Below are 218,628 nucleotides of genomic sequence, written 5' to 3' on the forward strand. Positions count from 1 at the left end.
TCGACCGACCAAAGTCCAAAAGAAAAGCCGCCCGGAGGCGGCTTTCCAGACGTAGTGGCCAGATCGACCGTCAGATACCCGACAGGCCGTCCGAACCGATATAGGCGATGCGCAGCATGTTGGTGGCGCCCGGCGTTCCGAGCGGCACGCCCGCCGAGATGATGACGCGGTCGCCCGGCTTGCCGAAACCTTCGGCGACGACGATGCGGCAGGCGCGGTTCACCATGTCGTCGAGATCCGTCGGCTCTTCGGAGACGACGCAGTGCAGGCCCCACACGACCGACAGGCGACGCGCCGTCTGGATGACCGGCGAAAGGGCGATGATCGGCACTTCGGGACGCTCGCGCGCGGCGCGAAGCCCGGTATTGCCCGACGAGGTGTAGCAGACGATGGAGGTGAGCTTCAGCGTCTCGGCGATCTGGCGGGCGGCGAGCGAAATCGCGTCAGCACCCGTTGCTTCCGGCTGGGCGCGCTGGGCGTAGATGATGCCCGGATAGTGCGGCTCGCGCTCGACCGTGCGGGCGATCGACGCCATGGTCGAGACCGCTTCGACCGGATACTGACCGGAGGCCGATTCGGCCGACAGCATGACGGCATCCGCGCCTTCGAACACGGCGGTCGCGACGTCGGAGACTTCGGCGCGGGTCGGCACAGGCGCCGAGATCATCGATTCGAGCATCTGAGTCGCGACGACAACCGGCTTGCCGGCGCGGCGGCAGGCGCGGATCAGCTGCTTCTGCAGACCGGGAACGGCTTCCAGCGGCATTTCCACGCCGAGGTCGCCACGCGCCACCATCAGCGCGTCGGACAATTCGATGATCTCGTCGATTCGCTCGATCGCCTGCGGCTTTTCGATCTTCGACATCAGGCCGACGCGGCCTCGGGCGATCTTGCGCACTTCGGCAAGGTCTTCCGGGCGCTGGATGAAGGAGAGCGCCACCCAGTCGACTTCATTGGTCGCCAGCACGGCATCAAGGTCGGCATGGTCCTTGTCGGTCAAAGCGCCGACGGCGAGCAGCGTATCGGGCAGGCTCACGCCCTTGCGGTCGGAAATCTTGGTGCCGGAAACGACCGTGGTAACGATGCTCTTGCCGTCGCACTTTTCAGCGCGCAGGTGCAGCTTGCCGTCGTCGATCAGCAGGCGATGGCCCGGCTTCACCGAGGTGAGGATTTCCGGGTGCGGCAGGAAGACGCGCGTATTGTCGCCCGGCTCATCCTTGTTGTCGAGGGTGAAGGTCTGGCCCGGCTTCAGTTCCACCGTGGTGTCGGCAAACTTGCCGACACGCAGCTTCGGCCCCTGCAGGTCGGCGAGAATGCCGATCGGGCGGCCGCACTCGGCTTCGACCGACCGGATCTTGGCAATCAGGCTGCGCATCACATCGTGGCTCGCATGGCTCATGTTGATGCGGAACAGGTCGGCACCCGCCTCATGCAGCTTGCGGATCATCGCTTCGTCGGACGAGGCCGGCCCAAGCGTTGCGAGGATCTTCACTTTGCGATTACGCTTCATCAGTTCTGGCTTTCCTGCGTGCCGGGCGTATCGGAAAGCTGGACCATCCAGCTTCCCTGACGGCCCGTGTCGTATTCCTTGAATCCCATCTGCTGGTAGCCCCGTGCGAAGCAGTCCTGCACGCCGACGATCTTGAACTCGTTCTCGGCGGTGCACATGTTGATGTCACCCGTCCAGCGTCCGCCGCGGGCAGCATCTTCGGCATAGAGATAGTAGTAGCGGGATTGCAGTTCGCCCTCGATCAGCGTCGCGCAGGTGGAGGCCGGAACCTGCCACCAGCCTTCGGTGATCCAGCCTTCCGTCGCGCGGTAGCCGATCGCCACGCCGACAAGGTTCTGCGTACCGTTGCAGACCCTGAATTCGGCATGGGCGGCGCCTGCCGCAAACAGCGGCGCAATCAATGCGCTGGCGATGAGAAATTGTCTGAGATGACGCGCGCTCCCCAGGGCGCTTGGAATTCTATCTTGCTTCAGCACGGTTTCCGCCGGAACTCCATGTTTGTGCGTCGACTGCTTTCTTGCGATGATGGTCGAGGAAAGTCAACGCAATTCTAATCGATTATATTTTTGACATAAACCATCGACCGCGATCTTGGCACAAACGTGGCCGGGACGAAAGCTTGCGCTCGCCTTTCCCCCATGTCATCAAACCGACACCCCCCTTTTTCGGCAGCACCCGATGCAAGACTTCACGCCTTTCGAAATCCTCCCCGGCCGGCATGACCGTGGCCTTGTGCTGCTCGCAGACCATGCGATGAACCGCCTGCCGGAGCGCTATGGTCGCCTCGGACTGCCCGAGACCGCATTTTCCCGGCACATCGCCTACGATATCGGCATCGAGGCGCTGACCCGAACGCTTTCGGCAAAGCTTGGCGTTCCCGCCGTCCTCGGCTGTTTCTCGCGCCTGCTGATCGATCCGAACCGGGGCGAGGACGATCCGACGCTGATCATGAAGATCTCCGACGGCGCGATCATACCGGGCAATCACCCGATCAGCGCCGAGGAATGGAATCACCGCATCGAGACCTTCCACCGGCCCTACCACGATGCCGTCAGCGGAACGATCACTCGCACCGCTGAGGCGACCGGCCACGCGCCGCTGGTCCTGTCGCTGCACTCCTTCACCCCCGCCTGGAAGGGCGTGCCCCGCCCCTGGCATGCGGCAGTGCTCTGGGATACCGACCACCGGGCCGTCGAGCCCCTGATCCACCATTTGCGCGCGCCCGGCGATATCGTCGTTGGCGACAACGAGCCCTATGACGGCGCCCTCAAAGGCGACACCATGTACCGTCACTGCATGATGACGGGCATTCCGCACACCCTGCTCGAGGTTCGGCAGGACCTGATCGGCGACGATGCGGGCGTTGCCGCCTGGGCCGACCGGCTCGCGCCGATCTTCGAAAGTCTCAATGCCGATCCGGCGCTGCACAGCTACGAACGCCATGCGTCGCGCACCGGCCCCTATCCCGAACAGGGGTGACTTGGCACGGAGCCTTCGTTCCCTCGTGCCGGCGACGACGGGATTTTAGCCGCGCGCCGGAAAAAGCACGCACGATAGGTCTTGACGCGAGCCGCGCTTCGCGGCAGGTCAGCCCCACCGAATGAAATTGCCGCTATTCAAGGAGAATGCCCATGTCTGATGCCGCACACGGCGTCGCCCGCGACCAGCTCCGCGCCTTCGTCGAGCGCATCGAGCGCCTCGAAGAAGAAAAGAAGACCATCGCCGACGACATCAAGGACGTCTATGGCGAAGCCAAGTCCATGGGCTTCGACACCAAGATCCTGAAAAAGGTGATCGCGCTGCGCAAGAAGGACGAGCAGGAACGCATGGAAGAGGACCTCATCCTCGACACCTACCTGCATGCCCTCGGCATGATAGAGACCCCGCCGGAAGAATAATCCGGCCCATCGCTTGCAGACGAAAAAACCCGCCGGATCGCCCGGCGGGTTTTTTCATGGAAGTCATTTGAGAGACCGCCGTTCTTACGGGGCGCCGAAGCGGCTCGGATCGACGGCAACCGTGCCCTGCTGGAAGCCGACCGGCAAGGCCGCGGTCGGAGCCGACAGCGAGCGGCTGACGACGCGTGGCGCCTTGTTGGTCTTCTCGACCTTCTCGAAACGGTCCTGGTTGAGGGCCCAGTAGGAAATCATGTCTTCGGTCAGACGACCGCCGGTCATCGCCATCCGCGCCTTTTCGGCTTCCGCCTGGCTCGGGCGCTTGCCCTTGGTCGGTAGGCCAGCCTCGATGCCGTTTACCGGAGCGGCCTTCGGCATGTCGAAAGCGTCGCCGAATTCATCCTGGTCAGCGGCGGGCTTCGCCTGGGGATCGACCGATGCGACTTCGACGGCAGGCGCTTCCGCCACGGGCGCCGCAGCGCTCGCGACCGGGGCTTCCGGACGCTCTGCCGGCATCGGCATGTTGCTGTCTTCGAGTGCTGCAGCAGCTTCCGGCGATAGGATGGCCTGCTCGATCTCGTCGGCCTCTGCCTCCGCCTCGCCTTCGGCGCCGGCAAGCAGGGCTTCGGCGACGGCCGGACGCGCGACCGGCACCGGCACGGATGCCAGCTCGCCTTCCTGCGCACCGGCAAGGGCCGGATCGACAGAGGCTGTCATCAGCTCGGACGTATCCGCATCACCCTTCATGCCGCGCGGGCCGAGAAGCGTGGGGACGGGTATCTTCATGGCCTGGAGGTCGGGAACGCCGGCCTCGGCCGCCGGCTCGCCCGAAGCGACCTGCGACAGCGCGTCCTCGGCCGGATTGCGCGCCGACGAATAGAGCGCGACCGCAAGGCTGTTATCGGCCGGCGTCAGCGACGGGCGGGCAGCAGGCACCGGCGCATTGAGCGCCACGGTCGGTTCCGGCATTCTCAGTTCGGCCTGCGGCGGCGGTGCCGCGCTTGCCATCATCACCGGTTCGGACGCTGTCACGACGGGCTGCGGCGCAACGGCGGGACGTTCGTCCGGAACGACGACGTCTTCCTCTTCGTCCTCGTCGCCGCCGCCGAACAGCATGGCCAGCAGGTTCTTGCGCTTGCCGCCGCCCGACTTTTCTTCGGCGATCATGATCTGCTTGGAACTCAGCCGCTTCTTGTATTCTGCGAGCGCCTGCTGGTAGCCAGGAAGGGGCTTGCCATCGGAGGGAATGTGGACGGTCTTGCCGTCGGGGAACAGGCGGACCAGTTCCTGGCGCGACATGCGCGGCCAGGCGCGGACGCCGGCGACATCCATGTGGACGAAGGGCGAACCGGAATTGGGGTAATAGCCGACGCCGCCGGCCTGCGCCTTCATCCCCAGCTCGCGCAGCTTCTTCAGCGGCACGCCCGGAATGTAGAAGTCCATCGCCGTGCCACGCATGTGCTGGCTTTCCTTGGCGACGCCCTTCGAGCGCGAGCGCAGCATGGAATTGGTTTCCGGCGAGCGGTAACCGGAGACGACGTTGATGTAACCGCTGCCGCCGGAGCGCTGATAGACCTCCCAGACGAGGTCGAACAGGCGCGGATCCATCTTGGTCGGCTGGTTGCGGCGCCAGTCGCGGACGATGTAGCTGAGCTGCTTGAGCCCCTTGGCATCATAGCGACCGTTGCGCTTGAAGGTGATTGCCGCCTTCTCGCCGGTATGAACGAAGTGGATCTTGAGGGTGCGAGTCTCGGCGGATGCCTTTGCGGCCGTGCCAAAAAGCATCATGCAGCTGACGAGAAACAGGGCGACAATCGACAGGCCAGACTTCGCGAAGGATCGAGTACGCACAGCCCAAGGACTGCGCCCGATTCCGCCGAGAGGCGCGCTGCGATCATGCGTTGTCAGCAATTCAATCCCCGTCCGAAAGACTACGTCCCGCGTCTACTCAAATGACTGCCAAATGCGGTAACACCATGGCAAATCTGCCACACGCACGCAAGCAATCCATATATAGTGAACGTATGCCTAACAAGTGATTAGCTGTTGGTAAGTGAACAACTTTACCCAACAGTTAACAATGGGGCACGATCGCGGCATCATGCCGCGTGCTTTTGCGGGTCGTCGGGGTCGATTCCGTAGTCCTTGAGCTTGCGATAGAGCGTCGATCGGCCGATTCCGAGCTTGCGCGCCACCTGGCTCATCTGGCCGCGATAGAACTTCAGCGCGAATCGGATCAGTTCCTCCTCGATCTCGGCGAGCTTGCGGACATTGCCGGCTTCGTCGGTGCTGATGATCACATTGGCGGAGAGATCGCCGGACGCTGCAGCCCTGGTCGGCGCCGGCGATTCGACGGTCGGCGCCGGGTTCGGCGCATGCACAATGGTTTCCTGGACCGCAGCGGCCGCGGCATGTCCAACCTCGACGGCACTGCGCGCGCCGGCGGTATCGCCCGACGCGCGGACCGAGGCCATGTGCGCCATGACCTGCGGGAAGTCGCGCTCGCCGAGAACAGGTCCGTCCGCCAGCACGACTGCCCTGAAGACGGCGTTTTCCAGCTGGCGCGTGTTGCCCGGCCAGTCATACCCCGTCAAGAGGGCCAGTGCGCTGGCATCGATTACCAGGGGCTTGGCGAGACGTTGCTCCGACGAGAAGCGCTCGACGAAGGCGCGGGCCAGATGGGGGATGTCCTCCTTGCGGCGACGCAGGGCGGCAATCGTGATCGGAAAGACGTTGAGGCGGTAGTAGAGGTCCTCCCGGAAACGGCTCGCCTTGACCTCCTCGATCAGATCCTTGTTCGTGGCGAGGATCAACCGGACATTGACCTTGCGCGGGCGCTTTCCGGCAGCGGGCTCGATCTCGCCGCCCTGCACGACCGACAGCAGCCTCGTCTGCACATGTGCCGGAAGTTCGCTGACCTCTTCGATAAAAAGCGTGCCGCCCTCGGCTTCGCTGAACTTGCCGGGAACTTCGCCGGACCCGGCCGGGCTGTCCTGGCCGAACAGCACGCCCTCGATCAGGCTATGCGGAATGACGGCACAGTTGACGGTGACGAAGGGACGGGCGGAGCGTTCGCTGGTCGCATGGATCGCCCGCGCCATCATTTCCTTGCCCACGCCGGCCTCGCCTTCCAGCATGACCGGAATGACCGATTGCGCCGCCCGGCGGCCGAGTTCCACCGCGCGCCCCATGGCCGCGCTGGCCGCAACGATATCGCCGAAGCCGACGGTGCCCGTGCGGGCGCGGCGAACCGGCTTGCCCTGCGAGCCGCTGCGGGTAAACTTCAGCGCGCTGTCGATCGCAGCCGCGATGCGCTCGATCGAGCAGGGCTTGACGAGAAAATCGAAAGCCCCGGCCCGCATGGCCTCGACGGCGTGATGCGTCGCCCCCTCCGACGTCTGGACAATCACCGGAACGCTGGCATGCAGATCGCCGAGCGCGCGCAGGAAGCCGTTGCCGGCCCGCTCGGGTGCGGAGAGGTCGACGAGCACGGCCTCGATCTCGTTGCGATGCCTGCGAAACACCTCAAGTCCGGCCTGATCGCTGTCGGCGACGTGCACCGCGTGTCCCAGAGCCTCGATCGCTGTCTTGAGTGAGCGGCGCTGAGCGGCATCGTCATCGATTACAAGGATATGAGGGGTCAAGTTCGAGCTCCCGGATTCATTCTGGCGCTTCATGCGGAATGCGGTCTGCAATCCATGGTGCGGGGGAGCCTGCCAGAAAGGACTGAACATCCAGTTTTGAGAAAAGCTCGCATTTTATCAATCCGATAGCGAAGTTCAGGGCAGCAGCGCGGGGGCATGAGGGAGCCGGCGCTTGCCCCGTCGGGCGCGACTGACTACATCTCCCTCTTCGATCAGTTCGGAAAAGGAAGGACCACCATGCCGAGAGATTTCCAACCCGCCCGCGCCCTGTCCGCAGCGCCTGCCGCGGCCGCAGCCCCGCAGGCCGAACTCGGCGATCTTCCGCTCTGGAACCTCACGCATCTCTACCCTTCGCAGACCTCCGACGTTTTCCTCGCCGACCTCGAACGGGCGGCAACGGATTCGCTCTCCTTTGAGGCGAAGTGGAAGGGCAAGCTGACCGAGGCCGCCGCCACGGCCGGCGAACAGGGACTTGCCACAGCACTGCGCGAGATGGACGCGCTCGAGGACCTGCTCGGACGCATCGCATCCTATGCCGGCCTCACCTACTATTCCGACATGACCAATGCCGCGAACGGCAAGTTCTTCGGCGACGTCCAGGCCAAGCTCACCGACATCTCGGCGCATCTTCTGTTCTTCCCGCTGGAACTGAACCGGGTCGACGACGCGATCGTCGACGCCGGAATGGAGAAGGATCCGGCGCTCGCCCACTACCGTCCGTGGATCGTCGACCTGCGCAAGGACAAGCCCTTCCAGCTGGAAGACCGCATCGAACAGTTGTTCCTGGAAAAATCGATGACCGGGGCCGCCGCCTTCAACCGGCTGTTCGACGAGACGCTGGCCTCGCTGCGCTTCAAGGTCGGCGAACAGGAACTACCGCTCGAGGCCGCTCTCAACATGTTGCAGGATGCCGATCCGGCACTCCGCGAGCAGGCGGCCAAGGCGCTGTCGCAGACCTTCAAGGACAATATCCGCATCTTCGTGCTGGTCACCAACACGCTCGCCAAGGACAAGGAAATCTCCGACCGCTGGCGCGGTTTCGAGGACATCGCCGACAGCCGCCACTTGGCGAACCGCGTCGAGCGCGAGGTCGTCGACGCGCTGGCTAAGGCCGTTCGCGAAGCCTATCCGCGCCTGTCGCACCGCTATTATGCGATGAAGGCGAAGTGGCTCGGTATGGAGCAGATGAACTCGTGGGACCGCAACGCTCCGCTGCCCGAAACGCCGGATCGGCTGATCCCGTGGAACGAGGCGAAGGACACCGTGCTCTCCGCCTACGGCGCCTTTGCGCCGGAAATGGCCGCGATCGCCGGCCGCTTCTTCGACGAACAATGGATCGACGCCCCGGCGCGTGCCGGCAAGGCACCGGGCGCTTTTGCCCATCCGACGGTGCCCTCGGCACATCCTTATGTGCTGCTGAACTATCTCGGCAAGCCGCGCGACGTGATGACGCTCGCCCACGAACTCGGCCACGGCGTGCATCAGGTGCTCGCCGGCGCTCAGGGACCGCTGATGTGCCAGACGCCGCTGACGCTCGCCGAGACCGCGTCCGTGTTCGGCGAGATGCTGACCTTCCGCACGCTGCTCGACCGCACGGCCGACAAGCGGGAACGCAAGGCCATGCTCGCCCAGAAGGTCGAGGACATGATCAATACGGTGGTGCGCCAGATCGCCTTCTACGAATTCGAGCGCAAGGTGCACACCGCCCGCAAGGAAGGCGAGCTGACGGCGGAGAAGATCGGCGAACTGTGGCTGTCGGTCCAGTCAGAAAGCCTGGGTCCGGCGATCCGGATTTCGGAGGGCTACGAGAGCTGGTGGGCCTATATCCCCCACTTCATCCACTCGCCCTTCTACGTCTACGCCTATGCCTTCGGCGACTGCCTGGTGAACTCGCTCTATGCCGTCTACCAGAATGCCGAAGAAGGCTTCCAGCAGAAGTATTTCGAACTCTTGAAGGCCGGCGGCACCAAGCACCATTCGGAACTGCTCGCCCCCTTCGGCCTCGACGCCACCGATCCGTCGTTCTGGGCCAAGGGCCTGTCGATGATAGAAGGCCTGATCGACGAGCTGGAGGCGCTTGATAAGGCCTCCTGAACCGGAGAACGCTCAAGCCCTATGGCTGACCATCCGCCCTATGCGCTGTTCCGTGACGACAAGCGCGGAGAAAGCCTGCTGTTTGCCGATCCGCGCGACATCGTCGTCGCCCGAACGGCCGGCGAGGTGCTGCCCGCCTTCCAGCGACTGGAGGCGGCGCGGCGGTCGGGCAAATGGCTGGCGGGCTATGTCTCCTACGAGGCCGGCTATGTCTTCGAGGAGAAACTGAAGCCGCTTGTCGAGGACGGTCGGGAAACGCCGCTCATCGCCATGGGCATATTCGACGCTCCCGCGCCGGCCGGACATCCGCTTGCGGCACCGGTCGAGACGGACGACGCCCCCTTCATCACCGAGCCGCGTGCCGGCTGGGATTTCGCCGCTTACCGCCAGCGCTTCGAGCGCCTGCACGACCACCTGCGCAGGGGCGATTGCTATCAGGCGAACCTGACGATGCCGATCGAGGCCCGCTGGCGTGGCGATCCACGGTCCGCCTTCTGGTCTTTGGTTGCCCGACAGCCGGTGCACTACGGCGCGCTGATCGATCTCGGCGGGCCGGTGATCCTGTCGCGCTCGCCGGAACTGTTCTTCAAGGTCGATGGCGAGGGCTGGATCGAGACGCACCCGATGAAGGGAACAGCGCCAAGGGGCAAGACGCCGGACGAAGACCAGGCGATCATCGCCGCCATGCTCGCCGACGAGAAGACCCAGGCCGAAAACCGCATGATCGTCGACCTGCTGCGCAACGACATCTCGGCGATCAGCGAGGTTGGCACCCTCTCCGTGCCAAGACTGTTCGAGATCGAGACCTATCCGACCGTGCACCAGATGGTGAGCCATGTGCGGGCACGGCTCGTGGAAGGGACCGGTCTGCCCGAAATCTTCCGCGCGCTCTTCCCATGCGGCTCCATCACGGGTGCGCCAAAAATGTGGGCGATGCGCATCCTCGCCGAGCTCGAGACCGGTCCGCGCGATGTCTATTGCGGCGCCATCGGCTTTTGCGACCCGGCAGGGCCGATGCGCTTTTCGGTGGCCATACGAACTCTGACACTGTTCAAAGATCACCGGGCAGTCTTCAATGTCGGTGGCGGCATCGTCTTCGATTCGAAGGCGGAAGCGGAATACGAGGAATGCCTGTTGAAGGCGCGCTTTGCGGTAGGGGATCAATGGATTTCTCGCTGATCGAAACCATGCGATGGCAGCCGGGAGAAGGCTTTCTCCGGGTCGACCAGCATTTGCGGCGTCTTGCGCGATCCGCAGACGCGCTGGGCTTTCGCCAGCCGCAGGATGCGCTGGCCAAGCTGAAGGCCGCGGTCGAGGGCGACAGTCCGCTGCGCGTGCGCCTCACCATGAGCTTTCGCGGCAAGATCGACGTCACCACCAAACCGTTCGAGTTACAGCCGGATGACACCGTCTGGCGGCTCCGCATCGCCGAAACCCGGCTGAAATCCGATGACAGCCTCTACCGCCACAAGACCTCGCGCCGCGAACCCTACGAGGCGGCGCGCGCCGAGTGCAAGCCGGAAGAGGCCGACGAAGTCCTGCTGCTGAACGAGCGCGGCGAGGTTTGCGAGGGCACCATCACCAATCTCTTCGCCGAGGTCGAGGAAGGCCAGTTCGTCACCCCGGCCCTGTCGAGCGGACTTCTGCCGGGCGTTTTGCGCGCCGAACTGATCCGCGAACGCAAGGCGAAGAGCGAAGTGCTGCGGCCAGAGGATCTCAAATACCGAAAGCTCTATGTCGGCAATTCGCTGCGCGGCCTGATCCGCGCCGAACTCGTGGAAGGCGACGCCTGATGTTCATCCTCTCCCTCACCTATGTGAAGCCGCAGGAAGAGGCGGACCGCCTGATGGAGCCGCACATGGCCTGGGTCCAACAGGGCTACGACACCGGCATGTTCCTAGCCTCCGGCCGTAAGGTACCCCGCACCGGCGGCGTCATCCTCGCCAAGGGCGAGCGGGCCGATATCGAGGCCTTCGTCGCCGACGATCCCTTCGCCGTCCACGGGGTGGCGGACTACGACATCACGGAGGTTGCGCTGACGCGGACGGCAGACGGATTGGAAAGCTTGAGAGGGTAAGGGCGTCCCTCCTGCAGCGGAGTTCTCAAATCCGTGTTCTGGGACGGCGACGGCGTGCATCGAAGACTTCCAAGATCTCAAGGTCTTCGCCCCTGGAACGATAAATGAGAATATAGACGGTGCCGCCGATGACCAGTCTGCGATAGCCCGGTTTGGGCAAGGCGGTACCGAGAGCCGGATTGAGCGCCAGCAATTCGGCCGTTGCGACAATCTCTGAGGCGATGCGAGCCGCGGCCTGCGGATGGTACTGAGCAATGTAGGCGCGAAGGGCAATCAGGTCCAAAAGCGCCGACCTCGCCCAGAGTATCCGCATGTCAGGCAGGTTTTCTGATGTCGGCCTCCGGAGCCTTTCGCTCGTCGGGCGTGCCCCAACTGTTCAGCCAGGCCATCATCGCCTCATTTGAGACGAATAGTTCCGACGGCTCCCGTTCCGCTGCATCGAGGTAATCGTTCAGGGCCTCGGCAGCAATGTCGGAGGCGTCGCGCCGAACCCTTCTCGAGAGAGCATCGAGCCGCTCCTTGAGTTCGACGGGCACATGGACCGAAGCATCATGTTTCATGGTCGGGCTCCTATTCGACTTGACCTCAGATTATCAATTCAGATGATAGTCCGCAAATCGAGATTTGCCGCCATGACCTCACCCACCTACACACCCTATGCCAGCGATACGACCAGACCCTTTTCCATCGGCCTGTCAGCGCTGGATCCGAAACGCTGGATCGAGCCGGACGACGATCTCGGGCGCTATCTCGATGAGAAGCGGCGTCTCGAAACGGACCACTTCGACGACATCTTCCGTGCCGCGCCGGAGAGCCTCGACGCCCAGCAGGAATGTCTCGATCTGCTGGTGGGTCACCTGCTGCAATCCCATGGCGATCGCTACAGCCGCTCAGGCTCGATCATGACCATGGCCGGCCATGCCGTAGACCTTGCGGACGAAAGCCGCCCGCCGCTCCTGCGCGCCGGATCGCTGATCCAGGACGATCTGGTCATCCTGCGCAAGAAGCCCGACGGCTGGACGATCATCGCCGCCCACCTCGCCTTCCCCTCCTCGTGGTCTCTCGCGGAAAAATTCATGCGGCCGATGGCGAAGGTCCACGCGCATGTACCGGGCTTCGAGGGTGGCACGCGCAATGACACGATCATCAACCGGGTGTTCGACAACCTGCAGCCCGACCTGCCGGCCGAGCGATTCAACTGGTCGATCAACTGGCGCTATGCCCTCTATCATCCTGTCAGCATCCGTCCCTCGACCGACCCTGCGTCCGTCGGCATCGACCCGCGCTCGGCCTTCGTCCGCGTCGAGCGTCAGACCCTGCGCAAGCTGCCCATCTCCGGCGACATCGTCTTCACCATCCGCATCTATCTCGACCCCGTCGCCGCCTTCGAGCACCATCCGGACGGCGCCCGGATGGCCGAGGGTCTGGCGGCTCAACTGGAGGCGATGAGCGATGAACAGATCGACTACAAGGGGCTGGCGGAGAAACGCGACGCGCTGCTGCGTTGTCTTCGCTCCGGCGTCTACGCGTGAAAATCCGCCGCGAACGTGCCTCACGATCGAAAAGCGCCCTTTATTGTGTCAGGGTTTTATGATCTAGAACCGCCGATATCAGCGGGCCCAGCCCGCATTGCAAGGAGAAGGAAATGACCAAGCAAACCTATCCGGTGTACGGCGAGATCACCGGCCCGATCGTCATGATCGGTTTTGGTTCGATCGGCCGCGGCACCCTGCCCCTGATCGAACGCCATTTCAAGTTCGACAAGAGCCGGATGGTGGTCATCGATCCCCGCAATGACGAAGCCGAACTGCTCGCCAAGCATGGCGTGAAGCACATCCAGGCGCACATCACCAAGGACAACTACAAGCAGGTGCTGAAGCCGCTTCTGACGGAAGGCGCCGGCCAGGGCTTCCTGGTCAACCTGTCGGTCGATACCGGCTCGGTCGACCTGATGAAGTTCTGCCGCAAGCTCGACGTCCTCTACATCGACACGGTTGTCGAGCCGTGGCTCGGCTTCTATTTCGACAAGAACATGAAGAATTCCGAGCGCACCAACTATGCGCTGCGCGAAACGCTTCGCGCCGAGAAGAAGAAGAACCCGGGCGGTACCACCGCCGTTTCCACCTGCGGCGCAAACCCGGGCATGGTCTCCTGGTTCGTCAAGCAGGCGCTCGTCAACCTCGCCAATGAAACCGGCCTGAAGTTCGAAGAACCGACCGCCGACGATCGCGAAGGCTGGGCCAAGCTGATGAAGAAGCTCGGCGTCAAGGGCGTCCACATCGCCGAGCGCGACACCCAGCTCACCAAGAATCCGAAGCCGCTCAACGTCTTCTGGAACACCTGGTCGGTCGAAGGCTTCATCTCGGAAGGCCTGCAGCCGGCCGAGCTCGGCTGGGGCACCCATGAGAACTGGATGCCGAAGAATGCCAAGAAGCACAAGAAGGGCTGCAAGGCAGCAATCTACCTCGAGCAGCCGGGCGCCAATACCCGCGTTCGCACCTGGTGCCCGACCCCCGGTCCGCAGTATGGCTTCCTCGTCACCCACAACGAGTCGATCTCGATCGCCGACTACTACACGGTCCGCGACAAGGACGGCGAAGTGACCTATCGCCCGACCTGCCACTATGCCTATCATCCGGCCAATGACGCCGTGCTCTCGCTGCACGAAATGTTCGGCAATGGCGGCACGGCCCAGCCGGTGCTGCACGTTCTCGACGAGAACGAGCTGGTCGACGGCGTCGACGAACTCGGCGTGCTGCTCTACGGCCACGAGAAGAATGCCTACTGGTACGGCTCGCGCCTGTCGCTGGAAGAAACCCGCCGCATCGCACCCTACCAGAACGCCACCGGCCTGCAGGTCAGCTCGGCCGTACTCGCCGGCATGGTCTGGGCCATCGAGAACCCGAAGGCCGGCATCGTCGAAGCCGACGAAGTCGACTACAAGCGCTGCCTGGAAGTGCAGTCGCAGTATCTCGGCCCGGTGGAAGGCCACTACACCGACTGGACCCCGCTCGACGGTCGCCCGGGTCTCTTCCCCGAAGACATCGACACCAAGGATCCGTGGCAGTTCAAGAACATCCTCGTTCGCTGATTCGGCCTGAAGAAAGAACAAGCACGCCCGCCGCCCCAAGCGGCGGGCGTTCTGTTGCCAAATGTCAATAAGTCGCTGCCAATCCTGCATATCCGGGCCCCACAACGGCGAGCGGCCTTGCTTTCACCATGCCTTCGCGGCATGGTTTGGCAAAATCAACCAGGCGGTTCGGGACCGTCCGGACGGACACGAAAATGCGGAGACGGCGATGAAGATCAGGTCCATTGTAACTTTGCTGGCATGCGCGGCGACGCTATCCGCCTGCTATTCGAGCGGTCCGCGGCCGCTGCCGACGATCAATCAGGGCCCGACCGTCGATGGCGCCTGGGTTGATCCGAACGGTATCGTCTCGACCTTCCAGGCCGGCACATTCTCGACCCGCACCACCGACAGCAACCAGTTGCTCGCATCCGGCACCTATACGATGGTTTCCGACCGCCTCGTCGAGATCAACATGACCTCTCTCGTGCGCAATACCCAGTCCAAGGTGAACTGCGCCATGGTCACCCCGAACCAGTTGAACTGCACCTCCGATGGCGGCGCCCAGTTCTCGCTCGCTCGCCGCGGCTGAGCTCTGGTTCCTTCATGTCTGCATCAGCAACCGGTCGGCGACAACGCCGGCCGGTTTTGCATTTCCCAGCCATGAGGCGCTTCGCCGCCGCACGCATTTCCCCTTGCAGTCGTGCCCGCTTGATGAAAACATCCCCCTCAAAGACTTTGTGAACGCCGTGGGAATGCCGAGCGGCCTCTCGCGGCCCTATTGCGAAAACAGGAGATAAGCGATGTTGAAACACCTGCGATCTGGCCTCTTGAGTGCCTCCGTGCTCGCCCTTTCAGCCAGTGGCGCCTTTGCCGATTTCGAGCTGAACATCCTGCATACCAACGACTTTCACTCGCGCGTCGAGGCAATCAACAAATTCGATTCCACCTGCTCGGCGGAAGAAGCCGGCAAGAACGAGTGCTTCGGCGGCGTCGCCCGCATGAAGACAGCCATCGACACCCGCAAGGCGGAACTGAAGGACGGCAATGTGCTGGTGCTCGACGCCGGCGACCAGTTCCAGGGCTCGCTGTTCTACACGACCTACAAGAGCGCCCCGATCGCCGAATTCATGAACGGCATCGGCTATGATGCCATGGCGATCGGCAATCACGAATTCGACGACGGGCCGGAAGAACTGGCCCGCTTCATCGACGCGCTGAAGTTCCCGATGGTCTCGGGCAACGTGCTGGCCGGCCTCAACACGCCGATCGCCGACAAGTACAAGCCCTACATCATCAAGGAATTCGGCGGCGAGAAGGTTGCTGTCGTTTCGGTCCTCGCAACCGACACCGACGAGACCTCGTCGCCCGGCGACGACGTACTGTTCATCGACGAGATCGGCTACCTGAAGGATGCCGTGAAGGAGATCGAGGCGGCCGGCGTCAACAAGATCGTCCTGCTCTCGCATGTCGGCTACACCGTCGACCAGCGGATCGCGGCAGCGGTCGACGGCATCGACGTGATCGTCGGCGGCCACAGCCACACGCTGCTCTCCTCCACCGACGAGAAGGCCGCCGGCCCCTATCCGACGCTGGTGAAGAACCCCTCGGGCAAGGACGTGCCGATCGTCACGGCCTATGCCTATTCCAAGTATCTCGGCGACCTCAAGGTCGTGTTCGACGATGCCGGCGCGGTAAAGACGGCCGAAGGTGCTCCGAAGCTGCTCGATGCCTCGGTCACGCCGGATGCGGCCTACACCGCCAAGGTGGCCGAGCTCGGCGCGCCGATCGAGGAACTGAAGAATAAGGAAATCGGCGAGACTGCCGCTGCCATCGACGGCTCGCGTGAAGTCTGCCGCGCCGCCGAGTGCTCGATGGGCAACCTCGTCGCCGACGCCATGGTCGACCGCGTCAAGGACCAGGGTGTCACGATCGCCATCCAGAACGGGGGCGGTCTGCGCGCATCGATCGACGCCGGAACGGTCACCATGGGCGAGGCGCTCACCGTCCTGCCCTTCCAGAACACCCTCGCCACCTTCAAGCTCAAGGGCTCCGACATCGTCGCTGCGCTGGAGAACGGTCTGAGCCAGATCGAGGACGGCGCCGGACGCTTCCCGCAGGTCTCCGGCCTGAAGTATTCGTTCGACAAGTCCAAGCCGGCCGGCAGCCGCGTGGTCTCGGTCGAGGTCAAGGAAGGCGACGCCTTCGTCGCGCTCGATCCGGCCAAGGTTTACGGCGTCGCCACCAACAACTACATGCGCGCTGGCGGTGACGGCTACAAGATCTTCGCCACGGCCGGCGAGAATGCCTATGACTTCGGTCCGGGCCTGGAAACCGTGCTGGCCGACTTCATCGCCAAGAACAGCCCCTACAAGCCCTACACCGACGGCCGCATCACCGAAGTCGCCGGCACGGCGGCTCCGGCGGCATCGACCGAGGCTCCGGCAACAGCAGCCGCACCGGCCGCGGCCGAAGCTGCCGCCACCGCAGCCAAGAAGTACACGGTTTCGCTCGGCGACAGCCTTTGGAAGATCGCGGTCGCAACCTATGGCGACGGCATGCTGTGGTCGAAGATCGCCGAAGCCAACAAGCTGAAGAACCCCAACCTGATCGGCGTCGGCGAGGAACTTGAGCTTCCCGCCAAGTAAGAGGCGCATTGCCGCATCCTGCAGGCCGGCCCGGGCTTTCCCGGGCCGGCTTTTGCTTTTAAGACATGATCCTCAAGACGCTCTCCGACGTATTGGATATCGAGCGTCACCAGCAGGATTTCGAAATGACCGCAGATATGTCCAATCTCCCCGCCAATCATCCGCCCGTCCGTTTCGGCAAGGTCGGCGTACTTCTCGTCAACCTCGGCACGCCGGACGGCACCGACTACACGTCGATGCGACGCTATCTGCGGGAATTCCTGACCGACCGGCGCGTCATCGAATGGTCTCCGTGGAAATGGTACCCAATCCTGTTCGGCATCGTGCTCAATACGCGCCCGCAAAAGGTCGGCAAGGCCTATGAGGCGATCTGGAACAAGGACAAGGACGAGAGCTATCTGCGGACCTATACGCGCAGCCAGGCAGAGCTCATGGCCGAAGCGCTGAAGGACTACCCGAACGTCATCGTCGACTGGGCGATGCGCTACGGCCAGCCGTCCATCGCCTCGAAGATCGATGCGCTGCACGCCGCCGGCTGCGAGAGGATCCTGCTCTTCCCACTCTATCCGCAATATGCGGCCTCGACGACCGCCACCGTCAACGACAAGGCCTTCGAGCACCTGATGAAGATGCGCTGGCAGCCGGCGCTGCGGACCGTGCCGCCCTACCACGACGATCCGGCCTATATCGACGCGCTGGCGGTTTCGGTCGAGAAGAAGCTTGCCACCCTCGACTGGGAACCGGAGATCCTGATTACCTCGTTCCATGGCATTCCCCAGTCCTATTTCAGGCAGGGCGATCCCTATCACTGCCACTGCATGAAGACCGGCCGCCTGCTGCGTGAACGCCTTGGCTTGCCGAAAGAGAAGTTCATGGTGACTTTCCAGTCGCGCTTCGGACCGGAAGAGTGGCTGCAGCCCTATACCGACAAGACGATGGAGAAGCTTGCCAAGGACGGGGTCAAGCGCCTCGCCATCATGAACCCCGGATTCGTATCGGACTGTCTCGAAACGCTCGAGGAAATCGCCGGCGAAGCAGGCGAGATCTTCCACCACAATGGCGGCGAGAAATTCGTCCACATCCCCTGCCTGAACGACAGCCCTGAGGGCATGGGCGTGCTGGAGACCGTCGTGCGGCGCGAACTCCAGGGCTGGGTGTGATCCAGCGCATTGCCAGGCGCCGATCGAAGCGCGCCTGGCCCTTGCATGGTCCGCTGCTGCCGTTTCCGACCGGAAGTTCCGTCCCGCTTGGCCGGCGTTGAAAACGCAACCCAGAAAAGAGTTGACCACCGACCGACACCTTTCGGAAGCATGCGACACATCGCCTCACATGCGCAAAAAACAGACAGATTTCAGTCGCTTGCACCAAAAGGCGGCAGGAAGGTCTTGCCGCCTGCAACCACCCTGAAGTTGCGTCGCAGCTCATACAGCACCCCCTTCGCCACGACTAAGCCATTGGTTTTCAATGGGAATTCTCAAGGGTAATTTTTAACATTAACGCTAATTTAAAAAGTCACTCCTAGAATCCACGCATCGAAGGAGAGACCTATGGCAAAACTCAAGACCACTCTGGCCGCCGGGATGCTGGCGCTGTCCGTGTCGCAAGCCTTGGCCCAGTCGCCGGAGCCCAACATCAAGGCGCTGGTCACGCCGACCGTTCTGGAAGACATGCACAAGCTCATCGATTCCGAGATCGTCCAGATTTCGATCAATGCGCAGAACCAGCAGCACCAGAAACTCGCCCAGTCCGCGATCGACGCCCTTGACGCGCAATGGCGCGCCGAACGTGAAAAGGATGACAAGCCGCTGATCGCAGCGACGTTGTCCAATCCCCTGTCGGTCTATCTCGCGCGCCTCCAGGGCCGCTCCCTCGGTCTCTACGCCGAAATTTTCGTCATGGACCAGAACGGCCTCAATGTCGGACAGAGCTCGGTGACCTCCGACTTCTGGCAAGGCGACGAGGACAAGTTCCAGAAGACCTACAACGTTGCAGGCGACGCCGTCTTCATCGACGCGCCGGAATGGGATGACGAGGCCAAGATCTGGCGCGGCCAGGTCAGCTTTACCGTCACCCAGGACAAGAAGTCGATCGGAGCCGTCACCGTAGAACTCAACCTGACCGAGCTCGAACGGCGGGCGGCCGTGGGCATCTGAAACCGGGCGACATCGCAAATGCGGATCGTTCGATGGCAGTCACCCCCAGAACCATCCGTTCGATCGCCACGTCCTGCGAACCAAATTAAGGTTAGACCATGATCAAGAACATATCAGTCAGCGCCAAGGGCTTCGCGGCATTCGGCATATTGGCGGTCATCGCCATCGGCGCCTCCGGCTTCATCTACACGAGGGCCAAGACGGCGACGGTTCTGGTCGAGAACAAGCTGGTCATGGACCAGCTGCTCACCAGGACCGCCGAACTGTCCGACGACATGGTGCAGTCGAACCTGGTCCTGAAGAACTTCCTGCTGACCGGCAATCGTGATTTCGTCGCGGCGCTCGAGCAGTCGACGCAGAAGATCGACGGCCAGGTGCCTGCTCTCGACAAGCTGTTCGACGCGGAAGCGCAGAACGAACTGCCGACGCTGCGCGAGGCGATCGCCAAGATCGGCGAATGGCGCACCACCGTCGCCGACCGCCAGATCAAGCTGATGCGCGATCCGATGACCGTCGAGCTGGCCCGTGCCATCGAACTGACCGGCGACGGATCGCGGTTGATGTCCGAATTCAACGACAAGCTCAAGACGGTGACGACGGAACTGCAGAAGCGCGCCGACGCTGCATCGGCCGACCAGAAGTCGGCGCTGTCGGCCGTGGAACTGATCAGCCTGCTGGCCTCGGTCCTGGTTGCCCTGGTTGCCGCCCTGATGGGCTTCCTGAACTTCCGGCTCGTGTCGCGGCCACTCGCTCGCCTTGCCGACGTCACCTCGCGTCTCGCCGATGGCGACCTGAATGTCACGATCGACAAGGGCGGCAAGGACGAGATCGGCCAGATGGCGGAATCCATGCAGGTGTTCCGCGAGGCCGCCATCGCCAACAAGCGCCTGCAGGCGGAAGCCGAGGAAACCCGCTCGCATGCCGAAGCCGACCGGATCGCCGCCCAGCAGCGCGTCGAGGCCGAAGCCGCCGAACGCCTGCGCATTGCGACTTCCGGCCTTGCCCATGGCCTGAAGCGCCTGGCCGCCGGCGAACTCTCCTTCCAGCTCGAAGAAGCCTTCGCGCCGGACTTCGAAGCCCTGCGCCACGACTTCAACCAGTCGGTCCGCCAGCTGAACACCACGCTTGCGGCCATCACCGACAGCGTGGCCACCATGGAGACCGGCACACAGGAGATCGCCTCGGGTACCGACCACCTCTCCAAGCGGACCGAACAACAGGCCGCTGCCCTTGAGGAAACCGCAGCCGCCGTCGAGGAAATCACCGCCAACGTGCTCAATTCGACCAAGCGGACGGAAGAAGCCCGCTCGGTGGCATCGCAGGCCAACTCCTCGGCAAACCAGTCCTCCGAGGTCGTCGGACGGGCCGAAGAGGCCATGCGCAAAATCGAGGAAAGCTCGCGCCAGATCTCCAACATCATCGGCGTGATCGACGAGATCGCCTTCCAGACCAACCTCTTGGCCCTGAACGCCGGTGTCGAGGCGGCCCGTGCCGGTGAAGCCGGCAAGGGCTTTGCAGTTGTCGCCCAGGAAGTGCGCGAACTGGCCCAGCGCTCGGCCAATGCGGCAAAGGAAATCAAGGCCCTTATCCACAATTCGTCGACCGAAGTGTCGAGCGGCGTGGACCTGGTCCGCCAGGCGAGCGAAGCCTTGCGCACCATCGGCGCCTTCATCGCCGACATGAACATCCATATGGACGCGATCGCGATCTCGGCCAAGGAACAGTCGACCGGTCTCTCCGAAGTCAACCAGGCCGTCAACCAGATGGACCAGACCACGCAGCAGAATGCCGCCATGGTCGAGGAATCGAACGCGGCTTCCGCCGCCCTGGCAAACGAAGCGGCAAAGCTGCGGGAGCTGATCTCGCAGTTCACCATCAACGGCGCAGCAACAACCCAGGCGTCGGCCCTGCGCGCAACCGCACGCAGCATGGCCCAGCCGAACCGGCCCGCCGCCTCCCGCCCGGCCCAGTATGCCCAACCGGCCCGCAGCAGCGCGCCCGCCATGCGCAGCCACGGCAACGCAGCGGTCGCCAACGAGAGCTGGGAAGAGTTCTGAGCCAATCGGAAGACACGGCGGCCTCAGGGACCGCGAGGTAAAGAAGGGCCGCGCAGGCGATTGCGCGGCCCTTTCCCGTTGATCTTCCCATTTGAAACAACACCCGGCGAAGGCGGCGCCTCCTCCCCAAAACCTGACGCGCCTTACGGCCTGCGCCGTCGCTTCAGTCCGTTTTTGCGGTCACTTCATCTTGCTATCGGCCGCCGGATCGCCCACTTGTAGTTCAGGTTGCGGCTCGCTCGCCGTTCAGGAGGAGAGATTTCCATGCCTTTCGCAGGTCCCGATATCGTCGTCATCGCGCTGGTCGCGCTTGTCATCCTCGTTCTCTTCGCCGGCATCAAGACGGTGCCACAGGGCTTCCGCTATACGATCGAGCGCTTCGGCCGCTATACGCGCACGCTTGAGCCCGGCCTCAACCTGATCGTTCCCTTCATCGAGCGGATCGGCTCCAAGCTCAATGTCATGGAACAGGTGCTCGACGTTCCAACCCAGGAAGTCATCACCAAGGACAATGCCAGCGTCTCCGCAGACGCCGTCGCCTTCTACCAGATCCTCAATGCCGCCCAGGCCGCCTATCAGGTCGCCGATCTGCAGAACGCCATCCTCAACCTCACCATGACCAATATCCGCTCGGTCATGGGCTCAATGGATCTCGACGAACTTCTGTCCAACCGCGAGGTCATCAATGACCGGCTGCTGCGCGTCGTCGATGAGGCCGTCGGCCCGTGGGGCATCAAGGTCACGCGCGTCGAGATCAAGGATATCCAGCCGCCGAAGGATCTGGTGGATGCCATGGGCAGGCAGATGAAGGCCGAGCGCGAAAAGCGCGCCCAGGTGCTGGAAGCCGAAGGCTTCCGCAACGCGCAGATCCTGCGCGCCGAGGGCGCCAAGCAGTCTGCCATCCTGCAGGCGGAAGGCCAGCGCGAAGCCGCCTATCGTGAGGCGGAAGCAAGGGAGCGGCTGGCCGAGGCGGAAGCCAAGGCAACGCGCATGGTGTCCGAAGCGATCGCCGCCGGCGACCTCAATGCGATCAATTACTTCGTCGCGCAGAAATACACCGAGGCGATGAGTGCGATCGGCACGGCGCCGAATTCCAAGATCGTGCTCATGCCAATGGAGGCATCGAGCCTGATCGGCTCGCTCGGCGGGATCGGCGCCATTGCCCGCGAAGTGTTCGGGGAGCAGACCTCGGCGCCCAAGCCCCGCCCGGTGGCGCCGCCGGCGGCCCCTGCCCGCACCACGCCTGTCATCAATCCCTTTGCGCCTGAGCGGGAGAACTGAGCATGCTGAGCCGCGCGGTCGCCGAACTCGGTCCCTGGAGCTGGTGGCTGCTCGGCCTGCTGCTGCTGGCCGCCGAACTGCTTCTGCCGGGCGTCTTCCTGGTGTGGATCGGCATCGGGGCGATCGCCACCGGCGTGCTGTCGCTGCTGCTGTGGGAAACCGCCCTTTGGGGCTGGCAGATCCAGCTGCTGGTCTTCGCGGCGCTGGCCGTCGTATCGACCCTTCTCGGCCGCAGGTTCCTGTCGAAATCGGATCAGGTAACGGACGAGCCGATGCTGAACCAGCGCGGCGCGAGCCTCGTCGGCCGCACCGCCACCTTGCAGGAACCCATTGCGGAAGGCCGGGGACGCATTCGCCTCGACGATACCCACTGGCCGGTTCTTGGGCCGGATTTGCCCGTCGGCACCAAGGTCAGGATCGTCTCCTGGAACGGCCGCGACCTGACGGTCGAGGCCGCCTGATCAGGCGACGCCGACGCGCAGCAGGTCGTGGAAGTGCACGATGCCGAGCGGCGTGCCGTCTTCTTCGGTGACGAACAGCGCCGAGATATTGTGCTGGTTGAGGATGCCCATGGCGCTGGTCGCCAGCATGGTGGAACTGACCGTCTTCGGGTTGGGCGTCATCACGTCATCAACCAGGCTTTCGCCGAGATTGATGCTAAGGTGACGGGCGATGTCGCCGTCGGTAACGATGCCGCACAGGGTCCCGGCCTCGTCGATCACGCCGACGCAGCCGAAACGCTTCATCGACAGCACGGTGATCGCTTCCGGCATGCCGGTGCCGACCGGAACGAGCGGGATGCTGTCGCCGGTGTGCATGATGTCGGAGACATGGCTGAGCATGGCTCCGAGCTTGCCGCCCGGATGGAAGGTGCGGAAATCATGGGCCGTGAAGCCGCGTGCTTCGAGAAGAGCAATCGCCAGCGCGTCGCCCATGGCGAGCTGCATGATGGTCGAGGTCGTCGGCGCGACCCCGTGCGGACAGGCTTCCTGTTCCTTCGGCAGCAGAAGCACGATGTCAGCTTCGCGCGCCAGCGTGGAGGTTTCGCCGGAGGTCAGCGCGATCAGCGGAATGGAAAAGCGGCGCGAATAGGAGAGAATGCCGTGCAACTCGGTGCTCTCGCCGCTCCACGACATGGCCAGGATCACGTCGTCGCGGGCGATCATGCCGAGGTCGCCGTGATTGGCTTCGGCCGGATGGACGAAGAAGGACGGCGTGCCGGTCGAGGCAAAGGTCGCTGCGAGCTTCGTGCCGATATGGCCGCTCTTGCCGACGCCGGTGACGATCACGCGGCCGGAAATGCCGCCGATCACTTTGATGGCGTTGCAGAAGGGACCGGCCAGACTGCCGGTCAACGCCCGTTCGAGGGCGTCCAGTCCGTTTCGCTCGGTTGAGACCACCCGGAGAGCCGATTCGATGGCTCCGGCTTCGACGAGATTTACAGCGCGCTTGATCATTCCGGTTCCTTAACGCTTTTGCCTGCCGGTGTCCACAAAATGACGGATACTCCCGTCCAGGTTGGGCATGTCGTGCACAGCATAACGGCGAAAACTCGTTCGTCCGGGCGCAAATCTCTCATTTTGAGCCAGCAGCGCCATAGCAACCAAACGTTAACCACAAGGCTTTACGTTTGGGTAAGCATTTCAGCATTGCCGGGCGAAGTCCAGATGGTTCAGAACGTAAAGACCGAAGCGGAAGCTGCGCGCCGCAGGGTTAATTCCCTGTCGGCCGGTCTCCTGACCTGCGGCCTGCTCGGCCTTGGCCTGCCCGCCGCCGCGCAGACACTCGCACCGACGACGACCTGGACGCCGCTGCCGAGAAGCAGCACAAACTCCACGACGACCGCCGCGGACCAGACCACGGCCGCAACGGCCGATGCCACCGGAGCGACAAGCGCCACCGGGACCGCCGTGGATCCGACGACCACGGCCACGACAGGCAGTCCGAACGGCACCACGCCTCCGCTGGAAGGCGATGCGGCGCTCGACCCGGAACTGGACCCGGATGCCAACGCGCAGCCGCTCGACTTCGGCCGTCAGAACCTGCGCGAGACGACGCTCGACGACCCGACGGCGCTGAGAACCCGGCGTGACGCCGATGCGGCCAGTGACGGGGTCAGGCTCGGCACCATGGTGCTGCGCCCCTCCATCACGGAGAAACTCGTCCACGAGCGCAGCAACAGCGGTGGCGAGCGGACCAACCGCACCTTCTCCGAAACAGGCCTCAAGGGAAGCCTGACCTCCGACTGGTCGCGCCACGAGCTGACGATCGGCGGCGAAGGCTACTGGCAGAAGAACCTCTCCGGCGACGGAGCGACCGATCCCCGCGCCAACCTCAATGCCGACCTGCGCCTCGACCTTGCCGACGATACCGTCGCCCACATCAAGGGCGGCTACGCCTTCAGCCGCGAGGACAGCGACGATCCGAACGCCGTTTCCGGTGCATCGGTGCAGTCTGGCATCCACCAGTATACTGGCGGCGTTTCGGTGGAGCATGACTTCGGCCGGCTCCGCGGCACGATCGCGGCGGACGTCACCCGTTCGCAATATTCGGATGCCGAGCTTTCCGACGGCACAAGCCTCGCCCTCAGCGATCGCGACCGTTGGGCCGGCGAGTTGCGCGGCCGCGTCGGCTATGAAATCTCCCCTGCCCTCACCCCCTTCATCGAAGTGGCGATCGGCAAGATCACCTATGACGAAAAGCTCGACACCTCAGGCTACGCCCGCTCGGCCGATACCTACGGCGCGAGGGCCGGCGTGGCTGCCGATTTCGGCGACAAGCTCAAGGGAGAACTGGGCATCGGCTACGAGCGCCAGCGCTTCGAGGACTCGCGCCTCGACGAACTTGCGGCCCTGACCGTGGACGGCAACGTCACCTGGTCGCCGCGCCAGGGAACGGACGTGGATCTCGGCCTGTCGACGAGCATCGATCCGTCGACCACGGCCGGCCTCAACGGCTCGGTGATCTACGCGCTGGATTCCGCCGTGCAGCACCAGCTGCGCAGCAATCTCGTGCTGCGCCTGGCGAACACCGTCGAATGGACGCGCTATCCAGACAGCGCTTCGTCCGAGGATTCGATCACCTACACGACCGGCGCCGGGCTTACCTGGAGCATCAATCGTTATCTCGACCTCACGACCGACGTCGAATACGAACGCAAGGAACAGAACGGCTCGTCGGGCAGCGACGTTCTGACCACTTCGATCGGGCTGACAGCCAAGCGATAGCGCCATTTCACCCAACAAAAAACCGCGCCCTCGACGGGCGCGGTTCGTTTGTCTGGAAAGACGGTCGGCTTACTTCAGCGCGGCAAGCAGCGCCTTCAGCGGTTCCTCGATCATCGGGCGGATATCGGCGCGCTCGATGGCGAAGGAAACATTGGCCAGGATGAAACCGTCCTTGGCGCCGCAGTCGAAGGTCTCGCCCTTGAAGTGGTAACCGGCAAAGGCCTGCGCCTTGGCGAGCTTCAGCATGCCGTCGGTCAGCTGGATCTCGTTGCCGGCGCCGCGCTCCTGCGTCTCAAGGATAGAGAAAATCTCGGGCTGCAGGATGTAGCGGCCATTGATGAAGAAGTTGGACGGAGCGGTGCCCTTGGCCGGCTTCTCGACCATCTCGGTGATCCTGAAGCCGCCTTCGAGTGCCTCACCGACGCCGACGATGCCGTATTTGTGCGCCTGGGACGGATCGCACTCCTCGACCGCGATGATGTTGCCGCCGGTCTTTTCAAAGAGCTCGACCATGCCCTTGAGGCAGCCCTTTTCGCCGCGCATGATCATGTCCGGCAGCAAGAGGGCAAACGGTTCCTCGCCGACGATGTCGCGGGCGCACCACACCGCATGGCCGAGCCCCAGAGGCTCCTGCTGGCGGGTGAAACTTGCGGAGCCGGCCTTCGGCAGAAGTCCGGAGAGCAGGGTCAGCTCGGCATTCTTGTTGCGAGCCTTGAGGGTCTGCTCCAGTTCGTACTGAATGTCGAAGTAATCTTCGATGACACCCTTGCCGCGGCCGGTGACGAAGACAAAATGTTCGATCCCGGCTTCGGCAGCCTCGTCGACGACGTATTGAATGACCGGCTTGTCGACGACGGTCAGCATTTCCTTCGGAACGGCCTTCGTGGCCGGAAGAAAACGCGTGCCGAGACCGGCAACAGGGAAAACGGCTTTACGGAGTTTATTACGTTGGACCACACATTCCTCCTCGAGGATTCTGCCAGGGCGTCTTCAATACGCACACGCCCACTACTATATATTCACTACCATTTCGCAAAGGTTTCACGAGGCCCCGCGCCATGGTAAAGACTTTGTTGACGCTGTTGCCTTAACCTAGGCTGAACAGCCTCCAGATCGGCTGGAAAAGAACCGTAACAGAGCGGGGATGTTCCCATGACGAGTAAAAATCGCAAGCTTCTCGGAGCGATTGCCATTTCCATCGCCGCCGGCCTCATGCCGGGGACGGCCTCGGCGGATGCCGGTTTCAAGAAATGGATCAACGGCTTCTATTCGACGGCGGCCAAAAGCGGCATCAGCCAGAAGACCTATAATCAGGCCTTTGCCGGCGTTTCCGAACCCGATCCCTTCGTGCTCGAGAAGGCACGCTATCAGCCCGAGTTCAAGGCGCAGATCTGGGATTATCTCGATTCGCGCGTCAATCCGTACACGGTGCAGATCGGGCGCGAGATGGCGGCGAAATACGGATCGACGCTCGCGGCGCTCGAGCGCCATTTCGGCGTCGACCGCAACATCCTGCTCGCCATCTGGTCGATGGAATCCAATTATGGCGCGGCGCTCGAAAGCCCGGACCGGCTGCACCACGTGCCGCGGGCGCTGGCAACGCTTGGCTATGCCGATGCCAAGCGGTCGAAATATGCCAAGAACCAGCTGATCGCCGCGTTGAAAATGCTGCAGAACGGCGACGTCGCCTCGAAAAACCTGATGGGTTCCTGGGCCGGTGCGATGGGCCATACCCAGTTCATCCCGTCGAGCTATCTGCTCTATGCGATCGACGCGGACGGCAACGGCCGCAGGGACATCTGGCATTCGGTTCCGGACGCGCTGGCCACCTCCGCCAACCTGCTGGCCAAGAACGGCTGGCAGACCGGCAAGACCTGGGGCTACGAGATCGTCGTGCCGAAGGGTGGCCATGCCCATGCCGGCAAGACCAAGACGCTCGCCCAATGGGCGGCTCTTGGTTTCGCGCGGCCGAGCGGCAAGGGTTTCAAGAACGGCGGCGAACGGGCCGAGCTGAAGATGCCGGGCGGTGCCAACGGCCCCGGCTTCCTGATGACCAAGAACTTCTTCACCATCAAGCGCTACAACGCCGCCGACAGCTACGCGCTGGCCGTCGGCCTGCTTGCCGACGAGCTCGCCGGCTATGGCGGCATGAAGCAGGGATGGCCGCGGCCCGACGGCAGCCTCGACATCAAGGAGAAGTTCGAGCTGCAGAGCCGCATGCAGGCGCTCGGTTACTATGACGGCAAGATCGACGGCAATTTCGGCTCGGGTTCGAAGGCGGCGATTGCCGCGATCCAGGCCCGGCTCGGCATGGCCGCGGACGGACAGCCGTCGAAGGATCTGCTCGACAAGCTGCGCAATTGACAATCGCGCATGCCCGCAGCACATATCCGATGATCTCGCGCGGATAGCGCGACACGGACAGGGACGGCGAACGGGATGCGGGAGACAGGGCAAAACAGGGTCGTTCGGGGCTGGCTCGCTGGCGCAGTAGCGCTCGCCTTCCTGGCCGTATCGATTCTGGCGACCGAGGTCGAAGCCCAGCAGACCCGCCAGCCGCGCAACCTGATCGAGCTTTTGTTCGGGCAGCGCGAACCGCGCTATCCGGAGCCGCCGCCGCGCAAGGTGAAGACGCCGCGCACGGTGAAGAAGCAGACGAAAAGCGTCACCACCATCACCACGGCGCCGGCACCCCCACCGCCGGCCAAGATTGAGAGCGCCCGCAAGGTTCTGGTGATCGGCGATTTCGTCGCCGATGGCCTTGCCACGGGGTTGGTGGAGGCCTTCGCTACCTCCCCGGGCGTGATGATCGACGAGCGCAGCAACGGTTCGTCCGGACTGGTGCGCACCGACTATTTCGACTGGCAGACCGAGCTGCCGGCCATGATCGCCGAGGTCAAGCCGGCCGTCGTCATCATCGACATCGGTGCCAATGACCGCCAGCAGATGACTGGGGCTTCGGGCAAGCTGAATTTCCGCACGCCCGAATGGTTCGAGGAATATGAGCGGCGCGTGACCGCACTCGGCAAGGTGGTCACCGACGCCAAGATCCCCTTGCTGTGGGTCGGCATGCCGGCCTTTCGCCCGCAGAACATGACGGCGGACGCGCTGACGCTCAACGCCGTCTATCGTCGCGCCGTCGAGCGCATCGGCGGCGAGTTCATCGATGTGTGGGAAGGCTTCGTCGACCAGGACGGCCGCTTCATCGTCACCGGCTCGGACATCAACGGCCAGCAGGTCCGCCTGCGCGGCTCGGACGGCATCAACCTGACGGCCGCCGGCAAGCGCAAGCTCGCCTTCTATGTCGAGAAGTCCGCCCGCCGCCTGCTCGGCGACATGACGAGCCCGGATCTCGTCAGGCTCGACGCCAGCAACCTGCCCGAATTGCTGAACCTGCCGCCGTCTGAAATGCAGAATCTGGTCAGAACCCAGCCGATCGACCTGTTCGATCCGGAGCTGGACGGCGCAACCGAACTGCTCGGCGCAGCCCCCCTGCCCGTCGCCGCAATGCCGACGCCGCGTGACCAGCTGGTCAAGAACGGCACCCTGCCGCCGCCGCCATCAGGCCGCGTCGACGACCTGCGTATCCTGCAGACCGGCACCATCCAGAAATGAAAAGGGCCGCGAACGCGGCCCCTCCAAACTTTCGGGTTGCAGCCGCTCAGCGCGGCAGCACGCTTGCGCCCATCAGCGCCTCGTCGATCGCGCGCGCCGCCTGACGGCCCTCGCGGATCGCCCAGACCACCAGCGACTGGCCGCGGCGCACGTCGCCGGCCGTCCACAGCTTGTCGACCGAGGTCTTGTAGTCGCGATCGTTGGCGACGACGTTGGTCGAGCCGCGGCGGTCGGTGTTGAGCGTCAGCTTGCCGTCGAGTTCCTTGACGACGCTGTCGTTGAACGGTCCGCGGAAGCCGATGGCGATGAAGGCGAGATCGGCCTTGATGATGAATTCGGAACCGGCGATCGGCTTGCGCTTGTCGTCGACCTGGCAGCACTTGACGCCGGTGAGCACGCCGTCTTCGCCGACGAATTCGAGCGTGCCGACCTGGAACTCGCGGATCGCGCCTTCGGCCTGACTGGACGATGTGCGCATCTTGGTCGCCCAGAACGGCCAGATGGCCAGCTTGTCCTCAGTTTCCGGCGGACGCGGGCGAATGTCGAGCTGGGTGACCTTCACCGCGCCCTGGCGGAAGGCAGTCCCGACGCAGTCGGACGCCGTGTCGCCACCGCCCACGACGACGACATGCTTGCCGCCGGCGAGGATCGGGTCGGACGGCCAGCCATTGCTGTCGATGTTCTCGCGACCGACGCGGCGGTTCTGCTGCACGAGATAGGGCATTGCGTCATAGACGCCATGGAAGTCGACGCCGGGCATGCCGGCCTCGCGCGGGGTTTCCGAGCCGCCGCAGTAGAGCACGGCATCGTAATCCGCCAGCAGCTTCTCCGTCTTGACGTCGACGCCGACATTGACGCCGCAATGGAACGTGACGTTCTCGCCTTCCATCTGCTCGACGCGGCGATCGATGAAGTTCTTCTCCATCTTGAAGTCCGGAATGCCGTAGCGCAGCAGCCCGCCGGGCTTGGTCTCGCGCTCGTAGACATGCACCTCATGGCCGGCACGGCCGAGCTGCTGGGCAGCGGCCAGCCCGGACGGACCGGAACCGATGATCGCCACCTTCTTGCCGGTGTGCACGGTTGCCGGCTGCGGCACGATGAAGCCGAGCTCGTAGGCCTTGTCGGCGATCGCCTGCTCCACCGTCTTGATGGCGACGGGCGTATCTTCGAGGTTCAGCGTGCAGGCTTCCTCGCACGGAGCCGGACAGACGCGGCCGGTGAATTCCGGGAAGTTGTTGGTCGAGTGGAGGTTGCGGATCGCCTCCTCCCACTTGTTGTTGTAGACGAGGTCGTTCCAGTCCGGGATCTGGTTGTGTACCGGGCAGCCGGTCGGACCGTGGCAGTAGGGAATGCCGCAATCCATGCAGCGCGCCGCCTGCTTGGTGACCTCGGCATCCGACATCGGGATGGTGAATTCGCGGAAGTGACGGATGCGGTCGGACGCCGGCTGGTACTTCATGACCTGCCGGTCGATTTCCATAAAACCTGTAACCTTGCCCATATTCTGGATCCTGCTCAATATCTCGTGGACGGCACGCTCGCGTGCCCGAAGGGTGTCCCGCCGCATGACCGGCGGGACGGCTTCGAAAGGCGGTTATTCCGCCGCGACTCCCATGCGCATGCGTTCCATTTCCTCGAGCGCACGGCGGTATTCGACCGGCATGACCTTGCGGAACTTCGGACGGAAGCCTGCCCAGTTGTCGAGGATCTGCTTGGCGCGGGCCGAGCCCGTGTAATGCAGATGGTTCGAGATCAGCTGGTAGAGGCGTTCCTCGTCGTGCCGGGTCATGTCGCCGGATACGTCGACACGGCCCTTGTGCATCAGGTCGCCGCCATGGTGGTGCAGCTTTTCCAGCATGTCGTCTTCTTCCGGAACCGGCTCGAGTTCGACCATGGCCATGTTGCAGCGCTTGGCGAAATCGCCGCTCTCGTCGAGCACGTAGGCGACACCGCCCGACATGCCGGCCGCGAAGTTGCGGCCGGTTTCGCCGAGCACGACGACGACCCCGCCGGTCATGTATTCGCAGCCGTGGTCGCCCACGCCCTCGACCACCGCGACGGCGCCCGAATTGCGCACGGCGAAGCGCTCGCCGGCCACGCCGCGGAAATAGCACTCGCCGGCGATCGCACCGTAGAGAACCGTGTTGCCGACGATGATCGACTCCTCGGCGACGATCTTCGTGTTCTCCGGCGGACGGACGATGATGCGGCCGCCCGACAGGCCCTTGCCGACATAGTCATTGCCGTCGCCCACCAGATCGAAGGTGATGCCGCGGGCAAGGAAGGCGCCGAAGGACTGGCCGGCCGTGCCGTTGAGCGTCACATGGATCGTGTCGTCCTTCAGGCCCTTGTGGCCGTAGCGCTTGGCAAGCTCGCCCGACAGCATGGCGCCGGCCGAACGGTCGACGTTCTTGATGTCGACGTCGAAGACGACCGGCTGCTTGGCCTCAAGAGCCGGCATCGCCTTTTCGATCATCCTGCGGTCGAGCACGTCGTCGATCGGGTGCTTCTGCCGCTCGGTCCAGTAGGTCGCGGGCTTCGGTGCCGGGACCTTGTGGAAGATCTTGGAGAAGTCGAGACCCTTGGCCTTCCAGTGCGCCAGCATCTCTTCCTTCTCGAGCAGTTCGGAAGCGCCGATGATCTCGTCGAGCCGGGCGACGCCCAGCGAGGCGAGGATCTCGCGCACTTCCTCGGCGACGAAGAAGAAGTAGTTGACGACGTGTTCCGGCGTACCCTTGAAACGCTTCCTCAGGACCGGGTCCTGCGTGGCGACGCCGACGGGACACGTGTTGAGGTGGCACTTGCGCATCATGATGCAGCCGGCGGCGATCAGCGGCGCGGTGGCAAAGCCGAACTCGTCGGCGCCGAGCAGTGCGCCGATGATGACGTCGCGGCCGGTCTTCAGGCCACCATCGACCTGGAGCGCGATGCGCGAACGCAGGCCGTTGAGCACCAGCGTCTGCTGGGTCTCGGCAAGGCCGATTTCCCAAGGGGAGCCTGCATGCTTCAGCGAGGTGAGCGGCGATGCGCCCGTGCCGCCGTCGAAACCGGCAATGGTGATGTGGTCGGCGCGCGCCTTGGCGACGCCGGCGGCAACCGTGCCGACACCGACTTCCGAGACGAGCTTGACCGAGATGTCGGCCATCGGGTTGACGTTCTTCAGGTCGAAGATCAGCTGGGCCAGGTCTTCGATCGAGTAGATGTCATGGTGCGGCGGCGGCGAGATCAGGCCGACACCCGGGGTCGAGTGGCGGGTCTTGGCGATCGTCGCATCGACCTTGTGGCCGGGCAGCTGGCCGCCTTCGCCGGGCTTTGCCCCCTGCGCCACCTTGATCTGCAGCACATCGGCATTGACCAGGTATTCGGTGGTCACGCCGAAGCGGCCGGAGGCGACCTGCTTGATCGCCGAGCGCTCCGGGTTGGAAGCGCCGTTAAGAAGCGGCAGGTAGCGGTCCGCCTCTTCGCCGCCCTCGCCGGTGTTCGACTTGCCGCCGAACCGGTTCATGGCGACGGCGAGCGTCGTGTGTGCCTCGCGGCTGATCGAGCCGAAGGACATGGCACCGGTCGAGAAGCGCTTGACGATATCGACAGCCGGCTCGACTTCGTCGATCGAGATCGGCTTGCGGCCGAGCGCCTCGGCGCCCTTGATCTTGAACAGGCCGCGGATAGTGTTGAGCCGCAGCGAACTGTCGTTCACCAGGCTAGCGAACTCACGGTAGCGATCCTGGCTGTTGCCGCGCACCGCATGCTGCAGGGCCGCGATCGAATCCGGGCTCCAGGCATGGTTTTCGCCGCGCATGCGGTAGGCATATTCGCCGCCGATGTCGAGCGTGTTGGCCAGCACCGGATCCTTGCCGAAGGCAGCCTTGTGACGGGCAACGGTTTCCTCGGCGATCTCGGCAAGACCAATGCCTTCGATGATCGTCGCGGTGCCGAAGAAGTACTTCTCCACCAGTTCCGACGACAGGCCGATCGCGTCGAAGATCTGCGCGCCGCAATAGGACTGGTAGGTCGAGATGCCCATCTTGGACATGACCTTGAGGATGCCCTTGCCGACCGCCTTGATGTAGCGATAGACGACTTCGTCCTCGGACACTTCCTTGGGGAACTCGCCATGCTTGTGCATGTCGAGCAGCGTGTCGAAGGCGAGATACGGGTTGATTGCCTCCGCACCGTAACCGGCGAGACAGCAGAAGTGGTGGATTTCGCGCGGTTCGCCCGATTCCACGACGAGGCCGACCGAGGTGCGAAGCCCCTTGCGGATCAGGTGGTGGTGTACGGCCGCCGTCGCCAGCAGCGCCGGGATGGCGATGCGGTCCGGGCCGACCTGACGGTCGGACAGAACGATGATGTTGTAGCCGCCCTTGACTGCGGCCTCTGCCCGTTCGCAGAGCCGGTCGAGCATTTCCGGCATGCTTTCAGCGCCGCGATCGGCATCATAGGTGAAGTCGAGCGTCTTTGTGTCGAAGCGGTCTTCGGTGTGACCGATCGAGCGGATCTTCTCCAGATCGCCATTGGTCAGGATCGGCTGGCGCACTTCGAGCCGCTTGGCATGGGCCATGCCGGCATGGTCGAGAATGTTGGGCCGCGGGCCGATGAACGACACGAGGCTCATGACCAGTTCCTCGCGGATCGGATCGATCGGCGGGTTGGTGACCTGGGCGAAGTTCTGCTTGAAATAGGTGTAGAGCAGCTTCGACTTCTGCGACATGGCCGAAATCGGCGTGTCGGTCCCCATCGAGCCGATGGCTTCCTGGCCGGTCGTCGCCATCGGCGACATCAAGAGCTTGGTGTCCTCGCTGGTGTAGCCGAAGGCCTGCTGGCGATCGAGCAGCGAGACGTCGCGGCGAAGCGCCCGCGGCTCCACCGGCTTCAGGTCCTCGAGGATCAGCTGGGTGCGGTCGAGCCATTCGCGATAGGGATGGCTCTTGTAGAGTTCCGACTTGATCTCCTCGTCGCCGATGATGCGACCCTTTTCCATGTCGATCAGCAGCATCTTGCCGGGCTGCAGGCGCCACTTCTTGACGATCGTCTCCTCCGGAACCGGCAGCGTGCCGGCCTCAGAGGCCATGATGATACGGTCATCCGTGGTGACGATGTAGCGGGCCGGACGCAGACCGTTGCGGTCGAGCGTCGCGCCGATCTGACGGCCGTCGGTGAAGGCAACGGCGGCCGGGCCGTCCCACGGCTCCATCAGGGCCGCGTGATACTCGTAGAACGCCTTGCGCTCCGGGCTCATCGACTGGTTGCCGGCCCAGGCCTCGGGGATCAGCATCATCACGGCCTGCGCCATCGGATATCCGCCGCGCATGAGGAATTCGAGCGCGTTGTCGAAGCAGGCGGTGTCCGACTGGCCTTCGTAGGAAATCGGCCAGAGCTTGGAAATGTCGCTGCCGAACAGCGGCGAGGAGACCGAAGCCTGGCGCGCCGCCATCCAGTTGACGTTGCCGCGCAGCGTGTTGATTTCGCCGTTATGGGCAACCATGCGGTAGGGATGCGCCAGCTTCCACGACGGGAAGGTGTTGGTCGAAAAGCGCTGGTGAACGAGCGCCACGGCCGATTCGAAGCGCGGATCGGCGAGGTCCTTGTAGTAGACACCAACCTGGAAGGCGAGGAACATGCCCTTGTAGACGATCGTCGAGGACGACAGGGACACCGGATAGAAGCCGGTATCCTCGCCCTTGAACTCGTCATAGATGCGGTTGGAAATGACCTTGCGCAGCAGGAACAGCCGGCGCTCGAAGGTCTCCTGGGTCGCGGCATCACGGCCCGCGCCGATGAAGACCTGGATGTGGCGCGGCTCGGTCGCGGCAATGTCCGGCGCCTTGGAGAGCGAGGAATTGTCGACCGGCACGTCGCGGTAGCCGATCAAGACCTGGCCCTCGGCCTGACAGACATCGGAGATGATCTTCTTGAAGTGCGCGATCTGCGTCTCGTCCTGCGGGAAGAAGAAGTGGCCGACGGCGTATTCGCCGGCCTTCGGCAGGGTGATGCCCTGCTTGGCCATCTCCTCGCGGAAGAAACGGTCCGGGATCTGCACCAGGATACCGGCGCCATCGCCCATCAGGGGATCGGCACCGACGGCACCGCGATGGGTCAGGTTCTCCAGGATGAACAGGCCGTCCTTGACGATCTGGTGGGACTTCTGTCCCTTCATATGGGCAATGAAGCCGACGCCGCAGGCATCGTGCTCGTTCCTCGGATCATAGAGGCCCTGCTTGGCGGGAAGACCATAGGTGGCCGCTCGCACCGGACGATCTTCGTTCGCCGCGGTGGATGCCTGCACGATCTCTTCGGATGGCGTCATCTTGGTCATTGCCTTCCCTCCATTTGCGTCCCGGAGCCGGGGTTCATTCCCGCCAGAACCGCTGGCGTCGACGCCGGCGCAGCCGCTGCATTCTGGAGAGAAAAGCTCTCACCATCATGACAAGCGAACCGAACCGGCTCAGGATCTTCCAATTAGGTCAATTACTCTGACCTATTTTCCATTTTTCTATGACAGAAAGCGCATGCCGGCGCAAGGCGGCTCGGCAAAAAATTAACGGGCACGGGAGCTGTTTGTTTCACGTTCAGGCCAGTCCGCGTAATTTAATTACTTCACAGAGAAAAATTCGCCCCGGTTGTTGCGCGCACGTATAATTCCACATCGGTCCGCCGCGGAATGGATTGATCGGGCCGTCGAAATCCCTAATCTGCCGATCACCGATTTCACCCTTCGCAAACGGAATCCCTGCCATGTTCTTCGCCTCCGACAACTGGGCCGGCGCCCATCCGAAGATTGCCGAAAGCCTCGCGCGCGAAGCGGCCGGCTACGCCGCCGCTTACGGCACCAGCGACCTCGACCGGCGCATGGAAGAGCGCTTCAACGACCTGTTCCAGCGCGAGGTCGCCGTCTTCTTCGTCGGCACCGGCACGGCCGCCAATTCGCTGGCGCTGGCCGCAGTGGCAAAACCCGGTGGCGTCACCTTCTGCCATTCCGAGGCCCATGTCACGGCCGACGAATGCGGCGCGCCGGAATTCCTCACCGGCGCCTGCCGGCTCCATGCCGTGCATGGCCCGGGCGGCAAGATGGACAAGGACGCACTCTCCGCCGCGATCGGCCGATACCCGCCCGGTGCCGTGCACCAGGGACGCCCGATGGCCGTCACGCTGACCCAGGCGACGGAATCGGGCACGGTCTATTCGCTCGACGAAATCGAGGCGATCGGCGCCGTCGCACGCACCAACAATCTGCCGCTACACATGGACGGCGCCCGCTTCGCCAATGCGCTCGTCGCCCTCGACGCCAGCCCCGCCGACATGACCTGGAAGCGCGGCGTTGACATCCTGTCCTTCGGCGCCACGAAGAACGGCTGCTGGTGCGCCGAGGCGATCATCTTCCTGAAGCCCGAACTGGCAACCGAAATGCCGTTCATCCGCAAGCGCTCGGCCCAGCTCTTCTCCAAGACGCGTTTCATCTCGGCCCAGCTCGAGGCCTATCTCGAGGGCGGTCTCTGGCTTGAGCTGGCCCGCAACGCCAATGCCACGGCCGACCGCCTGCGCGCCGGCATCGGCGCGGCATCGAAAAGCCGGCTCGCCTGGAACACCACGACCAACGAGGTGTTTGCGGTCCTCACCAAGGATGCAGCGGCCCTGGCGGAAAGCCGTGGCGCAAAGTTCTACGACTGGCCCGTGCCGGCGGAAACCCCGGACCTGCTGCAGGACAACGAAATGCTGATCCGCCTGGTGACGAGCTTTGCCACCACGGAAGACGACGTCGACCGTTTCCTCGACGTGCTGGCCTGACGTCCGAACCTGAGCGACAGCCATGAAAAAGGGCGGCACCCCATGCGGGGAGCCGCCCTTTTCAATTCTAACCGGCGCCTGGATCAGGCGACGCGGGCCTCGATGGCCTTCGGTGCGTTGCCGGCCTCGGCGCTGATCGAAATCCGGCGCGGCTTCATGGCCTCCGGAATGTTGCGCAGAAGGTCGATGTGGAGCAGGCCGTTCTTCAGCGAGGCGCTCTGTACTTCCACATGGTCGGCAAGCTGGAAGCGGCGCTCGAAGGCGCGCTTGGCGATGCCGCGGTAGAGGAACTCGCTCTGCTCGACCTTGTCTTCCTCGGCCTTTTCGCCCTTCACGGTCAGCACCTGGGCATGGGCTTCGATCGACAACTCGGTTTCACCGAAGCCGGCGACCGCCATGGTGATGCGGTAGGTGGTCTCGCCCGTGCGTTCGATATTGTAAGGCGGATAGGTCTGGGCCTGCTCCGGCTGGCCGAGACTGTCCAGCATGGTGAACAGGCGGTCGAAACCGACGGTGGAGCGGTAGAGGGGGGAAAAATCGACGTGACGCATGATGTCCTCCTTGAAGCGACGTTTTGCGGTTTTCTCGTCCGGCGCCCCGTGACCGGCGGCGGCGGAATGGCTTGCGATCCCTTGTTGGCGACCACAGGAAAAAAGATGGGAACCGCGCAATTCGAATTCAAGGCCGTCAGCGGACGATGAATTCAACGTGAACGGACGGTTCAGCGGCAGTTCAATGCCCGGGCGCTAGAACGTCACCATCGGATGTCTCACCCCGATGGCCGGAAGAAAACGTCCCTTCCCTTCCGGTCGCCTTTCGCCGGAACCGCGCCCGTGTCCCTCATGCGGTTCCGGCTTTTTTCTTTGACCTCGCCCGGCCTTCGTCCTATCCGATTGTGTGAAGGGGCGGTTGCGCCCGCGCACGATTCGGTGAATGCGAGCATGGACCCCATCCTACACGCCACCCCCGGCAATCTGATCCCCGGCACCCCCATCATCGGCTTCTTCACCGGCCATCGCGGCGTCAAGCTGCGCTATGCGGTCTTCCGCTCCGATGCTTCGGTCGCCAAGGGCACGGTGGTTCTCCTGCACGGACGCAACGAAGCGATCGAGAAGTATTTCGAGACCATTCGTGACCTGAATGCCCGCGGTCTCTGGGTTGCGACCTTCGATTTTCGCGGCCAGGGCGGATCGCAGCGCCTGCTGAAGAACCCCCGCAAGGGCCACGTCCATCGCTTTTCAGACTATGTCCGGGACCTGGAGCTCTTCATCGAGCATATCGTCCTGCCCGATACCCGCCTGCCCTTCTTCCTGCTGGCGCATTCGACCGGCGGTCTGATCGCACTGTCCGCCGCCCCGAGGCTGGCAAACCGCATCGACCGCATGGTGCTTCTCGCTCCCTTCGTCGGGCTCGGCGGGCAGAAGCTGTCGCCGAAGAACATTCACAGGATTTCGCGGCTTGCCACCTTCACCGGCCTCGGGCGCATCTGCCTGACCTCGGACGATCCGACGAAACCCTATGACGACAACCCGCTCACCTCGGACCAGCAACGCTACCAGCGCAATGTCGACATCCTGACGGCGCATCCGCATCTGGCGCTGGGGCCGCCGACGGCGCGCTGGCTCTACGAGGCGCAGGAAACGATCAGGCAAGTCTCGTCGCCGAAACATCTCGCCTCGATCACCGTGCCGACCGTGATCGTCGCACCGGGCAACGATCCCATCGTACCCTTTGCCTATCAGGAGAAGCTGTCGCAGTATTTCCGCGCCGCACAACTGGTGCCGGTGCCGGGCAGCCGTCACGAAATCCTGCAGGAGCGCGATCGTTTCCGCGCCCAGGCGCTCGCCGCCGTCGACGCCTTCATCCCCGGCGGAGACCCGGAGCCGGAAACCGGCAATGCACCCGCCCTTCCCAAATTTTCCGAGGACTGACGGGCCTTGAGCGTGACGTCTTAGTTGTCGCGGAGCATGTCCAGCGCCTGCGCATGGAGCGCGGCACTGCCGGCAGCCACGACGCAGCCGCCGCCCTCGGGACGTCCGCCGTCCCAGGTGGTGATCTTGCCGCCCGCCTGTTCGATCAGCGGGATCAGCGCGCCGACGTCGTAGGGCTTGAGCACGGTCTCGATGACGAGATCGACATGGCCGGCAGCGAGAAGCGCATAGGCATAGCAGTCGATGCCGTAGCGGAAGAGCTTCACACGGTCCTGCACCGCCTGGAACTTGGCGATTTCCGCACCCTTGAACAGGTGCGGCGAGGTGGTGAAGAGGATCGCATTATCGATGCCGCCGCAGTCGCGCGTGCGGATCTGCCGCTCCCCGTCCGGGCCGCTGTACCAGGAGCGCTCGCCGTCGGCGAAATAGCGTTCGCCGGTGAACGGCTGGTCCATCAGCCCCATGACGGAGCGGCCCTTTTCCTGAAAACCGATCAGCGTTCCCCAGACCGGCACGCCGGAGATGAAGGCGCGCGTCCCGTCGATCGGATCGATCACCCAGACGTGGTCGCGGTCGGTGCCGATGTCCGCATGTTCCTCGCCGAGTATGCCGTGATCGGGATATTCCGCCTCGATCAGGGTACGAATCGCCGCCTCTGCCGCCTGGTCGCCCTCGGTGACCGGATCGAAACCGCCCTGCTCCTTGTTGGAGATGCTGAGAGGCGAACGGAACCGCGGCAAGGTTTCGGCCTTGGCGGCTTCGGCGAGACGATTGAAGAAACTGCGATCGGGACGCATCGGCTTTTCCGCTGGCTGGAAATGGATCGGACCAGCGTTCTCTTAAAGCAGTTTCGCCGATTTGCAATCGCCGGAGGCACCGCGGCCCCTCGGCACGAATTGCGTAAAAAAGCGCCACGCTCAAAAAAGTGACTATTGACGCCTTGACGGTTGTGCGCTGCAACAATAATATGACTTTGCAGTCTCCGGACTGTAAATACCCTCCTTGGGTGTTTCCTCCCTAGACTTAGCCGCGCCAATGGCGCGGTTTTTTTTTGACCTGCGGGAAGTCTACTCGGCGGCCAGCGCCGCATCGCCGGAGTAATCGGCAACGAATTCAGCCATTTGCTGCATGAAGACGGCGATTGAGCCCGCCAGCGCGCCGAAATCGCCGCGCTTCGCCAGCGTCGTTTCATCGACATAGAGCGAGCGGTTCACCTCGATCTGCAGCGCATGCAGGCCGCGGGCCGGACGGCCATAGTGTTCGGTGATGAATCCGCCGGCATAGGGCTTGTTGCGCACGGCGGCGAAGCCCAGCCCTTCGAGAAACTCCTGCGCGGCGTGGGAGAGCTCGGCCGAGGCGCTGGTGCCGTAGCGATCGCCGATGATGAAGTCGGGCCGGATGCTGCTGCCCGCGACGCGGATATTGCCCGGCATCGAATGGCAGTCGATCAGCACACCGAAGCCGAATCGCGCATGGGTACGCGCGATCAGTTTCCGCAGGCAGGCATGGTAGGGCTTGTAGATCGCCTCGATGCGTTCGAGCGCTTCGGCCACCGGCAACCGCTTCGCATAGATCTCGACGTTCTCGGCGACGATGCGGGGAATGGTGCCGAGCCCGCCGGCGACGCGCACGGAATTGATGTTGGCAAAGGGCGGCACCGCGTCGGAGAACATGCGCGGGTCGAGTTCGTAGGGCTCGCGATTGACGTCGACGAAGGCGCGCGGGAAATGCGCAAGCAGCAGAGGCGCGCCGAAATCCGGCGCGGCGCCGAAAAGCTCGTCGACGTAATGGTCCTCGGAGCGGCGGATGGCGAGACCGTCGAGGCGCGACTGATCGAGGAAACCGGGGGAGTAGCGGCGCCCGCTATGCGGCGAGTTGTAGACGAAGGGGATGGACTGCGTTTCCGGCTCGCGCACCTCGAACAGCTCGAAATCGCCTGTCATCCCGTTCACGGTTCCTCTTTTTTACCAAGTCACAACCTTGTTGCGTCGACCATGTTGCCAGTTGCCCCTGCGAAAGTCCATATTGGCGGCAATGGCGATCGAGCCCGGAAAACCGGTTCTTCACCGGATGTTTACTCGACGAGAGCAAACTTTAAAGCCCGAAAGCCTTCCATGGAAATGAGTGAGTAGCGGACCTCCAATGATTCAGAAAATTCTTCTCGCCGAAGACGACAACGACATGCGCCGGTTCCTGGTGAAGGCACTGGAGAAGGCGGGCTACAAGGTGTCCTCCTTCGACAATGGCGCAAGCGCCTATGACCGCCTTCGGGAAGAACCCTTCTCGCTGCTGCTGACCGACATCGTCATGCCCGAAATGGACGGCATCGAACTGGCGCGCCGCGCCACCGAACTCGATCCCGACCTCAAGGTGATGTTCATCACCGGCTTTGCCGCGGTCGCGCTCAATGCCGACTCGCAGGCTCCGAAGGACGCCAAGGTGCTTTCCAAGCCTTTCCACCTTCGCGACCTGGTGAACGAAGTCAACAAACTCCTTGCTGCGTAAGGGCTTGCCGGAGCGCTGTAAAAAACTCTTCACAAAACCCGAAAAAGCCTATTGACGGGCCTAAGTGTTTTGTGGTCTTAAGCCGCCATCGGATGGGCGTGTAGCTCAGCGGGAGAGCACTACGTTGACATCGTAGGGGTCACAGGTTCAATCCCTGTCACGCCCACCATCCTAATTCAAACAAGGGCTTGCCGGAAATTCGGCGAGCCCTTGTTGCGTTTTCGGGCCTCGTTTGCGCAGCCCTCGCCGACCAGAAACGCAGCGGCACACGATTCCCCTCTCGGGCGATTCCGGCGACTTCGCGCTCGACGAAACGGCCCTCCGACGGGTCCATGTCCGATCCGGCTCCCCGCCATTCAGCCCCACCCCACAAATTCGCGATGCCGCGCCCGCCAGCCATGCAGATTTCGGGGGGCAGCGCCAATATCGTCCTTGCCTGCGGCAAGCCGATGAAATCTTATCGCCTTCCCACCTTCCGGCTCTTCAACAGGCAAGCGCACGACACATCATGACCAGCATCGATCTCTCCGGCCTCGAACGAGAACTTCACGCCATACCGCTCAAATCGAAAGGCCCCGGCGGGGTCGTCGGCGTGGTCAAGGACGGTCAGGTGATCATGCGGCAGGCCTGGGGCTTCGCCGACCTGAAGAACCGGCGCCCGATGACCACCGAAACCCTGCTGCCGATCTGCTCGATCAGCAAGCAGTTCACCTGCGCAGCGCTTCTGGATCTCGCCGGGTCGCTGGAAGAGCTGGACGCTCGCCTGGCCGACGTGCTTCCCGCCCTCGAGGGCCGGCGGCCGAGCGTGGCCGAACTCTGCCACAACCAGTCGGGCCTTCGCGACTACTGGGCACTGACCGTTCTGCACGGCGCCGATGCCGAAGGAGTGTTCCGCCGCGAGGACGCCAGCGAGCTGTTTCGCCGCATGCGCAGCACGCATTTCGAGCCGGGCAGTCGCTATTCCTATTCCAACGGCAATTTCCGCATCCTCTCCGACCTGATCGAGGATCTGGCCGGCGCTCCGCTGACAGAAGTGTACCGTTCCCGGATCTTCGACCCGGCCGGCATGCCGACGGCCGCCCTGATCCCCGACACGTCCAAGACCGAGACCGTCGGCTACGAGGGCAATGATGCAGTCGGCTTCTTCCCCGCGACCAACCGCATACACTGGACTGGCGATGCCGGGATCCTGGCTTCGCTCGATGACATGCTGGCCTGGGAGAGCTTCATCGACCGCACCCGCGACGAGCCAAACGGCCTCTACCGCCGCCTGTCGGCGCCGCAGACCTTCTCAGACGGAAACCCGGCGCCCTACGGTTTTGGCCTGTCGCACGGCAAGGTCGGCGAGATCGCCACGACCGGCCATGGTGGGGCGCTGCGCGGCTTCCGCTGCCACCGGCTGCACGCGGCCTCCGAGCGCCTCTCCGTGGTGGTGATGTTCAACCACGAGGCCGACGCCCACGGCAGGGCCGTCCGGCTGATGAAGACGGCCCTCGGGCAAGCCGCTGCGCCTGTGACTGGCCAGGAAGCCGGTCCCGACTGGGCCGGCCGTTACCTCGATCCGGAAACCGGCCTGCTGGTCACCGTGGCGAAGAGCCATCGCGGCATCAGCCTGCGCTTCGCCGGGGCCTCCGACGCGCTGACGCTTAGCGACGACGGCATCGCCCGGTCCGACGCCGTGGAGCTGTCGCGCGATGGCGACGTCGTGCGCATGCAGCGGCCAAGGGAGAATCTCGACATCTCCGCCACCCGCCTGTCCGGCGATGCGAAGGGCGACATCGCCGGACGCTTCGTCTCGGCGGAGCTGGATGCCGCGCTGGAGATCGTAGGGACGGGCAGCGCATTCTACGGCGCCTGCGACGGTTTCCTCGGCAAGGGCGAGATGATGCCGCTCTATCCCGTCGCCGAAGACATCTGGACCATGTCCTGCCGCCGCTCGATGGATGCTCCGGCACCCGGAGACTGGACGGTCCAGGTGAGGCGGGATGCTTCCGGCGCGGTCAGCGGCTTTACGCTCGGATGCTGGCTGGCCCGCAAGATCGAATACGTCAGGACCGCCTGAGAGGCCGCCCACGTCGCAACTACTCACGAAAGAATGCCCGCCTGCGGCAACTGCATTGCAGTCCCGGCAGGCGGGCAGTCGGTCGGGGGTGGATCTATCCCGGAGCCCTGTCAGTCCGACCGGTGCCGCCCCGATCGGGGCAGCACCGGCCGTCAGCTCAGTTCTTCACCGTGTCTTCGAGGAAGAAGCGGCCGAGCGGGTTCTGGTCGAAGTTCTCGATGCCCTTGCGGGTCACGTTGATATAGGGGCTGTAGTAGAGATCGATCCAGTGGACGTCGTCCTTCGCCATCTTCTGGATGTCGGTATACATGGCCTCGCGCTTGGCCGGATCCATCTCGATGCGCGCCGCGGCGACCAGATCCTTCACCTTGTCGTTCTTGTAGCGCGTCATGTAGTTCATGTTGGAGTCATGGCCGAGCACGAAGGTCGTCTTCTGGTCCGGGTCGAGAATGTCGTTGGTCCAGTACATGACCGACAGGTCGTAGTCGCCGGCCACCAGCATGTCCCAGGTCTGGCTCGGATCCATCTTCTGCAGGTTGACGGTGATGCCCGCCTTCAGCAGTTGCTGCTGCAGGAGAACGGCGATCTGTTCGTCGACCTCGTTGCCGGCATTGACCAGATAGCTGAGCGTCAGGCCTGACGCGCCGGCCTGCTCGAGCAGGGTCTTGGCCTTGTCCGGATCATAGGGGCGCTGCATGTTGTCGGCGAAGTGATAGAGGGCGCCCTTCGGAACATAGGAATTGGCGACCTCGCCGAAGCCGAAGGTCACCGCATCGACCACCGCCTTCTTGTCGATCGCCAGGTCGAGCGCCTCGCGCACTTCCTTCTTGGCCAGCGCACCATGCTCGTGGTTGATCAGCAGGTGATCCTCGCGGGTGGAGGTGTCCAGGTGAACGGTGAGGTTCGGATCCTTCTTCAGCTCCTCGACGCGGGAGAACGGGACGAAGATCGCCGCATCGAGTTCGCCCGCCTGCACGTTCAGCATGCGGGTATTGTCGTCGGGAACGGAGATCCATTCGACGCCGTCGAGATTGACGCGGTCGGCCTGCCAGAAATTCGGGTTCTTCTCCAGGATGACCCGGTCGCCGCGGCGCCATTCCTTGACGATAAAGGCGCCCGAGGAAGCGGTCGGCAGTTCCCCGAAGGCATCCTCGCCGGCCTCGACCGCCTTCTTCGACAGGATGGAGACATTGGGCAGCGCCAGGGCCGAAAGGAAGGGAGCGGACTGGGTCTTGAGCTTGACGACCAGCGTGCGATCATCGGCGGCTTCTGCGGTATCCACCACCTTGTAGGAATCGCTCCACAGCGAACCTTCGTTGTCGCGGATGCGCAGCAGGCTGAAGGCCGCGTCTTCCGCCGTGATCGGCGAACCGTCGGAGAACTTCGCGTCGCGGATCTTGAAAGTATAGGTGAGACCGTCGTCGGAGACCGTCCAGCTCTCGGCGAGACCCGGCTCCAGCTTGGTGCCGGTCTTGTCGACCCTAATCAGCACGTCGAAGACGTTGGAGAAAACCCAGTTGTCGACGTTCTGCGCCGTCTTGATCGGATCGAAGGTCGTCGAATCCTCGCGGCGGCCGATGGTCAGAACGCCCGCCGCTTCCGCAAGACTGGCGCCCAGGGACAGGGAGGTCATGACCGTGACCAGCCCGATTTTCATCCATTTCTTCTTCATGCTCTTGTTCCCTTTTTTGGTGGTTTGGTTGGTCGAAGGCGTCAGGCGGCAGACGACATTCCCGGTGGGACGACAGCCAGAAGCGGCTTGTCCGGGTCGATGTCGGGAATGGCGCCGATGAGGGCTGCGGTATAGGCATGCCTGGGGTTGGCGAAGACCTCGGTCGAAAGCCCCTCTTCGACGATCTCGCCGCGATACATCACGACGACGCGGTCGCAGAGATTGCGCACGATGGCGAGGTCATGGGCGATGAAGAGCAGCGTCAGCGACATCTTCTCCTTCAGCTCACGAAAGAGGTCGATGATCTGCGCCTGAATGGTGACGTCCAGAGCCGCGACGCACTCGTCGGCGATGACGAGGCGCGGATCGATCGCCAGCGCCCGCGCAATGCCGGCGCGTTGGCACTGTCCGCCGCTCATGCTGCGCGGCTTGCGGTCGACAAACTCCCGTTCGAGACCAACGAGGTCGAGCAGTTCGCCAATGCGGACGGGAATGCTCGCCGGGTCCTTTCCGTGGACCTTGAGCACCTCGCCCAGCATCTGACCGACCGTCAGGCGCGGGTTCAGCGCGTTGAGCGGATCCTGGAAGACCATGGCCGCCTCGCGCCGGAGCTTCGCGAGCGCCACCCGCGAATTCTGCGCGAGATCGGCGCCGTCGAAGGTGACGTGGCCCGACGACAGCGGCGTCAGGCCGAGAATGGCGCGCGCAAGCGTGCTCTTGCCGCTGCCCGATTCCCCGACGATGCCGACGGTCTCGCCGGGCATGACCCGGAGGCTCACGCCCTTGACCGCGCTGACCGTCTTGGCGCCGGCCTTGAACAGGCCGCCGCCGACAGCAAAGCGCACATGCAGATCGTCGATTTCCAGAAGCGGGCGAACGGGCGTCCCGGCCGCCGTCGCGGGTGCGTGGGCGGGTGTCGGGCCTGGATGATCGGGAAGCGAGGGATGGCTGGCGATCAGGGCCCTGGTATAGGGGTGCTGCGGCGCGGACAGGATCGCCCGCTTGTTGCCCTGCTCGACGAGCTGCCCCTGGCGCATCACGGCGATGCGGTCGCAGGTCTGGGCGACGATGCCGAGATCGTGGGTAATCAGGATGATCGACAGGCCCCGGCTTTCGCGCAGGCTCATCAGCAGTTTGAGGATCTGCGCCTGGATGGTCACGTCCAGCGCCGTCGTCGGTTCGTCGGCGATCAGGATCTTCGGATTGCACGACAGCGCGGCGCCGATCATGGCGCGCTGGCGCATGCCGCCGGAGAACTCGTGCGGGTAGCTGTCATACTGGCGGGCCGGATCGGGAAAACCCACCTGCGCCAGGATCTCGGTGGCGGCCGCGCGGGCCTCGCGCGTGTTCATTCCCTCGTGGAAGCGCAAACCCTCGGCGATCTGGTCGCCGATCCGCATGACCGGGTCGAGATGGCTGGTCGGGTTCTGGAAGATCATGCCGATCTCGCGTCCGCGCACTTTCAGCATCTCCGCCTCGCTGGCGCCGATCAGATCGCGCCCCTCGAGCAGAACGGAGCCGCTCTCGACGGCAAGGCTCGGCGAGGGCAGAAGGCCGACCATCGACCGGCAGAGCAGGCTCTTGCCGGATCCGCTCTCGCCGACCAGCCCGAGCACCTCGCCCTTGTTGAGATCGAGCGACACGCCGTCGATCAGCGTGCGCGCCGCATCGCCCAGATGCGCCCTGACCACCAGATCCCGCACGGAAAGCATCGGCGCGCTCATTCGTGAACTCCCAGAAGATCGCCAAGCGCATCGCCGAGCAGGCTGAAACCGAAAGCGAGCACGACGATGGACAGTCCGGGGAAGAGCGTGATCCACCAGGCGGTGGTGACGAAGGCCTGGCCCTCGGCGACCATGATGCCCCATTCGGCGAGCGGCGGCTGGACCCCGAGGCCGAGATAGCTGATGGCCGCGCCATTGAGCAGCACAAGCACGGCATCGGACATGACGAAGACGAGCGAACCGGCAACCGCATTGGGCAGCAGGTGACGGAACATGATGCGCATCCGGCTATAGCCGAGGCTGACGGCGGCGACCGCATAGTCGCTGTTCTTCAAGACGAGAATCTGCGCGCGCACCAGCCGGGCATAGGAAACCCAGCCGACCAGCGCCATGGCGATATAGAAGCTGCCGAGGCCCGGGCCAAGGATGGCGATGATCGACAGCATCAGGACGAGGAACGGGAAGGCCAGGATGATGTCGATCAGGCGCATGAAGATGATGTCGACGATGCCACCGAAAAAGCCGGCGACCGTGCCGGCGATCGTGCCGATCAGGAAGGGGAAGATGACGCCGATTACTGCGATCTGCAGATCGATCCGGGTGCCCCAGATGACGCGGGAGAGAATGTCCCGACCGAAATTGTCGGTGCCGAAGGGGTGCAGCAGCGAGGGCGCCTGCAATCGCGCATCGGCGACTTGCGAGATCGGATCGTAGGGAGCGATCAGGGGCGCGGCAACGGCGAGGAAGACGAAGAAGGCGAGGATGCCGGCGCCGGCGACGAGCGTCAGGCGCTTGCCGAAAAAGCGGCGCCAGTGGACGGCGAAGGACGGGGCGAAGGTTTGGGCGCTCATAGCTTCACCCTCGGATCGGCGGCCACCGTGACGATGTCGGCCAGGAAGTTGACGAGCACGGTTGCGCAGGCAAAGACCATGGCGACGCCCTGCACCACCATATAGTCGCGCGAGAAGATGGCCCGCACCAGCAATTGCCCCATCCCGGGAAGGGCAAAGACGCTTTCGATCACCACCGTGCCGCCGATCAGCCAGCCAATGTTGACGGCGAGCAGGTTGATGGTGGGAACGAGCGAGTTCGGCACGACATGGCGCCAGAAGACGATGCTCTCCGGCATGCCGCGGGCGCGGGCAGCCGTCGCGACATCGGATTTCAGTCCCTGCACCATGGCGGCGCGCAGGCTGCGCGTCAAAACCGTCGACAGCGACAGGGCGACGGTCAGGCCCGGAAGCGCGAGATGCCAGAGCTTGTCGCCGAGGCTGTTGCCATAGCCCGATACCGGGAAGACGCCGAGCTTGACGCTGAAAAGGATGATCAGCATCAGCGCCAGCCAGAAGGGCGGAAAGCCGATGCCGAGCGTCGAGACGACGCGCACCGCGTGATCGGGAACGCCGCCCTGGTTGCGGGCCGCCAGCGCCGCCATCGGCACGGCGATCAGCACCGCCAGCAGGACGCTCACCACAACCAGGGCCAGCGTCGGCTCGATGCGTGTCGCGATCAGTTTCAGCACGTCGATCTTGTAGAGGATCGACTTGCCCATCTCGCCACGGCCGAGATTTTCCAGGAAGTAGAAATATTGCAGCCACAGCGGTTCATCGAGGCCATATTGGGCGCGGATCTTGGCGATCGCCGTCGGCGTCGCGCGCGTGCCCAAGAGCACCCGCGCCGGGTCGCCGGGAATGAGGCGCACGAGAATGAACGTGATGACACTGATCCCGAAAAGCACGGGCAGGAACTGCAGCGGACGATAGAGAACGAACTTATAGCGATGCATGGCAGATGCGATCTCTCCTTGCCGAATTCAGTCTTGGGAGGATGAACGCCATCAGCTTGCCCTGTTGCGCGCGAGAAATCCGGTGAGCACCGGATAATATTCCTCGGGATTTTCGTAGAACGGCATGTGGCTCGCATTGCGGATCACCTTGAGCTCGGCACCGGGCAAGGCGATCTTCATGCGCAGCGCGCAGGCCGGGGTCAGTTCGTCGTGCTCGCCCACCGTGATCAGCACCGGAACCTTGATCTTCGGCAGGTCGGGGATCCGGTTCCAGTCCTTGAGATTGCCGGTGTAGAGAAACTCGTTCGGTCCCTGCATGGTCACATAGGGCCCCATGTTCCAGTCGTCGAGCGAGCGTTTGACGGGCGCCGGCCATTCCGGCAGGCGGCAGACATGGCGGTAGTTGAGGATGGTGACGGCGGCCATGTATTCGGGATGGTCGAAACTACCCTCGGCCTCGTGCTTCTGCATCATCGCGACCGTCTCGGACCCGAGCGCCGCGCGCAGCCGTTCCAGCTCGACGACGAGATGGGGCATGTCGGCAACGGTATCCTCAAGGATCAGCGTCGCCAGGTTTTCCGGATAGGTCAGCGCATAGTCGATGGCGAGCCAGCCGCCCCAGGAATGGCCGAGCATGTGGACCTTGCCGAGGCCGAGCGCCTTTCTGACGGTCTCCGTTTCCTCCACATAACGACCGATGGTCCACAGGGCTTCGTCCTCCGGCCGGTCCGAGGCGCCGGTGCCGAGCTGGTCGAAGGCGACGACGCGGTAGCCTTGATCCACCAGGCAGGAATGGGCCTCCCGCAGATAGTCGCAGGGCAGGCCCGGACCGCCGTTGAGGCAGAAGATCGTCTCCGCGCCACTGCCGAAGCTATAGGCAATCACCCGACGACCGTCGACATCGACCTCGATGCGTGCGTCCGGCTCCATCTCTCGCCACATATGCCCGTCCCTGCCCTCGAATTCCCATGCCCAACATTTGAGCATGGCTAATTTTTAACGGAATGACGGGTCCACACCAGCTATAAGAAGTGATAGGTTGCCCGGATCGGGATGCTTGCCGGAGCAAGAAATGCTGGACGAAATTGCGGTCCTCAGGGAGAGGTTTTCCGCCGCCGAAACGGTGGACGGCAGCGTCGACCAGATGTACGAGACCGCGAGGCAGCTCGGTTTCGATGCCCTCATTTACGACTATACGCCGGTGCCCTTCGACTACAACGGCGACATCATGCTCCCCTCACTGCTGAAGCTGCGCAACATCGCCGACGATATGCCCGACTACTGGTTCAATCGCGGCTATTTCCGCATCGACCCGGTGCAGCGGCTCGCGTGCCGCACCACCGTGCCCTTCTTCTGGAACTACGATCCGGACGCGGCAACGCTGATCAGCCGGTTCATGACCGAGGAGACCGGGCCGGTTGCCCACTATCTGCGGGAGCGGGACATGTCGCGCGGCATCACCGTACCAGTGCACACGCCGCGCGGCGACTATGCGACCGTCACCGCCGTGCATTTCGGCCGGGGCGGCGACTTCTCCCGCGAGGCGCAGCACCATATCGCCGAGTTCAGCCTTGCCGCACAGGTCTTCCACGAAGCCGCCTATGCGATGTTCGACGCCGGCGCGCGCAGCGTCTCCACCGCGCGCCTGACGGAGCGGGAAAGCGAATGCCTGCGTTATTCGGCGGAAGGCTATTCGGCCAAGGAAATCTCCCGCATCATCGACCGATCGGTGCCGACCGTCGTCATGCACCTGAACGCCGCCGCCAAGAAGCTCGGCGCCAGGAACCGCACCCAGGCGGTCGTGCTCGCCAGTCATTACCGCCTGCTGTAAGGCCGGGCGCACCCTATAACTTCTGATAGCTGCCGGCCGCACTTCCGCTCCGCTATGGTCTCGCGACCCAAGCCGACGAAGGGAGATGCCCATGACCGACCTGAATGCCACCGAAGGCTATCTGCCGTTTCGCGACTACCGCACCTGGTATCGCATCACCGGCTCGCTGGATTCGCAGAGGCTGCCGCTCGTCGTCGCCCATGGCGGTCCGGGCTGCACCCATGACTACGTCGATTCCTTCAAGCATATCAGCGCCCTCGACGGCCGCGCGGTGATCCACTACGACCAGCTCGGCAACGGCAACTCGACCCGCCTTCCCGACAAGGGTCCGGACTTCTGGACCGTGGAGCTCTTTCTCGAGGAACTCGACGCGCTGCTAGCCCATCTGGGCATCCAGGACCGCTACGCCTTTCTCGGCCAGTCCTGGGGCGGCATGCTGGGCGCCGAGCACGCCGTGCGCCGCCCGGCCGGCCTGAAGGCGCTGGTCATCGCCAATTCGCCGGCCAACATGAAGACCTGGGTGGAAGAGGCAAACCGCCTCAGGCGCGAACTGCCGCAGGATGTGCAGGATACCCTCACCCGCCACGAGACGGCCGGGACCCTGACCGACCCGGACTATATCGCCGCCTCGCGCGTCTTCTACGACCGCCACGTCTGCCGTGTCGTTCCCTGGCCGCCAGAGGTATCGCGCACCTTCGCCATCATGGACGAGGACAATACCGTCTATCGCAACATGAATGGCCCGACCGAATTTCACGTCATCGGTACGATGAAGGACTGGACCATCGAGGACCGCCTCCCCCTCATCGAGGCCCCCACCCTGCTCATCTCGGGGCGATACGACGAAGCGACGCCGGAAGTGGTTCGCCCCTATGTCGAACGCGTGCCCGGCTGCCGCTGGATGGTCTTCGAGCAATCGAGCCACATGCCGCATGTCGAGGAACAGGAGGCCTGTCTCAAGGCGGTGTCGGAGTTTCTGAAACCGCTCGACGACTGACGGCGGCGGCGGGAGCCGTCACAAGATCCTTTCCGCCGCCATCTGCCCGATCATCATCGCCGGTGCGTTGGTATTGCCACCGATGAGGGTCGGCATGATCGAAGCGTCCGCGACCCTCAGATTGGCAAAGCCGCGAACCTTGAGTTCCTTCGGATCGACGACGGCCATCGCATCCGTTCCCATTTTTGCCGTGCCGACCGGATGATAGACGGTCAGGGCCTCGGCCCTCAGATAGGCGAGGATCTCGTCATCCGTGTTGACATCCGGACCCGGCAGGATTTCCGGGCCGCGAATGTCCCCGAAGACCGGTGAGGAGAGGATCGCGCGGGCGACCTTGATGCCCTCGACGAGGGTCAGGGCGTCGTGTTCGTCGCTGAAAAAGCGATGGTCGATCGCCACGTTCCGGCGGCTCCCATCGCGCACCAGCGCCAGTTCGCCAATGCTGCGCGGCCGCAGAACGCAGGTATGGACCGCATAGCCATGGCCGTATTCGACCAGCCGGCCGCGGTGGCTGCGATAGCCGGGAACGAAATGGAACTGGATGTCGGCTATGTCGCCCGCATATTTCGTTTTGGCGAAGCCGCCGGCTTCCACGTAGTTGGTGCTCAGCATTCCCTTGCGGCGGGCGAAATACTGGAACGGTGCCGCCAGCATGGCCGGCAGGTTGGCGACCGAAAGGCCCAGCGTCTTCGTGCTCGCGGAACGTACCGTGATCATGCCGTCGACATGGTCGCGCAGGTTCTTGCCGACGCCGGGCACGTCCGCGACAGGGGCGATGCCGGCGGCTTTCAGCTCTGCCGCCGGGCCGATACCGGAGGCAAGCAGGATGCGCGGCGAACCGATCGCCCCGGCGCTCAACACGACTTCAGCCCGGCAGATGAGGCGCCGCGGGGCTCCGTCCTTGACGATGTTGACGGCACGCACATGGCCACCCTCGCTCTCGAGGTCGACAACCTCGGTGCCCGACATGATCGTCAGGTTCGTCCGGCCAAGGACCGGACGAACGAAAGCGGTAAAGGCCGAGAAGCGCGCGCCTCGGTCCTGGGTCACATTGTAGATGCCAAGGCCGAACTGGCTCTGGCCATTGAAGTCGCGGTTTTCGGGCAGGCCGGCATTCTTTCCGGCCTCCACCCACATCCTCGACACGGCGTTCGGGTCGCGCGGATTGTCGACCAGCAGCTCGCCGTCAAAGCCGTGATAGGCGGAATCCTGCGAGAGCAGGTTTTTCTCCAACGCCTTGAAGGTCGGCAGGACATCGGCATAGGACCAGCCATCGCAGCCGAGTGCGGCCCAATCGTCGTAGTCCTGGGCCGCGCCGCGGATATAGACCATGGAGTTGATGGTGCTCGAACCGCCGAGCGCCTTGCCGCGGTTGACCGGAATGCGGCGGCCATTGAGATGCGGCTGGGGCACGCCGACATAGCCATAGTCGTATTTCGGATTGCCGTAGAGCGACAGGATGCCGGCGGGCACCCGCACCTGCATGCTGTCATCGCTGCCGCCCGCCTCGATCAGGCAGACGCGGTTGGCGGGATCCGCGCTCAGCCGGTTGGCAAGAACACAGCCGGCCGAACCGGCCCCGATGACGATGTAGTCGAACTCCGCATTTTCCAAGCTCTTGCCCTCGTACCGTGCGATTGCGTGACGACCCCTTGCCGCGGCCCTGGGCCGCGGCAGGCCTGTGTCGTCAGTGATCCTCGTCCTCGTCGTTCTTCAGAAGCTCAAGGATCTCCCGCTTCATGGCGATGAAGTCCGGCTCCATCACCAGGTCCATGCTGCGCGGTCGGGGAATGTCGACGCGGATCTCCTTCTTGATCTGGCCTGGACGGCCCGACATGACGAAGACTCGGTCGGCGAGCAGGATGGCCTCGTCGATATCGTGGGTGACGAACAGCACGGTCTTCTTCGTGTGGTCCCAGACCTTCAGCAGCAGCTTCTGCATGCTGTGGCGGGTCTGGCTGTCGAGCGCGCCGAAAGGTTCGTCCATCAGCAGCACTTCCGGGTCATTGGCCAGCGCGCGGGCGATCGCCACGCGCTGTTTCATGCCGCCGGAAAGCTGGGACGGATAATGGTTGGCAAACTTCGCCAGACCGACTTCGGTCAGGAAGTGATTGACGATGTCCTTGCGCGCGGCCGGGGCTATACCCTTGCGTTTGGGGCCATATTCGACGTTCTGCGCGACCGTCAGCCAGGGAAACAGTGTGTAGGCCTGGAATACCATGCCCCGGTCGGGGCCGGGTTCGGTCACCGGCTTGCCACCGACCTTGATCATGCCGTCCGTGCGATCCTCGAGGCCGGCGATGAGATAAAGCAGGCTCGACTTGCCGCAGCCGGACGGACCGACGATGACGCAGAACTCGTTGCGCTCGACATGAAAGGAGATGCCATCCAGAGCCAGGACGGCATTGTCGCCCTTGCCGTAGCGCAGCACCACATTGTCGATATCGATGTCGGAGCTGATGGGATTGGTCGAAATGTTCAACACGGACATTACAGGGAATTCCTCAATTGGCCCAGGGGGCGGCCACACGGCGAACGATGCGGAACAACTGATCGGTGAAAAGACCGAGGATGCCGATCATCGCGATCGCCATGAAGATGACGTCGACCTGGAAGCCGCGCATGGCTTTCAGCGAGATGTAGCCGAGGCCGCTGCGGGCGGCGACAAGCTCCGCCACGACGAGATAGGTCCAGGCCCAGCCCATCGTCACGCGCAGGACGTCGAGCACGTTGGGCAGCGTCGCCGGCAGGACGATATGAAAGACCGTATCGACACGGCGCGTGCCAAGCGTGTAGGCGGCATTGACCAGATCGCGCGGCACGCCCCGGGCACTGTCGGCGATCATCACCAACTGCTGGAAGAAGATGCCGAAGATGATGACGGCGACGCGCTGCTCGATGCCGATGCCGATCCACAGGATGAACAAGGGCACGAACGAGGTCACCGGCAGGTAGCGGATGAAGTTGACCAGTGGATCCAGAAAGGCCTGGACGATCCGGTAGGTCCCCATGGTCAGGCCGAGCGGCACGGCGACCAGGCTGGATACGACAAAGCCGATCAGCACCACCTGGACACTGGCGAGCATGTGTTCCCACAGGCTGCCGTCGGCGGCCATCTTGATGGTCGTCATGAAGACGGCCTCGGGCCGGGGCAGGAACATCTCCTTCACCACACCCGAATAGGTGAGCGCGAACCAGCCCGCGATCACCAGCACCCAGACGAGAACGCTGAGCGTGACGGCGAGACCACGCGGAATGGCGCGGAAGGGCGTACGGATGGATTTAAGCAGGGATTGATCGCTCACGGGGCGTGCTCCGCTCCTTCGGTTGACCGACAGCACCGGCCGGGGAAGGAATGACAAGGATATTCGGCGGGCGGACGGGTCCACCTCGGCCGGATGATGGGGGCGCCTTGAGCCGGCGCCCCGCTTGACCGTTACTTTGCGTCGACGAAGGTGGTGTCGACCAGGTCGGCGAACTTGATATCCATCTTGAGCTTGCCGAAGCTGCCCCAGATTTCGGTGCCGAGCTTGATCAGCTTGCCGGCCTCGCCCTCGTCGCCGCCCTTGAAGAACTCGGCATTGCGGTCCTTGCCGTAGAAATTGACGCCCTTGGCAGACGAGGCGAATTCCTTGGGGTCCTCGAGCCAGCCGCCGACGCCCTTGGCCATGACTTCATAGGCCTTTTCCTGGTCCGACTTGATGAACTCGTTGGCCTTGTAGAGGCCCTTCACCAGCGCATCGACGTCCTTCGGGTTCTTGGCGATATAGTCGCAGTTCAGCGCCACGACATCGACGATCGCGCCGGGGGTCTTGGACGAGTCGATGAAAACCTGGCCCTTGTCCGCCTGTTTGGCGAGCGTCAGGTGCGGCTCCCAGGTGACGGCGACGGGAATACGGTCGGCCATGAAGGCGGCGGCCGCGTCATCGGCGGTCATATTGGTGATCTTGACGTCCGCTTCGGTCAGGCCGGCCTGCTTGAGCAGGATGTTGAACCAGAACTGCGAGACCGAACCTTCGTTCATCGCCACTTCCATGCCCTTGATGTCGGCAAGGCTCTTGACCTCCTTCGGCGCCAGCACGCCATCGCCGCCATGGCTGTCGTCGAGGGCGTAGACGGCCTTGAAGCACACGTCGGAGGAGCGGTATTTCATGATTTCGTCAATGGTCGACGCGCTGCCATCCAGCTCGCCGGCGGCGGCCGCCGCCATGTACATCGACGATTCCTCGATGATCTCGAGCGTCACGTCGAGGCCGTTTTCCTTGAAGTAGCCCATGTCGCGGGCGAGGAAGAGCGGGCCGTAACCGACCCAGGTGGTCATGCCGAGTTTCATTGTGCCGGCTTCCGCAGACGAAGCAGAGGCAGCCAGCATGGCAACCCCAGCTGCCAGTGCGGCCTTCCGAAGCTTGGAAAATGTCTTAGTCATGGCGTTCCCTTTTTTGTTCTGAGGTGCGATCGGGGGGCCTCTCTGCCAACAGAGAATTGGATCGATGGCCGCGAACTGGCAGCGCCCGCCCGTTTCCCGTCGGCTTGCCGGCCGATGAAAAAAGGAAACCACGCTTCATTCGTCGGAAAAATAAGCATTTTCGGTGAAGCTGCTTAGGCCCAGCCTAAGCAGGTCTAAAGCCGGGGAAGAGAGGCCTAACGGCGCTTCTGACTCATCGCCGGCGCCACCATGCCGGGGATGTAAGCATCGGAGATAAATGCCCGGGCGTGGTTGGCAAAAGCGGTGAGAAGGCGGGACTTGCGCAGGGATTTCAACGTCGCGAAGCCAATCGTCATCGGACGATGGTCGCCGGAGAGACGGACGCGCACCACCTTGCGACCGTCTAGCGCGGTGTCGGAGCGCGGCGTGACATTGGCGAGCGTGTAGCCATAGCCATTGGCCACCATGGTGCGGATGATGTCCGGGTGAGCGATGCGGAAGGCGATATTGGGCTGGAGCCCTTCCTTCATGAACAGCGCCAGAAAGTATTCGCTGGACAGCGGCAGGTCGAGAAAGACCATCGGCAGTTCGGCAAGTTCCTGCAAGGTGACGGCCGAATGGCGGGCGAGCGGATGTGACTCGCCGACCAGCGCATGCACCGGCAGGTCGACGAGCGGGGTAAACTCGACGTCGTCGGGTATCTGAAGGTCGTAGGTCACGGCCACGTCGATCACGGCCCGGCGCAGTCCGCTGAGCAGCATTTCCTGGTTGTCGGCATGCGGCCGGATGCTGGCCCTCGGAAAACCCGAGGTAAAGGACAGGGCGAGTTCCGGAAGGATCATCGGTGCAAGGGTCGTCAGGCACCCGACGTTCAACTGGCCGCGGACTTCATCGCTCGCCTCGGAGGCGACACTGTAGAGTGATTCGGCCTGCTCGATCAGCCGCTTGGCTTCGAGCAGCATGGAACGTCCCGCCGGCGTCAGCGACAAACCCTGGGCGTGATGCCGGACGAACAGTTGCACGTCGAGTTCCAGCTCCAGCTGGGAAATCGCCGTCGAGATGGAGGGCTGCGAGATGTTGATGCGCTCGGAGGCCTGGGTGATGCTGCCGGTCTCGCCGGCAGCAATGAAATATTCGAGTTGTCTGAGCGTAAAGCGCATGCGGAGGGTCCTGTATCAGGACCCTAGTATTTGATCCAGGTGGTCTTGAGTCCACTGAATTTATCGAAGGCATGCAGGGACAGGTCCCGCCCGATGCCGGATTGCTTGAAACCGCCGAACGGCGTCATCGGCGAAAGCGCATCGACGGTGTTGACCGACACCGTGCCGGCACGCAGCTTTTCCGACACGCGATGGGCGCGCGACAGGTTCGAGGTCCAGACAGAGGCGGCAAGCCCGTAGATCGTGTCGTTGGCGCGGGCGATCGCCTCCCCCTCGCTGTCGAAGGTCGACACCGCAAGCACCGGGCCGAAGATCTCCTCCCGCGACAGTCTGTCGTCGGCATCGACATCGGCGAAGATCGTCGGCTGGACGAAGCAGCCCTTGCCATCCACCCTCACCTGTTCGCCGCCGCTGACGAGCCGGCTGGTCTTTCGGCCATGTTCGATGAAGGACATGATGCGGGCCGTCTGGCCCTCGTCGACGATCGCCCCCATGCTGGATTTAGGATCGAGCGGATTGCCGGGCGTGTAGCGCCTGGCCCGCTCCGCCATCTTTTCGAGAAAGGCGTCGGCGATGGAGCGTTCGACCAGAAGACGAGAATTGGCCGAGCAGATTTCACCCTGGTTGAAGAAGATGCCGAAGGCGGCCATGTCGGCGGCGGCGTCGAGATCCTCGCAATCGGCAAAGATCAGGTTGGGGCTCTTGCCGCCGCATTCCAGCCAGACCTGTTTCATGTTCGACTGGGCGGAATAGCCGAGGAAATATTTGCCGACCTGGGTCGACCCGGTAAACGTGATGCAGTCGACATCGGGGTGCAGACCAAGCGCCCGGCCGGTCACTTCGCCAAGGCCGGGCACGACATTGAGAACGCCGTCCGGCAAGCCCGCTTCGACCGCAAGCTCGGCAAGACGCAGCGCCGAAAGCGGCGATTGTTCGGCCGGCTTGAGCACCACGCTATTGCCCATGGCCAACGCCGGAGCACATTTCCAGGTGGCCATGTCGAGCGGGAAATTCCACGGCACGACCGCGCCGACGACGCCGAGCGGCTCGCGGCGGACAATCGCCAGATTGCCAGGACCGGTCGGAGCCACCTCGTCATAGACCTTGTCGATTGCTTCGGCATACCACTGGAAGATCGCGGCGGAGCCGGGCACGTCGACGGTTGCCGCATCCATGACCAGCTTGCCCATGTCCAGACTGTCGAGAAGAGCAAGTTCGATCATGTTGGCGCGAATGAGATCGGCAAGCTTCAACAGCACGGCCTTGCGGTCGGCCGGCGACTTGCCGGACCAGCGGCCATCCTCGAAGGCGGCGCGGGCAGACTTCACCGCCCGGTCGACATCGGCCTCGCCACAGGCGGCGACCTTGGCAAGAAGCCCGCCCGTTGCCGGATTGATGCAATCGAAGGTCTCGCCCGACAGCGCCTCGACCGGCTTGCCGCCGATGAAAGCCTTGTCGCGAAAGCGGATGGCTGCCGCCTCCTTCGTCCAGTCGTGCCGTGCCAGATCCACCATCGGGAGCCTTCCGTCTATCTGTTCAGAGATCGCCCGGCACGCCGTAGCTGGGTGCCGCCGTCGGGTTGATCGCCCGGGTCACATAATCTTCGAGCTGCGGCTTGTAGATCGACCACAGCTTGCCCAGTTCGCCGATCGGGTCCTCTTCCACCCAGTCGACCCGCAGGTCGGCGATCGGCCAGGAGACGTTGCGCACGAGATAGAGCCCCGCCGAATGGACGGGACCCGCCTCGCCGCCCGCGGCAAGCGCTGCCTGCATGGCGACCAGAAGCCGGTCGCCGAGGTGACCTTCCGATTCCTCGAATGCCGCCACCATGCGCTTCGGCACGAAGGGATTGGCAAGCAGGTTGCCGGCGGCGGCGCAATCCTTGCCCTGGGCGACCGCATGGGTGCCGAGGGTGTGCTCGCCCGAGTGGATCGCGGTGCGACCTTGCGCGTCGAGCAATACGACCTGGCGCCACGGCGCCGTGTCATAGCCTTCAAGAAGCGCTGCGAGCGCCTGTTCGGCATCAAGGCCCTGCGCCATCAGGTCCAGGCCCTTCGGCCCGAGTGAGGGATCCGTGATGTTCTGCGTCGCGACGACGCCGGCGCCGGCCCGGGCATGGGCGCAACGGGCAGCGACCGCGGGGGACGAGGAGGAGATCGCGATGCCCATCATGCCGGTCTTCGGGCAGCGCGCCGAGATGGAAAAGGTCATGGGAGCCTCACTCGGGGATGACGGCGGTGACGTCGATCTCGACCAGCCATTCCGGACGCGCCAGCGCCGAAACGACGATACCGGTCGAGACGGGGAAAACGCCCTTCAGCCACTTGCCGACGACGCGATAGACCTGCTCGCGATATCGCGGGTCGACGATATAGATGACGATCTTGGTGATGTGTGCGAGCTCGGAGCCGGCTTCGTCGAGCAGCATCTTGATATTGGCCATGGCCTGCTCCGCCTGGGCGGTCACGTCGCCAATGCCGATATTCTCTGCCGTGTCCAGATTCTGGCCGATCTGGCCGCGAACGAAAACCATCGCGCCCCTGGCGACGACGACCTGGCAAAGATCGTTGTCGAGCTTCTGCTCCGGATAGGTGTCCTTGGTGTTGAACTGGCGGATGCGCTTGTGCACTGGCATGGTCATTCCATTCTTCCGTTGAACAGGGCTCGCAAAGGCTGGCAGGGGCTTCGGAATTCTGTCCGCAATGGGCGTCGAAACGGCTCCTGCATGCGGCAATTCCTGCGGTCTCTTCCCGGTCTCCGCAAAGCGGTCGCCCTTACTGGAGCCACAGGTCGCTTGAGAATGAAAGAAGGCTTTCCATGCGCCCTGCATCAGGAAATCCGAAGCATTGGCGCCTGCTGGTTAGCCAGGCCGGCAATGCGGCGATGAGCATGGACTGTGAGGATCGCCGAAAGGGTGCCACGCCCTACTTCGCAATATCCAAACCAAGGCCGAACTAAATCATATTTTGCCGAACCAGCACCTTCGACTACGAATTCTCCCATTCCTCAGCCCCCCGGGTTGAGAGGTCATGAATTCCAGAGAAGGAGCCCGTGCATGACGGTTGAGAAAGTCGATACGCTGGTCATCGGTGGCGGCCAGGCGGGGCTCGCGGCGAGCGAACACCTGACGAACAACGGCGTTCCTCACCTCGTCATCGAGCGCAAGCGGATCGCCGAGCGCTGGCGCAGCGAACGCTGGGACACGCTGGTGGCCAACGGTCCGGCCTGGCACGACCGCTTTCCCAACATGACCTTCGACATGGACCCGGACGGGTTTGCGAGCAAGGACAGCATCGTCAGCTATTTCGAGGCCTATGCCAAGCAGATCGATGCGCCGATCCGCTGCGGCGTCGAGGTGACCGCGCTCAGCCGCAAGCCGGACGGGTCCGGATTCATCGCCGAAACCAGCCAGGGCACCATCGAGGCGAGCAACGTGGTGGCAGCCACCGGGCCGTTCCAGAAGCCTGTGATCCCACCGGTCGTGCCGACCGACAGCGGCATCACCCAGATCCATTCGGCGTCCTACTGCAATCCGACGCAGCTGCCGGAAGGTGGCGTGCTGGTGATCGGCGCCGGTTCCTCCGGCGTCCAGATTGCCGACGAACTGGCGCGTGCCGGCCGCAAGGTCTATCTCGCGGTCGGCCCGCACAACCGGCCGCCGCGCAGCTATCGCGGCAAGGATTTCGTCTGGTGGCTCGGCGCGCTCGGCCTCTGGAACATCGAGACGCCGGATCCGTCCACCGAACATGTTACCATCGCCGTCAGCGGCGCCCGCGGCGGCCATACGGTGGATTTCCGCGATCTCGCCGCCCAGGGCATCGCGCTTGTCGGCCGCGCGGAATCATTCGAGAATGGCACCATGCATTTTGCCGCGGATCTGGCGAAGAACATCGCCATGGGGGATGCCGACTATCTTTCGGTACTCGATTCCGCCGATGCGCATATTGCGCGCGAAGGACTGGATTTCCCCGAGGAGCCCGAAGCCCGCACCATCGGCCCCGAGCCCGACTGCGTGAAGAACCCGATCCTCGATCTCGATCTCGCCAAGGCCGGCATCACCACGATCATCTGGGCAACCGGCTATGCGCTCGATTTCGGCTGGCTGCAATTCGACGTGATGGATGAAAGGGGCCGTCCGGCCCACCAGCGCGGCGTCTCCAAGGTGCCGGGTTTCTACTTCCTCGGTCTCGCCTGGCTATCGCGCCGCGCCTCGCCCTTCATCTGGGGTGTCTGGCACGATGCCAAATACATCGCCGAACAGATTGCCGCAAAGGTCCGCTGAGGCCTGCATTTCGATCGAGGCGGCTTTCCAGGCAGGAAGCCGCCTCGATTGCGTTCAGAACAGGTGGCCACGCACGGATCTGACAGATTGAACGCCTGCACCGGACGCAACGGCAGGCTTGCCGCCAATGGCGCGTGATATCCGCGTTATTCGGCTGCTACCGTGGAAGGAACGGCCGTGTTGAACCACTGGCTGACCGCGCTGTCGCCGGCGGTGCGCGTCGTCTTTCCCAGCACGTTTTCCGAGAGGCCGGCGGCCTTCTGAACCAGTTCGAGCGGTCCGTCCCAGTCGAAATTGCGGTAGACGGCGGCCAGATGCGCGAAAGGCGGCGACTGGGCAAACAGCTGGAAGGTCAGCCGGTGGCCGGCATAGTCGGAATTGAGCAGATCGCGGGCAAAGGCCAGCAGCTTGCGGCGGTCGTCGGCGATCCAGTCCTCGTTGACCGTATAGAACTTGTCGAGCCAGGGCTTGGTCTCCGGTGCGTCGAAGTCTGCCTTGTCGGGGGTCACGCAGATCTGCCCGCCGCACAGTTCGCGGGCGATGTGCATCATCTCATGAAGCTGCGAACAGGCCAGAACGCGGCCGGTATAGAGCAGTGACTGGTTCGGCATCATCAGCCCGCCGGGCGAGCGCTCGGCCAGGGCGATCGCGGCAGTCAGGTGCGCATTGATGCCTTCGCGGTAGACGGCAAGCTGAGCAAGCTTTTCCTGGACGGATTGATGCTTGTCGAGACCGGTCTGGCGGGCATTGAAGAGGGCCGCCCCGATCATCATGTCGGCGAGCTTCAGATTGCGCTGAACAAAGGCGAAAGCCGAATAGCGATGCAGCGTCGCGCGCATGAACATCGCCGCCCGGGTATGGCGGTAGAACAGCACGTTTTCCCAAGGGATGAGCACGTTGTCGAAGATGACCAGTGTGTCGACCTCGTCGAACTTGCTCGACAGGGGATAGTCGTCCGCCGGTGCGCGCCCGGCAAACCCGGTCCGGCAGATGAATTTCAGCCCCGGCGAGCCGAGATCGCAGATGAAGCCGACGGCATAGTCGGAATAGGCTTCGCTGCCCCAGTTGGCGATGGTCGGCTTGGTGAAGGCCTGGTTGGCATAGGCGGCGGCCGTCTCATACTTGGCGCCGCGCACGACGATACCGGCATCGGTCTCCTTCACCACATGCAGCAGCATGTCCGGATCCTGCTCCTGCGGCGGCCGGGAGCGGTCCCCCTTCGGGTCGGTATTTGCCGAGACGTGGAAAGGATCGGCCTTGATCACCCGGGATATGTGGTTCCGGATATTGGCGGAGAATTGCGGATCGACCTCGTTCAGCACATCCTGCCCGTCGAACAGCGACCACATCTCGCCGACCGTCTCGTCTCCCACCCGGGTGACGATGCCGCCGATATCCTCGAGCAGCGTATCCGTCGCGCGGCGCTTGTCCCACCAATCGGCCTGGGTGTGTGGCAGCTTGTTGCCGATGGCGCTCCATTCGCCATCTTCCTCGTAAGCCATGACATGCCGGGTCCTGGCATCGTGCTGCATGTCGTAGATGCGGGCACGGATATCGACGAGCGGCTTGAACATCGGATGGCTGGCGACATCACTCACCTTCTCGCCGCCGACATAGACCTCGCGGCCGTCGCGGATCGATTCGATGTATTCGTCCCCTGTGCGGATCATGCTGAAGGCCTCCGGTCGCATCCGAAGCCCCGCGGGCTCCGCCAGTCTCTCATCCCGAACATTGTTGGCAGCGCCGGAGGCTTTGAGAAATTAGTTCTTTCGGGCATTCTGCCTTGGTTTTTCCGAAGCCGTGGTCAGGCTGCGGACAGACCGAAGCAGAGGCGTGTAAGCATCGCGCGACAGGCCTCGATCTGGCTGCGTTCGACGAATTCGTCGGCCTTGTGGCCTTGCGCCATGCTACCCGGCCCGCACACGACAGCCGGCACGGCCAGCGCCTGCTTGAACAGGCCGCCCTCGGTCCCGAAGGCTACCTTGATGCTGCGATTGGCACCGGCGGCGGAAAGTGCCCGGGCAAGGGCGCCGTCGCCTGCGTCCCCGGCAAGGCCCGGATATTCGTTGACGATCTCGATCGATATTCCAGCCTTGGGAAAGCGCTTTCGGGCGACGGTGGAGAGTGCCTCCGCCTTGTCGAACAGCCGGTCGAGCAGGCCTGCTGCATCGTCCGCCGCGACATTGCGGATCTCGAAATCCAGCAGGCAATGTTCGGGCACGATGTTGAGCGCCGTTCCGCCCTGGATGATGCCGGCATGAACGGTGGTGTAGGGAATGTCGTATTCCTCGTCGCGGCTGCCCCCTTCGGCAAGGTCCGCCTGCAGTCCACGGAGTTCACCGAGAAAATCGGCGGCAAGATGGATGGCGTTGAGGCCGGTCGGCGCCAATGCGGAATGGGCAGCCACGCCGCAACAGGATGCGCGGGCCGCGAGCTTGCCCTTGTGCCCGGAGGCGACCTGCATGGCGGTCGGCTCGCCGATCAGAACCCAGTCCGGCCTCAGTCCCGCCTTGGCCAAGTCCGCCAGCATCGGGCGAACGCCGACGCAGCCGATCTCCTCGTCATAGGAAAGCGCCAGATGCAGCGGTGCAGCGAGCGGCTTCGAGCGCGCCAGCACCATGGCCTCGATCGCGCAGGCGACGAAGCCCTTCATGTCGGTGGTGCCGCGCCCGTAGAGGCGGCCATCCTGCTCCGACAGGCGGAAGGGATCGCGCGTCCAGTCCTGGCCGTCGACCGGAACCACGTCGGTGTGCCCCGACAGCACCAGGCCGCCGGGACCTGACGGCCCGACGGTGGCAAACAACGAGGCGCGATCGCCGGCCGGCGACGGATACAGACGACATTCGACACCAGCCTCTGCAAGCACAGAGGAAACGTAGCGGATGAGCTCGATATTGCCGTCCCGGCTGACGGAGGGGAAGGCAATCAACCGCTCGAGAATGTCGTAGGCGTTGGTCATGCCGATCCGTCCTTACAGATCGACGGTCGTCGCCAGATAGCTCTTGCGGATCGATGCCGAACGGATGTGCCACAGGAGCGGCGTGCCCTTGGCAATGATCCAGCTGTCGCCGGGACCATAGACCACCGTTTCGCCGCTTGCCTCATCGGTGATCGCCAGTTCCCCGTCGAGCAGCGTCGCGTGCTCGTGGAACGGATAGGTGACGCGATACTTGCCCTGGGTGGCGGTGTAGAGGCCACCGGAAACCGGGGTTTCGAACGAACCGAAAAGCAGCTTTCCGGCAACCTGGATCGGCCCCTCGACCGTCGTCGCCCCGATGTCTTCCGGCGAGCCCCAGGCGTCCAGCGGGTCGCGGGACATGTCGAGTTTGAATGGCAGCATGGTCTATCCTCAGTCGATTGGCAGGAGTTCGGTGATTTCGCGCTTGAAAGGCAGGGCGCCTTCGGCCAGCGGTTCGCCGTCAAGCTCTTCGGCATAGCGGCGGCCGGCATAGGTGGCGTGGGCAATGGTGGCCGGCGCCAGCGCATCGCCGATGGCGGTGACGCTTTCGATGCCGGCATCGGCCCACTCGGCCTGCCGCGCGACGAGATCGAGGAAAAGCCCCTCGTTCGGCAAGCGTGCGGTGACGAGCACGACGGCGTCGGCCTCCATGCGCTCCTGACGGCCGGTAAACGTGCAGGACAGCGTCGCTTCGCCGGCGCCGATCGCGTCCAGCGCCGTGAAACTCTTGACGGTCACACCCTTTTCGAGAAGCCGCTTCTGGATGAAGTGCTGCTCCATCGTGTTGCGGGTCCAGGTCGACGCCTCGGACGCAGGCGTGGCATAGATGGTCTCATAGCCCTTTTCCGCCATCAGCTCGGCCATCACGCCGCCCATGTAATAATGGTCGTCGTCCCAGACGATGACGCGCTTGCCAGCCGGCAGGCGTCCAGCCATCACGTCGCTCGGACAGAGGACCTGAGCACCTTCGGCGATCGGCAGAGGCATGGTATGCAGGTGTCCAACGCCGTCATTGCGCCAGGTCGATCCCGTTGCAATGGCTATGCGAGGAATGCCGAAAGCCAGCACGTCTTCGGCCGTCAAACGGCTGTCGAAATAGGTCTCGACATTGGCCAGCTGGTTGAGCTGCAGCTTGCGATAGTCGGCAACGCGGGTCCAGGCGGAGAGCCCCGGCAGACGCGCCTCCTGCAGCACGCGGCCGCCGAGTTCCGTTCCGGCTTCCGCCAGCGTCACGGCATAGCCGCGCTTGCCGAGCGTCTGCGCCGCCTCGAGACCGGCCGGTCCGCCGCCGACGATCAGCACGGGTTTGTCCGACTTGGCCTTGCGCACCTTTTCCGGATGCCATCCCTTGCGCCATTCCTCGGCCATGGTCGGGTTCTGCGTGCAGCGGATCGGCGACATGGTGAAATCGCCCGAAACACAGATATTGCAGCCGATGCACTCGCGGATGTCGTCGAAACGGCCCTCCTCGATCTTCTTCGGCAGGAACGGATCGGCGATCGACGGACGCGCGGCGCCGATCATGTCGAGAATGCCCTTGTTGACGAGGCTGACCATGCGGTCGACCGACGTGTAACGACCGACACCGACGACCGGCTTGGAGGTGAGCCGCTTGACGCCGACGATGAAGGGTTCCTGGGCACCCTCTTCGGCAAAACGGGAGGTGCGGCTGTCGTTTTCCCAGCCGGCAAGCGTCACGTCCCACAGGTCCGGCAGGTCGGCCATCAGGCCGATCATGTCCTCGACCTCTTCCTTGTAGAGACCGCCCTCGCCCATCAGTTCATCGACGGAAATGCGGATCGGCACGGCGCATGTGTCGCCGACCGCATCCTTGGTCTCCTCGGTGATTTCGCGCAGGAGCCGGATGCGGTTCTCGATGCCGCCGCCATATTCGTCGGTGCGCTGGTTGTAGCGGCGCGACAGGAAGTGGTGCAGGAAGCCGAGCGAATGGGCCGCATAGACATAGATCAGGTCGAAACCGGCGCGTTTGGCGCGGTTGACCGCCGCCAGATGCCATTTGCGGATGTTCTTGATGTCGGTGGCATCCATGCGCCGCGCCTGCACCGGATCATAGGTGAAGGTGGCAACGGGGAGATGCGCCGGTCCCATCGGCACTTCGCGCGAGTAGAGGTTCGAACCGTTCATGCCATTATAGGCAAGTTCGATACCGGCCAGCGCCCCGCCCTCGTGGATCTTGTCGACCATGCGCGACAGCGCCGGAATGTCCCGATCGTCCCACAGGCGCAGCTCGATGAACGGCGTGATCTCGGAGGTGTAGTGAAATTCCACCTGCTCGGTGCAGACGACAGCCCAGCCGCCCTCGGCCTTCACGCCGCGCATATGGGCCAGCGCCGTCGGGTCCCGATAGCCCATGCCGTTGCAGTGCGGCACCTGGTAGAAGCGGTTGCGGGCGGTCACTGGACCGATCTTCACCGGCTCGAACAGCACGTCATAACGGCTCGGCCGCGCCTGCGGCGCGCCCCAATTCACCCACTCGCTCATATCGCTCCCCGGCATCGCATCGACCGGGACGATAGGACGATATCCGCTTAGGGGAAATAACACTTTAAATGGAGCTTGCTTCGCAAATCCGGAAGCAAGAGATCTGGAGCGCCACACCACACGCTCCGAATGGCATCCCTAAATGCCCGGAAAGGTGTGTCTTCTGCATATTTTATGTTGCATTTCCAACATTAATATTGTTGGATTTGCCAACTCATGATCCGAACGAGCGTGCAAAATGTTGTATGATGCAGATTTTCTGTCGAGGCTGGAACATGGTCTGAAGGACCTCTCCTCGGTCTGGGGCGTCTCGCCGGAGGCCGATCTCAAGCTGCTGACGATTTCAGAGAACGCCACCTTTCGCATTGCCGACGCCAAGGGCGGGCGCGACCTGATCGTGCGCGTGCATCGGCCGGACTACCATACGGAAGCGGAGATCCTCTCCGAGCTCGCCTGGATCGAGGCGCTGCGTCAGGAAAGCGTGGTCGCCACGCCGCAGCCGATCACGGCCATGGATGGAAGCCTGCTGCAGGTCTTCTCCGACGGCGAAACCATGCGCCATGCTGTCGCCTTCGAATATATGCCCGGCAAGGAGCCGGATGCCGAATCCGATCTCGTCCGCTGGTATGGCACGCTCGGCGAGATCAACGCCCGCCTGCACGGCCACAGCCGCGGCTGGGCGCGGCCGGACCGGTTCATCCGCAAGACCTGGAACTTCGACCGCATTCTTGGGCACGGCGCCTATTGGGGCGACTGGCGCGCCGCCTTAGGATTGACGCCCGAGGGCAGAGATATCCTCGAACGCACCCACGCGCTGCTCGAAACCCAGACCGCGGCCTACGGCTACGGCGCCGATCGCTTCGGCCTCGTTCACTGCGACATGCGTGCCGCCAACCTGCTGGTCGAGGGCGACCGGCTCGGCGTCATCGATTTCGACGACTGCGGCCTGTCCTGGTTCGCCTATGACTTTGCCGCCGCGATCAGCTTCATGGAGCACGAGCCCTTCATTCCCGACCTGATGGCGGCCTGGCTCGAAGGCTACCGGCGCGTCGCACCGCTCGATGCCGAACACGAGGCGGCTTTGCCGATGTTCATCATGCTCCGCCGCATGCAACTCACCGCCTGGATCGCCTCGCATGCCGAGACGCCGACGGCCCAGTCCATGGGCACCGCCTATACAGACGGCACCGTGGCGCTCGCGAAGCGCTATCTGGCCGAACCCCGTTGAGGAGAGCCCTATGAGCGTCGCCACCAAGGAAATTCTCGACCTCAACCGCTTCGATGCCACCCGCACCGATGGTTTTCCGCCCGAACTTGCCGAGCGCGTCGCCAAACGCCAGGCGGCCTTCGGCGCTTCTTCCGTGCTGTTCTACGAGCAGCCGATCGAGATGGTGCGCGCCCGGGGCGCCTATATGTATGACGCCGGTGGACGGCAGTATCTAGACGTCTACAACAACGTTCCCTCGGTCGGCCATTGCCACCCGCGCGTGGTCGAGGCCGTCGCCCGCCAGGTCGGCGAACTCAACATCCACACGCGCTACCTCAACCGCGTCGTCGAGGCCTATACCGAAAAGCTGCTCTCCAAGTTTCCGCAGAGCCTGAGCAATGTCGTGCTGACCTGCACCGGCAGCGAGAGCAATGATCTCGCCATGCGCATCGCCCGCATCGCCACCGGTGCGGAAGGCTTCATCGTCACCGAGGCCGCCTATCACGGCAATACGGCGCTGGTGACGGAAATCTCCCCCTCATCGCTGCGCAAGCGCAAGCCCGCCCCCTTCGTGGCAATCATCCCGGCGCCCGCCGCCCGCGACGGCATGAGCGTGGAGGCAAGCTTCGCCGCCTCGGTCGAACAGGCGATCGCCGAGCTGAAGTCGCGCGGTATCGGCCTTGCCGCACTGATCATCGACACGATTTTTTCCAGCGACGGCATCTATGCCGATCCGGCCGGCTTCCTCAAAGGGGCGACCGATGCCGTGCACCGCGCCGGCGGCCTGTTGATCGCCGACGAGGTCCAGCCCGGCTTCGGCCGCACCGGCGGCGGTTTGTGGGGCTTCGAGCGCCACGGCGTGACGCCCGACATCGTCACCATGGGAAAGCCCATGGGCAACGGCTTCCCGATGGGCGGCGTCGTCACAAGGCCGGAATTCCTGAAACGGTTCTGCGAGGAAACCGGCTACTTCAACACCTTTGGCGGCAATCCCGTGGCGGCCGCGGCCGGCCATGCCGTGCTGCAGGTGATCGAGGACGAGGGACTGGTCGAGCGGTCCGCCGCGGTCGGCGGCTATTTCAGGCAATCGCTTGAGGCCTTGCAGGGCACGCATTCCGAGATCGGCGACGTGCGCGGTGCCGGCCTGTTCATCGGCCTCGATTTCGTCGACCCGACAACCGGGGCGCCCGACACCGCCCTCGCCACCCATGCGATCAACCAGCTGAAGCACAACGGCATCCTGATCGGGGCTGCGGGCAAATACGGCGCGACGCTGAAGATCCGCCCGCCGCTGTGCTTTTCGCAAGAAGATGCCGACCTCTTCACCGGCACGCTGGACACGATCCTCAAGGCGCGCTGAGGCGCCTGAACAGCTTGCGAGCAAGCCGGGCGCGACGATCGTGCCCGGCTTCTTTCATGTTCAGCCCATGGCTTCGAGTGCGCCGAGCGATTCCGGCAGGATCTGGCCGCCGTCGACGACGATCGACTGGCCGGTGATATAGGCGGCCTCTTCGGAGGCGAAGAACAGCGCGGCATTGGCGATGTCGGCCGGCGTGCCGAGACGGCGCAGCGGCACCGAGGCTTCCATGGAAGCGATATAATCAGGGCCGTTGCCTTCGAGGCCTTCCGTCATGATGTTGCCGGGCATCACTGCATTCACGGTGATCTTCTTCGGCGCAAGCTCGATCGCCGCCGTGCGCATGAAGCCGAGCTGGCCGGCCTTGCTCGCCCCGTAATGCGACCAGCCCGGATAACCGGTGATCGGTCCGGTGATCGACGAGGTGATGATGATGCGCCCGGAACCCGCCTTGGTCATCGCCGGCAGCACCGCCGAGACGCTGAGGAAGGTGCTCTTGAGATTGGTCGAGATGACGTGATCGAAATCGGCCGCCGTCATTTCGCCGAGCTTGGCGGCCGGGAAGATACCGGCATTGGCGCACAGCACGTCGACGCCGCCATAGCGGGCAACGGCCGCCTCGACCATGCCCTTGCAGCCTTCTTCCGTGCTGACATCGGCGGCATATCCCGATGCGTTCGGACCGATCTTAGCGGCGACCGCGTCGGCATCCGCCTGGCTGCGCGACACGACGAGCACGTTCAGCCCGGCCTCCCCGAAGCGCAATGCGATGCCCTTGCCGATCCCGCGGCTGCCACCCGTGACGATAACTGTTTTACCTTGTAGCGACTTCAACATTTCTTGCTCACTTCGTTGTTCTGGACCAAGGGGGCTCGGCCGCCGATATTGCCCGATTTTTTTGCGCGAGATTAAAACCTAGCCACTCCTGCATCGGCGATTGCCCAAAAGAAATGCAAAGTAATTCTCGTGCATTAGGTGGAATTCGGCGACGGATGCAGGACGCCGGCAAGCGTCATTTCGCTTGCCACATCCTCATTGCGCAATGCACAATGAAGAAGAAAATAGATGTTGTAAACCACACATTTTTACGACACAGTTCCAACATTATAAGTTCACAAGCCGCCACAGCCGGCCAAAAACAGGGGAACGATAATGCTGAAACTCTCCAGACGTAACATGATGCAGATGATGGGCGCGGCGGCCTTTTCCGGACCGCTGGCAAGCGCCACGCGCGCCTTTGCCGCGCGCGAGAAGGAACTGAACATCCTCTGCTGGGAAGGCTACAATTCCGCGCAGGTGCTCGACCCGTTCCGCTCCAGCCAGTCGGCGACCGTCAAGGCCGAGAGCCTGACCAACGACCCGACCATGATCAACCGCCTGCGCGCCGGCGAAACCAAGATCTGGGACCTGATCAACGTCAACAATCCCTGGGCCCGCAAGGTCATGGCACCGGCCGGCCTCATCAAGCCTTTGCCGCGCGCCGAGTTTGAGCCTTACTTCGACACCATGCTGCCCGACTTCAAGGCGCCGTATCGCTGGGCGATGAGCGACGACGGCAAGGACCTGCTCGGCATGGCCCAGCGCTTCGGGCCCTACAGCTTCGTCGTCAACACCGACAAGGTCAGCAAGGCGACGGCGGAAGAACAGGGCTGGGACCTGTTCAACGACACAGCCCTCGCCGGCAAGTACGGCATCCAGGAATCCGACGACTGGAACGTCTTCAACATCTTCCTGATTGCCGGCATCAATCCGTTCAAGGAACACACGGAAGAGGAGTTCAAGACCTTCTCCGCGACCGCCGAGAAGGTGTTCAAGGGCGCCAAGATGGTCGGCGACATGGCCTCGCTCAACCAGGCGCTCGTGTCCGGCGAAATCGACCTCTACATGACCGGCGGCACCTATTCCGTCTCGCCGGCCCGGGCCGACGGTTATCCGAACCTGCGGGCCATCACCCCGCTCAAGGGCCCGATCGACGGCAAGGGCGGCATTTCCTGGATCGAGATCACCTCGACGGTCAACAATCCGGACCTGTCGCCGCTCGCCATCGAATTCCTCAAATACGTCCAGGATCCGGAAGTTGCCCACACCGTCGCCTTCGCCGAAGGCACGTTCAATCCGGTCAGCCAGATGGGCAATCCGAAGTGCTTCGAACTCTTCACCAAGGACGAGCTGGACGCCATCCAGTGGGACAGCCTTGAAGAGGACATGGCCCGTTCGGCCGAGTACGACATCGTGCCCGACTACGACAAGGCACTGGAACTGATGACGGCGGCCAAGCGCCTGCGCGGCTGAGCCGGTCCTGTCCCGACGGAGCAAACGAAATGAGCCTTGCGATGATCTCGCCCACCCTGACCGACACGAAATCGGAGACCGAAGACGCAGTCCAGGCCACAACGGCACCGGTTCTGCAGCTGGTCGATGTCCGCAAGATCTTCGGCGACTTCGCCGCGGTCGACGGCATCAATGTCGACATCAAGGAGGGCGAGTTCGTCACCATTGTCGGACCCTCCGGGTCCGGCAAGACCACTCTGCTGCGCATGCTCGCCGGCATGGAATCGCCGTCGGAAGGCTACATTACGCTGCGCGGCGAACTGATCAACGACGTGCCGGCCGACAAGCGGCCGACATGTCTTGTTTTCCAGTCGCTGGCGCTCTTCCCGCACAAGACCGTCGGCGAGAACATCGAATTTCCGCTGAAGGTCCGCAAGATGCCGGCCGCCGAGCGCAAGGCCCGTGCGCTCGAGCTGATGCGCATGGTGCGCCTGCCGGAGCACTATTATTCCAAGAACGTGATGCGCTGCTCGGGCGGCGAAAAGCAGCGCGTGGCACTCGCCCGCGCCTTTGCCTACGACCCGGACGTGCTGTTCTTCGACGAGCCGCTGTCGGCGCTCGACTACAAGCTGAAGAAGGTGCTGGAGAAGGAACTGAAGGACCTGCACCGCGAGAGCGGAAAGACCTTCGTCTACATCACTCATTCGCTCGAGGAAGCCATGGTGATGTCCGACCGCGTCGGCGTCATGAGCCGCGGTCGCCTCGTCCAGATCGGCACGCCGGAGGAGATCTACACCCGACCCGCAACCCGCTTCGTCGCCGAGTTCTTCGGCGAGGTGAACAGTTTCGAGGTGAAGCGCGAGGGCCGCGGAACCTGGACCCTGACCGACGGCAAGCCGATCACGGTGGCCCCGGTCAACGAGGCGATCGGCGACACGGCCACCGTCATCGTGCGGCCGGAAACCATGCGCTTCGTCACCGGCCCCTCGAGCGCCGACAACCTGATCACCGGCAAGATCTACAACGAATATTCGCTCGGCTCGCGCATGCAGTACCAGGTGCATTCGGGCGAACGGATCTATCTGGTCGAGGCTGCCCGCACAGCGGTTGCCGGCATCTCCGCCGGCGACACCGTCACCATCGGCTGGGATGCCCGCGATGCGATCGTGGTGGGAGACTGACATGGCGTCTGTTACTCACGAGGACATGGCAAGCCGCACAAGTGCGCTGCCCGCAATCCCCGCCGGCCTGCGCGCCGCCGGCCCTGTCGTCATCCTGCTGGTGCTCGGCTTCCTCGCCCCGCTGCTGACGGTCGCGGCCTATGCCTTTGCCACGCCGAAGAGCTTCGACGTCTTCCGCTCCTTCACCTTCGCCAACTTCGCGGCGATCTTCGACACCTCCAACACCGTGTGGATGTCGTTTGCCTGGTCGCTCGCCTATGCGCTGGCAACCGTGGTGCTGCTAGCGGTGATCGCCTATCCGATCGCCTATGGCCTCAACCGCATGTTCGGCAAATGGTCGGGCTTCGTCGGCGTGCTTTTCGTCTTCCCGCTGTTCGTCTCGGAAAACGTCCGTCTCTATGGCTGGGTACTGTTCTTCATCAAGAACGGCGTGCTCGACGGCGGGCTGAAATGGCTCGGCTTTTCCGGCGGCCCGGAAGTGCTCTATACGCCGGGCGCCATCCTCTTCGGCATGCTCTATGTCTACCTGCCCTTCATGCTCTTCCTGATGTCGCTCGGCATCGCCATGATCCCCAGGGACCTGGTCGACGCGGCGCGTGACCTGGGTGCCGGCCGGCTGATGATCTGGCGGGAGATCGAACTGCCGCTCGCCATGCCCGGCATCCTGATCGGCATGCTGCTCACCTTCGTGCTCGGCGCCGGCGCCATTGCCGAATCCAAGATCCTCGGCGGCCAGTCGGTCATCACCATCGCCCAGGACATCGAGGTCGCCTTCACCTATGCGCAGAACTGGCCGCTGGGTTCGGCACTCGCCATCCTGCTCGTCATGATCGTCAGCGGGCTTGCCCTCTACGTCCTGTCGAAGCTCGATCTCGACCGCATTCTCGGAAAGAAGTGAGACATGGAAACCCGCTCGCAAATCCGCGCCCGCGCCTTCGTCAAGCTCTGGACCGCCTTCGTCGTCCTCGCCATCTACCTGCCGATCGTCTGCGGGGCGCTGGCCGGCCTGTCCAAGGGTCGCTATTTCGCCTTCCCGATCCGGGTCTTCTCGACCGAATGGTGGGGCAAGACCTTTGCCTCGCTGGAAATCCAGACGCTGGTGCAAAACTCGCTGCTGATCGCCTTCATCGTCACGCTGGTCTCGGTGGTTTTCGCCTTCTTCGGCGCGCTCGCCTTCGCCCGCTACGACTGGAAAGGCCGCAAGCTGTTCCAGAAGGCGATCCTTCTGCCGGTCTTCTTTCCGCAGCCGGTGCTGGGGCTCGCCCTCCTCTTGTGGTTCAATGCGCTCGGCATCAATCCGAGCTGGCAGACGGCGGTCGTCGCCCATCTCGTCTGGATCGTGCCGGTGGTCACCCTGGTCATCGCCATCCAGGTCTACTCCTTCGACCCGACGCTCGAAGAGGCTGCCCGCGACCTCGGCGCCGGCCGCTGGTTCATCCTGCGCGAGATCACCCTGCCGATCCTCTGGCCGGGCATCTGGTCGGGCGCGCTCTTCGCCTTCCTTCTGTCCTGGGGCAATTTCCCGCTGTCGCTCTATACCGCGGGCGTCGACTCGACGATCCCGAAATGGCTCTATTCCAAGATGGTCGCCGGCTATTCGCCGATGGTCCCGGCGCTCGGCACGATGAGCACGCTTTCGGCCGCCGCCCTGTTGCTTGCCGGTGGACTTGTCATCATGCTGGTGCGCCGCCGCCAGGCGGAAGCATGAGGACAAACGCATGAGCTGGAAGACCGAACGCCGTTCCTTCTACTATCAGGGCGCCCCGGAGCCCGAGGATCCGGTGCTCGAAAAAGGCAAGGTCGCGCTGCTCGTCATCGACATGCAGAACACCTATCTCGACCGCCCGGACCCGGCGACCCTGTCGGCCGGCGACCTTGCCCGCTATCACGCCTGGACACCGTTCCACGAGCGCATGCACGGCACCGTCATCCCCAACAACCAGCGCCTGCTGGAGCGTTTCCGGGCGCTCGGCCTCGACGTGCTCTTCGCCCGCATCGCCTGCCTGCGCACGGATGGCCGCGACCGATCGCTCAGCCAGAAGAAGCCCGGCTGGAACAACCTGCTGCTGCCGAAAGACGAAGAGGCCTCGCAGATCCTGCCGCAGATCGCCCCGCAAGGCGGCGAGATCGTCGTCACCAAGACGACCGACAGCGCGCTGACCGGCACCAATCTCAGGCTCGTGCTCGCCAATATGGGAATTACCCGTGTGGTGTGTTCCGGCATTTTCACCGACCAGTGCGTCTCCTCGACGGTGCGCAGTCTCGCCGACGAGAGCTTCGACGTCATCGTCGTCGACGATGCCTGCGCCGCCGGCTCGATGGACCTGCATGTGAGCGAGCTGGAGCGCATCCACATGATCTACGCCAATGTGATGAACACCGACGAGCTGATCGGCTATCTGCCGCCCGCGCAAGGATGAGACAGTCGGGGATGGCGCGCGCCCGAGACTTGTCCCACTTCGCCGTTCCTGACACAACTTGGCCGATGAAAGCGCCCGAAATCCTCTGTGTCGGCAAGACTCTTGCCGTCCGCTTCGCCACCGAACAGGCGGTGCTCAGCTGGTCCCTGACCCGGCCGGGCTTTATCCGCGCCGACACCATCGCCTGGCTGGAAGTCTCCGAAGCCGACCTGCCGATCGGTGGCGATCCGGCGGCCCTGCTTAGCGACCGGCTGGCGGCGGCAGGCTACGGCGATGCGGTGCAGTTGATGACCTCGCGCGACGTGACAAAACACCATCAGGCCGTCCGGCAAAGCGGCGATGCGTCGGCCTTCTGCCTGGCGACCGTCGGCCTTGCCAATGCCGGCCGCGTCGGCGCCGATACGCCCCATTCCGGTCAGGTGGGCACGATCAATCTCGTTGCCCATATCGATCAGCCGCTCGACGAGGCGGGCCTGATCGAGGCCCTGTCGATCGCCACCGAAGCACGCACCGCAGCGGTGATCGATCTCGGCTGGACCAGGGACGGCCTCGTCGTCACCGGCACCGGAACCGACTGCATCGCCGTCGCCTGCCCGATCGCCGATCGGCGCCAGACCTATGCCGGCCTTCACACCGATGTCGGCCGGGCGATCGGCGGCGCGGTCTACGACGCGGTGCTGGCAGGCGGACGGGAATGGGTGGACGAAAAGACGGACGGACGGCAGGGGAGCAAACGGCGATGAAGAAACCGAAGAGCGTGCGCCAGGAGCGCATCCTGACCGAACTCAACCAGGCGCCGAGCCTGCGCGTGGCGGAACTCGCCCGGAGGCTCGATGTCTCCACCGAAACCATCCGCCGCGACCTCGACGAGATGACTGAACAGGGCCTGCTCAATCGCACCTATGGCGGGGCCGTGCGCTCGCTGTCCACCGAACCCTCGGTCACCGAGCGCCACACCCTCTTCGTCGCCGAGCGCGAGCGGATCGCGAGGGCAGCGGTGCAGATCCTCAAGGGCGCGCAGGTGCTGATGATAGGCTCGGGCTCGACGACGGTGCACACGGCGCGGCGCATCGCGGTGGAGATGAAGAACATCACCGTGCTCACCCATTCCTTCGGCGTGGCGACCGTGCTCGCGATCAACCCGACGATCAAGGTCGTCATGCTGCCCGGCGATTATCACGCCACCGAAGGCGCCACCGTCGGCGCCCATGCAGTGTCGTTCCTCAATTCCTTCTACGCCGACTTTGCCATCCTCGGCGCAAGCGGGCTCGGTCCCGACGGCCCGTCCGATGCGCTTCTCGAATGCGGCGCGGTCTATACCGCCATGGTCTCGCGTGCCGCACGCACCGTCGTCGTCGCCGACCATTCCAAGCACGACCGGCTCTTTCCGGCACGCTATGCGCCCTGGCGCGACATCACCCATGTCGTCACCGATCAGGCGCCGGGCGACGAACTGAAGGAAAGCCTGGACAGCAACGGCGTGAAGCTCACGGTGTGCTGAGAGAAGACGGGTTGCCAGAGGGAGCGATGCCATGACCGACGACACGACCGCACCCGGCAGAAAGCGCGCCCGCGATTTCGGCATATCCTTCGACGGCACGCCGGGTCCGCTCAACGCCATCACCGACGTCGCCGGTCTCCATGTCGGCTTCTCGACAATCCGCGAGGAGACGCCCCGCCCCGGCCGCAAGCTGCCGGTCCGCACCGGCGTCACCGCCATCCTGCCGCACGCGGCGGCCGATGAACCGGTTCCCGTCTTTGCCGGCATCCATCGCTTCAACGGCAATGGCGAAATGACCGGCTCGCACTGGATCGAGGACGGCGGCTATTTCGTCGGCCCGGTGCTCATCACCAATACCCACAGCGTCGGCATCGCCCATCACGGCGCGGTGCGCTGGATGATCGACCGATATGCCGCGACCTACGAAGGCGACGAGCATCTGTGGATCATGCCGGTGGTGGCCGAAACCTATGACGGCCTGCTCAACGACATCAACGGCCAGCATGTGACCGTCGACCATGTCTTTGCGGCGCTGAACGGCGCTGCATCCGGTCCGGTCGCGGAGGGCAATGTCGGCGGCGGCACGGGCATGATCGCCTATGGCTTCAAGGGCGGCACCGGCACCGCCTCGCGCCGGATCGCCATCGATGGCGAGCCTTTCACCGTCGCGGCCCTGGTGCAGGCCAATCACGGGCAGCGCGACTGGCTGACGATCGGCGGCGCGCCGGTCGGCAAGCTCATGCAGCAGGATGACCCCGGCCTTTCCGAGCGCGGCTCGATCATCGTCGTGATCGCCACCGACCTGCCGCTCGCGCCCCACCAGTTGCAGAAACTCGCCCGGCGCGGCGCGATCGGTATCGGCCGCAACGGAACGATCGGCGGCAACAATTCCGGCGACATCTTCCTCGCCTTCTCGACCGCCAACCCCCATCCGATGCGCCACAAGGCCGGCCCGATGCTCACGTTGAAAATGGTCAATGACGAGATCCTCGATCCGGTCTACGAGGCCGTGGTGCAAAGCGTCGAGGAGGCCGTGGTCAATGCGATGATCGCGGCGGAGACGACCGGCGGCACGCCGCATGACCGCTACCGCATCGAGGCGATCGACGGCGACAGGGTCGCCAGGCTTCTAGCCCAGAGGAAGGCCGGCTGAGGAGAAATCCCACCCCTTCATGGTCACTGATCAGGGCGCGCCCAGATCAGTCCCCTTCCACCTTCTCGACCTCGTCGCCCACATAGACGATGACATAACCGCCTTCCGGCTCGGCTTCCGCCGCCCGACGCTTCAGCTGGCCGAAATAGGGTTCCCGCCGCCAGATTTCCGGGTGGCGCGGATCGACCAGCACGGTCAGTTGCGGCCCCTGGGCATAGACCATCATGTGGCAGACCGTCGGGTCCCATTCCGCGCCCCAGTTCTCGTCCGACATCCAGGCGCAGAGGAAATCGCGGCAGGTCCCTGGCCGCGCGGCATAGGCCGTGCAGCCCTGATCGCGAACGCAATGGCGACAGAGCGTATTGGCCGGCTTGTCCAGCTCGTCGATATCCGGCAGGTCGCAGCACAGCGTGCACGACCGGCAGGAACGGTCTGAAAACGATGGGTCGGAAATATCAGGCATCGGCGCGTTTCTTCATGGCGCCGCGCTTCTAGCACGTGACGGGCTACAAGGCACCTCGGTGCGAACCCAGTGGTCTTCGCGACGCAGTCGATGCCACCTCCAAAATCAGAAGCCGCCGGCTCGTCATGAACCGGCGGCCGCAATGGCGCCCTCTCGGGCCGCTGATCGACCGCGCCAGGGCGCGGCGAAGCTTGGTTGGCTCAGACCTCGGCCGGCGGCGGGGAGCCGCGCAGCGATTTCTCCGAAATCTCGATGATCGGCTTGGTCACCGGCGCCTCGATCGGCAGGCTCCAGCTGTCGAGCGGCCCGAGCGATGCGGCCGGCATGGCCACGGCGGGTGCTGCCTGACGGTCGGTGCGGGCGACGTCCAGCTGGCCGGTGAGGATGGCGATTTCCGAGCGCAGCTGGCGGATCTCGGCCTTGGCCACCTCCGCGCTCGAACGGTACTGGCGGATCTCTTCGAGATCAGCACGGTTGCGCTGGTCAAAGTCACGCTTCATTGTCTCGGCGTCGCGATCCCGCTTGCCGCGCATGTTTTCCGCATCGCGTAGCCGCATCGTCAGTTCGCTGACCTGCAGCGACAGGTCGCGCCGGACGGCCTCGTTTTCGGAATGGCTGGCGCGGGCCTCGCCGAGTTCCTGGGCCAGACGGTCGGCACGCAGCGTCGTTGTCGCGAGTTCCGCCTTGGTCTGCTTCAGCTCCGAGCGAGTCGCCTGCAATTCGTCCTCGACCAGCTTGACCCGGCCGCGCGCCGTCACCAGCAGCTTTTCGACCAGCTCCGCCTTGGAGCTGATCGCCTCGTGGCGGGTGGAAAGCTGCGACATCTCCACCGACATCGCGCTCTGCTTCGTATCCAGATCCGATTGCAGGCGTTTCAGCTTTTCCTCGGTGAAGGAAAGCTCCTGCTTGAGGGTGGTGACTTCGCCGACGAGGTTGCGCGAGAGGTTTTCGTGATGCGCAAGGCCGTTCTTCAGCTGGCCTTTTTCTTCGGTCAGGCGGGCGATCTCGCGGGCCTGCGCATCGGCCTCGCGGCGCGTGGTTTCGCTCAGCACCTGATGCTGCGTGCGTTCCGTCTCGTATTTCTCGCGCATCACGGCGAAATCGCGGTTGCGCTGCTCGAGGTCGTGATGGGCACGCTTCAACAGCGCCGCCGTCTCGTCATACTGGCTGATCCGCTCGTCAAGCTCGCGCGACACATCGCGCAGCCGCACCTCGACGACAGCGAGGTCCTGGGCATTGGCCTCGTAGAGCGCTTCCAGCCGGGCGAGCTTTTCGCGGCTGTCCTCGGCATCGGCCCGCAGCTGCGTGTTCTCGGCCTTGAGTTCCTTGCACTCCGCCGCCAGCCGTACACTGTCGGCGTCGAGCTTCTTGCGGGCATTGCTCTCGTAGTCGAGCAGCGAGGCGATCCGTGCCCGCTCGGTGCGCAGCGCGCCGAGTTCGGCAAGGGCATCGCCATGCGCGGTCAGAAGCGAGGAGACGCGCTCCTGCAGGAAACCGAAACCGGACAGAAGCTGTTCCGACGACAGATGGCTTTCCTCGACCACCGAACCGAAGGCCTGGCATTCACCGAACTCGCCTCTGGGCTGTGGTACGGCTGTCGCCGCCGAAGCGGATGCGGTACCATTTCCAGGGCCTGAAGCCTGGCGCGTGCCGGTCTCCGACCTGCCCTGATCTTCGGTACGGCGAAAAAAGCTCATGACCATTCTGTTCCCCAATCCGACCCCGACGGCTTCATCAAAAATGTCTAAAATATTGTTTTAGAAATCACTTTCAGTCGCCTATTGCCGATGCAAGCAGCCCACGACGAGAAGATCAGGCATGATTTGATTTGCGTCAAAGCAAAGTTTGGCCGCTTCGGCCTGTCCGGCCGCGATTCCAACAACTTTCTTTTTCGTGTGACGATTTGACGACGCGGCGCGGCAGTCGATCTGTGCCAGAATGCTACTTTCGATGGCATGCGGGGCGGTCCGGCCGCCCCGCTTCGGGAGCTCAGCGAAGCGCGACAGTGCGGCGCGCCTCGGCAACCGACTCGCGAATCACCCGAGACAGCGTCGTGACGATCTCGCCCAGTTCCTCCTCGCTGGCATTGTAGGGCGGCGCGAGAATGACGGTGTCGCCGGCGGTCCCGCCGACATTGCCGGTGCAGGGATAGCAGATCAGGCCGGCATCGAAGGCCCGCCGTCCGATCGCTGCATGCAGGCTGGCATAGGCCGGGAAAGGCTCCTTGGTCTGCGGATCGCTCACCAGTTCCAGCCCGATGAAGAAGCCGCGGCCGCGCACGTCGCCCAGTTCGCCGACATCGGCCAGGGCCGAGCGCAGTTCCTGCTGAAGGACCGCGCCGCGATCGAGGATCCGTTCGAGCAGGCGGTCGCGCGTGACGATCTTCTGCACGGCGACGCCGGCGGCACAGGCCGCGGTGTGGCCGGTGAAGGTATGGCCGGTCATCGCCCCGCCATGCGCGGCCATCAGGGTCTCGTGCACCTTGTCGCTGTAGAGTGCAGCACCCAGCGGCTGGTAGCCGGCGGCAAGCCCCTTGGCCACGCTCATGATGTCCGGAAAAATGCCGTCATGTTCCAGCGCCCGCCAGGTTCCCGTGCGGCCCGATCCGCACATCACCTCGTCGCCGATCAGCAGCACGCCGTGTTTGTCGCAGACCGCGCGGATTGCCTTGGCATAGCCCTCGGGCGCGGGAACCACGCCGCCGGCGGCACCGACCACCGGTTCGAAGATGAAGGCGGCGACCTTGTCCGGTCCGATCTCCAGGATCTTGTCTTCCAGCTCCTTTGCCAGATGGGCCACAAGCCCCTCGGCGGTGACGCCCTCCGGCGGCCGGTAGGCATTGGCGGCTGAAACGAAGGCGACGTCGAGCAGGCTGCCCTCGAAGGCATCGCGACGGGTCTTGAAGTGCGAGACCGACAGCGCACCGAGCGTGTTGCCGTGCCAGGAGCGCTCGCGCGCGATGAACCGGCGGCGGCTCTTCTCGCCCCGGGCCGTATGATACTGTAGCGCGATCTTCAGGCAGGATTCGACCGCTTCCGAACCGCTCGACACATAGATGATGTTGGGGAAGTGCCCGCCGGTATTCTGCGTGATGATCTCGGTCAGCTCTTCCACTGCATCCGAGGTGAAGAGATAGCGATAGGCGTGCGCAATGCGGTCGAGCTGCTGCTTGACTGCCTCCGTCACTTCCGGATGCGCGTGGCCGAGGCAATAGACCGCCGGACCACCGGAACCGTCGAGATAGCGCTTGCCGGTGACGTCGTAGAGATAGCTGCCACGGCCATAGTCGATCTTGGGCAGGGACTGCACACCATAGCTGCTGCCGGTGCTGGTGATTTTCGGACTGGACATCGTGGCTCTCTCAGGGTTGCGCGGACGGCGTGGAGTGACTGTGCGCCGACACACGCGCCGGCCTTTGACGACGCGATGATACCGCCGCCGTCGTCAGAGGCAAGAGAAATTAAACGAGCGTTCAGTTTTGTCTCGAACTAAGCGCACCGGCCTCGCTGGCGAGCATGGAATCGGTCCATTGCTCGCACAGCCCGATCGCCTCCTCCGACGAGAAGGTATGCGGGTTGAGGCACCATTCGAGCCACAGCCCGTCATGGATGGCGACGAGCCCGATCGCCGCGAGCCTGAGATCCGGCATCGGCCGGCTGGACGCTTGCCACACGGCCGCCAGAAGCGTTTCCAGCAGACGCCGATATTCCGCATAGGTGCGGTCGTGGACCTCCGTCATGATCGTCGAATGATCGATCATGCCCCAGAACACCACCCAGGTTCTGAGCGTACTGCGCTCCAGCACCGGCGCCGACAGCGAGGCGCGGAAATAGGCGCTGAGCCGCGCCCGGGGATCGGTCCCCGCCGCTTCGACCTTGTCGCGGATGTTGGCGAGCAGGCCGAGCGACAGGGTCTCGTAGGCATGGCCGACGAGTTCGTCCTTGCTGGCATAGTGATGGTTGATGAGGCCGACGGAAATGCCGGCCTCCTGGCTGATCTTGCGGATCGACAGCCCGACATGGCCCTCGCGGGCGAGGCAGGCAAGCGTCGCCTCGATCAGCGCCCGGCGACGCTCTTCCGGCAGCTTCCGTTCGAATTTGCCAAGTTCACCCATTCAAGGCTCCTCGCCGCCGCACGCCGCTATGCACTATTCCGCGGCACCGATGGTGATCGTCACCGGCCGCAGACCGTCGATCGCGCCTGTGATCCGGTCGCCCGGGGAAAGCGGACCGACACCGGCCGGCGTTCCGGTAAAGATGAGATCGCCGGGAACGAGATGATAGAAGCGCGACAGGTGGCTGATCAACTCCGGAACCGACCAGACGAGATCGCTCAGATGCGCGTCCTGGCGGATCTCCTCGCCGACCTTCAGCCAGATGCGCTGGGGGCCGATCTCGGCGAAGTCGGCGGCCTTGGTGATCTCCGCGATCGGCGCCGACTTCTCGAAGGCCTTGCCGAGCGACCAGGGCCGCTGCTTGGCCCGCTCGGCGAGCTGCAGGTCGCGCCGCGTCATGTCGAGGCCGGCGGCATAGCCGTAGATGGCCTTGGCGGCGTCCTCGACGCTCACCCGGAAGGCCGGGGCGCCGATCGCCACCACCAGTTCCATCTCGTAGTGGAAATTGGAGGTTCCGGGCGGATAGGGAATTTCGCTGCCGGTGGGCACGATCGCCGATGCCTGCTTGGTGAAGTAGAACGGCGTCTCGCGATCGACTTCATAGCCCATTTCCGCGGCATGTTCGGCATAGTTGCGCCCGACGCCGAAAATGCGGTGAACCGGATAGCCGGCCGTCTCGCCCCGCACGGGAACGAGCGGCGTGGAGGGGATTTCGAAAAGTCTCTGCATCGGATTCCTCACGCTCGCTGCTTGCACCGGCCGCGCTTTTTCGTGGATCGGCCCGCGTCCAACATAAATCAGGAACACCCGAGCCTTGCCAGTCCCGGTGCCGAAAAAGGCCGTGCCCAATCCACAGTCCGGTCCGCTCCGGCTCGTTCCCCTGCGTTCGCAGCCCAGCAAGACTTCGCGAAAACGCCGCTCTTTTTTGTTGGCGCGATAAGCGCTAGAGAAAAGCATAAAATTTGCGGGGGGAACGCAATCGTGATGCTCGAAATCTATGAGATGCCCGGCCATCTGGTCCGGCGACTGAACCAGGCCGCCGTGTCCGTGTTCATGGACGAAACCGGCAAGAAGGGCTTCGACCTGACGCCTGTTCAATATGCGGCGCTGAGTGCCATCGAGGCTAAGCCGGGCCTCGACCAGGCGACGCTGGCGAGCCGCATCGCCTATGACCGTGTTACGATCGGCGGAGTGGTCGACCGTCTGGTGCAGAAGGAGCTGGTGCGCCGCGAGACCAATCCGAGCGACCGAAGGGCACGCAATCTTTTCGTCACGGAGAAGGGCACGCAGGCTCTCGCCGAGATAAGGCCGATCGTCAAGGACGTGCAGTCGATCCTGCTCGAAGGGCTGGATGCCGACGAACGCCGGCAGTTCATCAGCCTTCTGCAGAAGGCATGCGAAGCGGTCAACGACCGAAGCCGCGCGCCGCTCCGGGTCACCTGACGGAGTTCGTCCGCAGCAAGGCGGTCACGGCACCAGAACGGCCGCGCCCTGAAACCGGCCGGCCCTGAGATCCGCGAGCGCCTCGTTGGCGCGTTCCAGCGGATAGACGGTCGTCGTTGTGGTCACCCCGGCCCGCGGCGCGAGCTCGAGGAATTCGACGGCGTCGGCACGGGTGAGATTGGCGACCGAGAGCACCTGCCGCTCGCCCCACAGGATCGAATAGGGAAACTGCGGGATGTCGCTCATGTGGATGCCGCCGCAGACGACACGGCCGCCCTTGGCAACGGCGCGAAGGGCGGCGGGCACGAGCTCGCCCACCGGCGCGAAGATGATCGCCGCATCCAGCAGAACTGGCGGGCTCTCTTCCGAGCCACCTGTCCAGACGGCGCCGAGCGAACGGGCCAGCGTCTGCGCCGCCTCATCCCCAGCCCGCGTGAAGGCATAGACCTCACGGCCCTGATAGACGCAGACCTGCGCGATGATGTGGGCCGCCGCGCCGAAACCGTAGATGCCGATCCGCCTGCCCTCGCCCGCCATCTTCAGCGAGCGCCAGCCGATCAGCCCGGCGCACATCAGGGGTGCGGTCGCGACCGGATCGGAGAAGCCGTCGAGCGGAAAGGCAAAGGCGGCATCCGCCACCACATGGCTGGCAAAACCGCCGTCGCGGGTATAGCCGGTGAAGCCGGGATTGTCGCAGAGGTTCTCCCGCCCGCTCTCGCAATAGCCGCAGCAGCCGCAGGTATGGCCGAGCCACGGAATGCCGACGCGCCGGCCGGGTGCAAGATCGACGCCAGCGCCGCAACTCTCGACGATGCCGACGATCTCGTGCCCCGGTACGAGCGGTAGCTTGGGCTCCGTCAGGTCGCCGTCGACGACATGCAGGTCGGTCCGGCAGACGGCGCAAGCCTCAACCCTGACGACGATTTCGCCCGGACCGGCCACCGGATCGGGCCGCTCTTCCAGCCTCAAGGGCTGGCGCGGCGCATGCAGCACCATGGCTCTCATCTCTTTGGCCTCCGGGCTCGCCCATGCATGGCAGTTCGCAGTCCGATCGTTTATGCTGGATCAGCCTTCATGACGCCGTGATCGGAATCAAGTTCTTTTCGCCGACCGCCAAGCCGAAACCGGATGCCCCCATGCCCTCCTCCCCTGTTCCCTTCTCCTTCGAAGCACCGGAAAAACGAGCCTATTGGAGCCGGCCCCAGACCGAGCTCCTTGGCCTGCTGGAAACCTCTCCTGAGGGCCTGACCGGCGACGAGGCCGAGGCGCGGTTGAAGAGCGTAGGCGCCAACGTGTTTCGCGAGGAAGGCCGCTGGTCGGGCTTCAGGATCTTCCTGTCGCAATTCGAAAGCCCGCTTGTGCTGATCCTCGTAGCGGCCGCCGCCATCTCGATCGCCGTCGGCGAGTGGAAGGAGGCGACGATCATTACAATCGTCATCCTCGCCAGTTCGCTCCTGAGCTTCTACCAGGAATATTCCGCCTCGCTGGCGGTGCAGAAGCTAAAGGAACGCATCGCCTTCAAGGTCAAGGTCTGGCGCGACGGCGAGATGCGCCCGCTGGCGGCCAGCGCGCTGGTGCCTGGCGACGTGATCGAGGTGGCCGCCGGCGACCTCATTCCCGCCGACTCGGTGGTGATCGAGGCGACCGATCTGCATGTCAGCCAATCGGCCCTGACCGGCGAGACCTATCCGGTGGAAAAGCGCGCCGGCGAGATCCCGGCCGAGACCACGCTGGCCAACCGCACCAATGTGCTCTTCACCGGCGCTTCCGTCCGCAGCGGCATCGGCCGGGCGGTCGTGGTCGAGACCGGCTCTGCGACCGAATACGGCACGATCGCCGGCCACCTCAGGCTGGAGCCGCCGGAGACCGATTTCGCCCGCGGCATCCGTCGCTTCGGCTACCTGATGACCCGTATCACGCTGATCATGGTGGTCGTCATCTTTGCCGGAAACCTCATTCTCGACCGGCCGCTGATCGATTCCCTGCTGTTTGCCCTGGCGATCGCCGTCGGCCTGACCCCGGAACTGCTGCCGGCCATCGTCAGCGTCACCCTGTCGAACGGCGCCCGGCGCATGGCCGACGGCGGCGTGATCGTGCGGCGCCTCGCCTCGATCGAAAACCTCGGCAGCATGAACCTTCTGTGCACCGACAAGACCGGCACGTTGACGGAAGGCGTCGTCAGGCTCGAGCGCGCCGAAGGACCGCTTGGCACGCCGCGCGCCGACCTGATGCAACTTGCCGCGCTCAACGCCCGCCTGCAGAACGGCATGGCCAATCCGCTCGACGATGCGATCGCGGCCGCGGCGACCGCCCAGGGCATCGATACGGCGGCCACCCGCAAGGTCGCCGAAATCCCTTACGACTTCCTGCGCAAGCGGCTGTCGGTGATCGTCGGGGATGCCGATGCCACCGGCCATCTGCTGATCGCCAAGGGCGCGCTCAGCAACGTCCTCGAAACCTGCAGCGCAGTCCAGGACGGCGACGCGGTTCGGCCGCTCGACGCAGAAAGCCGGGCGGCGATCGAGAGCCGTTTCGCCGCCTGGGGCGATGAAGGCTACCGCGTGCTCGGTCTCGCCGTCCGTCGCTTCGCAACGCCTGCCGAATGCTATGACCGCGACAGCGAGCAGGACCTCACCTTCGCCGGCTTCCTGCTGTTCAGCGATCCGCCGAAGCCCGGCATCGTCGAAACGCTCTCGGCCCTTGCAACACGCGGCGTCGGCGTCAAGGTGATCACCGGCGACAACCGTTTCGTCGCCGCCCATCTGGCCCGATCCGTCGGATTGAAGGCCGATCACATCCTGACCGGCGAAGAACTGGCGCGCACATCCGACGAGGCGCTGGCAGCACTCGCCGGCCGAACCGACCTGTTCGTCGAGATCGACCCCAACCAGAAGCAGCGCATCATCGCGGCGCTGCGCAAGCGCGGCAATGTCGTCGGCTATCTCGGCGACGGCATCAACGACGCGCCGGCGCTCCATGAGGCGGATATCGGCATCTCGGTCGAGGGGGCGGCCGACGTCGCGCAGCAGGCGGCGGACATGGTGCTCATCGACAAGAACCTCGACGTGCTGCTGGATGGCATCGACAACGGGCGGCGCACCTTCGCCAATACGCTGAAATACATCTCGACCACGACCAGCGCCAATTTCGGCAACATGATCAGCATGTCGGTCGCCTCCTTCATCCTGCCGTTCCAGCCGCTGCTCGCCAAGCAGATCCTGCTCAACAACTTCCTCTCCGACATTCCCTCGCTGGCGATTGCCAGCGACAATGTCGACGAGGATGCGGTGATCCGCCCGCAGAGCTGGAACATCGCCTATGTCCAGCGCTTCATGGTCGTCTTCGGCCTGATCAGCACCGTCTTCGACATGCTGACCTTCGGCTTTCTCATTTTGGTCGCCAGGGAGACGGCCGCCATCTTCCAGACCGCCTGGTTCGTCGAGTCGCTGATCACCGAACTTGCCATCGTGCTGGTGATCCGCACCTCGAAGCCCTTCTGGAAGAGCCGGCCCGGCCGCTGGCTCGTGCTGTCGACCGTCGCGGTGATCGTTCTGGCGCTGGCAGTACCCTACCTGCCGGGTGCAGACTGGTTTGGCTTCGTCCCGCTGCCGCCGCACGTTCTCGCCGGCCTGGGCGTGATCACGCTCCTCTATCTGCTGGTGTCGGAGATCGCCAAATACTGGTTCTTCGCGCACGAACACGACCGCTTCCTGCCAAAGCGGCGGTCCCGTACCGAGCGCCCGGTAAGGACCGTGCGCCATCGGCAATGACGGCGTGGTGGAAGGCTCAGCAGAGTTGTGACAGCCGGCAACCGGCATCGGCCCAGAGACCGGCCCGCCGCCGCATCGCGTCCTGCTCGACGGCGATCAGGCCCGCGTCGCGCGTTGCGCGCACATAGCCCGAGGCGACCAGCGTCTCGGCAACGCGGTACTGTCCGATCCGGCAGTCGATCATCACTGTCTGCAAGGCGATCGGCCACGCCCGGCATTCGAGATAACGACGGTTGATCAGGCTTTTCAGAAAGGCCCTGGACTGGCTGCCGCAGGCGCGGATGCTGCCGTCGTCGGCGTGACAGATGCGCTTCGGGTCGGGTCCCACGACATCGGCGATGATGAAGATCATGCCGTCCTGCTGGAAGGAGCCGCCATCGAAGGCCTGGGCCTGTGGTTTGACCCGGATCTTGGTCACGAAGGCGTCGAACAGCCCCGGAACGCGTTCGTACTGCTGCGCCGCCTTGTCGACCCGGACCGGGTGGTCCGTCCAGATCGGCTCCTGCGAAGCGGCATAGGGCAGTTCATTCGCCCCGGCGTCATTCGCGGCGGAAAGCGCGAGCAGAACAACAAGGGTGTTTATCCGGCGAATGGCAATCCTCCAGGCCGGCCCATGCGCCGCGCTGAAATATCGCCGGACCTGCCGGAAGTAGAACAGGGACCGAAGAGATCTGGGTCAAGGAGTGATGAAATGCAATTTATCATTAATGCCGTCACTCCAAGCTCGTAATCCCAATAGTCGGTCAAAAACACCACGATTCCGCGCAAATGACCATGACCATCCGCCCGATAGAGCAAAAATATCCGCTGCAACGCCGACGAAATTCTGCCGCGCCGGAGGCAGCGAGGATCGGTGCGGGCTTGGAGTTCGCAACAAAAAATGCAACAACCCAGCCATCCGGGCGTTAGCACCATCGGCAAAGCCACGCGCAAGCGGGGAAAGGCCGACATCATGCCGTTCGCCCCGCCGCCCATCGTCCGCCAAACCGAAAGGCAAAGCAGAATATGACCGAGAAGATCGTACCCGTCATCATGGCGGGGGGAAAAGGCACCCGCCTCTGGCCGCTGTCGCGCGCCACCGCCGCCAAGCAGTTCATCCGCTTCATCGGCGACAAGACGCTTTTCCAGGGCACCCTCGACCGTGTCGCCGATCGGAGCCTCTACGAGCCGGCACTGGTGATCACCAATGAAGAATTCCGCTTCCTGGTCGCCGAACAGGCCCGCGAGATGGATGCCAAGCTCTGCGGCATTGTACTTGAGCCGGAAGCGCGCAACACGGCGGCCGCCGTTGCCGTCGCTGCCCTGATCGTCGCCGATCTCTACGGCAGTGACACGCTCCTGCAGGTCCTGCCGTCCGACCATGACATCGCCACCGACGAACGCTACCGGACCTGTGTCGACGCGGCGGCCACTGCCGCGCGCGCCGGCAAGATCGTCACCTTCGGCATCACGCCCACCGAGCCGGCCACCGGCTACGGCTATATCGAGATGGGCGAGCCGCTCACGGCCGGCGCCAACGCCGTCAAGCGCTTCGTTGAGAAGCCGAAGCTCGAGGACGCGGAAAAGATGCTCGCCGCCGGAAACTACTTCTGGAATTCCGGCATGTTCGTCTTCACCGCCGGGCAGATCCTCTCCGAACTGCGCCAGCTGGCGCCCGACGTGCTGGCCGCGGCGGAAAAATCGGTGCGTGGCGCGACCAAGGATCTCGACTTCAGCCGTCTCGACGCCGAGGCCTTCGCCGAGAGCCCGAGCATCTCGATCGACTATGCGGTGATGGAAAAGACGGCCAATGCCGCCGTCGTGCCCTCGCCGATCAGCTGGTCCGACCTTGGCAGCTGGGACGCCGTGTGGAAGCTCGGCAATGCCGATCCGGACGGCAACGTCGTCAGCGGCAATGCCACCTTGGTCAACACCCGCAATTCTCTGGTCATGTCGCGCAACAACCATCTCGCCGTTCAGGGCATGGACGGCGTGGCGGTGATCGCCAGCGAGGACGCCGTCTATGTCGGCCGGCTCGACGACAGCCAGCAGGTCGGCAACCTCGTCAAGCTGCTCGCCGCAGACAAGAAGACCGCGACGCTCACCGAAAACCACCCGACCTCGCTGCGCCCCTGGGGCGGTTATACGTCGGTGCTGAACGGCGAGCGCTTCCAGGTCAAGCGCCTCTTCGTCCATCCGGGCAAGAAGCTGTCCCTGCAGAAGCACCACCACCGCTCGGAACACTGGATCTGCGTCAAGGGCGCTGCCGAAGTGACGATCGACGACAAGGTGACCATGCTGCACGAGAACCAGTCGATCTACATCCCGCAAGGGGCCGTGCACCGCCTCGGCAATCCCGGCAAGATCCTGCTGGAACTGATCGAGATCCAGACCGGCTCCTATCTCGGCGAGGACGACATCATTCGCCTGGTCGACGAGTTCGGCCGGAGCTGACCGCCGGCTGACTCCGGACAACTGGCCCAGACAAGGACGACCCGCGAAACCCGGTTTCGCGGGTCTTTCTTTGCCTATTTCCCGGGACATTTCGAAAGGCGGCGCACCGAAACGGGTTGCCAAAGGTAACGCATTGCGTTAATGACTGACCAACCAGTCATTAATAGATCGACACCTCATGAACGAGAAAACCCGCAAACGGCGAGACCCGGAAGAACGACGCGCCGAGATCCTCGCAGCCGCCTTCGCCCTTTTTTCCGAGCGCGGCTTTGCCGCGACGCGCATCGAGGACGTGGCCGCCCGCGCCGGCATCGCCAAGGGCACGGTCTACCTGCACTTTCCCGACAAGGAGGCGCTGTTCACCTCGCTCGCCTCGGGCATGGCCTCGCCCATCCTGGTCAATATGCAGGCCATGGCCGCGAATGATGCGATCCCGGGCCGCATGATGATCGCCGGCCTCTACGCGCTGGCGCAGAACGAGATCCTCGGCACCGACCGGCGACACATGCTGCGCCTGCTCCTGTCCGAAGGGCAGTTCTTTCCGGTGGTGGCGGAATTCTACCACCGCAATGTGATCACCGTTGGCCTGCGCGTGTTGCGCCAGGTCCTCGAACGCGCCGCCGCGCGTGGCGAACTGCGCAATCCGAAGATCGCCGCGATGCCGCAGATCGTCTTCGCCCCCGTCCTGATGTCGATCATATGGGGCACGCTGTTCGAACCCTACGAACATCTCGACACCCGGGCCCTGTTCGACACCTTCCTCGAAACCCTGTTCCTCCCCGCTCAAGGAGACGCGCCATGAAGCGCATCGCCCTATTGGCGGTCGTCGTCGCGGCCGCGCTCTTCCTCCTGCCGATCTATCTCAACGGCCATGCCGAGCGTCCCTACCAGGGCTGGGTCGAAGCCGACCTGCTGTTCATCGGCCCGGAAACGGCGGGCCGGCTCGCCGACGTCACGGTCGAGGAGGGTGATCGCGCCGACGCGGGAAAACTGCTGTTCAGGCTGGAAGACACCGCAGCGCAGGCGGCCGTATCGGCAAAGGAAGCCACGCTGGCCGCGCTTCAGTCCCAGTATGACCTTGCCGTCGCCGCACAGAAGCGCCCCGAGGAAATCACCATCCTCAAGGCCTCGGAGCGTCAGGCCGAGGCCCAGCTTTCGCTCTCCGTGCAGGAACTCGACCGCATGCGCTCGCTCGCCCGCAGCGGCACGGCGACCCGCGCCAACCTCGACGCTGCCATTGCCGCCGAAGCCGCCAACCGCGCAGCCCTCGACAACATCCGTGGACAGGTCGCACTCGCCGGCCTTCCGGCGCGCAGCGAAACCATCCGCCAGGCGGAACAGACCATGGCGGCGGCAAAGGCCGAACTCGCCTCCGCCCGCGACGCGCTGGCCCGGCTGTCGGTCAAGGCCCCGGCCGCAGGCGCCGTGCAGACGCTCTATTACATGCCCGGCGAAGTCGTGCCGGCCGGACGCCCGGTCGTCGCCCTTCTCGCGCCCGAGGACATTCGCATCCGCTTCTTCGTCGCCGAAGCCGAGATCGCCAGGGTCGCGATCGGCCTGACGGTCCACATCACCTGCGACGGCTGCAAGCCGATGGATGCCAGGGTGAGCTTCATCTCCGACAAGGCCGAATACACGCCGCCGGAGATCTACAGCCTCGAAGAGCGCGCCAAGCTCGTCTATCGCGTCGAAGCCGTCCCGCAGGACCCGACCGCCGTCCGCCCCGGCCTTCCCGTCGACGTGACGCTGGCGCCGCCGGAGAACCAGTGATGAACGTCCCGTCAGTCCCGGCCGAACTGGTGATCGACGTCACCGACCTCACCAAAAGCTTTGGCGACCGCGTCGTCGTCGACAAGCTGTCGCTCGAGGTCCGCAAGGGAAGCATTCACGGCTTCCTCGGTCCGAACGGCTCGGGCAAGACCACGACCATCCGCATGCTGTGCGGGCTATTGACCCCCGACAGCGGCAGCGGCACCTGTCTCGGCTATGACATCCTCACCCAGTCGGAGGCGATCCGTCGGCGCGTCGGTTACATGACGCAGAAATTCTCGCTCTATCAGGATCTGTCGATCCGCGAGAACCTCGAATTCGTCGCCCGCGTCTACAATCTCGACGACCCGAAACGCAAGGCGCGCGATGCCATCGAGCGGCTCGGCCTCGGTGGCCGCGAGAACCAGCTCGCCGGCAATCTCTCGGGCGGCTGGAAACAGCGGCTGGCGCTCGGGGCCTGCATCCTGCCCGAGCCGGACCTTCTGCTGCTCGACGAGCCGACGGCCGGCGTCGATCCCAAGGCGCGGCGGGAATTCTGGAGCGAGATCCACGCGCTCGCCGCCGATGGCCTCTCGGTACTCGTTTCCACCCACTACATGGACGAGGCGGAACGCTGTCACGAGATCGCCTACATGGCCTATGGCAAGCTGCTGGTGCGCGGCACGGTCGATGAGGTGATCGCCTCGACCGGCCTCACCACCTGGAGCGTGTCGGGCCCGGACGTGCACAAGCTGCAGGCCGAGCTGGAACGCAGCCCGGGCATCGACATGGTCGCGCCCTTCGGCACCAGCCTGCATGTCTGCGGCAGAGACGAAGCCCTGCTGCTCTCCGCGATCGCGCCCTTCCGCCAGCGGCCGGGCCTCGTCTGGACGCCGAGCGAGCCGACGCTGGAGGATACCTTCATCGAGTTGATGAACCGGTCGAAGGACAATTTCCAATGAGTACGGCAAGCGTTGGCAACGGTTTCCTGCGCCGGTTCTGGGCGATGACGATCAAGGAATTCATCCAGATGACCCGCGACCGCATTACGCTCGCGACCATGGTGATGATCCCGGTCATGCAGCTTTTCCTCTTCGGCTTCGCCATCAACACCACGCCGCACAACCTGCCGACGACCGTCCTGATGCGGGAGAACACCGATCTGGGCCGCTCGATCCTCGGGGCGTTGAAGAACACCGACTTCTTCGACATCCGCCAGGTCGTAACCCGTGCCGAGGACATGGACCGGGTACTGGAATCCGGCAGCGCACTGTTCGTCGTCGAGATCCCCGAAGGCTTCGAGCGCGCCGTCCGGCGCGGCGAAAACCCGTCTCTTCTGGTCGCCGCCGACGCGACCGACCCTGTGGCGGCGAGTTCCGCGCTCGGCGCCCTCTCCGGCATCATATCCACCGCCCTCGAACGGGACCGGCACGTGACGATCGCAGAGGCGAGCAAGCCGCCCTTCACCATCGTCCAGCACCGCCGCTACAATCCGGCCGGCTCCTCGACCCTGAACATCGTTCCGGGGCTGCTAGGCACGATCCTGACGATGACGCTGCTGATATTCACCGCGCTCTCCGTGACACGCGAGCTGGAGCGCGGGACGATGGAGAACCTCTTGTCCATGCCGATCAAGCCGGTCGAAATCATGCTCGGCAAGATCGCCCCTTACGTGGTCATCGGCCTGGCCCAGGCGATCATCATCATCACCGCCGGTTACTTCGTCTTCCGCGTGCCGATCCTCGGCAGTCCGCTGGCTCTCGCCGCCGTGACCGCCCTCTTCGTCGTCTCCAACCTGTCGATCGGCTACACCTTCTCGACCATCGCCACCAACCAGCTCCAGGCGGTGCAGATGGCGATGATGTATTTCCTGCCAAACATCCTGCTCTCGGGTTTCATGTTTCCCTTCGCCGGCATGCCGAGCTGGGGCCAGTGGATCGGCGAGGCGCTGCCGCTCACCCATTACATCCGCGTGGTGCGGGCCATCATGCTGAAAGGCGCGTCGATCGAGGTTCTCGCCTATGACACGCTGGCACTGGTGGTGCTGACCATGATCGCCATGACCATTGCCGTTAAACGCTTCCGCCGGACCCTCGACTGACGGGAAAAACGCTGGACCCGGATGGCGCCCGGACAGCGTAGCCGGCGATGCGCCCAGGCTTTGCGCCCTTGCTTTATGGCGCTGCATTGCACAAGATCGCTCTTTAGCCCGGCAAAAAGAACAACGGGCGAAGAGGGCGAACAGCAGACATGTCGATCAAGGCGAGCATCTACCATCTCACCCATTACAAGTATGACAAGCCGGTCCGGCTGGGACCCCAGATCATCCGGTTGAAACCGGCTGCCCATTCCCGCACCAAGGTCTTGAGCCATGCGCTGAAGGTCACGCCGGCCAATCACTTCGTCAACCTGCAGCAGGACCCCTACGGCAACTACCAGGCCCGGTACGTCTTTCCCGACCCGGTCACCGAGTTCAAGATCGAGGTCGATCTCGTCGCCGACATGACCGTCTACAACCCCTTCGACTTCTTCGTCGAGGAGGAAGCGAGCAAGTGGCCGTTCGAATACCCGGCCGACATCCGCGACGACCTGAAGATCTACATGACGCCGGAACCTGACACCCCGGCACTGGCCGCCTTCATGCAGACGCTCGACAAGACGCCGGGCCAGGGCACGGTGGACATGGTCGTCGGCCTCAACGCCGCCCTGCAGCAGAAGATCGGCTATGTCATCCGCCTCGAGCCGGGCGTCCAGACGCCGGAAGATACGCTGACCATCGGTCAGGGTTCGTGCCGCGACACCAGCTGGTTGCTGGTGCAGGTGCTGCGCCGCCTCGGCCTGGCCGCCCGCTTCGTCTCGGGCTACCTGATCCAGCTGAAGCCGGACCTGAAGGCGCTTGACGGTCCGTCGGGCACCGAAGTCGACTTCACCGACCTGCATGCTTGGGCGGAAGTCTACCTGCCCGGCGCCGGCTGGGTCGGCCTCGACCCGACCTCGGGGCTTTTGACCGGTGAGAGCCACATCCCGCTCGCCGCCACGCCCCACTACCGCAACGCCGCGCCGATCACCGGCGGCTATTTCGGCCATGCGAACACCGAATTCGATTTCGCCATGACCGTGACGCGCGTCGCCGAGCATCCGCGCATCACCAAGCCGTTCTCCGACGAGAGCTGGGATGCGCTGAACGCGCTCGGCCACCGCGTCGACGCCGAACTTCAGGCCCGCGACGTGCGCCTCACCATGGGCGGCGAGCCGACCTTCGTGTCGATCGACGATTTCCAGTCGGAAGAGTGGAACACCGACGCGGTCGGCCCGACCAAGCGCGATAAGGCCGACATTCTGATCCGTCGCCTCAGGCAGCGTTTCGCCCCCGGCGGCTTCCTGCACTATGGCCAGGGCAAGTGGTATCCCGGCGAAAGCCTGCCGCGCTGGACCTTCTCGCTCTACTGGCGAAAAGACGGCAAACCGATCTGGCAGAATCCCGAACTGGTGGCGGAGGAAGGCAAGCGCTACGATGTGAGCGCCGACGACGCCGGCCGGCTGCTCGGCGAGATCGCCGAAGCCCTCGGCATCGAATCGGAAATGGTGGTGCCGGCCTATGAGGATCCCGGCGAGTGGATCCTCAAGGAGGCCAACCTTCCCGACAATGTCGACCCCGCCAACTCGAAGCTGAAGGACCCGGAAGAGCGAAGCCGCATCGCGCGCGTCTTTGAGCGCGGGCTGACCGAGCCGAGCGGCTATGTGCTGCCGGTCCAGACGTGGAACAGCAAGGCCACCGGCAAGCGCTGGGTGAGCGAGAAATGGAAGACCCGCCGCGGCAAGATCTTCCTCGTGCCGGGCGACAGTCCCGTCGGCTACCGCCTGCCGCTCGGTGCACTGCCCTACGTCCCACCGTCGCAGTTCCCCTATATCCACCCCGCCGACCCAAGCGAGCCGCGGGGACCTCTGCCGGAGGTCGTTGAGCCCGCCGGCCGCGCCATGCCCGAAGCCTCTTTCCAGGTCGACGACACGATCCAGCAGGGTCGCGTCGAGCAGGTGCTCGGCGAGATCGGCGGCGCGGTGCGAACCGCCATGTCGGTCGAGGTGCGCGATGGCCGCCTCAGCATCTTCATGCCGCCGGTGGAGCGGATCGAGGACTATCTCGAACTGGTCGCCGCCGCCGAACAGGCGGCAACCGCCATCGGCCTGCCGGTCCATATCGAAGGCTATGCGCCGCCGCATGACGAGCGCATCAATGTCGTGCGCGTCGCCCCCGACCCCGGCGTCATCGAGGTCAACATCCATCCCGCCGCCAGCTGGGACGACTGCGTCTCGATCACCGACGCCGTCTACGAGGAGGCGCGGGAATCGCGCCTCGGCGCCGACAAGTTCATGATCGACGGTCGCCATACCGGCACCGGCGGCGGCAACCATGTGGTGGTGGGCGGCGCCAATCCGGCCGACAGCCCGTTCCTGCGCCGTCCCGACCTGCTGAAAAGCCTCATCCTGCACTGGCAGCGCCATCCGTCGCTGTCCTACCTATTCTCCGGCCTGTTCATCGGCCCGACCAGCCAGGCGCCGCGCATCGACGAAGCGCGCCACGACAGCCTCTACGAACTCGAAATCGCCATGGCGCAGATCCCGATGCCCGGATCGGGCGAGGCTCCGCCGCTGCCCTGGCTGGTCGACCGGCTGTTCCGCAACCTCCTGATCGACGTCACCGGCAACACCCACCGCGCCGAGATCTGCATCGACAAGATGTTCTCGCCCGACGGTCCGACCGGCCGGCTCGGCCTCGTCGAGTTCCGCGGCTTCGAGATGCCGCCGAACGCCCGCATGTCGCTCGCCCAGCAGCTTCTGGTGCGCGCCCTCATCGCCCGCTTCTGGAAGAACCCGACCGGCGGCAGCTTCGTACGCTGGGGCACGGCCCTGCACGACCGCTTCATGCTGCCGCACTATATCTGGCAGGACTTCCTCGAAGTGCTGGCGGACCTGCGCGACAACGGTTTCGACTTCAAGCCGGAATGGTTCGCCGCCCAGCTCGAGTTCCGCTTCCCCTTCTATGGCGAGGTCGAATACGGCGATTCGCGGCTGGAACTCAGGCAGGCGCTCGAACCCTGGCATGTCATGGGCGAACAGGGCGCGATCGGCGGAACCGTGCGCTATGTCGACTCCTCGGTCGAACGGCTGCAGGTGCGACTGGAAACGGGCAATCCGGAACGCTATGCGATCGCCTGCAACGGCCGGCGTGTGCCACTGGCGAAGACGGGAACCAACGGCGTCTCGATCGGCGGCGTGCGCTACAAGGCCTGGCAGCCGGCCTCGGGCCTGCATCCGGTCCTGCCGGTCAACACACCGCTAACATTTGATGTTTATGATATGTGGTCGGGCCGGTCGATCGGCGGTTGCGTCTACCATGTGGCGCATCCCGGCGGTCGAAACTACGACACATTCCCTGTGAACGGGAATGAAGCGGAGGCAAGGCGGCTTGCGCGTTTCGAACCGTGGGGTCATACAGCAGGCAATTTTCCGCTATGGCCGGAGACGGTTTCGCCGGAATTCCCCCATACATTGGACTTGCGGCGACCCCAGGGTATATGACTAGATGGCGAACAAACCGGCGGCGGACAGAGGCCCGGCAGACGAAGAGATGAAGGAAGCGCGAACAGCCGGTTATCGCGTCCTTCCGGGCGCCGCCGACGAAATGCTCGATGCCGAAGGCAAGATCCGCCCGGTCTGGCAGTCCTTTGTCGCGGCCATCGACCGCATGTCCGAACACGACCTGCATGAACGGTTCGCCCGGGCCGACCGCTACCTGCGCGACGCCGGCGTATTCTACCGCGCCTATGGCGCTGCCGGCTCCAGCGAGCGCGTCTGGCCCTTCTCCCACATCCCGGTGCTGATCGACGAGAAGGAATGGAACGTGCTGGCCGCGGGGCTGGTGCAGCGCGCCAACCTGCTCGAGGCCGTCGTCGCCGACATCTACAGCGACAACAAGCTGGTCGAGCAGGGTTTCCTGCCGCCCGCCCTCGTCGCCGCCAATCCGGAATTCCTGCGTCCGCTGGTCGGGATCAAGCCGGCCGGCGGCCACTATCTGCATTTCTGCTCCTTCGAGATCGGCCGCGGGCCGGACGGCAACTGGTGGGTACTCGCTGACCGCACCCAGGCGCCCTCCGGCGCAGGCTTTGCCCTGGAAAACCGCGTGGCGACGACCCGCGCCTTCTCCGATGTCTATGCCGAGAGCCATGTGCACCGGCTGGCCTCCTTCTTCGGCGCCTTCCGCGAGGCCTTGCAGGCACAGAAGCAGAACAGCGACGACCGGATCGCCGTCTTGTCGCCCGGCCCGGCCAACGAGACCTATTTCGAGCACGCCTACATCGCCCGCTATCTCGGCATCATGCTGCTCGAGGGCGAGGATCTCGCCGTGGTCAACGGCCGCGTCATGGTGCGGACCGTTGCCGGGCTGAAGCCCATCAGCGTGCTTTGGCGCCGCCTCGACGCCGCCTATGCCGATCCGCTGGAGCTCGACCAGAGTTCCCATATCGGCACGCCGGCCATGGTGCAGGCGCTGCGCAACGGTTCGGTCACTTTCGTCAACGCGCTCGGTTCCGGCGTTCTCGAAACCCGGGCTTTCCTCGCCTTCATGCCGACCATCTGTCGCCATCTCCTGGGCGAGGACCTGGCCCTGCCGTCGATCGCCACCTGGTGGTGCGGCCAGAGAAGCGAGCGCGCGCACGTCGCGCGCAACATCGACCGCATGGTGATCGGCCCCGCCTATTCCCGCCTGCCCTTCTTCGACGACAACGGCCGTTCCGTGCTTGGCTCGCGGGTGTCCGGCTTGTCACGCCATTCGACGACCGAGTGGCTGGAGACCGAAGGCTCGAACCTCGTCGGCCAGGAGGTCGTCACCCTCTCCACCACCCCGGCTCTGATCGACGGCAAGCTGACGCCCCGCCCGATGTCGCTTCGGGTCTACGCCGCCCGCACCCGCGACGGCTGGCAGATCATGCCGGGCGGCTTTGCCCGCATCGGCTCCGGTGACGACGTGACCGCGCTCGCCATGCAGTCGGGCGGCAGCGCGGCCGACGTGTGGATCGTCTCCAACAAGCCGGTCGATCGCACCTCGCTTCTGCCGGCCGAGGAGAGCTTCACCCGCAACATGCCCGGCAGCCTGCCGAGCCGGGCCGCCGACAACCTCTACTGGCTCGGGCGCTATATCGAGCGCTCGGAAGGCGCGCTGCGCATCCTGCGCGCCTGGCATGCACGCTTCGCCGAATCCGCCGATCCGGACCAGCCGCTGCTCGCCTATGTCACACGCTATCTCTCCGACGTAGACGTCGAGATGACCCATGGCGTGCCGGAAAGTCTGCTGCGCAATATCGACAGCGCGGTCTATTCGGCCAGCAATATCCGCGACCGCTTCTCGCCCGACGGCTGGCTGGCGCTGAACGACCTGGCAAAGACCGCACGTCGTTTCCATGCCACGGTGAAACTCGGCGACGACGCCGCACACGCGATGACCGTGCTGTTGCGCAAGCTTGCCGGTTTCGCCGGCCTGGTGCACGAAAACATGTACCGCTTCACCGGCTGGCGCTTCCTCACCGTCGGACGCCTCCTGGAACGCGGCCTGCACATGACCCGCCTGCTCGGCCACATGACCGCCGAAGAGGCCCCCGACGGCGCGCTCGACATGCTGCTGGAGATCGGCGACAACGTCATGACCCATCGCCGCCGCTACAATGTCAGCACCGCCCGGTTGACCGTCACCGACCTGCTGGCGCTCGATCCGCTCAATCCGCGCTCGATCCTGTTCCAGCTGAACGAGATCCGCACCGAGGTCGAGCAATTGCCGAATGCTTTCGTCAACGGCCAGATGTCGCCCTTCTATCGCGAGACCATGCGGCTGCACTCGACGCTCGCGGTCATGACGCCTGAAACCATGGATGCCGATATCTACGCCGGCCTGGAGCGCGATCTCGAAAAGCTCTCCGACCTCCTCGCCAGCACCTATCTCGGATAATCGGATGCTTTACGATCTCTCCCTGCATATCGGCTATCTCTACGACGTACCGGCCTCGGGCGCGCACCATATCCTGCGCCTGCTGCCGCTGTCGCTGCCCGAACGGCAGCGTCTCGTGGCCGGCACAGTCACGGTGACCCCGAAGCCGGACGAGCGTTCGAACTTCACCGACTTCTTCCAGCACCCGGCGACCTACGTCATGTATCGCTCGCCGCATGAGAAGTTCGATATCCGCATGCAGGCCCGTGTCTCGGTCCAGGCCCAGCCGCTGACCGCGGATTTTTCGCCGATCCTCGCGAAGCTGCCGGAAGAACTGTCCGATTGCTGGTCGCTCGGCCCGGAATCGCCGCACCATTTCCTCGGCACGAGCCCGCGACTCGGCGCCGAACCGATGATCGCCGACTATGCGCGCGCGAAGCTGAAGCCCAGCCTCACCGTGCGCCAGATCGCCGAAACGATCTGCACGCGCATCTACGACGATTTCAAGTACGACCCGGAGGCTACCACCGTCGATACGCCGCCGCTGGAAGCCTTTTCGCTGAAGCGCGGCGTGTGCCAGGACTTCGCCCATGTGATGATCATCGCGCTGAGGAGCCTCGGCATCCCGGCCGGCTATGTCAGCGGTTTTCTCAGGACCATCCCACCACCGGGCAAGGAACGTCTGGAAGGCGCGGATGCCATGCATGCCTGGGTCCGGGTATGGTGCGGCGAAACCGTTGGCTGGATCGAACTCGATCCGACCAACAACATCACGGTTGGCGGCGACCACATCGTCACTTCCTACGGTCGTGACTATTCGGACGTCGCGCCCGTTATCGGTGTGCTGAAAAGCTACGGCAGCCACCAGACGGCGCAGGCAGTCGACGTCATCCCTGTGAAGTAGACCTGCTAACCGGCATCCCATCCAATTCAGTAGAATTTAACCTTTTCATTTAAATCGAAAAATAGGTTTCTTCTGTATTCAATCATCAAAGTGCTCGTTTTTGACGGATGAACATGATGGTCGATACCAGACAGAAGCACACACTGTTCCGCGGATTCATGAAGGATCGTGGCGGCAATTTTGGCATGATGACGGCAATCCTCCTTCCCGTCCTTTTGGCCGGCGCAGGGGTAGCGATGGACCTCGCCAAACTCGTGCAGGTGCGATCGGCACTGCAGGACGCAGCCGATTCCGCCGCGCTGTCCGCCGCCTCGGCCCTCGCCGGCAAGGGCATCACCGATGAAGAAGCCATTGCGCTGGCCAAGAAATTCATGGCGGCACAGTTCAAGAACGCCAACCAGAGCGGCGCCCTTCCTACCGAACAAGAAGAACAGGCCGCCGAGGATCTCGCCGACACCGCCCTCGCCAGTGTCCATCGCACCGCAGGCGCGAGCGGCGCCACGAACACCTATGAGGTGACCGTGAACGGGCAATACGATGTGGGCATGAACGCCTTCACCAAGCTGCTGGGCTACGAGACCGTGCGCGTCGGCGTGTCCAGCACGTCGGAAAGCACGACCGAGAGCAAGAACGCCCTGTCGATGTATCTCGTGCTCGACCGCTCCGGCTCGATGGCCGAAAACACCAGCACGGTAAACTCCGCGCAGCCGACGAAGGTGGAATACTACTCCTGCGGCTGGTACACCTGCTCGCGGACCGTCACCAACTACGTCCTGAAGATCGACGCGCTGAAATACGCCGTGGCCGACCTCGTCGACCAACTGACGACGGCCGACCCCGACAAGAAATACGTGCGGACCGCGGCGATCTCCTACAACTCGTCCAGCCAGACGCCGACGACGTTCGAATGGGGAACGACCAAGGTGACGAACTATGTCAACGCGCTGACCGCGACCGGCGGCACGGATTCGTCAAACGCCTTCAAGACCGCCTACCAGAAGGTGACGGCGAATTCGGAGGTCAACGCCCACATCGCCAAGAACGGCCAGAAGGATCCGGGCAAGTTCATCATCTTCATGACCGACGGTGACAACAACTACACCAGCGCCGACACCTCGACCAAAGCTTGGTGCGACAGCGCCAGGGCGGCGGATGTGGAAGTCTTCAGCGTCGCCTTTATGGCACCGACCCGCGGCCAGCAGCTGCTCTCCTACTGCGCCACCGACACGTCGCATTACTATGACGCAAACGATGCCGCCCAGCTCGTCGCCGCCTTCAAGGAGATCGGCGAGAAGGCCTCGATGGCGGCCACGCGCCTGACCAACTGAGTTCGGGCAACACCCGGCCCACGGGCTTCGGACATCCGGCAGACCAGGCCGCGCCCCGTCAGGGACGCGGCCTTTTTCGTCTTCGGCACCCCGTCCGCAAGTCTTTGAATTTCAGCTACTTGATGTCGACCGCCGCGATAGGGTGTTTTTCGCACTTGCCAATTTCCTGTGTTGCAAGAGCTTCGTAACGATGCGTAAACTGTGTTCAGTAAGCGCGTGCCGTTAGGGGAGAATCGGCGCTGCATCCCGATTGGCGAGCAACCGAATTGGCAAGATCATGATCAAGAGCCTGAGCAAAGCCGACCTGCCCCTGCCGCAGCCCCGCGTCTCCGATCCGGAGGTTCTGGCCGCCGAAATCATCGAGCGCCTGACCTACGGGATCGGTAAGGACGCCAAGGTGGCGACGCCGCATGACTGGCTGACGGCCACCATTCTGGTCGTGCGCGACCGCATCATCGACCGATGGATGGAAACGACGCGCGCCGCCTATAACAACAACGCCAAGCGCGTCTATTACCTCTCGCTCGAATTCCTCATCGGCCGGCTGATGCGCGACGCCATGTCCAATCTCGGCATGATGGACGAGATCCGCCAGGCGCTCGCCTCGATGGGGGTCGATCTCGACGTGATTGCCGGCCTGGAAGCGGACGCGGCCCTCGGCAATGGCGGCCTTGGCCGGCTTGCCGCCTGCTTCATGGAGTCGATGGCAACCGTCCACATTCCCGCCTATGGCTACGGCATCCGTTACGTGCACGGCCTTTTCCGCCAGCAGATGGCCGACGGCTGGCAGGTGGAGCTTCCCGAGACCTGGCTTGCCCACGGCAACCCCTGGGAATTCGAGCGCCGCGAGAGTTCCTACGAAATCGGTTTCGGCGGCGCGGTCGATACCGTCTCCGGCCATGACGACGAGCCGCATTTCGTCTGGAAGCCGGGCGAGCGGGTGATCGCCACCGCCTACGACACCCCGGTCGTCGGCTGGCGTGGCGACCACGTCAACACGCTGAGGCTCTGGTCGGCCCAGCCGATCGATCCGATCCTGCTGGAAGCCTTCAACGCCGGCGACCACATCGGCGCGCTCAAGGAAAGCAACAAGGCCGAGACGCTGACCCGCGTGCTCTACCCGGCCGACGCCACCACGGCCGGCCAGGAACTGAGGCTGCGCCAGGAATACTTCTTCTGTTCGGCCTCGCTGCAGGACATCCTTCGCCGTCATCTGCAGCAGGGCAACGAACTCTCGGCCCTGCCGGACAAGGTGGCGATCCAGCTCAACGACACCCACCCGGCCATTTCCGTCACCGAACTGATGCGGCTGCTGTGCGACGTGCACGGCCTCGACTTCGATACCGCCTGGGGCATCACCTGGCGCACCTTCTCCTACACCAACCACACCCTGCTTCCCGAGGCGCTGGAAAGCTGGCCAGTGCCGCTGTTCGAGCGGCTGCTGCCCCGGCACATGCAGCTGGTCTATGCGATCAATGCCAAGATCCTGCGTGACGCGCGCAAGAACCGCAATTTCTCCGACCACGAGATCAGCCATATTTCGCTGATCGACGAGAGCGGCGACCGGCGGGTGCGCATGGGCAATCTCGCCTTCATCGGCTCCCACAGCATCAACGGCGTATCGGCGCTGCATACCGAGCTGATGAAGGAAACGGTGTTCGCCGACCTGCACAAGCTCTACCCGGACCGCATCAACAACAAGACCAACGGCATCACCCCGCGCCGCTGGCTGATGCAGTGCAATCCGCGCCTGACATCGCTGATCCGCGACACGGTGGGCCCGGACTTCCTCGACGACGCCGAAAAGCTGAAGGCGCTCGACGCCTATGCCGACGACCCCGAATTCCAGAAGCAGTTCGCTGCCGTGAAGCGCGCCAACAAGGAGCAGCTGGCCAATCTCGTCGCCAGCCGCATGGGCATAAGGCTCGACCCGTCGGCGATGTTCGACATCCAGATCAAGCGCATCCATGAATACAAACGCCAGCTCTTGAACATCATCGAGACCGTGGCGCTGTTCGACCAGATCCGCACCCATCCGGAGCGCGACTGGGTGCCGCGCGTCAAGCTGTTCGCCGGCAAGGCCGCGCCGAGCTACCATAACGCCAAGCTGATCATCAAACTTGCCAACGATGTCGCCCGCGTCATCAACAACGATCCGGCCGTCCGCAACCTGCTGAAGGTCGTGTTCATCCCCAACTACAACGTCTCGCTCGCCGAGGTGATGGTGCCCGCCGCCGACCTCTCCGAACAAATTTCCACCGCCGGGATGGAAGCGTCGGGAACCGGGAACATGAAGTTCGCGTTGAATGGTGCGCTGACCATCGGCACCCTTGACGGGGCCAATGTCGAGATGCGCGACCATGTGGGCGAGGAGAACATCGTGATCTTTGGCATGACGGCCGGTGAAGTCGGAAAGGTACGGGCGGGCGGACACAATCCGCGCGCTGTGATCGAAGGCTCGCGCGAGCTTTCCCAGGCCCTGTCCGCGATCGCTTCGGGCGTCTTTTCGCCCGACGATCCGGGTCGTTTTGCCGGCCTGGTCGACGGACTGTACCAGCATGACTGGTTCATGGTCGCCGCCGACTTCAACGCCTATGCCAAGGCCCAGCGCCAGGTCGACGCTCTGTGGGGCGACGACGCCGCATGGTATTCCAAGACGATCCGCAACACGGCGCGTATGGGCTGGTTCTCCTCCGATCGGACCATTCGCCAGTACACCGCCGACATCTGGAGAGCCTGATGGCAAAATCACCGAAGAAGATCGGTGATACCGCGCGGCCGGAGATCCCTCCACCCGCCGAAATAGACGCAATTGTTCATGGCAGCCACGAGGACCCGTTCTCGGTCCTGGGCCTGCAAAAGACCGCATCGGGCTTCGTCGCGCGCTGCTTTGTCCCGGGCGCCGAAGCGATCTCGGCATTTTCCATCGGCGGCACGTCGCTCGGCGAGTTGTCGTGCCTCGACCCCGCCGGCTTCTTCTGCGGACCGGTCGCTGCCGACAGCTTCCAGCCGCTGCGCTACCGCGCGACCCGCGGCGATGTGGAGTGGACTGTCACCGATCCCTACAGCTTCGGGCCGGTGCTCGGACCGATGGACGACTATTTCGTCCGTGAAGGCTCGCACCTGCGCCTGTTCGACAAGATGGGCGCCCATCCGCTGAAGCATCAGGGCGTCGACGGCTTTCATTTCGCCGTCTGGGCGCCGAATGCCCGGCGCGTCTCCGTGGTCGGCGACTTCAACGAGTGGGACGGACGGCGCCATGTGATGCGGCTTCGCCGCGACACCGGCATCTGGGAAATCTTCGCGCCGGACGTCCGGCCAGGTTCCATCTACAAGTTCGAGATCATCGGCAAGAACGGCGAACTGCTGCCGCTGAAGGCCGACCCCTATGCGCGGCGCGCCGAGCTTCGGCCGAAGAACGCCTCGGTCACCACCGCCGAACTGGAACAGACCTGGGAGGACGCGGCGCACCGCAAGCACTGGGCGACCATCGACCAGCGCCGCCAGCCGATCAGTGTCTACGAGGTCCATGCCGGGTCCTGGCAGCGGCGCGATGACGGCACCATGCTCAGCTGGGACGAAATGGCCGCGCGCCTGATCCCTTACTGCGTCGACATGGGCTTCACCCATATCGAATTCATGCCGATCACCGAGCACCCCTACGATCCGTCCTGGGGCTACCAGACGACCGGGCTCTACGCCCCGACCGCCCGCTTCGGCGAACCGGAGGGTTTCGCCCGCTTCGTCAACGGCTGCCACAAGGTCGGCCTCGGCGTCATCCTCGACTGGGTTCCGGCCCATTTTCCGACCGACGCCCACGGGCTGCGCTGGTTCGACGGAACGGCGCTCTACGAACATGCCGACCCGCGCCAGGGTTTTCACCCCGACTGGAACACGGCGATCTACAATTTCGGCCGGCTCGAGGTCGTTTCCTACCTGGTCAACAACGCGCTGTACTGGGCCGAGAAATTCCATCTCGACGGGCTGCGCGTCGATGCCGTCGCCTCCATGCTCTACCTCGACTATTCGAGGAAGGAAGGCGAATGGATCCCCAATGAATATGGCGGGCGGGAAAATCTGGAGGCCGTGCGTTTCCTGCAGCAGATGAACAAGGCCGTCTACGGCACCCATCCGGGTATCTTGACCATCGCCGAGGAATCCACCTCCTGGCCCAAGGTTTCCCAGCCGGTGCACGAAGGCGGACTCGGCTTCGGCTTCAAGTGGAACATGGGCTTCATGCACGACACGCTGAGCTATTTTGCCCGCGATCCGGTGCACCGCAAGTTCCACCATCAGGAACTGACCTTCGGCCTGCTCTATGCCTTCTCCGAGAACTTCGTGCTGCCGATCTCCCATGACGAGGTCGTGCACGGCAAGGGCTCGATGATCGCCAAGATGCCTGGCGACGACTGGCAGAAATTCGCCAATCTGAGGAGCTATTACGGCTTCATGTGGGGCCATCCGGGCAAGAAGCTGCTGTTCATGGGCCAGGAATTCGCCCAATGGAGCGAGTGGAGCGAGGAGCGCTCGCTCGACTGGAATCTTCTGCAATACCCGCTTCACGAAGGCATGCGTCGGCTGGTGCGCGACCTCAACTTCACCTATCGCTCAAAGCCGGCACTGCATGCCCGCGACAGCGAAGGCGAAGGCTTCGAATGGCTGATCGCCGACGATCACGACAATTCCGTCATCGCCTGGCTGCGCAAGGCACCCGGCGAGAAGACGATCGCGGTGATCTGCAATCTGACCCCGGTCTATCATGAGGGCTATGTCGTGCCGCTGCCTTCGACCGGGCGCTGGCGCGAAATTCTCAATACCGACGCGGAAATCTACGGCGGCAGCGGCAAGGGCAACGGGGGACGCGTGGAGGCCGGACCGGGTGACGGCGGCCGCGCCTATGCCATCCTGACCTTGCCGCCGCTGGCCGTGATCATGCTGGAACAAGAAAACTGAGGCGGGAGGCGAAATGATGGAGAAGCGACCCCAACCCCTGGCGCGCGATGCCATGGCTTATGTGCTTGCCGGCGGCCGCGGAAGCCGTCTCAAGGAACTGACGGACCGGCGCGCCAAGCCCGCCGTCTATTTCGGCGGCAAGGCTCGCATCATCGATTTCGCCCTGTCCAATGCGATCAATTCCGGCATCCGCCGCATCGGGGTGGCGACGCAGTACAAGGCCCACTCGCTCATCCGCCACCTGCAGCGCGGCTGGAACTTCTTGAGGCCCGAGCGCAACGAGAGCTTCGACGTGCTGCCGGCCAGCCAGCGCGTTTCCGAGACGCAGTGGTACGAGGGCACCGCCGACGCCGTCTACCAGAACATCGACATCATCGAGCCCTACGGCCCGGAATACATGGTCATCCTGGCGGGCGACCACATCTACAAGATGGACTACGAACTGATGCTGCAGCAGCACGTCGACTCCGGCGCCGACGTCACCATCGGCTGCCTGGAAGTGCCGCGCATGGAAGCCAGCGGTTTCGGCGTCATGCATGTCGACGGCAATGACGAGATCATCGCCTTCATCGAGAAGCCCGCCGATCCGCCGGGCATTCCCGGCAACGAGGAATTCGCGCTGGCCTCGATGGGCATCTACGTGTTCCACACGAAGTTCCTGATGGACATCCTGCGCCGCGATGCCGCCGACCCGCATTCGAGCCGCGATTTCGGCAAGGACATCATTCCCTACATCGTCTCGAACGGCAAAGCGGTGGCGCATCGCTTCGCCCATTCCTGCGTGCGTTCCGACTTCGAAAGCACACCCTATTGGCGAGACGTGGGCACGCTCGATGCCTATTGGCAGGCCAATATCGACCTCACCGACATCGTTCCCGAGCTCGACATCTACGACAAGTCCTGGCCCATCTGGACCTATTCGGAGATCACCCCCCCGGCAAAATTCGTGCATGACGACGAGGGCCGGCGCGGTTCGGCGATCTCCTCGCTGGTAGCCGGCGACTGCATCATCTCCGGTTCATCGCTCTACAAGAGCCTGCTCTTCACCGGGGTAAGGGCCAATTCCTATTCGCGTCTCGAAGGCGCGGTGGTCTTGCCGAAGGTCATGATCGGCCGTCATGCGCGGCTGACCAACGTCATCATCGACCATGGCGTGGTGATCCCCGAAGGCCTGGTCGTCGGCGAGGATCCGGAAATGGATGCCCGGCGTTTCCGTCGCTCGGAGGAAGGCATCTGCCTGATCACCCAGCCGATGATCGACAAGCTCGGCATGGCAGGCTGATGAAAGTCCTCTCGGTCACTTCCGAACTCTACCCGCTCGTCAAGACCGGAGGGCTCGCCGACGTCGCCGGCGCATTGCCGCTGGCGCTGAAGGCCTATGACATCGAGACCAAGACCCTGATTCCCGGCTATCCGGCCGTGATGAAGGCCATCCGCAATCCGGTGAAGCGCGCCGAATTCGCCGACCTCTTGGGCGTGCAGGCCAACCTCCTCGAGGCGCGCCACGAAGGCGTCGACATTCTCGTGCTGGACGCTCCGGCACTGTTCGAACGCGCCGGCGGTCCTTATGTCGATCCCAACAGCCGCGATTATGCCGACAACTGGAAACGCTTCGCCGTGCTGTCCAAGGCCGGCGCGGAGATCGCCACCGGCGCCATTGCCGATTGGCAGCCGGACCTTGTCCACGCCCATGACTGGCAAAGCGCGCTGACGCCGGTCTTCATGCGCTACGGCGAAGCGCCGGAACGGCCAAGCCTGATCACCATCCACAACATCGCCTTCCAGGGCCAGTTCGCCTCGGATATCTTCCCGGAACTCGGCCTGCCCGCCCACGCCTTCTGGGAAGCGCTCGAATATTACGGCACGATCAGCTACCTGAAGGGTGGTCTTGTCGCCGCCCACGCGATCAGCACGGTCAGCCCCTCCTATGCCGAGGAGATCCTGACGCCCGCCTTCGGCATGGGCCTGGAAGGCGTCATCGCCAGCCGCGCCGACGACCTCTACGGCATCGTCAACGGCATCGACGCCACCGTGTGGAACCCGGCGGCCGACCAGCTCATCGCCCAGACCTACACGTCCGCCGCGCTGAAGAAGCGCCAGGCGAACCGCGACGCCCTGGCCGCCCGCTTCTCGCTCGACAGTGACGACGGGCCGATCTTCTGCGTCATCTCGCGCCTGACCTGGCAGAAGGGCATGGACCTGCTGGCCGAAGTCACCGACACGATCGTCGCGGCAGGTGCCAAGCTCGTCATTCTCGGCTCGGGCGATCATGCGCTCGAATCGAGCCTGCTTGCGGCCGCAGCCCGCCACAAGGGCCGGATCGGCATGGTCGTCGGCTATGACGAACCGCTGTCGCATCTGATGCAGGCCGGTTCCGATGCCATCCTCATCCCGTCGCGCTTCGAGCCCTGCGGCCTCACCCAGCTCTACGCCCTGCGCTACGGCTGCGTTCCGGTGGTCGCGCGCACCGGCGGGCTGGCGGACACCATCATCGACGCCAACGAAGCGGCCCTCAACGCCCAGACCGCGACCGGCATCAAGTTCGCCCCCAGTTCGGCCGACGCCCTGCGCTCGGCGATCCGCCGCGCGGTGCGCCTTCACACCTCTGACAAAATCTGGGGTCAATTGCAGAAGCAGGGGATGAAATGCGACGTCTCCTGGGGCAGAAGCGCCGAGCGCTATGCCGAACTCTATCAACGCCTCGTCTCGAAAGGCCAGTAAGTCCATGATCTCGACCGTCGCCACCAAGCCCTTCGCGGACCAGAAGCCGGGGACCTCCGGCCTGCGCAAGAAGGTTCCGGTCTTCCAGCAGCCGAACTATGCGGAGAACTTCATCCAGTCGATCTTCGACAGTCTCGAGGACTTCGCCGGCAAGACGCTGGTGATCGGCGGCGACGGCCGCTACTACAATCGCGAAGTGATCCAGAAGGCGATCAAGATGGCCGCCGCCAACGGCTTCGGCAAGATCCTGGTCGGGAAGGGCGGCATTCTCTCGACCCCGGCCGCGTCGCACGTCATCCGCAAGTTCCAGGCCTTCGGCGGTATCATCCTGTCGGCCAGCCACAATCCCGGCGGCCCGACCGAGGATTTCGGCATCAAGTACAATATCGGCAATGGCGGCCCGGCGCCGGAGCGCATCACCGACGCGATATTCCAGCGCTCGCGCGTGATCGAAAGCTACAGGATCGTCGACGCCGCCGATGTCGATCTCGATGCGATCGGGATCACCGTGGTCGACGGTATGGCGGTGGAGGTGATCGACCCGGTCGCCGACTATGCCGCGCTGATGGAGGAACTGTTCGACTTCGGCGCCATCCGCAACCTGTTCGGTCTCGGCTTCCGCATGGTGTTCGACGCGATGAGCGCCGTCACCGGCCCCTATGCCAAGGAGATCATCGAGGCTCGCCTTGGGGCGCCGGCCGGCACCGTCCGCAACTTCATCCCCCTCCCCGACTTCGGCGGACACCATCCCGACCCGAACCTCGTCCATGCCAAGGAACTCTACGACGAGATGATGGCCGCTGAGGGCGCGCCCGATTTCGGTGCCGCCTCCGATGGCGACGGTGACCGCAATCTGGTGATCGGCAAGGGCATCTTCGTCACCCCGTCCGACAGCCTCGCCATCCTCGCCGCCAATGCCCATCTGGCACCCGGCTACAGCAAGGGTATTGCCGGCATCGCCCGCTCCATGCCGACCAGTGCGGCCGCCGACCGGGTGGCCGAAAAGCTCGGCATCGGCATGTATGAGACGCCGACCGGCTGGAAGTTCTTCGGCAATCTGCTCGATGCCGGCAAGGTGACCATCTGCGGCGAGGAATCGGCCGGCACCGGCTCGAACCATGTGCGCGAAAAAGACGGGCTCTGGGCCGTGCTGCTCTGGCTCAACATCCTTGCCGTGCGCGGCGAGAGCGTGCGCGACATCGTCACCCAGCATTGGGCGACCTACGGCCGCAACTACTATTCGCGCCACGACTACGAGGAAGTCGACAGCGACGCGGCCAACGGCCTGATGGCGGATTTGCGCGCCAGGCTTGCCACCCTGCCGGGCACGAAGATCGGTGATCTCGTCGTGACCGAGGCTGACGATTTCTCCTATCTCGATCCGGTCGACCAGTCCGTCAGCAACAACCAGGGCGTCCGCATCCTGTTCGAAGGCGGATCACGCGTCGTCTTCCGCCTCTCCGGCACAGGCACGTCGGGCGCAACGCTGCGCGTCTATATCGAGCGATATGAACCCGACGCCAGCCGCCACGACCTGGAGACGCAGGGCGCTCTTGCCGACCTGATCGCCGCGGCCGAAAGCCTCGCCGACATCCGCACCCGGACCGGCCGTGACGCGCCGAGCGTCATCACCTGATCGCCATCATGAACCGTATCGAAAACCGGCCGGGCGGCGTGTTGTTGACAGACAGGGGCGCGGAGTTCGCCGTCTGGTCGCACCATGCCGAAAGGATCGAGCTTTGCCTGTTCGACAAGGCGGGCCGGGCGGAGATTTGCCGCCTGCCAATGAGCCGCGGCGACGGCGATGTTCACAGCCTGCATGTCGACGGCGTGGTGCCCGGCGCCCGCTACGGCTATCGCGCCCATGGCCGCTATGCGCCGGACCAGGGCTTCTGGTTCGATCCGTCGAAACTCCTGGTCGACCCCTATGCCAAGGAGATCGACCGGCCCTTCGCCCACGATCCACGCCTCTCGGTATTCGGCACCGATACGGCGGCGCTGGTGCCGAAGGCGATCGTCACCGACGATCCGCTGGCCAGACCCATGCGCCCGCTGCTGCCCAAGGGCGGCTTCATCTATGAGGTCGCGGTCAAGGCCTTCACCCAGCGCCATCCGGATGTTCCCGCCGAACAGCGGGGAACGGTTGCGGCCCTCGCCCACCCCGCCGTCGTCAGGCATCTGAAGACGCTCGGCGTCGACGCGATCGAACTGATGCCGATCGTCGCCTGGATCGACGAGCGGCATTTGCCCCCACTCGGCCTGACCAATGCCTGGGGCTACAACCCGATCGCGCTGATGGCGCTCGATCCACGCATCGCGCCGGGCGGCATGACGGAACTGCGCGAAACCGTGCAGACGCTGCACGAGGCCGGTATCGGCGTCATCCTCGATCTTGTCTTCAATCACACAGGGGAAAGCGACAAGCTCGGCACGACGCTGTCCCTGCGCGGCCTCGACAACCTGTGCTGCTACCGTCATATCCACGACAATCCGGGCGTTCTGGTCAACGACACCGGCTGCGGCAACACCCTCGCCTGCGATCACCCCTTTATCCGCCGGCTGATCATCGACAGCCTGCGCCATTTCGTCATTCATGCCGGTATCGACGGCTTCCGTTTCGATCTCGCCCCGATCATCGGCCGGAGCGCGCATGGTTTCCACACCTCCTCCCGCACCCTGCACGCCATCCTGACCGACGAAGTGCTGGAAGACCGGGTGATGATCGCCGAGCCCTGGGATATCGGGCCGGGCGGCTACCAGCTCGGCAATTTTCCCGACGGCTTCCTCGAATGGAACGACCGGGCCCGCGACGACATCCGCCGCTACTGGCGCGGCGACGGCCATATGGTCGGTGCGCTTGCCACCGCGCTCGCGGGGTCTTCCGATACCTTCTCGCACGACGGCGGAACCGAAACCCGCAGTGTCAATTTCATCGCCGCGCATGACGGCTTCACCCTGTTCGATCTGGTCTCCCACAGCCACAAGCGCAACGGCCGCAACGGCGAACACAACCGCGACGGCCACGACGAGAACTATTCCTGGAACAACGGTGTCGAAGGCGAGCCTGACAACCACGACGTCCTGGCGCATCGCCGCCAGGACGTCGCCGCTCTTCTCTCCACCTTGTTTGCGACGCGCGGGACGATCATGCTGACCGCGGGCGACGAGCTCGGCCGGACCCAGCACGGCAACAACAATGCCTACTGCCAGGACAACGAGCTGACCTGGCTCGACTGGGAAAAGGTGGACGAGCACCTGATCGCCCATGTCGCCGACCTGTCGGCGATGCGAAAGCGGTTCTCCGTCTTCTCCGAGACGCGGTTCTTTTCCGGCGAGGCGGATGTCGCCTGGCTATCCGCCGCCGGAGAGCCGATGGCGGTTTCGGACTGGGAGGACGAGCAGGGTTCCGGATTTGTCATGCTGGTCAACAGCGCCGACTATGAACTCAAGACCGAGGTCAGGCTCGCCATCCTCTTCAACCGCTCCCGCACCGCTCTGGACTTCCATCTGCCGTCGGGCGAGAAGAAGAACTGGCGGCATCTGCCGGGTGATCGCCCGGTCCGACAGATCCGTCTCAAGCCGAGATCGGTCGAATTTTACGTCGAACGCTGATTTGTTCATTGTCCCTAGGCAAAGGCGCGCTATTCCCTGTTCGCCAGAGCCCCTGTAAGAATTTCTCGACTGCAACCATTGGTGAGGTTCCATGCCCCGTGAGATTTCCCTGTCCGAGGTTTCGTCGCTGATCGGCCAGGAGATCGGCGTGTCGAAATGGATCACCGTTGATCAGACCATGATCGACGCCTTTGCCGGCGCGACCGACGATCACCAGTTCATCCATGTCGATCCGGTCCGGGCAGCGGCCGAAACCCCGTTCGGCGGTACCATCGCCCACGGCTTTCTCACGCTGTCGCTGCTGTCGACCATGAACTACGACTGCCTGCCGAAGATCCGCGAACAGACGATGGGCATCAACTACGGCTTCGACAAGGTGCGCTTCATGACGCCGGTCAAATGCGGCAAGCGCATTCGCGGCCATTTCGTTTTGTCCGAGGGCCGTTTCCGCGGCGCCGGCATGATGATGACAGCCTATGACGTCACGATCGAGATCGAGGGCGAACGCAAGCCGGCGCTCACCGCCACCTGGATGACCATCATCCAGTTCGATCCGAAAGATCGTCCGGAAGGTCTGTGAACATGGACACGGCCGGAGCGGTCCGCCAGTCCTTCCTGCGGCAGGCAAAGGCCTGCGACGACCTTGGCTCGCCTTTCACCGCCCGCCTCTGCCGGATGGCCGCCGAGAGGCTGAACGAAGAGACTGCGGTCGGCCGGCAGCTGCTGCGGTGGCAAGGCGATCCAACGGGCGCCGGCGATGCCCTGGCGCTACGTTTTGCGGGCGCGTTGCATGCCGTCGTGCGCTCCGGGCAGGACCCGGAGCTTGCAGCGGCCTATCCGCCCAACAATACCGCAGACGACGAAAGCCTCTGGGCCGCGGTCGATGCGGCGCTGCGCCGAGACGAGGCTTTCATCCTGCAATGGCTGCGCTCGCCGCCGCAGACCAACGAAGTGCGCCGCTCAGGAGCGCTTTTGCCGGGTTTTCTCACCGTGGCCAGGCTGTTCGGCAAGCCGCTCATGCTGTCGGAAGTCGGCGCCAGCGCCGGGCTCAACCTGCAATGGGACCGCTATGCCTATCGGCTCGGCGACTTTGCCTGGGGGCCGGCCTCGAGCGTCACGCTCGCGCCCGACTGGGAGGGGCCGCCGCCACCGAAGGCCGATCTTCAGGTGTCAGAGCGGGCCGGCTGCGACCTCAATCCGCTCGACCCGGCATCAGGCGAGGACCGCGAGCGTCTCGCCGCCTATATCTGGGCCGATCAGGCGGATCGGTTGGAGCGAACCCGCGCCGCGCTCGAAATCGCCGCCGCGTCCGACCTGAAGGTCGATCGCGCCGACGCGATCCAATGGCTGGCAGAGCGCCTGGAACGGCCGCAGGGCGGATCGACCCATGTCGTCTACCATTCCATCGCCTGGCAGTATCTTCCGCAGGATCTGAAAGCTCGGGGCGAGGCGCTGATCGCGCAGGCCGGCGACCGGGCGACGTACGACGCACCGCTTGCCCGACTGCAGATGGAAGCGGACGGCAAACCGGATGGCGCAGCGCTCATCCTGCAGATCTGGCCGAGCGGCGAGCGCCACGAGATCGGCCGGGCCGATTTCCACGGACGCTGGGTCCAATGGAAGGGCTGGCCGGGACTGTAGCCCCGGCCACTTTTCACGCTTTACGCCGCAGCATCTTCCGCCGCCTCGGCCAGCAGGCCGAAGGCGTATTCGGCGAACGAGCGCCAGCACTCGACCCGGAAGGTCTCTTCGTCAATGCGATAGAGCACCATTTCGATCTTGCCGAACACCGTGCGGGTGACAGCGCCCACCGGGAAAGTGGAAAGCGACAGGTTCAGCGCGCAGCCGGCATTGATGGCATTGGCTGCACCCGGCCCCGATACGATGATCGCGGTATTCCGGTGCGAGACATCGGTCGCCGAATGAACGACGCCGGACGCGGCGCAGTCGGCCATCAGGTCGCCGCCCTTGTCGTCGATCAGCAGCCATTCGTCCGGGCCGAGCCAGAACGCCATGCGGCCCTTGGTGCTGGCAGAGCCCTTCGGCTTGACCGGCAGCTTGACGCCGAGCGACTTCGACAGCGCGGCGACGTCTTCGGCCCCGGCCCTCAGCGACACCCGCGTCGCGGGCTCGGCGGGCCTCAGCCGCACCGACGGCGAACCGCCATGGGCTCCGGCGAGTACGGACTTGCGTTCAGCGACGGTGACATCAGCCATGGATACGGCCCCCTTCCTTGTCAAAGAATACGGTATCGGTCACCTCGACCGCGATGGTCTTGTCCTTCATCGGCAGGTAGAGCGTTTCGCCCATACGCGCCCGACCGCCAACCAGCGTGGCGATCGCGATCGACCGGCCGAGATTTTCCGACCAGTAGGACGAGGTGACGTGACCGAGCATGGTCATCGGCTTCGGCTGGTTCGGATCGGCGACGATCTGGCCGCCCTCCTCCAGAACCTCGTTCGGGTTCTTGGTCAACAGGCCGACGAGTTGCTTGCGCCCTTCCTTGACCAGGTCCGGACGCTTCAGGCCGCGGATGCCGACGAAGTCCTTTTTCTTCTTCGACACGGCCCAGCCGTAGCCGGCATCATCCGGGGTCAGGGTGCCGTCGGTGTCCTGACCGACGATGATGTAGCCCTTCTCGGCGCGCAGCACGTGCATGGTCTCGGTGCCGTAGAGGCAAGCGCCGAGGCTTTCGGCGCGTTCCCAGATCTTCTGGAAGACATCAGCGCCGAAATCGGCCGGTACGTTGACTTCGAAGCCGAGCTCGCCGGTGAACGACACGCGGAACAGTCGGGTCGGCACACCGCAGAACTTGCCTTCGGCCACGCTCATGTGCGGGAAGGCTTCGTTCGAGATGTCGATGCCCTCGACGAAGGGCGCGATGATGTCACGGGCCTTCGGTCCCTGGACGGCAATGACCGCCCACTGCTCGCTCGACGAGGTGAGCCACACCTTGAGATGCGGGAATTCCGTCTGCAGATAGTCTTCCATGTGGTTGAGGACGCGCGGCGCGCCGCCCGTCGTCGTCGTCACGTGGAAGCGATCCTCGGCCAGGCGACCGACAACGCCGTCGTCATAGACGAAGCCGTCGTCGCGGGTCATGATGCCGTAGCGGCACTTGCCGGGCTTCAGCGTGTCCCAGGCATTGGTGTACATGAGGTTGAGGAACTCGGCCGCATCCGGGCCAACCACTTCGATCTTGCCGAGCGTCGAGGCATTGAACACCCCGGCGGCCTCGCGCACCGTCTTGCATTCGCGGTTGACCGCCGCATGCATGTCCTCGCCGGGACGCGGATAGTACCAGGCGCGCTTCCAGTTGCCGACATCCTCGAACGCCGCGCCGAGCGAAGCCTCATAGGCATGCATCGGAGTCTTGCGGGTCGGATCGAACAGCTCGCCGCGCGAGTGGTTGATCAGTGTGCCGAAGGTCACCGGCGTATAGGGCGCGCGGAAGGTGGTGAGACCCACCTTGGGGATCTCCTTGCCGAGCATTTCCGCGGCGATCGCCAGGCCGTGCATGTTGGAGAGCTTGCCCTGGTCGGAGGCCATGCCATTGGTGGTGAAGCGCTTGATATGCTCGATCGAGTGCATGCCCTCGCGCACAGCCAGACGGATGTCCTTGGCGCAGACGTCGTGCTGGAAGTCGATGAAGGCCTTGACGCTGGTGTCGCGCCCTGCCCCTTCGGCCGCACCGATCATGCCGCCGGTCCAGTTGAAGACATTGACGCCGGTCGGCGCCGACGAAACGGAGCCGGCCGCGCCGGCTTCCTTCGCCATCCGGGCGCCGGCTGCAAAGGCTTCGTCGATGATCGACTGCAGGTCGTCGGTGCCGTTGCAGGTGCCGACGCAGATGCTGTCCTGGGCATAGACGTCCGGCAGGAAGCGATCGTTGGCGGCGTCGAACTTCAACTTGCCGCGCGATTGCGAGAACAGATGAACGGACGGCGTCCAGCCGGCCGACACGATCAGCGCGTCGACCTCGATCTTGCGGGCGCTGCCGCTGCCGTTGCGCTTCACCGTCATCGAGCGGATGCGCAGGCGACCGGCCGTATCGGTGACGGAATGGCCGACCAGCACTTCGATGCCGAGCGAGCGGGCCTGGGCCAGCACCTTCTCGCCGGGCTTTTCGCGGCAATCGACGATCGCCGGAATGCTGATGCCGGCGCGCTTCAGGTCGAAGGCTGCCTCATAGGCCGAGTCATGGGCGGTATAGACACCGACCTTGGCTCCGACGGCGACGCCGAAATGGTTGAGATAGGTGCGCGCCGCGGACGCCAGCATGATGCCCGGCCGGTCGTTGTTGGCGAACACCATGTGGCGCTCGATCGAACCGGTGGCGAGTACGACCTTTTTGGTGCGGACCTGCCAAAGCCGTTCGCGCGGCAGGTTCTTGGCGGGCTTGGCCATGTGGTCGGTGACGCGTTCGGCGAGGCCGACGAAATTGTGGTTGTAGTAGCCGAAGGCCGTGGTGCGGGACAGGACCCGCACATTCGGCATGGCGGAAAGGCGCGCGGCCGTGGCCTGCGCCCAGTCATAGCCGTTCTGGCCGTCGATGGTTGCGCCGGTATCGTAATGGAAGGCACCGCCCAGTTCCGGCTGTTCGTCGCAGAGGATAACCTCGGCGCCGGTCTCGGCTGCGGCAAGTGCTGCGGCAAGACCTGCCGCACCGCCGCCGACGACGAGAACGTCGCAATGGGCATAACGGCTGGAATAGTGATCCGGATCTTCTTCCTTCGGCGCGACGCCAAGGCCGGCGGCGCGACGGATGAAGGGTTCGTAGACCGAGTGCCAGAAGGACTTCGGCCACATGAAGGTCTTGTAGTAGAAGCCTGCGGCGAAAAAGGGCGAGAAGAAGTCGTTGACCTCGCCGATGTCGAACGACAGCGACGGCCAGCGGTTCTGCGTCTCGACCTTCATGCCGTCGAACACTTCCTGCACGGTGGCGCGCACGTTCGGCTGGCGCCGGGCGGCATCGCGCGACACGTCGAGCAGCGCGTTCGGCTCTTCCGGACCGGCGGTCAGGATGCCGCGCGGACGGTGGTACTTGAACGACCGGCCGGCCAGATGCAGGCCGTTGGCCAGCATGGCGGAGGCAACGGTATCGCCCTCGTAGGCGGTGATGCTGCGGCCGTCGATGGTGAACCGGGCGGTGCGGGCCGGCGTCAGGCGACCCTTCCCGGGGATACGATTGGCGCCGCTCATTTCGACGCTCCCTTCTCGAGTGCGTTCGGGAGGAAGGCCGTGACATCCGCCTTCGGCTCGCCGGCCTTGTAGGTCAAGTGGATCTTGTCGCTGACGGAATCGCGCACCGCGTTGAAGAAGCGGCCGCAGCCATGCATGTGGCGCCAGCGTTCGAAGATGAGGCCCTTCGGATTGTCGCGCAGGAAGAAGTAGTCCGCGAACTCTTCATCCGTGATGTCGGCAATGTTGGACGGGCGGGCGATATGCGCCTCGCCGGCGGCGCGGAATTCGAGCTCGGAACGCTCTTCCTCGCAATAGGGGCATTTGATCAGCAGCATGATGAACGTCCTTTGAGGATCAGTGCGCCACGGCGGCAGCTGCCGCCTCGTCGATCAGGCGACCGGTGCGGAACCGGTCGAGGGTGAGGCCCGCCGCCAGGCGGTGTGGCTCGCCCTTGGCGATCAGGTGTGCGAAGAGGTTGGCCGAGCCGGGCGTCGCCTTGAAGCCGCCGGTTCCCCAGCCCGCGTTGACGAACAGGTTCGGCACCGGCGTGATGCCCTGGATCGGCGAACGGTCCGACGTGTTGTCGGTGATCCCGCCCCACTGGCGCATCATCTTGACGCGGCGGAACATCGGGAACAGCTCGCAGATGGCATCGAGCGTATGCGTGATGATCTGCAGGCCGCCGGTCTGCGAGTACGAATTGTACTGGTCCGTACCGGCGCCGATGACGAATTCGCCCTTGTCCGACTGCGAGATATAGGCGTGCACCGTGTTCGACATCACGACGCAGGGGAAGATCGGCTTCATCGGCTCGGACACCAGCGCCTGGAGAGGCGTCGAATGCAGCGGCAGGCGGACGTCCGCCATGCCCATGACGACCGAATTGTGGCCCGAGGCCGATACGCCGACCTTCTTCGCACCGATGAAGCCGCGATTCGTCTCGACGCCCGTCACCTCACCGTTCGGGCCGCGGCGGATGCCGGTGACTTCGGTGTTCTGGATGATGTGAACGCCGCGATCAGAAGCCGCGCGCGCATAGCCCCAGGCGACCGCGTCATGGCGGGCCGTGCCGCCACGCCGCTGCAGGGCCGCGCCGTTGATCGGGTAGCGGGCCGTCTTGGCGATGTCGAGCGGCGGGCAGAAGCCCTTGGCCTGCTCGGGCGTCAGCCACTCATTGTCGATGCCATAGAGATTGTTGGCATTGATATGGCGCTTGAACGACTGCTGGTCGTGCACATTGTGCGACAGCATCATCACGCCGCGCGGCGAGTACATGACGTTGTAGTTGAGATCCTGGCTCAAGCCTTCCCACAGCTTCAGGGAATGCTCGTAAATGTCCATGCTCTCTTCATAGAGGTAGTTGGACCGGATGATCGTCGTGTTGCGGCCCGTATTGCCGCCACCGATCCAGCCCTTCTCGATCACGGCGACATTGGTGATGCCGTGTTCCTTGGCCAGATAATAGGCCGCGCCGAGGCCGTGGCCGCCGCCGCCGATGATGATCACGTCATAAGCCTGACGCGGCTCGGGGGAGACCCACTGGGCTTCCCAGCCCTTGTGAGCTCTGAGCGCCTCGCGGGCTACGGCAAAAACCGAATATTTGCGCATTCGCCTCTAACTCCTGTAGTTAAGGCAATTGGATAGGCTAGCATCAGTGGCAGATCCATATGCGTCACGACCGCCCTTTTGCGACGTACCGACATCCGTCTTTCGACACGCCATCGCTAGCCGCATCTCAGGACGAAAATTCTTGCCGCAAACGCCTGCGCCATATGGACTTCGCAGAGGCAATCTGTTATCTGGCCTCCCTAATCGCAGGGCCCAGGCCCTCGTGAAAGCATTGCCTTTTATTCCGCTGACGGCCTGACTTTAGCGGGATTGCAACTCAAAACCAAAGGAACGGGATAAACGTGCAGGTACTAGTCCGCGACAACAACGTTGACCAGGCGCTCCGCGCGCTCAAGAAGAAGATGCAGCGCGAAGGCATCTTCCGCGAAATGAAGATGCGCGACTACTACGAAAAGCCGTCGCAGAAGCGTGCACGCGAAAAGGCTGAAGCGGTTCGCCGCGTTCGCAAGCTGGCTCGCAAGCGCATGCAGCGCGAAGGTCTGATCGCTGCGCCTCCGGCACGCGTCGCCCGCTGATCTGTCGTTTTTTCGACGTTTTCCGATGTTCTAAGGGCGGGGGCGATCGTTTCGCCGCCGCCTTTTCCTATATACTCAACATCGCTGCCGTTCGGTCCCTCGGCGGCGGCCAGACCGCCGGACAAATTGGCCCGCCATGATTGATCATACGCTCTTCCAGACATCCAGGATCTCTGTCGCCGGCACCCGCCGCCTTGCAGGCATGGTCGCGGTCGCCGCGCTCATCGGCCTCGCCGGATGCCAGTCGATCGAAACCTCGGACACGATTCGCATCGACCGGGAACAGGGGTCTGATGAGAACATCGCGTCGCTGTCGTCGGTCATCGCCGCCAACCCGCGGGATCCGGAAGGCTACAACGTCCGCGGCTCCGCCTATGGCCGGGCCGGCCAGTTCAACAAGGCGCTGGACGATTTCAACACCGCCCTGCAGCTCAATCCGAACTTCTACCAGGCCTATGCCAACCGCGCGCTCGTCTACCGCAACATGGGCAAGCCGGTCGAAGCCGCCAAGGATTACAACGCAGCACTCCGCCTGAACGCCAATTACGACGTCGCCTATATCGGCCGCGGCAATATCTACCGACAGGCCGGCCGGATCGACGAAGCCTTTGGCGATTTCAATCGCGCCATCCAGCTCGACACCACCGACGGACGCGCCTACCACAATCGCGGCCTGATCTATCAGCTGCGCGGCCAGCACGACAAGGCGATCGACGACTTCTCGAAGGCCATCTCGCTCTCGCCGAGCGCGCCAGAGCCGTATAACGGTCGCGGCGTATCCTACGTCGCCCTGAACGACGACGAGAACGCGTTCGCCGACTTCAACCACGCCATCGAGCTCAACGGCAAGATCGCCGAGTCCTGGGCCAACCAGGCGCTGATCTACGAGCGTCGCGGCGACAAGGCCCGTGCCGCGAAGTCGTACTCGCACGCCCTCGGCCTCGACCCCAAGTATCTGCCCGCGCAGCAAGGTCTCGCCCGCACACGCGGCGGCGGCGCCTGATCAGGCGCACGAAAGCCGGAAAATCCAAATGAAGAGCCGGCCACGCGCCGGCTTTTTCTTGCCCTTGCCTGCCGGGCCAACGGCGCAGAGGCGGCGACGCAGTCAGCCCCGCTTTCCGAAGATGAGCCGCAACGGCCGTCTTCTGGCTTCCTGGCACAGGCTGGAGAACACGGCAGCCATGGATGCGCCCACCAACCCGCCGGCAATGATCAGCAACAGGCTGGCAAGGGCAAAGCCGATCGCAGCGGTGGCAAAGCCGCAAAGCGCAGTCAACAGCACCGACAGCGGCCAGCGCGCGGTTTCATCCAGCGGCAACACGACCGCAGCCCCGGCCAGCATCGCAGCCGAGGAACTCAACCAGAATGCCAACGGGACGTTCGTGACAAGAAAGACGGTGGCCATCAACACGATTGCCGCCGCGAGAGCGACCTGCATGGAGCGCACCCAGTGCGACGACAGCCGTAATTGGCGCTCCGGCCAGAGGCGTTGCAGGAAGAGGGCGCCGCCACCGCCCAGCACGAGCGAACCGGCGATCGCCGCGATCATCGCCGCACCAATACGTTCGAGCTCACCGGGCGCCATGTGGGAGTTCCAGAACGAGGCATTGGTGCCGGTCGCGGCGAAGGAGAGAAGCAGCGCGACGAGACCGTAGAGAACCAGAAAGCCGGTGAGCGCCAGCGGGATACGCGCAACCGACACGCCGATCGCGGCCCCGGCACCCAGGGTGCCGCCGACGCCGAGGGCAAGCACGACAAGCAGGAGGTTGCCGAAGGACGGCTGGGCGGCAAGAATCGCGGCCAGCGCCGCGAAAGCCAGGCCGCATGCCAAAGGGGGAACGATCGCGTGCAGCGGATGCCCCTTGGCGCCACGCACGGCAGCGAGCACGAGAAGCACGATAGCGCCGAGATCGCAGATGACGGAAAGACCCTGCATGGCCGGCCCTACGGATCGCGGCGCGTCACGGCGGTAATCCGCCGGAAGGCGATCAGAAGGCCGGCGACCACGCCGGCCGAGGCCAGGAGCAATGCCGCAAACGACAGGCTGCGCGCCTCGCCGGGCGGGAGCATGGCCACGGACTGGATCGCCCCGCTCGAGATCACGCCGGCAACAAGCCCGGCGATCAACACGAATGACTGGCGATGCCCCCGCAAGCTGCGCGATACCATCAACCAGCCGGCGCAAACCGCCAGCACGAACACGGCCAGTCTAAAGAAAAACGGATCGGATGCGGCGGCGAACATGCTTGCGCCCTTCCCCAGCCGCCTGGCGATCAACGCATCATGAAGACGCCGGCGACCGTCAGTACGACGAGAACGATCAGACCACCGAAGAAACCAGCGCCGCCGAAGAAACCGGCTGCCATGGCGAGCATCAGCGCAACGAGGAAGACGGTGCTGTACTTGGTTGCGGAGATGAAGAGACCATAGGTCTTCTCATGCTCGTTGTAGTTCATCGATGCACCGGTTTCGACCGGACCGCTGTGGTGTTCGCTCATGATCTGTCTCCCCTTGGGCCCACCGCATCACGCCTGTGGCGGGCCGCCGACTTGAATTTCGTCAGGTGCCGAGTTGCGTCGAAGACGCCTCCCCTGTTTCCGCCTTACACAAAGCCACCGCGAAGCGCAATGGATCAGAGCGGCAGATCCACTCCGAGATCCCCCGCCGGCATGTAGCGAGCGGTCGGCAGGATGGTCAGCGGCGGCAGCGTGCTCACTTCGCCGCGCGAGAACATCATGCGCCGCTCGCTCGGTGAGGAGATGAAGAAGGGGAAACGGGTCAGGAGCTTGCGCCCGACATCCTTCGTATCGGTCGCCATCAGGGTAAGGTCGATATTGTATTTGCCGCAGTTCCGGGTCGGCGGCACGATGGTCTGGGCATAGAAGACGCGCTTGTAGAAGGCGGCGTGCTGCGGGCTGACGAGCTGGAGCACGCGGTCTGTGTCAAAATAGGCCGCCGCCATGATGGCGATCCGCAAGGTGAGGTAAGGAATGGCCGGCATTTCCTTCATGATCGCCGGATCTGCGGCAAAGCGGACTGGATCGATCAGGGACATGCCGGCATCGAGGAACGCGTCGATCTCCGCCGGGAAGATGTCCCGCGACGAGCTCACCCGGTGGTCCGGCGTGACATGGTGCATGCGCACCGTGCTGATGAGTTGCTCATCGTAGTAGACGCCGAACACATAGGCCTGGGGATCGAAGTCGACGTCGTCGATCAGCTGCGTACCGCTGAGCGGCAGGATGTCGGCCATCTTGTAGGCCTTGTAGCGGATGCGCGCGACCTCCTCCATGTCCTCGCTGCTCTCGACCCGGCGGTACTCGACATGGTCGAGAATTTCCATGAGCTTTGCCGAGAAGCTCTCAGTGACCGAGGTGTGAAGGTTCATCCGATTTCTCGCGGTTTACGTTTCGTTAACCAACACTAGCAATCCCCGAGGGGTTGCGCAGTTGCGAAATCTTGTACTGCGACCATTTACCGTTCGTTAAGGTTAACAAATGCTTAGAAAACATGGTTAACCGAGAGTTGCAATGGAATATGCACCCTCTAAATGCAGGGGATTTTAGAGTTGGAGATTTTCTGGGACGTCAGGCGACGTGCGCGGCGGCGGCGGGAACCAGCTTCTTTTCCGCCCGCTCGGCCAGATCGCTAACGGCAGCCGAGGCGATCGGCATCGAATAGACGTAGCCCTGGATGAGGTCGGCCAGGTTATATTTGGCCAGCAAGGCGAGTTGCTCCTGGGTTTCCACCCCTTCGACGATGATGCCGAGATCGAGCTGGCGCGACAGCGTGACGATGCCGCGCAAAAGCTTCAGCCGCTTGGCATCCTCGCCGATATTGCGCACGAACGACCGGTCGATCTTGACCTGGTCGACCGGCAGCGAGTCGAGATAGCTGAGGCTGGAGAAGCCGGTGCCGAAGTCGTCGATCGCGATGGTAATGCCGTGCTTGCGCAAATCCTCGAGAATGAGGCTGACCGCCGCAAGTTCCTCGATCAGGCTCGATTCGGTGACTTCGAGATGCAGCCGCCTCGGATCGAGGCCCGACTCGGCAAGCGCGTCGAGAACCGTCTTGACGATGTCGTCGTTGCGCAGGTCCAGCACGGACAGATTCACCGAAACGCCGATCGGCTCCGGCCACGTCGTGCAATCGCGGCAGGCCGTGCGGATCATGAAACGGGTGATGTCGGTAACGATCCCCATTTCTTCGGCGATCTGGATGAAGATGTTCGGCGGGATCGCGCCCTTCTCCGGATGCGTCCAGCGCGACAGCGCCTCGCAGCAGGCGATCCGCGATCCGTCGGGCACGAACATCGGCTGATAGACCACCTGCAGCGCGTCGCTCTCCACGGCCGTCTTCAGATCGGTCTTCAGCCGTTGCCGCTCGATATAGCGCGCATCCATTTCCTGGGCGAAGACGGTGAAGTTGCCCTTGCCGCGCGACTTCGATTCGAACACGGCCAGATCGGCCTTGATCTGCCATTCCTCCATGCGCAGCTCGGCACTTTCGATCAGCACCGCTCCGGCGCAGAATGTCACGGCAAAGCTCGTGCCATCGATGTCGTACTGGCCGGCAATGTCTGCATGGATGGCGCGCATGCGCCGCTCGATGTCCGGGCTTTCCTCGAGGTTGGGGAAGAACAGCACGAACTGGTCGCCGACGAGGTGGCCGACGATCGCCTCCCCCGCAGCAAGCTTCAACAGCCGATGGGCGATCTCGGCGAGCAGCCGGTCGCCCGTCACATGGCCCTTCATGTCGTTGACGTGTTTGAACTCGTCGACGTCGAGGACCATGAATCCGATCTCGCCGCTCTTCTTGCGCGCCGCGATCTGGTCCTTGACGAGATCGGCGAAGTAGCCGCGCTGCGGCAGGCCCGTGAGGGAATCGAACCGCACCATGTGCAGGATCTTGCGGTCGGCGCGGACGCGCGCGGTAACATCCTCGAAGATCAGCACGACGCCGCCTTCGGGGCGACGGCTGGCGGAAAATTCGAGCACGAGATCCTCGGAAAACTGCATGATGGCACGCGAGATCGTGCCGTCCATCAATTGCGCGAGCTGGCGCTGGATCAGGCTCGGCATGGAACCGTCGACAAAGGTGTGCCGCACCCCATAGCGCAGCACCACGTCGAGGTCGCAGTTCTTCAGCCGGTAGCGGTCGCCGAGATTGAGCAGTTCGCAGGCCTTGCGGTTGATCACCTCGATGCGGTTCTGCGGATCGAGCATGAGCAGGCCGTGCGTCATGTTGTTGAGCGCAGTGTCGAAGGTCTCGGCGATCAACACGTTCTCGCGCGCGATGATGACATTCTTGTAGAGGAAGTCGCGTACACCGTTGGCCATCTTGCGGGTGGTCAGCATGAACGGCAGCAGCATGATCGAGAGAATGACCATGTGCAGGTCGCCGACCATCAGGCAGCCGATCATGATCGGCAGGCTGGCGGTCGCCGTCTGCAGGTTGACCGCCAGACGCGAGCCGAAATTTCGCCCGACGACGGACACCATCGACGCCATGGTGACCGCGATGCAGGCGAGCTCGGCGAAGGGATCCTGGATGACGGCGATGGCATAGCCGCTGCCGACGCCCAGCACCGTCGTCGTCGCCACGCCGCCATAAAGATAGATGCGCTCCCAGTCGGCGATCTCGTCGCGACGAAGGGCAGCCTTGTCGATCTGGTCGAACTTCATGAACCAGTAGATGCGGAAAAGGCAGATCAGCGAGAAGACCGCGATGAGCCAGAGATAGAATACGGAGCCTGACTTCTGATAGACCGCGACATAGGTCAGGATATGGACCAGCATGCCGGTAAACAGAGTCTGCCTGTTGCCGAACAGCGAGCTGACGAAGGACAGGTAAACGTCCGTCGGCACAGCTTTCGTGCTTTGAGCCTTCATCTGTTGGCCTCCTTATCCTCGCAACCTATGCAAAACGATTTAAAAATCGATTGCCAAGGACACCGGAAAATCCATAGTCGACCATCGCCTGCCACGCGGTCGAGACTGGTCTCGCGGCAACTCGCGGCAAAGGGCGCCGAGCCATGAGCGATCGTTGCCTCATTCTCGCACGGAAGGCAATTCGGGACTGCCAATCGAGTAAAGCCCGGTGAAACGCATATAGCCCTCCTGCCCCGAAATGACACACTTCGCCAGGCCTGGAAGGAGAGTCGGACAGGCCTCCCGGCTCAGGCTTCGCCCGGTGGCAAAATTGACGAAATGCATTAGACGAAAGACTATGCCGGTCGGGCCGTCATATTGTGAAAAGGCCGGAAACCCGGCGAGTTGACCCGTTGCGTGATACATGCCCATGCTCTAAGGACGAGGCACTCTCTGGGGAAAAACGATATGGGAATGTTTCTAGCGTTCAGCAGGTTGATCGACGCGATCAGCCAATTTGTCGGCAAGGTGGCCGAGTTCCTTGTCTTGCTCTGCTGCCTGATCAGCGCGGGCAACGCCATCATCCGCTATATGTTCAACTACAGCTCCAACGGCTGGCTCGAGATTCAGTGGTATCTCTTCGCCTTCGTCGTTGTGCTCGGCGCCTCCCACACATTGCGCAACAACGAACACGTCCGCGTCGATCTCTTCTACGGTTCGGCTTCCGAACGCGGCAAGCTCTGGATCGATGTCTTTGGACTGGTGCTCCTGCTGATCCCGGCCTGCATCTATCTGACCTGGCTGTGCTGGCCCTTCTTCCTGCTGTCCTATCAGCAAGGCGAGATTTCCTCGAATGCCGGCGGTCTCATTCGCTGGCCGGTAAAACTCATGCTGGTGACGGGGTTCGGACTGCTGACTTTGCAGGGCATATCGGAGTTGATCAAGCGCGTATCGGCCCTGACCGGGCGGATTGAGATCGATACAAAATACGAAAAGCCGCTTCAATAACAAACCGATCTGGGGGATAACGCTTTGTTCGACTACGGTATCATTCCACCGGCGATGTTCTTGGGCATGGTCGTTTTCATGCTCTACGGCTTCCCCGTGGCGTTCTCGCTCGCTGCCGTCGGCATGTTCTTCGGCATCATCGGCATTGCCACTGGCCACTTCAGCGACCTGTTCTTGCAGGCCCTGCCGATGCGCTTCTTCGGCATCGTCTCGAACGACCTGCTGCTGGCCATCCCGTTCTTCACCTTCATGGGTGCCATTCTGGAACGATGCGGCCTCGCCGAGGACCTTCTTGAAGGTACGGGCAAGCTCTTCGGCGCCATTCCCGGCGGTCTTGCCTATGCGGTCATTCTGGTTGGCGCGATCCTCGGCGCCATCACCGGAACGGTGGCCGCTTCGGTGATCACGATGGGCATGATCTCCCTCCCCATCATGCTGCGCTACGGTTACAGCCCGCGGCTTGCAACCGGCGTCATTGCCGCATCTGGAACGATCACCCAGGTCATTCCGCCGTCGTTGGTTCTCGTCGTGCTCGCCGATCAGCTCGGCAAGTCGGTCGGCGACATGTATCTCGGCGCCATCGGCCCCTCGATCCTGCAGGTGGGGCTCTTCATCCTCTACATCTTCGTCCTTTCGATCATCAAGCCGAAGCTGATGCCGCCCCTTCCGAAAGAGGCACGCGGCGACTTCAGCTGGGCGCTGGTCGGAAAGGTTCTGGCCGGCATGCTGCCGTCCGTCGTCCTGATCTTCCTGGTGCTCGGCACAATCTTCATGGGCCTCGCCACGCCGACCGAAGCCGGCGCCCTCGGGGTCGTCGGTGCGATGGCACTGGCAGCGATGCACCGCCGCCTGACCTGGCCGCTGATCCAGGATGCGATGCGGTCCACGATGAGCATCACATCCATGGTGGTGATGATCCTCATCGGCTCGACCGTATTCAGCCTCGTCTTCCAGGGCATGGACGGCTCGCGCTGGATCGAGCACATGCTTTCCGGAATTCCCGGCGGCCCGGTCGGCTTCCTGATTTTCGTGAACATTTTCATCTTCATCCTGGCGTTCTTCCTCGACTTCTTCGAAATCGCCTTCATTGTCGTGCCGATGCTGGCACCGGTGGCCTCGGCCCTCGGCATCGACCTGATCTGGTTCGGCGTGCTGCTCTGCGTGAACATGCAGACCAGCTTCATGCATCCTCCATTCGGCTTCGCGCTGTTCTATCTGAGAAGCATCGCGTCACGGGATGTGAAGACCTCCGACATCTACATGGGCGCCCTGCCCTGGGTCGGCATGCAGTTGCTCCTGGTGGCGATCATCATCTTCTGGCCGGAGTCTGTGACGATGTGGCTCGACAAGGGTCCTCAGGTCGATCTGAACAGCGTTCACATCGAAATTCCGGGCTTTGGCCAGGGTGGAGGCATGTCTCTTCCGCCGCTGGGCTCGGATGGCGGCAACGGCGCGCCGAACTTTGGCCTGCCTCCGCTCGGCGGCGATGCTGGGCTGCCCGGCCAGGCTCCTGCCACCGGCGCCCCGGCTCCCGACCTCAGCCAGCCACCGGTGATCAAGTAAAAGCGTCGGCGGCACTCGCAGGGCGCCGCCTCTCGTCGCAGAAATGACCAGAAGCCCCGGCCACGTCCGGGGCTTCTTTTTGCCTGCGGACGGTCGCCGCACCGGATACACGCGGTTCACCGCCCTTACCGCGACCAATCCGGATTCAACGCCTTCGGCCGTGTTCGGACCGTGTCAGCGCCCGTCACGTCTGTAAGCAGGTACGCAACAAAAAGCCCCGGGCTCGCGCCCGGGGCTCCGCGTTTCAGGATCGTCGCGTGGAAGCTTAGAGCTTGCCGGCGCGCTGCTGGATCATCATGAACGTGTCGAAGGTGTATTCGCCGAGCTGTGCCCAGAGATAGGCATCCTTCTTGAAGGCCAGCTGGTCATCGTAGACCTTCTTGAAGAACGGGCTCTGAGCCGACAGTTCAGCGTAGATCTCGAGGGCAGCCTGGTAGCAGGCTTCCAGGATTTCCTGGCTGAACGGACGCAGCACCGTGCCTTCGGCCACAAGCTGCTTCAGAGCCTGCGGGTTCTTGGCGTCGTACTTGGCCATCATGTTGGTGTTGGCGAAGGCGCAGGCATCCTGCAGGATCGCCTGGTAGCTCTTCGGCAAGCTGTTGTACTTCTCCAGGTTGAAGAAGCCGTGAACGACCGGTCCACCTTCCCAGAAGCCCGGATAGTAGTAGTACTTGGCGACCTTGTGGAAGCCGAGCTTGGAGTCGTCATACGGACCGACGAATTCGGCCGCGTCGATCGTGCCCTTTTCGAGCGCGGGATAGATGTCGCCGCCGGCGAGCTGCTGCGGCACGACGCCAACCTTCTCGAGAACCTTGCCGGCGAGACCGGCAATGCGCATCTTCAGGCCCTTGAGGTCGTCGACCGTGTTGATTTCCTTACGGAACCAGCCGCCCATCTGAACGCCGGTATTGCCGGCCGGCAGGCCGTAGACGCCCTGCGTGGCATAGAATTCATTCATCAGCGTGTTGCCGTTGCCCTGGTTGAACCAGGCGTTCTGCATACGCGCATTGAGGCCGAAGGGGATTGCGGTGCCGAAGGCGAAGGTCGGTTCCTTGCCCCAGAAATAATAGGAGGTGGTGTGGGCTGCTTCGACCGTGCCGCCGGCGACCGCATCGAGCGCCTGCAGGCCGGGGACGATTTCGCCGGCAGCAAAGACCTGGATCGAGAAATTGCCGTCCGTAGCAGCTGCAACGCGTTCGGCAATGTCGACTGCGCCACCGTAAATCGTGTCGAGCGACTTCGGGAACGAAGACGTCATGCGCCAGGTAATCTTCGGGTTCTCCTGGGCGATGGCAGGCGCTGCCAGCACCGTGGATGCGGCGGCACCGGCACCGGCCACGCCCGCTTTCTTGATAAATGAACGACGATCCATGAATTGACCTCCCATCATGGTTTGCTCCAAACGGGGGAAACCTTGCGCCCCCTCCCGCTGGCAATGCCGGCGAGATAACCATTTTGTCCAAAGCGTTTCAAGCGCTGCCGCAATATTCTTTCGACGTAGAAAGCCTTTCAGTTGCTTTGTCGGCGCGACGACTGCCTAAAGCTTGTAATAGTTGCTTTTTTAGGCAATTCGCCAACCTCTCGCACAATCCGGCCAAGGGCACGCCGGTCATTCCGAACACCCCGATCCGACCGGAATTCGCCGGCCGTGCAGCCGGGTTCGAAATTATCAATAATCAACCACGAGCGGTGCGATCCGCGATGTGCCCGTCGAGGCAGTCAGCCATATATCGCCAAGATGTACGATCCCGGACACAGACAGGGCAAAGGCGACCATTCCGCAAAGATCGCATATTGACTTCTCCCCCCGGCTCACTCCAAGAAATGCGGAGCCGCACAGGCCTTCCCCGGAGTCTTTGATGCCCAAACCAATCATTGCCATTCCCGCCGATATTCGTGAATTCGACGGTACGAGCTGGCACGCCGCGCAGAACCAGTATGTCAGGGCCGCCCTGAAGGTCGCCGACGTCATGTCCTTCATCATCCCGGCCTTCGAGGACGGCAACGAAACCGATGCGCTGCTCGACCGCGTGGATGGCCTTCTGGTGTCCGGTTCGGCCACGAACGTGCATCCCTCGCTCTACGGCGCCGAAGCGCGCGACAGCGACGGCCCCTTCGATCCGGCGCGCGATGCGACCACCCTGCCGCTGATCCGCCGCGCTCTCGAACGCGGCATCCCGCTGCTTGCCATCTGCCGCGGCATCCAGGAACTGAATGTCGCGCTCGGCGGCACGCTGGCCACCGAGATCCATGAACAGGAAGGTGTCTGGGATCATCGCAAGCCGCAGCATCCCGACCGCGACGTGATGTACAGCATCCGCCAGGACGTGGTCGTCGCCGAAGGTTCTTGCATCGCCCGCTATCTCGGCGCGGGCTCGATCCCGGTCAACTCGCTGCACCGCCAGGCGATTTCCAGGACCGCGCCCGGCCTTCAGGTCGAAGCGGTTGCCGATGACGGCACAATCGAGGCCGTCTCGGTGATCGACGCCAAGGGCTTTGCCATCGGCGTGCAGTGGCATCCGGAATACTGGGCGGAAACCGACCGCCCGTCGCGCGCGCTGTTCGAGGCTTTCGGCGACGCCGTGCGCGCCTACGTCAAGACGAAGGCGTAAACGTCCACTCGCCGTCTGGATCGCCTCAGGGCTTCTGAGGCGTTTCCGGGACCGGCGTCAGCGCCCGTCCCGTCTTGAACCAGGCAATCAGATTGTCGGCCACGAGATCGGCCATGGCGTTGCGCGTCGGCACCGAGGCCGAAGCCACATGCGGCAGCAGCGAGACGTTGGGCAGGTCGATGAGCGCCTGCGGCACCTGCGGTTCGTTCTCGAACACGTCGAGTCCCGCCGCGGCAATCGTCCCATCCTTGAGCGCTGCGATCAGCGCCGTCTCGTCGACCGTCGTGCCGCGACCGACATTGATCAGGACGCCGTTCGGCCCGAGCGCCTTCAGCACATCGGCATTGATCGACTTCACCGTCTCCGGCGTCTTCGGGACGATGGATATCAGCGTATCGACCGCTTCGGCCAGTTCGATCAGGCTCGCATAGTGGCCGTAGCCGACATCGGTGCGCGGCCGGCGCGTGTGATAGCTGATCCTGACCTTGAAGGGTTCGAGCCGGCGCGCGATCTCGAGCCCGATCCGGCCGAGGCCCTGGATGCCGACGTGCCGGCCCTTCAGCGAGAGCGGCGACAGAGGATACGGCCCCTCCGCCGACCACCGGCCCTGCCTGAGCCAGGTTTCGGCCTGCGGCAGTTGCCGCACCGTGTTGATCAGCAGCGCGATCGCGGTGTCGGCGACCTCGTCGTTGAGAACATCCGGCGTGTTGGAGACGATGACGCCTCGCCGCGCTGCGGCCGCGACATCGACCCCGTCATAGCCGACGCCGAAACTGGCGATCATTTCCAGATTGGGCAGCGCCTCGATCCAGTTGGCCGGCAGCGCACCGGAAACCGCGACGCCGCGGATCGCCTCGGCGTCCCCCCTGGAAATCTCCAGCTCCTTGCCATGCGGCACGGCACGGATCTCAAAATGTTCGGAAAGCCTGTCGACGACCCGCGGATTGATGCGGCCCGGCACAAGAATGGTGACACGCGCGTTCGGCATGGTCGGCCCCATGATTGGTGTTATCGGCGGTGGATCGGGCCGGTGGACTGGCGAATGCGCATTTCCGGCTTGATCAGGTGAATGCCGTCCGGCTCGTGGCTGCCAGCCAGCTTGTCGAGCAGCGCGCGCGCGGCAAGCCGCCCGACTTCCGCCTGGCCGTTCCACACCGTGGTGAGCGCCGGCGTGGCGATCGAGGCTTCCTCCAGATCGTCATAGCCGGTGACCGAAATGTCCTGTCCCGGCACCAGACCGGCGCGGGCGATGCCGTTCATCAGGCCGATGGCGACAAGATCGTTCCAGCACACAGCGGCGGTCGGCTTCTGCGGCAGCGAGAGGAAATGCACCGCCGCCTCGAAACCGCCCTGCTTGGTGCGGGGTCCCGGAATGCGCAGTTCCGGATCCACCTCCATGCCCGCCTTGCGCAGCGCATTGACATAGCCCTGGTAACGGTCGCGGCCGGTCGACGTCTGGTCGGTGCCGCCGATCATGGCGATCGTGCGGTGCCCGAGGCCGATCAGGTGGTTGGTGGCCAGCGAAATGCCGTAACTGTCGTCGCCGCGATAGGTCGGCACGTCGAGCCCGTCCATCTGTCGGGCGATCAGGATCGCCGGCATGTTGTTGTCTTCGGCGAGCTTGATGTCCTCGACCGGCGTGCCGATCGCCGGCGACATGATGACGCCATCGCCGCCAAGCTGCAGCAGCGTCTCGATGAAGGTGCGCTGCTTCTCGACTGAATCGTAGTGGTTCGACAGGATGAAGGTGTGGCGGCTGCGATCGAGCTCGCTCTCGATGGCTTTCAGGATTTCGCCGTAGAACGGGTTCATGATGTCGTGCACGACAACGCCGATGATGCCCGAGCGGGAGGTGCGGAGACTGGCGGCGCGGCGGTTATAGATATAGCCCAGCGCCCGTGCCTGTTCCTTGATCTTCTCGCGCGTATCGGCCGCCACCAGCGGACTGTCGCGCAGCGCGAGCGAAATGGTCGCCGTCGACAAACCCAGCGTTTCGGCGATCGTTGACAGTTTGACTTTCTGAGCCACTTTGCCTCCCTTGGCGGTCCGATGCATGCTTCCCGTTTTCCTCCAGCACACTTAAACAGTTTAATTAAATAATTTAAGTGCGCATATCAATTCCCGGCTCCCCGGAAAAAAGGCGGGCTATTCAGCTTTTTGCCGTCTGTTCGTGCAGGTTTTCCTCGACCGCCGCCAGCAGCTTCACCAGTTGCTTGACCTCCTTGCCGGAGAGGCCCCTGGTCGCCAGGCGCTCCGCCTCGCCAACGGCCTGGACGATGGTCTCGAGGCAGGCGCGTCCCTCGGCGGTCAGGTGAACCATGGTCAGCCGCCCGTCCGCGTCGGCGGTGCGCCGCTCGACGAACCCCTGTGCCTCCATCCGCCCGATGGTGCGCGTCATGGTCGGGGCCTTGACGCCAAGCTTCTGCGCCAGCGCACCCGGGGTGAGCCCATCCTGCTCCGCCAGCAATTGAACGACCGTGTCCTGGCCGGCATAGAGGCCGCTCTCGGCAAGGCCGCGCGACAGCTGCGTGCGCATGGCGCGGGCGACCTGGGTGACGGCGACCGACACCGATGGGCTGCGCTCGCCATGCTCCTTTTTCTTGGCGGACTTGTTTTTCTTGTCGCCCTTGTCCTTTTTCGCCATTCTGCCCTCCTGCCGCGCCCCGGTGCGGCGACCCCAATTGTTGTGCCGGCTAACATTCGGCGCCTGAAATCCTTAGCGAAGAACGAAGATCGACGCCAGATGCCACAGCCCAAGGTCCATTTCCACGACAACGATCCTTCGCTCCCGCCCGAAACCCGACGGGACTGGATCGCAGTGCTGCCGCTGGGCGCCCATGAACAGCACGGCCCGCACTTGCCGTTCGAAACCGACACGCTGATCGTTGAGGGCATCGTCGCCCGCCTCGCCGGGAGGCTCCCCGCCGATCTGCCGGTGACCTTCCTGCCGGCCGAGCCGATCGGCTATTCGATCGAGCACATGGATGTCGCCGGCAGCAAGACGCTTGCCTACGCGCAAGCCGTGGAGCGCTGGCTGGCGATCGCCGAGGATCTGTCGCGAAAAGGCATCCGCAAATTCGTCATGCTGAATGCCCATGGCGGCAACTCGCCGCTAATGACGGTCGTCGCCACGGAAGCCCGGGTGCGCTTCGCCATACTGGCCGTCGCCACGAGCTGGACGCGCTTCGGATTGCCCGTGGGCGTGATCACCCCCGAAGAGAAGGCGATCGGCATCCACGGCGGCGAGATCGAAACCTCAGTCATGCTGGCCCTTCACCCCGACCGGGTGGACATGACGAAAGCCGAAGACTTCCCGTCGCGTCAGTCCGACTTTGCCGCCCGCTTCACCCATCTGCGCGCCTACGGTCCGCACGCCTTCGGCTGGAAGATGTCGGATCTCAACCGGCAGGGCGTGACCGGGAATGCAAGGGCCGCCACCGCGGAAAAGGGCGCGAGGCTGATCGATCACGCCGTCGAGGGCCTTATCGCCCTGCTGCGGGATGTGCAGGCGTTTGATGTGAACGCCTTCCGATAGATTGAAAACCGAAGCGGAATGCATTATTTTTGGACCAGAATATTGGACCATAAGCGAGATCATTCATGCGGATGTCCGTCAGCGAAGCAAAGGCCAATCTGACCGAACTGGTGCGCCGCGCCGAGGCCGGCGAGGAGATCATCCTCACCCGGCATGGCAAGGAGACGGTCAGGCTGTCTCCTGTGGCGCCAGTCCAGACGCCCGAGGAGCGGCGCGCGATCATCGCGGAAATCCGAAACCGGGTACCCAGGTTGCCGGCAGAAGGGCCAAGCGCGGCCGGTAGCCAGGATTTCCTTTATGACGACAGCGGCCTGCCCGGATGATCGCGGTCGACACGTCCGCCCTGATGGCGATCGTGTGCAACGAGACGGCCGCCAATGACTGCCAGGCCGTGCTCGCAGCGAACAGCGAGGTCTGCCTTTCCGCCGGCACGCTGGCCGAGGCGCTGATCGTCGCGACCGCCCGAGGGCACTTCTCGGACCTGCGCGATCTGGTCGACCGCCTCCGGTTTACAATCGTCGACATGACCGAAGAAACGGCGGAACGCGCCGCCGCGGCCTACGCCCGCTGGGGCAAAGGCAACCATCCTGCCGGACTGAATTTCGGCGACTGCTTCGCCTATGCCCTGGCCGATCAACTGCAATGCCCGCTTCTGTTCGTGGGCAATGATTTCTCCAAAACCGATATCATCCCCGCGCTGCCGGCCTGAGCCTGGGCTATGGCTTCCGGCAGGCCCGGCGGACCACCTTTTCTTGCGCCGGGCGAGGCGCCACAACCACGATCCCGCCACCAAGGTCTTTGAAATCCGCAAAAATCTGCCGGCAAGTGTTGTAAGGCGCGGACCCGACAGCCTATATCTCTGCCCAGCAAACAAGGAAGGCAATCATGACCGAAGCTGCCGCAAAACCCATTCCCGTCACCGTTCTGACCGGCTATCTCGGCGCCGGCAAGACGACGCTTCTGAACCGCATCCTGTCCGACAATCACGGCAAGAAATATGCGGTCATCGTCAACGAATTCGGCGAGATCGGCATCGACAACGACCTGATCGTCGAGTCGGACGAAGAGATCTACGAGATGAACAACGGCTGCGTCTGCTGCACCGTGCGCGGTGACCTGATCCGCGTGGTGGAAGGCCTGATGCGCCGCCCCGGCCGTTTCGACGGCATCATCGTCGAGACCACCGGCCTTGCCGATCCGGTTCCGGTGGCCCAGACCTTCTTCATGGACGACGACGTGCGCGCCAAGACCGAGCTCGACGCCGTGGTCGCGCTGGTCGACGCCAAGCATCTGCCGCTGCGCCTGAAGGACAGCCGCGAGGCCGAGGACCAGATCGCCTTCGCCGACGTCGTCGTCATCAACAAGACCGACCTCGTCAGCCATGAGGAACTGCATCGCATCCAGGACATCGTGCGCGCCATCAACCCCTCGGCCCGCATCTATTCGACCACCCGCTCCGGCGTCGATCTCTCCAAGGTGTTGAATCAGGGCGCCTTCAATCTCGAACGGGCGCTGGAAAACGATCCCCACTTCCTCGATCACGACGATCCGGATCACGTCTGCGGTCCGGATTGCGATCACGATCACGGCCACCATCATCATGATCATGACCATGACCATGACCATGACCATGACCATCATCACCACGATCACCACGGCCATGACCACCATGACCATGCCCCCTCGGCGATCCATGACGTGACGGTGATGTCGATCTCGCTGCGCGGCGGCGAGATGAACCCGGACCGCTTCTTCCCGTGGATCCAGAAGATCACCCAGACCGACGGCCCGAACATCCTGCGCCTCAAGGGCATCATCGCCTTCAAGGGCGACGAGGAACGTTATGTCGTTCAGGGCGTGCACATGATCATCGAGGGCGACCACCAGCGCCCGTGGAAGGACGGCGAGAAGCGCGAAAGCCGCCTCGTCTTCATCGGCCGTGACCTTGATCGCGAGAAGATCGAGAAGAGCTTCCACGCCTGCGAGGCCTCTTCCTGATGCCGACGGTTGCTCCCCTCGACATCGAAGGTCACGTCGTCACCGCCGCCTTTCTCGGGGACATTCCGGTCTTCGCCGCGGCATCCGGCAGCATCCACCGCCTCGACGGCGGCGAGAAGGTGTCGGAAGCGCACCAGGGCGGCATGCTGGCCTGCGTCAAGGACAGCACGGACCAGACGCTCGTCACCGGCGGCGAGGATGGCCGGGTTTTGCGCATCGGCCATGACGGCATCGTCACGGAACTCGTCCATGTGCCGCGCAAGTGGATCTCCGTCGTCGCGGCCGGGCCGCAGGGCGCCATCGCCTATGCGGTCGGCAAGGCAGGCTATGTCCGGCTCGCAGACGGCACGATCCGGGAATTCACCGAGGAAAGGACCATCGAGGGCCTGGGCTTTGCGCCAAAGGGCCTGCGCGTCGCCGCAGCCCGCTACAATGGCGTGACCCTGCACTGGATCGGCACCACCGGCGCGCCGGTCGACCTCGAATGGAAGGGCGCCCACACGGGTGTGACCTTCTCGCCCGACGGCCGTTTCGTCGTCACCACCATGCAGGAGAATGCGCTGCACGGCTGGAAGCTCGACAGCAAGTCGGCCGAGACCCGCCACATGCGCATGACCGGCTATCCGGCCAAGGTGAAGTCGCTGTCCTGGTCGGCCAAGGGCAAGTGGCTCGCCTCGTCGGGTGCGCCTGCGGCCATCGTCTGGCCGTTTTCGGGCAAGGAAGGCCCGATGGGCAAGGCGCCGCTCGAACTCGGCACCCGCGCCAACATCATGGTCACTCAGGTCGCCTTCCATCCGGCGGAGGAGGTTCTGGCGATCGGCTACGTCGACGGCATGATCCTCGCCGTGCGCATTGCCGATGGCAAGGAGGCGCTGCTGCGCCGGCCCGGCAAGGGCGCCATCACGTCGATCGGCTGGAGCGCCAGCGGCAAGCTCCTCGCCTACGCTTCCGAAGCGGGCGATTGCGGAGTCATCGACATATCAGCCTGATTGAATTCGAAATTGCTTAAATAAATCAGAGATATGCCTGTCGCATTTGTGCGACAGGAAAAGCTGGCGAAATCCACGTTTTCTCAAGTTTTTTACTGCGAGGAACATCGTGCTTAACAGCTCGGTAATGCTTGATGCATAGTTTTTGCTATGTCCGAACGCTCTTACCGCAGGCAATAGAAGCAACGGTGTGATCGGTCTGTCCGGACGAAAAGACTTTTAAAACTCTGCCAACCGGCCTGCCGCCGGGGATGCCATCCATCGCGCGTCCCTGCCTCGACGCTTGGCGTTTTCATGGAAACACGCGCATGCGCTTCGATATTTCCTTTATGGTCACGTCCGCAGGCCTGGCTCTGGCAGCGGGCCTCGTCGCCACGGTCGGGATCGGGATGCAGACCCTCCAGACGCTCAAGATCAACGGCCCGATTTACCAGCAGATCGTCGATGGCAAGGACCTGATCGCCGACATCCTGCCGCCGCCGCTCTATCTCACCGAAGCCTATTCGCTGACCAGCGAGACCGCCCTGCATCCCGAGACCGCACAGGCTAATGTCGCGCGACTCGAAGTGCTGAAGGGTCTTTATGCCGAGCGCCGCGAATACTGGAAAGACTCGACCCTGCCACCGGAATTGGCGACCAAGCTCTATTCGGAAGTCCTGACCAAGGGTGACGTCTTCTGGCAACAGCTCGACGCTGCCTACCTTCCCGCCGTTGCCTCTGGCGACGCCGCTGCGGTCAGCGCCGCGTTGCCCGGCCTGAAGGAGAGCTTCCACGTCCATGAAACGGCGGTGAACGAACTCGTCGAACTGTCCAACGCCTATCTCAAGACCCGCGAGGAATTCGCCGCCGCCGAGACGGCCCAGCGCGAGATGCTCGCCCTTGGCGGCGGCGCCGCGCTGACGCTGACGACGCTCGGCGCCGTGCTGTTCATCCGCCGCCGCGCGCTCAAGCCGCTTGGCCATATCGGCAGCTACATGACGAGCATGGCGGAAGGCAATTACGACCAGGCCGTGCCCTATGCGATGCGCAACGACGAGATCGGCGAAATCGCCGCGGCCGTTGAGGTGTTCCGCGTTGCCGGCCTGGAGAAGCGCCGGCTGGAAGCCGAAGCGGAGAACGCCCGCACGCTGTCCGAAGGCGAGCGGGCTGCCCGCGAGGAACGCCGCCTGGTAGAAGCCGAGGCCCTGCGCATCGTCGTGGAAGCGCTCGGCGCCGGCCTCAACCGTCTGGCCGAATGCAACATCCGCATGACCATCGACGAGCCTTTCGAGCCCCGCTTCGAATCGCTGCGGCGCGACTTCAACAACTCGATCGCCACCTTCCAGGCGACGCTGGAAGAAGTGTTGTCGGAGACCAAGGCGCTCTACGACAACGGCCAGGAAATGCGCGCCGCCGCAGACAACCTCTCGCAACGTACCGAACAGCAGGCCGCAGCGCTGGAGCAGACCTCGGCCGCCCTCGAGCAGGTGACGTCGACGGTTCGCTCCTCGGCGGAGCGTACCCTGGACACGCGCAATCTCGTGCGCGACGCCAAGCAATGCGCCATCTCCTCGGGCGACGTCGTTCGCGACGCCATCAGCGCCATGCAGCGCATCGAAAAGGCCTCCTCGGAAATCAGCCAGATCATCGGCGTCATCGACGACATCGCCTTCCAGACCAACCTTCTGGCGCTCAATGCCGGGGTGGAAGCTGCGCGCGCCGGTGAAGCCGGCAAGGGCTTTGCCGTCGTTGCCCAGGAAGTGCGCGAACTTGCCCAGCGTTCGGCCACCGCCGCCCGCGAGATCAAGGGCCTGATCCAGAACTCGACGGTCGAGGTGTCGGCCGGCGTACAGCTGGTCGGCGAGACCGGCCAGGCGCTCGATCAGATCCAGGGTTTCGTTGCCCGTGTCGACACCAATATCGACGCCATCGCCACCGCCGCCCGCGAACAGGCGACCGGCCTGCAGGAAATCTCCTCAGCGATCCACAGTATCGACCAGATGACCCAGCAGAACGCCGCCATGGTCGAGGAGACGACAGCCATCAGCCACACTCTGGCGGAAGGTGCATCGCACCTGACGATGCTCGTCGGCCGGTTCCAGCTCAATCGCCGCGGCGCCGTTCGCGAGGCCGGCTCCATGCAGGAAACGGCCGGGCTGCCGGCGCCCTCGCGCGCAGCCTGACATCGCAGGAACCAGTGCGCCGGATCCGGGCAGCAGGCAGCCCCCCCTGGCCTGCTGCCCTTCTTTTAATCGGCAGTGAAGCGGCATGCGATGGAGGGCATGGGATAAGCGCGATGCCACGCGGTCCCCGGTCCACATCGCTCGCTTGAATTGCCGGCCCCGGTAGGCTATCGCTCAGCCATGGCCACAGCTCCTTCAAAGCCCCCAAAGAAGACCCTGCGCTACAAGCTCCTGCGCGCTCTCAAGCTCGTCGACGAGCCGGAGCGCGAGGACCAGATCTAATACCAGACCGGCGGCGCGAAGCGCAAAGCGCATGCGACCTGGTGCCGTGGCGAGACCACCAACTTCTTCCCCGACAAGAAGGCGATCGCCCAGCCCGACGCCGTCGACGAATATATCGGCAAGGGCTGGTTTCCGGCTGCCCCTTCATCACCCGCGAGCACTACATCACCGCCTTCGGCAGTTGCTTTGCCAGCGAGGTGACGAAATATCTCTACCGCGAGGGCTACCAGGTCTTCGGCCGCGACATGAAGCTGAACTCCTATGTGGTGCGCAGCGGCGAAGGCATCGTCAACTCCGCGGCGATCCGCCAGCAGTTCGAATGGGCCTTCGAGGGCAAGACGCCGAAGATCGAGCTCTGGCACGACAAGGAAGGTGTTCCCGGCGACTATTCCGACGAGGTCCGGCAGGCGACGCGGGCAATCTTCGAGAAGTCGGACATCTTCATCCTGACGCTCGGCCTGTCCGAGGTCTGGTACGACAAGTCGACCGGCGAGATCTTCTGGCGCGCCATCCCGAAGCGCGACTTCGACCCCGAACGCCACGGCTTCCGCGTGCTGGGCGCGGTGGAAAACCTCGACAATCTGCGCCGCACCTATCAGCTGATCCGCGCCCATCGCCCCGATGCGACCGTGATCATGACGCTCTCGCCCGTGCCGCTCGCAGCTACCTTCCGGCCGGTTTCCTGCATCACCGCAAGCGCGGTTTCGAAGGCCTCGCTCCGGGTGGCGATCGACGAACTGATGCGCGAGGTCGGACCGTCTGCCGACAGCAAGCTCTACTACTTCCCGTCCTACGAGATGGTGACGTCGTTCCTGCCGAACCCGATGAAGGACGACTTCCGCCACCCGACCGAGGAATCGGTCGAGTTCATCATGCAGACCTTCAAGCGGAACTTCCTGCGATAACGGCGCCTTCGCGCCCGGTTATCGCAATCGGGATCACCCCTTGGCGAGCGCCGCGGCGATGCGCGACTTGATGTCGGCGGTGACGCGCTTCTTCGTCTCGGCGATGTCGAGCGGCTGCGACCAGGCCTCGATCCTGCGGGAAGGGGTGCTTCAACGGATGCCAGGTATTGTGCCGCTGGAGGCCGACTTCCTCGACGATCTGCGTGCGATAGCTCTTCGGCCCGACGAAGATCACCGGAATGCCCATGGCGATGCAGGGCATGGCGCAATGGATACGCGTGGTGACGACGAGCGCCGCCTTCTTGCCATAGGTCTCGACGATTTCCTTGGCATATTGCAGGCGCGTTTCTGCGGACACGTCGATGAAGCGATGGCTGACCGTCTTCACCGTCAGCCCCTTCTTGAACAGCTTCGGCGACGGCTGGTCGCGATTGGCCTCGACGAGATAGATCGAATCCGGATCGCGGTCGGCCGGCGCGTTGAAGGTCAGCGTGTTGCACAGCGGCAGATAGGCATCGACGCCGAGCGAGCGGATGAAATCCACCGTGCCCTGATCGCGGCAGCCGATCGGCTCGTGCTTTTTCAGGTAATCGGCATGGCGCGCAATCGTCGGCTTGGCGTGCTTCTGCACGTGGAAACCGAAGAAGATCGGCTTGATCGACGGGCTCGGCGGCCAGTTGTCGAGCTTCGACAGGAACCAGCCATTGGTGACGAGCAGGGTCTCCGGTCCGTCATAGCTGTTGAGATGGTCCCGGTTGAGGAACACATCCACCGGGGGCAGATGCTGCATGACGGCGACGCTCTGGATATCGTCGCCGATGTTGTTGCCGTTCCAGCTGAGAGCACCGATTTTCATGCCGTCACATCCCCTTGAGAGCTACCGGGCGGGGATAGTACGCGGCCGAGGCGATTGCCCCCGCCGGCCGGCAGGCCGATCCGTGTGGCAATGCCGGACTGCAACGTTACAACCCCTCACCCGTTGCGAGGTCGGGTCAAACGAAAGGCCGGGAACGCAGCGTTCCCGGCCTTCACAATGTTGCGATCCGATCCTGGCGATCAGAAGCGGTAGGTGACGCCTGCGCCGACCAGCCACGGATTGAGCTTGGCGGTGCCGTCGACGTCGGCGCCGACATTGGCGTCGAAATCGGGTTCGAGGAAGATCTTCTTGACGTCGAAGTTGACGCCCCAATGCTCGTCGACCATGTAGTCGAAGCCAACCTGCAAGGCCGCGCCGAAGGCATTGTGGATGTCGAGATCGGCGGCATTGGCACCATCTTCATTGTAGAAGATCGTGTAGTTCAGACCCGCACCGACATAAGGCTTGAAGGCGCCGAAATCGGTGAAGTGGTACTGAAGGGTCAGCGTGGGCGGCAGGATCCAGGTACGGCCGATCTTGCCGAGACCGGCGATCGAGCCTTCGCCCCAGACGTTGGCATAGGTCGTGCCGAGGATGAGTTCGGCAGCGATATTGTCAGTGAAGTAGTAGGTGATGTCGAGTTCGGGGATATAGGTATCGCTATAGGACAGGTCGGAACCGGCAATGCCGTTCACATGGCCGTTGTCCTCGGAGATGACGCCAAGACCGCGTACACGAATCTGCCATGGGCTCGAAGCTGCTGCCAACGGAGCATCCGGCGCCGGCTCCGCCACCGGCGTCATGTCCGCCGCGCCGGCCGCCTGGCCGATGAGGAGCAATGCGGTGGCTGCGGCAAGGGCGCTGATCCGCCGCGTGCAGGTCGTGTTCATGGGGTCTCTCCTTGAGTAAATCAATGGCTTGTGCCGTGCACAAAATACGCCACCAGAAACGCAAGGGCATTTGAGCTAGATCAATAGATGCGTGAACAATCAAACAGATGCAGCTACTACGTTGCGGCTGTCACAATTTGGCCACAGCATCACTTGACGATTGAAAAGCCTGTCGTGTCCCGATATTCGGAGCACCCTTCCCGAGGCACTCGGAAACGCTCCCAGGGCATTCCCGCAGAGGTGATTCTCCGATAGGCTCGACCGACGACAGAGACCGGACGAGTATTCGATGCGTGCATTTTTCGCCCTCGCCGCCCTTGCCTTCATGACACTGGCGCCGTCCTTCGCCTCCGCCGCGGAAAGCCGGCTGGAGAGCCTCGACACGCCAGTCGCCGGAACCGACAAGACCTATCTCGACCTGGCGCTCGCCTTCGTGCCCGACCTGGCCGCCGACGGCATGAGCTGGAAAGGCAGCACGCTCGACGCCGACATCGCCGGACGGTTTGATCTTGACGAGGACTGGCCGGACGGCCTCGCCATCAGCGGGGTCAAAACCGTGGCCTTCGAGCGGGCAGGCAGGAAGGAACTGGCGGTTCTTTTCGATTTCGGTCTTTTCAGCGACGTACCGGAGGCGCCTGCGATCCTGGCTCTCTACGTGCTGGAGAAGGAACCGCGCCTGATCGGTTCATTCAATGTCGGCCTCGACCGCGAAACCGGCTTTGCCGAACCGCCGATTCTGGACCTTGGTGGCGGTACAAATGTGCTCATCACCCGCAGCAGCCACGGGAATTCGAACCAGAGCTATCTCATCACCAGTCTCATGCTGGCCACCGAAAACGGCCTGGAGCCGATCGACACCGTCCTGACCTTTTCCGAGCGCCTGTGCGGACTGAGCCGCACGCAGGAGCCGGCCATCAGCGTCGATGTGAGCGACGCCCGCCCGGCGCTGCGCGTCGCGGTCGCTATCCGGGAGGAGAAAGTGGAGGAAAGCTGCGATGCGGAGCCGACGCCAGGCACTGCCCGCACCGTTACCGCAACCTATCGTTTGAATGACAAGACCGGCCGCTACGAACCGGATTCCGACGCATTGGACGCACTCGCCCGCGACAGCATGGAGCGGTTCTGAGCAGCGACGCAGGTCAAACGCTCATGCCCGGCGCTTCGTCTCAGGGTCGCCGGGCATCGAGATTGGCAGGGAACGTCGTCGCTCAGAACTTCACGCCGAGGCCGACATTGACCACATGCTGGTTGAAGTCCGTATCGACCCCCAGCACTTCTTTCTCGAAATAGTCGTTGTAGCGGTATTCGAGACGGGTGAAGACCCGGTCGGTGATCGCATAGTCGAAGCCTGCGCCGAGCGTCCAGCCATGCAGCGTTTCGCTTTCGTCGAAGCCGCCGCCGTCGACCGAGAAATTGGTCGCCGTCCAGCCGCCTGCCGCATAGAGCAGGACACGGTCCATCGCATAGCCGACGCGGCCCCGGACAGAACCGTTGAGGCCCGTGCCGACATCGACCGCGCCATAGCTGTTTTCGTTCCAGTCATAGTTCAGGTCGGCTTCGAGACCGACGATCGCACTGGTGCCGAAGTCCCAGTTGTAACCGACGAAGCCTCCGAACCGGCCGCCGTCGAAATCGTCCGAGGCCGAGGCGACGCCGTCGAAGAAGTCGCCTTCGCCCCAGCCGTAGCCCCCCTGCATACCGATATAGCCGCCCGCCCAGCTGAATGTTGGCATGGTATCGACCACTTCAGGCGGAACGGCCGGAGCCTCCATGACGGCATCCGCGGCAAAAACCGGCGTCGAGGATATGATGAGCGCCATCGCGCCCCATCCGAGTTTCTTCATCATCGCTGCTACTCCCTCTCAGGCTGCCCCGCATTGGGGACTGCGCGCTGTGCCGTGACGAAACGCGTCACACGGAGACTAACAAGCTTGGCGGGGCGATTTGTTCCGCGGTCCCGTCGATTTTTCCGTAGTGGGGCATCCGGGACACGCGTGCGGGAGGCCGAACACCATCGAAAAGCAGATGCGAAAACGCCCCCTCTCCGTGGATGGAGAGGGGGCGTCTGCCCCGCCGTACATTGTCGGCGGGATGAAAGGCCCGCTCCCCTTCCGGCTCCAGATGCAGGGATGCATCGAGCACTGCCGGGGGCGAGCCGGTCTCTTCTTCAGGCCGTCCGGCGCAACGTCGCGTGCGACAACTTGCGGCCGGAAGCCACCACCATGCCGGCAGCCCCCTCGAGCCAGCCTGGCGTCAGCTCGAGTGCCAGGAACCGCTCGCGCGCAAACGGTCCCGGCATGACGAGATACTGCGCCTTTTCGGCAAAGAAGCCGAAGCGCTCATAATAGGCGGCATCGCCGACCAGCAGGATGGCGCCATGGTCGCGCTTCTTGGCTTCGAGGATCGCGGCGCGCATCAGCGCCGAGCCGATGCCCTTGCCTTCGTGCGCGGCATCGACCGCCAGCGGCCCGAGCAGCAGCGCATCGATCGCCCGGCCCTCGCGCGAGACGCCGGCTTCGACATTCCACAGCCGTACCGTGCCGATCACATGCCCAAGGCGGTCGCGGGCGACGATCGCCAACCCTTCGGCCGGCAGCCGGTCCCGGCGGATCTTCTCCGACGACTTCTTGCGGCGATCGCTGCCCATGGCGCGATCGAGCAAGGCTTCGCGGGCGACGATGTCGGCCGGCGTTTCGCTATCGATGACAAAGGCAGGCGCAGATGCAGGCGCGAAAAACGCGCGCACGACGTCCAGAACAGCGGCCATGGTGGCCTCCCGTACCAAGAAGTGTTTCCGATGATGGTTTGTTGCGCCGCGCCGGTTCAACCGGCGCGGTCGTCGAAGGACCCGGTCGGGCCTTAGATGACGTAGGCCTTGAGCGGCTCGAAGCCGTTGAAGGCGACCGCCGAGTAGGTCGTCGTATAGGCGCCCGTGCCCTCGATCAGAACCTCGTCGCCGATCGTCAGGGAGACGGGCAGCGGATACATGTTCTTCTCGTACATGACGTCGGCCGAATCGCAGGTCGGGCCGGCAAGCACGCAGGGCTCCATCTCGTCGGCATCATGGGCGGTGCGGATCGGATAACGGATCGCCTCGTCCATGGTTTCGGCCAGACCGCCGAACTTGCCGATGTCGAGGAACACCCAGCGATGCGCGTCGTTGTCCGACTTCTTCGAGATCAGGACGACTTCCGCCTTGATCACGCCGGCATTGCCCACCATGCCGCGACCCGGCTCGATGATGGTCTGCGGGATGTGATTGCCGAAATGCTTCTTCAGCGCACCATTGATCGCACGGCCATAGGCTTCCGCCGACGGGATGTCGCGCAGGTACTTGGTCGGAAAGCCGCCACCCATGTTCACCATCTGCAGGTGAATGCCCTGCTTGGCGAGCGAGGTGAAGACGCGCTTGGCATCGGCAAGGGCCGAATCCCAGGCATCGACCTTGGTCATCTGCGAACCGACATGGAAGGACACGCCGAACGAATCGAGCCCCAGTTGGTGGGCGTAGACGAGCACGTCGACGGCCATCTGCGGCACGCAGCCGAACTTGCGCGAAAGCGGCCATTCAGCGCCTTCGCCATCGGTCAGCACGCGGCAGAACACCCGGGCGCCGGGGGCTGCGCGGGCAACCTTCTCGACTTCCTCATGGCTGTCGACGGCAAAGAGATCGATGCCGAGCGCATGCGCCCGGGCAATGTCCCGTTCCTTCTTGATGGTGTTGCCGTAGGAGATCCGGCCAGCGGTCGCGCCGGCGTCGAGCGCCATCTGGATTTCGGCGACCGAGGCGCAATCGAAGCTCGAGCCCAGCGAGGCGAGCAGCTTGAGGATCTGCGGCTCCGGGTTGGCCTTGACGGCATAGTAGATCGCGCTGTCCGGCAGGGCATGACGGAATGCACCGTAATTGTCACGCACGACGTCGAGGTCGACCACGAGGCAGGGACCTTCGGGACGTCGGGTGTTGATGAAGTCGAGGATACGAGCGGTGGTCATGGGTCTATCCCTCTCAAGTTCCAAGGTTCCCGGACTCGTCGCCGAGTACGGAAGGACAAAGGACGACGAGAACCCGATCGAAACCAGCCGGTGGAGACGCTGATGCCGTACGAGCGCTCGAAGCGCGAATAGTGAACCGACACCCTGCCAGGAGCGTCAATTCGGCTTTGTCTGCCATGGATTGGTGGGATAACCCGACCGCACTTCCGGCAATGATGGTGTGCCTCTGAAGTAACTCCAGCTGATGGAAAGCCGGAAGAGACTAGAAAGGCCCGCACCGTCGTTGCTTCAGATGTCCTCGCATTTCCCGGATGGCCGGAATAGCGACTGGAGGGGTTAGTTCCAGGTACCTTACCGATTTCCTCACCACATCGAGGATCGGCGGACACCCATGGGCACGTGCGACTTTGGGCTGAGGAGGAGATAAGAATGTTCGCGGTCATAATCAAGTGTTTTTTGACCCCGCGGATAGAAAAATGATTGAACGATCGAGCCATTGCGTTCACAATTCCGGCACAATCTTCGCAGGAGCCGACCCATGGACACGCTGACGCGCATCCGCGCCTTTATCGACGTTGTCGAAGCAGAAGGTTTTTCCGCCGCCGCCCGCAAGACCGGCCGGTCCAAGGCATTGCTGTCGAAATATGTGCGCGAACTGGAAGACGAGCTCGGCGCCCTGCTGCTGAACCGCACGACGCGGCAGTTCTCGATGACCGAGGCGGGGCACACCTACTACCGCAGCGCGACCGAAATCCTCAAGGAGATCGACAGCCTGGCCGACCTGGTGCGGGAGAACAACACCGACCTCAAGGGCAAGCTCAAGGTCACCGTGCCGCGCACCTTCATCGACGCCGAAGTGGGCCAGTCACTGATCGATTTCGCCACCGAACATCCGGACCTCTCGCTGGAGATCGTCGCCGAAGACCGGTTCGTCGATCTGGTCGAGGAGGGCTTCGACCTGGCGATCCGCATCACCAAGCTCGATGATTCGGCCCTCATCGCCAAGAAACTGTCCGATTTCCGCGTCTTTGCCTGCGCCACGCCCGCCTTCGTCGAGAAGTACGGACCTCTCATCCATCCGCAGGAGCTGGCGCGCGTGCCTTTCCTCGTCGACACCAATTCCCGCTCGCACAACAGCATGCGGTTCGTCGACCCGCAGGGCGGCACGATCTCGGTCAGCGTCAGCGGCCCGATCGAGGTCAACAGCCCGCTCGCCACGCTGCGCGCCGCGCGCGCCGGCCTGGGCGTCGCCATGATCCCCGACTTCATCGCCCGGCCCTATATCGAGACCGGCGAGCTGGTGTCGCTGTTCGACGACTACCTGCCCAAGGATCGCGGCATCTATGCCGTCTATCCCCATCGCCGCTACCTGCCCGCCAAGGTCCGCGTCTTCGTCGACTTTCTCCACGGCTGGTTTCGCCAGCAAGCCTCTTGAGCCATGCGCAACCGGACCGAAGTCCCATTTCCGTCGAAATTGTCAGACAGGGAGATAGCTCTGGATTCGGGCGCGAAGGCGGACAAGGCATGAAAAGACGGTTGGCGTTGATCGCGGCACTCATGGGCATGCCCCTGCCGGCGCTGGCCCATCCGCACATCTTCGCGGAAGCCCGCCTCGAAGTGATCGCCGGTGCGGACGGAACGATTTCCGAGCTGCGCAACGTCTGGCGCTTCGATGACATCTTCTCGTCGAGCGTGCTGATGGATTTCGACAAGAACAGCGACCTGAAACTCGACCCCAGCGAGTTGAAGGAGATCGCCGACACGATCCGCACCTCGATTGCCGATTACGGCTTCTTCACCTCCATCACCAGCAATGGCGCGTCCGTTTCCGTCGTCAAGCCAGAGGTGTTCAACGTCGACTTCAAGGACAACCAGCTCCTGGTCTTCTTCGTCGCCAAACCGGAAAAGGCGCTGGCGCTGAAGGGCAAGGTGACCATCGGCGTCTACGACCCGACCATGTATACGGCGATCGACTTCGCCAAGGACGAGGACATCGCCACCGAAGGCGACGGCTTCAAGGTTTGCAAGCGCGTCGTGGTGCGCCCCGACCCGGACGAAGTGATGGCGCAGAACCAGGCGAACCTGACCGAAGCCTTCTTCAGCGATCCGGCCGGAACCGACATGAGCAAGCTGTTCGCCACCCGCCTCGAGTTGACGTGCTGATGCGCCGGTTCCTGGCTCCGGCGACGGCATCCGTCGCCCTCCTGCTGCTGGCCGTCTCGCTGGCGCATGCCGGCTCGCCGCTCGGCATCGGCACCGCCGAGCCGTCCTTTCAGGCCACCGGCCTCTTCGCCGGCTGGCTTGCCTTCATCAACGAAAACCAGCAGGCCTTCTACCGCTCGCTGACCGGTGCGCTGAAGGCGATGCGCGAGGATCCGGCGCATCTGTGGACGCTGATCGGCCTGTCCTTTGCCTATGGCGTCTTCCATGCCGCCGGACCCGGCCACGGCAAGGCGGTGATCTCCTCCTACATGATCGCCAATGAAACCGAGCTGAAACGCGGCATCGCCATTTCCTTCGTCTCGGCCTTCCTGCAGGGGATCGTCGCCATCGCCCTGGTGGGCGTCGGCTACGCGGTCCTGCGCGGCACGTCCATCTCCATGACGGAGGCGACGCAGGCGCTGGAGATCGCCAGCTACGGCCTGATCGTCGCCTTCGGCACCTGGCTGCTGCTGCGCAAGATGAGATCGCTGTGGCTGACGCGCAGCGCCCCGGTCAGCGCCGGCCTGTTCGACGCACCGGCGACGGCCGCCCTGTTCGACGCGCCCGCAGCCTCACGCTCCGGCGGCACCGGGCTTTCGTTCCGGGCAATGGCCGTCGAACATGGTCACGACGCACTTGCCCCGGGGTCGGTGTGCCCGGACTGCGGCGTCACCCACCTGCCCGATCCACGAATGCTGTCGGCGAAGAATTTCAGCCTCCGCGAGGCCTGGTCAGCGATCGTCGCGGTCGGCCTGCGACCCTGCTCGGGGGCACTGCTGGTGATGACCTTCGCCCTTTTGAATGGGCTCTATCTTGGCGGGATATTGTCGGTCTTCGCCATGGCGCTCGGCACGGCAATCACCGTCTCGGCCCTCGCGGCACTGGCTGTCGCGGCCAAGGGACTGGCGGTACGGCTGTCAGGCCCCGGCTCGCCTGCCGCGCGCCATGTCGCGAATGCGATCGAGGTCTTCGGTGCGCTGCTGGTGATCGTACTCGGCGCCCTGCTGCTTGCCGCCAGCCTGCAGGCCTGAGGTCCGCGTCCTACTTGCTGCTGTCGCGCCGCCGCTGGTGACGCGCCCGAAGCCACAGCACGATGAAGAAGGACATGATCCCGACGGTGCCAACGACGGCCGCCAGAACAGGCGAATAGTCGCCGATCCACAGCACCAGCTTCGGGAGCCCCAGCAGCACGAGGCCGAAACCGAGCACGATGGCCAGGGCGGCGATCGCAGACGAGCGGTTGCCGGCGTTCATGCTGCGGCTCCCTTGGCAAGTTCGGCGCGGATGTCTTCCAGCCTGCGGATCTGCCGGCCCTCGGCGTCGAAGTTTTCCGGCGAAAGCCAGGCCTCGAAGGCGGCACGGATCACCGGCCATTCACCGTCGATCATCGAGAACCAGGCGGTATCGCGGTTCTTGCCCTTGGACAGCATGTGCTGGCGGAACACGCCTTCGAAGGTGAAGCCGTAGCGCTCCGCCGTGGTCTTGCTCGGCGCATTGTCGTTGTGGCATTTCCACTCGTAGCGGCGATAGCCGAGGTCGTCGAATACATGGCGCGCCATCAGGTAGTGCGCCTCGGTGGCGAGCGGCGTGCGGCTCATGGCCGAGCCGTGAGCGACAGCACCAACCTCCACGACACCATTGGCCGGGTCGGCGCGCATGTAGCTGGCCATGCCAACGATTTTGTCTGTCTTGTTGTCACGGAACACGTGCGGCACCCAACCCCAGTTGCTCTGGGTACCGTCCAGCCACTTCTCGAAGTCCGCGATCCCGGAGAAATCGTAGTTGGTGAAGTAAAGCAGCAGCGGATTGATCTCCATGCCGCCGAGACCGTCCCACAGGGCCTGGAGATGCTGCGCCTTGTCGAAAGGCTCGACGGTGACAAAACGGCCTTCGAGACGAACCGGCTTTGGCGCCGGGCAGCCCTTGAATGTGGAGAGATCGCGCATGTTTGCCTCTTGCTGTGTCGGCAAACGATTAGGCCAGCCGCCCGGCAAAGGCAACTGGCCGCATTGTGATGGAGAACGGATCAGACCTGAGCGGACGAAACCGTCGCCTCGATATGGTCGACCAGCGCGTCGGCAAGGTCGAGGCGGCCGGCCAGCAGGTCGAGATAGCCGCGCTCGGCCCGGCTGTCGGGATCGATCGCCAGCCGCGAAGCGGTATAGAGTTCGACCTTCTGCTCCTCGGTTGCGGCAGCCTTGACCAGCGCGTCGAGATCGGTGGGCGAGGCCAGTTCCTTTTCGAGGAAGGCTTCGGCTTCCGCGCCAAGGCCGGAAAGATGAACCTTGTCCATGATCCGACCGCGCTCGGCCGCATCGATATGGCCGTCGGACTTGGCGGCGGCGATCATCGCGCGCACCAGCGTCAGGGCGAAATCATTGGAGTCGGCAGGCGCCTCGACGCTGAAGGGCGAGTCGACCGGCGGTGGCAAGAGCTTCTGTTCGGTCTCGGCGACGTCCTGTGGCGACTTGCCGGCCTGGTAGTTCTTGTAGGCCTGGTAGCCGATCCCGGCGATGGCGGCGAGCCCGCCGAGCGTCAGCGCGTTGCCGGCGAGGTTGCGGCCCGTTTTCGTGCCGAGGAGAACCGCAGCGATCGCGCCGGTCGCCAACGGATTGTCCTTGGCAAGCTGCATGGCATCGCCGGCCTTCTGCTTCACGCTTCCGGTCGTTCCCGGCACCTGCGAACCGAGGAATTGATCAAGCAGCTTCTTCGCGTCGAACATCGGGGGTCTCCATAGGTTTCATTCTCGACTGCTAGATAAGAAGACGATCATGAAAATACAAAGACGCCCTCACGCTTTCGATCGAACTTTCCGTCAGCCCGCGAGTGCGCAGGCTTCCGCGGCGAGCTTTGTGATGCCCGCCCAGTCGCCCGCCTCGACCATTTCCTTCGGCGCGACCCACGAGCCGCCGACGCACACCACGTTCGGCAGCGACAGGTAGTCCCTGGCATTCTTCAGCGATATGCCGCCGGTCGGGCAGAACAGCGTGCCGGCAAGCGGCGAGGACAGCGACTTCAGATAGGCTGCCCCCCCCGCCTGCTCGGCGGGGAAGAACTTCAGCACCTGATAGCCCTCTTCGCGAAGCTGCATCACTTCGCTGGCGGTGGCGGCGCCGGGCAGCAGCGGAATGTCGGAAGCGCGCGCCGCATGGATCAGTTCGCGGGTCGTTCCCGGGCTGACGATGAACTGCGAACCGGCCTTCACCGCCGCCTCGAAATGCGAAGGATTGAGGATCGTGCCGGCCCCGACCACCGCGCCCTCGACTTCGCCGGCGACGCGGCGGACCGCTTCCAGCGCCGCATCGGTGCGCATGGTGATCTCGATCGCCTTCAGACCGCCGGCCACCAGCGCCCTTGCGAGCGGCACGGCACTGGCCGCATCCTCGATGATCAGAACCGGCACGACCGGCTGCAGCTTGAGGGTGGAAAGGAGCTTTTCGGTTTTTTCACTCACGGCCGGTTATCCATTTCAAACGATTGAATTCCCGCAAAGGATTATCGCGAACCTGTGTCATTGTCGAGACAAATGCGCGCGCTAAGGATGCTGACTGTTTGCACGGCGGCGCAACTGCGGTAGGGTGCTGGAGGTTTTCACGATGGGCGGCGAGATGGCGAAAGAGATCGAGCGCAAGTTCCTGGTGATCAATGACAGTTGGCGCGGCCGCGCCACGTCGGCGACCGCCATGCGTCAAGCCTATCTCTCGGTCAATTCCGATCGATCCATCCGCGTTCGCACCAGCAACGAAAAATCGGCGAAGCTCACCATCAAGTTCGGCAAGACCGCCATGGTGCGGGACGAGTTCGAATATGACATCCCGTTCGAAGAAGCGCTCGAGATGATCACCTTTGCCGTCGGCAGCGTCATCGAAAAGGTCCGCTACACCGTCGATGTCGGCGGCTTCACCTGGGAGATCGACGTCTTCGAGGGCGCCTTCCAGGGCCTGGTCATCGCCGAGGTGGAAATGCGGTCGGAGCATGACCGTCCGGAACTGCCGGCCTGGCTCGGCCGCGAGGTGACCGGCGATCGTCGCTATTCCAACCAGGCGCTGGCTACCGAACGGTTGAAGCCCGAGGTCGTGCATGCCGTATCGAATTAGACCGGATCGCCCGTTCGGCGAGGAGGTCGTGGCCGTCGCAAGCGAACAGCTCGAACGGGCCATTTCGGCTCTCGACGAACAGCCTCAGGGCCTGCACGAAGCCATCCATGAGGCCCGCAAGAAGTTCAAGCGCGTGCGCTCGCTCTACCGCCTCGTGGCGCTGGACCAGAAACAGTTCCGCGCGCAGGAGAATGCCCGGCTGCGCGACATCGCCCGCACGCTTTCCGTCGTCCGCGATGCGGCGGCCTTGATCGAGACCGTGGCTTATCTTGAGAACCACGCGCTGAGCGACGAGGAGAAAAACGCCCTTTCCCACGCGCGGACTGCGCTGGCCGAACGTCGCGATGCGCTGGCGATCGCCGAGATCGACCTGCCGGACAAGGTCGCAGCCGCGATCTCGGCCTGCCACAACGCGATCGCCGCGCTGGAATCGGCATCCTTTCCCTCAAGCCCGCGCAAGGCCGCCAAACTGCTGGCAAAAGGCTGGCGAAAGGGTCTCGGCCGCGGACGCGCCGCCCTCGACGACTGCCACCACAGTGTCCACGAGGAAGTCTTCCACGAACTGCGCAAGGCGGGCCAGGCCTACTGGATGAACCTCTCGCTCCTGCGCGGCATCTGGCCATCGGCCATGCATGCCAAGCGCGCCGAGGCCAAGGCGCTGGTCGACACGCTGGGCCATGAGCACGATCTCGCCCTTCTCGCCGACCTTCTCGACCGGGAGACCGGTCTGATCGGTGGCGGCGAGGAGTTCTCCCACCTGCTCGGCGCCATCATCCGCCAGCAACAGGAACTGCGCCGCAATGCGCTCGCCCTAGCCGAGCAGGTCTTTGCCGACACGCCGGAGCGCGAAGGCACGATCGTCGAAGCCCTGTGGATCGCCGCGGCGACCGAATAGGCGTCACTGCTGACAGTTTTTGACAGCATATCCTGTATCATTGTCCAATGAGTCGTTCCGAACGCTTGCTGTCGCTTCTGCAGGTGCTGCGCCGCCATCGCCAGGCGGTGAGCGGAGCCGCGCTTGCGTCGGAACTCGGCATTTCGCTGCGCACGCTATATCGCGACATTGCCACCTTGCAGGCGCAAGGCGCCAATATCGAGGGCGAGGCCGGCGTCGGCTATGTGCTGCGCCCCGGCTATATGCTGCCGCCACTGATGTTTTCCCGCGAGGAGATCGAGGCGCTCGTCCTCGGCGCAAGGCTGGTGGCCCAGAGAGCGGACCCGGAACTGGCGATCTCCGCCCGCGACGCGCTGGCCAAGATCACCGAAGTCCTGCCGGGCGATCTGCGCGAGGAACTCGCGGCGAGTACCCTGTTCGCCGGACCGGGACTGCCTCTGCCGGAAGACCGCATCGACCTTGCCCGGCTGCGCGAGTTCATTCGCTCCGAGCAGATGATGAAGATCGCCTATCGCGACGAGAAGGGCTCCCCCACCGAGCGGCTGATCTGGCCCTTCGCCCTCACCTTCTTCGAAGGCGCCCGCGTGGTCATCGCCTGGTGTACCTTGCGCGACGATTTTCGCAGCTTCCGGACCGATCGCATGGACCTCATGGAGGGGCCGCTCGGCCGCTATCCGAAACGGCGGATGCAGCTGCTCAAGGCCTGGCGGCTCCAGAACGGCATTCCCGAACGCTTGCTGTAGGCTACTGCCATTTTTTGGCAGTATGTCGGCATAGGAATGGGCTCTCAACACAGGAGAGCCCCATGACACCGAACCTCATCATCCTCTATGTCGCCGATCCGGACTGCAGCACCGCCTTCTACGAAAACCTGCTGGGCATAGCACCGGTCGAACGCTCGCCGGCCTTTGCCATGTTCGTCTTCCCCGGCGGCATCAAGCTCGGCCTCTGGTCCAGGAAGGCAGTGGAGCCGGCCGTGACCGGCAGCACCGGCGCCTTCGAGATCGACGTGCCCCTGGCAAATGCCGCCGAGGTCGACACGGTCTTCGCCCGCCTGTCCGCTGCCGGTCACCCGGTCCTGCAGGAGCCGACCGACATGGAATTCGGCCGCACCTTCATGCTGGCCGATCCCGACCAGAACCGCGTCCGTTTCTACAATCCGCCGGTGTGACCCATGGCCTGGATCATCGTTGCCTCCGCCGACCACGTCGCAAGAGGGGTTGAAGGCGGGTTCGTCCAGGCCTGCCATGGAAAGGATGCGCCGCTGAGGCGCATCCGGACCGGCGAGACCGTGATCGCCTATTCGCCGGTGACGGCGTTCGGCAGCAAGCAACGCCTGCAGGCCTTCACCGCCATCGGAACGATCAAGGAACGGGAACCCTATCGGGTCCAGATGAGCGCCACCTTCCAAGCCTCCCGCTCCGACGTCGACTGGCGGCCGAGCCGGCCTGCTTCCATTCATCCCCTCCTCGACCGGCTCGAACTCACCAAGGACAAGCACAATTGGGGCCAGGCCTTCCGCTTCGGCATTGTCCGGATCGCCGAGGCGGATGCCGAGATCATCGCCTCGGCTATGGCGGCGTGTCCTTTGACCGCCGACGTATGCCCGCCCCGGCAGGCTTCATTCCTTGCCCTGCTCGACATTTGACAAAATTCAAAGTGCGGTCCCTCGCGCGAAAATCGTTGCGCGGCAGGGGCCGAGGCAGTATTCCCCGGCCATGACCGATGATTTCCAGATCCCTCGCCACGAAGAGGGCGGCGCGTTCTGCGTCGCCGCGCTCTATCACTTCGCCCGCTTCCCGCGCTTCGAGAGCTTTCGCGCGGAGCTCGATGCCGTCGCCCGCGAAAACGGCATCAAGGGCACGCTGCTGCTGGCCGCCGAAGGCATCAACGGCACGATCGCCGGCACCGACGAGGGCATTGCGAATATCCTCGCCTTCATCCGTTCCCAGCCGGAATTTGCCGGCCTGGTGCACAAGGAAAGCCGCGCGGCGAAGATGCCCTTCCTGCGCATGAAGGTGCGACTGAAGAAGGAGATCGTCACCATGGGCGTCGAGAACATCGACCCCAACAAGATCGTCGGCACCTATGTCGATCCGAAGGACTGGAACGCGCTGATCTCCGATCCGGAAACCATCGTCATCGACACCCGCAATGACTACGAAACGGCGATCGGCATCTTCAAGGGCGCCATCGACCCGAACATCAAGACCTTCCGCGAATTCCCCGACTGGATGCGCAACAATCCCGGCCTGCACAACAAGCCGAAGCTTGCCATGTACTGCACCGGCGGCATCCGCTGCGAGAAGTCGACGGCCTTCGCCAAGGAGATGGGCTTCGACGAAGTCTACCACCTCAAGGGCGGCATCCTGAAATATCTTGAGGAAGTGCCGGCGGAGGAAAGCCTCTGGGACGGCGCCTGTTTCGTCTTCGACGAGCGCGTGTCGATCACCCACGGCCTGAAGCAGGGCGAACACACGCTCTGCCACGCCTGCCGTTATCCGCTGACGGCGGAAGAGGTGACGTCGCCGAAGTTCGAGGAAGGCGTCTCCTGCCCGCACTGCTACGACAGCCGCACCGAGGCAGACCGTGATCGCTACCGCCAGCGGCAGATGCAGATCGCACTCGCGAAGAAGCGCGGCGAGAAGCACATCGGCAGCTGACCGGGCCGCCGATGTGCGGCCCTCGCTTCACGGCACCGGCTCCCGATCGCGCATGAGCAGCCCCCACGCCAGGCCGTGTTGCCTGGCTGTCTGCGCCAGCACCACGACAGCCAAAACCAGAAGCATCAGGTCCGCTATCGGGATGGCGAACCAAATTCCCTGCTCGCCAAAGATCAGCGCAAAGGCGATGATCAGCGGTATCGTGAAGAGGTAAGGCTTCGACAATCCCAGGATCGCTGCCCGGCCGGCATCGCCAATCGCCTGGAAATAGCCAGTCAGCATGACGAGCGGGCCCGAGACGACATACATCGCGACCATCACCGGCATGATCCGGGCGATCTCACTGACGACCGCATCCTCGCTGACGAACAGCAGGCTGACCGGCCGGATTGCGCCGACCAGGAGACATTCGACCGCAAGGCAATAGAGGAATGCCGCCATCAGCCCGAACCGCAGGCTGTCGTTCGAGCGCTGCCAGAGCCTGGCACCGACATTATTGCCCACCATCGACTGCATCGCCTGGCTCATGCCCAACAGCGGGAGATAGGCAAATGTCATGATCCGGGTGATGATGCCGTAGCCGGAAACGACCGCTTGGTATCGGTCGCCCGCCGAGACCTGCAACGCCGCAATGATCGTCGCCGATATCCCCGCAAGGCCGATGAAGCCGAGGCTCTGTGGCACACCCAGAGAGACGATCCGACGCCACGCCGCCGTCGGCCTGTGCCGCAGCAGCGCGGAAAGCCGGAGATCCGTCCGACCGACCAGGCGAAAGACGACGAGCAGGCATAGCGCAACCCCTTGCGCCATCGCCGTGCCAGAGGCGGAGCCCACCACTCCCCAGCCCAGTCCGACGATAAGGAGATAGTTGAAACCGATATTGGCGAGCGATACCACAAGGCTCATCGCTGCCATCAGTCCGGTCCGGCCCTCGCTGCGCAACGCATCAGCCTGGACCGAGAGCAGGAACTGCAAGGGTGAAGAAAAGACGATGGTCGCGGCAAAGGCGTAGGCCATCTGGTAAAGCACAGGCGATCCGTTGGCGAGGCGCAGAGTCAGGCGATCGCCGAAAACGATGAAACCGACAATCAGCAGGACACTGATCGCCAGCGCGAGCATATGCGCCCCGGCAAAAACGCCTTGTGCCTCGTCGATCCGGCCTGCCCCGAGACTGCGCGCGAGCAGGCTGGACATACCTGCGGATACCAGTGTCGCAAGTGCGACGATCAGCATGTAGACCGGAAACACGACGGTGACGGCACCCACCGCCTCCGGGCCGACAAAGGCCCCAAGGAATATCGCATCGACGATGGTCAGGACGCCGTTCATGCTCATCACGAAGACGATGGGCAGCGCGGTTTTTACGAACAGGCCGGCAATGGGCCCGCGGAGATAGGCGTTGTGGGTGGAGGTGCCAGACGACATCCCACGCTCCTCAAAAAGGCATTTCGCTCTAAAGGAGGGGGCTCGCATTGCCCGCGGCGCGAAATGCACAGAGGGTGAGAAATCGTCAAGGTCAGACCTTCACCGAGACACATGTCCGCGAGCGGCAGGCGGCTGAAACCTGAAGGCTGCGTAACGTCGAATACCGAATACGTCAATGCGAATCGAAAGAGATCGGGCGGGCAATGGTTCTCTCCATCGCCCGCCCGACATTAATCCGGGATTGCTGCCCGCTTACCAGCCGGCGACGACGGCGCCCTTGAACTCTTCGGCGACGAAGGCCTTGATTTCGTCGTTGTGGTAGGACTCGAGCAGCGTCTTCAGCCAGGCGGCATCCTTGTCGACGACACGAACGGCGATGACGTTGACGTAGGGAGCCTTCTCGCCTTCGATGGCGATAGAGTCCGTCTTCGGGTTGAGGCCGGCTTCGAGGGCATAGTTGGTGTTGATCACCGAGGCGTCGACATCGTCGAGCGAACGCGGCAGCTGGGCGGCGTCGAGTTCGACGAATTCGAGGTTCTTCGGGTTTTCCGTGACGTCCGCCGGGCCGATCTTCAGGCCCTTGGCCGCATCGACCTTGATCAGGCCCTTGTCGGCCAGAACGAGCAGCGCGCGGCCGCCATTGGTCGGGTCGTTCGGGATCGACACCTTGGCGCCGTCGGTCAGTTCGTCGAGGCTCTTCACCTTCTTGGAATAGACGCCCATCGGGAAGTTGACGGTCGGGCCGACGCTGACGATTTCATAGCCGCGGTCAGCGATCTGGTTGTCGAGATAGGGCTGGTGCTGGAAGGAGTTGGCGTTGAGGTCGCCGTCGGCCAGCGCCTGGTTCGGCACGACATAGTCCGAGAATTCGAGAATCTCGATGTCGAGGCCCTTCTTGGCCGCGACTTCCTTCACCTTTTCCATGATCTGCGCATGCGGGCCGGGGGTCACGCCGATCTTGATGCTTTCGGCCAGAGCCGCGCTTGCGGAAAAGACAGCGGCGAGAGAGGCCGCGAGGATCAGTTTCTTCATGGAAATCACTCCTTGGGTTTTCTGAAGAGGGGGGAATTCAGTTCTTGCGGCTGCGCTTGTCGAAGCGCCGCGCCAGATGGTCGCCGGCGCTCTGCACCGCCTGCACCAGGACGATCAGCACCACGACCACCGCCAGCATGACGTCCGGCATGAAGCGCTGGTAGCCGTAGCGGATGCCGAGGTCGCCGAGCCCGCCGCCGCCGACCGCGCCGACCATGGCCGAGAAGCCGATCAGGCTGACGAGCGTCAGGGTGAGCGCCAGCACGATGCCGGGTCGGGCTTCGGCGAGAAGCACCTTGCTGACGATCTGCAGCGGCGTCGCGCCCATGGCGCGGGCGGCCTCGATCAGTCCCTTGTCCACTTCGCGGATCGCCGCCTCGATCAGGCGGGCGATGAAGGGAATGGTGGCGACCGTCAGCGGTACGATCGCCGCGATGGTGCCGATCGAGGTGCCGGTGACGAACCGGGTGAAGGGGATGATCGCCACCACCAGGATGATGAAAGGCGTCGAGCGCGCCGCATTGACCACCAGGCCGACGATCCGGTTGATCGTCGGAGCGGCGAAAAGCTCGCCCTTGCCGCTGGTTGCGAGGAAGACCCCGATCGGTAGTCCGACCAGCGTGCCGATGACGCCGGCCACGGCGACCATCTGCAGGGTCTGCCACAGGGCTTTTGCGAGCAGGTTGAAGAGCATGTCAAACGCCATAGCCGATCACCTCCGTGGTCAGTCCGGTTTCGGTATAGAAGCGTTGCGCTCGCGCGAGCGTCGCCGGATCGGCAGGATAGGAGACCACCAGCGAGCCGAAGGGCTCGCCGGCAATGTCGTCGATGGCGCCGGCCAGGATATTGACGTCGGCGCCAAGCTCGGCCACCAGCCGCGCGGTCAGCGGCTGGAACGCCGTCTCGCCGAAGAAGATCAGCCGTACGAGCGCCCGGTCGCCCGGCGACGGCTCGGCCTTCAGGTCCGAGCGGATCCACTCGGGCAGCTTCGCCCCGATCGAGGCCGAAAGCAGCGCCTGCGTCGTTTCGTGTTTTGGCGCGGTGAAGACGTCGAAGGTCCGGCCATGCTCGACGATCAGGCCACGGTCGATCACGGCCACCTGCGAGGCAATGGTCTTCACCACTTCCATCTCGTGGGTGATCAGGAGCACGGTCAGCCCGAGATCGCGGTTGATGGTCTTCAGCAGTTCGAGGATCGACTGCGTCGTTTCCGGGTCGAGCGCCGAAGTCGCCTCATCGGAGAGCAGCAGCTTCGGCTCGGTCGCCAGCGCCCGGGCAATGCCGACGCGCTGCTTCTGCCCGCCGGACAGCTCCGCCGGATAGCGGTCGGCCTTGTCGGAGAGCCCGACCAGTTCCATCAGCGGCTTGACGCGCTGGTCGATCGTCTTTCTGTCGAGGCCGGCGATCTCCAGCGGAAGCGCGATATTGTCGTGCACGGTGCGCGAGGACAGCAGGTTGAAATGCTGGAAGATCATCCCGATTTCGCGGCGCAGCGCGCGAAGGGCTGCATCATCGAGCGCGCCGACATCGACGCCATCGACCAGCACCTTGCCGGAAGAGGGAATTTCGAGCCCGTTGACCAGCCGGATCAGCGTCGACTTGCCCGCGCCGGAGCGGCCGATGATGCCGGTGATGGAGCCCTTCGGCACGACGTAGTCGACGCCCGCCAGCGCCGTGAAGGCCGGCTGGCCGTTGGCGCCACCAAAATGCTTGGTCACGCCCTCAAAGGCCACCATGGGATTTTGGACGGTCGGTGAATTGTTCTCAGCCGCGCTCATCGGGAGCCTCCTGTTGAGGCGTCGCGCGGATTCGGTCGGTTGGTCATGCTAGTCTCTTCGGTGATCGCCGCTCAAAAGGCGGCCAAGATGGCAGGATGTCGGATGGTCTATCGCGACATACACATTCGGACGGTTCGGCGCCGATCTAGCATCTTTGGTTTCACCTTTTCAAACCCGCGAAGCGCAGGTCAGCCATGCGTCGCGGAAAACTGATCCGCTTATGCCACTGGTCCTTGCCGCCGAACAGAGATGTTTTTCCGCGAGATCATCCTACAGGCGGAAAATTCGTCCAAACGGCCACCGTCGCGGCGACCGCCCTGCGAGAGGGCCGCGCATAGCCACGAGGCGTGCCGGGCCGCAAGCCCGACACGCCGGATCGCTTACTTCACTTCGGTGATGAAGCTTTCCTTGGGGCGGCGCACCTTCTTGAGGTTCACCAGCCAGTCGCCGTCCGCCTGGCGATAGCCGAGCGGCATGATCGTGACCGAACGCAGGCCGCGTTCGCGAAGGCCCAGGATCTCGTCGAGCTTGCCGGCATCGAAGCCTTCCATAGGCGTGGTATCAACCCCCTCGAAGGCGGCGGCCGTCAGGCCGATGCCGAAGCCGATATAGGCCTGGCGCGCTGCATGCTCGAAATTCACCTGCGGATCGCGCTGCGGATAGGTATCGAGCAGCATCTTGCGATAATTTTCCCAGCCCTCGTTCTTCAGGCCGCGTTCCTCGTTGACGAGGTCGAACATGTCGTTGATGCGCTCGGGTGTGTAATTGTCCCAGGCGGCGAAGACGAGCAGGTGCGAACCGTCGGTGACCTGCGCCTGGTTCCAGGCGATCTCGCGGATCTTCGCCTTGGTCTCCGGATTCTTGACCACGATCACTTCATAGGGCTGGAGGCCGCTCGAGGTCGGCGCGAGCCGGATGGCTTCGAGGATGCGCTGGACCTTGTCTTCCGATACCGGCTTGGAGGGATCCATCTTCTTGGTGGCATAGCGCCAGTTGAGTTTGTCGATGAGCATGGGAGGATGCCTTTCCTGGTTGGCCGCGCGCGCGCCTTCCGAGCCTTGTGAGATCAGCCGGAAGGAAAGCAATGAATGCGGTATCAATTAGTAACCAGGCCTAAATAGGGAACTTGAAATCCTCGACAAGAAGGCACATTTTTGTAACCAACCAATGGGAGAGGCGGGATGCCGAAACACTACGACCCGGCGAAATGCCAGACGGTCTGCGAAATGCTGTCGCGCATCGGCGACAAGTGGAGCGTGCTGGTCATCATGATCTTGGGCGATGGCCCGGCCCGTTTCAGCGATCTCAAGCGCGCCGTCGTCGGCATCTCGCAGCGCATGCTGACGCTGACGCTGCGCGCCTTGGAGCGCGACGGCCTGGTGAAGCGAAGCGTCTATCCCACGGTCCCGCCGCGGGTGGAGTATGAACTGACCGAGCTCGGCCAGTCGCTGCGCGAACCGATCCAGGCGATGGGCGGCTGGGTGTTCGCCAATCACGACAAGATTCACGGGGCCCGCGCCGAGTTCGACAAGCGAAACGCCGCCGAGCGCATCGATCCGAAGCTCGTCAAGCTCGGCTGAGACCCGGCAAGTCGCGGGTCTGCCTGAGAGACGCGTAAACGCTCACGCCGTCTTGTGGTTGCCCTTCGGGAACTGTGCCGCGAGTTCGCTATACCACTTGCCGCTCTTCTTCACGGTGCGCACCTGGGTGTCATAGTCGACATGGACGAGGCCGAAGCGCATCTTGTAGCCCTGCGCCCATTCGAAGTTGTCCATCAGGCTCCAGGCGAAATAACCGCGCATCGGATAGCCGTCCTTGATCAGGTCGGCGACGACGGCAAGATGCTCGGCGTAGTAGTCGAGGCGCGGCTGGTCATCGACCTCGCCGTTCTCGACTTCCATATTGTAGCAGGCGCCGTTCTCGGTGATGTAACAGACCGGCAGTTCGTAACGCTTGTAGAGGCCCTCGACCAGCGACTTCAGCGCCGGCGCATAGACCTCCCAGCCGATATCGGTCTTGACCTCGGAGACGGGCGGCGCATCGATGGTTGCCGGGAATTCCGCGCCCGGCGCCGGATCGTCGGCGACGCGCATCGGCGTATAGTAGTTGAGCCCCCACCAGTCGAGCTTCTGGCTGATGACCTCCATGTCACCGTCTTCGATCTTCGGCAGGCGGCTTCCCAGCGCCGACAGGAAATCCGCCGGATAGGCGCCCTTGAACACCGGATCGAAGAACACGCCGTTGTGAAACTGGAAGGCCCGCTCGGCCGCGGCCTTGTCGGCCTCGCTGTCTGACCGGGGGATCGTCTCGTGCGCGTTCAGCACCAGCCCGACGGGCACCTGCGGCGCCACCTGGCGGATGGCGTCCACCCCGAGGCCGTGCGCAAGATTGGTGTAGTGCAGGGCGTGGAGTGCTGCGTCCATGTTACTCTCACCCGGCGCATGCACGCCGTAGAGATGGGAGAGCCACACCGAGCACCAGGGCTCGTTGAAGGTCGCCACCGCGTCGAGCCGATCGCCGAGCCGGGCCATGACGATCTTGGCATAGCGCTGGAAGGCGTAGGCGGTCGAACGTGCGGTCCAGCCGCCGTCGCCCATCAGCGCCAGCGGCAGGTCCCAATGGTAGAGCGTGGCGAAGGCCTTGATGCCGCGATCCTTCAGGCCGTCGATCAGCTTGTCGTAGAAATCGAGGCCCTTCTCGTTGATCCTTCCGGTCCCCTCGGGGATGATCCGCGGCCAGGCGATCGAGAAGCGATAGGCCGAGACGCCCATTGCCTTGATCAGGTCGAGATCCTCTTCCCAGCGATGGTAGTGATCGCAGGCCACGTCGCCGTTGTGCCGGCCGTAGACGCGGCCCGGCATGTTGGAAAACGCATCCCAGATCGACGGCTTGCGCCCGTCGGCCTTGGACGCCCCTTCGATCTGGAACGAGGCGGTCGCCACACCAAAGGTGAAATCGCCGGGGAAGCGTTCGGCAAGCGACTTGGGATCAATCATGGCTGGTCTCATCCAGGCTATGCATCTGGCGCAGGTCACGGCGGCGGGATGCAGAAACTTTGTCCGAGGCGGTTTAACCCATGTTCCGTTCGGGGTGAAGAGCCCGATGGACAATTCTGCAACGTTGCAGATTCGGGGTGTTGCCGGAACGTCGTCGGTGCCTCGCTTCGAGACGGTCATCCCTTGCCGATTGTCCCGTCGGCACCGGTTCCGATCACTTGCGAGCGCGTCCCAGCTGGACCTCGCCTTCCGGGCTCTGTACCCTTGCCGCATGACCAGCAAGGAAAGCGACAGTGCGGGGACGGTCCCACCGGGTGCAAACGTGCAGACACGGCACGTGGGCTCCGCCGGCGTCACCCTGACGCGCCTGCGCCATTCCGAATTCGAGACCCTCCAGCCGGCACTTCCCGACTACACCTTTTCGATATTGCTGGCCGGCCGTTCCCGACCCTGGCGCGACATCGGCGACGGATTGCAGGTTCCGAAGGGCGCGGAAGGATACCGTCATCAGGGTGCGGGTATCCTGACCCCTGCCGACACCTCCGCTCTCTGGCGGGTGGAGGGCAATCACGACTGCCTGATCTTCTCCTTCCCGAAGGACATGGTGGCACGGATGCTCGAAGAGTTCACGCCGGCGGGCGCAGCCTCGCTCGACCGGCTGACCGGGCACGTCGTGCAGGATCCGATCTTCGCCGCCGTCTCGACCGCGCTCTGGAAGGAAGACACTGGGGCGGGAGCAGACGGCATCGGCCGCGCCTATGGCGACCATGGTGTCGCTCTTGTCCTTGCGCGACTCGCCCAGGAAGCCGAGCGCGCGTCATCGCCCGAGATCGCTCGGGGCGCGAAAGAGCGGTTGTCACCCGGCAACCTGAAGCGGGCAACGGAATATATGCGGTCGAGAGTGGCGAACGATCCGAGCCTCGAGGAGATCGCGGCGGCGGCAGGCTTGAGCCAGTTCCATTTCCTGCGCGCGTTCAAGGCCTCCACGGGGCGGACGCCGTTTCAATGGCTGCAGGACTTCCGCATCGAACTCGCCTGCGGCTTGCTGGCGGCCACCGACATGCCGCTGGCACAGCTCGCCTTGGACGTGGGCTTCAAGAACCAGAGTCATTTCACCAACGCCTTTCGCCGAGCGACCGGAACGCCCCCGGCACAATGGCGCGCGCGGGCGCGCGCATAGTTTTCGCAATGGCAGACAATCGGCCGCAACCTACGGAAAGAACGCGCCCCGAACATCCCCTAGGGAACCAACGCCGGCACCGATGCCGCCCGAAGGAGATTTGTCATGCAAGCCAACACAGCACGAAATACCTCGGCTGAGAACCACCCCTGCCCGCTCGATGTCGTGCGGGCGGTCTACCGCGCCTATGCCGGCCGCGACCTGGCCGCGATCCAGGCTCTCTACCATCCCGACTGCGAGATCTACCAGTCCGACCTCCTGCCTTGGGGCGGCGAATATCGCGGCCACGCCGGCCTCCAGCAGTTCTTCATCCGCCTGACCAGCACGATCGACACCCAGATCGTCGATGAGCAGCTCTTCGGGGCAGGCGACCGTGTGGTGAGCATCGGCCGCACACGGGGCAAGGCCCTCGCGACGGGCCGGCAATTCGAACTTCCTGCGGTCCATGTCTACACGGTGCGGGAGGGAACGATCCGCCGCTACGAAGCTTATGTCGACACCCCGGCCATGCTCTCGGCCTGCGCACCGGACTGACCGGTCTCGACTCGCCTCGGCATCTCCGGAACCTGTCTACGTCCCTTCGGTCACCCCTCTCCGCACCTGCGGAGAAAAGCGGGAGCAAGCCAGATGCCCCCGTGGTGAGGGCGGCGTGGGCGAGGAGAGCTTGCGCTCGGCCCCACGAGTGTTAGGTCACACCTTGACCCACGCCCCGTTGCCCTTCGACGAGGCCACGCAGGCTTCGACGAAGGCAACGCCTTTGACGCCGTCGTCGATGGTCGGATAGAGGACCGCCGGATCGACGGTCGTGCCGGCCTTGGCGGCATTGATGGCAGCAGCCGCCTCCGTGTAGATCGTCGCGAAGGCTTCGAGATAGCCTTCCGGATGGCCGCCGGGAATGCGCGTGACGCGCTGCGCCGAGGCTCCGGCACCCGCACCGCCGCGTGTGATCAGTTGCTTGGGCTCGCCGAGCCTTGTGAACCACAGATAGTTCGGATCGGCCTGCACCCATTCGATGCCGGCCTTGGTGCCGTAGACCCGGACCTTCAGCCCGTTCTCGTGGCCGACGGCCACCTGGCTGCACCACAGCAGCCCCTTGGCAGGCATTCCGCCCCCCTTGGCCTTGAACCGAATCATCACATGGGCATTGTCGTCGAGCTTGCGGCCGGCGACGAAGGTGTGCACATCGGCGGCAAGTTCCTCGATTTCGAGGCCGGAAATGAAGCAGCCGAGATTATAGGCATGGGTGCCGATATCGCCGGTCGAGCCGCCGGCGCCCGACTGCTTGGGGTCCGTGCGCCAGGCCGCCTGCTTCTGGCCGGTCTGCTCGATCGGCTCGGCCAGCCAGTCCTGCGGATATTCCATCTGCACCAGGCGGATGTCGCCGAGTTCGCCGGACCGCACCAGTTCGCGCGCGTGGCGCACCATCGGATAGCCGGTGTAGTTGTGGGTGAGCACGAACAGCGCCTTGGACTGGTCGGCCACCGCCTTCAGCCTTTTCGCATCCTCGAGATTGGACGTCAGCGGCTTGTCGCAGATGACGTGGATGCCGCGCTCGAGAAAGGCCTTGGCCGCCGGATAGTGCACATGATTGGGGGTAACGATCGACACGGCCTCGATGCCGTCCGGCCGGGCCGCTTCCTTCTCGGCCATCTCCTCGAACGAGCCGTAACAGCGCTCAGGGGCGAGCCCCAGTTCGCGGCCCGAGGCCAGCGATTTCTCCGCCGTCGACGACAGCGCCCCGGCCACCAGCTCGAAATGATCGTCGATGCGCGCCGCCATGCGATGCACCCCGCCGATAAAGGCGCCGGAACCGCCGCCCACCATGCCGAGCCTGATCTTCTGCGTGTGCGCTTCCGTCTTTCCTTCGATTGCCATGAAATACGTCTCCCTTGTTGTCTCTGACACCCCCTCTGGCTGCCGCCATCTCCCCCACAAGGGGGGAGAGCGTCCCTTGCCCACCTCCCTGCTTGAAGCAGGCACCGGGGCGGCGGCAAAGCCCCTCCCCCTTGTGGGGAGGGGTTGGGGAGGGGTCTTTCTTCTAGAGCCCGAGCATGCGCCGGTTGGCCGCGTCGTCGGTGCCGCCGGCGGCAAAGTCGTCGAAGGCGTGTTCCGTGACCCGGATGATGTGGTGCTTGACGAATTCGGCGCCTTCACGGGCGCCGTCTTCCGGGTGCTTCAGCGCGCATTCCCATTCGACCACGGCCCAGCCGTCAAAATCGTTGGCCGCCATCTTGGAGAAGATCGCGCCGAAATCGACCTGGCCGTCGCCGAGCGAACGGAAGCGCCCTGCCCGGTTCACCCAGCCCTGGTAGCCGCCATAGACGCCCTGCCGGCCGGTCGGATTGAACTCCGCGTCCTTGACGTGGAACATCTTGATCCGGTCCTTGTAGATGTCGATATGGTCAAGATAGTCGAGGCACTGCAGCACATAGTGCGACGGATCGTAGAGCATGTTGGCGCGGGTGTGCCCGCCGACGCGTTCGAGGAACATCTCGAAGGTCACGCCGTCATGTAGGTCTTCGCCCGGATGGATTTCGTAAGCGACGTCGACGCCCTGGGAGTCGGCATAGTCGAGGATCGGCTTCCAGCGCCTGGCCAGTTCGTCGAAGGCGGTCTCGACGAGACCAGCCGGCCGCTGCGGCCAGGGATAGAAATAGGGCCATGCCAGCGCCCCGGAAAAGGTCGCATGGGCATTAATGCCGAGATTGTTGGACGCCTTGAGCGCATACTTGACCTGCTGCACGGCCCATTCCTGCCGCGCCTTCGGATTGCCGCGCACTTCCGGCGCGGCAAAGCCGTCGAAGGCCTCGTCATAGGCCGGATGCACGGCGACCAGCTGTCCCTGCAGATGGGTCGAAAGCTCGGTGATCTCGACGCCGTTCTGGCGCGCCACGCCTGCGAGTTCGTCGCAATAGTCCTTGGATTCGGCCGCCTTTTTCAGGTCGATCAGCTGTCCGGCCCAGGTCGGCACCTGCACGCCGAGATAGCCAGCTTCAGCCGCCCATTTGGTAATCGCATCCCAGGAATTGAACGGTGCGGCATCGCCGGCAAACTGGCCGAGAAAGATCGCCGGCCCCTTGATCGTCTTCATGAATTCTCCTCCCAAAGTCTTCCTGCAACGTTTCAGCAACGATTACAGGAGATGCAAAATCGATACAACGGCGATGATGGCGGCGGCGAAAATCTGCCCGGGAAAACCCGGGCAGAGGCCTGCTTCTGGTGGATGCCGCCGATCAGAACGGCGAGTCCGGGAAGTAGTAGTTCTTGGCGTTGTCCGCCGTGATCAGCGTCGCGTCGAGCGTATAGGTGCCGTGGACCGGAACCTGGTCGTAGATCGCAGCTGCGGTCAGTTCCATCGCGGTGCCAACCATCGACGGCGGATAGAGCACGTTGACCGGCACCATCTTGTCGCCGTCCATGACCTTCTTGATCATGTCCTTCGAACCCGCGCCGCCGATGATGTACTGGATGTCGGTGCGCTTGGCCTGTTCGATCGCCTGCAGCACGCCGACCGCCATGTCGTCGTCCTGGCACCAGACCACGTCGATCTTCGGGTACTTGGTGAGATAATCCTGCATGACCTTGAAGGCGTCGTCGCGGTTCCAGTTGCCGAACTGGCGGTCGAGGATCTTGACGTTCGAGCCGGCAATACCCTTGTCGAAGCCATCCTGACGCTGCTGGTCGATCGGGATCGGCATGCCGCGGATGACGACCACTTCGGCATCCGGCGTGTTCTTGGCGATATACTGGCCGGCGACTTCGCCGAGCGCCGGATTATTGCCGGCGACATAGAGGTCACGCACCGAGTTGTCGTTGACCGACGGCGCGCGGTCGACGATCGAGACGAACGTGCCCTTGCTCTTCACTTCCTTGATCGCGTTGACCAGCGGATCCGGATCGGTCGGCAGGATGACGAGCGCATCGATGCCCTGGATCTCAAGGTCCTGCACGGCATTCGCCTGGGTGGCAGGATCGGCCGAGGTCTTGACGATCACGTTAAGGCCGGGGTGTTCCTTCATCAGCAGTTCGGCGACGCGGTTGGCATGGTAGACGACGCCGGCGGTCCAGCCGTGGTCGGCGGCCGGAATGGAGACGCCGATCGTCTTCGTCTCCTGCGCCTCAGCCGCGGTGAAGATCGACGCCAGTGCCGTCATGGCGACGGCAAGGCCGAGCAGTTTCTTGTGCATTGGTTTCCTCCCAAGATGCCAGGGTCTCAATGGTGCACGGACCGGGCGACCCTCCTGCCCGGCCGCGGTTCACGCCTTGCGCGCCAGCGACCGCTGGACGAGCATCGCGATGATGATGATCGTGCCCTGGATGGCGCCGATCAGGTATTCCGAGATGAAGTTGGAGAGCAGCATGATGTTGCCGACGAGCTCCAGGATGAAGGCGCCACAGATCGTGCCCCAGACGCGGCCGGCGCCACCCTTCAGCGCCGTGCCGCCGACGACGACCGCAGTGATCGCCTGCAATTCCCACAGGATGCCGGTGGTCGCGGACGTCGAACCGAGGCGCGGCACGTAGAGCAGCACGGCGATGGCCACGCAGAGCCCCTGGATGATGAATGCGATGGTCCGCACCCGGTCGACCGCGATGCCGGAATAGCGCGCGACGTCGCGATTGGACCCGACGGCGACGACATGCCGTCCGAAGCGCATGCGGTAGAGCACGAAGGCGGCGATCGCCGTCACGACGAGAATGATGAAGATCGGCACCGGCAGCCCTAGGATCGAGCCGAAATAGACCGGCCGATACATTTCCTGCTGGGCCGGATCACGCAGCGTGATCGCCCCGCCTTGGCTGAGCCAGGTCGTCAGACCGCGGTAGATCCCCATCGTGCCGAGCGTCGCGATGAAGGGCTCGATCTTGCCGACCGTGGTGATCAGGCCGTTCACCAGCCCGCACAGCGATCCGATGACGACGGTCAGAATCATGGCGGCGGCGATCATCATGCCGGGATCGGCGATCACGCCGGAATTCATGAACAGGATCATCAGACTGGCGACGAAGGCCACCATCGAGCCGACGGAGAGATCGAGGTCGCCGGACGAGATGACGAAGGTCGCGCCGACCGCGATGATGGCGATGAAGGCCGAGCGGGTGGCGACATTGGCGAGGTTGGTGAGGCCGATGAAATTCGGATTGACCATCGCCCCGATGATCAAAAGCAGGAGCAGGGCGGCAAAGGGCGCGACCGCTCTCAAGTCCACGTCCCGCCAGGTGCGGCGGCCACGGATGTCGGTTGCGCTCTCGGTCTCGGTCGTCATTGTCTCTTGTCTCCTCCGGCAGCCTGCCCAAGTCGGCGGCTGCGCCGTCCCATGTCTCTTGTCCTAACCCGGTCTTGCCGCCGGGCCTTCTCGCAGAAACCTTCTGTCAGCTCGCCATCTGCCGTTTCAGGCCCGCGGCGTAGCGCATGATGGTCTGCTCGTTGATTTCCTCGCCTTCCAGCATGCCGACCATGCGCCCTTCACGCATGACGGCGACGCGGGTGCAGAGCCCGATCACTTCCGGCATCTCCGAGGAGATGACGATGATCGAGCGGCCCTCGCGGGCAAGTGCTGCGATGAAATGGTAGATCTGCTGTTTGGTGCCGACATCGATGCCGCGCGTCGGCTCGTCGATGACGATCACCTGCGGCTCGATCTCCATGATCTTGGCGAGCAGCAGCTTCTGCTGGTTGCCGCCCGACATGCGGCCGACCTTGATCTTGTCGTCGCGCACCCGGATGTCGAAGCGGCGCTTGGCCCGGGCCATGGCCTTGGCTTCGCTGGCCGGATCGAGATAGATGTGCCTGAGATGCCGCTCCATGGATTGCAGCGTCAGGTTGGCCGTCATCCCCTCGCCGAGCAGCAGCCCCTTGCCCTTGCGGTCCTTGGTCATATAGGCGAGCCCGCGGCGGTTCGCCTCGCGGAAATCCTGCGGTTCGAGCACGGCACCCTTCAGCCACACTTCGCCCGACAGCCGTGGACGCAGGCCAGCGACCGCCTCCATCAGTTCCGTGCGCCCCGACCCGATCAGGCCGGAAAAGCCCAGCACCTCGCCGCGCCTCAGCTCGAAGCTCGCATTCCTGACGAAGCCGGTGGAGAGCCCATTGACCGACAGCACGACCTCTTCGTCGACATCCGGCTCGTGCTTGTTGGGATAAAGGCTCGACAGCTCGCGCCCGACCATCAGCTGGGCGATCGCCTCGCCGTCGAGCGCAGAGGTCGGCGCGGTCTTCACCCACTGTCCATCGCGCAGTACGGTTACCCGGTCGGTCAGTTCCATCACCTCGTCCAGCTTGTGCGACACGAAGACGAAACTCGTGCCCCGCGCGCGCAGCTTGCGCACCTGGTCGAACAGCACCTCGGTTTCCTCGCGCGACAGCACGGCCGTCGGCTCATCCATGAACACGATGCGCGCCCGGCGGCTGATCGCCTTGGCGATCTCCACCATCTGCTTGTCGGCCACGGCGAGCGAGCTGATCAGCGCATTCTCGTCGATCCGCGAGCCGAGCTGGTCGAGCACGCGGCGCGTCTCCGCCCGCATGTGCTTGCGGTCGAGCATGCCGAAACGGGTGACCTCGCGGCCGAGAAAGAGGCTTTCGGTGACAGTCAGGTGGTCAGCGAGGTTGAATTCCTGGTGAATGAGCACAATGCCGAGCGCCTCGGCCGCGCCGTTGGGCGGCAGGATGACCGGCTCGCCGTCGAGCAGGATGGTGCCGGAGCTGGCCTGCTCGAAGCCCGACAGGATCTTGACCAGCGTGGACTTGCCCGCGCCGTTCTCGCCCATCAGCGCATGCACCTCGCCCGGAAGCACGTCGAAATCCACGCTGAACAGCACCTGGACGTCGCCGAAAGATTTCGAGATCCGCTCCGCCGCAAGCACGGGTGCGCGCGCAGAGTCCCCAACTGATGTCATGCAAGCCTCCCCGCGGCTCCTCAACCGCTCCTGGCATTTTGTGTAAACCTTTACATCGCCGATGTAAAGGTTTACATCCTCGCATCATGGGGACAAATGCGACGTCCTCAGCTTTCGCAGTCGCAACACAAAAGATAGTCTCTCCAGCGATTCCAGAAGGATAGGGGGATGGTGTCCGCGTGCAGAATTCAGCACCAGCGACGATCGAGGATGTTGCGCGCCTGGCGGAGGTGTCGATCGCGACGGTGAGCCGTGCGATCCACACGCCCGACAAGGTCGCCAAGTCGACGCGCCAGCGGGTGAACCAGGCAATCGCGATCACCGGTTATACGACCAATGCCATGGCACGCTCGCTGCGCATGGGCCGGTCGAACATGATCCTCATCCTTGCGCCGGACATCGGCGACCCGAACTTCTCCTCCACCCTGATCGGGCTGGAGAACGAGGCGCGCGCCCATGGTTACGGCGTTCTCATCGGCCACACCCAGAACGACCCCGAGCGCGGCCTCGAATATCTGAAGTTCCTGAGCTCCGGCCAGGCGACCGGCCTCGTGCTGTTCACCGGCCATGAACCCTTCGGCCATCAGGTGGCCGGCACCCGGCTGCCGCCCACGGTCGCCGTGTTCGAACCCGTTTTCGGCTCGAAGATATCCTATGTCGGCGTCGACGATGTCGCCGGCGCCCGGAAGGCCGCCGAACACCTGCTCTCGGCCGGGCACCGCCGCATCGCCTTCATCGGCGACAGCCGGACCCGCCTCGGCCACAAGCGCCGCCGCCAGGGCTATGATCTGGCGCTGGACGCGGCCCGCATCGCGCCGGAAAACCGCATCGTGATCGAAGGCGAAGGCACGATCGAGAGCGGCCGCCTGGCGGTCGAACAGCTCTTCATGCGCGACACGCTGCCGACCGCCTTCATGTGCGTCAACGACGCCACCGCCATCGGCGTGATCAACGGACTGAATGCGCGCGGCTACGACCTGCCGAAGGATTTTTCCGTCATTGGCTTCGACGACGTGCCGCAGGCGACCTATCTCAGTCCGGCGCTCACCACCATCCGCCAGCCCCGCACCGCAATCGGCAAACAGGCCATGGCGCTTTTACTGGCGCAACTGGCCGAACGCCCGACAGAGCGCCGGGAAATCCTGCTGATGCCCGATCTCATTGTACGCGGTTCCGTGACCGGACCTACGGTAAGACGATAGCGCCCGGGTCGGATGGACAATCGAAGAAGAGGAAAGTTCAATGTCATTGGAGATCCGGCCAGCCACGCCACAGGATGCGGGTGCGATGGCCAAACTTCTCAATGAAATCATTGCGATCGGAGGAACCACGGCCCATGCCGAGCCTTTCGACGAGGCCGGCATCGTCGATACCTTCATCGCACCTCGGCTCGCCATCAGCTGCTTCGTCGCCGTGAACGGTTCGAAGATCGAGGGTTTCCAGTCGCTCGAATGGGCCGACCCCGAGTGGCCCGGCGAAGATCCGCTGCCGGCCGACTGGGCGATCATCGCGACCTACGTGGATCCCCACGCGCACAAGATGGGCATAGGGCGTTCGCTGTTCGCCGAAACGGCCAAGTCGGCGAAGGCGGCGGGCGCCGTCTTCATCGATGCGACGATCCGGCGGGAAAACAAGGGCGGCCAGGCCTACTACCAGGCAATGGGCTTTCGCGACTATCGGGAAGGCAAGGCAACCATATCCAAGCGCTACTCTCTGGGCTGAAATGCGCGGTCCGTTTCTGACGTGAGCCCTCTCCCCGCAAGCGGAGAGAGGGCCTGTCGCTCTTAGACGTAGCGGTTCACCACGTTTTCCAGATACTCCTGCCGACCCGACTTCGGCTCGGGATTGACGTTGCCGTCCTCGACCATTTTCGCGATCGCTTCCAGCGACAGCTCGCCGCGCAGCATGCGCTGTGCCTCGGGGCTGTCCCAATTGGCGTAGCGCGCTTCCAGCGGCTTCGACAGCGCGCCGTCCTCGATCATCTTCGCCGCCGCCTTCAGGCCACGGGCGCAGCAGTCCATGCCGCCGATATGGCCGTAGAGCAGGTCGGCCGGATCGAGCGACTGGCGGCGCAGCTTGGCGTCGAAATTGGTACCGCCGGTCTGGAAACCGCCGCCCGACAGGACGTGGTAATAGGCCAGCGCCATTTCCGGCACGTTGTTGGGGAACTGGTCGGTATCCCAGCCCGACTGGTAGTCGTTACGGTTCATGTCGATCGAGCCGAAAATGCCGAACGCGTTCGCCATGGCGATTTCGTGCTCGAAGGAATGGCCGGCCAGGATCGCGTGGCCCTGCTCGATATTGACCTTGACCTCATTCTCCAGCCCGTTCTTCTGCAGGAAGGCGTAGACCGTCGCGACGTCGTAGTCGTACTGGTGCTTGGTCGGCTCCTGCGGCTTCGGCTCGATCAGGATCGTGCCCTTGAAGCCGGTCTTGTGCTTGTACTCGACGACGAGGTTGAGGAAGCGGCCGAGCTGGCTCAGCTCGCGTTTCAGGTCGGTGTTGAGCAGGGTCTCGTAGCCCTCGCGCCCGCCCCACAGCACATAGTTCTCGCCGCCCAGACGCTGGGTGGCGTCCATGCAGGTCTTCACGGTCGCCGCCGAGAAGGCGAAGACGTCCGGGTCGGGATTGGTGGCAGCCCCCGACATGAAGCGGCGGTTGGAGAACAGGTTCGCCGTGCCCCAGAGGAGCTTGACGCCCGTTTCGGCCTGCTTCTTCTCGAAATAGTCGACGATCTCGTTGAGGTTCCTGGTGTTCTCGGCGAAGTTCGCCCCCTCCGGCCGCACGTCGGCGTCATGGAAGCAGTAATAGGGTACGCCGAGCAGCTGGTAGAATTCGAAGGCGACGTCGGCCTTCATCTTCGCCGCTTCCATCGTGTCGGAGAACCACGGACGTTCAAAAGTCTGCCCGCCGAACGGATCGCCGCCCGGCCAGGTGAAGGTGTGCCAGTAGGCGACGGCGAAGCGCAGATGGTCTTCCAGACGCTTGCCGAGCACCACTTCGTCGGGATTGTAATGGCGGAAGGCGAGCGGATTGGTGCTTTCCGGGCCTTCATATTTCACTTTGGCGATATCGCCGAAGAAGCCTGTCGTCATGGGTAATTCCTCCACCTGTTATTGAGATTTTGACGGATAAAAATGGCTGGTCGCACAGGTGCGTACCCCCCTCTGTCCTGCCGGACATCTCCCCCTCAAGGGGGGAGATTGGATGCGGCCCGCCCCCTGCCTGAAGGCGCCGACGGCGCTGTCTGCATGCCTGCCAACAGGGATGGTGAGCCTGCGGCTTGCCGATCTCCCCCCTTGAGGGGGAGATGTCCGGCAGGACAGAGGGGGGTGTCGCAATCGAGACATATCTGTTCCTAGCCGAGCCCGCGGATCGCCGGATAAAGCGACCGGTAGCGCCCGTAGGCCTCCTCGTAGGCACCGGTGAGCGCCGTGACGGGTTGGATCGTCTCGGCCGTCGTCGGCGCCGTGCAGACGGAAAGCGGGTCCGCCCCTGTCGCTGCGATCAGCCCGAGCCGTGCCGCACCGAAGGCCGCGCCGAAATCGCCGTCGGCCGGAATGTCGACCGGAAGCCCGAGCGCGGTTGCGATCGAGGCCAGCCAGTAGCGCGAGCGCGAGCCGCCGCCGATCGCCGTCACCCGGGAGATCTGGGTGCCCGCCGACTTCAGCGCCTCGAGATTGTCGCGGATGGCGAAGGTAACGCCCTCGAGCACGGCCTGCGTCAGCACCGCGCGCGAACTCTCATGGCCAAGGCCGATGACGGCGCCGCGGATCTTCGCGTCGTTGTGCGGGGTGCGTTCGCCGGAGAGATAGGGCAGGAAGGTGACGCTGCCCGGCGCGTTCAGATCGTTGCCAAGCTCGCCGGTCAATTCTCCGGCCGCCTTGCCGGTGATGCCGCTCAGCCAATTCAGCGCGTCGGTCGCCGAGAGAATGACGCCCATCTGATGCCAGGTATTCGGCAGCGCGTGGCAAAAGGCATGCACGGCACTCTCCGGCTTCGGCAGATAGGAGCCGTTGGCGGCGAAGAGAACGCCCGAAGTTCCGAGCGAGACGAAGGCCTGTCCCTCGGCAACCGTGCCCATGCCGCAGGCCGACGCCGCATTGTCCCCTGCCCCGCCGGCAATGGTCACGCCGCTCGCCATGCCCCATTCGGCGGCCAGCTGATCGCGCAGCGTGCCGGCCGGATCGGTACCCTCGACCAGCCCCGGCATCTGCCGCTCCGAAAGCCCGGTCGTCTCCAGCAGCTCCGCGGACCAGCGGCGCGCGCCCGTATCGAGCCAGGCGGTTCCGGCCGAATCCGACATGTCGGAGAGATATTCGCCAGTCAGCCAAAGACGCAGGAAATCCTTCGGCAGCAGGACCTTGGCAACCCGGGCAAAGACGTCCGGCTCGTTCTTCGCCACCCAGGCGAGTTTCGGCGCGGTGAAGCCGGGAAAGACGATGTTGCCGGTGATGGCGCGGAAGCGCGGATCAGCATCGAGCGCGGCCGCTTCGACATGGCTGCGCGTGTCGTTCCACAGGATGCAAGGGCGAAGCACCTGGTCGGCGGAATCGATCAGCGTTGCGCCATGCATATGACCGGAGAGACCGATGCCCTTGACGGCGGCCAAATCCTTGCCATGGGCGGCCTTGAGACCGGAAACCGCCTCCCGCGCCGCACGGATCCAGTCGAGCGGATCCTGCTCCGACCAGCCGGGATGCGGACGCGATACGTCGAGCGCCGCATTGGCGACACCCACCACCCGCTGGTCGTCGTCGATCAGCATGGCCTTCACACCCGAGGTGCCAAGATCGAGCCCCAGATACATGTCGTCTCTCCCTATGCCCCGCCCTTCACGGCAGGTTGTCCTTCAAGAATATGTCGATACGGATGCGCTCCTGCGCCGCCAGCAGCGGCAGGCCGTCGGCCTTGGCCTTCAGCACCCGGATGGCGCTGCGGACCTCGTGGCCGGCATCCTGGTTGAGCACAGCGTCGACAAGCCCGTCGTTGAGTGCGCCACGCGTCGTGCCGGTCAGCTCATGGGCGATCACGGCCGGCCGCCGGTCGAACCTGGCCTTGCCCAGTGCCGCGACCAGACCGCGATTGCCGGCGCCGAGGCTGTAGATGCCGAGAATGTCGCCGCGTTGACGAAAGAGATCGGTGAGCCGGCGCTCGACCAGCGTCGGATCGTCGCGTCCTTCGATGACCTCCAGCAGCGAAAGATGCGGATAGTCGGCGGCCATGACCGAACGAAAACCCTCCAGGCGCTCGCGATGGTCGCGCACCAGCATCGAGCCGGCCAGCACGGCGAGCGAGCCGCGCCGGTCGCCGACGAAACGTCCGAGCAGGCTCGCCGCCGTGCGGCCCGCCGCCAGGTTGTCGATGCCGGCATAGTGGACGCGTCGCGAAGCCGGCAGGTCGGAAACCAGCGTCACGACCGGAATGCCCACCTCGACCAGCCGATCGACGGCGGCCGCCACTTCGGGCGCATCGACGGCGACGAACGCCACGCCGGCCGGTTGTTCGTCCACAAGCGCGTCGAGCACCGCGACAAGCGCCGCCGCATCGAAGGGCGGCACCTTGAGGATGCGGATGTCGGTCCGCTCCGAGGGCGAGCGCGCCACGGCATCGTGCACCGCCGCTTCAAGCTCGCGCATGAAGGAATTGTCGTTGGCGGGCAGGATGAAGGTCAGCGGATAGACACGCCCCTTGGCGAGATTGGCCGCTGCCACATCCCTTACGAAACCGAGCGTAGCGACGGCAGCCTCCACCTTGTCGCGGGTACGCGCGCTGACCCCCGGCCGCCGGTTCAACACGCGGTCGACGGTGGCGAGGCTCACGCCTGCGGCAGATGCGATGTCGTGGACTGTCGGCTTCATGTTTCCTCCGAGCGGACTCCTAGCGCAGGTTCCGAGGTACGTAAATCACTTTCTGATGTACGTACCTCATATTTTCTTCGACGCCCGACGAAAAGAACCGTCTTCCTGTTGGGAAGACGGTTCTTGGCGCTGCGGTGGATTTCGAAAGGGACGCCCTGCGGCTGAGCTTAATGGCCGGAGCCGGCCGGCGCCGGCGCGCTGGGCTTCTTGATCAGAAGCGTCAGGAAGACCAGCGCGAAGAACAGTGCGGTCAGGCCCATGAAGACGTCGATGAAGGACAGCAGCCAGGATTGCTGGGTGATCACGCCGGAGAGCTTCTTGATCGCGACCGCCGTGCCGTCGAAGCCATAGGAGTCGTAATTGGCACCGACGCTCGCCAGCCAGTCGAGGGCGGCGCGATTGCCCCAGTCGGCATGTTCGGAAAGCCGGGCATAGTGCTCGTCCGAACGCTGGGTCAGCATGGTATTGATGACGGCGAGCCCGACGGCGCCGCCGAGATTGCGCGTCAGGTTGAACAGGCCCGAGGCGTTCTTCATGCGGTCCGGCGGCAGCGTACCGAGCGCGATGTTGTTGATCGGCACCATGCACAACATCAGCGAGCAGCCGCGCAGGATCTGCGGCAGCAGCAGTTCGTAGAAGTCCCAATCGGCTGTCATGTAGGTCATCGTGTAGGTGCCAGCAGCAAAACCGGCAAAACCGATCATCATCATCACCCGCGGGTCGAGCTTGCTCGAAAGCGCACCCGCCACCGGCGCGGTGAGGAACATCGCCGCGCCCGAGACGAACATGGTCTCACCGATCATCATCGAGTCGTAGCCTCGGATGCGGCCGAGATAGACCGGGTAGAGATAGGTGAGCCCGTAGAGACCCACGCCCATGACGAAGGAGAACAGCGAGCCGAAGGCGAAGTTGGCGTTGGAAAACGCTCTGAGGTCGACGACCGGGAACTCGACCCTGAACACCCGGTGGAAGAAGAAGAACCCACCCATCACCATGGCCACGGTGCCCATGACGATGTGTTCGTCGTTGAACCAGTCCTTGTTGTTGCCTTCTTCCAGCACGAATTCCATCGTGCCGAGGAAGAGCGCCATCCAGAACAGCCCCCACCAGTCGAACTTCTTCAGAAGCTTGAAGTCCGGCTTGTCGAAGTCGATCAGGCTGAAGGTCACGGCGGTGACGATGATGCCGGGCACCACGTTGACGAGGAACAGCCAGTGCCAGGACATGGCATGACTGATGTAACCGCCGATGGTCGGGCCGATGGTCGGCGCAAGCGTCGCGACCAGACCGACGATCGGCGAGACGATGTTGCGCTTGGACGGCGGGAAGATGGTGAAGGCGGCGGCGAATACCGACGGGATCATGCCGCCGCCGATGAAGCCCTGGATCGCCCGGTAGATGATCATCTGGTCGATATTGGTCGCGGTCGCGGCAAGCGCGCTGGCAAGGGTGAAGCCGGCGGCCGAGAAGGAAAACAGGATACGCGTCGACAGGATGCGCGCCAGCGCGCCCGACAGCGGAATCATGATGACTTCGGCGATCAGATAGGAGGTCTGCACCCAGGCGATCTCGTCGGAGCCGGCGCCGAGGCCGGCCTGGATCTCGGCGAGCGAGGCCGAGACGATCTGGATGTCGAGGATCGACATGAACATGCCGAAAACCATCGCAAAGAAAGCGATGACGCGCTTCGGATCCATGCGCTCGTCGGCCGCGGGCAGCGCCATGGCACTTGCCCCTGTCGTTCCCGCTGTCGCCATTGTCTCGGGTCCCCTGCGGTCCGCGTTACTTCGCCGCGAGCGCGGCACCTTCGGGCGCCGTGCGCGTATCGACATCGACCACGACGCTCAAGCCCGCGCGCAGATGGCCCGAATCGAGCACGTCCTGCGGAATCTCGATACGGACGGGAACCCGCTGCACCACCTTGGTGAAATTGCCCGTGGCGTTTTCCGCCGGCAGCATGGAGAAGACCGAGCCCGAAGCCGGGGCGATCGACGTTACCGTGCCCTCGATCGCCTCGTCGCCATAGGCATCGACATGGATCGCGACCTTGGAGCCCGGAACGAGCTTGGCGATCTGCGTTTCCTTGAAATTGGCCTCGATATAGAGCTGCTGGACGGGAACGAGCGCGGCAAGGCGCTTGCCCGTCGAAACCAGATCGCCCGTCTGCACCGAAAGGTTGCCGACAATGCCGTCATAGGGTGCCTTGAGCACGGTGAAGGCGAGGTCGCGCTCTGCCTTTTCCAGCGCCAGATCGGCCGAACGCATGCCGGCATCGGCTTCCGCGCGCTGCGCCTTCAGCACGGAGATGCTGGCTTCGGCGGCGGCAATGTTGGCGTCGGCGGCGGCAAGGCTCGCCTTGGCCTGCTCGAGTTGCGTTTTAGCGCTGTCGAGATCGGCGGTGGAAACCACCTTCTGTTCCTGCAGGCCGCTGACGCGCTTCAGCGAAAGCTCGGCAAGACTGAGCGTGGCCTGCGCCGACTGCTTCTGCGCCACGGCCTGGGCCAGCGACGCGTCCCCACCCTTGATCTGGGCATCGATCCGCGCGAGCGTCAGGCGCTGCACGGCGATCTGTGCCTGGGCCTGCTCGGCGGCGATCCGGTAATCACCATCGTCCAGCGTCACCAGCGGATCGCCGGCCTTTACGCGCTGGTTGTTCTGCACGTCGACCGCCTTCACATAGCCGGAAACCTTGGGCGAGATGATCGCGATGTCGCCCTCGATATAGGCGTCTTCCGTCGAGACCATGAACCGGCCTTCGGTCCACCAGCCATAGCCGTACCAGGCTGCGCCGGCGAAGAGCGCAGCCAGGATGACCGGCAGCACCAGGCTGCGGCGCTTCTTGGCTGCAACCGGTTCCGCGAGGGCGGCCGGGGCAGCCTGCTGTTCCGCCGTCACGCCGGGGCGTGCCTCGAGGATTGTGGCGTCGGTGTCGGCGGGCTGCGCATCGGCGGCATTGACGGAGCGGACGGCACTCGTCCTCGGGGATCCTGACATGATCAAACCATTCGCTGGCGAAAAAGGAAATCGAACTGAACCGTTCGGTTCGATTGACATAAAGGCTTTTCTAACTCATATCAAGAGGCAGAAAGTCAGTACCTTTCCTATCTGACGGGATGCAGTTAATTTTCGGATAGTTCATGACCCGCAAGTCCAAAAAGGTCGAGGAAATCACCACGACCGACTTCCCCTACCCGGTCGTCCCCAGCCGCTTTCCGGCCGGCGCGGACCCGGTCAAACGCGGCCAGATTCTCGACGGCGCCAAGCAGGTCTTCATGAAGATGGGCTTCGACGCGGCCAGCATGAACGACGTGACCCGCGAGGCCGGCGTCTCGAAGGGCACCATCTACGTCTATTTCCAGAGCAAGGAAGACCTGTTCGCCGCCCTGATCGAACGGGAAAAGGGCCGCTTCACCGAAGCGCTGCGCGACGTTCTCGCCGAGAGCAAGGATGCCGAGCAGGGCCTGCGCCGCTTTGCGGCCGTCTTCATCAACCAGATCGTCTCCACCGACATGATACCCGCGATGCGCACAGTGCTCGGCGTGGTCGACCGCATGCCCGGGCTCTGCCATCGCTTCCTGTCCAACGCCCCGGCCAACGCCCGCAGCGTGCTGGAGGACTTCATCCGCCGGCAGATCGAGGAGGGCGCGCTGAAGACCGAGGATCCCGATCTCGCTGCCCGCCAGTTCATCGACCTGTCCACCGGCACCTATTTCAAGCAGCGCCTGTTCGGCGAAATGCGGCGCGACCCGACACGCGAGGAGGTCGAGCGGGTGGTCGAGAGCGCCGTGCGCGTCTTTCTGTGTGCCTACGGGACGCGATCCTGCTCGAAGCCCGGCTGACCTGCTCCGGGCCCGGCTGAGCCGGCCGGGCAATCTTTTTGACCCGCTCTTTGCGCCGGCCCTTGCCCTTGCGAGGGCCTTGCTCCATTTGTTGCAGCGACCCGCCACTGCAAACCGGAAAGAGCTCATGCAGGAAATCCTCGTCCTCCTTCAGGATCCCGCCGCCTGGATCGCCCTCGTCACCCTCGTCGTGATGGAAGTCGTCCTCGGCATCGACAACCTCGTCTTCATTTCCATCCTGACCAACAAGCTCCCGGCAGAACAGCGCGAAAGCGCTCGGCGCATCGGCATCGGCCTGGCGCTCGTCATGCGCCTCGCCCTGCTCGGCACCGTTGCCTATATCGTCAAGCTGACCACACCGCTGTTCGAAGCCTTCGGCCACGGCTTCTCGTGGAAGGACCTGATCCTGATCGCCGGCGGCCTGTTCCTCGTCTGGAAGGCGACCAAGGAAATCCACCACAGCGTCGATCCGGTCGACCACGACGAGGATTTCATCGCCTCCTCGAAGTCGGGCACGCTGGCCGCGGCCATCGGCCAGATCCTGCTGCTCGACCTGGTCTTCTCGGTCGACAGCATCATCACCGCCGTCGGCATGACCGAACACCTGCCTATCATGATCGCCGCCGTCATCATCGCCGTGGCCGTCATGCTCGTCGCCGCGACACCGCTTGCCAACTTCATCGAGAAGAACCCGACCATCGTCATGCTGGCGCTCGGCTTCCTGCTGATGATCGGCATGACCCTGATCGCCGACGGCATGGGCTTCCATGTGCCGAAGGGCTATGTCTACGCCGCCATGGCCTTCTCCGGTCTCGTCGAGGTGCTGAACATGTTCGCCCGCCGCAAGCGGCAGGCGGACAAGGCATCGAAGACCAAGCTGCACTGAGCCGGCGACCTTCGCCGAAACGGCACGCAACCGACAGGCCCGCGACCGCGTCGCGGGCCCTCTTTATTTTGGCGGGATGCTCTCGCGCGAGGAACAAAGCCAATTCGGCGGCATTGATAGCGACTGCCTGCCCTCTATATCTCCTCGACACAACATATCCGGAGTCCCATGACCACCGAGCAAATCCTTGCCTTCGCTGTCATAGGCGCGATGATGGCCGCCTTTCTCTGGGACCGTCTACGCTATGACGTGGTTGCCTGCGTCACCCTGATCGCCGCCGTCGCCCTTGGTCTGGTTCCCGCCGCAGAGGCCTTCTCCGGCTTCAGCGACGACATCGTCATCATCGTCGGCAGCGCGCTCGTGGTCAGCGCGGGTGTCGCGCGATCCGGCATCGTCGATTTCGCCATCAAGAAATTCTTCCCCTCGCTCACCTCGATCCGCGGCCAGATGCTGCTTCTCGTCGTGACGGTGACGATCCTGTCGGCCTTCATCAAGAACATCGGCGCGCTGGCGATCATGATGCCGGTTGCCTTTCAGTTTGCCCGGCGCTCCGGCACGCCGGTCTCGGCCTTCTTGATGCCGATGGCCTTCGGCGCGCTGCTGGGCGGCCTGATGACGCAGATCGGCACCTCGCCGAACATCGTCGTGTCACGCCTGCGCGCCGAGATCACCGGCGAAGCCTTCACCATGTTCGACTTCACCCCCGTCGGCGCGGCGCTCGCGCTTGCCGGCACCATCTTCCTGATGTTCTTCTACTGGCTGGTACCGAAGCGCGAGAACCAGACCCCCTCCGTCCAGGAAGCGCTGGAAAGCTCGACCTTCTCCACCGAGGCGACCGTCGGCAAGCAGTCGCCCTTCCTCGGCAAGTCCCTCAACCAGCTTCTGGCGATCGCGCCGGGCGAAGTCATCGCCACGGCGATCCTGCGCGGCCACACCCGCATTTCGCCCTTTCCCGACATCGTGCTGAAGGAGAACGACGCGGTCCTGCTGGAGGGCGCATCCGAGCCGCTGGACCGGATCGTCTCGCAGGCCAAGCTATCGCTGTCCGGCAAACCGATCGGAAAGAGCGAGACCAAAGCCAGCGGCGAGATCGCCGCGATCGAGGCGGTCATCAGCCGCGACTCCGCCCTGATCGGCCTGTCCGCCCGCGAGCTGTCGCTCTACAACACCTATGGCGTCAATCTTCTCGCCGTCAGCCGCAAGGGCAAGCGCATCCGCGAACGTTTGGGCGAGCTGACGCTCCGTTCCGGCGACGTCGTGGTGCTGCAGGGCCAGCGCCAGGCCCTGCCGGGTCTGCTGCTCGAACTGGGCTGCCTGCCGCTCGCCGAACGCGAAATCCTGCTCGGCACCAGCCGTAGCGCCATCGTGCCGCTGGGCATCCTGGTTGCCGCCATGGGCGCCACCGCGCTCGGCTTTGCTCCAGTGCCCATTGCCTTCTTCGCCGCGGCACTCGCCATGGTCATCTTCAAGGTCATCCCGCTCAGCGAGATCTATCGCGCGGTGGACGGGCCGATCCTCGTCATGCTCGCCGCCCTGATCCCGGTCAGCGACACGCTGCGCACCACAGGCGCCAGCGAAGTGATCGCCGGCTGGCTCGGGACGGCGGCTAACGGGCTGCCCGCCTATGGCGCGCTCACCCTGATCCTCGTCACGGCCATGGCGGTCACGCCGTTCCTCAACAATGCCGCCACCGTGCTGGTCATGGCACCGATCGCCGCGAGCTTCGCCGCCGGCCTCGGCTACAAGCCGGACGCCTTCCTGATGGCGGTGGCGATCGGCGCCGGCTCGGACTTCCTCACCCCGATCGGCCACCAGTGCAACACGCTGGTCATGGGCCCGGGCGGCTATCGCTTCAGCGACTATCCGCGCCTTGGCCTGCCGCTGTCGATCATCATCGTCGTGGTGTCCATCCCCATGCTTCTGCTGGTCTGGCCCGTACAGTAGGCAAACCGCCAATACCGACAAAATGACAGGCCAGGTGGAAACCGGGCCATCTTGCGTTTCGGACCGGCGAATTGTTCGTGGGCTCCGGACAAAGAAAGCCTGCATCGGCGGGATGCAGGCTTTCCTTGGGGCGGGGACTAGGAATGAACGCGGGCCGAACGGGTAAGGGGCTCGTCTGCCATTTCGTTGGCTACGGAGAGAAACCGGAAAAATCTCCGTATTCCCCATTTCCCGTCGCGTCCGATTGGCACGGCCTGCGCTCTGGTGGAAAAACGCCTCCAGCAGTCTTTGGTTCCCGGACCTCGCAATTTTTCTTTGAACTTCCATTGGAGCAAGGCTGCCATGCCCGCTGCGCCAGCAGTTTTCCTTGACGCCTGCGGCTGAATATGGCCTAAGGCCAGCCGACGGAATTGACAGCATGGGCGTGTTAATAGGGCCTTTTCTCGTCTCTCCGCCCGATTGTTTTCCATTTTTTCGCTGATCCTGCGGCCACCGCGCGATCACCCCGCACGTCACCACGAGCAAGATTCCATGAGCACTTCCGGCGTCCGCGTCCGCATCGCACCCTCCCCGACCGGCGAGCCCCATGTCGGCACCGCCTATATCGCGCTGTTCAATTACCTCTTCGCCAAGAAACACGGCGGCGAGTTCATTCTGCGCATCGAGGACACCGATGCGACGCGCTCCACGGCCGAGTTCGAGCAGAAGGTTCTGGATGCGCTGAAATGGACCGGCCTCAGCTGGTCGGAAGGCCCCGATGTCGGCGGCCCCTACGGCCCCTACCGCCAGTCCGAGCGCAAGGACATCTACCGTCCCTTCGTCGAACAGATGGTTCGCGACGGACACGCCTTCCGCTGTTTCTGCACGCCCGAGCGTCTGGAAATGATGCGCGACGCCCAGCGTGCCGCCGGCAAGCCCCCGGGCTATGACGGCCACTGCCTCAACCTCAAGGCCGAGGAAGTCACCGAGCGCATGGAATCCGGTGAACCGTCGGTCGTGCGCCTGAAGGTCCCGACAGAAGGCTCCTGCGATTTCCACGACGGCGTCTATGGCGACGTGTCCATTCCGTGGGAAAGCGTCGACATGCAGGTCCTCCTGAAGGCCGACGGCATGCCGACCTATCACATGGCCAACGTCGTCGACGACCACCTGATGAAGATCACCCACGTCGCGCGCGGCGAGGAGTGGCTGGCCTCGGTGCCGAAGCACATCCTGATCTACAAATACCTCGGCCTCGAGCCGCCGAAGTTCATGCACCTGTCGCTGATGCGCAATGCCGACAAGTCCAAGCTGTCGAAGCGCAAGAACCCGACCTCGATCTCCTACTACTCGGCCCTCGGCTACCTGCCGGAAGCCCTGATGAACTTCCTCGGCCTGTTCTTCATCCAGATCGCCGAAGGCGAGGAACTGCTGGCCATGGACGAGCTGGCGGAGAAGTTCGACCCCGACCACCTCAACAAGGCCGGTGCGATCTTCGACGTGCAGAAGCTAGACTGGCTGAACGGCCGCTGGATCCGCGAAAAACTGTCGTCCGACGACTTCCTGTCCCGCGTCTTCGGCTGGGCCTCGGAAAACGATCGGCTGACGGAAGGCCTGAAGCTGGCCCAGAGCCGTATTTCCAAGCTCGGCGAACTGCCGCAGCTTTCCGGCTTCCTGCTCGCCAGCGATGTCGGCCTGACGCCTGCCTCGTTTGCTGGTCTCAAGACATCGCCGGCCGAGACGCTGGAAATCGTCAACACGGTGGCCTTCGATCTCGAAAAGATCCTCGAATGGAATGTCGAGACGATCGAGCAGGAACTGCGCGACATCGCCGACCGCCTCGGCAAGAAGCTGCGCGTGGTCACCCCGCCGCTCTTCGTCGCCATGTCCGGCTCGGCGCGCTCGCTGCCGCTGTTCGATTCGATGGCGCTGCTCGGCCGCTCGGTCGTGCGCCAGCGCCTGAAGGTTGCGAGCCAGGTGCTGACCGGAATGGTCGGGGCTGCGAACTGACGATTCAGCGTCGCTCGACCGGCGGCGCATTGAGCTACCCCCCTCTGCCCTGCCGGGCATCTCCCCCACAAGGGGGGAGATCAGCGAGTGGCCGGCCTGTTGCCCCAAGCCCTCGTTGACCGCCGGTTCTGACATCAGAGGTGGAACGACAAGCGTCCCCCATCCGATCTCCCCCCTTGTGGGGGAGATGCCCGGCAGGGCAGAGGGGGGTGACGGAAACGAAAACAGCCGCTGAAGGCGAAACACGATGACCGAACAGAAGACCGCAGCACCCGCCCTCTCCTCCGACGTGACCGAAGTCCGCGCCCAGAAGCTCGCCCTCCTGCGCCAGCAGATCGGCGACGTCTATCCGGCGCACTTCCACCGCACCATCACCAATGCGGAGCTTGCCGAGAAATATGCCGACCTGGAGCTGGACACCGAATCCGGCGACATCGTCACCGTCGCCGGCCGTGTCTACTCGTCGCGCAATTCCGGCATGTTCATGGACATCCACGACGCCTCGGGCAAGATCCAGATCTTCTCTCACAAGGACACGACCCCGGAGGAAGCCCGTGCGCTTCTGCCGATGATCGACCTCGGCGACATCATCGGCGTCACCGGTGCGGTGCGTCGTACCAAGCGCGGCGAACTGACGATCAATGCGCATGAGATCACCATGCTCACCAAGTCGCTGCTGCCGATGCCGGAAAAGTATCACGGCCTCGCCGACATCGAGACGCGCTACCGCAAGCGCCATCTCGACCTCCTGACCAACGAGGAATCCAAGCTGCGCTTCCAGCAGCGCTCGAAGATCATCTCCGGCGTGCGCCGCTTCATGGAGAACGACGGCTTCATGGAAGTCGAGACGCCCATGCTGCAGACGATCTACGGCGGCGCCACCGCCGAGCCCTTCAAGACCCACCACAACACGCTGAAGATGGACATGTTCCTGCGTATCGCGCCGGAACTCTATCTCAAGCGCACCCTGGTATCGGGCCTGTCGGACAAGGTTTTCGAGATCAACCGCAACTTCCGCAACGAAGGCGTCTCCACCCGGCACAATCCGGAATTCACCATGATGGAGTGCTACTGGGCCTATGCCGACTACGAGGACATCATGGACCTCGTCGAGCGCATGTTCTCGGAACTGGCGACGACCATCCACGGCACCACGGAAGTGCCCTATGGCGACAAGGTTCTGTCCTTCAAGGGCCCCTTCCGCCGCATCTCCATGCCCGGCGCCGTCAAGGAAAAGACCGGCATCGACTTCCTCGCCATCCAGACCGACGAGGAGGCGCGCGCCGCCGCCCGTCACGCAGGCTTCGAAGTCGAGAAGGATTCGACCTGGGGCGAATGCCTCGCCTTCGTCTTCGAGGAAACCGTCGAGGGCGACCTGATCCAGCCGGCCCACGTCATCCACTTCCCGAAGGACATCTCGCCCTTCGCCAAGGAAGTGCCGGGCGAGCCGCGTCTCGTCGAGCGCTTCGAGACCTATGTCAACGGCTGGGAACTCGGCAACGCCTTCTCCGAACTCAACGATCCGGAAGAGCAGCGCGCCCGCATGGTCGAGCAGCTGACGCAGGCCCATGCCCGCGGCGAAAAGGAGAAGGCCCTCGACGAGGACTTCCTCGATGCCATGGACCAGGGCATGCCGCCGGCCGGTGGCCTCGGCATCGGCGTCGACCGCCTGATCATGGTGCTGACCAACGCGCCGTCGATCCGCGACGTCATCCTCTTCCCGGCCCGCCGCCACAAGGGCGATTGAGCCGGCGCAGCAATGGGACGAAACAACAAAGGCAACCCTCGCGGGTTGCCTTTGTTGTTTCTGGCGCCGGGAACCGGGACGACCTCGCGATGGCCGAAGGACAGGGCAAGGGCGCCAATCACCGCCTGCTCACTCCTCGGAAAACGTCCACGCCACACGCGCCTTGAGAGGCGCGACGACCTGGCCGGAATTGTGCGAGGCCGAGCCTGCGACCGCGACCTCGGCGACGCCGGTCCAGGCTCCGTCCCGCCCTGCGGGCTGGTCGAAGAGTTCGATGACCTGCTTGCCCTCGATGAGCGGCACGGCCCGCTCGTCGGTGAAGGCGCCGGGTCCCAGCGTCACCGGAACCGCGAGCTTGGCGGCGGGAAGCCGCAGGCTCATATGGCCTGTCTGCCGGTCGAGGGTGAGTTCGACGGCGCAGGCGGCGTCCATCAGGCCGAAATCGTCCTTGGGCAGCGTCAGGCTGCCATTGCGGGTGAAACGGTAGGCGCGGGCCGGCTCCGGCGGCGGGATATAGACGCCGCTCAGCACATCCTCGACGACCAGCGTACCGGCGGCGCAGGTGCCGGCGCGATCGCCGGCAAAATTGCCGTAGCGGCCGGGCTGCTGGCCCGTCATCTGCTGGAACGGATTGCCACCGCCGGTCTTGGCGAATTCCATCATCGTGCGGGTCAGGCATTGCTGGTCTTGGCCGCAGGCATCGATCTTCGCCTTCAGATCCTCCATTGCCGGCGGCAGGGCGGCGCCGGCCTTGCTCCCGGAGACGATCGGCAAGCCGTTATTGCCGACATCGACGACGGCAAACGCGATTTCCAGCGTCCGCCGGGCGTCGATGGCCGCCCATTCCACACCGTTGGGAAGATCGACGCGATTCCTGCCGGAAAGTTCGATGCTGACATCGAGCCTGCCGCGCGGATTGCCGGCAAACGGATCCTGCGCGCAGGCCATGGCGGGGAACGTCAGAAACAGGCTCGACAAGGCAAGGGCAAGGCGCACGGCAACCTCCGGCAATCGCATCCGCCTGTCATAGCGACCCGTGACTTTCGCGCCAACACGGCGAAGAGGGCAAAGAACTATGAGAGGCTGCAAAGAGTTATGCGCGACTGCCGACCTGCGGGGCCGGCAGGGACCGGGGCGGAATCGACCGCCCCGACGGCGACAAGTCGCTGGCACGGCGCAGCCGTGGGCGCCGGGAGCCGTCCTACCGTTCGAGGGTGAAGACCACTTCGTAGAGGCCGGGGCTGGCCACACCGTATTTCTTGTTCTCCGCGATCAGCCCCCGGGCATTCAGCCGGTCGATGACCCGCCGGGCTGCGTCCATGTTCTCCGTCTGGGCGTAATTGACGACCCGTGTGCCATCGAGACATCGGTGAAGACTGGCCGAAATCCATCCGGGCTCCTCGCGGGCGACCTTCGCCGTCTCGGCGAGAAAGGCGATCATCGCGTCCTGGCCGCCTGGCGGGACCGTAAAGACATTGATCTGCGTAACGATAGCGGTATTCGCAAGGATGATGGGCATGTGCGTTCTCCAGGGTTGGAGGCGCGGCGGCCGGCGTCAGGACGCGAACAAGTTCAGGCACGCGTCAAGCCGCCAGCCTTCGCGCCGGTTGCTTGCCGCGGGTCCGCCGAAGGGGCGGTACGGAGCCTTCCATGAGAAGAGAACGGGCTTACCATTGCCGTCCTGGGTCCTTTTCGACCGGTCCAGCCTAGCGAATGACGCCCGGAGCGGCAAGATCGCATGCCGGGCCGGGCCGAGCGATCGCAATGTCAGACCCGTGTCGGGCATTTGCCGGAATACCGGCCCTGATGCCGGCCCTCGACCAGGGCACGCCTCAGTGGGTTGCCTCGGCGTGCTTTTCGGCGTCGGCCTTGGCGCTCGCCTTCGGCGGCAGGATGTCGGAATCCTCGGCCGGCATCTCGCCGGCGGCCGGCGCAGCACTCGCGCCCTCCAGCGGCTGGGATCTCAGCTTCTCCAGCCACGCGGCGCCGGCGGCTTTCGCCTTGCCTTCCGCCGCAGGTTCAGGGGCGGCCTCGGGTTCTGCAGCCGCAGCATCTTCGGCCGGTGCGGCGTCATGCTCCGCAGGTGCAGCCGCCTCTTCCGGCGCAGCCGTTTCGGCCGGTGCGGCTTCGTGGCTGGCAGCGGCGTCGCCCGACGTCGCAGGTGCGGGCGCTTCTTCATCGCCACCAAGCACCATGCCCTTCAGCGACGAGAACCAGCCGCCGCTCTCGGCCGGTGCTGGGGCCGGTTCGGCCCCCTTGGCATGGGCGTCGGCCTCGGCGGCAGGCGGGGCCACAGCCTCGTCCTGAGCGCCTTCGCCAGCCGGCATTTCGTGGGCGGGAGCCGCTTCGGCGGCATGGCCGGCATCCGCAGCGTGCGCGTCGGCTTCGACCGGCGCAGCAGAATGGGCATCCGCGGGGGCTGCGTCATGAGCACTCGCCGGTTCGGCGGCGGGGACAGCCGCGTGATCATCGGCGGGGGCTTCTGCGTGGCCGTCGGTCGGCGCGACCGCATGGTCTGCCGGAGCCGCATCATGGCCATCGACAGGCGCCGTAGCATCGTGGCCGGCATCCGCACCTTGGCCGTCTTCAGCCGGCGCTTTCTCATCCGAGCCGAACACCATTCCGGTGATCGAATCGAGCCAGCCCTTGCTTTCCGTGGCCCCCTGCTCGGGCGCTGCCGCGCCATGTGCATCGGTCGCGGCTTCCGCACCATGCTCGGCGGCCGGGGCTTCCGCTCCGTGACCATCGGCGGGCGCTGCCTCGCCATGACCGTCGGCAGGGGCTGCTTCGCCATGGCCGGCCGGCGCACCGTGCTCGGCAGGCGCCCCGTGTTCGGCAGGCGCGCCATGCCCCTCGGGAACGACCACTTCGGGCTTGATGCAATCGGTCTTGTCGTCGAGCCGGGCGACCAGCGTCTCGATGTCCGCCTCGGGAAGGGCGATCTTCTCGCCGTAGAACAGCCCGTCGGCATTCGCCGGCTTGTCGACATAACGCGCGGTAAACACCTGGCCGTTCGCCTCTTCCGGCACGCGGCTCGGATCGGCAATGTAGACGACATCGGCGCCGACAGCGCGGCCGCGCATCGCCGAACGGTCGCTCGGCCCGTTCTTGTCCAGCACGACCACCTGCACGAGGTCCGGCTTTTCGCGCTCGTAGACGGCACCCGCCACGCGAAGCGCGGTCTTGACGCGCGTCATGCCGTCGCCAGGCTCATCCGTGGTGATGTATTTGCGGACCCAGAAGCGGTCCTTCTTCTTGATCGTGACGGTCTTGACCTCGGTGCATTCGAGGCCGTTCAGGTCCGCATAGGACGGGCCGAGGATGGCGTCGGTGCCGATGAACACGGCTGCGGCACCGGTCGCGCCGCACAGGACAAGCACACCGCCAAAGGCGAGGACGATCTTGCGAGAGATCCGGATCTTGCTGAAAAGACCCTTCACGCCATGAACTCCGACATCAATCCCGCCCCGCCTCAACACGCAATACTGACGTCGATACTTGCCACAACGGTCTTGATGAAGGTTTAATCCAGTCGCGACAATCCGCTGTACATCGCCCGGTTTGCCGCCAATTCCGGCGATTTTGGTCTTTTTGCGAGCCATTCGCAAAAACCATTGACAATCGGATTTTCCGCCTTAGCTTTTAATGAGAATTATTCGCAAGAAGCCCCAGGAGTTTCCATGCTGCCCCGCATCGCCGGCTTTCTCGCTGCCGCCATCATCCTGCTGCCGCTTGGCGCAGCGGCTGCCGAGAAGCCGAAGGTCATTACCACCTTCACCGTCATCGCCGACATTGCCCGCAATGTCGCGGGCGACATGGCCGAGGTCGACAGCATCACCAAACCCGGCGCCGAGATCCACAACTACCAGCCGACGCCCCGCGACATCCTCAAGGCACGAGATGCAGATCTCGTCCTGTGGAACGGCCTCAACCTGGAACGCTGGTTCGAAAAGTTCCTTGCCAATCTCGGCTCGGTGCCGGCCGCCGTCATCAGCGACGGCGTGCAGCCGATCAGCATTTCCGGCGGCGGCTATGACGGCAAGCCCAACCCGCATGCCTGGATGTCGCCGGACAATGCGCTGATCTATGTCGAGAACATCCGCAAGGCGCTGGCCGAGGTCGATCCCGACCACGCCGAGGCCTATGCTGCGAACGCCAAGGCCTATTCCGACAAGATCCGGGCCGAGATCGAGCCGATGAAGGCGCAGATCGCCGCTCTGCCGGCCGAAAAGCGCTGGCTGGTGACCAGCGAGGGCGCGTTCTCCTATCTGGCCCGCGATCTGGGCCTGAAGGAACTCTTCCTCTGGCCGGTCAATGCCGATGCGCAGGGCACGCCGCAGCAGGTGCGCGCCGTGATCGACGCCATGCGCGAAAACCGGATTGCCGTGATCTTCTCCGAGAGCACGATCTCCGACAAGCCGGCCCGCCAGGTGGCCGAGGAAACCGGGGCTGCCTATGGCGGCGTGCTTTATGTCGACTCGCTGAGCGAGGAGGGCGGCCCGGTTCCGACCTATCTCGACCTGCTGAAGGTCACCGTCTCGACCATCGCCGAGGGGCTTGCCCGATGATCATGGGACCCAGCACCAGAACCCGGCCCGAGGGCCTGACCGCCAAGAATGTGACGGTCACCTACCGCAACGGCCTGACGGCGCTCAAGGCCGCGAGCTTCTCGATCCCGAAGGGCACGATCACCGCGCTCGTCGGCGTCAACGGCGCCGGCAAGTCGACCCTGTTCAAGGCCATCATGGGCTTCGTTCCGCTCGCCGCCGGCGAGATCAGCGTACTCGGCATGAGCGTGCGCCAGGCGCTGCGCCAGAACCTCATCGCCTATGTACCCCAGGCCGAGGAAGTCGACTGGGACTTTCCGGTCCTGGTCGAGGACGTGGTGATGATGGGCCGCTACGGCCACATGAACTTCTTCCGCATCCCCTCGCGCACCGACCACAAGATGGTCGCCGACGCTTTGGCGCGGGTCGGCATGAGCGACTTCCGCAAGCGCCAGATCGGCGAACTGTCCGGCGGCCAGCGCAAGCGCGTCTTCCTCGCCCGGGCTCTCGCCCAGGAAGGACAGGTGATCCTGCTCGACGAACCTTTCACCGGCGTCGACGTCAACACCGAGGAACAGATCGTCGCGCTGATGCGGGACCTGCGGTCCGAAGGCCGCGTCATGCTGGTCTCGACCCACAATCTCGGCAGCGTGCCGGAATTCTGCGACCGTACCATTTTCGTCAAGGGCACGGTGATCGCGTCGGGCCCGACCGAGGAGACCTTCACCGAGGAGAACCTGAAGACCGCCTTCGGCGGGGCGCTCCGCCACTTCGTTCTCGGCGGTGCCGACCTGCATGACGACGCGGATGCGCGCCAGCTCAAGGTCATCACCGACGACGAACGCCCCTTCGTCATCTACGGCACGCCGCAGGCGGGAAAAGCCCCGGAAAGAACCAATGACAAGCCTTCTGCTTGAGCCCTTCACCTATGACTACATGCGCAACGCCATCCTGGTAAGCGCGCTCGTCGGCGGGGTCTGCGGCTTCCTCTCCGCCTATCTCATGCTGAAGGGCTGGTCGCTGATCGGCGACGCCCTCTCGCACGCCATCGTCCCGGGCGTGGCCGGCGCCTACATGCTCGGCCTGCCCTTTGCCTTCGGCGCCTTCATCTCCGGCGGGCTCGCCGCCGCCGCCATGCTCTTCCTCAACCAGCGCACGCGGCTCAAGGAAGACGCGATCATCGGCCTGATCTTCACCTCCTTCTTCGGTCTCGGCCTGTTCATGGTCTCGCTCTCGCCGGTCTCGGTGAACATCCAGACCATCGTGCTCGGCAATATTCTCGCCATCACCCCGGCCGACACACTGCAGCTCGTCCTGATCGGCGGCGTCAGCCTCGTGGTGCTGACCGCCAAGTGGAAGGACTTCATGGTCGCCTTCTTCGACGAGAACCATGCCCGCTCCATCGGCCTGCGCCCCGACCTGTTGAAAGTCGTCTTCTTCACCCTGCTCGCGGGTTCGACGGTCGCAGCCCTCCAGACGGTCGGCGCCTTCCTCGTCGTCGCCATGGTCGTGACGCCGGGTGCCACCGCCTATCTGCTGACCGACCGCTTCCAGCGGCTGATCGTGCTCGCCTTCCTGATCGGCGCCGGAACGAGTTTTGTCGGCGCCTATGCGAGCTATTTCCTCGACGGGGCAACCGGCGGCGTCATCGTCGTGCTGCAGACCGCACTCTTCCTGCTCGCCTTCGTCTTCGCCCCGAAGCACGGCCTCCTCGCCGCCCGCCGGCGCGCGGCGCAAGCCCTGGAGCCGACGCCATGAACAACGAGACCGTCGAACTTCTGCTTCTGCCGTTCCAGCTGCCCTTCATGCAGTCGGCCTTCGCCGTGACCCTGATGATCGCCGTGCCGATGGCGCTGCTCTCCTGCTTCCTGGTGCTCAAGGGCTGGTCGCTGATGGGCGACGCGGTGTCCCATGCCGTGCTGCCCGGCGTCGTCATCGCCTACATGGTCGGTTTGCCGCTCGCCCTCGGCGCCTTCGTCGCCGGCATGATCTGCGCGCTCGCCACCGGCTATGTGAAGGAGAACAGCCGGATCAAGGAGGACACGGTGCTCGGCATCGTCTTCTCCGGCATGTTCGGTCTCGGCATCGTGCTGTTCGTCAAGGTCGAGTCCGACGTCCATCTCGACCATATCCTGTTCGGCGACATGCTCGGCATCCTGCCCTCCGACCTGATCGAGACCGGCCTGATCGCCCTTGCCGCGACTGCCTTCCTGGTGATCCTGCGGAAGGACCTTCTCGCCCATGCCTTCGATCCGCAGCACGCCCGCGCCATCGGCCTGCCAGTCCGCCTCCTGCACTACGGCTTGCTGGCCGTGCTGTCGCTGACCGTGGTCGGCGCATTGAAAGCCGTCGGCATCATCCTCTCGGTTGCCATGCTGGTCACCCCCGGCGCCATCGCCTTCCTGATCACCCGCCGGTTCCAGACCATGCTGGTCGCCGCCGTCATCGTCGCGGTCACCGCCACGATCCTCGGCATCTATCTCAGCTTCCTGATCGACAGCGCGCCGGCGCCGACGATCGTCCTGCTGATGACCGCCATGTTCATCCTCGCCTTCCTGCGCACCGTCTGGAAGGCGCGGGATCTGCGCAGGCAGCCGGCGCCGGAGACCGACGGTTAGCCTTGCCGGATTTGCCTTGGGTCAAGTCGCTTCCTTCGGACGTCGTCTAGGGTTAGCGTCACGCCTGAACGAGGACCGAGCCCGATGACATCCATGACGCTGCTGACCAGACCGAACCGCCACCTGTTCTTCACTGGCAAGGGCGGCGTCGGCAAGACCTCGATCAGTTGCGCCACAGCCATCGCGCTCGCCGACAAAGGGCTGAAGGTACTGCTGGTCAGCACCGACCCAGCCTCCAATCTCGACGAAATGCTCGGCGTAGCGCTCGGCAGCGATCCGACGCCGGTGCCGGGCGTTACCGGTCTGTCGGCGATGAACATCGACCCGGAAACGGCCGCAGAAGACTACCGCGGCCGCGTGCTCGACCAGATGGGTCCGGCCGCCACCGACCAGGAAAAGGCAACCGTGCGCGAACAGCTGTCCGGCGCCTGCACCACCGAGATCGCCGCCTTCGACGAGTTCGTCGGACTGCTCGCCGACGACAATCCGCAGTTCGACCACATCATCTTCGACACGGCGCCGACCGGCCATACGCTGAGGCTGCTCAGCCTGCCCAAGGCCTGGACCGGCTTCCTCGAGGCCAACGAGCGCGGCGCCTCGTGCCTTGGACCGCATTCCGGCCTGAAGATGCAGGAGGACCGTTTTCGCGAGGCACTCGACTGCCTGGGAGATCCGGCCCGCACCACCATCGTGCTGGTAACCCGTGCCGACCGCGGCGCCATCCGCGAGGCCGCGCGCACCGCCGGGGAACTCGCCGAACTCGGCCTCTCCAACCAGATGCTCGCCGTCAACGGCCGTTTCACGCCCACCGATCCGAATGACACGGTCGCGGCCGCCTTCGCCGCGGAGCAGACGGCCGCGCTGGCCGAACTGCCCGCATCCCTCGCCTCCCTGCCGCGCGACGAGGTGCCGCTGAAATCCTTCGACATGGTCGGGCTCGAAGCCCTGCGTGCCCTCTTCGCCCCGACCGACGATCTCGCCGGTTCCGGCACTGGCGCCCTGCCCGCCGTTACCGACCTGCCGCGTCTCTCGACGCTGGTCGACGACATCGCCGCGGGCGGCAAGGGTCTCATCATGGTCATGGGCAAGGGTGGCGTCGGCAAGACAACGGTCGCCGCCGCCGTGGCGGTCGGGCTGGCCGCGCGTGGCCATTCCGTCCACCTGACGACCACCGATCCGGCAGCCCATCTTTCCTTCGTCGTCGGCTCGGACGCCATGCCGGGCCTGACCGTCGACCGCATCGACCCGGAGGCCGAGACGGCGCGTTACATCGACAAGATCATGACGACCAAGGGCCGCGACCTCGACGAGGACGGCAAGGCCCTGCTGCGCGAGGATCTGGCCTCCCCCTGCACCGAAGAAGTCGCCGTCTTTCACGCCTTTTCCCGTGTCGTCGGCGAGGCACGCAGCAGCTTCGTCGTCATCGACACCGCGCCGACCGGCCATACCCTGCTGCTGCTCGATGCGACCGGCGCCTACCACCGCCAGATGACACGGCATCTCGACGAGAACGCGCCGGGCCGCATGGTGACGCCGCTGATGCGCTTGCAGGATCCGGCCTATACGCGCGTCCTGCTCGTCACCCTGCCGGAGACCACACCGGTGTCAGAAGCCGACGCGTTACAGGAAGACCTCCGCCGCGCCAGGATCGAGCCCTATGGCTGGGTGGTCAACAAGTCGATGGCGATCACCGGCACGCGCGACCCGCTGCTGCGCGCCCGGATCAAGGGCGAGGCCGCCCAGATCGAGCGGGTGAAACGCGATTTCGCCAGCCGCGTCTACGGCCTGGATTTCCGCTCGGTCGCACCCGTCGGACTGACCGAGCTGCGCACGATTGCCGATCCGGCATGACCCGCAAGGCCGCCGAGGCGTGATGCCGGCAAGCAGAACCGCCGGGGCGGCCCTTGACCGGCAACCCGCAGATCAGAAGCGGACGTCCAGTCGTCCCTTGACCTGCTGTTCCCACGCGCCTTCGCCGGCTTGGCCCGCATAGCTCAGGCCAAGCAGCGCATTCTCGCTGACGGGAACCGAGAACCCGGCTTCCATCACCGCGACGTCGCGCGCCGACGGCACGCCGTAGACGGTAAAGCTGTCGCTGCCGGCAAAGGCCAGTCGCGCATCCGCCAGGCCGTCGCCGAAGTCATGCCGCCAGCCGACCATGCCGTGCAGCACGCCCTTCGTGTCGCCAAAGGCGAGCGGCGCCTGACCGCGCAGTCCGAGCGTGCCATAGGTCGTGTCATAGCTGTCCGCATCGGCGGAAACGGCCGTCACGCCGCCCGTTTCGGTAAAGCCGTCGGTGCGCAGATGCACATAGGCGAGACCGGCAAAGGGCGAAATCCGGCCGAGGCTGGTGTCGATGTCATAGCTCGCCTCGCCGAACAGCTGGGCCGTGCGGGCGTCGTAATCCGCTTCGTTGCGGTCATCGAGACTGCCGGCATCGACCGTGCGTTCGGTGGAAATCTCGTGCCAGGTATAGGCTGCGCCGAAGCGCAGATCGAGCGCTCCGAAGGAGCGGCCGCCGTAGAGGCCGAGCGAGGCGTTGTCGGACGTGCCCGAGGCGCCGCGCGATGCCTCGTCGAACGCCGTCTGGCTGTAGGCACCGGCGAAACCCAGCCGCCACTCATCGGCGAGAACAGTGTCGGCACCGCCGGCAAAGCCCCCGGTCGAATGGGCGAGCGAACCGGCATTGCCGTCGCTTTCGGAGCGCGCCCAGGCGCCGAAGGCCGAGGTCCAGAAACCATGGCCTTGCGAAGCGTCGCCGAGCAGACGGGCGTTGAACGCATCGCGCACATAGTGGCTGTCATCGACCAGCATGCCCTTTGTCGAAGCGTGAATGTCGCCGGACAGGTCGTCGAAGGCGCCCTGCACATCGGCAGCGCCAAGTCCGACGACCGCGTCGTAGAGCGCATCCCCGATTGCGAGCGATTCCAGTGCCGTGCCGACGGCAACCTGGTTGCGCGTATCGGCGAGGCTGGAGAAGGCGATGTTGTTGCGCAGCAGCGTCAGGAAGACATTGTCGGCATCATAGGTCAGGCGACCGTCGAGGAAGGCGAAGCTGTCGGTCAGCGTGCCGAAGGTGCCGTTGACGCCGCCCGCGGCGCTGAGGATCGTGTAGACGGTGCCGGACGTGTAGGTCGATCCGTCATCCGTGCCGTTCTCCGGCCCGACGGTCACGGTCGCGCCGCTGTCGATGGTGGCCGTTCCGGAAGCGTCGATCAGATCGCTGTTGCCGAGGTCGTCGACCTCGACCGAGTAGAACGATCCGGAAGCAAAGGTGATGTCGCCGACACTGATCGTGCCGATCGAATTGCCCGGCGCCACCGTGCCGCCGCTCGCGACAGCGACATTGCCGAGTGTCCCGGTGCCGCCGAGCGTTGCGCCGTCAAGCACGCTGGCCACGACCGACAGCGTGTCGGTGTTGACGGAAACCAGTCCGCCCTCGATCGACAGGCCGCCGGTGAAGGCCGAGTAGTCGCCGGTCAGTTCGGTGATGCCGGACAGGAAGGAGAGCGTGCCGGTGCCCGTCACGTCCGCACCGAAGACATAATCGGTTGCCGTGTGGTTGAAGACGATTTCACCGTCGCCGTCGCCGAAGATCACGGTGCCGGTGTCGATGAGACCGGCGGTCGCCGCAGCGTCACCGGCTGTCGCACCGATGTTGAGGATACCGCTGGAGCCGACATCGTCTGCGATGACGATGCGATCGGCGCTGACCGTTCCGCCATTGGCGACAGTCAGTTCGCCGTCACCCTCGATGCCGATCGACAGGCGGTCGGCGACCGTGAGGTTGGAACCAGCACCAGAAATGATGGCCTCGCCCGACGAGCCGACTTCGTTGCCGATGTGCAGGCGGTTGCCGGTGACCGAGCCGCCATTGAGGACCGAGAGATGACCCGTCCCGTGCCGGCCGACATTGAGGTCGCCGGAATAGAGGACGGACGGGTCGACGATGGCCGACCAGGTCGATCCCGCTCCGGTCACCGTCATGGTGCCGACGGAGCCGGAAAGATCGCCGAGAATGCCCTGGAGGCTGCTAATCGAGCCGCCGCTGGCGATGGTGACCGTTCCTTCCGCACCGGTATTGTGGCCGGCGAAGAACGCCCCGTTCATGGTCCACGAAGAGCCTGCGCCGCTGACCAGAAGCTCGCTGTCGGATCCGTTCTCCGTTCCCACATAGCCGTCGGTGCTGGTGACGGCGGCACCGTCGGCGATCGTCAGGAAGCCGTCGCCCAGATTGCCGACATAGAGCGTGCCGGTATTGTCCCAGCGGCTGCCGGCGCCCGTCACAGTGGCGGTGCCGGTTGCGGCCGCGTTCCAGCCGAGGATCGCGCCGTCGGCGTCCACCGTTGCGCCGTTGCGGATGGTCAGCGAACCCGTGCCGTTGTAGCCGACGCCGATGCGGTCGGTGATGGAAAGGGACGCGTCGTCGACGATGATCGCACCGCTGCCGGAGGCAGTGTAACCCAGATAGGCCGCTCCAAGCTCGACGCTGCCGTTGTCGGTGACGTTGAGGGTGCCGGAGCCGCTCGCGCCGAGATAGAGATCGTTCAGCACAGACCATTGGCTACCGGCGCCGTGGACATTGACGCTGCTGCCCGAGGCGGAGGCGAGATTGGTGATGGTCGCGGTGCCACTCTGGACAAAGCCGCCGTTCGCGACGTCCAGGGTGCCCACCCCGCCGCCGCCGACAAGCAGGCCGCCCGTCGTGGTCCAGGTCGAGCCGGTCCCGCTGACCAGGGCCTCTCCGATGGTATTCGTGCCGTTGGCGATGATGCTGTCGGCGCTCGTCACGTCGGAACCGGAAAGGATGTTGAGATAGCCATGGCCGCCGCTGGAGGCGTCGCCGCCGAAGCCGACATAGAGAAGGCCGGAGGTGGTCAGGCTGGAATTGTCCTGCAGGTTGACCGTGCCGGTCGATGTCGTGCCGGACGCGATGTTCATTTCCCCGGTGGTGACGGCCGCGCCATCCAGGATGCTGATGACACCGCCCCCGCCATATCCGACATAGATCGCCCCGGAATTGGCCCAGCTATTGCCCGCACCGGTGATCGTCGCCGTGCCCGTCGAGCCACTGTTCCAGCCCAGCGAAACGGAATCCGACGTCAGGTCGTCCTCCATGGTCAGATCGGCCGCGCCGCCGAGCCCGAGGAGAAGCGTGCCGACATAGGCGCCGGCGCCGTCGATCACCACGCCGGGCGCATCGATACGGGCGGTGTCGCCGGCATTGGGCGTGTGCCCGTCCCAAACCCAGTTGCTGTCGAGGAACCAGTCATTGGTGCCACCGTTCCAATAAACGGAATCGGCCCGCACGGCGCCGGAGAATCCGGCGGCAAGGGTCAGCGCCAGAGCGCTCGTCGACAAAAGACGGGTACGACGCGCAATACGGTCGGGCTTCATGAAAAGGTCTCCCGGAGACACCGCGACGGACAAGCCAGCCGTCCCGGCAACTCCAAATTGATTAAAGAATCGATCCGCTCCTTTTTCCCAAGTTGGGAACAAACCCGTCAACGGAAAGCATGCGTACCTTCCCGATACACCCGAAAATGGTCGCGGATAGCGGCATGCGCGTCACACGCTACCGGTCGGCGACGGGCGTCAAAGATCGACGGCTGCCTTGAGTGCGTTGCGCCTCGCCAGCACGTTCTCCCTCCAGACCGTGAACAGGCCGGCGCCGACGACGATCGCCGCGCCGATGACCATATTGGCCCGCAACACCTCGCCGAAGACCAGGACGGCAATGCCCGAGGCCAGCACAAGTTGGAGATAGGTGATCGGCTGGACCGCGACCGCATCGAGATTGTCATAGGCCTTGATCAGCAGATAGTGCCCGGCAATGCCGGTGCAGCAGAGCAGGATCATCCATTTCCAGTCGGCAGCCGAAATCTCGGTCCAGAAGAACGGCCCGGCAATCGAGAGCGCCACCGCACCCACCGTGCCGATATAGAAGAAGCTCGTCATCGGCCCGTCCACGCGGCTCACCAGCCGCGTCATCAATCCGTAGAGAGCGCCGATCACCGCGGTCGAGATCGGCAGGATCACCAGCGGGCTGAACTGGTCGCCGCTCGGCGACAGGATCAGCAACACCCCGCACAGGCCGACCCCGATGGCGGTCCAGCGCCGCCAGCCGACCTTTTCTCCGAGGATCGGCACCGACAGCAGCGCGACGATCAGCGGCCCGGAGGCGAAGATCGCCTGCGACTGGGCAAGCCCGACCTTGGCAAAAGCGGTGATGGCGATCGGGATCTGCACCGCCAGCAGCAGTCCGCGGGCGATCTGCAGCACCGGGCGTTTGGTCGCGACCGCCGCCCTCAGCCCGCCGCGCGCCCGCATGGCGAACAGGATGGCGAAGATTGCAAAGGCCCAATAGCGGAACATCGCCACCAGCACCGGCGGATAGGCCATGCCGAGATGCTTGGACACTGCGTCCTGCACCGAGAATATGGTGAAGGCGATGATGGCGAAGGCATAGCCGAGCGGCGTGGATTTCATGAAACCGGCTGACCTGGGACGGGCGGAAACGGGAGCGCCACGAGGGAAAGCGGCGAATCGATCGTATACGTCTCTTGGCATTTGCAAAGTCGGAACTTTTGCACACCTGCCCTGCGGCAGACGAAGCCGAACGCCGACATGCTACACGGCCCTTCCTGCCGCTTGCCCTTGCGCCGCCCGCCATGCTCTAACGGCGCCATGGCCTTCACGCTTCGCCAGTTGCAGTATTTCATCGCCGTCGCCGAGCAGGGTTCGGTGACGCGGGCGGCGCAGAACCTGTCGATCTCGCAATCCTCCGTGACCGAGGCGATCAAGGAACTGGAGGGCGATCTCGGCGTCGAACTGTTCGAGCGCCATCCGCGCGGCCTGTCGATCACCCATAACGGCCACCAGTTCCTGCGCCATGCCACGAAGATCCTGGCGACCGTCTCCGATGCGCGCAACGCCTTTTCCGAGACGCAGGAGAACACCGGCGGCACGCTCAATATCGGCGTCACCTCGCTGGTCGCCGGCTACGTGCTCTCCGACCTGCTCGCCCGCTATCGCCGCGCCTGTCCCGGCGTCGAAGTCTCGGCCATCGAGGACAACGGCTCCTATCTCGAGCACCTGCTGATCGGCGGCGAACTCGATGTCGCCGTCATGGTCATCTCCAACCTGCGCGACCGCATGGCGCTGCAGGCCGAGATCCTTGAGACCTCGCCCTACCGGTTGTGGCTGCCCATGGGTCACCCGCTCGTCTCCGCCGACATCATCTCGATCGCCGACATCGCCCGCGAACCGCTGATCATGCTGACCGTCGACGAAATCGAGGAAAACACAGGCAAGCTGCTTTCGGCGCTGGGTGCCCGTCCGCATGTCGCCTTCCGCACCCGCTCCGTGGAAGCAGTGCGCAGCCTGGTGGCGACCGGCGCAGGCGTGGCGCTCCTGCCCGACCTCGTCTACCGCCCGTGGTCGCTGGAAGGCGACCGCATCGAAAGCCGCGACGTCTCCGGCGCCCTCCCCGTCGTCCAGGTCGGCATGGTCTGGCGCAAGGGCTCAAGCCTGCCCCAATCCGCCCGCGACTTCGTCGGCATCGCGGAAGCGCTCAGAAGCGGGCGGGGACGTTAAATCTCATATTCTTGGTGGACTCCCTCTCTGGCCTGCCGGCCATCTCCCCCACAAGGGGGGAGAACACGCGTGGGACAGTTCTGCCCTGAACCTGCCGCAGCTTTCGCGGAAAAGCCCCTCCCCCTTGTGGGGAGGGGTTGGGGAGGGGTCTTCATCCCTCACCATTCGGAAAAACCGATAGCGTCTTTCTGACAAATGAATTTGCGAATGCGGCGGTTTCGCGTCACCTTCATCCTCGGGAACAAGCGCCGCGACAAGGCGGCCCCCAACCGGGAGAAATCGCTATGAAAAAGTTATTGCAGTCGTGCACCGCGATCATTGCCGTTGCCAGCTTCGCCACCAATGCCGTCGCCCAGGAACCGCTGAAGGAACTCGGCAAGGGTGAAGGCGCGCTCTCCATCGTCGCCTGGGCCGGCTATATCGAGCGCGGCGAGACCGACAAGAATTACGACTGGGTCACCAAGTTCGAAGCCGACACCGGCTGCAAGGTCACAGTCAAGACCGCCGCGACCTCGGACGAAATGGTCGCCCTGATGAACGAAGGCGGCTTCGACCTCGTCACCGCCTCGGGCGACGCATCGCTCCGCCTCGTCGCCGGCAAGCGCGTCCAGCCGATCAACACCGACCTCATCCCCTCGTGGAAGACCATCGACGAGCGCCTGCAGAACGCCCCCTGGCACACCAAGGACGGCGTCCACTACGGCACGCCTTACGTCTGGGGCCCGAACGTGCTGATGTACAACACCGAAGCCTTCAAGGAAGCACCGACCAGCTGGAAGGTCGTCTTCGAGGAAATGACGCTCGCCGACGGCAAGTCCAACAAGGGCCGCGTCCAGGCCTATGACGGCCCGATCTATGTCGCCGACGCCGCCCTCTACCTGATGAAGCACAAGCCGGAACTCGGCATCAAGGATCCCTACGAGCTGAACGAGGACCAGTACAAGGCCGCCCTCGATCTGCTGCGCGTCCAGCGTACGCTGGTCGGCCGCTACTGGCACGACGCCATGATCCAGATCGACGACTTCAAGAACGAAGGCGTCGTGGCTTCCGGTTCCTGGCCGTTCCAGGTCAACCTGATGAAGGCCGAGGGCGCCAAGATCGCCTCCACCTTCCCGGAAGAAGGCGTCACCGGCTGGGCCGACACCACCATGCTGCACGCCGACAGCGAGCACCCGAACTGCGCCTATATGTGGATGGAGCATTCGCTCTCGCCCAAGGTCCAGGGCGACGTCTCCGCATGGTTCGGCACCGTCCCCTCGGTTCCTGCCGCCTGCAAGGGCAATGAACTGCTGACCGACGAAGGCTGCACGACCAACGGCTACGACAACTTCGAGAAGATCAGCTTCTGGAAGACGCCGACCTCGAAGTGCGAAAGCCAGGGCGAATGCGTGCCGTACCACCGCTGGGTGTCTGACTACATCGGCGTCATCGGCGGACGCTAAAATCCCCTTCTCCCCAGCGGGGAGAAGGTGCCCGAAGGGCGGATGAGGGGGCCGAGCGTTCCGCCCCCTCATCGCCTCGCATTCGCTCGGCACTTCTCCCCGCTGGGGAGAAGAGGTCGACGCGTCGAGGTAATCCAAAACCATCCGGAGTATCCATGACCGCAGCCGTTGAATTCACGCAGGTGTCGCGCCATTTCGGCGCCGTCAAAGCCGTCGATGCCGTCGACCTGAAAATCGCGCCCGGCGAGTTCTTCGCCATGCTCGGACCGTCCGGCTCCGGCAAGACAACGTGCCTGCGCCTGATTGCCGGCTTCGAACAGCCGACCTCCGGCCATATCGAAATCTTCGGCGAAACGGCCGAGGGCGTGCCGCCCTATCGCCGCCACGTCAACACGGTGTTCCAGGACTATGCCCTGTTTCCGCATCTCGACATCCTGAACAACGTCGCCTATGGGCTGATGGTCAAGGGCGTCGACAAATCCGAACGGCTGCAGCTTGCCGAACAGGCGCTCGACCTCGTCAAGCTGCCGGGCTACGGCGCGCGCAAGCCCGGCCAGCTCTCCGGCGGCCAGCGCCAGCGCGTGGCGCTGGCCCGCGCGCTCGTCAACAAGCCGAAGGTGCTGCTCCTCGACGAACCGCTCGGCGCGCTTGACCTCAAGCTGCGCGAGCAGATGCAGGAGGAGCTGAAGACCCTGCAGCGCTCGCTCGGCATCACCTTCATCTTCGTCACCCATGACCAGGGCGAGGCCCTGTCCATGGCCGACCGCGTCGCCGTATTCAACGACGGCAAGATCGTTCAGGCCGGCACGCCGGAAGAAATCTACAATCATCCGAAGACCCGCTTCGTCGCCGATTTCGTCGGCTCCTCCAATGTGATTTCGCCCGCCGACATGAAAAAGCTCGGCGGCGAGGCGAAATGGGCGAGCCTGCGCCCGGAAGCCATCCGCCTTCTCCCGAGCGGCGGCATAACGGCGACCGTCCGCTCGCACAGCTTCCTCGGTGCCGCCACCCGCGTCACCGTCGGGGCCGGCAATATCGTCCTGTCGGTCATGGTGCCGGCCGGCCAGTCGGTGCCGGATATCGGCGCCGCGACCGGCCTTTCCTGGCAGCCCTCAGACCTGCACTACATGGACGACGCGGCATGAGCGAGGTCGCCACCACATCGATCCTGCCGGGACGCGGCGGCGTCATGGGGCGCCTGTCGGACCTGTTCTGGCGCCGCCCCAATCTTTTGCTCCTGCTGATGCTGGTCCCGCCGGTGCTGTGGCTCGGCATCATCTATATCGGCTCGCTGATCGCGCTCCTGCTGCAGAGCTTCTTCTCGATTGACGAATTCTCCGGGATGATCAATTACGAGCTGACGCTTTCAACCTATGGGCAGCTGCTCAACCCGGCCAATTTCGACATCATCCTCCGCACCGTGCTGATGGCCGCCGTCGTCACGCTCGCCTCCGCCGTGCTCGCCTTTCCGATTGCCTACTACGCCGCGCGCTACGCTACCGGCAAATGGAAGGCCTTCTTCTATCTCGGCGTCATGCTGCCGCTCTGGTCGAGCTATCTGGTCAAGGTCTATGCCTGGAAGCTGATCCTCGCCAAGGAAGGCATCCTCACCTGGATCTTCGCGCAACTGCACCTGACCTGGCTGCTCGATGCCATCCTGGCGATCCCGGTGATCGGCGGCAATTCGCTGTCGATCAGCTATATCGGCACCTTCCTGGTCTTCGTCTATGTCTGGCTGCCCTTCATGATCCTGCCGGTCCAGGCCGCACTCGAGCGTGTGCCCGGCAATCTGATCGAGGCCTCGGGCGATCTCGGCGCCCGGCCGAACCAGACCTTCCGCCACGTGCTTCTGCCGCTGGCGCTGCCCGGCCTTATCGCCGGCTCGATCTTCACCTTCTCGCTGACGCTCGGCGACTACATCATCCCGCAGATCGTCGGCTCCTCGCGCCTGTTCATCGGCCAGGCCGTCTATGCCCAGCAGGGCACGGCCGGCAATGTGCCGCTCGCCGCCGCCTTCTCGGTCGTGCCGATCGTCATCATGGGCGTCTATCTGTGGGCTGCCAAACGCATGGGGGCTTTCGATGCGCTCTGAACGTTCCGCGGCCGGTTGGCCACTGAAGCTTGCAGCAGCGGGCGGACTTCTGTTCCTGCACCTGCCGATCCTGCTGATCTTCGTCTACGCCTTCACCACGGAAGAGAAGAGCTTCCAGTGGCCGCCACCGGGCTTGACCACCAAGTGGTTCGCCGTGACCTGGAACCGGCCGGATGTCTGGGAAGCGCTGACGCTTTCGGTCAAGGTCGCATCGATCGCCACCGCGGTCGCGCTGCTGCTCGGCACGCTGGCCGCGGCCGCCGTGTCGCGCACGAAATTCTTCGGCCGCGAGGTGATCTCGCTGCTGGTCATCCTGCCGATCGCGCTTCCCGGCATCATCACCGGCATCGCGCTGCGCTCGGCCTTTTCGCTCGCCGACATTCCGTTTTCGATGTGGACGATCATCCTCGGTCACGCGACCTTCTGCGTCGTCGTCGTTTACAACAACGCGGTCGCCCGATTCCGGCGCACCTCGGGTTCGCTGATCGAGGCGTCGATGGATCTCGGCGCCGACGGCTTCCAGACCTTCCGCTACGTGGTGCTGCCGAATATCGCGACAGCCCTTCTCGCCGGCGGCATGCTCGCCTTCGCGCTGTCCTTCGACGAGGTCATCGTCACGACCTTTACCGCCGGCCAGCAGTCGACCCTGCCGATCTGGATGCTCGAAGAACTGATCCGCCCGCGCCAGCGCCCGGTCACCAACGTGGTCGCCATGCTGGTGGTGATCGTCACGCTCCTGCCGATCCTCGCCGCCTATTACCTGACCCGCGATACGGACCAGATTTCCGGCAGCGGCAAATAACATCAAAGACAACTCAATCAGTTGAGGGAGAACCACATGGACACGCAAATGCTGATCGGCTCGAAGTTCGAGGCCGGCACCGAAACCGAGGAAAAGGTCCTCAACCCGAAGACCGGCGAGACCATTCTCGCCCTGCCCGAGGCTTCGCTTGCCCAGGTGGACGCCGCCGTCGATGCCGCCGAAAAAGCCTTCGACAGCTGGTCCGCCACCACCCCGGCGCAGCGGTCCGCCTATCTCTTGAAGATCGCCGACGCAATCGAGCAGGATGCCGCCGGCTTTGCCACGCTGGAAAGCCTCAACTGCGGCAAGCCGATCAATGCCGTTCTGAATGACGAAATCCCGGCCATCGTCGATTGCTGGCGCTTCTTCGCCGGCGCGATCCGCTCGCTGCATGCGCCGGTCGCCGGCGAATACCTGCCCGGCCACACCTCGATGATCCGCCGCGATCCGGTCGGCATCGTCGGCTCGATCGCGCCGTGGAACTATCCGCTGATGATGATGGCCTGGAAGCTGGCGCCGGCGATCGCCGGCGGCAACACGGTCGTCTTCAAGCCGTCCGAACAGACCCCGCTGACCGCCCTGAAGCTGGCCAAGCTGCTCGCCGACATCCTGCCGGAAGGCGTGGTCAACGTCGTGCTCGGCCGCGGCGAAAGCGTCGGCAATGCCATCATCAACCATGCCAAGGTCAACATGGTGTCGATCACCGGCGACATCGCCACCGGCAAGAAGGTGCTGGCGGCTGCTGCCAAGTCGGTCAAGCGCACCCATCTGGAACTCGGTGGCAAGGCCCCGGTCATCGTCTATGACGATGCCGACCTCGAAGCCGTCGTCGCCGGCATCCGCACCTTCGGCTTCTACAATGCCGGCCAGGACTGCACCGCCGCCTGCCGCATCTACGCTTCCGACAAGATCTACGACAAGTTCGTCGCCGACCTCGCCTCAGCCGTCTCGACCCTGAAGTTCAACCAGGCCGACGACACCGAAAACGAGATCGGCCCGCTGATCTCCAGGCGCCAGCGCGACCGTGTCGAAAGCTTCGTCACCCGCGCCTCCGAGCACAGCCACATGGAGGTCGTCACCGGCGGCAAGGTGTCTGGCGAAAAGGGCTTCTTCTACGCCCCGACCGTCATTGCCGGGGCCCTGCAGGACGACGAGATCGTGCGCCGCGAAGTGTTCGGCCCGGTCGTCTCGGTCACCCGCTTCTCGGAAACCGACGATGCGATCGCCTGGGCGAACGACAGCGACTACGGCCTTGCCTCCTCGGTCTGGACCAAGGACATCTCCCGCGCCATGAAGACCGCCGCGCGGCTCCGCTACGGCTGCACCTGGATCAACACCCACTTCATGCTGTGCAACGAGATGCCGCATGGCGGCCTGAAACAGTCGGGCTACGGCAAGGACATGTCGGTCTACGCGCTGGAGGACTACACCGCCGTCCGCCACGTGATGATTGCGCACTGAGGAACGGTCGCGGATAGGAGACAAAACCGGCGTGGCGAACCGCCACGCGCGAGCCTGCTGAAGGATTCCGCCGGCATTGCCGCCGGTGGTTTGCCGGAAAAGACGCCCCTCTTTTGTGAATCCCTCTTCTCCCCATCGGGGAGAAGTGCCGAGCGCCCTTCGACAGGCTCAGGACGAGGCGGGATGGTACAGCGAGAGTGGCCAGAGCTTCGCTCCCCATCATCCGGCGCTGCGCGCCACCTTCTCCCCGATGGGGAGAAGCGGTGACGACACCGCTTGCACCCCACTGGCGCCCCCCCCATTCCAAAGCCTGAAGGCTGGGACAAATCCCGTCGACATCCGGCCGCCCGCCCGTAGCGCCAGTGTCGATCGCACAGCCAAGGCGCCCATCCGGTACGCACCGCTTGCCCCGCACGCGACAGCCCCCGTTTACCTTCGCCTGAGATAATCTGGCGACATAACGACCGCTGTACTATCCTCGCCGCAAATCATGGAGAACCGCATGCGCCGCATCCTGCCCGTCCTGATCGCCCTGGCGACGCTGTCCTGGCCCGCCGTCGCGCCCGCGCAGGAACCGCTGGTCATCCCGGCGCCGAACCTCGGCGGCAATCCGTCCGACGATGCGGCGATCTGGCATGTCTACGGGCTGATCCCCGGCGATGTTCTGAACATCCGCTCCGGCGCCGGCCCGGCCTTCCGGGTGATCGGCGCGCTGCAGGAGGGCCAGCCGGTGCGCAATCTCGGCTGCCGCGAACGCGATGGCGGCTTCTGGTGCCGGATTTCCACCTATGAGCGGCCGAGCATCAGCGGCTGGGTCAATGGTCGCTACATCACCGACGAGTGGGTGCCGCCGGCCGGCGCGCTGCCTGAGGACGACGAGGACCGCGTCATTCCGGGAACCGCCTATCACGCCACCGGCACGATCCGCTGCCAGATGCCGGGCGACGCGCGCATCGGCGCCTGCGCCTTCGGCATCGTCCGCAACGGCCCCTTCGCCGAGATCGACCTGACCTTCCCCGACGGCTACACCCGAGCGCTGACCTACCGCGCCGGCCGATTTTCCGCCAAGGACGGCGCAGAGGTCCGCAGCCACAAACAGGGCGGCGTCGCCGTCGTCACCGTCAACGGCGAAGAGACGTTCCACATTCCCGACGATGTCGTGATGGGGTGGTGAACTGCGACGGGAATCGTATGGGTAAGCCAACCTGAAAGACCGCTGAAAACACCCCCCTCTGCCCTGCCGGGCATCTCCCCCTCAAGGGGGGAGATCGGCAGAACGCCACTCCCTCACCCGGCATCAATAATCGTAAAGGGCCACAGGTCGTGCGCGCGCCAGAGAGCCGTCAGCACTGCGGAAGATGTCAGAATGCGAGACGGCAGCACCGGAAAACGGCAGTGTGTACCGTCAGATGCTGCTGCCGTCTATGCCGTGAGCTGTTGTGGGCTTTATCGTCAGCAGTCACAGACGAGGGTGCCAAAGTGATGGGGGCTGAGCGTTCACCACGCATCAATCTCCCCCCTTGAGGGGGAGATGCCCGGCAGGGCAGAGGGGGGTATCCGCACGCCCCTCCAATCAGAAAGACCGACGCTTAAGCCGCCAGCGCCTTGGCGATCTGGGCGCGCAGGGTGCCGAGGTCCTTGGCGAAGCCGCGAATGCCTTCGGCGAGCTTTTCGGTCGCCATGGCATCTTCGTTCATCGCCCAGCGGAAGGCCTTCTCGTCGAGCGAGACACGCGGCTCGGCCTTGACGCTTTCCGGCGAGAGCAGTCGCGGCAGGTCGCCGGTCGCGGCGTCGAGTTCGTCGAGCAACTGCGGGCTGATCGTCAGGCGGTCGCAGCCGGCCAGTGCCTCGATCTCGCCGGCATTGCGGAACGAGGCGCCCATGACGATCGTCTCGATGCCGTTCGACTTGTAGTAGTTGTAGATCGAGCGCACCGAGAGCACGCCCGGATCGGTCTCGGACGTGTAGTTCTCGCCTGTCGACTTCTTGTACCAGTCGAGGATACGGCCGACGAAGGGCGAGATGAGGAACACGTTGGCGTCGGCGCAGGCGATCGCCTGGGCCTTGGAGAAGAGAAGCGTCAGGTTGCAGTCGATGCCTTCGCCCTGCAGCACTTCCGCCGCGCGGATGCCTTCCCAGGTCGAGGCGAGCTTGATCAGGATGCGGTCGCGCTCGATGCCGCGCTCCTTGTAGGCGGCGATGATCCCATGCGCCTTGGAGATCGACGCCTTGGTGTCGAAGGACAGGTCGGCATCGACTTCGGTCGAGACGCGGCCGGGCACGAGGCCGGCCAGCGCTGCGCCGACCGAAACCGCCAGCCGATCGGCGATGGCCTCGACCACGGCCTCGTCGGCACCACCCTTGGCCTTGCCCCAGGTGATCGCTTCCTTGAAGGCGTCAGCAAAGGCGTCGGTCCCGAGCGCCTTCAGAACGATCGAGGGATTGGTCGTGCAGTCCACCGGCTTCAGGCGCGCGACGGCCTCGATGTCACCGGTATCGGCGACCACGGTGGTCATGGCGCGAAGCTGTTCGAGTTTGGAGGTCATGATCGTTATCCCTGTTCTTCGAAGCGGCCCGGTTGTGGAAGGGTCGGGGCCGAAAAATTCGTGCCGACTATCACCAGCGGAAGATGGCAAAGTCAAGAATGCGGGAAAACGATTCTAATCGATTAATAGATCCATCGGCATCGACGCTCAGCCGCAGATTTTCCCCGCCTCCCAGCCAAGCATGGCGCGCTTGCGCGTCAGACCCCAGTGATAGCCGGTTAGCGCCCCGCTCTTGCCAAGCGCCCGGTGGCACGGCACGACGAACGAAATCGGATTGCGGCCGACCGCCGCACCGACCGCCCGGCTCGCCGTCGGCTGGCCGATCCTGGCGGCGATGTCGGAATAGGTGACCGCCTTGCCGAGCGGGATTTCAAGCAAGCTCTCCCAAACCCGGACCTGGAAATCCGTGCCGATCAGCACGACGCGCAGCGGCTGCTCTCCGGACCATTTCTCGGGGTCGAAGATCCGGCCCGCATAAGGCGCGGTCGCGGCCTGATCGGCCACGTAGTTGGCCTGCGGCCAGCGCTCGGCCATATCGTCGAAGCAGGCGGCCTCGCCGCCCGGATCGGCAAAGGCAAGACCCGCCAGACCCCGCTCGGTCACCATCACCAGCGCCAGCCCGAACGGCGACGGGTGAAAGCCGTAGCGGATGGTGAGCCCGGCCCCGCGCGCCTTCCATTCACCCGGCGACATGGCCTCATGCGTGACGAAAAGATCGTGCAGCCGGCCCGGCCCCGACAGGCCGAGCTCGATCGAGGTTTCCAGCAGCGGCATGCCTTCCCGGCCGAGCAGCCGCTTGGCATGGTCGAGCGTCACCGCCTGCAGGAAACCCTTCGGCGTGAGACCCGCCCAGCGGGTGAAGGTCTTCTGCAGTTGGTTCGGCGACTGCCCGAGCCGCGCCGCCATCACCTCCAGCGACGGCTGCGCCTGATAGTCGAGCGTCAGCATCTCGATCACCCGGCGCACGGTCTCGTAGTCCGAGCCCTCGGGCGTGATGTCGGTGGTCGTCGAAAGGTCGATCTGTTGAGCAAGGGTCATGGCTTAATCCTCATCTATGACCCGACTTCACCACGCGCAAGGCCGACGCGCCACCCGTTTCTTGCGGGACGAGCGAAGTCATCCGTCTGCGCAAGCCAGCCCCCTCTGCCCTGCCGGGCATCTCCCCCACAAGGGGGAGAACACAGCGCGGATATCGCTCGGCCTAATCATCCGCCATGCAGACAGAAGCCCAAGATGGAGTTTCAAGGTCGCCGCCCGCACGAAGCAGTTCTCGCTTCTTTGCAAGCGTATGCATGTGGCAGGCGGGTGCTCCAAATTGCTCTCCCCCCTTGTGGGGGAGATGCCCGGCAGGGCAGAGGGGGGTATCCCCCTACGAAGCGCTCAAATCCGCTGCTTGGCCGTCGCCAGCGCGCCCTTGAAGGCCCGGGCAAAGCTCTCCCGGTCGTCAGGGTTGAGAAACGAGCCGACATCGGTGCGCTGCCCCTGCCCCGCCACCTGCATCGATACGATGCCGATCTCGTCGTGGCGCTTGACGAAGAAGCGCGCCCAGAAGGGATTGAAGCGATGTTCGGTCAGACGGCCGGACGGCGAGAATTTCAGGATCGCGAGATCGGTGCGCGAGACATAGACCTCCTCGCGCGCCCGGCCCGACCGATAGTTGAGCCAGAAGGCGCCGTAGAGCAGCAGGAAGTCGAGACCGAAGAACAGGCCGATCGGCCAGGCGCCGGTGGCCATGAAGAACGCGGCATGCACGGCGCAGACCGCGCCGGTGATCATCAGCAGGAGGCGGAAACCCTTTCGGCCGAGCGAACGATAGGGCACGAGTTCGGCAGCGAATATCGGCTGCTCCGCGACGGGGTTCACATTGCCTTTGGTCATTGGGGCCGACTATAGATTGTCCATGACGAGTCCGATGAAGAAATCCAGCACCGAAACCTTGAAAAAGTCAAATCCCGGAAGCGTGAAGCGCAAGCCCGCGGCCCGTTCGGCCTATTCGAAGGCCGAGATCGAGGAGATCTTCCGCCGCTTCTCGATCCAGCGCCCGGAACCCAAGGGCGAACTGGAACACGTCAATCCGTTCACCCTTGTGGTCGCCGTCGCGCTGTCGGCCCAGGCGACCGATGCCGGCGTCAACAAGGCGACGCGCGCCCTGTTCAAGGTCGCCGACACGCCGCAGAAGATGCTCGACCTCGGCGAGGAGAAGGTTCGCGACTATATCAAGACGATCGGCCTTTATCGCAACAAGGCGAAGAACGTCATCGCCCTGTCGCAGCGCCTGGTCGACGTCTATGGCGGCGAGGTGCCGAAGACCCGCGAGGAGCTGGTGACGCTGCCCGGCGTTGGCCGCAAGACCGCCAATGTCGTCCTGTCCATGGCCTTCGGCATTCCGACCATGGCAGTGGACACGCATATCCTGCGCATTGCCAACCGCATCCGCCTCGCCCCCGCCAAGACGCCGGACGAGATCGAGGACAAGCTCATGCGGATCGTGCCCAAGCACTGGCTGTTCCACGCCCATCATTGGCTGATCCTGCACGGGCGCTACTGCTGCAAGGCGCGCAAGCCGGAATGCGAACGCTGCGTCATCGCCGACATCTGCAAATCGCCGGAAAAGACCTGCGACGTGCCGGCCCCCCTGGTGGAACTCCCGCCGCAACTCTTCGGCCCGACACCCTAGAGCATTTCCGGCGAAAACGGCGTCGCCTTAGATGCTCTATGTCTTTGTTTTCACGCAGTTCCGGACGCAAAACCGCTTCGCACTTTTGCTGGAACTGCTCTAGACAGCCACCACGTCCCGCTTCGACAGCATCTTGTGCAGATGCACCATCAGGCCCGCGGCAAACAGCGGGGTCAGCAGGTTGAGGATCGGGATCGCCAGGAAGCCGGAGATCACCAGACCAGCGGCGAAGACCGTGCCGGAATGGCGCGAGCGGAATAGCCGCGCCTCGTCGGGCGAACGGAAGCGCATGGCGGCGAATTCGAAGAATTCCCGGCCGAGCAGGTAGCCGTTGACGAGGAAGAAGGCGACGATGTTGATCCCCGGCACGAGCAACAGCATCAAGGCGATGATATTGCCGACGAGCACGATGCCGAAGAACTTCAGCGAGGACAGGATCGCCGCGCCGATCGGCATGGCCGTGCCCGGCCGATCGGTAGGATAATCGCGTTTCTCGATCACTTCGGCCACGTCGTCGAGAAAGAGACCGGCAATGATTGCCGTGACGGAGGAGAGGAGCAGAGCCAGCGCCAGCGCCAGGCCGATGCTGGCGAAAATGCCGAAAATGAAGCTCAGCCATCCGGCCCATTCCGGCATGCCGGGGATCAGTGCATCGACCCACGGCATGGCATAGGCGACGAAGGTCTCGCGCAACGCGAACCATAGCCCCGCCAGCACCAGCAGCGTCAGGCCGATAACCTTCCAGAAGACCGACCGGGTCTCTGGCGCGAAGAGATTGCGCAGGGCAAGTCCTGCGGCGTCAAGGATCATCCGGAGCCTCCATCGATGTCACACCCGATGTAGGATGCATCGGCCCGACGGACAAGGTCGCGGCTGCTCCACATCACCCAGCGGAAGAGCCTCCCGAACTGCTGCTGCAGCGCAAAAAGGTTTTCTACGACAGTGGTTCCAGTTCAGAACCAATCGATGATTGCGTCATAAAAATATACCCGCGCAACCAGATCGGGTTTTGCTTGCGCCGCAGAGCAACGATCCTTGCCAATATTAGAGCTCGGACGTATACATGACGACTTCCGCTACTCTCGATTTTGAAATTCGCTTCCGTCACGACGGAAAATGGTTTCCGCCGTCAGCGCGCCGAGGAGTACACCATGCCAACGACATTGATCTTAAGTGAGGCAGGCAGCTACACAATCGAGGATGATGGTACGCCCGGCAATGCGACCTCGGTTGTCACGAGAGACAGCGACGGCTCGGTGGTGGCGGTGATCGCGCACCCGGCGGACTCGCTGATCATCAAAGCCTCCGTACCCGGTGTGAACATCACGCTCGACATCACCGACTCGCTCGGGAACGGCAGCTTGCAGGTCGGCGACCTGGCGGATCCGGGCCAATCCCCGGACTCGATCGTGGTCGACAGCATCACGACAAACACCAGCGTCACACTCGTCGCGAACGGCAGCATTACCGAGGGAGGCTCGGACGCCGCGGCTGACATACAGGCCGCGACGATCGTGATGAGCGCCGGAACGGGGATCGGCACGCCCGGCAATGCCATCGAAACCCAGACGTCCGTGATCGAGGCGGAGACGAATACGGGCGGCATCGCCATAGGCAATGTCGGAACGGTCCAGATCGGTGGACTGACCGACAGCGTCTCCGGCCTCAGCGTCGCGACCTCCGGTGACCTGGACTTCACCAACCTCGGCACGATCACCCTCACCGACACGACCGGCCTCGAATCTGTCCACGGCGGCGCGACCTCAGGAGACGTGAACCTCACGGCCATCGGCTTCGATTCCGACATCACGTCCACCGTTAACCGGGACGCGATCTCCGCCCCGGGCGGAAACATCACGCTGACCGCCGGCCGCGACATTTCGTTCGGGACGGCCGGGGCCGATTTCGACAACGACGTGCGCGCCAATGGCACTCTCACGTTGGAGGCCGGTCGCGACGTCCTGATCAGCGGCTTTGCCGACATGGTCGCGGACAGCCAAACGGGCTCGACCGGCGGAAATCTCGTTGTCAATGTCGGGCGAAACATCAGCATCCTTGACGATACCGGCACCGACGGCGGCCTTGCTACGTTTGGAACCGGTTCGATTATTCTCACCACAGGCCCCAACGGGCTGCTCAATCTGGAGACCCCCTTCTCGTCTACGGTCTCCTCGGGCGGCAACGTCGTCGTCAATGCGGACCGAATGACGATCGCCGCATCCTCCGGCATCACCGCGGCGGGCGATGTCATCCTGCGCCCGCTGACCGACGGGCGGGCCATCATCCTGGGCAGCGCGTCAGATGTGGCCGCCGCCCTCGAGCTTTCGGACGCCGAGCTGGATCGCATCGTCACCTCCGGCACACTGACGATCGGTGGCGACAATGCCGGATCGATCCTCGTCAGCGCTCTCATATCCCCGGCAAGCGTGCCCAATGTGACCCTGCGCAGCGGTGGGTCCGTCAATTTCGATGCAGGATTCACCATCTCCGGCTTGCTGACGATCCGGGCAGGTGACGACCTCTTCCAGCTTGGCGGCTCCGTGATCACCGCCAGCGACGTCAACGCTTTCCTCGACCTGGCCGGCGATGACGGAAACCAGGGGGGCTTCGTCAACGTACTCGGCACCATTACCGCGACGACCCGGACGTTCACGGGCAATGGCGATGCGGATACGCTGCTGGGCAGCGCCAATGACGATGTGCTCAACGGCCGCGGCGGCAGCGACACCATGCGCGGCCGGGCGGGCAACGATATCTACATCGTCGATTCGATCGCCGACCAGGTCATCGAGGGCGTCGGCGAAGGGACCGACACGGTTCAGGCCGCCGTCAGCTGGACTCTCGGGGACAATGTCGAGAACCTCACCATGCTCGGCACAGGCAATATCAACGGCATCGGCAATGCGCTCGCCAATATCATCACCGGCAATTCGGGAAACAACATTCTCGATGGCGCGGGCGGTACCGACACCCTCAACGGCGGGCTCGGGAACGACACCTACACGCTGGCTGACGGCGACGACACCGTCACCGACACCGGCGGGATCGATACGATCACGTCGACGATCACCCGTTCGCTCGCCGCCCTTGCGACGATAGAACGCCTGACGCTTCTCGGCGCCGGCAACATCAACGCCACCGGCAACGACCTCGCCAACCTGCTGACGGGAAACAGCGGCAACAATGTGCTCAACGGCCGCGCCGGCGCCGACACCATGGCGGGGCTGGCCGGCAACGACACCTACATCGTCGATTCGCTTGCCGACGTCGTCGTCGAAACCGTCGGCAACGGCACAGATACCGTGCAGACGGCCGTCAGCTTGACCCTCGGCGACAATTTCGAGAACCTGACATTGCTCGGCGCCGGCAATCTCAACGGCACCGGCAATGGCCTGGCCAACATCATGACCGGCAATTCGGGCAACAACATCCTCAACGGCCGCGGCGGTGCCGACACCATGACGGGGCTGGCGGGCAACGACACCTACATTGTCGATTCCGTTGCCGATGTGGTCGCCGAGGCCGTGGGCCAGGGGACCGACACCGTGCAGGCAGCGGTCAACTGGACGCTCGGGGACAATATCGAAAACCTGACCTTGCTCGGCGTCGGCAACATCAATGGCGTCGGCAATGCGCTCAACAACCTGCTGACCGGCAATAGCGGCAACAACATTCTCAATGGCGCAGGCGGCAACGACACCATCAACGGCGGCGCGGGGGTCGACAGGCTCTTCGGCAATGTCGGCAATGACACGCTGACCGGCGGGACCGGCGCAGACACCTTCGTCTTCCAATCAACCCCGAATGCCGCAACCAATGTCGATACGATCACCGACTTTTCGGTGGCTGACGACACGATTTCGCTGGAAAACAGCGTTTTCACCACGATCGGCGCGGTCGGCGTGCTCGCGGCCGCGGCCTTCGTGCGCAACACCACCGGCCTCGCCCAGGATGCAAGCGACCGCATCATC

At 64.0% G+C, this 218,628-nt stretch carries 186 protein-coding genes and 1 tRNA gene; 102 read left to right on the forward strand and 85 right to left on the reverse strand.

The window, feature by feature from the left end; translation table 11 throughout:
* Nucleotides 1–70 precede the first annotated feature (70 nt).
* Both pyk and L867_RS0108780 read right to left on the reverse strand, forming a co-directional pair.
* Nucleotides 71–1,510, reverse strand: coding sequence for a pyruvate kinase (gene pyk, locus L867_RS0108775; protein ID WP_028736528.1), 1,440 nt, complete (start codon nt 1,508–1,510; stop codon nt 71–73).
* Nucleotides 1,510–1,956, reverse strand: a complete 447-nt coding sequence (locus tag L867_RS0108780; RefSeq protein ID WP_028736529.1) for a DUF1036 domain-containing protein — start codon at nt 1,954–1,956, stop codon at nt 1,510–1,512. Before L867_RS0108780 ends, pyk begins: the two co-directional genes overlap by 1 nt.
* A 232-nt stretch (nt 1,957–2,188) precedes the next feature.
* Between L867_RS0108780 and L867_RS0108785 the strand changes: the two genes are divergently transcribed.
* Both L867_RS0108785 and L867_RS0108790 read left to right on the forward strand, forming a co-directional pair.
* Entirely contained in the window at nt 2,189–2,989 is an 801-nt protein-coding gene (locus L867_RS0108785; RefSeq protein ID WP_028736530.1) for an N-formylglutamate amidohydrolase, read from the forward strand.
* Nucleotides 2,990–3,141: 152 nt separating this feature from the next.
* Entirely contained in the window at nt 3,142–3,408 is a 267-nt protein-coding gene (locus tag L867_RS0108790) for a DUF2312 domain-containing protein (RefSeq protein ID WP_028736531.1), read from the forward strand.
* A gap of 84 nt (nt 3,409–3,492) precedes the next feature.
* On the opposite strand, the gene L867_RS0108795 is transcribed toward L867_RS0108790, so the two are convergent.
* Nucleotides 3,493–5,193, reverse strand: coding sequence for a DUF882 domain-containing protein (locus tag L867_RS0108795; RefSeq protein ID WP_104368086.1), 1,701 nt, complete (start codon nt 5,191–5,193; stop codon nt 3,493–3,495).
* 311 nt (nt 5,194–5,504) lie between these two features.
* A complete protein-coding gene (locus L867_RS0108800) occupies nt 5,505–7,049 on the reverse strand; it encodes a sigma-54-dependent transcriptional regulator (RefSeq protein WP_028736533.1) in 1,545 nt (514 codons plus the stop codon).
* A 237-nt stretch (nt 7,050–7,286) separates the two neighbouring features.
* On the opposite strand from L867_RS0108800, the gene L867_RS0108805 reads away from it, so the two are divergent.
* Genes L867_RS0108805 through L867_RS0108820 form a run of 4 tightly spaced genes read left to right on the forward strand, consistent with a single transcriptional unit; the run spans nt 7,287 to nt 11,220 of the window.
* On the forward strand, nt 7,287–9,143 hold the full coding sequence (locus tag L867_RS0108805) for a M3 family oligoendopeptidase (protein WP_028736534.1): 1,857 nt from the start codon (nt 7,287–7,289) through the stop codon (nt 9,141–9,143).
* A 21-nt stretch (nt 9,144–9,164) separates the two neighbouring features.
* Nucleotides 9,165–10,322: an aminodeoxychorismate synthase component I gene (locus L867_RS0108810; protein WP_028736535.1), complete on the forward strand. Its 1,158-nt coding sequence runs from the start codon at nt 9,165–9,167 to the stop codon at nt 10,320–10,322.
* Entirely contained in the window at nt 10,307–10,936 is a 630-nt protein-coding gene (locus L867_RS0108815; protein WP_028736536.1) for an aminotransferase class IV family protein, read from the forward strand. Before L867_RS0108810 ends, L867_RS0108815 begins: the two co-directional genes overlap by 16 nt.
* The gene (locus tag L867_RS0108820) at nt 10,936–11,220 is read left to right on the forward strand and encodes a YciI family protein (RefSeq protein WP_028736537.1); all 285 of its coding nucleotides are present in this window, start codon (nt 10,936–10,938) and stop codon (nt 11,218–11,220) included. Before L867_RS0108815 ends, L867_RS0108820 begins: the two co-directional genes overlap by 1 nt.
* Nucleotides 11,221–11,245: 25 nt before the next feature.
* Here L867_RS0108820 and L867_RS0108825 read toward each other — a convergent pair whose 3' ends face one another.
* Both L867_RS0108825 and L867_RS24895 read right to left on the reverse strand, forming a co-directional pair.
* Nucleotides 11,246–11,533, reverse strand: coding sequence for a type II toxin-antitoxin system RelE/ParE family toxin (locus L867_RS0108825; protein WP_028736538.1), 288 nt, complete (start codon nt 11,531–11,533; stop codon nt 11,246–11,248).
* A 1-nt stretch (nt 11,534) separates the two neighbouring features.
* A complete protein-coding gene (locus L867_RS24895) occupies nt 11,535–11,780 on the reverse strand; it encodes a ribbon-helix-helix domain-containing protein (RefSeq protein ID WP_037172933.1) in 246 nt (81 codons plus the stop codon).
* 72 nt (nt 11,781–11,852) lie between these two features.
* Between L867_RS24895 and L867_RS0108835 the strand changes: the two genes are divergently transcribed.
* From L867_RS0108835 to L867_RS0108875, 9 genes are all read left to right on the forward strand, one after another.
* Nucleotides 11,853–12,752 carry a heme-dependent oxidative N-demethylase family protein gene (locus L867_RS0108835; protein WP_028736539.1) on the forward strand — a complete coding sequence of 300 codons (900 nt, stop codon included), beginning with the start codon at nt 11,853–11,855 and terminating at the stop codon, nt 12,750–12,752.
* A gap of 113 nt (nt 12,753–12,865) precedes the next feature.
* Complete coding sequence (locus L867_RS0108840; RefSeq protein WP_028736540.1) at nt 12,866–14,311, forward strand: homospermidine synthase; 1,446 nt, start codon at nt 12,866–12,868, stop codon at nt 14,309–14,311.
* Nucleotides 14,312–14,519: 208 nt separating this feature from the next.
* Complete coding sequence (gene omp10 / locus L867_RS0108845; protein ID WP_028736541.1) at nt 14,520–14,882, forward strand: outer membrane lipoprotein Omp10; 363 nt, start codon at nt 14,520–14,522, stop codon at nt 14,880–14,882.
* Nucleotides 14,883–15,093: 211 nt separating this feature from the next.
* The gene (locus L867_RS0108850; RefSeq protein ID WP_028736542.1) at nt 15,094–16,938 is read left to right on the forward strand and encodes a 5'-nucleotidase C-terminal domain-containing protein; all 1,845 of its coding nucleotides are present in this window, start codon (nt 15,094–15,096) and stop codon (nt 16,936–16,938) included.
* A 125-nt stretch (nt 16,939–17,063) separates the two neighbouring features.
* Nucleotides 17,064–18,098 carry a ferrochelatase gene (gene hemH / locus L867_RS0108855; protein WP_028736543.1) on the forward strand — a complete coding sequence of 345 codons (1,035 nt, stop codon included), beginning with the start codon at nt 17,064–17,066 and terminating at the stop codon, nt 18,096–18,098.
* A 387-nt stretch (nt 18,099–18,485) separates the two neighbouring features.
* On the forward strand, nt 18,486–19,091 hold the full coding sequence (locus L867_RS0108860; protein ID WP_028736544.1) for a hypothetical protein: 606 nt from the start codon (nt 18,486–18,488) through the stop codon (nt 19,089–19,091).
* A gap of 98 nt (nt 19,092–19,189) precedes the next feature.
* On the forward strand, nt 19,190–21,148 hold the full coding sequence (locus L867_RS0108865) for a methyl-accepting chemotaxis protein (protein WP_028736545.1): 1,959 nt from the start codon (nt 19,190–19,192) through the stop codon (nt 21,146–21,148).
* Nucleotides 21,149–21,412: 264 nt separating this feature from the next.
* Complete coding sequence (locus L867_RS0108870) at nt 21,413–22,429, forward strand: SPFH domain-containing protein (protein WP_028736546.1); 1,017 nt, start codon at nt 21,413–21,415, stop codon at nt 22,427–22,429.
* 2 nt (nt 22,430–22,431) lie between these two features.
* Nucleotides 22,432–22,890: an NfeD family protein gene (locus L867_RS0108875; RefSeq protein WP_028736547.1), complete on the forward strand. Its 459-nt coding sequence runs from the start codon at nt 22,432–22,434 to the stop codon at nt 22,888–22,890.
* Here the strand turns inward: L867_RS0108875 and L867_RS0108880 are convergent, their stop codons facing one another.
* Complete coding sequence (locus L867_RS0108880; RefSeq protein ID WP_028736548.1) at nt 22,891–23,886, reverse strand: KpsF/GutQ family sugar-phosphate isomerase; 996 nt, start codon at nt 23,884–23,886, stop codon at nt 22,891–22,893.
* Nucleotides 23,887–24,096: 210 nt separating this feature from the next.
* Between L867_RS0108880 and L867_RS0108885 the strand changes: the two genes are divergently transcribed.
* Complete coding sequence (locus tag L867_RS0108885; protein WP_051438890.1) at nt 24,097–25,656, forward strand: outer membrane beta-barrel protein; 1,560 nt, start codon at nt 24,097–24,099, stop codon at nt 25,654–25,656.
* A 69-nt stretch (nt 25,657–25,725) separates the two neighbouring features.
* Here the strand turns inward: L867_RS0108885 and galU are convergent, their stop codons facing one another.
* Nucleotides 25,726–26,613 carry a UTP--glucose-1-phosphate uridylyltransferase GalU gene (galU, locus tag L867_RS0108890; protein ID WP_028736550.1) on the reverse strand — a complete coding sequence of 296 codons (888 nt, stop codon included), beginning with the start codon at nt 26,611–26,613 and terminating at the stop codon, nt 25,726–25,728.
* A 195-nt stretch (nt 26,614–26,808) separates the two neighbouring features.
* Between galU and L867_RS0108895 the strand changes: the two genes are divergently transcribed.
* Both L867_RS0108895 and L867_RS0108900 read left to right on the forward strand, forming a co-directional pair.
* Nucleotides 26,809–28,020 (forward strand): lytic murein transglycosylase, encoded by a 1,212-nt coding sequence (locus L867_RS0108895; protein ID WP_028736551.1) that lies wholly within the window; start codon nt 26,809–26,811, stop codon nt 28,018–28,020.
* 75 nt (nt 28,021–28,095) lie between these two features.
* Nucleotides 28,096–29,271, forward strand: a complete 1,176-nt coding sequence (locus tag L867_RS0108900) for an SGNH/GDSL hydrolase family protein (protein WP_028736552.1) — start codon at nt 28,096–28,098, stop codon at nt 29,269–29,271.
* Between the two features lie 46 nt (nt 29,272–29,317).
* Here L867_RS0108900 and L867_RS0108905 read toward each other — a convergent pair whose 3' ends face one another.
* Both L867_RS0108905 and gltB read right to left on the reverse strand, forming a co-directional pair.
* Nucleotides 29,318–30,772: a glutamate synthase subunit beta gene (locus L867_RS0108905; RefSeq protein ID WP_028736553.1), complete on the reverse strand. Its 1,455-nt coding sequence runs from the start codon at nt 30,770–30,772 to the stop codon at nt 29,318–29,320.
* A 93-nt stretch (nt 30,773–30,865) separates the two neighbouring features.
* Nucleotides 30,866–35,587 carry a glutamate synthase large subunit gene (gene gltB, locus L867_RS0108910; RefSeq protein ID WP_028736554.1) on the reverse strand — a complete coding sequence of 1,574 codons (4,722 nt, stop codon included), beginning with the start codon at nt 35,585–35,587 and terminating at the stop codon, nt 30,866–30,868.
* A 419-nt stretch (nt 35,588–36,006) separates the two neighbouring features.
* Here gltB and L867_RS0108915 point away from each other — a divergent pair, with 419 nt between their 5' ends.
* Complete coding sequence (locus L867_RS0108915) at nt 36,007–37,056, forward strand: threonine aldolase family protein (RefSeq protein ID WP_028736555.1); 1,050 nt, start codon at nt 36,007–36,009, stop codon at nt 37,054–37,056.
* Nucleotides 37,057–37,139: 83 nt separating this feature from the next.
* Here L867_RS0108915 and L867_RS0108920 read toward each other — a convergent pair whose 3' ends face one another.
* Complete coding sequence (locus tag L867_RS0108920) at nt 37,140–37,607, reverse strand: Hsp20 family protein (protein ID WP_028736556.1); 468 nt, start codon at nt 37,605–37,607, stop codon at nt 37,140–37,142.
* On the opposite strand from L867_RS0108920, the gene L867_RS27330 reads away from it, so the two are divergent.
* Nucleotides 37,599–37,757 carry a hypothetical protein gene (locus L867_RS27330; protein WP_156951557.1) on the forward strand — a complete coding sequence of 53 codons (159 nt, stop codon included), beginning with the start codon at nt 37,599–37,601 and terminating at the stop codon, nt 37,755–37,757. The genes L867_RS0108920 and L867_RS27330 overlap by 9 nt on opposite strands.
* Before the next feature lie 240 nt (nt 37,758–37,997).
* Complete coding sequence (locus L867_RS0108925; RefSeq protein WP_028736557.1) at nt 37,998–38,987, forward strand: alpha/beta fold hydrolase; 990 nt, start codon at nt 37,998–38,000, stop codon at nt 38,985–38,987.
* A gap of 20 nt (nt 38,988–39,007) precedes the next feature.
* Here the strand turns inward: L867_RS0108925 and hisN are convergent, their stop codons facing one another.
* On the reverse strand, nt 39,008–39,784 hold the full coding sequence (gene hisN / locus L867_RS0108930; protein ID WP_028736558.1) for a histidinol-phosphatase: 777 nt from the start codon (nt 39,782–39,784) through the stop codon (nt 39,008–39,010).
* A 270-nt stretch (nt 39,785–40,054) separates the two neighbouring features.
* The gene (locus tag L867_RS0108935) at nt 40,055–40,930 is read right to left on the reverse strand and encodes an N-formylglutamate amidohydrolase (RefSeq protein ID WP_028736559.1); all 876 of its coding nucleotides are present in this window, start codon (nt 40,928–40,930) and stop codon (nt 40,055–40,057) included.
* A gap of 199 nt (nt 40,931–41,129) precedes the next feature.
* Between L867_RS0108935 and cpdR1 the strand changes: the two genes are divergently transcribed.
* The 3 genes from cpdR1 to L867_RS0108950 all read left to right on the forward strand — a co-directional run bounded on the left by cpdR1 (nt 41,130) and on the right by L867_RS0108950 (nt 43,554).
* Nucleotides 41,130–41,492: a response regulator CpdR1 gene (gene cpdR1, locus L867_RS0108940; protein WP_028736560.1), complete on the forward strand. Its 363-nt coding sequence runs from the start codon at nt 41,130–41,132 to the stop codon at nt 41,490–41,492.
* A gap of 94 nt (nt 41,493–41,586) precedes the next feature.
* Nucleotides 41,587–41,661, forward strand: a tRNA-Val gene (locus L867_RS0108945).
* A gap of 339 nt (nt 41,662–42,000) precedes the next feature.
* Nucleotides 42,001–43,554, forward strand: a complete 1,554-nt coding sequence (locus L867_RS0108950; RefSeq protein WP_028736561.1) for a D-aminopeptidase — start codon at nt 42,001–42,003, stop codon at nt 43,552–43,554.
* Nucleotides 43,555–43,711: 157 nt separating this feature from the next.
* Here the strand turns inward: L867_RS0108950 and L867_RS0108955 are convergent, their stop codons facing one another.
* Genes L867_RS0108955 through L867_RS0108975 form a run of 5 tightly spaced genes read right to left on the reverse strand, consistent with a single transcriptional unit; the run spans nt 43,712 to nt 49,678 of the window.
* Entirely contained in the window at nt 43,712–45,226 is a 1,515-nt protein-coding gene (locus L867_RS0108955) for an ABC transporter substrate-binding protein (protein WP_028736562.1), read from the reverse strand.
* Nucleotides 45,227–45,267: 41 nt separating this feature from the next.
* Nucleotides 45,268–46,950, reverse strand: coding sequence for a dipeptide ABC transporter ATP-binding protein (locus tag L867_RS0108960; protein WP_028736563.1), 1,683 nt, complete (start codon nt 46,948–46,950; stop codon nt 45,268–45,270).
* Entirely contained in the window at nt 46,947–47,801 is an 855-nt protein-coding gene (locus L867_RS0108965; RefSeq protein ID WP_028736564.1) for an ABC transporter permease, read from the reverse strand. The genes L867_RS0108960 and L867_RS0108965 overlap by 4 nt, the downstream gene beginning before the upstream one ends.
* Entirely contained in the window at nt 47,798–48,736 is a 939-nt protein-coding gene (locus tag L867_RS0108970) for an ABC transporter permease (RefSeq protein WP_028736565.1), read from the reverse strand. The genes L867_RS0108965 and L867_RS0108970 overlap by 4 nt, the downstream gene beginning before the upstream one ends.
* A 51-nt stretch (nt 48,737–48,787) precedes the next feature.
* Nucleotides 48,788–49,678, reverse strand: a complete 891-nt coding sequence (locus tag L867_RS0108975) for a proline iminopeptidase-family hydrolase (RefSeq protein ID WP_028736566.1) — start codon at nt 49,676–49,678, stop codon at nt 48,788–48,790.
* A 130-nt stretch (nt 49,679–49,808) separates the two neighbouring features.
* On the opposite strand from L867_RS0108975, the gene L867_RS0108980 reads away from it, so the two are divergent.
* Nucleotides 49,809–50,567: a LuxR family transcriptional regulator gene (locus tag L867_RS0108980; protein ID WP_028736567.1), complete on the forward strand. Its 759-nt coding sequence runs from the start codon at nt 49,809–49,811 to the stop codon at nt 50,565–50,567.
* Between the two features lie 91 nt (nt 50,568–50,658).
* On the forward strand, nt 50,659–51,564 hold the full coding sequence (locus L867_RS0108985; RefSeq protein WP_028736568.1) for a proline iminopeptidase-family hydrolase: 906 nt from the start codon (nt 50,659–50,661) through the stop codon (nt 51,562–51,564).
* An 18-nt stretch (nt 51,565–51,582) separates the two neighbouring features.
* On the opposite strand, the gene L867_RS0108990 is transcribed toward L867_RS0108985, so the two are convergent.
* The 8 genes from L867_RS0108990 to L867_RS0109025 all read right to left on the reverse strand — a co-directional run bounded on the left by L867_RS0108990 (nt 51,583) and on the right by L867_RS0109025 (nt 59,785).
* Nucleotides 51,583–53,178, reverse strand: a complete 1,596-nt coding sequence (locus L867_RS0108990) for a GMC family oxidoreductase (protein ID WP_028736569.1) — start codon at nt 53,176–53,178, stop codon at nt 51,583–51,585.
* Nucleotides 53,179–53,251: 73 nt separating this feature from the next.
* Nucleotides 53,252–54,055 (reverse strand): ABC transporter ATP-binding protein, encoded by an 804-nt coding sequence (locus L867_RS0108995; protein ID WP_028736570.1) that lies wholly within the window; start codon nt 54,053–54,055, stop codon nt 53,252–53,254.
* 13 nt (nt 54,056–54,068) lie between these two features.
* Nucleotides 54,069–54,869 carry an ABC transporter permease gene (locus L867_RS0109000; protein ID WP_028736571.1) on the reverse strand — a complete coding sequence of 267 codons (801 nt, stop codon included), beginning with the start codon at nt 54,867–54,869 and terminating at the stop codon, nt 54,069–54,071.
* Between the two features lie 131 nt (nt 54,870–55,000).
* Nucleotides 55,001–55,990 (reverse strand): ABC transporter substrate-binding protein, encoded by a 990-nt coding sequence (locus tag L867_RS0109005; RefSeq protein WP_028736572.1) that lies wholly within the window; start codon nt 55,988–55,990, stop codon nt 55,001–55,003.
* A gap of 215 nt (nt 55,991–56,205) precedes the next feature.
* On the reverse strand, nt 56,206–57,150 hold the full coding sequence (locus tag L867_RS0109010; protein WP_028736573.1) for a LysR family transcriptional regulator: 945 nt from the start codon (nt 57,148–57,150) through the stop codon (nt 56,206–56,208).
* 23 nt (nt 57,151–57,173) lie between these two features.
* Nucleotides 57,174–58,664 (reverse strand): aldehyde dehydrogenase, encoded by a 1,491-nt coding sequence (locus L867_RS0109015; protein WP_028736574.1) that lies wholly within the window; start codon nt 58,662–58,664, stop codon nt 57,174–57,176.
* 22 nt (nt 58,665–58,686) lie between these two features.
* Nucleotides 58,687–59,361, reverse strand: coding sequence for a DUF1028 domain-containing protein (locus tag L867_RS0109020; RefSeq protein ID WP_028736575.1), 675 nt, complete (start codon nt 59,359–59,361; stop codon nt 58,687–58,689).
* Between the two features lie 7 nt (nt 59,362–59,368).
* A complete protein-coding gene (locus L867_RS0109025; protein ID WP_028736576.1) occupies nt 59,369–59,785 on the reverse strand; it encodes a RidA family protein in 417 nt (138 codons plus the stop codon).
* A 420-nt stretch (nt 59,786–60,205) separates the two neighbouring features.
* On the opposite strand from L867_RS0109025, the gene L867_RS0109030 reads away from it, so the two are divergent.
* Nucleotides 60,206–61,432 carry a flavin-containing monooxygenase gene (locus L867_RS0109030; protein WP_037172937.1) on the forward strand — a complete coding sequence of 409 codons (1,227 nt, stop codon included), beginning with the start codon at nt 60,206–60,208 and terminating at the stop codon, nt 61,430–61,432.
* Nucleotides 61,433–61,578: 146 nt separating this feature from the next.
* Here L867_RS0109030 and L867_RS0109035 read toward each other — a convergent pair whose 3' ends face one another.
* From L867_RS0109035 to L867_RS0109050, 4 genes are all read right to left on the reverse strand, one after another.
* Complete coding sequence (locus L867_RS0109035; protein WP_028736578.1) at nt 61,579–63,102, reverse strand: 4-hydroxyphenylacetate 3-hydroxylase family protein; 1,524 nt, start codon at nt 63,100–63,102, stop codon at nt 61,579–61,581.
* A 134-nt stretch (nt 63,103–63,236) separates the two neighbouring features.
* Complete coding sequence (argE, locus tag L867_RS0109040; RefSeq protein WP_028736579.1) at nt 63,237–64,391, reverse strand: acetylornithine deacetylase; 1,155 nt, start codon at nt 64,389–64,391, stop codon at nt 63,237–63,239.
* Between the two features lie 12 nt (nt 64,392–64,403).
* Entirely contained in the window at nt 64,404–64,772 is a 369-nt protein-coding gene (locus L867_RS0109045) for a cupin domain-containing protein (protein WP_051438891.1), read from the reverse strand.
* 9 nt (nt 64,773–64,781) lie between these two features.
* Nucleotides 64,782–66,893 (reverse strand): oxidoreductase, encoded by a 2,112-nt coding sequence (locus L867_RS0109050; protein WP_051438892.1) that lies wholly within the window; start codon nt 66,891–66,893, stop codon nt 64,782–64,784.
* A 238-nt stretch (nt 66,894–67,131) separates the two neighbouring features.
* Here L867_RS0109050 and L867_RS0109055 point away from each other — a divergent pair, with 238 nt between their 5' ends.
* Nucleotides 67,132–68,121 carry a phosphotransferase enzyme family protein gene (locus tag L867_RS0109055; protein ID WP_028736582.1) on the forward strand — a complete coding sequence of 330 codons (990 nt, stop codon included), beginning with the start codon at nt 67,132–67,134 and terminating at the stop codon, nt 68,119–68,121.
* A gap of 10 nt (nt 68,122–68,131) precedes the next feature.
* Nucleotides 68,132–69,460 carry an aspartate aminotransferase family protein gene (locus L867_RS0109060; RefSeq protein ID WP_028736583.1) on the forward strand — a complete coding sequence of 443 codons (1,329 nt, stop codon included), beginning with the start codon at nt 68,132–68,134 and terminating at the stop codon, nt 69,458–69,460.
* A 60-nt stretch (nt 69,461–69,520) separates the two neighbouring features.
* On the opposite strand, the gene fabG is transcribed toward L867_RS0109060, so the two are convergent.
* Nucleotides 69,521–70,294, reverse strand: coding sequence for a 3-oxoacyl-ACP reductase FabG (gene fabG / locus L867_RS0109065; protein WP_028736584.1), 774 nt, complete (start codon nt 70,292–70,294; stop codon nt 69,521–69,523).
* A 315-nt stretch (nt 70,295–70,609) separates the two neighbouring features.
* Between fabG and L867_RS0109075 the strand changes: the two genes are divergently transcribed.
* The 8 genes from L867_RS0109075 to L867_RS0109110 all read left to right on the forward strand — a co-directional run bounded on the left by L867_RS0109075 (nt 70,610) and on the right by L867_RS0109110 (nt 77,983).
* Nucleotides 70,610–71,749 (forward strand): ABC transporter substrate-binding protein, encoded by a 1,140-nt coding sequence (locus L867_RS0109075; protein WP_028736585.1) that lies wholly within the window; start codon nt 70,610–70,612, stop codon nt 71,747–71,749.
* Nucleotides 71,750–71,778: 29 nt separating this feature from the next.
* Nucleotides 71,779–72,909, forward strand: a complete 1,131-nt coding sequence (locus L867_RS0109080; RefSeq protein ID WP_028736586.1) for an ABC transporter ATP-binding protein — start codon at nt 71,779–71,781, stop codon at nt 72,907–72,909.
* 1 nt (nt 72,910) lies between these two features.
* The gene (locus L867_RS0109085) at nt 72,911–73,807 is read left to right on the forward strand and encodes an ABC transporter permease (RefSeq protein ID WP_028736587.1); all 897 of its coding nucleotides are present in this window, start codon (nt 72,911–72,913) and stop codon (nt 73,805–73,807) included.
* Nucleotides 73,808–73,810: 3 nt separating this feature from the next.
* Nucleotides 73,811–74,617, forward strand: a complete 807-nt coding sequence (locus L867_RS0109090) for an ABC transporter permease (protein WP_028736588.1) — start codon at nt 73,811–73,813, stop codon at nt 74,615–74,617.
* Between the two features lie 10 nt (nt 74,618–74,627).
* Nucleotides 74,628–75,329 carry a cysteine hydrolase family protein gene (locus L867_RS0109095; protein ID WP_028736589.1) on the forward strand — a complete coding sequence of 234 codons (702 nt, stop codon included), beginning with the start codon at nt 74,628–74,630 and terminating at the stop codon, nt 75,327–75,329.
* A gap of 65 nt (nt 75,330–75,394) precedes the next feature.
* Nucleotides 75,395–76,072, forward strand: a complete 678-nt coding sequence (locus L867_RS0109100; protein WP_028736590.1) for an adenosylcobinamide amidohydrolase — start codon at nt 75,395–75,397, stop codon at nt 76,070–76,072.
* Nucleotides 76,069–76,830 carry a DeoR/GlpR family DNA-binding transcription regulator gene (locus L867_RS0109105; RefSeq protein ID WP_028736591.1) on the forward strand — a complete coding sequence of 254 codons (762 nt, stop codon included), beginning with the start codon at nt 76,069–76,071 and terminating at the stop codon, nt 76,828–76,830. Before L867_RS0109100 ends, L867_RS0109105 begins: the two co-directional genes overlap by 4 nt.
* Before the next feature lie 31 nt (nt 76,831–76,861).
* Nucleotides 76,862–77,983 carry a DmpA family aminopeptidase gene (locus L867_RS0109110; RefSeq protein ID WP_028736592.1) on the forward strand — a complete coding sequence of 374 codons (1,122 nt, stop codon included), beginning with the start codon at nt 76,862–76,864 and terminating at the stop codon, nt 77,981–77,983.
* A gap of 46 nt (nt 77,984–78,029) precedes the next feature.
* Here the strand turns inward: L867_RS0109110 and L867_RS0109115 are convergent, their stop codons facing one another.
* From L867_RS0109115 to L867_RS0109140, 5 genes are all read right to left on the reverse strand, one after another.
* Complete coding sequence (locus L867_RS0109115) at nt 78,030–78,446, reverse strand: hypothetical protein (protein WP_028736593.1); 417 nt, start codon at nt 78,444–78,446, stop codon at nt 78,030–78,032.
* 200 nt (nt 78,447–78,646) lie between these two features.
* Nucleotides 78,647–80,143 carry a coiled-coil domain-containing protein gene (locus tag L867_RS0109120; protein WP_232363910.1) on the reverse strand — a complete coding sequence of 499 codons (1,497 nt, stop codon included), beginning with the start codon at nt 80,141–80,143 and terminating at the stop codon, nt 78,647–78,649.
* A gap of 292 nt (nt 80,144–80,435) precedes the next feature.
* Nucleotides 80,436–81,797, reverse strand: coding sequence for an aspartate aminotransferase family protein (locus tag L867_RS0109130; protein ID WP_051438893.1), 1,362 nt, complete (start codon nt 81,795–81,797; stop codon nt 80,436–80,438).
* A gap of 121 nt (nt 81,798–81,918) precedes the next feature.
* The gene (locus tag L867_RS0109135) at nt 81,919–82,560 is read right to left on the reverse strand and encodes a TetR family transcriptional regulator C-terminal domain-containing protein (protein ID WP_028736596.1); all 642 of its coding nucleotides are present in this window, start codon (nt 82,558–82,560) and stop codon (nt 81,919–81,921) included.
* Between the two features lie 33 nt (nt 82,561–82,593).
* Nucleotides 82,594–83,289 (reverse strand): fumarylacetoacetate hydrolase family protein, encoded by a 696-nt coding sequence (locus L867_RS0109140; protein WP_028736597.1) that lies wholly within the window; start codon nt 83,287–83,289, stop codon nt 82,594–82,596.
* Between the two features lie 255 nt (nt 83,290–83,544).
* Between L867_RS0109140 and L867_RS0109145 the strand changes: the two genes are divergently transcribed.
* Nucleotides 83,545–84,003 (forward strand): MarR family winged helix-turn-helix transcriptional regulator, encoded by a 459-nt coding sequence (locus L867_RS0109145; protein WP_028736598.1) that lies wholly within the window; start codon nt 83,545–83,547, stop codon nt 84,001–84,003.
* 24 nt (nt 84,004–84,027) lie between these two features.
* On the opposite strand, the gene L867_RS0109150 is transcribed toward L867_RS0109145, so the two are convergent.
* On the reverse strand, nt 84,028–85,008 hold the full coding sequence (locus L867_RS0109150) for a zinc-dependent alcohol dehydrogenase family protein (RefSeq protein ID WP_028736599.1): 981 nt from the start codon (nt 85,006–85,008) through the stop codon (nt 84,028–84,030).
* A 131-nt stretch (nt 85,009–85,139) separates the two neighbouring features.
* Here L867_RS0109150 and mgtA point away from each other — a divergent pair, with 131 nt between their 5' ends.
* Nucleotides 85,140–87,773 (forward strand): magnesium-translocating P-type ATPase, encoded by a 2,634-nt coding sequence (gene mgtA, locus L867_RS24900; protein WP_084638509.1) that lies wholly within the window; start codon nt 85,140–85,142, stop codon nt 87,771–87,773.
* Nucleotides 87,774–87,789: 16 nt separating this feature from the next.
* Here mgtA and L867_RS0109160 read toward each other — a convergent pair whose 3' ends face one another.
* Entirely contained in the window at nt 87,790–88,191 is a 402-nt protein-coding gene (locus L867_RS0109160; RefSeq protein ID WP_028736600.1) for a hypothetical protein, read from the reverse strand.
* Between the two features lie 587 nt (nt 88,192–88,778).
* Here L867_RS0109160 and L867_RS0109165 point away from each other — a divergent pair.
* The 17 genes from L867_RS0109165 (at nt 88,779) to L867_RS0109245 (ending at nt 115,092) form a co-directional block, all read left to right on the forward strand.
* Entirely contained in the window at nt 88,779–90,206 is a 1,428-nt protein-coding gene (locus tag L867_RS0109165; protein ID WP_028736601.1) for a mannose-1-phosphate guanylyltransferase/mannose-6-phosphate isomerase, read from the forward strand.
* Nucleotides 90,207–90,384: 178 nt separating this feature from the next.
* Nucleotides 90,385–91,008, forward strand: a complete 624-nt coding sequence (locus L867_RS0109170) for a TetR/AcrR family transcriptional regulator (RefSeq protein ID WP_028736602.1) — start codon at nt 90,385–90,387, stop codon at nt 91,006–91,008.
* A complete protein-coding gene (locus L867_RS0109175) occupies nt 91,005–91,976 on the forward strand; it encodes an HlyD family secretion protein (RefSeq protein ID WP_028736603.1) in 972 nt (323 codons plus the stop codon). The genes L867_RS0109170 and L867_RS0109175 overlap by 4 nt, the downstream gene beginning before the upstream one ends.
* Nucleotides 91,976–92,917 carry an ABC transporter ATP-binding protein gene (locus tag L867_RS0109180; RefSeq protein ID WP_028736604.1) on the forward strand — a complete coding sequence of 314 codons (942 nt, stop codon included), beginning with the start codon at nt 91,976–91,978 and terminating at the stop codon, nt 92,915–92,917. Before L867_RS0109175 ends, L867_RS0109180 begins: the two co-directional genes overlap by 1 nt.
* Nucleotides 92,914–94,056, forward strand: coding sequence for an ABC transporter permease (locus L867_RS0109185; RefSeq protein ID WP_028736605.1), 1,143 nt, complete (start codon nt 92,914–92,916; stop codon nt 94,054–94,056). Before L867_RS0109180 ends, L867_RS0109185 begins: the two co-directional genes overlap by 4 nt.
* Before the next feature lie 149 nt (nt 94,057–94,205).
* Nucleotides 94,206–97,535 carry a transglutaminase family protein gene (locus L867_RS0109190; protein ID WP_028736606.1) on the forward strand — a complete coding sequence of 1,110 codons (3,330 nt, stop codon included), beginning with the start codon at nt 94,206–94,208 and terminating at the stop codon, nt 97,533–97,535.
* Between the two features lie 4 nt (nt 97,536–97,539).
* Nucleotides 97,540–99,954, forward strand: a complete 2,415-nt coding sequence (locus L867_RS0109195; RefSeq protein WP_028736607.1) for a circularly permuted type 2 ATP-grasp protein — start codon at nt 97,540–97,542, stop codon at nt 99,952–99,954.
* Between the two features lie 4 nt (nt 99,955–99,958).
* Nucleotides 99,959–100,837, forward strand: a complete 879-nt coding sequence (locus L867_RS0109200) for a transglutaminase family protein (RefSeq protein ID WP_028736608.1) — start codon at nt 99,959–99,961, stop codon at nt 100,835–100,837.
* Nucleotides 100,838–100,953: 116 nt separating this feature from the next.
* Nucleotides 100,954–102,165 carry a TadE/TadG family type IV pilus assembly protein gene (locus tag L867_RS0109205; RefSeq protein WP_084638498.1) on the forward strand — a complete coding sequence of 404 codons (1,212 nt, stop codon included), beginning with the start codon at nt 100,954–100,956 and terminating at the stop codon, nt 102,163–102,165.
* A gap of 277 nt (nt 102,166–102,442) precedes the next feature.
* Complete coding sequence (locus tag L867_RS0109210; RefSeq protein ID WP_037173009.1) at nt 102,443–104,905, forward strand: glycogen/starch/alpha-glucan phosphorylase; 2,463 nt, start codon at nt 102,443–102,445, stop codon at nt 104,903–104,905.
* On the forward strand, nt 104,905–107,118 hold the full coding sequence (gene glgB / locus L867_RS0109215) for a 1,4-alpha-glucan branching protein GlgB (RefSeq protein WP_028736611.1): 2,214 nt from the start codon (nt 104,905–104,907) through the stop codon (nt 107,116–107,118). Before L867_RS0109210 ends, glgB begins: the two co-directional genes overlap by 1 nt.
* Before the next feature lie 13 nt (nt 107,119–107,131).
* Nucleotides 107,132–108,400 carry a glucose-1-phosphate adenylyltransferase gene (gene glgC, locus L867_RS0109220; protein ID WP_028736612.1) on the forward strand — a complete coding sequence of 423 codons (1,269 nt, stop codon included), beginning with the start codon at nt 107,132–107,134 and terminating at the stop codon, nt 108,398–108,400.
* On the forward strand, nt 108,400–109,839 hold the full coding sequence (gene glgA, locus L867_RS0109225; RefSeq protein ID WP_028736613.1) for a glycogen synthase GlgA: 1,440 nt from the start codon (nt 108,400–108,402) through the stop codon (nt 109,837–109,839). The genes glgC and glgA overlap by 1 nt, the downstream gene beginning before the upstream one ends.
* Before the next feature lie 4 nt (nt 109,840–109,843).
* Nucleotides 109,844–111,475, forward strand: coding sequence for an alpha-D-glucose phosphate-specific phosphoglucomutase (locus L867_RS0109230; protein ID WP_028736614.1), 1,632 nt, complete (start codon nt 109,844–109,846; stop codon nt 111,473–111,475).
* An 8-nt stretch (nt 111,476–111,483) separates the two neighbouring features.
* Entirely contained in the window at nt 111,484–113,451 is a 1,968-nt protein-coding gene (gene glgX, locus L867_RS0109235; protein WP_028736615.1) for a glycogen debranching protein GlgX, read from the forward strand.
* Between the two features lie 91 nt (nt 113,452–113,542).
* On the forward strand, nt 113,543–114,031 hold the full coding sequence (locus L867_RS0109240; protein WP_028736616.1) for a MaoC family dehydratase: 489 nt from the start codon (nt 113,543–113,545) through the stop codon (nt 114,029–114,031).
* A 2-nt stretch (nt 114,032–114,033) separates the two neighbouring features.
* A complete protein-coding gene (locus tag L867_RS0109245) occupies nt 114,034–115,092 on the forward strand; it encodes a DUF2332 domain-containing protein (RefSeq protein ID WP_104367999.1) in 1,059 nt (352 codons plus the stop codon).
* Nucleotides 115,093–115,112: 20 nt separating this feature from the next.
* On the opposite strand, the gene L867_RS0109250 is transcribed toward L867_RS0109245, so the two are convergent.
* The 4 genes from L867_RS0109250 to L867_RS0109265 are packed head-to-tail and all read right to left on the reverse strand — an operon-like array spanning nt 115,113 to nt 120,243.
* Complete coding sequence (locus L867_RS0109250; protein WP_028736618.1) at nt 115,113–115,667, reverse strand: sarcosine oxidase subunit gamma; 555 nt, start codon at nt 115,665–115,667, stop codon at nt 115,113–115,115.
* On the reverse strand, nt 115,660–118,653 hold the full coding sequence (locus tag L867_RS0109255; protein WP_028736619.1) for a sarcosine oxidase subunit alpha: 2,994 nt from the start codon (nt 118,651–118,653) through the stop codon (nt 115,660–115,662). Before L867_RS0109255 ends, L867_RS0109250 begins: the two co-directional genes overlap by 8 nt.
* Nucleotides 118,650–118,970, reverse strand: a complete 321-nt coding sequence (locus tag L867_RS0109260; protein ID WP_028736620.1) for a sarcosine oxidase subunit delta — start codon at nt 118,968–118,970, stop codon at nt 118,650–118,652. Before L867_RS0109260 ends, L867_RS0109255 begins: the two co-directional genes overlap by 4 nt.
* Nucleotides 118,971–118,989: 19 nt before the next feature.
* Entirely contained in the window at nt 118,990–120,243 is a 1,254-nt protein-coding gene (locus L867_RS0109265; protein WP_028736621.1) for a sarcosine oxidase subunit beta family protein, read from the reverse strand.
* Nucleotides 120,244–120,545: 302 nt separating this feature from the next.
* Between L867_RS0109265 and rpsU the strand changes: the two genes are divergently transcribed.
* Together rpsU and L867_RS0109275 are read left to right on the forward strand one after the other, a co-directional pair.
* Nucleotides 120,546–120,779, forward strand: coding sequence for a 30S ribosomal protein S21 (rpsU, locus tag L867_RS0109270; protein ID WP_028736622.1), 234 nt, complete (start codon nt 120,546–120,548; stop codon nt 120,777–120,779).
* Between the two features lie 202 nt (nt 120,780–120,981).
* Complete coding sequence (locus L867_RS0109275) at nt 120,982–121,782, forward strand: tetratricopeptide repeat protein (protein WP_232363913.1); 801 nt, start codon at nt 120,982–120,984, stop codon at nt 121,780–121,782.
* A gap of 102 nt (nt 121,783–121,884) precedes the next feature.
* On the opposite strand, the gene L867_RS0109280 is transcribed toward L867_RS0109275, so the two are convergent.
* The 5 genes from L867_RS0109280 to L867_RS0109300 form a co-directional block, all read right to left on the reverse strand.
* Nucleotides 121,885–122,715 (reverse strand): NAD(P)(+) transhydrogenase (Re/Si-specific) subunit beta, encoded by an 831-nt coding sequence (locus L867_RS0109280; protein ID WP_028736624.1) that lies wholly within the window; start codon nt 122,713–122,715, stop codon nt 121,885–121,887.
* Nucleotides 122,716–122,723: 8 nt separating this feature from the next.
* Nucleotides 122,724–123,023 carry a hypothetical protein gene (locus L867_RS0109285; RefSeq protein ID WP_028736625.1) on the reverse strand — a complete coding sequence of 100 codons (300 nt, stop codon included), beginning with the start codon at nt 123,021–123,023 and terminating at the stop codon, nt 122,724–122,726.
* Between the two features lie 29 nt (nt 123,024–123,052).
* The gene (locus tag L867_RS0109290; protein WP_028736626.1) at nt 123,053–123,277 is read right to left on the reverse strand and encodes an aa3-type cytochrome c oxidase subunit IV; all 225 of its coding nucleotides are present in this window, start codon (nt 123,275–123,277) and stop codon (nt 123,053–123,055) included.
* Nucleotides 123,278–123,411: 134 nt separating this feature from the next.
* Nucleotides 123,412–124,167: an N-acyl amino acid synthase FeeM domain-containing protein gene (locus L867_RS0109295; RefSeq protein WP_028736627.1), complete on the reverse strand. Its 756-nt coding sequence runs from the start codon at nt 124,165–124,167 to the stop codon at nt 123,412–123,414.
* A 199-nt stretch (nt 124,168–124,366) separates the two neighbouring features.
* Nucleotides 124,367–126,670: a putative bifunctional diguanylate cyclase/phosphodiesterase gene (locus L867_RS0109300; protein ID WP_028736628.1), complete on the reverse strand. Its 2,304-nt coding sequence runs from the start codon at nt 126,668–126,670 to the stop codon at nt 124,367–124,369.
* A gap of 447 nt (nt 126,671–127,117) precedes the next feature.
* Here L867_RS0109300 and L867_RS0109305 point away from each other — a divergent pair, with 447 nt between their 5' ends.
* Nucleotides 127,118–127,657, forward strand: coding sequence for a TRAP transporter small permease subunit (locus L867_RS0109305; protein ID WP_028736629.1), 540 nt, complete (start codon nt 127,118–127,120; stop codon nt 127,655–127,657).
* Between the two features lie 24 nt (nt 127,658–127,681).
* Entirely contained in the window at nt 127,682–129,220 is a 1,539-nt protein-coding gene (locus tag L867_RS0109310) for a TRAP transporter large permease (protein WP_028736630.1), read from the forward strand.
* Between the two features lie 265 nt (nt 129,221–129,485).
* On the opposite strand, the gene L867_RS0109315 is transcribed toward L867_RS0109310, so the two are convergent.
* Nucleotides 129,486–130,592: a TRAP transporter substrate-binding protein gene (locus tag L867_RS0109315; RefSeq protein ID WP_028736631.1), complete on the reverse strand. Its 1,107-nt coding sequence runs from the start codon at nt 130,590–130,592 to the stop codon at nt 129,486–129,488.
* 487 nt (nt 130,593–131,079) lie between these two features.
* On the opposite strand from L867_RS0109315, the gene L867_RS0109320 reads away from it, so the two are divergent.
* Nucleotides 131,080–131,832, forward strand: coding sequence for a gamma-glutamyl-gamma-aminobutyrate hydrolase family protein (locus L867_RS0109320; RefSeq protein ID WP_028736632.1), 753 nt, complete (start codon nt 131,080–131,082; stop codon nt 131,830–131,832).
* A 25-nt stretch (nt 131,833–131,857) separates the two neighbouring features.
* Here L867_RS0109320 and L867_RS0109325 read toward each other — a convergent pair whose 3' ends face one another.
* The 3 genes from L867_RS0109325 to L867_RS0109335 all read right to left on the reverse strand — a co-directional run bounded on the left by L867_RS0109325 (nt 131,858) and on the right by L867_RS0109335 (nt 134,476).
* A complete protein-coding gene (locus tag L867_RS0109325; RefSeq protein ID WP_028736633.1) occupies nt 131,858–132,820 on the reverse strand; it encodes a 2-hydroxyacid dehydrogenase in 963 nt (320 codons plus the stop codon).
* A gap of 20 nt (nt 132,821–132,840) precedes the next feature.
* Nucleotides 132,841–133,860, reverse strand: coding sequence for a LacI family DNA-binding transcriptional regulator (locus L867_RS0109330; protein ID WP_028736634.1), 1,020 nt, complete (start codon nt 133,858–133,860; stop codon nt 132,841–132,843).
* A gap of 121 nt (nt 133,861–133,981) precedes the next feature.
* Nucleotides 133,982–134,476, reverse strand: coding sequence for a MarR family winged helix-turn-helix transcriptional regulator (locus L867_RS0109335; protein ID WP_028736635.1), 495 nt, complete (start codon nt 134,474–134,476; stop codon nt 133,982–133,984).
* A gap of 99 nt (nt 134,477–134,575) precedes the next feature.
* Between L867_RS0109335 and L867_RS0109340 the strand changes: the two genes are divergently transcribed.
* The 7 genes from L867_RS0109340 (at nt 134,576) to L867_RS24910 (ending at nt 141,703) form a co-directional block, all read left to right on the forward strand.
* Nucleotides 134,576–135,367 (forward strand): creatininase family protein, encoded by a 792-nt coding sequence (locus L867_RS0109340; RefSeq protein WP_028736636.1) that lies wholly within the window; start codon nt 134,576–134,578, stop codon nt 135,365–135,367.
* Between the two features lie 65 nt (nt 135,368–135,432).
* Nucleotides 135,433–135,690 (forward strand): type II toxin-antitoxin system Phd/YefM family antitoxin, encoded by a 258-nt coding sequence (locus L867_RS0109345; protein ID WP_028736637.1) that lies wholly within the window; start codon nt 135,433–135,435, stop codon nt 135,688–135,690.
* Entirely contained in the window at nt 135,687–136,076 is a 390-nt protein-coding gene (locus L867_RS0109350) for a type II toxin-antitoxin system VapC family toxin (RefSeq protein WP_028736638.1), read from the forward strand. Before L867_RS0109345 ends, L867_RS0109350 begins: the two co-directional genes overlap by 4 nt.
* Before the next feature lie 176 nt (nt 136,077–136,252).
* Complete coding sequence (locus L867_RS0109355) at nt 136,253–137,365, forward strand: CobW family GTP-binding protein (protein WP_028736639.1); 1,113 nt, start codon at nt 136,253–136,255, stop codon at nt 137,363–137,365.
* Nucleotides 137,365–138,354: a WD40 repeat domain-containing protein gene (locus L867_RS0109360; protein ID WP_028736640.1), complete on the forward strand. Its 990-nt coding sequence runs from the start codon at nt 137,365–137,367 to the stop codon at nt 138,352–138,354. The genes L867_RS0109355 and L867_RS0109360 overlap by 1 nt, the downstream gene beginning before the upstream one ends.
* Before the next feature lie 308 nt (nt 138,355–138,662).
* Nucleotides 138,663–140,516 (forward strand): methyl-accepting chemotaxis protein, encoded by a 1,854-nt coding sequence (locus L867_RS24905; protein WP_051438894.1) that lies wholly within the window; start codon nt 138,663–138,665, stop codon nt 140,514–140,516.
* Nucleotides 140,517–140,839: 323 nt separating this feature from the next.
* A complete protein-coding gene (locus L867_RS24910) occupies nt 140,840–141,703 on the forward strand; it encodes a GSCFA domain-containing protein (protein WP_269748259.1) in 864 nt (287 codons plus the stop codon).
* Here L867_RS24910 and L867_RS24915 read toward each other — a convergent pair.
* The gene (locus tag L867_RS24915) at nt 141,681–142,559 is read right to left on the reverse strand and encodes a polysaccharide pyruvyl transferase family protein (protein WP_051438896.1); all 879 of its coding nucleotides are present in this window, start codon (nt 142,557–142,559) and stop codon (nt 141,681–141,683) included. The genes L867_RS24910 and L867_RS24915 overlap by 23 nt on opposite strands.
* A gap of 200 nt (nt 142,560–142,759) precedes the next feature.
* Nucleotides 142,760–143,449, reverse strand: a complete 690-nt coding sequence (locus L867_RS0109380; protein WP_028736641.1) for an OmpW/AlkL family protein — start codon at nt 143,447–143,449, stop codon at nt 142,760–142,762.
* 289 nt (nt 143,450–143,738) lie between these two features.
* On the opposite strand from L867_RS0109380, the gene L867_RS0109385 reads away from it, so the two are divergent.
* A complete protein-coding gene (locus tag L867_RS0109385) occupies nt 143,739–144,575 on the forward strand; it encodes a hypothetical protein (protein ID WP_028736642.1) in 837 nt (278 codons plus the stop codon).
* Between the two features lie 82 nt (nt 144,576–144,657).
* Here the strand turns inward: L867_RS0109385 and L867_RS0109390 are convergent, their stop codons facing one another.
* The 3 genes from L867_RS0109390 to odc2 all read right to left on the reverse strand — a co-directional run bounded on the left by L867_RS0109390 (nt 144,658) and on the right by odc2 (nt 147,442).
* Nucleotides 144,658–145,296, reverse strand: coding sequence for an outer membrane protein (locus L867_RS0109390; RefSeq protein ID WP_104367997.1), 639 nt, complete (start codon nt 145,294–145,296; stop codon nt 144,658–144,660).
* Between the two features lie 320 nt (nt 145,297–145,616).
* Entirely contained in the window at nt 145,617–146,216 is a 600-nt protein-coding gene (locus tag L867_RS0109395) for a GNAT family N-acetyltransferase (RefSeq protein WP_028736644.1), read from the reverse strand.
* Between the two features lie 92 nt (nt 146,217–146,308).
* The gene (gene odc2 / locus L867_RS0109400; RefSeq protein WP_028736645.1) at nt 146,309–147,442 is read right to left on the reverse strand and encodes an ornithine/lysine decarboxylase; all 1,134 of its coding nucleotides are present in this window, start codon (nt 147,440–147,442) and stop codon (nt 146,309–146,311) included.
* Between the two features lie 538 nt (nt 147,443–147,980).
* Here odc2 and L867_RS0109405 point away from each other — a divergent pair.
* The 3 genes from L867_RS0109405 to L867_RS0109415 all read left to right on the forward strand — a co-directional run bounded on the left by L867_RS0109405 (nt 147,981) and on the right by L867_RS0109415 (nt 150,675).
* Entirely contained in the window at nt 147,981–148,877 is an 897-nt protein-coding gene (locus L867_RS0109405) for a LysR family transcriptional regulator (RefSeq protein ID WP_028736646.1), read from the forward strand.
* Nucleotides 148,878–148,966: 89 nt separating this feature from the next.
* Nucleotides 148,967–149,605, forward strand: coding sequence for a DUF1007 family protein (locus L867_RS0109410; protein WP_028736647.1), 639 nt, complete (start codon nt 148,967–148,969; stop codon nt 149,603–149,605).
* The gene (locus L867_RS0109415; protein WP_051438910.1) at nt 149,605–150,675 is read left to right on the forward strand and encodes a nickel/cobalt transporter; all 1,071 of its coding nucleotides are present in this window, start codon (nt 149,605–149,607) and stop codon (nt 150,673–150,675) included. The genes L867_RS0109410 and L867_RS0109415 overlap by 1 nt, the downstream gene beginning before the upstream one ends.
* 10 nt (nt 150,676–150,685) lie before the next feature.
* Here the strand turns inward: L867_RS0109415 and L867_RS0109420 are convergent, their stop codons facing one another.
* From L867_RS0109420 to L867_RS0109435, 4 genes are all read right to left on the reverse strand, one after another.
* Complete coding sequence (locus L867_RS0109420) at nt 150,686–150,898, reverse strand: hypothetical protein (RefSeq protein ID WP_028736649.1); 213 nt, start codon at nt 150,896–150,898, stop codon at nt 150,686–150,688.
* Nucleotides 150,895–151,590, reverse strand: coding sequence for a GNAT family N-acetyltransferase (locus L867_RS0109425; RefSeq protein ID WP_028736650.1), 696 nt, complete (start codon nt 151,588–151,590; stop codon nt 150,895–150,897). Before L867_RS0109425 ends, L867_RS0109420 begins: the two co-directional genes overlap by 4 nt.
* A gap of 80 nt (nt 151,591–151,670) precedes the next feature.
* Nucleotides 151,671–152,366 (reverse strand): tellurite resistance TerB family protein, encoded by a 696-nt coding sequence (locus tag L867_RS0109430; RefSeq protein ID WP_028736651.1) that lies wholly within the window; start codon nt 152,364–152,366, stop codon nt 151,671–151,673.
* A gap of 93 nt (nt 152,367–152,459) precedes the next feature.
* On the reverse strand, nt 152,460–153,098 hold the full coding sequence (locus L867_RS0109435) for a 2-dehydro-3-deoxy-phosphogluconate aldolase (protein WP_028736652.1): 639 nt from the start codon (nt 153,096–153,098) through the stop codon (nt 152,460–152,462).
* Between the two features lie 154 nt (nt 153,099–153,252).
* Here L867_RS0109435 and L867_RS0109440 point away from each other — a divergent pair, with 154 nt between their 5' ends.
* The 6 genes from L867_RS0109440 (at nt 153,253) to trhO (ending at nt 157,299) form a co-directional block, all read left to right on the forward strand.
* Complete coding sequence (locus L867_RS0109440; protein WP_028736653.1) at nt 153,253–153,741, forward strand: CYTH domain-containing protein; 489 nt, start codon at nt 153,253–153,255, stop codon at nt 153,739–153,741.
* Entirely contained in the window at nt 153,725–154,636 is a 912-nt protein-coding gene (locus tag L867_RS0109445) for a CHAD domain-containing protein (RefSeq protein ID WP_028736654.1), read from the forward strand. Before L867_RS0109440 ends, L867_RS0109445 begins: the two co-directional genes overlap by 17 nt.
* 47 nt (nt 154,637–154,683) lie before the next feature.
* Nucleotides 154,684–155,379, forward strand: coding sequence for a helix-turn-helix transcriptional regulator (locus L867_RS0109450; protein WP_028736655.1), 696 nt, complete (start codon nt 154,684–154,686; stop codon nt 155,377–155,379).
* Nucleotides 155,380–155,441: 62 nt separating this feature from the next.
* A complete protein-coding gene (locus tag L867_RS0109455; RefSeq protein WP_028736656.1) occupies nt 155,442–155,807 on the forward strand; it encodes a VOC family protein in 366 nt (121 codons plus the stop codon).
* A gap of 3 nt (nt 155,808–155,810) precedes the next feature.
* Nucleotides 155,811–156,284 carry an EVE domain-containing protein gene (locus L867_RS24920; RefSeq protein ID WP_051438897.1) on the forward strand — a complete coding sequence of 158 codons (474 nt, stop codon included), beginning with the start codon at nt 155,811–155,813 and terminating at the stop codon, nt 156,282–156,284.
* Nucleotides 156,285–156,354: 70 nt separating this feature from the next.
* Nucleotides 156,355–157,299: an oxygen-dependent tRNA uridine(34) hydroxylase TrhO gene (gene trhO / locus L867_RS0109465; RefSeq protein WP_028736657.1), complete on the forward strand. Its 945-nt coding sequence runs from the start codon at nt 156,355–156,357 to the stop codon at nt 157,297–157,299.
* A gap of 27 nt (nt 157,300–157,326) precedes the next feature.
* Here the strand turns inward: trhO and L867_RS0109470 are convergent, their stop codons facing one another.
* From L867_RS0109470 to L867_RS0109490, 5 genes are all read right to left on the reverse strand, one after another.
* On the reverse strand, nt 157,327–158,724 hold the full coding sequence (locus L867_RS0109470; RefSeq protein ID WP_028736658.1) for an MATE family efflux transporter: 1,398 nt from the start codon (nt 158,722–158,724) through the stop codon (nt 157,327–157,329).
* Between the two features lie 252 nt (nt 158,725–158,976).
* A complete protein-coding gene (locus tag L867_RS0109475; RefSeq protein ID WP_028736659.1) occupies nt 158,977–159,756 on the reverse strand; it encodes a MetQ/NlpA family ABC transporter substrate-binding protein in 780 nt (259 codons plus the stop codon).
* Between the two features lie 37 nt (nt 159,757–159,793).
* On the reverse strand, nt 159,794–160,462 hold the full coding sequence (locus L867_RS0109480; RefSeq protein ID WP_028736660.1) for a methionine ABC transporter permease: 669 nt from the start codon (nt 160,460–160,462) through the stop codon (nt 159,794–159,796).
* Entirely contained in the window at nt 160,452–161,492 is a 1,041-nt protein-coding gene (locus tag L867_RS0109485; RefSeq protein WP_037173024.1) for a methionine ABC transporter ATP-binding protein, read from the reverse strand. The genes L867_RS0109480 and L867_RS0109485 overlap by 11 nt, the downstream gene beginning before the upstream one ends.
* Nucleotides 161,493–161,914: 422 nt before the next feature.
* Nucleotides 161,915–162,547, reverse strand: a complete 633-nt coding sequence (locus L867_RS0109490) for an NAD(P)H-dependent oxidoreductase (protein ID WP_028736662.1) — start codon at nt 162,545–162,547, stop codon at nt 161,915–161,917.
* Nucleotides 162,548–162,715: 168 nt separating this feature from the next.
* On the opposite strand from L867_RS0109490, the gene L867_RS0109495 reads away from it, so the two are divergent.
* Nucleotides 162,716–163,114 (forward strand): winged helix-turn-helix transcriptional regulator, encoded by a 399-nt coding sequence (locus tag L867_RS0109495; RefSeq protein ID WP_028736663.1) that lies wholly within the window; start codon nt 162,716–162,718, stop codon nt 163,112–163,114.
* 42 nt (nt 163,115–163,156) lie between these two features.
* Here L867_RS0109495 and L867_RS0109500 read toward each other — a convergent pair whose 3' ends face one another.
* Entirely contained in the window at nt 163,157–164,530 is a 1,374-nt protein-coding gene (locus tag L867_RS0109500) for a GH1 family beta-glucosidase (RefSeq protein ID WP_028736664.1), read from the reverse strand.
* Between L867_RS0109500 and L867_RS26380 the strand changes: the two genes are divergently transcribed.
* Both L867_RS26380 and L867_RS0109510 read left to right on the forward strand, forming a co-directional pair.
* Nucleotides 164,529–165,710: a helix-turn-helix domain-containing protein gene (locus L867_RS26380; protein WP_084638500.1), complete on the forward strand. Its 1,182-nt coding sequence runs from the start codon at nt 164,529–164,531 to the stop codon at nt 165,708–165,710. The genes L867_RS0109500 and L867_RS26380 overlap by 2 nt on opposite strands.
* A gap of 105 nt (nt 165,711–165,815) precedes the next feature.
* A complete protein-coding gene (locus L867_RS0109510) occupies nt 165,816–166,244 on the forward strand; it encodes a nuclear transport factor 2 family protein (RefSeq protein ID WP_028736666.1) in 429 nt (142 codons plus the stop codon).
* 156 nt (nt 166,245–166,400) lie between these two features.
* Here the strand turns inward: L867_RS0109510 and L867_RS0109515 are convergent, their stop codons facing one another.
* The 5 genes from L867_RS0109515 to L867_RS0109535 all read right to left on the reverse strand — a co-directional run bounded on the left by L867_RS0109515 (nt 166,401) and on the right by L867_RS0109535 (nt 172,610).
* The gene (locus L867_RS0109515; protein WP_028736667.1) at nt 166,401–167,585 is read right to left on the reverse strand and encodes a Gfo/Idh/MocA family protein; all 1,185 of its coding nucleotides are present in this window, start codon (nt 167,583–167,585) and stop codon (nt 166,401–166,403) included.
* A 163-nt stretch (nt 167,586–167,748) separates the two neighbouring features.
* Entirely contained in the window at nt 167,749–168,801 is a 1,053-nt protein-coding gene (locus tag L867_RS0109520; RefSeq protein WP_028736668.1) for a sugar phosphate isomerase/epimerase family protein, read from the reverse strand.
* A gap of 142 nt (nt 168,802–168,943) precedes the next feature.
* On the reverse strand, nt 168,944–169,897 hold the full coding sequence (locus tag L867_RS0109525) for a substrate-binding domain-containing protein (protein WP_028736669.1): 954 nt from the start codon (nt 169,895–169,897) through the stop codon (nt 168,944–168,946).
* Nucleotides 169,898–169,966: 69 nt separating this feature from the next.
* Nucleotides 169,967–170,977, reverse strand: a complete 1,011-nt coding sequence (locus L867_RS0109530; RefSeq protein ID WP_028736670.1) for an ABC transporter permease — start codon at nt 170,975–170,977, stop codon at nt 169,967–169,969.
* Between the two features lie 106 nt (nt 170,978–171,083).
* Nucleotides 171,084–172,610, reverse strand: a complete 1,527-nt coding sequence (locus L867_RS0109535) for a sugar ABC transporter ATP-binding protein (RefSeq protein ID WP_028736671.1) — start codon at nt 172,608–172,610, stop codon at nt 171,084–171,086.
* Between the two features lie 179 nt (nt 172,611–172,789).
* On the opposite strand from L867_RS0109535, the gene L867_RS0109540 reads away from it, so the two are divergent.
* Both L867_RS0109540 and L867_RS0109545 read left to right on the forward strand, forming a co-directional pair.
* Nucleotides 172,790–173,812, forward strand: a complete 1,023-nt coding sequence (locus tag L867_RS0109540) for a LacI family DNA-binding transcriptional regulator (protein ID WP_028736672.1) — start codon at nt 172,790–172,792, stop codon at nt 173,810–173,812.
* An 85-nt stretch (nt 173,813–173,897) separates the two neighbouring features.
* Nucleotides 173,898–174,332 carry a GNAT family N-acetyltransferase gene (locus L867_RS0109545; protein WP_051438898.1) on the forward strand — a complete coding sequence of 145 codons (435 nt, stop codon included), beginning with the start codon at nt 173,898–173,900 and terminating at the stop codon, nt 174,330–174,332.
* Nucleotides 174,333–174,394: 62 nt separating this feature from the next.
* Here L867_RS0109545 and xylA read toward each other — a convergent pair whose 3' ends face one another.
* From xylA to L867_RS0109570, 5 genes are all read right to left on the reverse strand, one after another.
* The gene (gene xylA, locus L867_RS0109550; RefSeq protein ID WP_028736674.1) at nt 174,395–175,705 is read right to left on the reverse strand and encodes a xylose isomerase; all 1,311 of its coding nucleotides are present in this window, start codon (nt 175,703–175,705) and stop codon (nt 174,395–174,397) included.
* Nucleotides 175,706–175,968: 263 nt separating this feature from the next.
* Nucleotides 175,969–177,420, reverse strand: coding sequence for a xylulokinase (gene xylB / locus L867_RS0109555; RefSeq protein ID WP_028736675.1), 1,452 nt, complete (start codon nt 177,418–177,420; stop codon nt 175,969–175,971).
* Between the two features lie 25 nt (nt 177,421–177,445).
* On the reverse strand, nt 177,446–178,471 hold the full coding sequence (locus L867_RS0109560) for a LacI family DNA-binding transcriptional regulator (RefSeq protein ID WP_028736676.1): 1,026 nt from the start codon (nt 178,469–178,471) through the stop codon (nt 177,446–177,448).
* Nucleotides 178,472–178,638: 167 nt separating this feature from the next.
* Entirely contained in the window at nt 178,639–180,228 is a 1,590-nt protein-coding gene (locus L867_RS0109565; protein ID WP_028736677.1) for a DHA2 family efflux MFS transporter permease subunit, read from the reverse strand.
* 25 nt (nt 180,229–180,253) lie between these two features.
* Nucleotides 180,254–181,465: an HlyD family secretion protein gene (locus L867_RS0109570; RefSeq protein ID WP_028736678.1), complete on the reverse strand. Its 1,212-nt coding sequence runs from the start codon at nt 181,463–181,465 to the stop codon at nt 180,254–180,256.
* Nucleotides 181,466–181,608: 143 nt separating this feature from the next.
* On the opposite strand from L867_RS0109570, the gene L867_RS0109575 reads away from it, so the two are divergent.
* The 5 genes from L867_RS0109575 (at nt 181,609) to lysS (ending at nt 188,876) form a co-directional block, all read left to right on the forward strand.
* Nucleotides 181,609–182,310, forward strand: a complete 702-nt coding sequence (locus tag L867_RS0109575; protein WP_051438899.1) for a TetR/AcrR family transcriptional regulator — start codon at nt 181,609–181,611, stop codon at nt 182,308–182,310.
* Between the two features lie 127 nt (nt 182,311–182,437).
* Nucleotides 182,438–183,196, forward strand: a complete 759-nt coding sequence (locus tag L867_RS0109580) for a TerC family protein (RefSeq protein WP_028736680.1) — start codon at nt 182,438–182,440, stop codon at nt 183,194–183,196.
* Between the two features lie 168 nt (nt 183,197–183,364).
* Nucleotides 183,365–185,140, forward strand: a complete 1,776-nt coding sequence (locus L867_RS0109585) for an SLC13 family permease (protein WP_028736681.1) — start codon at nt 183,365–183,367, stop codon at nt 185,138–185,140.
* 531 nt (nt 185,141–185,671) lie between these two features.
* On the forward strand, nt 185,672–187,129 hold the full coding sequence (gene gltX / locus L867_RS0109590; RefSeq protein WP_028736682.1) for a glutamate--tRNA ligase: 1,458 nt from the start codon (nt 185,672–185,674) through the stop codon (nt 187,127–187,129).
* Between the two features lie 247 nt (nt 187,130–187,376).
* The gene (lysS, locus tag L867_RS0109595; protein ID WP_028736683.1) at nt 187,377–188,876 is read left to right on the forward strand and encodes a lysine--tRNA ligase; all 1,500 of its coding nucleotides are present in this window, start codon (nt 187,377–187,379) and stop codon (nt 188,874–188,876) included.
* Nucleotides 188,877–189,005: 129 nt separating this feature from the next.
* On the opposite strand, the gene L867_RS0109600 is transcribed toward lysS, so the two are convergent.
* The 3 genes from L867_RS0109600 to L867_RS27800 all read right to left on the reverse strand — a co-directional run bounded on the left by L867_RS0109600 (nt 189,006) and on the right by L867_RS27800 (nt 192,316).
* Nucleotides 189,006–189,872, reverse strand: coding sequence for a hypothetical protein (locus L867_RS0109600; RefSeq protein WP_146086567.1), 867 nt, complete (start codon nt 189,870–189,872; stop codon nt 189,006–189,008).
* A gap of 205 nt (nt 189,873–190,077) precedes the next feature.
* Nucleotides 190,078–190,395 (reverse strand): antibiotic biosynthesis monooxygenase family protein, encoded by a 318-nt coding sequence (locus L867_RS0109605; protein ID WP_028736685.1) that lies wholly within the window; start codon nt 190,393–190,395, stop codon nt 190,078–190,080.
* 313 nt (nt 190,396–190,708) lie between these two features.
* A complete protein-coding gene (locus L867_RS27800; RefSeq protein ID WP_051438900.1) occupies nt 190,709–192,316 on the reverse strand; it encodes a hypothetical protein in 1,608 nt (535 codons plus the stop codon).
* 240 nt (nt 192,317–192,556) lie between these two features.
* On the opposite strand from L867_RS27800, the gene L867_RS0109615 reads away from it, so the two are divergent.
* From L867_RS0109615 to arsA, 5 genes are all read left to right on the forward strand, one after another.
* On the forward strand, nt 192,557–193,444 hold the full coding sequence (locus tag L867_RS0109615) for a metal ABC transporter substrate-binding protein (protein WP_028736686.1): 888 nt from the start codon (nt 192,557–192,559) through the stop codon (nt 193,442–193,444).
* Complete coding sequence (locus L867_RS0109620) at nt 193,441–194,340, forward strand: manganese/iron ABC transporter ATP-binding protein (protein WP_269748260.1); 900 nt, start codon at nt 193,441–193,443, stop codon at nt 194,338–194,340. The genes L867_RS0109615 and L867_RS0109620 overlap by 4 nt, the downstream gene beginning before the upstream one ends.
* Nucleotides 194,321–195,181: a metal ABC transporter permease gene (locus L867_RS0109625; RefSeq protein WP_028736688.1), complete on the forward strand. Its 861-nt coding sequence runs from the start codon at nt 194,321–194,323 to the stop codon at nt 195,179–195,181. The genes L867_RS0109620 and L867_RS0109625 overlap by 20 nt, the downstream gene beginning before the upstream one ends.
* Nucleotides 195,178–196,041, forward strand: a complete 864-nt coding sequence (locus L867_RS0109630) for a metal ABC transporter permease (protein ID WP_028736689.1) — start codon at nt 195,178–195,180, stop codon at nt 196,039–196,041. Before L867_RS0109625 ends, L867_RS0109630 begins: the two co-directional genes overlap by 4 nt.
* Before the next feature lie 84 nt (nt 196,042–196,125).
* Nucleotides 196,126–197,892, forward strand: coding sequence for an arsenical pump-driving ATPase (gene arsA, locus L867_RS0109635; protein ID WP_028736690.1), 1,767 nt, complete (start codon nt 196,126–196,128; stop codon nt 197,890–197,892).
* Between the two features lie 72 nt (nt 197,893–197,964).
* Here the strand turns inward: arsA and L867_RS24940 are convergent, their stop codons facing one another.
* The gene (locus L867_RS24940; RefSeq protein ID WP_051438901.1) at nt 197,965–201,438 is read right to left on the reverse strand and encodes an autotransporter domain-containing protein; all 3,474 of its coding nucleotides are present in this window, start codon (nt 201,436–201,438) and stop codon (nt 197,965–197,967) included.
* A 198-nt stretch (nt 201,439–201,636) separates the two neighbouring features.
* Nucleotides 201,637–202,530: a DMT family transporter gene (locus L867_RS0109645; protein WP_028736691.1), complete on the reverse strand. Its 894-nt coding sequence runs from the start codon at nt 202,528–202,530 to the stop codon at nt 201,637–201,639.
* 198 nt (nt 202,531–202,728) lie between these two features.
* Here L867_RS0109645 and L867_RS0109650 point away from each other — a divergent pair, with 198 nt between their 5' ends.
* The 7 genes from L867_RS0109650 (at nt 202,729) to L867_RS26390 (ending at nt 210,608) form a co-directional block, all read left to right on the forward strand.
* On the forward strand, nt 202,729–203,637 hold the full coding sequence (locus tag L867_RS0109650; protein ID WP_028736692.1) for a LysR family transcriptional regulator: 909 nt from the start codon (nt 202,729–202,731) through the stop codon (nt 203,635–203,637).
* A 284-nt stretch (nt 203,638–203,921) separates the two neighbouring features.
* Nucleotides 203,922–205,079: an ABC transporter substrate-binding protein gene (locus tag L867_RS0109660; protein ID WP_028736693.1), complete on the forward strand. Its 1,158-nt coding sequence runs from the start codon at nt 203,922–203,924 to the stop codon at nt 205,077–205,079.
* A 155-nt stretch (nt 205,080–205,234) separates the two neighbouring features.
* Entirely contained in the window at nt 205,235–206,224 is a 990-nt protein-coding gene (locus L867_RS0109665; RefSeq protein ID WP_028736694.1) for an ABC transporter ATP-binding protein, read from the forward strand.
* Nucleotides 206,221–207,171, forward strand: a complete 951-nt coding sequence (locus tag L867_RS0109670; protein WP_028736695.1) for an ABC transporter permease — start codon at nt 206,221–206,223, stop codon at nt 207,169–207,171. The genes L867_RS0109665 and L867_RS0109670 overlap by 4 nt, the downstream gene beginning before the upstream one ends.
* A complete protein-coding gene (locus L867_RS0109675) occupies nt 207,161–207,973 on the forward strand; it encodes an ABC transporter permease (RefSeq protein WP_028736696.1) in 813 nt (270 codons plus the stop codon). The genes L867_RS0109670 and L867_RS0109675 overlap by 11 nt, the downstream gene beginning before the upstream one ends.
* A 36-nt stretch (nt 207,974–208,009) precedes the next feature.
* Complete coding sequence (locus L867_RS0109680) at nt 208,010–209,434, forward strand: gamma-aminobutyraldehyde dehydrogenase (RefSeq protein ID WP_028736697.1); 1,425 nt, start codon at nt 208,010–208,012, stop codon at nt 209,432–209,434.
* A gap of 502 nt (nt 209,435–209,936) precedes the next feature.
* Nucleotides 209,937–210,608 carry an SH3 domain-containing protein gene (locus tag L867_RS26390; RefSeq protein ID WP_051438902.1) on the forward strand — a complete coding sequence of 224 codons (672 nt, stop codon included), beginning with the start codon at nt 209,937–209,939 and terminating at the stop codon, nt 210,606–210,608.
* A gap of 415 nt (nt 210,609–211,023) precedes the next feature.
* On the opposite strand, the gene tal is transcribed toward L867_RS26390, so the two are convergent.
* The 3 genes from tal to L867_RS0109700 form a co-directional block, all read right to left on the reverse strand.
* Nucleotides 211,024–211,980: a transaldolase gene (gene tal / locus L867_RS0109690; protein ID WP_028736698.1), complete on the reverse strand. Its 957-nt coding sequence runs from the start codon at nt 211,978–211,980 to the stop codon at nt 211,024–211,026.
* A gap of 147 nt (nt 211,981–212,127) precedes the next feature.
* A complete protein-coding gene (locus L867_RS0109695) occupies nt 212,128–213,018 on the reverse strand; it encodes a methylated-DNA--[protein]-cysteine S-methyltransferase (protein ID WP_051438903.1) in 891 nt (296 codons plus the stop codon).
* Between the two features lie 342 nt (nt 213,019–213,360).
* Nucleotides 213,361–213,858, reverse strand: a complete 498-nt coding sequence (locus L867_RS0109700; protein WP_028736700.1) for a DUF2244 domain-containing protein — start codon at nt 213,856–213,858, stop codon at nt 213,361–213,363.
* Between the two features lie 22 nt (nt 213,859–213,880).
* Here L867_RS0109700 and nth point away from each other — a divergent pair, with 22 nt between their 5' ends.
* Nucleotides 213,881–214,657, forward strand: a complete 777-nt coding sequence (gene nth, locus L867_RS0109705; RefSeq protein ID WP_028736701.1) for an endonuclease III — start codon at nt 213,881–213,883, stop codon at nt 214,655–214,657.
* 99 nt (nt 214,658–214,756) lie between these two features.
* Here the strand turns inward: nth and L867_RS0109710 are convergent, their stop codons facing one another.
* Entirely contained in the window at nt 214,757–215,467 is a 711-nt protein-coding gene (locus tag L867_RS0109710) for a sulfate transporter family protein (RefSeq protein ID WP_028736702.1), read from the reverse strand.
* Between the two features lie 341 nt (nt 215,468–215,808).
* On the opposite strand from L867_RS0109710, the gene L867_RS26395 reads away from it, so the two are divergent.
* Nucleotides 215,809–218,628 (forward strand): beta strand repeat-containing protein (locus L867_RS26395; protein ID WP_051438904.1); only part of this gene is annotated, 2,820 nt, incomplete at its 3' end.

Origin of the sequence: Paenirhizobium selenitireducens ATCC BAA-1503 (assembly GCF_000518785.1) — a bacterium.
In the GTDB taxonomy this organism is placed as follows: domain Bacteria; phylum Pseudomonadota; class Alphaproteobacteria; order Rhizobiales; family Rhizobiaceae; genus Allorhizobium; species Allorhizobium selenitireducens.

Coding starts and splice junctions, on each gene's coding strand:
- L867_RS0108860 (WP_028736544.1), top strand. CDS start 18,486: ATGGCAAAACTCAAGACCACTCTGGCCGCCGGGATGCTGGCGCTGTCC.
- L867_RS0109295 (WP_028736627.1), bottom strand. CDS start 124,167: ATGAACCTTCACACCTCGGTCACTGAGAGCTTCTCGGCAAAGCTCATG.
- L867_RS0109275 (WP_232363913.1), top strand. CDS start 120,982: ATGGTCGCGGTCGCCGCGCTCATCGGCCTCGCCGGATGCCAGTCGATC.
- L867_RS0109300 (WP_028736628.1), bottom strand. CDS start 126,670: ATGAAGGCTCAAAGCACGAAAGCTGTGCCGACGGACGTTTACCTGTCC.
- L867_RS0109210 (WP_037173009.1), top strand. CDS start 102,443: ATGATCAAGAGCCTGAGCAAAGCCGACCTGCCCCTGCCGCAGCCCCGC.
- L867_RS0109200 (WP_028736608.1), top strand. CDS start 99,959: ATGCTTTACGATCTCTCCCTGCATATCGGCTATCTCTACGACGTACCG.
- fabG (WP_028736584.1), bottom strand. CDS start 70,294: ATGTTGAAGTCGCTACAAGGTAAAACAGTTATCGTCACGGGTGGCAGC.
- L867_RS0109480 (WP_028736660.1), bottom strand. CDS start 160,462: ATGGCGTTTGACATGCTCTTCAACCTGCTCGCAAAAGCCCTGTGGCAG.
- L867_RS0109290 (WP_028736626.1), bottom strand. CDS start 123,277: ATGAGCGAACACCACAGCGGTCCGGTCGAAACCGGTGCATCGATGAAC.
- L867_RS0109045 (WP_051438891.1), bottom strand. CDS start 64,772: ATGCTGCCATTCAAACTCGACATGTCCCGCGACCCGCTGGACGCCTGG.
- L867_RS0109135 (WP_028736596.1), bottom strand. CDS start 82,560: ATGGGTGAACTTGGCAAATTCGAACGGAAGCTGCCGGAAGAGCGTCGC.
- L867_RS0109580 (WP_028736680.1), top strand. CDS start 182,438: ATGCAGGAAATCCTCGTCCTCCTTCAGGATCCCGCCGCCTGGATCGCC.
- L867_RS0109500 (WP_028736664.1), bottom strand. CDS start 164,530: ATGATTGATCCCAAGTCGCTTGCCGAACGCTTCCCCGGCGATTTCACC.
- L867_RS0108835 (WP_028736539.1), top strand. CDS start 11,853: ATGACCTCACCCACCTACACACCCTATGCCAGCGATACGACCAGACCC.
- L867_RS0109035 (WP_028736578.1), bottom strand. CDS start 63,102: ATGATCCGCACAGGGGACGAATACATCGAATCGATCCGCGACGGCCGC.
- L867_RS0109420 (WP_028736649.1), bottom strand. CDS start 150,898: ATGAACGCCGGCAACCGCTCGTCTGCGATCGCCGCCCTGGCCATCGTG.
- L867_RS0109390 (WP_104367997.1), bottom strand. CDS start 145,296: ATGATGAAGAAACTCGGATGGGGCGCGATGGCGCTCATCATATCCTCG.
- L867_RS0109530 (WP_028736670.1), bottom strand. CDS start 170,977: ATGACGACCGAGACCGAGAGCGCAACCGACATCCGTGGCCGCCGCACC.
- L867_RS0109645 (WP_028736691.1), bottom strand. CDS start 202,530: ATGAAATCCACGCCGCTCGGCTATGCCTTCGCCATCATCGCCTTCACC.
- L867_RS0109240 (WP_028736616.1), top strand. CDS start 113,543: ATGCCCCGTGAGATTTCCCTGTCCGAGGTTTCGTCGCTGATCGGCCAG.
- L867_RS0109325 (WP_028736633.1), bottom strand. CDS start 132,820: ATGCCGAACGCGCGTGTCACCATTCTTGTGCCGGGCCGCATCAATCCG.
- L867_RS0109060 (WP_028736583.1), top strand. CDS start 68,132: ATGAGCGTCGCCACCAAGGAAATTCTCGACCTCAACCGCTTCGATGCC.
- L867_RS0108815 (WP_028736536.1), top strand. CDS start 10,307: ATGGATTTCTCGCTGATCGAAACCATGCGATGGCAGCCGGGAGAAGGC.
- mgtA (WP_084638509.1), top strand. CDS start 85,140: ATGCCCTCCTCCCCTGTTCCCTTCTCCTTCGAAGCACCGGAAAAACGA.
- L867_RS0109075 (WP_028736585.1), top strand. CDS start 70,610: ATGCTGAAACTCTCCAGACGTAACATGATGCAGATGATGGGCGCGGCG.
- L867_RS0109030 (WP_037172937.1), top strand. CDS start 60,206: ATGACGGTTGAGAAAGTCGATACGCTGGTCATCGGTGGCGGCCAGGCG.
- L867_RS0109100 (WP_028736590.1), top strand. CDS start 75,395: ATGAAAGCGCCCGAAATCCTCTGTGTCGGCAAGACTCTTGCCGTCCGC.
- L867_RS0109510 (WP_028736666.1), top strand. CDS start 165,816: ATGCAAGCCAACACAGCACGAAATACCTCGGCTGAGAACCACCCCTGC.
- L867_RS0108885 (WP_051438890.1), top strand. CDS start 24,097: ATGGTTCAGAACGTAAAGACCGAAGCGGAAGCTGCGCGCCGCAGGGTT.
- L867_RS0109665 (WP_028736694.1), top strand. CDS start 205,235: ATGACCGCAGCCGTTGAATTCACGCAGGTGTCGCGCCATTTCGGCGCC.
- L867_RS0109670 (WP_028736695.1), top strand. CDS start 206,221: ATGAGCGAGGTCGCCACCACATCGATCCTGCCGGGACGCGGCGGCGTC.
- glgC (WP_028736612.1), top strand. CDS start 107,132: ATGATGGAGAAGCGACCCCAACCCCTGGCGCGCGATGCCATGGCTTAT.
- L867_RS0109255 (WP_028736619.1), bottom strand. CDS start 118,653: ATGAGCGGCGCCAATCGTATCCCCGGGAAGGGTCGCCTGACGCCGGCC.
- L867_RS0109525 (WP_028736669.1), bottom strand. CDS start 169,897: ATGCACAAGAAACTGCTCGGCCTTGCCGTCGCCATGACGGCACTGGCG.
- L867_RS0109470 (WP_028736658.1), bottom strand. CDS start 158,724: ATGTCGTCTGGCACCTCCACCCACAACGCCTATCTCCGCGGGCCCATT.
- L867_RS0109260 (WP_028736620.1), bottom strand. CDS start 118,970: ATGCTGCTGATCAAATGCCCCTATTGCGAGGAAGAGCGTTCCGAGCTC.
- L867_RS0108850 (WP_028736542.1), top strand. CDS start 15,094: ATGTTGAAACACCTGCGATCTGGCCTCTTGAGTGCCTCCGTGCTCGCC.
- L867_RS0109475 (WP_028736659.1), bottom strand. CDS start 159,756: ATGAAGAAACTGATCCTCGCGGCCTCTCTCGCCGCTGTCTTTTCCGCA.
- L867_RS0109170 (WP_028736602.1), top strand. CDS start 90,385: ATGAACGAGAAAACCCGCAAACGGCGAGACCCGGAAGAACGACGCGCC.
- L867_RS0109245 (WP_104367999.1), top strand. CDS start 114,034: ATGGACACGGCCGGAGCGGTCCGCCAGTCCTTCCTGCGGCAGGCAAAG.
- L867_RS0109455 (WP_028736656.1), top strand. CDS start 155,442: ATGACACCGAACCTCATCATCCTCTATGTCGCCGATCCGGACTGCAGC.
- L867_RS0108975 (WP_028736566.1), bottom strand. CDS start 49,678: ATGTGGCGAGAGATGGAGCCGGACGCACGCATCGAGGTCGATGTCGAC.
- L867_RS0109080 (WP_028736586.1), top strand. CDS start 71,779: ATGAGCCTTGCGATGATCTCGCCCACCCTGACCGACACGAAATCGGAG.
- L867_RS0109620 (WP_269748260.1), top strand. CDS start 193,441: ATGATCATGGGACCCAGCACCAGAACCCGGCCCGAGGGCCTGACCGCC.
- L867_RS0109250 (WP_028736618.1), bottom strand. CDS start 115,667: ATGGCTGATGTCACCGTCGCTGAACGCAAGTCCGTACTCGCCGGAGCC.
- L867_RS24895 (WP_037172933.1), bottom strand. CDS start 11,780: ATGAAACATGATGCTTCGGTCCATGTGCCCGTCGAACTCAAGGAGCGG.
- L867_RS0109350 (WP_028736638.1), top strand. CDS start 135,687: ATGATCGCGGTCGACACGTCCGCCCTGATGGCGATCGTGTGCAACGAG.
- L867_RS0109055 (WP_028736582.1), top strand. CDS start 67,132: ATGTTGTATGATGCAGATTTTCTGTCGAGGCTGGAACATGGTCTGAAG.
- L867_RS0109120 (WP_232363910.1), bottom strand. CDS start 80,143: ATGAGCTTTTTTCGCCGTACCGAAGATCAGGGCAGGTCGGAGACCGGC.
- L867_RS0108955 (WP_028736562.1), bottom strand. CDS start 45,226: ATGAAGAAGAAATGGATGAAAATCGGGCTGGTCACGGTCATGACCTCC.
- L867_RS0108785 (WP_028736530.1), top strand. CDS start 2,189: ATGCAAGACTTCACGCCTTTCGAAATCCTCCCCGGCCGGCATGACCGT.
- L867_RS0109430 (WP_028736651.1), bottom strand. CDS start 152,366: ATGTTCGACGCGAAGAAGCTGCTTGATCAATTCCTCGGTTCGCAGGTG.
- L867_RS0109680 (WP_028736697.1), top strand. CDS start 208,010: ATGGACACGCAAATGCTGATCGGCTCGAAGTTCGAGGCCGGCACCGAA.
- L867_RS0109095 (WP_028736589.1), top strand. CDS start 74,628: ATGAGCTGGAAGACCGAACGCCGTTCCTTCTACTATCAGGGCGCCCCG.
- L867_RS0109495 (WP_028736663.1), top strand. CDS start 162,716: ATGCCGAAACACTACGACCCGGCGAAATGCCAGACGGTCTGCGAAATG.
- L867_RS0109575 (WP_051438899.1), top strand. CDS start 181,609: ATGACCCGCAAGTCCAAAAAGGTCGAGGAAATCACCACGACCGACTTC.
- L867_RS0108870 (WP_028736546.1), top strand. CDS start 21,413: ATGCCTTTCGCAGGTCCCGATATCGTCGTCATCGCGCTGGTCGCGCTT.
- L867_RS0109115 (WP_028736593.1), bottom strand. CDS start 78,446: ATGCCTGATATTTCCGACCCATCGTTTTCAGACCGTTCCTGCCGGTCG.
- L867_RS0109345 (WP_028736637.1), top strand. CDS start 135,433: ATGCGGATGTCCGTCAGCGAAGCAAAGGCCAATCTGACCGAACTGGTG.
- L867_RS0108865 (WP_028736545.1), top strand. CDS start 19,190: ATGATCAAGAACATATCAGTCAGCGCCAAGGGCTTCGCGGCATTCGGC.
- argE (WP_028736579.1), bottom strand. CDS start 64,391: ATGACCAACGCCTACGACATTCTCGAGCGGTTGATTGCCTTCCCCTCC.
- L867_RS0109355 (WP_028736639.1), top strand. CDS start 136,253: ATGACCGAAGCTGCCGCAAAACCCATTCCCGTCACCGTTCTGACCGGC.
- L867_RS0109570 (WP_028736678.1), bottom strand. CDS start 181,465: ATGTCAGGATCCCCGAGGACGAGTGCCGTCCGCTCCGTCAATGCCGCC.
- nth (WP_028736701.1), top strand. CDS start 213,881: ATGACGAGTCCGATGAAGAAATCCAGCACCGAAACCTTGAAAAAGTCA.
- L867_RS0109285 (WP_028736625.1), bottom strand. CDS start 123,023: ATGTTCGCCGCCGCATCCGATCCGTTTTTCTTTAGACTGGCCGTGTTC.
- glgA (WP_028736613.1), top strand. CDS start 108,400: ATGAAAGTCCTCTCGGTCACTTCCGAACTCTACCCGCTCGTCAAGACC.
- L867_RS0109050 (WP_051438892.1), bottom strand. CDS start 66,893: ATGAGCGAGTGGGTGAATTGGGGCGCGCCGCAGGCGCGGCCGAGCCGT.
- L867_RS0109520 (WP_028736668.1), bottom strand. CDS start 168,801: ATGAAGACGATCAAGGGGCCGGCGATCTTTCTCGGCCAGTTTGCCGGC.
- L867_RS24915 (WP_051438896.1), bottom strand. CDS start 142,559: ATGAAAATCGGTGCTCTCAGCTGGAACGGCAACAACATCGGCGACGAT.
- L867_RS0109545 (WP_051438898.1), top strand. CDS start 173,898: ATGGCCAAACTTCTCAATGAAATCATTGCGATCGGAGGAACCACGGCC.
- L867_RS0109615 (WP_028736686.1), top strand. CDS start 192,557: ATGCTGCCCCGCATCGCCGGCTTTCTCGCTGCCGCCATCATCCTGCTG.
- L867_RS0109340 (WP_028736636.1), top strand. CDS start 134,576: ATGCCACAGCCCAAGGTCCATTTCCACGACAACGATCCTTCGCTCCCG.
- L867_RS0109015 (WP_028736574.1), bottom strand. CDS start 58,664: ATGGTGGATCTGGCACGGCACGACTGGACGAAGGAGGCGGCAGCCATC.
- L867_RS0109425 (WP_028736650.1), bottom strand. CDS start 151,590: ATGCGCGATCTCTCCACATTCAAGGGCTGCCCGGCGCCAAAGCCGGTT.
- L867_RS0109305 (WP_028736629.1), top strand. CDS start 127,118: ATGGGAATGTTTCTAGCGTTCAGCAGGTTGATCGACGCGATCAGCCAA.
- L867_RS24940 (WP_051438901.1), bottom strand. CDS start 201,438: ATGAAGCCCGACCGTATTGCGCGTCGTACCCGTCTTTTGTCGACGAGC.
- L867_RS0109710 (WP_028736702.1), bottom strand. CDS start 215,467: ATGATCCTTGACGCCGCAGGACTTGCCCTGCGCAATCTCTTCGCGCCA.
- omp10 (WP_028736541.1), top strand. CDS start 14,520: ATGAAGATCAGGTCCATTGTAACTTTGCTGGCATGCGCGGCGACGCTA.
- L867_RS0109180 (WP_028736604.1), top strand. CDS start 91,976: ATGAACGTCCCGTCAGTCCCGGCCGAACTGGTGATCGACGTCACCGAC.
- L867_RS0108950 (WP_028736561.1), top strand. CDS start 42,001: ATGACCAGCATCGATCTCTCCGGCCTCGAACGAGAACTTCACGCCATA.
- L867_RS0109605 (WP_028736685.1), bottom strand. CDS start 190,395: ATGCCCATCATCCTTGCGAATACCGCTATCGTTACGCAGATCAATGTC.
- L867_RS24905 (WP_051438894.1), top strand. CDS start 138,663: ATGCGCTTCGATATTTCCTTTATGGTCACGTCCGCAGGCCTGGCTCTG.
- odc2 (WP_028736645.1), bottom strand. CDS start 147,442: ATGACCACCGCTCGTATCCTCGACTTCATCAACACCCGACGTCCCGAA.
- trhO (WP_028736657.1), top strand. CDS start 156,355: ATGACCGATGATTTCCAGATCCCTCGCCACGAAGAGGGCGGCGCGTTC.
- L867_RS0108925 (WP_028736557.1), top strand. CDS start 37,998: ATGGACCCCATCCTACACGCCACCCCCGGCAATCTGATCCCCGGCACC.
- L867_RS0109190 (WP_028736606.1), top strand. CDS start 94,206: ATGTCGATCAAGGCGAGCATCTACCATCTCACCCATTACAAGTATGAC.
- L867_RS0108985 (WP_028736568.1), top strand. CDS start 50,659: ATGACCGACCTGAATGCCACCGAAGGCTATCTGCCGTTTCGCGACTAC.
- L867_RS0108790 (WP_028736531.1), top strand. CDS start 3,142: ATGTCTGATGCCGCACACGGCGTCGCCCGCGACCAGCTCCGCGCCTTC.
- L867_RS0109630 (WP_028736689.1), top strand. CDS start 195,178: ATGAACAACGAGACCGTCGAACTTCTGCTTCTGCCGTTCCAGCTGCCC.
- L867_RS0109585 (WP_028736681.1), top strand. CDS start 183,365: ATGACCACCGAGCAAATCCTTGCCTTCGCTGTCATAGGCGCGATGATG.
- L867_RS0109150 (WP_028736599.1), bottom strand. CDS start 85,008: ATGAGAGCCATGGTGCTGCATGCGCCGCGCCAGCCCTTGAGGCTGGAA.
- L867_RS0109025 (WP_028736576.1), bottom strand. CDS start 59,785: ATGCCAGTGCACAAGCGCATCCGCCAGTTCAACACCAAGGACACCTAT.
- arsA (WP_028736690.1), top strand. CDS start 196,126: ATGACATCCATGACGCTGCTGACCAGACCGAACCGCCACCTGTTCTTC.
- L867_RS0108935 (WP_028736559.1), bottom strand. CDS start 40,930: ATGACAGGCGATTTCGAGCTGTTCGAGGTGCGCGAGCCGGAAACGCAG.
- L867_RS0109110 (WP_028736592.1), top strand. CDS start 76,862: ATGACCGACGACACGACCGCACCCGGCAGAAAGCGCGCCCGCGATTTC.
- L867_RS0109560 (WP_028736676.1), bottom strand. CDS start 178,471: ATGAAGCCGACAGTCCACGACATCGCATCTGCCGCAGGCGTGAGCCTC.
- L867_RS0109445 (WP_028736654.1), top strand. CDS start 153,725: ATGCCGTATCGAATTAGACCGGATCGCCCGTTCGGCGAGGAGGTCGTG.
- L867_RS0109700 (WP_028736700.1), bottom strand. CDS start 213,858: ATGACCAAAGGCAATGTGAACCCCGTCGCGGAGCAGCCGATATTCGCT.
- L867_RS0108895 (WP_028736551.1), top strand. CDS start 26,809: ATGACGAGTAAAAATCGCAAGCTTCTCGGAGCGATTGCCATTTCCATC.
- xylA (WP_028736674.1), bottom strand. CDS start 175,705: ATGACGACAGGCTTCTTCGGCGATATCGCCAAAGTGAAATATGAAGGC.
- L867_RS0109360 (WP_028736640.1), top strand. CDS start 137,365: ATGCCGACGGTTGCTCCCCTCGACATCGAAGGTCACGTCGTCACCGCC.
- L867_RS0109405 (WP_028736646.1), top strand. CDS start 147,981: ATGGACACGCTGACGCGCATCCGCGCCTTTATCGACGTTGTCGAAGCA.
- L867_RS0108900 (WP_028736552.1), top strand. CDS start 28,096: ATGCGGGAGACAGGGCAAAACAGGGTCGTTCGGGGCTGGCTCGCTGGC.
- L867_RS0108840 (WP_028736540.1), top strand. CDS start 12,866: ATGACCAAGCAAACCTATCCGGTGTACGGCGAGATCACCGGCCCGATC.
- L867_RS0109005 (WP_028736572.1), bottom strand. CDS start 55,990: ATGACTAAGACATTTTCCAAGCTTCGGAAGGCCGCACTGGCAGCTGGG.
- xylB (WP_028736675.1), bottom strand. CDS start 177,420: ATGTATCTGGGGCTCGATCTTGGCACCTCGGGTGTGAAGGCCATGCTG.
- L867_RS0108875 (WP_028736547.1), top strand. CDS start 22,432: ATGCTGAGCCGCGCGGTCGCCGAACTCGGTCCCTGGAGCTGGTGGCTG.
- L867_RS26380 (WP_084638500.1), top strand. CDS start 164,529: ATGGCTGGTCTCATCCAGGCTATGCATCTGGCGCAGGTCACGGCGGCG.
- L867_RS0109185 (WP_028736605.1), top strand. CDS start 92,914: ATGAGTACGGCAAGCGTTGGCAACGGTTTCCTGCGCCGGTTCTGGGCG.
- L867_RS0109440 (WP_028736653.1), top strand. CDS start 153,253: ATGGCGAAAGAGATCGAGCGCAAGTTCCTGGTGATCAATGACAGTTGG.
- L867_RS0109650 (WP_028736692.1), top strand. CDS start 202,729: ATGGCCTTCACGCTTCGCCAGTTGCAGTATTTCATCGCCGTCGCCGAG.
- L867_RS0109175 (WP_028736603.1), top strand. CDS start 91,005: ATGAAGCGCATCGCCCTATTGGCGGTCGTCGTCGCGGCCGCGCTCTTC.
- gltB (WP_028736554.1), bottom strand. CDS start 35,587: ATGACCAAGATGACGCCATCCGAAGAGATCGTGCAGGCATCCACCGCG.
- lysS (WP_028736683.1), top strand. CDS start 187,377: ATGACCGAACAGAAGACCGCAGCACCCGCCCTCTCCTCCGACGTGACC.
- L867_RS0109695 (WP_051438903.1), bottom strand. CDS start 213,018: ATGACCCTTGCTCAACAGATCGACCTTTCGACGACCACCGACATCACG.
- glgB (WP_028736611.1), top strand. CDS start 104,905: ATGGCAAAATCACCGAAGAAGATCGGTGATACCGCGCGGCCGGAGATC.
- L867_RS0109490 (WP_028736662.1), bottom strand. CDS start 162,547: ATGCTCATCGACAAACTCAACTGGCGCTATGCCACCAAGAAGATGGAT.
- L867_RS24920 (WP_051438897.1), top strand. CDS start 155,811: ATGGCCTGGATCATCGTTGCCTCCGCCGACCACGTCGCAAGAGGGGTT.
- L867_RS0109230 (WP_028736614.1), top strand. CDS start 109,844: ATGATCTCGACCGTCGCCACCAAGCCCTTCGCGGACCAGAAGCCGGGG.
- L867_RS0109415 (WP_051438910.1), top strand. CDS start 149,605: ATGCGCCGGTTCCTGGCTCCGGCGACGGCATCCGTCGCCCTCCTGCTG.
- L867_RS0109515 (WP_028736667.1), bottom strand. CDS start 167,585: ATGGCAATCGAAGGAAAGACGGAAGCGCACACGCAGAAGATCAGGCTC.
- L867_RS0109385 (WP_028736642.1), top strand. CDS start 143,739: ATGCGTGCATTTTTCGCCCTCGCCGCCCTTGCCTTCATGACACTGGCG.
- pyk (WP_028736528.1), bottom strand. CDS start 1,510: ATGAAGCGTAATCGCAAAGTGAAGATCCTCGCAACGCTTGGGCCGGCC.
- L867_RS0108995 (WP_028736570.1), bottom strand. CDS start 54,055: ATGTCCGTGTTGAACATTTCGACCAATCCCATCAGCTCCGACATCGAT.
- L867_RS26390 (WP_051438902.1), top strand. CDS start 209,937: ATGCGCCGCATCCTGCCCGTCCTGATCGCCCTGGCGACGCTGTCCTGG.
- L867_RS0109410 (WP_028736647.1), top strand. CDS start 148,967: ATGAAAAGACGGTTGGCGTTGATCGCGGCACTCATGGGCATGCCCCTG.
- L867_RS0109020 (WP_028736575.1), bottom strand. CDS start 59,361: ATGACCTTTTCCATCTCGGCGCGCTGCCCGAAGACCGGCATGATGGGC.
- tal (WP_028736698.1), bottom strand. CDS start 211,980: ATGACCTCCAAACTCGAACAGCTTCGCGCCATGACCACCGTGGTCGCC.
- L867_RS0108915 (WP_028736555.1), top strand. CDS start 36,007: ATGTTCTTCGCCTCCGACAACTGGGCCGGCGCCCATCCGAAGATTGCC.
- L867_RS0109535 (WP_028736671.1), bottom strand. CDS start 172,610: ATGACATCAGTTGGGGACTCTGCGCGCGCACCCGTGCTTGCGGCGGAG.
- L867_RS0108965 (WP_028736564.1), bottom strand. CDS start 47,801: ATGAGCGCCCAAACCTTCGCCCCGTCCTTCGCCGTCCACTGGCGCCGC.
- L867_RS0108820 (WP_028736537.1), top strand. CDS start 10,936: ATGTTCATCCTCTCCCTCACCTATGTGAAGCCGCAGGAAGAGGCGGAC.
- L867_RS0109205 (WP_084638498.1), top strand. CDS start 100,954: ATGGTCGATACCAGACAGAAGCACACACTGTTCCGCGGATTCATGAAG.
- L867_RS0108795 (WP_104368086.1), bottom strand. CDS start 5,193: ATGATGCTTTTTGGCACGGCCGCAAAGGCATCCGCCGAGACTCGCACC.
- glgX (WP_028736615.1), top strand. CDS start 111,484: ATGAACCGTATCGAAAACCGGCCGGGCGGCGTGTTGTTGACAGACAGG.
- L867_RS0109010 (WP_028736573.1), bottom strand. CDS start 57,150: ATGCGCTTTACGCTCAGACAACTCGAATATTTCATTGCTGCCGGCGAG.
- L867_RS0109675 (WP_028736696.1), top strand. CDS start 207,161: ATGCGCTCTGAACGTTCCGCGGCCGGTTGGCCACTGAAGCTTGCAGCA.
- hemH (WP_028736543.1), top strand. CDS start 17,064: ATGACCGCAGATATGTCCAATCTCCCCGCCAATCATCCGCCCGTCCGT.
- L867_RS0109450 (WP_028736655.1), top strand. CDS start 154,684: ATGAGTCGTTCCGAACGCTTGCTGTCGCTTCTGCAGGTGCTGCGCCGC.
- L867_RS0109660 (WP_028736693.1), top strand. CDS start 203,922: ATGAAAAAGTTATTGCAGTCGTGCACCGCGATCATTGCCGTTGCCAGC.
- hisN (WP_028736558.1), bottom strand. CDS start 39,784: ATGCGTCCCGATCGCAGTTTCTTCAATCGTCTCGCCGAAGCCGCCAAG.
- L867_RS0109320 (WP_028736632.1), top strand. CDS start 131,080: ATGCCCAAACCAATCATTGCCATTCCCGCCGATATTCGTGAATTCGAC.
- L867_RS0109090 (WP_028736588.1), top strand. CDS start 73,811: ATGGAAACCCGCTCGCAAATCCGCGCCCGCGCCTTCGTCAAGCTCTGG.
- L867_RS0108960 (WP_028736563.1), bottom strand. CDS start 46,950: ATGAGCGCGCCGATGCTTTCCGTGCGGGATCTGGTGGTCAGGGCGCAT.
- L867_RS0109625 (WP_028736688.1), top strand. CDS start 194,321: ATGACAAGCCTTCTGCTTGAGCCCTTCACCTATGACTACATGCGCAAC.
- L867_RS0109140 (WP_028736597.1), bottom strand. CDS start 83,289: ATGCAGAGACTTTTCGAAATCCCCTCCACGCCGCTCGTTCCCGTGCGG.
- L867_RS0108880 (WP_028736548.1), bottom strand. CDS start 23,886: ATGATCAAGCGCGCTGTAAATCTCGTCGAAGCCGGAGCCATCGAATCG.
- L867_RS0109105 (WP_028736591.1), top strand. CDS start 76,069: ATGAAGAAACCGAAGAGCGTGCGCCAGGAGCGCATCCTGACCGAACTC.
- L867_RS0108980 (WP_028736567.1), top strand. CDS start 49,809: ATGCTGGACGAAATTGCGGTCCTCAGGGAGAGGTTTTCCGCCGCCGAA.
- gltX (WP_028736682.1), top strand. CDS start 185,672: ATGAGCACTTCCGGCGTCCGCGTCCGCATCGCACCCTCCCCGACCGGC.
- L867_RS0108970 (WP_028736565.1), bottom strand. CDS start 48,736: ATGCATCGCTATAAGTTCGTTCTCTATCGTCCGCTGCAGTTCCTGCCC.
- L867_RS0109380 (WP_028736641.1), bottom strand. CDS start 143,449: ATGAACACGACCTGCACGCGGCGGATCAGCGCCCTTGCCGCAGCCACC.
- L867_RS0109145 (WP_028736598.1), top strand. CDS start 83,545: ATGCTCGAAATCTATGAGATGCCCGGCCATCTGGTCCGGCGACTGAAC.
- L867_RS0109315 (WP_028736631.1), bottom strand. CDS start 130,592: ATGGATCGTCGTTCATTTATCAAGAAAGCGGGCGTGGCCGGTGCCGGT.
- L867_RS0109085 (WP_028736587.1), top strand. CDS start 72,911: ATGGCGTCTGTTACTCACGAGGACATGGCAAGCCGCACAAGTGCGCTG.
- L867_RS0109265 (WP_028736621.1), bottom strand. CDS start 120,243: ATGCGCAAATATTCGGTTTTTGCCGTAGCCCGCGAGGCGCTCAGAGCT.
- L867_RS0108905 (WP_028736553.1), bottom strand. CDS start 30,772: ATGGGCAAGGTTACAGGTTTTATGGAAATCGACCGGCAGGTCATGAAG.
- L867_RS0109395 (WP_028736644.1), bottom strand. CDS start 146,216: ATGGCCGCTGTTCTGGACGTCGTGCGCGCGTTTTTCGCGCCTGCATCT.
- L867_RS0109280 (WP_028736624.1), bottom strand. CDS start 122,715: ATGCAGGGTCTTTCCGTCATCTGCGATCTCGGCGCTATCGTGCTTCTC.
- cpdR1 (WP_028736560.1), top strand. CDS start 41,130: ATGATTCAGAAAATTCTTCTCGCCGAAGACGACAACGACATGCGCCGG.
- L867_RS0109195 (WP_028736607.1), top strand. CDS start 97,540: ATGGCGAACAAACCGGCGGCGGACAGAGGCCCGGCAGACGAAGAGATG.
- L867_RS0108805 (WP_028736534.1), top strand. CDS start 7,287: ATGCCGAGAGATTTCCAACCCGCCCGCGCCCTGTCCGCAGCGCCTGCC.
- L867_RS0108825 (WP_028736538.1), bottom strand. CDS start 11,533: ATGCGGATACTCTGGGCGAGGTCGGCGCTTTTGGACCTGATTGCCCTT.
- L867_RS0109565 (WP_028736677.1), bottom strand. CDS start 180,228: ATGGCGACAGCGGGAACGACAGGGGCAAGTGCCATGGCGCTGCCCGCG.
- L867_RS0109485 (WP_037173024.1), bottom strand. CDS start 161,492: ATGGTGGCCTTTGAGGGCGTGACCAAGCATTTTGGTGGCGCCAACGGC.
- L867_RS0108810 (WP_028736535.1), top strand. CDS start 9,165: ATGGCTGACCATCCGCCCTATGCGCTGTTCCGTGACGACAAGCGCGGA.
- L867_RS0109130 (WP_051438893.1), bottom strand. CDS start 81,797: ATGTCCAGTCCGAAAATCACCAGCACCGGCAGCAGCTATGGTGTGCAG.
- L867_RS0109165 (WP_028736601.1), top strand. CDS start 88,779: ATGACCGAGAAGATCGTACCCGTCATCATGGCGGGGGGAAAAGGCACC.
- L867_RS0109335 (WP_028736635.1), bottom strand. CDS start 134,476: ATGGCGAAAAAGGACAAGGGCGACAAGAAAAACAAGTCCGCCAAGAAA.
- L867_RS0108920 (WP_028736556.1), bottom strand. CDS start 37,607: ATGCGTCACGTCGATTTTTCCCCCCTCTACCGCTCCACCGTCGGTTTC.